This is a genomic window from Paenibacillus hodogayensis (assembly GCF_039536325.1).
GTDB lineage: Bacteria > Bacillota > Bacilli > Paenibacillales > NBRC-103111 > Paenibacillus_AB > Paenibacillus_AB hodogayensis.
The window spans coordinates 115344-346029 of the sequence record NZ_BAAAYO010000002.1 but is presented as its reverse complement, the minus strand read 5'-3'; the positions used below and the strand labels follow the sequence as shown (position 1 = coordinate 346029).

Annotated in this window: 171 protein-coding genes, 5 riboswitches and 2 other annotated features (2 of these 178 only partly in view); of the genes, 118 read left to right on the top strand and 53 right to left on the bottom strand. The window is 56.0% G+C overall.

Annotation, left to right across the window (positions count from 1 at the left end; translation table 11 throughout):
* The 11 genes from ABD796_RS07035 to ABD796_RS06985 form a co-directional block, all read left to right on the top strand.
* Window positions 1–1091: the 3' portion of an LLM class flavin-dependent oxidoreductase gene (locus ABD796_RS07035; protein ID WP_344905062.1), read on the top strand. Its footprint begins 271 nt before the window's first position; 1091 of the gene's 1362 nt are visible here — the last part of the coding sequence; the start codon falls outside the window, past its left edge; it ends in the stop codon at window positions 1089–1091.
* 17 nt (window positions 1092–1108) lie between these two features.
* The gene (locus ABD796_RS07030) at window positions 1109–2008 is read left to right on the top strand and encodes a transporter substrate-binding domain-containing protein (protein ID WP_344905059.1); all 900 of its coding nucleotides are present in this window, start codon (window positions 1109–1111) and stop codon (window positions 2006–2008) included.
* Window positions 2009–2033: 25 nt separating this feature from the next.
* The gene (locus ABD796_RS07025; protein ID WP_344905056.1) at window positions 2034–2735 is read left to right on the top strand and encodes an amino acid ABC transporter permease; all 702 of its coding nucleotides are present in this window, start codon (window positions 2034–2036) and stop codon (window positions 2733–2735) included.
* 94 nt (window positions 2736–2829) lie between these two features.
* The gene (locus ABD796_RS07020) at window positions 2830–3543 is read left to right on the top strand and encodes an amino acid ABC transporter permease (RefSeq protein ID WP_344905053.1); all 714 of its coding nucleotides are present in this window, start codon (window positions 2830–2832) and stop codon (window positions 3541–3543) included.
* Between the two features lie 256 nt (window positions 3544–3799).
* A complete protein-coding gene (locus ABD796_RS07015; RefSeq protein WP_344905050.1) occupies window positions 3800–5074 on the top strand; it encodes an MFS transporter in 1275 nt (424 codons plus the stop codon).
* A 36-nt stretch (window positions 5075–5110) separates the two neighbouring features.
* On the top strand, window positions 5111–6052 hold the full coding sequence (locus ABD796_RS07010; protein WP_344905047.1) for a polysaccharide deacetylase family protein: 942 nt from the start codon (window positions 5111–5113) through the stop codon (window positions 6050–6052).
* A gap of 236 nt (window positions 6053–6288) precedes the next feature.
* Window positions 6289–8334 carry a Na+/H+ antiporter gene (locus ABD796_RS07005; RefSeq protein ID WP_344905044.1) on the top strand — a complete coding sequence of 682 codons (2046 nt, stop codon included), beginning with the start codon at window positions 6289–6291 and terminating at the stop codon, window positions 8332–8334.
* A 251-nt stretch (window positions 8335–8585) separates the two neighbouring features.
* The gene (locus ABD796_RS07000; protein ID WP_344905041.1) at window positions 8586–9425 is read left to right on the top strand and encodes an alpha/beta hydrolase; all 840 of its coding nucleotides are present in this window, start codon (window positions 8586–8588) and stop codon (window positions 9423–9425) included.
* Between the two features lie 156 nt (window positions 9426–9581).
* The gene (locus ABD796_RS06995) at window positions 9582–10454 is read left to right on the top strand and encodes a 5'-3' exonuclease (RefSeq protein WP_344905038.1); all 873 of its coding nucleotides are present in this window, start codon (window positions 9582–9584) and stop codon (window positions 10452–10454) included.
* Window positions 10455–10574: 120 nt separating this feature from the next.
* Entirely contained in the window at window positions 10575–11057 is a 483-nt protein-coding gene (locus tag ABD796_RS06990; RefSeq protein WP_344905035.1) for a GNAT family N-acetyltransferase, read from the top strand.
* Window positions 11058–11278: 221 nt separating this feature from the next.
* The gene (locus tag ABD796_RS06985) at window positions 11279–11806 is read left to right on the top strand and encodes a phosphatase PAP2 family protein (protein WP_344905032.1); all 528 of its coding nucleotides are present in this window, start codon (window positions 11279–11281) and stop codon (window positions 11804–11806) included.
* A gap of 20 nt (window positions 11807–11826) precedes the next feature.
* Here ABD796_RS06985 and ABD796_RS06980 read toward each other — a convergent pair whose 3' ends face one another.
* Complete coding sequence (locus ABD796_RS06980; RefSeq protein ID WP_344905029.1) at window positions 11827–12126, bottom strand: hypothetical protein; 300 nt, start codon at window positions 12124–12126, stop codon at window positions 11827–11829.
* Between the two features lie 71 nt (window positions 12127–12197).
* Window positions 12198–12497 (bottom strand): DUF3055 domain-containing protein, encoded by a 300-nt coding sequence (locus ABD796_RS06975; protein WP_344905026.1) that lies wholly within the window; start codon window positions 12495–12497, stop codon window positions 12198–12200.
* Window positions 12498–12770: 273 nt separating this feature from the next.
* Here ABD796_RS06975 and ABD796_RS06970 point away from each other — a divergent pair, with 273 nt between their 5' ends.
* Entirely contained in the window at window positions 12771–13841 is a 1071-nt protein-coding gene (locus tag ABD796_RS06970; protein WP_344905023.1) for an HRDC domain-containing protein, read from the top strand.
* Between the two features lie 170 nt (window positions 13842–14011).
* Here the strand turns inward: ABD796_RS06970 and corA are convergent, their stop codons facing one another.
* A complete protein-coding gene (gene corA, locus ABD796_RS06965; RefSeq protein ID WP_344905020.1) occupies window positions 14012–14947 on the bottom strand; it encodes a magnesium/cobalt transporter CorA in 936 nt (311 codons plus the stop codon).
* Between the two features lie 558 nt (window positions 14948–15505).
* Window positions 15506–15629, top strand: a riboswitch (SAM riboswitch).
* Between the two features lie 79 nt (window positions 15630–15708).
* On the opposite strand from corA, the gene metA reads away from it, so the two are divergent.
* Together metA and ABD796_RS06955 are read left to right on the top strand one after the other, a co-directional pair.
* Window positions 15709–16674 (top strand): homoserine O-acetyltransferase MetA, encoded by a 966-nt coding sequence (gene metA / locus ABD796_RS06960; RefSeq protein ID WP_344905017.1) that lies wholly within the window; start codon window positions 15709–15711, stop codon window positions 16672–16674.
* Between the two features lie 187 nt (window positions 16675–16861).
* A complete protein-coding gene (locus tag ABD796_RS06955; protein WP_344905014.1) occupies window positions 16862–18016 on the top strand; it encodes an aminotransferase class I/II-fold pyridoxal phosphate-dependent enzyme in 1155 nt (384 codons plus the stop codon).
* Window positions 18017–18215: 199 nt separating this feature from the next.
* Here the strand turns inward: ABD796_RS06955 and ABD796_RS06950 are convergent, their stop codons facing one another.
* Entirely contained in the window at window positions 18216–22079 is a 3864-nt protein-coding gene (locus ABD796_RS06950) for a fibronectin type III domain-containing protein (RefSeq protein ID WP_344905011.1), read from the bottom strand.
* A 337-nt stretch (window positions 22080–22416) separates the two neighbouring features.
* Here ABD796_RS06950 and ABD796_RS06945 point away from each other — a divergent pair, with 337 nt between their 5' ends.
* The 3 genes from ABD796_RS06945 to ABD796_RS06935 are packed head-to-tail and all read left to right on the top strand — an operon-like array spanning window position 22417 to window position 25956.
* Window positions 22417–23397 carry an ABC transporter permease gene (locus ABD796_RS06945; protein ID WP_344905008.1) on the top strand — a complete coding sequence of 327 codons (981 nt, stop codon included), beginning with the start codon at window positions 22417–22419 and terminating at the stop codon, window positions 23395–23397.
* Between the two features lie 12 nt (window positions 23398–23409).
* Entirely contained in the window at window positions 23410–24300 is an 891-nt protein-coding gene (locus ABD796_RS06940) for a carbohydrate ABC transporter permease (protein WP_344905005.1), read from the top strand.
* 27 nt (window positions 24301–24327) lie between these two features.
* Window positions 24328–25956 (top strand): type 2 periplasmic-binding domain-containing protein, encoded by a 1629-nt coding sequence (locus tag ABD796_RS06935; RefSeq protein WP_344905003.1) that lies wholly within the window; start codon window positions 24328–24330, stop codon window positions 25954–25956.
* Window positions 25957–27295: 1339 nt separating this feature from the next.
* Here the strand turns inward: ABD796_RS06935 and ABD796_RS06930 are convergent.
* Window positions 27296–29638: a helix-turn-helix domain-containing protein gene (locus tag ABD796_RS06930; protein ID WP_344905000.1), complete on the bottom strand. Its 2343-nt coding sequence runs from the start codon at window positions 29636–29638 to the stop codon at window positions 27296–27298.
* Between the two features lie 293 nt (window positions 29639–29931).
* Here ABD796_RS06930 and ABD796_RS06925 point away from each other — a divergent pair, with 293 nt between their 5' ends.
* The 4 genes from ABD796_RS06925 (at window position 29932) to mqnC (ending at window position 35867) form a co-directional block, all read left to right on the top strand.
* The gene (locus ABD796_RS06925; protein WP_344904997.1) at window positions 29932–31323 is read left to right on the top strand and encodes an extracellular solute-binding protein; all 1392 of its coding nucleotides are present in this window, start codon (window positions 29932–29934) and stop codon (window positions 31321–31323) included.
* 327 nt (window positions 31324–31650) lie between these two features.
* Entirely contained in the window at window positions 31651–32643 is a 993-nt protein-coding gene (locus ABD796_RS06920; RefSeq protein WP_344904994.1) for a hydroxyacid dehydrogenase, read from the top strand.
* A 267-nt stretch (window positions 32644–32910) separates the two neighbouring features.
* Entirely contained in the window at window positions 32911–34530 is a 1620-nt protein-coding gene (locus ABD796_RS06915; protein WP_344904992.1) for a type 2 periplasmic-binding domain-containing protein, read from the top strand.
* A 197-nt stretch (window positions 34531–34727) separates the two neighbouring features.
* Window positions 34728–35867: a cyclic dehypoxanthinyl futalosine synthase gene (gene mqnC / locus ABD796_RS06910; protein ID WP_344904989.1), complete on the top strand. Its 1140-nt coding sequence runs from the start codon at window positions 34728–34730 to the stop codon at window positions 35865–35867.
* Between the two features lie 300 nt (window positions 35868–36167).
* Here the strand turns inward: mqnC and ABD796_RS06905 are convergent, their stop codons facing one another.
* Entirely contained in the window at window positions 36168–37037 is an 870-nt protein-coding gene (locus ABD796_RS06905; RefSeq protein WP_344904987.1) for an SMP-30/gluconolactonase/LRE family protein, read from the bottom strand.
* 216 nt (window positions 37038–37253) lie between these two features.
* Between ABD796_RS06905 and ytxC the strand changes: the two genes are divergently transcribed.
* From ytxC to thrS (ABD796_RS06890), 3 genes are all read left to right on the top strand, one after another.
* Window positions 37254–38174 carry a sporulation protein YtxC gene (gene ytxC / locus ABD796_RS06900; RefSeq protein WP_344904983.1) on the top strand — a complete coding sequence of 307 codons (921 nt, stop codon included), beginning with the start codon at window positions 37254–37256 and terminating at the stop codon, window positions 38172–38174.
* A gap of 413 nt (window positions 38175–38587) precedes the next feature.
* A complete protein-coding gene (gene thrS, locus ABD796_RS06895; RefSeq protein ID WP_344904981.1) occupies window positions 38588–40525 on the top strand; it encodes a threonine--tRNA ligase in 1938 nt (645 codons plus the stop codon).
* 1221 nt (window positions 40526–41746) lie between these two features.
* Complete coding sequence (gene thrS / locus ABD796_RS06890; RefSeq protein WP_344904978.1) at window positions 41747–43666, top strand: threonine--tRNA ligase; 1920 nt, start codon at window positions 41747–41749, stop codon at window positions 43664–43666.
* Between the two features lie 238 nt (window positions 43667–43904).
* On the opposite strand, the gene ABD796_RS06885 is transcribed toward thrS (ABD796_RS06890), so the two are convergent.
* Window positions 43905–46961 carry a CBM96 family carbohydrate-binding protein gene (locus tag ABD796_RS06885; protein WP_344904976.1) on the bottom strand — a complete coding sequence of 1019 codons (3057 nt, stop codon included), beginning with the start codon at window positions 46959–46961 and terminating at the stop codon, window positions 43905–43907.
* A 217-nt stretch (window positions 46962–47178) separates the two neighbouring features.
* Window positions 47179–47748, bottom strand: a complete 570-nt coding sequence (locus tag ABD796_RS06880) for a nitroreductase family protein (protein ID WP_344904973.1) — start codon at window positions 47746–47748, stop codon at window positions 47179–47181.
* 154 nt (window positions 47749–47902) lie between these two features.
* On the opposite strand from ABD796_RS06880, the gene ABD796_RS06875 reads away from it, so the two are divergent.
* The 15 genes from ABD796_RS06875 (at window position 47903) to ABD796_RS06805 (ending at window position 63461) form a co-directional block, all read left to right on the top strand.
* A complete protein-coding gene (locus ABD796_RS06875; RefSeq protein WP_344904971.1) occupies window positions 47903–48646 on the top strand; it encodes a 3D domain-containing protein in 744 nt (247 codons plus the stop codon).
* Window positions 48647–48802: 156 nt separating this feature from the next.
* Window positions 48803–49339 carry an RNA polymerase sigma factor gene (locus tag ABD796_RS06870; RefSeq protein WP_344904968.1) on the top strand — a complete coding sequence of 179 codons (537 nt, stop codon included), beginning with the start codon at window positions 48803–48805 and terminating at the stop codon, window positions 49337–49339.
* Between the two features lie 79 nt (window positions 49340–49418).
* Window positions 49419–49541: a hypothetical protein gene (locus ABD796_RS06865; RefSeq protein WP_344904965.1), complete on the top strand. Its 123-nt coding sequence runs from the start codon at window positions 49419–49421 to the stop codon at window positions 49539–49541.
* Window positions 49542–49748: 207 nt separating this feature from the next.
* The gene (liaF, locus tag ABD796_RS06860; RefSeq protein ID WP_344904962.1) at window positions 49749–50882 is read left to right on the top strand and encodes a cell wall-active antibiotics response protein LiaF; all 1134 of its coding nucleotides are present in this window, start codon (window positions 49749–49751) and stop codon (window positions 50880–50882) included.
* Window positions 50879–51925, top strand: coding sequence for a HAMP domain-containing sensor histidine kinase (locus ABD796_RS06855; RefSeq protein WP_344904960.1), 1047 nt, complete (start codon window positions 50879–50881; stop codon window positions 51923–51925). The genes liaF and ABD796_RS06855 overlap by 4 nt, the downstream gene beginning before the upstream one ends.
* A gap of 22 nt (window positions 51926–51947) precedes the next feature.
* Window positions 51948–52634: a response regulator gene (locus tag ABD796_RS06850; RefSeq protein WP_344904957.1), complete on the top strand. Its 687-nt coding sequence runs from the start codon at window positions 51948–51950 to the stop codon at window positions 52632–52634.
* A gap of 57 nt (window positions 52635–52691) precedes the next feature.
* Window positions 52692–53105: a YugN family protein gene (locus ABD796_RS06845; protein ID WP_344904956.1), complete on the top strand. Its 414-nt coding sequence runs from the start codon at window positions 52692–52694 to the stop codon at window positions 53103–53105.
* Between the two features lie 182 nt (window positions 53106–53287).
* Window positions 53288–54835: a S1C family serine protease gene (locus ABD796_RS06840; protein ID WP_344904953.1), complete on the top strand. Its 1548-nt coding sequence runs from the start codon at window positions 53288–53290 to the stop codon at window positions 54833–54835.
* A gap of 159 nt (window positions 54836–54994) precedes the next feature.
* Entirely contained in the window at window positions 54995–55684 is a 690-nt protein-coding gene (locus ABD796_RS06835; protein ID WP_344904950.1) for a response regulator transcription factor, read from the top strand.
* Between the two features lie 3 nt (window positions 55685–55687).
* Entirely contained in the window at window positions 55688–57154 is a 1467-nt protein-coding gene (locus tag ABD796_RS06830) for a sensor histidine kinase (RefSeq protein WP_344904948.1), read from the top strand.
* A 78-nt stretch (window positions 57155–57232) separates the two neighbouring features.
* Entirely contained in the window at window positions 57233–58183 is a 951-nt protein-coding gene (locus ABD796_RS06825; RefSeq protein ID WP_344904946.1) for a 4-hydroxy-3-methylbut-2-enyl diphosphate reductase, read from the top strand.
* Between the two features lie 10 nt (window positions 58184–58193).
* Entirely contained in the window at window positions 58194–58745 is a 552-nt protein-coding gene (locus tag ABD796_RS06820; RefSeq protein WP_344904943.1) for a DUF2062 domain-containing protein, read from the top strand.
* A gap of 212 nt (window positions 58746–58957) precedes the next feature.
* Entirely contained in the window at window positions 58958–60001 is a 1044-nt protein-coding gene (gene aroF, locus ABD796_RS06815) for a 3-deoxy-7-phosphoheptulonate synthase (RefSeq protein ID WP_344904940.1), read from the top strand.
* Between the two features lie 267 nt (window positions 60002–60268).
* A complete protein-coding gene (glnA, locus tag ABD796_RS06810; protein ID WP_344904936.1) occupies window positions 60269–61693 on the top strand; it encodes a type I glutamate--ammonia ligase in 1425 nt (474 codons plus the stop codon).
* Window positions 61694–62084: 391 nt separating this feature from the next.
* Entirely contained in the window at window positions 62085–63461 is a 1377-nt protein-coding gene (locus tag ABD796_RS06805) for a hypothetical protein (protein WP_344904933.1), read from the top strand.
* Window positions 63462–63611: 150 nt separating this feature from the next.
* Here ABD796_RS06805 and ABD796_RS06800 read toward each other — a convergent pair whose 3' ends face one another.
* Window positions 63612–65111: an MDR family MFS transporter gene (locus ABD796_RS06800; RefSeq protein WP_344904930.1), complete on the bottom strand. Its 1500-nt coding sequence runs from the start codon at window positions 65109–65111 to the stop codon at window positions 63612–63614.
* A 136-nt stretch (window positions 65112–65247) separates the two neighbouring features.
* On the opposite strand from ABD796_RS06800, the gene ABD796_RS06795 reads away from it, so the two are divergent.
* Window positions 65248–65898, top strand: a complete 651-nt coding sequence (locus tag ABD796_RS06795; RefSeq protein ID WP_344904927.1) for a TetR/AcrR family transcriptional regulator — start codon at window positions 65248–65250, stop codon at window positions 65896–65898.
* 61 nt (window positions 65899–65959) lie between these two features.
* Here the strand turns inward: ABD796_RS06795 and ABD796_RS06790 are convergent, their stop codons facing one another.
* Entirely contained in the window at window positions 65960–66271 is a 312-nt protein-coding gene (locus tag ABD796_RS06790; protein ID WP_344904924.1) for a hypothetical protein, read from the bottom strand.
* Between the two features lie 225 nt (window positions 66272–66496).
* Here ABD796_RS06790 and ABD796_RS06785 point away from each other — a divergent pair, with 225 nt between their 5' ends.
* Complete coding sequence (locus ABD796_RS06785) at window positions 66497–66640, top strand: hypothetical protein (RefSeq protein ID WP_344904922.1); 144 nt, start codon at window positions 66497–66499, stop codon at window positions 66638–66640.
* A 184-nt stretch (window positions 66641–66824) separates the two neighbouring features.
* Here the strand turns inward: ABD796_RS06785 and ABD796_RS06780 are convergent, their stop codons facing one another.
* The 3 genes from ABD796_RS06780 to ABD796_RS06770 form a co-directional block, all read right to left on the bottom strand.
* Entirely contained in the window at window positions 66825–69926 is a 3102-nt protein-coding gene (locus ABD796_RS06780) for a glycosyl hydrolase family 28-related protein (protein WP_344904919.1), read from the bottom strand.
* Between the two features lie 344 nt (window positions 69927–70270).
* Window positions 70271–71701, bottom strand: a complete 1431-nt coding sequence (locus ABD796_RS06775) for an MBOAT family O-acyltransferase (protein ID WP_344904915.1) — start codon at window positions 71699–71701, stop codon at window positions 70271–70273.
* A 48-nt stretch (window positions 71702–71749) separates the two neighbouring features.
* Window positions 71750–72850 (bottom strand): SGNH/GDSL hydrolase family protein, encoded by a 1101-nt coding sequence (locus ABD796_RS06770; protein WP_344904912.1) that lies wholly within the window; start codon window positions 72848–72850, stop codon window positions 71750–71752.
* Between the two features lie 170 nt (window positions 72851–73020).
* Window positions 73021–73351 (top strand) — a binding site (T-box leader).
* A gap of 178 nt (window positions 73352–73529) precedes the next feature.
* Here ABD796_RS06770 and trpS point away from each other — a divergent pair.
* Complete coding sequence (trpS, locus tag ABD796_RS06765; RefSeq protein ID WP_344904909.1) at window positions 73530–74528, top strand: tryptophan--tRNA ligase; 999 nt, start codon at window positions 73530–73532, stop codon at window positions 74526–74528.
* A gap of 193 nt (window positions 74529–74721) precedes the next feature.
* On the opposite strand, the gene thpR is transcribed toward trpS, so the two are convergent.
* Window positions 74722–75327, bottom strand: a complete 606-nt coding sequence (gene thpR / locus ABD796_RS06760) for an RNA 2',3'-cyclic phosphodiesterase (protein WP_344904906.1) — start codon at window positions 75325–75327, stop codon at window positions 74722–74724.
* Between the two features lie 202 nt (window positions 75328–75529).
* On the opposite strand from thpR, the gene serC reads away from it, so the two are divergent.
* On the top strand, window positions 75530–76618 hold the full coding sequence (gene serC, locus ABD796_RS06755; RefSeq protein ID WP_344904903.1) for a 3-phosphoserine/phosphohydroxythreonine transaminase: 1089 nt from the start codon (window positions 75530–75532) through the stop codon (window positions 76616–76618).
* Window positions 76619–76709: 91 nt separating this feature from the next.
* Here the strand turns inward: serC and ABD796_RS06750 are convergent, their stop codons facing one another.
* Entirely contained in the window at window positions 76710–77609 is a 900-nt protein-coding gene (locus tag ABD796_RS06750; protein WP_344904900.1) for an AraC family transcriptional regulator, read from the bottom strand.
* Window positions 77610–77821: 212 nt separating this feature from the next.
* Here ABD796_RS06750 and ABD796_RS06745 point away from each other — a divergent pair, with 212 nt between their 5' ends.
* Both ABD796_RS06745 and ABD796_RS06740 read left to right on the top strand, forming a co-directional pair.
* The gene (locus ABD796_RS06745) at window positions 77822–78814 is read left to right on the top strand and encodes an MraY family glycosyltransferase (RefSeq protein WP_344904897.1); all 993 of its coding nucleotides are present in this window, start codon (window positions 77822–77824) and stop codon (window positions 78812–78814) included.
* Window positions 78815–79063: 249 nt separating this feature from the next.
* Window positions 79064–81898, top strand: coding sequence for an alpha-mannosidase (locus ABD796_RS06740; protein WP_344904894.1), 2835 nt, complete (start codon window positions 79064–79066; stop codon window positions 81896–81898).
* A 154-nt stretch (window positions 81899–82052) separates the two neighbouring features.
* Here the strand turns inward: ABD796_RS06740 and ABD796_RS06735 are convergent, their stop codons facing one another.
* Window positions 82053–82766 (bottom strand): response regulator, encoded by a 714-nt coding sequence (locus ABD796_RS06735; protein ID WP_344904891.1) that lies wholly within the window; start codon window positions 82764–82766, stop codon window positions 82053–82055.
* Between the two features lie 220 nt (window positions 82767–82986).
* On the opposite strand from ABD796_RS06735, the gene ABD796_RS06730 reads away from it, so the two are divergent.
* Both ABD796_RS06730 and ABD796_RS06725 read left to right on the top strand, forming a co-directional pair.
* Complete coding sequence (locus ABD796_RS06730) at window positions 82987–83451, top strand: tRNA (cytidine(34)-2'-O)-methyltransferase (protein ID WP_344904888.1); 465 nt, start codon at window positions 82987–82989, stop codon at window positions 83449–83451.
* A gap of 201 nt (window positions 83452–83652) precedes the next feature.
* The gene (locus ABD796_RS06725) at window positions 83653–83901 is read left to right on the top strand and encodes an AbrB/MazE/SpoVT family DNA-binding domain-containing protein (protein WP_344904885.1); all 249 of its coding nucleotides are present in this window, start codon (window positions 83653–83655) and stop codon (window positions 83899–83901) included.
* A gap of 454 nt (window positions 83902–84355) precedes the next feature.
* On the opposite strand, the gene ABD796_RS06720 is transcribed toward ABD796_RS06725, so the two are convergent.
* Window positions 84356–85423: a phosphodiester glycosidase family protein gene (locus ABD796_RS06720; protein WP_344904882.1), complete on the bottom strand. Its 1068-nt coding sequence runs from the start codon at window positions 85421–85423 to the stop codon at window positions 84356–84358.
* Window positions 85420–85863 carry a hypothetical protein gene (locus ABD796_RS06715; protein ID WP_344904879.1) on the bottom strand — a complete coding sequence of 148 codons (444 nt, stop codon included), beginning with the start codon at window positions 85861–85863 and terminating at the stop codon, window positions 85420–85422. Before ABD796_RS06715 ends, ABD796_RS06720 begins: the two co-directional genes overlap by 4 nt.
* Before the next feature lie 238 nt (window positions 85864–86101).
* Here ABD796_RS06715 and ABD796_RS06710 point away from each other — a divergent pair, with 238 nt between their 5' ends.
* The gene (locus ABD796_RS06710) at window positions 86102–87028 is read left to right on the top strand and encodes an NAD(P)/FAD-dependent oxidoreductase (protein WP_344904876.1); all 927 of its coding nucleotides are present in this window, start codon (window positions 86102–86104) and stop codon (window positions 87026–87028) included.
* 162 nt (window positions 87029–87190) lie between these two features.
* Here the strand turns inward: ABD796_RS06710 and ABD796_RS06705 are convergent, their stop codons facing one another.
* Window positions 87191–96070 (bottom strand): SdrD B-like domain-containing protein, encoded by an 8880-nt coding sequence (locus tag ABD796_RS06705; protein ID WP_344904873.1) that lies wholly within the window; start codon window positions 96068–96070, stop codon window positions 87191–87193.
* Between the two features lie 456 nt (window positions 96071–96526).
* On the opposite strand from ABD796_RS06705, the gene ABD796_RS06700 reads away from it, so the two are divergent.
* Together ABD796_RS06700 and ABD796_RS06695 are read left to right on the top strand one after the other, a co-directional pair.
* Window positions 96527–97717 carry a histidine kinase gene (locus ABD796_RS06700; RefSeq protein ID WP_344904870.1) on the top strand — a complete coding sequence of 397 codons (1191 nt, stop codon included), beginning with the start codon at window positions 96527–96529 and terminating at the stop codon, window positions 97715–97717.
* Between the two features lie 66 nt (window positions 97718–97783).
* On the top strand, window positions 97784–98920 hold the full coding sequence (locus ABD796_RS06695) for a response regulator (protein ID WP_344904867.1): 1137 nt from the start codon (window positions 97784–97786) through the stop codon (window positions 98918–98920).
* A 1085-nt stretch (window positions 98921–100005) separates the two neighbouring features.
* Here ABD796_RS06695 and ABD796_RS06690 read toward each other — a convergent pair.
* Window positions 100006–101598, bottom strand: coding sequence for a polysaccharide deacetylase family protein (locus ABD796_RS06690; protein ID WP_344904864.1), 1593 nt, complete (start codon window positions 101596–101598; stop codon window positions 100006–100008).
* Between the two features lie 57 nt (window positions 101599–101655).
* The gene (locus ABD796_RS06685; RefSeq protein ID WP_344904861.1) at window positions 101656–102387 is read right to left on the bottom strand and encodes a DUF2161 domain-containing phosphodiesterase; all 732 of its coding nucleotides are present in this window, start codon (window positions 102385–102387) and stop codon (window positions 101656–101658) included.
* Between the two features lie 275 nt (window positions 102388–102662).
* Here ABD796_RS06685 and ABD796_RS06680 point away from each other — a divergent pair, with 275 nt between their 5' ends.
* Together ABD796_RS06680 and ABD796_RS06675 are read left to right on the top strand one after the other, a co-directional pair.
* Window positions 102663–104558 (top strand): PrkA family serine protein kinase, encoded by a 1896-nt coding sequence (locus tag ABD796_RS06680; protein WP_344904858.1) that lies wholly within the window; start codon window positions 102663–102665, stop codon window positions 104556–104558.
* A 538-nt stretch (window positions 104559–105096) separates the two neighbouring features.
* On the top strand, window positions 105097–105840 hold the full coding sequence (locus tag ABD796_RS06675) for a glycerophosphodiester phosphodiesterase (RefSeq protein WP_344904855.1): 744 nt from the start codon (window positions 105097–105099) through the stop codon (window positions 105838–105840).
* A gap of 254 nt (window positions 105841–106094) precedes the next feature.
* On the opposite strand, the gene ABD796_RS06670 is transcribed toward ABD796_RS06675, so the two are convergent.
* Entirely contained in the window at window positions 106095–106976 is an 882-nt protein-coding gene (locus tag ABD796_RS06670) for a LysR family transcriptional regulator (protein ID WP_344904852.1), read from the bottom strand.
* Between the two features lie 152 nt (window positions 106977–107128).
* Between ABD796_RS06670 and dapA the strand changes: the two genes are divergently transcribed.
* From dapA to ABD796_RS06630, 8 genes are all read left to right on the top strand, one after another.
* Complete coding sequence (dapA, locus tag ABD796_RS06665) at window positions 107129–108010, top strand: 4-hydroxy-tetrahydrodipicolinate synthase (RefSeq protein ID WP_344904849.1); 882 nt, start codon at window positions 107129–107131, stop codon at window positions 108008–108010.
* 142 nt (window positions 108011–108152) lie between these two features.
* Window positions 108153–108244, top strand: a riboswitch (cyclic di-GMP riboswitch).
* A gap of 84 nt (window positions 108245–108328) precedes the next feature.
* Window positions 108329–108538, top strand: a complete 210-nt coding sequence (locus ABD796_RS06660) for a hypothetical protein (RefSeq protein WP_344904846.1) — start codon at window positions 108329–108331, stop codon at window positions 108536–108538.
* 176 nt (window positions 108539–108714) lie between these two features.
* Window positions 108715–109341 carry a DUF3298 and DUF4163 domain-containing protein gene (locus tag ABD796_RS06655; RefSeq protein ID WP_344904843.1) on the top strand — a complete coding sequence of 209 codons (627 nt, stop codon included), beginning with the start codon at window positions 108715–108717 and terminating at the stop codon, window positions 109339–109341.
* 139 nt (window positions 109342–109480) lie between these two features.
* Window positions 109481–110482 (top strand): Gfo/Idh/MocA family protein, encoded by a 1002-nt coding sequence (locus tag ABD796_RS06650; protein WP_344904840.1) that lies wholly within the window; start codon window positions 109481–109483, stop codon window positions 110480–110482.
* Window positions 110483–110514: 32 nt separating this feature from the next.
* Complete coding sequence (locus tag ABD796_RS06645) at window positions 110515–111288, top strand: SDR family NAD(P)-dependent oxidoreductase (protein ID WP_344904837.1); 774 nt, start codon at window positions 110515–110517, stop codon at window positions 111286–111288.
* Window positions 111289–111389: 101 nt separating this feature from the next.
* The gene (locus ABD796_RS06640) at window positions 111390–111776 is read left to right on the top strand and encodes a RidA family protein (protein WP_344904834.1); all 387 of its coding nucleotides are present in this window, start codon (window positions 111390–111392) and stop codon (window positions 111774–111776) included.
* A 223-nt stretch (window positions 111777–111999) separates the two neighbouring features.
* On the top strand, window positions 112000–112467 hold the full coding sequence (locus ABD796_RS06635) for a hypothetical protein (protein WP_344904831.1): 468 nt from the start codon (window positions 112000–112002) through the stop codon (window positions 112465–112467).
* Window positions 112464–113120 carry a hypothetical protein gene (locus ABD796_RS06630; RefSeq protein ID WP_344904828.1) on the top strand — a complete coding sequence of 219 codons (657 nt, stop codon included), beginning with the start codon at window positions 112464–112466 and terminating at the stop codon, window positions 113118–113120. Before ABD796_RS06635 ends, ABD796_RS06630 begins: the two co-directional genes overlap by 4 nt.
* Before the next feature lie 108 nt (window positions 113121–113228).
* On the opposite strand, the gene ABD796_RS06625 is transcribed toward ABD796_RS06630, so the two are convergent.
* Window positions 113229–114518 carry an ABC transporter substrate-binding protein gene (locus tag ABD796_RS06625; RefSeq protein ID WP_344904825.1) on the bottom strand — a complete coding sequence of 430 codons (1290 nt, stop codon included), beginning with the start codon at window positions 114516–114518 and terminating at the stop codon, window positions 113229–113231.
* 513 nt (window positions 114519–115031) lie between these two features.
* On the opposite strand from ABD796_RS06625, the gene ABD796_RS06620 reads away from it, so the two are divergent.
* Window positions 115032–116414, top strand: coding sequence for a cobyrinic acid a,c-diamide synthase CobB (locus ABD796_RS06620; protein ID WP_344904822.1), 1383 nt, complete (start codon window positions 115032–115034; stop codon window positions 116412–116414).
* A gap of 184 nt (window positions 116415–116598) precedes the next feature.
* On the top strand, window positions 116599–117813 hold the full coding sequence (locus ABD796_RS06615; RefSeq protein WP_344904819.1) for an aspartate aminotransferase family protein: 1215 nt from the start codon (window positions 116599–116601) through the stop codon (window positions 117811–117813).
* Here ABD796_RS06615 and spoVB read toward each other — a convergent pair.
* Window positions 117802–119367, bottom strand: a complete 1566-nt coding sequence (gene spoVB, locus ABD796_RS06610; RefSeq protein ID WP_344904816.1) for a stage V sporulation protein B — start codon at window positions 119365–119367, stop codon at window positions 117802–117804. The genes ABD796_RS06615 and spoVB overlap by 12 nt on opposite strands.
* 563 nt (window positions 119368–119930) lie before the next feature.
* Here spoVB and ABD796_RS06605 point away from each other — a divergent pair.
* The 5 genes from ABD796_RS06605 to ABD796_RS06585 all read left to right on the top strand — a co-directional run bounded on the left by ABD796_RS06605 (window position 119931) and on the right by ABD796_RS06585 (window position 124788).
* Window positions 119931–121013 (top strand): FecCD family ABC transporter permease, encoded by a 1083-nt coding sequence (locus ABD796_RS06605; protein ID WP_344904813.1) that lies wholly within the window; start codon window positions 119931–119933, stop codon window positions 121011–121013.
* Window positions 121010–121921, top strand: a complete 912-nt coding sequence (locus ABD796_RS06600) for an ABC transporter ATP-binding protein (RefSeq protein ID WP_344904811.1) — start codon at window positions 121010–121012, stop codon at window positions 121919–121921. Before ABD796_RS06605 ends, ABD796_RS06600 begins: the two co-directional genes overlap by 4 nt.
* Window positions 121869–122912 carry an ABC transporter substrate-binding protein gene (locus ABD796_RS06595; protein WP_344904808.1) on the top strand — a complete coding sequence of 348 codons (1044 nt, stop codon included), beginning with the start codon at window positions 121869–121871 and terminating at the stop codon, window positions 122910–122912. The genes ABD796_RS06600 and ABD796_RS06595 overlap by 53 nt, the downstream gene beginning before the upstream one ends.
* 35 nt (window positions 122913–122947) lie before the next feature.
* Window positions 122948–123880: a ferrochelatase gene (hemH, locus tag ABD796_RS06590; RefSeq protein ID WP_344904804.1), complete on the top strand. Its 933-nt coding sequence runs from the start codon at window positions 122948–122950 to the stop codon at window positions 123878–123880.
* A 377-nt stretch (window positions 123881–124257) separates the two neighbouring features.
* Window positions 124258–124788, top strand: coding sequence for a DinB family protein (locus tag ABD796_RS06585; protein WP_344904803.1), 531 nt, complete (start codon window positions 124258–124260; stop codon window positions 124786–124788).
* Window positions 124789–124987: 199 nt separating this feature from the next.
* Here ABD796_RS06585 and ABD796_RS06580 read toward each other — a convergent pair whose 3' ends face one another.
* Window positions 124988–126211 (bottom strand): leucine-rich repeat domain-containing protein, encoded by a 1224-nt coding sequence (locus ABD796_RS06580; RefSeq protein WP_344904801.1) that lies wholly within the window; start codon window positions 126209–126211, stop codon window positions 124988–124990.
* Window positions 126212–126565: 354 nt separating this feature from the next.
* Between ABD796_RS06580 and ABD796_RS06575 the strand changes: the two genes are divergently transcribed.
* Window positions 126566–127594 (top strand): formylglycine-generating enzyme family protein, encoded by a 1029-nt coding sequence (locus ABD796_RS06575; RefSeq protein ID WP_379116292.1) that lies wholly within the window; start codon window positions 126566–126568, stop codon window positions 127592–127594.
* A 181-nt stretch (window positions 127595–127775) separates the two neighbouring features.
* Here the strand turns inward: ABD796_RS06575 and ABD796_RS06570 are convergent, their stop codons facing one another.
* Window positions 127776–127967, bottom strand: a complete 192-nt coding sequence (locus ABD796_RS06570; RefSeq protein WP_344904796.1) for a sporulation protein Cse60 — start codon at window positions 127965–127967, stop codon at window positions 127776–127778.
* Window positions 127968–128255: 288 nt separating this feature from the next.
* Between ABD796_RS06570 and ABD796_RS06565 the strand changes: the two genes are divergently transcribed.
* The 4 genes from ABD796_RS06565 to ABD796_RS06550 all read left to right on the top strand — a co-directional run bounded on the left by ABD796_RS06565 (window position 128256) and on the right by ABD796_RS06550 (window position 132061).
* Complete coding sequence (locus ABD796_RS06565) at window positions 128256–129437, top strand: acyl-CoA dehydrogenase family protein (protein WP_344904793.1); 1182 nt, start codon at window positions 128256–128258, stop codon at window positions 129435–129437.
* A 102-nt stretch (window positions 129438–129539) separates the two neighbouring features.
* The gene (locus ABD796_RS06560; RefSeq protein ID WP_344904790.1) at window positions 129540–129722 is read left to right on the top strand and encodes a putative motility protein; all 183 of its coding nucleotides are present in this window, start codon (window positions 129540–129542) and stop codon (window positions 129720–129722) included.
* 215 nt (window positions 129723–129937) lie between these two features.
* On the top strand, window positions 129938–131167 hold the full coding sequence (locus ABD796_RS06555) for an MFS transporter (protein WP_379116289.1): 1230 nt from the start codon (window positions 129938–129940) through the stop codon (window positions 131165–131167).
* Between the two features lie 231 nt (window positions 131168–131398).
* A complete protein-coding gene (locus ABD796_RS06550) occupies window positions 131399–132061 on the top strand; it encodes an HAD family hydrolase (protein WP_344904784.1) in 663 nt (220 codons plus the stop codon).
* Window positions 132062–132180: 119 nt separating this feature from the next.
* On the opposite strand, the gene wsfD is transcribed toward ABD796_RS06550, so the two are convergent.
* The 3 genes from wsfD to ABD796_RS06535 are packed head-to-tail and all read right to left on the bottom strand — an operon-like array spanning window position 132181 to window position 135190.
* On the bottom strand, window positions 132181–133626 hold the full coding sequence (gene wsfD / locus ABD796_RS06545; protein ID WP_446686429.1) for a glycan biosynthesis hexose transferase WsfD: 1446 nt from the start codon (window positions 133624–133626) through the stop codon (window positions 132181–132183).
* Between the two features lie 5 nt (window positions 133627–133631).
* Entirely contained in the window at window positions 133632–134090 is a 459-nt protein-coding gene (locus ABD796_RS06540) for a GtrA family protein (RefSeq protein WP_344904775.1), read from the bottom strand.
* A complete protein-coding gene (locus ABD796_RS06535) occupies window positions 134087–135190 on the bottom strand; it encodes a glycosyltransferase family 2 protein (protein WP_344904772.1) in 1104 nt (367 codons plus the stop codon). The genes ABD796_RS06540 and ABD796_RS06535 overlap by 4 nt, the downstream gene beginning before the upstream one ends.
* A 237-nt stretch (window positions 135191–135427) precedes the next feature.
* On the opposite strand from ABD796_RS06535, the gene ABD796_RS06530 reads away from it, so the two are divergent.
* Window positions 135428–136585 carry a GntR family transcriptional regulator gene (locus ABD796_RS06530; protein WP_344904769.1) on the top strand — a complete coding sequence of 386 codons (1158 nt, stop codon included), beginning with the start codon at window positions 135428–135430 and terminating at the stop codon, window positions 136583–136585.
* A 315-nt stretch (window positions 136586–136900) separates the two neighbouring features.
* Here ABD796_RS06530 and ABD796_RS06525 read toward each other — a convergent pair whose 3' ends face one another.
* A complete protein-coding gene (locus ABD796_RS06525; RefSeq protein ID WP_344904766.1) occupies window positions 136901–137272 on the bottom strand; it encodes a hypothetical protein in 372 nt (123 codons plus the stop codon).
* Between the two features lie 93 nt (window positions 137273–137365).
* The gene (locus tag ABD796_RS06520; protein ID WP_344904763.1) at window positions 137366–138376 is read right to left on the bottom strand and encodes a phosphatase PAP2 family protein; all 1011 of its coding nucleotides are present in this window, start codon (window positions 138374–138376) and stop codon (window positions 137366–137368) included.
* Window positions 138377–138525: 149 nt separating this feature from the next.
* On the opposite strand from ABD796_RS06520, the gene ABD796_RS06515 reads away from it, so the two are divergent.
* On the top strand, window positions 138526–139356 hold the full coding sequence (locus ABD796_RS06515; protein ID WP_344904760.1) for an NAD(P)H-binding protein: 831 nt from the start codon (window positions 138526–138528) through the stop codon (window positions 139354–139356).
* A gap of 15 nt (window positions 139357–139371) precedes the next feature.
* Here the strand turns inward: ABD796_RS06515 and ABD796_RS06510 are convergent, their stop codons facing one another.
* The gene (locus tag ABD796_RS06510; protein ID WP_344904757.1) at window positions 139372–140607 is read right to left on the bottom strand and encodes a CapA family protein; all 1236 of its coding nucleotides are present in this window, start codon (window positions 140605–140607) and stop codon (window positions 139372–139374) included.
* A 208-nt stretch (window positions 140608–140815) separates the two neighbouring features.
* Between ABD796_RS06510 and ABD796_RS06505 the strand changes: the two genes are divergently transcribed.
* Entirely contained in the window at window positions 140816–141340 is a 525-nt protein-coding gene (locus ABD796_RS06505; protein ID WP_344904752.1) for a YkvA family protein, read from the top strand.
* A gap of 21 nt (window positions 141341–141361) precedes the next feature.
* On the opposite strand, the gene ABD796_RS06500 is transcribed toward ABD796_RS06505, so the two are convergent.
* The 3 genes from ABD796_RS06500 to ABD796_RS06490 form a co-directional block, all read right to left on the bottom strand.
* Entirely contained in the window at window positions 141362–142042 is a 681-nt protein-coding gene (locus ABD796_RS06500; protein ID WP_344904749.1) for a class D sortase, read from the bottom strand.
* Between the two features lie 114 nt (window positions 142043–142156).
* Window positions 142157–146242: a collagen binding domain-containing protein gene (locus tag ABD796_RS06495; protein WP_344904746.1), complete on the bottom strand. Its 4086-nt coding sequence runs from the start codon at window positions 146240–146242 to the stop codon at window positions 142157–142159.
* 405 nt (window positions 146243–146647) lie between these two features.
* The gene (locus ABD796_RS06490; protein WP_344904743.1) at window positions 146648–147454 is read right to left on the bottom strand and encodes a transglutaminase-like domain-containing protein; all 807 of its coding nucleotides are present in this window, start codon (window positions 147452–147454) and stop codon (window positions 146648–146650) included.
* A 13-nt stretch (window positions 147455–147467) separates the two neighbouring features.
* Window positions 147468–147556: riboswitch (cyclic di-GMP riboswitch) on the bottom strand.
* Window positions 147557–147630: 74 nt separating this feature from the next.
* A riboswitch (cyclic di-GMP riboswitch) is annotated at window positions 147631–147717 on the bottom strand.
* Window positions 147718–148035: 318 nt separating this feature from the next.
* Here ABD796_RS06490 and ABD796_RS06485 point away from each other — a divergent pair.
* The gene (locus tag ABD796_RS06485) at window positions 148036–148692 is read left to right on the top strand and encodes a carboxylesterase family protein (RefSeq protein ID WP_344904740.1); all 657 of its coding nucleotides are present in this window, start codon (window positions 148036–148038) and stop codon (window positions 148690–148692) included.
* A 159-nt stretch (window positions 148693–148851) separates the two neighbouring features.
* On the opposite strand, the gene ABD796_RS06480 is transcribed toward ABD796_RS06485, so the two are convergent.
* A complete protein-coding gene (locus ABD796_RS06480) occupies window positions 148852–149793 on the bottom strand; it encodes a hypothetical protein (RefSeq protein ID WP_344904738.1) in 942 nt (313 codons plus the stop codon).
* On the bottom strand, window positions 149783–149938 hold the full coding sequence (locus tag ABD796_RS06475) for a hypothetical protein (RefSeq protein WP_344904735.1): 156 nt from the start codon (window positions 149936–149938) through the stop codon (window positions 149783–149785). The genes ABD796_RS06480 and ABD796_RS06475 overlap by 11 nt, the downstream gene beginning before the upstream one ends.
* 220 nt (window positions 149939–150158) lie before the next feature.
* Between ABD796_RS06475 and ABD796_RS06470 the strand changes: the two genes are divergently transcribed.
* The 11 genes from ABD796_RS06470 (at window position 150159) to ABD796_RS06420 (ending at window position 171287) form a co-directional block, all read left to right on the top strand.
* Complete coding sequence (locus tag ABD796_RS06470; protein ID WP_344904732.1) at window positions 150159–151946, top strand: vWA domain-containing protein; 1788 nt, start codon at window positions 150159–150161, stop codon at window positions 151944–151946.
* 57 nt (window positions 151947–152003) lie between these two features.
* A complete protein-coding gene (locus ABD796_RS06465) occupies window positions 152004–155393 on the top strand; it encodes a tubulin-like doman-containing protein (RefSeq protein ID WP_344904729.1) in 3390 nt (1129 codons plus the stop codon).
* A gap of 109 nt (window positions 155394–155502) precedes the next feature.
* The gene (locus tag ABD796_RS06460) at window positions 155503–157875 is read left to right on the top strand and encodes a transcription initiation factor TFIID (protein ID WP_344904727.1); all 2373 of its coding nucleotides are present in this window, start codon (window positions 155503–155505) and stop codon (window positions 157873–157875) included.
* Between the two features lie 14 nt (window positions 157876–157889).
* Complete coding sequence (locus ABD796_RS06455; protein WP_344904724.1) at window positions 157890–159185, top strand: vWA domain-containing protein; 1296 nt, start codon at window positions 157890–157892, stop codon at window positions 159183–159185.
* A 49-nt stretch (window positions 159186–159234) separates the two neighbouring features.
* Window positions 159235–159873 (top strand): hypothetical protein, encoded by a 639-nt coding sequence (locus ABD796_RS06450; RefSeq protein ID WP_344904721.1) that lies wholly within the window; start codon window positions 159235–159237, stop codon window positions 159871–159873.
* A 13-nt stretch (window positions 159874–159886) separates the two neighbouring features.
* Window positions 159887–161155: a TRAFAC clade GTPase domain-containing protein gene (locus ABD796_RS06445; protein WP_344904718.1), complete on the top strand. Its 1269-nt coding sequence runs from the start codon at window positions 159887–159889 to the stop codon at window positions 161153–161155.
* Complete coding sequence (locus ABD796_RS06440) at window positions 161152–163938, top strand: GAP1-N2 domain-containing protein (RefSeq protein WP_344904715.1); 2787 nt, start codon at window positions 161152–161154, stop codon at window positions 163936–163938. Before ABD796_RS06445 ends, ABD796_RS06440 begins: the two co-directional genes overlap by 4 nt.
* A gap of 1229 nt (window positions 163939–165167) precedes the next feature.
* The gene (locus ABD796_RS06435) at window positions 165168–167138 is read left to right on the top strand and encodes an alpha/beta hydrolase family protein (RefSeq protein WP_344904712.1); all 1971 of its coding nucleotides are present in this window, start codon (window positions 165168–165170) and stop codon (window positions 167136–167138) included.
* A gap of 609 nt (window positions 167139–167747) precedes the next feature.
* Complete coding sequence (locus ABD796_RS06430; RefSeq protein ID WP_344904710.1) at window positions 167748–169400, top strand: extracellular solute-binding protein; 1653 nt, start codon at window positions 167748–167750, stop codon at window positions 169398–169400.
* Window positions 169401–169429: 29 nt separating this feature from the next.
* Entirely contained in the window at window positions 169430–170395 is a 966-nt protein-coding gene (locus ABD796_RS06425) for an ABC transporter permease (RefSeq protein ID WP_344904706.1), read from the top strand.
* Window positions 170396–170408: 13 nt separating this feature from the next.
* Window positions 170409–171287 (top strand): carbohydrate ABC transporter permease, encoded by an 879-nt coding sequence (locus ABD796_RS06420; RefSeq protein WP_344904703.1) that lies wholly within the window; start codon window positions 170409–170411, stop codon window positions 171285–171287.
* Window positions 171288–171490: 203 nt separating this feature from the next.
* Here ABD796_RS06420 and ABD796_RS06415 read toward each other — a convergent pair whose 3' ends face one another.
* Window positions 171491–173770 (bottom strand): helix-turn-helix domain-containing protein, encoded by a 2280-nt coding sequence (locus ABD796_RS06415; protein WP_344904700.1) that lies wholly within the window; start codon window positions 173768–173770, stop codon window positions 171491–171493.
* Between the two features lie 186 nt (window positions 173771–173956).
* Here ABD796_RS06415 and ABD796_RS06410 point away from each other — a divergent pair, with 186 nt between their 5' ends.
* A complete protein-coding gene (locus ABD796_RS06410) occupies window positions 173957–174724 on the top strand; it encodes a hypothetical protein (RefSeq protein ID WP_344904697.1) in 768 nt (255 codons plus the stop codon).
* A gap of 118 nt (window positions 174725–174842) precedes the next feature.
* Here ABD796_RS06410 and ABD796_RS06405 read toward each other — a convergent pair whose 3' ends face one another.
* The 3 genes from ABD796_RS06405 to yhbH form a co-directional block, all read right to left on the bottom strand.
* The gene (locus tag ABD796_RS06405) at window positions 174843–177263 is read right to left on the bottom strand and encodes a LuxR C-terminal-related transcriptional regulator (RefSeq protein WP_344904694.1); all 2421 of its coding nucleotides are present in this window, start codon (window positions 177261–177263) and stop codon (window positions 174843–174845) included.
* A 308-nt stretch (window positions 177264–177571) separates the two neighbouring features.
* Window positions 177572–179008, bottom strand: coding sequence for a SpoVR family protein (locus ABD796_RS06400; RefSeq protein ID WP_344904691.1), 1437 nt, complete (start codon window positions 179006–179008; stop codon window positions 177572–177574).
* Window positions 179009–179017: 9 nt separating this feature from the next.
* Window positions 179018–180163 (bottom strand): sporulation protein YhbH, encoded by a 1146-nt coding sequence (gene yhbH, locus ABD796_RS06395; protein WP_344904688.1) that lies wholly within the window; start codon window positions 180161–180163, stop codon window positions 179018–179020.
* A 274-nt stretch (window positions 180164–180437) separates the two neighbouring features.
* Between yhbH and ABD796_RS06390 the strand changes: the two genes are divergently transcribed.
* The 7 genes from ABD796_RS06390 to ABD796_RS06360 all read left to right on the top strand — a co-directional run bounded on the left by ABD796_RS06390 (window position 180438) and on the right by ABD796_RS06360 (window position 187700).
* Window positions 180438–181541, top strand: coding sequence for an LCP family protein (locus ABD796_RS06390; RefSeq protein WP_344904686.1), 1104 nt, complete (start codon window positions 180438–180440; stop codon window positions 181539–181541).
* Window positions 181542–181667: 126 nt separating this feature from the next.
* Window positions 181668–181922 carry a hypothetical protein gene (locus ABD796_RS06385; RefSeq protein ID WP_344904683.1) on the top strand — a complete coding sequence of 85 codons (255 nt, stop codon included), beginning with the start codon at window positions 181668–181670 and terminating at the stop codon, window positions 181920–181922.
* Window positions 181923–182190: 268 nt separating this feature from the next.
* Window positions 182191–183192 (top strand): ubiquinol oxidase subunit II, encoded by a 1002-nt coding sequence (gene cyoA, locus ABD796_RS06380; protein WP_344904679.1) that lies wholly within the window; start codon window positions 182191–182193, stop codon window positions 183190–183192.
* On the top strand, window positions 183176–185143 hold the full coding sequence (locus ABD796_RS06375) for a cbb3-type cytochrome c oxidase subunit I (protein ID WP_344904675.1): 1968 nt from the start codon (window positions 183176–183178) through the stop codon (window positions 185141–185143). Before cyoA ends, ABD796_RS06375 begins: the two co-directional genes overlap by 17 nt.
* Entirely contained in the window at window positions 185143–185781 is a 639-nt protein-coding gene (gene cyoC, locus ABD796_RS06370; RefSeq protein ID WP_344904672.1) for a cytochrome o ubiquinol oxidase subunit III, read from the top strand. The genes ABD796_RS06375 and cyoC overlap by 1 nt, the downstream gene beginning before the upstream one ends.
* A 1-nt stretch (window position 185782) precedes the next feature.
* On the top strand, window positions 185783–186154 hold the full coding sequence (cyoD, locus tag ABD796_RS06365; protein ID WP_344904669.1) for a cytochrome o ubiquinol oxidase subunit IV: 372 nt from the start codon (window positions 185783–185785) through the stop codon (window positions 186152–186154).
* Window positions 186155–186306: 152 nt separating this feature from the next.
* A riboswitch (cyclic di-GMP riboswitch) is annotated at window positions 186307–186393 on the top strand.
* 176 nt (window positions 186394–186569) lie between these two features.
* Complete coding sequence (locus ABD796_RS06360) at window positions 186570–187700, top strand: HD-GYP domain-containing protein (protein WP_344904666.1); 1131 nt, start codon at window positions 186570–186572, stop codon at window positions 187698–187700.
* Between the two features lie 248 nt (window positions 187701–187948).
* Here ABD796_RS06360 and ABD796_RS06355 read toward each other — a convergent pair whose 3' ends face one another.
* From ABD796_RS06355 to ABD796_RS06330, 6 genes are all read right to left on the bottom strand, one after another.
* Window positions 187949–189307, bottom strand: a complete 1359-nt coding sequence (locus tag ABD796_RS06355) for a sedoheptulokinase (RefSeq protein WP_344904664.1) — start codon at window positions 189305–189307, stop codon at window positions 187949–187951.
* 195 nt (window positions 189308–189502) lie between these two features.
* Window positions 189503–190654, bottom strand: coding sequence for an exo-alpha-sialidase (locus ABD796_RS06350; RefSeq protein WP_344904661.1), 1152 nt, complete (start codon window positions 190652–190654; stop codon window positions 189503–189505).
* 157 nt (window positions 190655–190811) lie between these two features.
* Window positions 190812–191369, bottom strand: a complete 558-nt coding sequence (locus tag ABD796_RS06345) for a hypothetical protein (protein WP_344904658.1) — start codon at window positions 191367–191369, stop codon at window positions 190812–190814.
* Window positions 191366–192040: an ABC transporter substrate-binding protein gene (locus ABD796_RS06340; RefSeq protein ID WP_344904655.1), complete on the bottom strand. Its 675-nt coding sequence runs from the start codon at window positions 192038–192040 to the stop codon at window positions 191366–191368. The genes ABD796_RS06345 and ABD796_RS06340 overlap by 4 nt, the downstream gene beginning before the upstream one ends.
* Before the next feature lie 28 nt (window positions 192041–192068).
* Entirely contained in the window at window positions 192069–192803 is a 735-nt protein-coding gene (locus ABD796_RS06335) for an HpcH/HpaI aldolase family protein (RefSeq protein WP_344904652.1), read from the bottom strand.
* Between the two features lie 877 nt (window positions 192804–193680).
* Window positions 193681–194289: a recombinase family protein gene (locus ABD796_RS06330; protein ID WP_344904648.1), complete on the bottom strand. Its 609-nt coding sequence runs from the start codon at window positions 194287–194289 to the stop codon at window positions 193681–193683.
* A gap of 525 nt (window positions 194290–194814) precedes the next feature.
* Between ABD796_RS06330 and ABD796_RS06325 the strand changes: the two genes are divergently transcribed.
* The 3 genes from ABD796_RS06325 (at window position 194815) to ABD796_RS06315 (ending at window position 197828) form a co-directional block, all read left to right on the top strand.
* Window positions 194815–196536 (top strand): hypothetical protein, encoded by a 1722-nt coding sequence (locus ABD796_RS06325; protein WP_344904645.1) that lies wholly within the window; start codon window positions 194815–194817, stop codon window positions 196534–196536.
* A gap of 49 nt (window positions 196537–196585) precedes the next feature.
* Complete coding sequence (locus ABD796_RS06320) at window positions 196586–197305, top strand: hypothetical protein (RefSeq protein WP_344904642.1); 720 nt, start codon at window positions 196586–196588, stop codon at window positions 197303–197305.
* A 214-nt stretch (window positions 197306–197519) separates the two neighbouring features.
* Window positions 197520–197828 carry a hypothetical protein gene (locus tag ABD796_RS06315; protein WP_344904639.1) on the top strand — a complete coding sequence of 103 codons (309 nt, stop codon included), beginning with the start codon at window positions 197520–197522 and terminating at the stop codon, window positions 197826–197828.
* Window positions 197829–198347: 519 nt separating this feature from the next.
* Here ABD796_RS06315 and ABD796_RS06310 read toward each other — a convergent pair.
* Both ABD796_RS06310 and ABD796_RS06305 read right to left on the bottom strand, forming a co-directional pair.
* Window positions 198348–198515 carry a recombinase family protein gene (locus tag ABD796_RS06310; protein WP_379116271.1) on the bottom strand — a complete coding sequence of 56 codons (168 nt, stop codon included), beginning with the start codon at window positions 198513–198515 and terminating at the stop codon, window positions 198348–198350.
* A 28-nt stretch (window positions 198516–198543) separates the two neighbouring features.
* The gene (locus ABD796_RS06305; RefSeq protein WP_344904636.1) at window positions 198544–198666 is read right to left on the bottom strand and encodes a hypothetical protein; all 123 of its coding nucleotides are present in this window, start codon (window positions 198664–198666) and stop codon (window positions 198544–198546) included.
* A gap of 181 nt (window positions 198667–198847) precedes the next feature.
* Here ABD796_RS06305 and ABD796_RS06300 point away from each other — a divergent pair, with 181 nt between their 5' ends.
* Window positions 198848–199756, top strand: a complete 909-nt coding sequence (locus tag ABD796_RS06300; RefSeq protein ID WP_344904633.1) for a LysR family transcriptional regulator — start codon at window positions 198848–198850, stop codon at window positions 199754–199756.
* Between the two features lie 135 nt (window positions 199757–199891).
* Here the strand turns inward: ABD796_RS06300 and ileS are convergent, their stop codons facing one another.
* Window positions 199892–202975 carry an isoleucine--tRNA ligase gene (gene ileS / locus ABD796_RS06295; protein WP_344904630.1) on the bottom strand — a complete coding sequence of 1028 codons (3084 nt, stop codon included), beginning with the start codon at window positions 202973–202975 and terminating at the stop codon, window positions 199892–199894.
* Window positions 202976–203024: 49 nt separating this feature from the next.
* Window positions 203025–203280, bottom strand: a binding site (T-box leader).
* A gap of 400 nt (window positions 203281–203680) precedes the next feature.
* Here ileS and ABD796_RS06290 point away from each other — a divergent pair.
* The 9 genes from ABD796_RS06290 (at window position 203681) to ABD796_RS06250 (ending at window position 213210) form a co-directional block, all read left to right on the top strand.
* Entirely contained in the window at window positions 203681–204088 is a 408-nt protein-coding gene (locus ABD796_RS06290; RefSeq protein ID WP_344904627.1) for a hypothetical protein, read from the top strand.
* Window positions 204022–204537, top strand: a complete 516-nt coding sequence (locus ABD796_RS06285; protein ID WP_344904624.1) for an ABC transporter substrate-binding protein — start codon at window positions 204022–204024, stop codon at window positions 204535–204537. The genes ABD796_RS06290 and ABD796_RS06285 overlap by 67 nt, the downstream gene beginning before the upstream one ends.
* Window positions 204534–205034, top strand: coding sequence for a hypothetical protein (locus ABD796_RS06280; RefSeq protein ID WP_344904621.1), 501 nt, complete (start codon window positions 204534–204536; stop codon window positions 205032–205034). Before ABD796_RS06285 ends, ABD796_RS06280 begins: the two co-directional genes overlap by 4 nt.
* A 660-nt stretch (window positions 205035–205694) precedes the next feature.
* Window positions 205695–206207 (top strand): GNAT family N-acetyltransferase, encoded by a 513-nt coding sequence (locus ABD796_RS06275; RefSeq protein ID WP_344904618.1) that lies wholly within the window; start codon window positions 205695–205697, stop codon window positions 206205–206207.
* Window positions 206208–206325: 118 nt separating this feature from the next.
* Window positions 206326–206994, top strand: coding sequence for an AtpZ/AtpI family protein (locus ABD796_RS06270; protein ID WP_344904615.1), 669 nt, complete (start codon window positions 206326–206328; stop codon window positions 206992–206994).
* 181 nt (window positions 206995–207175) lie between these two features.
* Entirely contained in the window at window positions 207176–207499 is a 324-nt protein-coding gene (locus tag ABD796_RS06265) for an ArsR/SmtB family transcription factor (RefSeq protein WP_344904612.1), read from the top strand.
* A gap of 93 nt (window positions 207500–207592) precedes the next feature.
* Window positions 207593–208594, top strand: coding sequence for an NADP-dependent oxidoreductase (locus tag ABD796_RS06260; protein ID WP_344904609.1), 1002 nt, complete (start codon window positions 207593–207595; stop codon window positions 208592–208594).
* 351 nt (window positions 208595–208945) lie between these two features.
* On the top strand, window positions 208946–210121 hold the full coding sequence (locus tag ABD796_RS06255) for an exonuclease SbcCD subunit D (protein ID WP_344904605.1): 1176 nt from the start codon (window positions 208946–208948) through the stop codon (window positions 210119–210121).
* The gene (locus tag ABD796_RS06250; protein WP_344904600.1) at window positions 210118–213210 is read left to right on the top strand and encodes an AAA family ATPase; all 3093 of its coding nucleotides are present in this window, start codon (window positions 210118–210120) and stop codon (window positions 213208–213210) included. The genes ABD796_RS06255 and ABD796_RS06250 overlap by 4 nt, the downstream gene beginning before the upstream one ends.
* A 71-nt stretch (window positions 213211–213281) precedes the next feature.
* Here ABD796_RS06250 and ABD796_RS06245 read toward each other — a convergent pair whose 3' ends face one another.
* Window positions 213282–213839, bottom strand: a complete 558-nt coding sequence (locus tag ABD796_RS06245) for a DoxX family protein (protein WP_344904597.1) — start codon at window positions 213837–213839, stop codon at window positions 213282–213284.
* Between the two features lie 489 nt (window positions 213840–214328).
* Between ABD796_RS06245 and ABD796_RS06240 the strand changes: the two genes are divergently transcribed.
* Both ABD796_RS06240 and ABD796_RS06235 read left to right on the top strand, forming a co-directional pair.
* Window positions 214329–215159 carry a glycosyltransferase family 2 protein gene (locus ABD796_RS06240; protein WP_344904594.1) on the top strand — a complete coding sequence of 277 codons (831 nt, stop codon included), beginning with the start codon at window positions 214329–214331 and terminating at the stop codon, window positions 215157–215159.
* 242 nt (window positions 215160–215401) lie between these two features.
* Window positions 215402–216508, top strand: a complete 1107-nt coding sequence (locus ABD796_RS06235; RefSeq protein WP_344904591.1) for a hypothetical protein — start codon at window positions 215402–215404, stop codon at window positions 216506–216508.
* 7 nt (window positions 216509–216515) lie between these two features.
* Here the strand turns inward: ABD796_RS06235 and ABD796_RS06230 are convergent, their stop codons facing one another.
* Entirely contained in the window at window positions 216516–219116 is a 2601-nt protein-coding gene (locus ABD796_RS06230) for an HAD family hydrolase (protein ID WP_344904588.1), read from the bottom strand.
* A 169-nt stretch (window positions 219117–219285) separates the two neighbouring features.
* The gene (locus ABD796_RS06225) at window positions 219286–220098 is read right to left on the bottom strand and encodes a hypothetical protein (protein WP_344904585.1); all 813 of its coding nucleotides are present in this window, start codon (window positions 220096–220098) and stop codon (window positions 219286–219288) included.
* Window positions 220099–220538: 440 nt separating this feature from the next.
* Here ABD796_RS06225 and ABD796_RS06220 point away from each other — a divergent pair, with 440 nt between their 5' ends.
* From ABD796_RS06220 to recQ, 8 genes are all read left to right on the top strand, one after another.
* Complete coding sequence (locus ABD796_RS06220) at window positions 220539–221936, top strand: sulfatase family protein (RefSeq protein WP_344904583.1); 1398 nt, start codon at window positions 220539–220541, stop codon at window positions 221934–221936.
* A 76-nt stretch (window positions 221937–222012) separates the two neighbouring features.
* Entirely contained in the window at window positions 222013–223965 is a 1953-nt protein-coding gene (locus ABD796_RS06215) for an ABC transporter substrate-binding protein (protein ID WP_344904581.1), read from the top strand.
* A gap of 45 nt (window positions 223966–224010) precedes the next feature.
* Complete coding sequence (locus ABD796_RS06210; protein ID WP_344904578.1) at window positions 224011–225009, top strand: ABC transporter permease; 999 nt, start codon at window positions 224011–224013, stop codon at window positions 225007–225009.
* Complete coding sequence (locus ABD796_RS06205) at window positions 225006–226229, top strand: ABC transporter permease (RefSeq protein ID WP_344904576.1); 1224 nt, start codon at window positions 225006–225008, stop codon at window positions 226227–226229. Before ABD796_RS06210 ends, ABD796_RS06205 begins: the two co-directional genes overlap by 4 nt.
* A 12-nt stretch (window positions 226230–226241) precedes the next feature.
* Entirely contained in the window at window positions 226242–227264 is a 1023-nt protein-coding gene (locus ABD796_RS06200) for an ABC transporter ATP-binding protein (protein ID WP_344904573.1), read from the top strand.
* A 68-nt stretch (window positions 227265–227332) separates the two neighbouring features.
* Window positions 227333–228337: an ABC transporter ATP-binding protein gene (locus tag ABD796_RS06195; protein ID WP_344906266.1), complete on the top strand. Its 1005-nt coding sequence runs from the start codon at window positions 227333–227335 to the stop codon at window positions 228335–228337.
* Window position 228338: 1 nt separating this feature from the next.
* Window positions 228339–228719, top strand: a complete 381-nt coding sequence (locus ABD796_RS06190) for a hypothetical protein (RefSeq protein WP_344904570.1) — start codon at window positions 228339–228341, stop codon at window positions 228717–228719.
* Between the two features lie 163 nt (window positions 228720–228882).
* Window positions 228883–230686 carry the 5' portion of a DNA helicase RecQ gene (gene recQ / locus ABD796_RS06185; RefSeq protein WP_344904567.1) on the top strand. The gene runs 5 nt beyond the window's last position, so the window shows 1804 of its 1809 coding nt (coding positions 1–1804); the start codon lies at window positions 228883–228885; its stop codon lies beyond the right edge, outside the window.

The following is a 230686-nucleotide window of genomic DNA, read 5'->3' as shown; positions in this document are numbered from 1 at the left end:
TCACGGAGAAGGTCGGATTGACGGCAACCTTGACGACGACGTACAACGACCCGTTCCATATCGCCTCTAGACTGTCCACCCTCGATCTGCTGAGCGGCGGGCGGGCCGGATGGAATATGGTCACGTCCCAGGACGGAGCCGCTCCTTTCCAGTACAGTCAGCAATCGCTGATGCCCCATGCGTCTCGCTATGAGCGGGGCAGCGAGTTTATGGACATCGTACAGGCGTGCTGGGACAGTTGGGACCCCGAAGCCGTGAAGGCCGATGCGGCGGCCGGGCTTTATTTCGACCCTTCCAAGGTGAGGAGCTTCGCTTATAACGGCCGTCACTTGTCTGTCAGCGGCAAAGGGTACGTCCCGTCTTCTCCGCAGGGCCACCCGGTCGTCTTTCAGTCCGGATCCTCGGAGAGCGGCAAACGGGTAGCAGCCGAGAAAGCCGAGGTCGTTTTCACTGCGCAAAACAATTTGCCGGATGCGCAAACGTTCTACGCCAGCCTCAAGGGAATGCTCGGCGACTTCGGGCGAACCTCCGATCAGCTGCTTGTTTTGTCCGGACTGTCTCCGATTCTCGGCTCTACGGAGCGCGAGGCGAAGGAGGCCGAGGCGTATTTTGCCGAGCTGGTGCTGCCTCATGTGGCGGTACGGGTGCTGTCCGGCCATCTCGACTTCGACCTGTCGCCCTATCCGCTTGACGGCCCGCTGCCGTACGACGAAATCGATATCGACAGCCGCATGAACAAAAAGGCCCGTGTGCAGCTGATCAAGGACTGGGCGCGGCGCGACAAGCTGACCATCCGCGAGCTGAGCAAGCGAGTCGTCGCCGCAGGCGGCCATTATTCCTTCGTGGGCACGCCGGAGCAGTTGGCCGATCTGATGGAGCAGTGGATCGATGAGCGCGGCTGCGACGGTTTCAACATCATGCCTTCGCATTTTCCGGGAGGACTGGAGCAGTTCGTCGATTACGTCGTGCCGATTTTGCAGCGAAGAGGACGGTTCCGCCGCGACTACGAAGGAAGCACGCTGCGCGATCATCTCGGACTGGCTTTGCCGACACGCTTCCGGCCCCATCCGCATTCATCCATTTCCCGATAAAGAGAGGACCATACCTAATGAAACCGATAAGCTTGCTTGCTGTCCTGTCCGCCGCCGTCGCCCTCGTGCTGACGTCAGGATGCGCGGGCGGTTCCGCCGGTACAACCGCGAACGCGGGAAACCCGTCGAAAGCCTCCGCCCCGCAGACTCCGGCTCCAGAGAAGAAAACCGTCAAGATCGCCATCAACAGCAGCCCGAACCCGCCCTACAGCTACGTGGACGACAAAAACCAGCCGATCGGCTACACGATCGATTACCTGAAGGAATTGGAAAAAAAGCTGCCCCAGTACGAATTCAAATACGAAGCGATGGACCAGGACGCCCAACTGATCGGCACCGATCTCGGCAAATACGCGCTGGCGGCCAACTACTTTTTCCGCAACCCGGAGCGCGAGCAGAAATATTTGTATCCGCAGCATGAGTTCGGCTATTCCGTCACCTCGTTGATCGTCAAGAGCGACCGGACGGACATCCGCTCGCTGGACGACATGGTCGGCAAGAAGCTGACTCCGATGACGCCGACCAACGGATTGCGCAATATGATTAAGGATTACAACCTGAAGCATCCCGGCAAAGAAATCAAGATCGAAGACATTGACAAAATTACGATCGCCGACCGTCTGAAGATGGTGAACGACGGTAAATACGACGCCGATTTCGTCAATGTTCACAATTTCGACGATACGAACAAGCAGCTCAAGCTGGACTTGAAGGTGGGAGCCGTCGTATCCAAGGAGCCGTTGTACGTGCTGCTCAACAAGAAGGAAACCGAGCTGGCCGAACGGATCGACGCCGCTACCGCCGAGCTGACGAAGGACGGGACGTTATCGAAGCTGGCGGAAAAATGGTTCAGCGTCGACCTGTTCAAATCGTTGGAGCAGGTCGGCGAGGGCTACAAGTTCAGAAACGCCAAATAAGACGCAAGCCAAAAGGGGATGACCTATGCTTTCGAGCAACGACAGCCAGTTCTGGACTCATCTGCTCAAGCTGGCGGACAAGCTTCCGGCGACTTTGTTCATGATGATCGTCGCCCTGGCGGGCGGACTGCTGCTCGGTCTGCTGCTGGCGATCGTGCGCATTCGCCGGTACCCGGTGCTGTCCGCGCTGGCGACCTTGTACCTTTCATTTATGCGCTGCACCCCGACGCTCGTACAGCTGTTTCTCGTCTTCTACGGCCTGCCTCAGCTCGTGCTGCTGTTTGGCATGGATATCAACGGCTGGAGCAATATGTCGTTTGCGATCATCACCTTTGCGCTTCATGCCGCGGCTGTGCTCTCCGAGGTGATCCGGTCCGCTTATTTGGCGGTCGGCCGCAGCCAGCAGGAAGCCGCTTATTCCGTCGGGATGAGCGCCTTCCAGACGCTGCGCCGTATCGTCCTGCCGCAAGCGTTCGGAATCGCGCTGCCCAATCTGGCGAACAATGCGATCTCGCTGCTGAAGGAGACGTCCCTCGCTTTCTCGATCGGCGTGATCGACGTCATGGGCCAGGCGGAGCTGATCGTCGGGAACAACTACGGTATCGGAATCGTCAGCATATACATCACCATCTCGGTCATGTACTGGATCGTCAGTATGATGATCGGCCGGGCGGCGTCGCTTCTGGAGTCCGCATACAAAAAAGGTCATGTCGGATTAGCCAAGTAAGAAGCTTAGTAGCTTAGTACAAAAGTCCGGTTCACGAACATCGTCTAAGGTCTGAATTTGTACCCGAAGGTTTACAGGAAAGAAGGGATACCGCTTGGATACGTTCAGCCTCGCTTTTGCGCTAAAGCAATTCCCCCAACTGCTGAAGGCGCTCCCCGTCACGCTGCTGATCACCGTTGTCTCGATGGCAGTCGGGCTTGCCCTCGGGACGGCAATCGCCTTGTGCCGCATGTACCGGGTGCCGGTGCTCGGCCAGCTCGCCCACGTCTACGTATCGTTTATCCGCGGCACTCCGCTGCTGGTCCAGATTTATGTGCTCTTTTACGGGACGCCTGTCCTGCTCGACTGGCTCGAGTCGCAGTGGGGCTGGCCGCTGCCTGCGGACGGGGTCCCGCCGCTTCTCTATGCTTGCTTCGCGCTCTCGATCAATACGGCTGCCTACCAGTCGGAAATTATCCGTTCCGCGCTCGGTGCGGTCGACTCCGGGCAGATGGAGGCCGCTTATTCTGTCGGCATGTCCACCCGTCAAGCGCTGCTGCGGATCGTCATTCCCCAAGCGCTGGTCTCCGCGCTTCCGAACTTCGGCAACACGTTTATCGGCTTGGTGAAGGGGACCTCCCTGGCATTTAGCGTCAAGGTCGTGGAGATTATGGCCGTAGCCAAAATCGAAGCCGGCGACGGCTACCGGTATTTGGAGATGTACCTGAACGCCTCCATCCTTTACTGGATCATTTGCTTCGGTTTCGAGCGCGCGTTCAGCGTAATGGAGAAAAGGTTGAGTCGCCACGAGAGGGCGCCTGTGCATTAGCCGGGCGTCCTTGGCTCGTCTTTACAAAAATCGAACATCGTCCATTCCGCTCGGGGGGAGCCCGGCTATGGCAACAAAAGCTTGTTTCCGGCCTTGCCCCGGGCCGGTACGGGCAAGCGTCGGAGCTCCTTATGCCCATTGACTTGCACCTTCTCTGGAATGTATAATTGTGGAAATTAAATAAAGCAACGAATAATAATGAAAGCGCATACATTATTCGGCGCAATCGCTGCGCCGTCTGCAAAGGGGCGGTTGGATGTTGAAACGGTTCAAGAATTCCCCCGTAATGTTTGCGCTAGGCATGTTCGCCATGATGATCCCGACCCAGGCTTTCAGTTCCTTTTACAGCTATTACTATGTAGAGAAGCTTGGTCTCGGCATCGGGCTAGCGACCTTGGCCCGCACCATTTTTCTGATCTGGGATGCGGTCAACAATCCGATGGCGGGCTATTTGTCCGACCGGACGCGAACGCGCTGGGGTCGACGGAAGCCATGGATTTATGCCTCGATTCCGCTGCTTGCGGCAACCTTCATCATGGTATTCGCCGTCCCGGGCGGCCTGAGCGGCACCAGCCTGTTCATCTGGTTTCTGACCGCGCTTATTTTGTTCGAGGCGGTATCCACCATCATCTGGGTCAATTACGGCGCTTTGTTTCCGGAGTTGTTCCGCGGCGACCGGGCCCGGGCCAAAGCTTCGGCGATCCAGCAGGCGTTCCAGATCGGGGCGATCCTCGTCGCTTCCGTGCTGACCCCGATTTTATTCGCGGCTATCGGCTTCGGCAAAATGTCAGTCGTCTTCGCCATCGTTTTCATGGCGGTTATGCTGCTGTTCGCGATGTCCGTGCGCGAGAGCGAGGAGGCTTCCCAGGAGGAGCCGCTCAAGCTGGGCGAGGCGTTCCGCGAGACGTTGAAAAACAAAGATTTTTGGATTTTCAATATCGCCAATTCGTTCGCCCAGACCGTCAATGGCCTGCTCGGCTCGATGATCCCCTTTTACGCGAAATATGTGCTGAATATTCCGGAATCGCAAGTGTCGATCCTGCTCGCTTCGATCTTCGCCTCCGTCATCCCGCTGGTGGCGGTCTGGTATTGGATTGTCCAGAAGCTGGGAGGCGTGCGCGGGTGGAGGCTGGCTCTAGCCGTATACGCCTTGTCGGTCGTGCCGCTCTGGTTCGCGACCAACCTCGGCAGCGGCATCGCCGCCGGTATCTCGGCCGGCTTCGGGCTTTCCGGCTTTCTTGTCACTCCGCTCGTCTTGAGCAGCCAAATTATCGATCGCGACTTCGCCGCGACCGGCCGGAGAAGGGAAGGCGTCTATACTGCCGTCGGATCGTTCATCACCCGCTCGAGCGGCCTCCTGTCCGCGCTGGCGTTCTGGATCGTCGGGATGGTTTTCGGCTATGTGAGCGGCGACAATCCGGGCTCCGATCCGTCCAGCACGTTCCGCTATTTGATCAGCGTCATCCCCTTCTGCTTGCTGGCGTTATCGTTCCTGATCTCCCTGCTCGTCAAAAAATCGCCCAACGACTAAGCCAGCTTGTCCGTGTCGGCTGGCCCGGAGGTATTGATGAACAAACTTCTGATACTGAATTGCGACGATTTCGGCCAGAGCCGGGCCGCAAATAAAGCGATTTTCCATCTGCTGGAGGAACGGAAAGTGTCCTCCGCGACGATCATGACCCCGGCCCCGGGTTTCCAGGAGGCGGCGGAATGGTGCAGAAGCCGACCGGACATTCCTATCGGACTGCACTTGACGCTGACCAGCGAATTTTCCGGCCTCCGCTGGAAAAGCTTAACCGGTCGTTCCTCGCTGCATGACGAAAGCGGTTTTATGCACAGGACGGTGGCCGATTTCGAGCAATACGCGCTGTCCCGGGACGTGCACGCGGAAATCCGCGCGCAATTTCAAGCCGCCGACCGCGCCGGCTTGCGCATTGGGCATGTCGATAATCATATGGGCAGCCTGTACGGCCTCGCCACCGGACGAAGCCATCTGCCTTACGTGCTGCTGCAATGCTCCAGGCGGGGCTTGCCGTTCCGGATCTTTCGCCGGATCGATCCGCACGACGCCTTCCTCGCCTCCATCCCCGGAGCGGAACAGATGCTCGCTCCCGTGGTAGCGCTGGCCGATACGCTGGGCGTCGGCATTCCCGACTATTTGCTCTCTCATCCGTTTCATATTCAGGAAAATGAAACGTACGCAACCTTCAAGCAGTCGCTGATCGACAAGCTTTATGCGCTGCCGGAAGGGATATGCGAGACGTACATTCATCCCGCCGATCAGGACAGCGAGCTGGAGAAGCTTATTCCGTCCTGGCAAAAGCGGGTGTGGGAATACAGGCTGATGCTGGACGTGGACTTCGCTTATGCGCTGCGCGACGCCGGAGTGAAGCTGATCCATTACGGGGAAGTGCCCAGAGCGCGCGGAATCCTGCGGCTTAGGGCAGCGGGGCAGCTTGTCAAGCTGCTGCTGAACCGCCGGCAAAGCGCCGGCAAGGAGCCGAGCTAGTACAAAGCCGGAGCTGGTTGTCCCGGCGCCGGACACGCTCTATCCGCTTTCCCCTAGAGGCGAAGGCAGTCCAAATGGTATCCTTTCCTGCGCAGCAAGCCGTCATGTACAGCAGGCCGTCGGGCCACTAATCCGGCGGCCTGTTTGATGCGAGTCGAACATTGTTTTTGGCGAAATGGATATTATATAATGAAGTATTGGAAGAAAATGTTCACTAGACGAAGGGAAGATGCGTCGTGGAAGTGCTGTTGGCTGTACTCGTCATGTTGGTGCTGATTGGCGTGTCCCACGTGCTGGGTCGATATGTACCGTTTATTCCCGTTCCGCTCATTCAGATCGCGCTCGGCGTTGCGGTGGCGGTTGTTCCTTCGGGCATCCATTTGCCGCTTTCCCCCGAGCTGTTTTTTGTACTGTTCATTGCCCCATTGCTGTACAACGACGGGAAGCATACGCCCCGCGACGAGCTGTGGCGGCTGCGCGCCCCCATTCTGCTGCTCGCGGTCGGGCTTGTGTTCATTACCGTATTCGTGGTCGGCTACGCGATCCATTGGATGATCCCGTCGATTCCGCTGCCGGCGGCATTCGGGCTTGCGGCGATTTTGTCTCCGACCGACGCCGTGGCGGTAAGCTCGTTGGCCGGGAGAATCCGCATTCCGAAAAGCCTGATGCGCTTGCTGGAGGGCGAGGCGCTCATGAACGACGCCTCCGGTCTGGTCGCCTTTAAATTCGCCATGGCGGCCGCGGTTACAGGCGTATTTTCGCTGCCGCAGGCGACGTTCAGCTTCTTCCTCATCTCGATCGGCGGCCTGGTGGTCGGGGCGGTGCTCGCCTTCCTGATCACATGGCTGCGCATGGTGCTGCGGCGCTCCGGGATGGAGGACGTCACGATGCACATGCTGCTGCAAATCTTGACCCCGTTCCTGCTGTATCTGATCGCCGAGGAGCTCGGCATGTCCGGCATTTTGGCCGCCGTCGCCGGGGGGATCGTGCACGCGGTGGAGAGCGACCGTTCGGAGGCCGCGACGATGAAGCTGAAGGTCGTCTCCTCCAGCACCTGGTCGGTCATTTTGTTTATTCTGAACGGGCTTGTGTTCGTCATTCTCGGGCTGCAAATTCCCGACGTGTCGAAGATCATTCTTAACGATCCGGCCTTCAACAACTTCGAAGTCATCGGCTATGCGATCCTTATTTTCCTGATGCTGATCGTACTGCGCTTTCTGTGGACGTTCGCCTTCACCCGGGTGGAGCGGTTGCGTGGGACGGGAGCCGAGAAGAAATCGCTCGGCTTCAAAATGCTCGTCATGACGTCGTTCTCCGGCGTTCGCGGCGCTGTGACGCTGGCCGGTGCCTTCTCCATCCCGTTCGTGCTGAACAGCGGCGAGGCGTTCCCGCAGCGGAACTTGATTATCTTCTTGGCTGCGACGGTCATCCTGCTTTCGCTGATCGCGGCCAGCGTCCTGCTGCCGCTGCTGACCCGCAAGCAAGGGGCGAAGAACGAGACGGAGAAGGAGTCGCTCGAGCAGCAATTTCAGATCAAGGTGTTGTCGGAGGCGATCAAAGCGATTCATCAAGAGCGCACCGAGGAAAACGACACGGCCGTCACCTCCGTCATAGCCGACTATAAAAAATTGATCTTGCAAATCCGCATGATCACGGCAAGCCGCAAAAACGAAGCCCCTTCGCGCAAAAAGGAAAACGAGCTGCGGCTGATGGCGCTTCAGGAGGAGCGGGAATACGCCCGGCGCCTGCTGGAGAAGGGCGAAATCACCCGCGAGCACGCCAATCAGTTTTTCAAAACGTTGGACCAGGTCGAGCTCATATTGGCGAACCGCTTTCATCTGTGGAAAATGATGGGCAAGCTGTTCCTCCGCCGCTTCCAGGCGATGTTCCGGGCAGCGGAAAGCGGTCGGCCGACCTTGCTGCCGGCCGGCGGCGATTTCAACGCGCTGCGGAACATCAAGATGCAGACGTGCGAGGCGGCGATCCACGAGGTGCGCAAAGTCCGCTGCGAAGATAACGAGCAGGAGGCGCTCGGCGTGATCGCCTATTACAACTCCATGCTGGACCGGCTTGCCCGTTTTCCGTTGACGGCCCGCGGCATAAAGGACGAGCGGTATGAGGAACAGAAGAAGGAGCTGCACTGGGTCGGCATTCAGGCCGAACGGGACGAGGTGCAATCGCTGTACGAGCAGGGCGAGATTACCCGCGAGATGGCGGGCAAGCTGCGCGGATTTATCCGCGAGCGGGAAGCATCGACGTTCGAAGCCGACGAAATCGGCTGAATCGGCGGCGGTGCAACGGATAGAACAGACGCAGGCGCGCGTCGGAGAGCGGGATGAGTCGCTCTCCGGCTCGCGCCTTTTGCCTGTCTTTAATGCCGGTAACTTTGCGGCGCAAGAGCGGAACGCGCTGTCGAAATTTTGGAATATATACCGGTACGGCGCGGAATATGCTTGCATCCGGTCATGCCTTCCGTTAACTTGGTAATTGTAGCTTTTTACTATCAAACCAAGGAAAGGTGAGAGATAGAGTCATGCATGCAAGAGAACTGAAAGACGTTCAATACGGTCCGCACGAGCGAAACGTGCTGGACGCTTATTTGCTGGGCAAGAGCGAAAAGCCGTCGCCGGCTGTTATTTTTTTTCATGGCGGGGGCTATGTCGGAGGAGATAAATCGTCTATTCAGACGACGCGGCTGATGGAGGAATGCATGGAGGCGGGCATTTCGGTCATTTCCGCCAACTACCGGTTTATTTCGAAGGACCCGTATCCGGCTCCGATGGAAGACGGCGCCCGGGCGATTCAGTTCGTGCGCCATATGGCCGGCGAATGGCATATCGATCCGGCGCGCATCGCCACGGCGGGCTCGTCGGCCGGCGGCCATATCGCCCTCTGGAACGCTCTGAGGGGAGATTTGTCGAAGCCGGACAGCGCCGATCCGGTGGAGCGCGAGAACACCGAAGTCAGCGCGTTTATCGGCTTCGGCACGCAAGTATCCAAGGACCAGCGGTTTTATCGGGACATCTATGCAGGCCCGCATATTCAGCCGAACCTGAAGCTGTATTACGGCCTCGAATCGCTGGACGAGCTGTACGAGCCGCATAATCTGCGGCTGGCCGAGGAGGCTTCGGCGATTACGTACATGTCCGACAAAGCGCCGCCCGTCCTGATGCATTACGATTTCGTGCTCGACGAGCCGCGGATTCCAGCCGATGCGCCGGTGAGCGAGGTGATCCATCATCCGATGCACGGCTACGTGCTGAAGCAACGGTACGACGAGCTCGGCAAGACGTTCCTGCTTCGTCATAAAGGCGATCCGCTGCTGGCCGGAGAGATGACGAAGCTGCTGCTGGATAGCTTTGGAAGCCGATAATCGAACTTGCCGGTGAGCAGAGGAGCGCCGCCAAGGAGGCGCGAAAGAGACGCTTGCGGATATGACCGGGCTTAAATTTATCGGAATCAAGCTTATCCAGCTGTGCTATAATGGCGTAAGAACCACTACCATACACACGGAGATGAGGGATCGCTCATGAGCGGCCGCACCGTATTGCTGGTGGACGGTATGGCGCTGCTGTTCCGCGCCTATTACGCCAGCGCCTACAGCGGATATATCAAGAAAACGAGCGCCGGCCTGCCGACTAACGCAGTGCACGGATTCGTCAAATATTTTACCGACGCCGTCAAGCGGTTTCGTCCGACGCATGTCGTATGCTGCTGGGATATGGGCAGTTCCACGTTCCGAACCGAGCAGTTTGCCGATTACAAAAGCAACCGGGGCGCTCCGCCGGAAGACCTGATTCCCCAGTTCGATCTGGTCAAGGAAGTCGTCGACAGCTTTGGGGTGCCGAATATAGGGCTGCGCGGCTACGAAGCGGATGACTGCATCGGCACGCTGGCCCGTCATTATGCCGACGATTCGGGGGCGCACGTATTCGTGCTTACCGGCGATCACGATCTGCTGCAGATCGTGGCCGAGCGGGTCCACGTCGTCATCATGAAGAAGGGGCTGTCCAACTATGCCGTTTACGATCTGGCCGCCCTGTTCGAGGAGCGGGGACTGACGCCCGGACAAATTATCGAGTTGAAGGGGCTAATCGGGGATACGAGCGACAATTACCCGGGTGTAAAGGGGATCGGCGAGAAAACGGCGCTAAAGCTGCTGGCCGAATACGGAGATATCGACCAGATATTGGCCAACCTCGATTCGCTGTCGGCAAGCGTGCGCAAGAAGATCGAAGCGTCGCTGGATATGCTTCATCTGTCCCGGGACTTGGCCACGATCCGCTGCGACGTGCCGGTCAGCTGCCCGATCGACGGCTGTCTCTGGTCACCCGATCCGCTCCGTCTGCGGGACAAGTTCGAGGAGCTGGAGTTCAAGGGACTGGCTCAGCAAATCGGCTAATCAAGCAAGATCCAAGGTGGATCGCAACGCATCGCCCAAACCGTGCCGGCAGGTCGTTGTGCATTAGCCGACCCAACCCGCTGGAGTCAAAGACTATACCTACATACCGGAGGAACCGACATGCCAGATATGTTAGTCAAATTGTACGAATTGCCGGAGAAAACGACGATTATCAACCAGCTTGCGGAAGGCGGAATCGTCATCCGCCGGGGACTCGCTCCGGAAAAGCATATCGTCAAGGATTGGGTGCGCCGCACGTTTAGCGAGCATTGGGAAAGCGAAGTCGACGTTGCGTTTTCCCGCCAACCGGTATCGTGCTTTATCGCAACGGAAAACGACAAAGTGGTAGGCTTCGGCTGCTATGAGGCTACCTGTAAAAACTACTTCGGTCCGACCGGCGTCGACCCGTCGATGCGCGGCAAAGGCGTCGGCAAAGCGCTGCTGCTCGCCTGCATGCACGGCTTGCACGACGAAGGCTACGCATACGCGATTATCGGTGGGGCCGGTCCGACGGAGTTTTACAACAAGGCGGTAGGAGCCATTCCGATCGCGGATTCCATTCCGGGCGTATACAAAGGCATGCTGAAAAAGGTCCAAGAATAATCTTGCGCTGCGCCGGCAGGACGGTCAGGCGACGAAGCGGTACTTGAACGTTTCGGCGGCGGCTGACGGGCAATAGATGAAATCTACCAAAAAAAGGCGCATACTGGACTTAGGTCTTGGGAGAAACCCTCTGGAGACTGGTTCAAGTGGCGTCTTTTTTTCGCTATAATGAAATAGAAAATGAGAGGTCGGATAAGCGGCTTGAGAGGGGGAGGGGCATCATGGCAAGACGTTGGCTTCCGCGATTGCGGGACTGGGACAGCCGGTTGTTCCGTTGGTGCAACCGTTCGATCCGCCATGTGTGGCTGGACCGGTTGTTCGGATCGCTGACCCATCTGGGAGGGGCGATCTTCACGATATCGTTTGTACTGGTTCTGGTGCTTCTGGCCCCGGAGCCATGGAAGGACATAGGCTGGAAAAGCCTCGTATCGCTGGCGGTCAGCCATGCGGTCGCGGCGCTCATTAAGCGGAAGGTAGACCGGATTCGGCCCTATATGGCGATGGGCGAAGTGATAACCGGACCGAATCCGCTCAAGGACCCTTCCTTTCCGTCGGGCCATACGACAGCCGCGTTCTCGGTGTTCGTGCCGTTCGCGCTGGCCTCGGCCTGGCTGTCGCTGCTCGTGCTGCCGCTGGCCGCCATCGTGGGCGTGTCGCGCATGTATTTGGGGCTGCACTATCCGTCGGACATCTTGGCCGGCTGCTTTATCGGGACATTCGTGTCGCTGGTCGCCGCAACGGTGATTTGAGGCGGTTAGGGGCCGAACGGCTATTCGCGATCGCTGTCGTGCGTATCGTGCTCGCCGGGGTAGCCTCCTCGGTCAAGTCCCTCGTGAAGCTCGCGATTCTCGTAGACGAACCGGTTCGGAGGCCGCTGATCTTCTCGCCACGGCGAGCTTTTACCGAGCGTTTCGGCATTGCTTATGGAGCCGTACGGCCCCTCGGGAAATTCCTCTGCGGCTAGATCGTTGCGCTGCGATTCGACCGTAGCCAGATCGGTATAGTCGCTGCGTTGTTCCTGAAGAAAGCCGTCGCGCGAATCGCTTGCGGGCTGCTGCTTGTCGGACATAACAAAACCCTCCTTGGACAATGATGGATGCTTTCATTGTTCCTCGGGAGGGCTTTTTTTATGAATACGGTTTAAATATCGGTAAAGTTGACCATCCCGACTATTTCGATCAAGAAGCTGCGCAAATCTTCCGCATCCTCCTCGGACAGCTTGTAGACGTATTCCAGATAGCCGGCTTCCTCCAGATCGTCCGGGCCGATAATCGCCGTTTTGCCGGACTGAATGTCGGTAATGAGCTGTTTCCCGAAAAAGCGGCTTGTCGTCGTAATCGCCAGATCGAAGCGCTGCATCGACGGCGAAATAAAGCAGACGAAGCGCGTTCGCGTCTCCTCGGTATGGTCGTACAAAAAATCGAAAGCGTTCGCGGACATGACAGGCCTCCGTCATCGTTTAGGGTACTTCGATTATACCTCAACGCGCTCGGCCAGCAAAGCGGAAACATCCGCGCAAGGCTCCTTGCCCCATTCGGCTGGGATGCGGCAGGACGCCGGTGAGGGGAAAAACGCCTTGATGGCCGGTTGTAATTCCTTCCTCTTTCTGGTAAGATGGAAAGGAATTGAATCGATCGGCCGGAGGAAGCACCTCTTCTACTAACGTGGAAGGGGTGCTTTTTGCCGTGCGGTCGTAGCGAAAGGGGAATGGGGATGAATCTTGTATTTTTGAGCAGTTTTGAGAAGGAGGCACCGGAAGGAGAGGGCGTCGTTACGGCCCAAGTATCGATTGCCGAGCAGTTCGGCGAATGGCATGTCTGGTGGTACGAGCCGGAGAGGGAAGGGACGCCGTCCCAGGAAAGCTGGTATACGGGCCCTTCCTGGGACGAGATGATGGCCGAATTCCGGACGCGGACGGCGGAGAAGCGGCAGGTTGGCTTTCGTCCGCTCGTTGGCCCAACGGCCGATCCGGACGCGGCGGCGGAAGGCTCCGGCGACAGAGGAGCGCTGCTGCGCAAGCTGGAATATTACGGCGAGCTGCATGCGGACGCCGCTCTGTACGAGACGCTGCGTCGCTGGCGCAACAGCCAGGCGGCCAGCGAAGGAAGATCGCCGTTTATCATAGCCTCCAACCGGCTGCTCAAGATGGTCAGCGCCTTCAAGCCGCATACGCCCGAGGAGCTCCGGCAAATTCCCGGCTTCGGGGAGCAGAGGGTCAGTCTGTATGCCGATGGCATTTTGGCCCTTACGGGAGGCGAGCGCGGGGAACGGCAGACGGCTTTCCCGCTCGACTGGGTGAGCGAAGCGGTCGATACGGCAGCCGCCGAGCAATGGGTTCGGCAAAGGCAGGAGCAGCGCCGCAAGGACGATACGGCCAAGCAGGAGCTGAAGCGCAAGCTGCTGGAGGGGATCGCTGAGGGTACGTCGATCGACGAGATGGAGCAGGCGTTGCCGTTAAGCCGCCGCGAGCTGGTCAGCCGCATGGAGGAGCTGGACAAGGAGGGGTGCGATCTGGAGCCGCTGATCGAGAGGGAACTTGCCGCCGTTCCCGGCCATCTGGTAGAACGCGCATGGGGCGAGTTCGCTTCTTCCGGCGACCGCTTTCTCCGCCCCATACTTCAACGGTTGTATGACGAGAAATCGCTGGACGAATCGGCGCTTACCCGAGCTTATGAATGGCTTAGGCTGCTGCGCGTCCGCTACCGCAATTCGAAACCAGCTTCGTCAGCGCCTCCGGCTGTCCAGGAAGAAAACGCCCAAACGGCGCCGGAGAAGTCCGCCTGATGGCCGGGATCGCGTAAGCGTTCCCATCCGATGAGCTGCTCCTTGCCGGACAGTCGTCGCATACCAACAAAACTACGCCAAGCGGCCTTTTCGGCGTTAAGCGCAGCATTTCTACACAAACAGCCCGCACGTCGGATCGCGACGGCGGGCTGTCTGTTGGCGGAGCAACCTCAAAACCAGTTCTTTTTCTTGAAAAACCAGAACATCGACAAACCGACGCCGAAGATGACGGCCAGTACGGCGAAATAGCCATGCGGCGTATGCAGCTCCGGCATATTGTCGAAGTTCATGCCGTAAATGCCGGTGATGATCGTCATCGGCATGAAGATCGTCGTCAGCGCCGTGAAGATCCGCATGATTTCGTTCGTCCGGTTGGACAGGCTGGACTGGTACGCCTCGCGCAAGTTGCCCATCAGATCGCGGAACGTTTCGAATTCCTCGGTAATTTTCACGGCGTTTTCGTGAATGTCCCCGAAATATTTTTGCAGTTGATCGTCGATCAGCTTCAGCTCGCGGCGGTTCAGCGCCCAGATCAGGTCGCGTTGCGGAACCAGCATTTTTTTGAGCCACAAAATTTCGCTGCGCAGCCCTATAATTTCATTCAGGTGCGATTTTTTCGTATGCACGAGAATGTCTTCCTCGAGACGTTCGATTTTTGCCTCGATCCGGTCCCCGACGATAAAATAGTTGTCGACGACAAGGTCGACGAGATGGTACAGAAAACGGTCCGGCGAGTTGACTTCCTCTTCCCACAGCACCGGCTTGATCGAACGGACTTCATTGATTTTTTGGCGGGTTACGGTGATGATGACATGCTTGAACAAAAATATATTCAGCGAGCGAAGAAAAATTTCCTCGTCGTCGAAACGAATGCTGTTGATAACGATAAAATAGTGCGAGTCGTACAGCTCGAGCTTCGGCCTTTGCTCCTCGTCGTTCAGACTGTCCTCGACGGCCAGGTCGTGCAGCTGAAACAACGGCTGCAGCATTTCCAGATCCTCTAAATTCGCATCGATCCAATAAAAGCCGTTATCCGGCATCGTCAGCGCTGCGGATACATCCTCGATCTGGGTAAACAATCCGTTTTGTACCAGACGTACCTTCATCTGTCTCACCCCTTAGCAGTGTTCCCCGCTTGTGCGGGATATCACCATGCGATTTTCATTTGCTTGAAGCGCCAACTAAGACACAGCAAACGATCCGCTTACGCTGCTCGGGAACGACAAGGGGCCATCCGGTTTCATTGCGCGCTTGCCGGAAAGCGCGATGCATCGGATAACGGGTCCCGTTGCCGTTCGCGGCTATTCAGTTGATTCGTTGACGGTCCGGGTCGGTCCCCATCCATGCATCGTTCACTCCTTTACGCGTGTATTCGTTTATTAACCTCAATAAGGACGGTCGCTTCACCGATGGATCGGTTAAGGCGCCGCCGCCCGAGGCAAGCCATCTGCCTGAGCTTGTCTTGGCTTGTCGGGGAACATTGTTTAGTATAACGCTTAGGCTGCCGGACGCACAAGACGCCCGGGCACAGATTATTTTCGCGGCCTTCTATAACGTATTCCGTACGGGGGTCAACGGTGTACAGGGACGAAGAGAGGATGCGATCCGTCTTGACGAAATCGTCCCAATCGGCTATTGTAAGTATACAAACCAAATAGCTTGCTGACTCATCAAGAGTAGGTGGAGGGACCAGCCCTATGAAGCCCGGCAACCGACAAATCCGTCGCCGACGGAGATGCACGGTGCTAATTCTTGCGGGAGCGCGAATGCGTTTCTGAGAGATGAGAGAGGACATGCGCGTGAGAAACGACGACCTTTCTTCATCTATGGAGAAAGGTCTTTTATTTTGCCAAGAGGAGTGATCGCCATGCCAATTAAAGTACCCGACCATTTACCTGCCAAAGAAGTATTGATCAATGAGAATATTTTTGTGATGGACGAGACGGTGGCGTTTCACCAGGATATCCGGCCACTTAAAATAGCGATATTGAATTTGATGCCCACGAAGGAAACGACGGAAACGCAAATATTGCGCCTGATCGGCAACACGCCGTTGCAAGTCGAATTCGTTCTGCTTCACCCGAAGTCGCATATCTCGAAAAACACGAGCGCCGAGCATCTCAATACGTTTTATCAAACGTTCGACGACATCAAGGACGACTATTTCGACGGCATGATTATTACCGGCGCGCCTGTCGAGCAGATGGAATTCGAGGAAGTCAACTATTGGGAAGAGCTCAAGCAGATTATGGACTGGACGAAGACGAACGTCACGTCGACGTTGTATATATGCTGGGCGTCCCAGGCCGGCCTTTACCACCACTTCGGCGTGCCGAAATATCCGGTATCGGACAAAGTGTTCGGCGTCTTCCCGCATACGACGACGGCCAAGCATGTGAAGCTGCTGCGCGGTTTCGACGAGCTGTTTTTCGTGCCGCAGTCGCGCCATACCGAAGTGCGCAAGGAAGACATCGAGAAGGTGCCGGAGCTGGAAATCTTGTCCGAATCCGAAGAGGCCGGCATTTACCTGGTGGCGACCAAGGACGGCAAACATATTTTTGTAACGGGCCATTCCGAATACGACACTTGTACGTTAAAATGGGAGTATGACCGGGATGTGGCGAAAGGCTTGTCCATCGAGGTGCCGAAAAACTACTTCCCGAATAACGACCCAAGCCGCGAGCCTCGCGTCACCTGGAGGGCGCACGCCAACCTGCTATACTCCAACTGGCTCAACTATTACGTCTACCAGGAGACGCCGTTCGATCCGGCCGCGCTGAAGAAAAAGCCGGCCTGGGACGAAGAATGGCTGGCGTATGGCGCCGGCCTGTAAGCAGCCGCTTCGGACGATGCAAGAAGTCCGATGAAGAAGCAAGCGAACGTTTGCAAGGATGCTGGAGCGAACTTGTTCACCGAAACTTTTTTGAGGCAAGACGCTTGGTTTGCATAGCGGAGCCGCCGCTCGCGACGGTTCCCTCTTTTTGCCCCCATCCCCACTATACCTAGGAGGATTATCAAATATGAAAATCGAAAGCCGTTTGGCGCAAATCGGCTCGCAATCCGAACCCGTTACCGGGGCTGTCAGCTTCCCTGTCTACCAGGCGACTGCCTTCCGCCACCCGCAGCTGGGCAAGAGCACGGGCTTTGACTACTCGCGCACGAAAAATCCGACCCGCTCCGTGCTCGAACAAGCGATTGCCGAGCTCGAATCGGGCGATGCGGGCTTCGCCTGCAGCTCCGGGATGGCGGCGCTTCAAACGATTTTCGCCAAGTTTGGTCAAGGCGATCATCTGCTCGTCTCGCTTGATCTGTACGGCGGCACATACCGGTTGATCGAGAAGGTGCTCGGCCGGTTCGGGGTAACGGCAACGTATATCGATACGAACGACCTGGACGCTCTGGAAAGCGCCAGCCGTCCGAATACGAAGGCGGTCGTCATCGAGACGCCGACAAATCCGCTGATGATGATTACCGATCTGGCCAAAATCTGTACGTGGGCCAAAGCGAAGGGATATCTCACGATCGTGGACAACACGCTGCTCACGCCATACTTCCAGCGTCCGATCGAGCTGGGCGCCGACATCGTTATTCATAGTGCAACCAAATATTTGGGCGGCCACAACGACGTGCTCGCCGGACTTATCGTAACGAAGGGTGCGGAACTGTCCGCCGAGATGGCTTTCCTGCACAATTCGATCGGCTCTGTGCTCGGTCCCCAGGATTCGTGGCTGCTCATGCGCGGAATGAAAACGTTGGCGCTGCGGATGGAGCGACACCAGTATAACGCGACGAAAATCGCCGAATATTTGCAAACCCATCCTATGGTGGAAGAAGTGTTTTATCCGGCGCTGCCGGACCACCCGGGTCACGACGTCCAGAACGCCCAATCGTCGGGCAACACCGGCATCTTCTCGTTCAAAATGAAGGATGCCCGCACGATCGAGCCGATCCTGCGCCATATCCGGCTGATCGCCTTCGCGGAAAGCTTGGGCGGCGTGGAATCGCTGATGACGTACCCGACGGTGCAAACGCATGCCGACATCCCCGAGGAAATCCGCCGCCAGATCGGCGTCGACGACCGGCTGCTGCGCTTCTCCGTCGGCATTGAGCATGTGGACGATCTGATCGCCGACCTGTCGAACGCATTCGATGCGGCGAAGGCGGAGCTGGAATAGGTCCCGACTAACCGGCACAAACGGTTGCACCCACTGGAAAAAGGCTGCTTGCGCAGCGGACGGCACATACGTGCCGCCGCGGCGAAGCAGCCTTTTTTTGCGTGGAGAGGTACCAAACGCGGATGATCCCGATCATTGACCATTCGCGAGGTTAACCGTTACGGTGCGGAATCGTCAACGACATGAAAAGTTGCCGCCGTTAATGACCCGGGGTGAACGAGCCGTAGGTTGCGGCCGTAACGCTGCCGGACAAAGGCGATTCGCCTTCCCAACTCACCGAGTTCACTTTGTACCAGCGGGCTGGCGCTCCGCTTGCTGCCGTGTCGGTATACGCGTTACCGGTTACGGCTCCGGCGTTCAACCGGACGTAAGGGCCGGATTCGCTGTCCGCCCGATACACGTTGTACCGTTCCGCTCCGGTTACGGCGCCCCATGTCACCTGCACCGACGATCCTCCGGGCTGCGCCTGCAAGCCGGCAGGGATGCCCGGTCCGTTCCAGGCAGTCATATTATCGAAGTAGACGAGTCCGTCGGACCGCTGGTTGAAGACGCGGAATGCCCCGATCGACGGTATGTTCGCGGCATAAGGGCCGTTGTATTTTTCCGTCAGCGTTCCGTTCTTGGGACCGGCTTTGACGGACAACAGGTTGTTTTTGAAATCGAAGTCGAGCTGGACCGTATACCAGGCATTCAGCTGAAAACCGGGCAGCAAATAGTAGTACGTCCCTCCCTGATCGCGGTAGCGCAGCCCGTTGGCAGCCTCGGTGATCAGCTCGGCAAAATTCGTCCCGGTGTAGATCAGATGCTTATCGCCGGCGAAGGTGGCGCTGCGGCTGTAATCGAACCGGAAATGCGCCGTTTCGCTCGCTTCGGTGAAGGCGTAATTGAATCGCCCGGAGGCGTCCTTCGGTACGGAGATACTCTTGTCGCTTGCGCTAGGCAAGGCGGCGACAGGCCAATTCGCAGGCCATGCCGCCGGAGCGCCGTAAGGCTGGCCGGCGACGCCGTCGTTGAAGTCGACGATTAGCGGCTTGGCGTCGCGGTAAGTAGCGGTCGTCACCGTAGACGACAAGAGCGATTCTCCGCCGGCGTTCACCGCGCTGACCCGGTAACGGTAAGTCGTGCGCTCGGCCAGGCCGAGATCGCTGTAAGCGGGAGCCGTCAGCTTGCCGGTGTCCAGCTCGGCGAACGCGCCTTCGGCTCCTTCAGCACGGTAAATCCGGTATTTGTCCGCACCCGGCACGGCGTTCCAGGTCAGGTCGACCGACTTGCGGCTTGCGGAAGCTTGCAGGCCGGTCGGTGCGTCCGGACCTGTCCAGGCCGAGAAATTGTCGAAGTACAGATTCCCGGTCGAGCGCTGGTTGTAAATCCGGAATGAGCTGACATAAGGAGAAGCGGCGGCGTAAGGTCCGGAGAAGCGATCCGCGAGCGTGCCGCCCTTCGGTCCCGTACGGATCGTCAGCGTGCCGGCAGCGAAGTTGTAGTCGGCTTCCACGGTATACCATTCATTCAATTGATAGCCGGGAATCAGATTCGTATAAGCCCCGGTCTGATCGCGGTAACGCAAGCCGTATACCGCATCCGTCACCAGCTCCGCAAAGTTCGTCCCCGTATAGATCAGATGCTTGTCCCCTGCGAAGGTAGCGTCCCGCATATAGTCGAACCGGAACTTGGCCTGGTCGGCCGGCGCGGTGAACGCATAATTGATCCGCCCCTCGCCGCCGCCGGGCACGGCGATGCTTTTATCCGCGCCATCCGGCTTAGCAGCGACGAGCCACGAGGCAGGCCAAGCCGCCGGATACGCATACGGCTGACCGACGACGCCGTCGTTGAAATCCACGGTCAAAGCCGCGGCGGGTCTGCTCGTTATGGCCTTGGCCGACCATGACAACGGCGATTCGCCGCCGCCCGTCTGCGCGCTTATTTTGTAATAATATGGTTTCTCGTAATTCAGACCGCTGTCGGTGTAAGTCGTTCCGGCAACCGGGGACGTGCTGATTTTGCTGTACGAGCCGAATGGCGTCTCCGCACGGTAGACGTGGTAACCGCTCGCTCCCGGCAGCGCGGACCAGGTCAGCTTAACCGAGCTGCTGCCGAGGGTCGTCGCCTGAACCGATACGGGGGCGCCGGCGATCGGCGTACGCGGCAGGGCAGGGACGACGCCTTCCGGGAAAGCCGGAATTGTCAATTCATTCAAATATTTTTCCAGGTTCGTATAGCCGTCTCCGGTATAATCGCTTTTGCCGTCGGCCGGATTGTTCGGGTCGAGCCCGTGCTCCCGCTCCCATACGTCCGGCATGCCGTCGCCGTCCGTATCGGCGGGTACTTCTCCGGTATTCAAGGTCGGCCAGACGAGGGAAACCTTGACCGCGTTTTTGACGGCAAGCGCGGCGGCGGTCTCGGCATTGTGCGGCTCGGCGGTGTAGATCACATGGCCCGTGCCGGTCTTCACGCCGGTAACGATCGACTCGTCCAGCGAGTCGCGTATCGGCAAGCTCGCCCCCGCGTAACGCAGCACCTTGTCGTAGGCGGCTTCGGGCGTATCGTTCGGCGACGGGTTCGGGAAAGGAAACGGCGTGCTCACGAACGCCCCGGGATTGGTCGTAGCGCCGGCCAAGTTGTTCGGATGGCTGTTCGGCGAGAAGCTGCCGTCCGCCCGGTAAGCCACATTGCCGGTCAGGGCGATGCGCGCATCGAGATTGTTCGCTTCCGCCAGCTTGTCCGGGTATTGCGTGCTCGGCCCGGCCTTGTAGTAGTTGTTGATCATATTGCCAATCGTGCTGAAGCCGTACATGCTCTTGTAGCCCCAGCCGTAAATGACGTTATTGCGCACGTCGATCGATTTGCCGTCGAAGCGCGGGTTGCGGCTGTCGTTGTTGGCCAGCAAGTTGTAGTAGTAGGTAGCATTTTTGCCGCCCCAAATGCCGCCGTAACCGTGAAAGCCTTTGTCGGCGACGTTCGAGTACACGATCGGATTCGTGATGAAGCTGTATTGCATCGTAAAATTTTCGTTCTGATAAAAGGAGGCCGACTCGTCCGTTCCCCAACTCGACGAAATATGGTCGAATATGAGCTGCTTGCGAAACCGGCCGGACGTGCCGTCCACATCGACGCCGGCTTCGTCGCCGGTGCGGAACCGGATAAAGCGGACAATCAGATTGTCGCCGTGGAAGTAGACAGCGTGCTTCTTGAAGGTAATGCCGTCGCCGGGCGCGGTTTGTCCGGCAATCGTCAGATTCGACGTAATTACCAGAATGTGCGATTGCAGCTCGATCGTGCCGGATACCTTGAATAGAATCGTCCGATTGCTCTGGCTGACCGCATCGCGGAACGAACCGGGGCCGGAGTCGTTCAGGTTCGTCACGTAATAAACGTCTTTGCCGCGGCCCCCTGTGGCGTACTTGCCTCCGCCTTCGGCACCAGGAAAGGCCGGAATCGTGCCGGGGACGACCGGCGACGGCGGAGCGGGCGGATCGAGCGGCGTTCCGACCGGAGGACCGACGATAACGGAGTACATGTTGCCGTAGCCGATATGGCCGACGGCCTGATTGCCTCCCAGCTTGACGGCGCCTTTTTTGAAGGTGCGGGCGTACACCTTATACAGCAGCGTAGCGGTCACATTGCCCGAGCTGTCTCTCGTCGCCGCCTGCAGTGTTTGGCCGGTATCCGACCAGCCGCCCTGCGTGTTCAGCCAGTAGTCCGAATTAAACGGATCGGCGCCGGCGCTGTCTGCGACCATCGCCACGTAAACGGTTGCATCATCGTCGATGTCGAAAGTCAGAAACGGATCGGTCGGCTCGTTCTTGTGGGTGAGCAGTCCGGCCGTCTGAATGTAAGACATGCCGGCATAGCTGCCTATGGAGCTGAACGTTGTCGCCGGATCGTTCGAGTAAACCGGCTTGCCCGCTTGCAGGTTCGTGTCTACATAGTAAGGAATCGGGTCGTACCATTCGTTCACGGTCTGGATGCCGGATATCGAGACCGGCGCTGCAAGCGCTTTCGTTTCCGGCAGCAGGCCGACAGCAAGCGTGGCGACCAGCAGCCATATTGTCGCTTTTTTCATAAGCTCCTCCTTATGCGTTGTCCTTTGGGCGTCCTTTGGACGTCCGCAACACTGCGCAGTGTCGTCCTTATCGTAGCAAACATCTGCGGTACCGTTCAGGTTCATTTTTTCGCCTCAAGGTACATTTCTCAAGATTATCAGGCCAATTCGGCGGCTGTAGGCGTCTTTCCGAACGATCGTCACCTGGGCGAAGAGATGTACCTTGTTCGCGCCCCGGTCTTTTCGTTAGAATCCAAATTACGGATCCGTACCGAACAACCGACCAATTCGAGGGGGCTTTGCATGGAGTGAACGAGACCGGACCGGAGGACGTACTAATCGTAAGGAGTTGTGTCATTTGAAACCAATTGCAACCGCTTCCGAGCATACGGTAGCCGCACGCGCCGCCCCGAGCCGCCAGCCGGGCAGATGGAAGAGGCTCGGCAAAGACATTGCCAAATCGAAATATTTGCATTTGCTGGCGATTCCAGGCGTCATTTACTTTCTGATTTTTCATTATGTGCCGATGTATGGCGTCATTATCGCGTTCAAAGACTTTTCGCTGGCCAAAGGCATCGCCGCCAGCCCGTGGGTGGGCTTCGACCAGTTCGTCAAATTTTTCAACCATATGTACTTCTGGCGCATCATCAAAAACACGCTGGCGCTCAGCCTGCTGCAGCTGCTGATCGTATTTCCCGCGGAGATATTGTTCGCTCTGCTGCTGAACGAGCTCAGGCAGAAGCTGTACAAGCGCTTCGTTCAGACCGTCAGCTATTTGCCGCACTTCATCTCGCTGCCTGCGGTCGTCGGCATGCTGTTCATGTTTTTGTCGCCGGTCGACGGGGTCGTCAATACGACGCTGCACAAGCTGATCGGAATGGAACCGATCAATTTCATGGGCAACTCGGACTGGTTCCGGCCGCTTTTTATTTTATCCGATCTGTGGACCGAGGTGGGATGGGGCGCCATCATCTATTTGGCCGCTTTGACCAACGTGAATCCGGATATGTACGAGTCGGCGTCGCTGGACGGGGCCGGCCGCATCAAAATGATCTGGCACGTTACGCTGCCGGCGATTCAGCCGACGATCGTCGTCATGTTTCTGCTGCAAATCGGCAAAATGATGTCGCTCGGCGCCGAGAAGGTGCTGCTGATGCAGTCGCCGGTCACCTTTGAAGTATCCGACGTCATCAGTACGTTTGTCTACCGCAGAGGGCTCGAATTCGGCGAGTACAGCTTTACGACCGCCGTCGGCTTCTTCAATTCCCTGATCAATATCGCGCTGCTGCTGTCGGCCAACTGGATCGTGAAGAAAACGACCGACCACAGCTTGCTGTAAGGAGGGCAGAATATGATAACAGACCGTTCCTTCTCGTCCAAAGTGCTGGACATTGTCGTTCACGCCGTCATGCTGCTCGTGCTTGCGGTTACGCTGTATCCGATCCTGCATATATTTGCCGCCTCGTTCAGCAGCGCGCAAGCGTACAATTTGGGCAAAGTGACCTTTTATCCGGTAGAATTCAGCTTGAAGGCGTATAAGCTGATTTGGGAAGCGGGAGCCGTTCCGCGCGCTTTTCTCAATTCGGTGCTGTATACGACGGTAGGCACCGCCATCAGCATGATTTTGACCACCTCGCTCGCCTATGCCTTGTCCCGCAAGAGGCTGGCGCTGCGCAAGGTGTACATGATTCTCGTCCTGATCACGATGTACTTCAACGGCGGCCTGATTCCGAACTTTTTGCTGATCAAGCAGCTGGGGTTATACAATACGTTGTGGGCGCTTACGCTGCCGACGGCAATTTCGGTATATAATCTGATTATCATGCGCTCGTACTTTCAGGCGATTCCCGAGGAAATCGACGAATCCGCTTATTTGGACGGCGCGAACGATATCACGATCTTCGTCCGTATCGCCCTGCCGCTGTCGCAGGCGGCGCTGTTCACGATCGGCCTGTTCTATGCGGTCGCTTACTGGAATTCCTGGTTTTCCGCTTTGCTGTATTTGAAAAACATGGACAGTTACCCGCTTCAGATGGTGCTAAGACAAATCATCATCCGTTCCGAGCTGCTCATGCAATCGGTTCAGGCGGGCGAGGTATCCGCCAGCGAGATGGCTGCCATCGACGTAACGTCCGTCAAATTCGCCACGCTGTTTATCTCGATCGGTCCGATGATGCTCATCTACCCGTTCATTCAGAAATATTTCGTCAAGGGCGTCATGATCGGCTCGCTGAAAGGCTAACTACCGACAAGCTGGGGGGATTCGCATATGAATAAAAAAGCGCTTACAGTTTCCATCGCGGCATTGATGGCCGTCACGATCGCATCGGGCTGCACCAAACAGGAAGAGACCGCAAGCCCGCCGTCCGACGGCAAGCAGCCGGCCGGAGCGGGAACGACTGCCGGCAAGTATGACAAGCCGTTGACGATCAACATCTCCCGTCCGATTACAGAGGCGTCTACGTTGAAGGACGACCTCGAGGCGAAGATGCTCAAAGAGAAATTCAATCTCGTCTTCAAGGCGGAGGACTACCCGCGGAACGACTGGCCGATCAAATCTACGCTTCTATTCGCTACCGGGGAAGGTCCGGAATATTTGCCCATGGTGCGGGACCAGTGGAAATCGCTCGAATGGATGGCTTCCGGCTACCTGAGACCGTTCGAGAAGGACGAATTGGCCACGAAGCTGTCCAATTACCGGAAGATCTGGACCGACGAAGAATGGGACGCGATCTACAAAATCAATCAATACTCCGACGGCAAGCTGTATTATTTGCCGGGCAAGAGGACGTTGAAGGTCAACCAGGCGTGGCAGTACCGCAAAGACTTGTTTGACAAGTACGGCCTAAAGTTCCCGACTACGCCGGACGAGATGTATACGGCGCTGAAGACGATCAAGGACAAGACGGGACTGATTCCGGTCGTCACGAACGGCAACGCTTCTTCTCCGCTGTGGGGCGTGAACTTGTTCTTCCAGGTGTTCGGTTTGCCCGATTTGGCTCTAAACTGGACGTCGTACGTCGATCCGGCCACGAAGGAATTCGTCGCGTATCCGTTCGCGGACGACCGGTACCGCGATTTCCTGATCTTCCTGAACAAGATGTACAAGGAAGGGCTGCTGCTGAGAGACTTCGCCACGGCTACCGCCGATCAGACCAAAAAGCTGATTGCCCAAGGGAACAATGTCATCGCCTTTACGACGTCGGATCCGACCTACAACAACAATTTGCAAAAGGCGGCCGTTCCCGACGTCAACTGGGCTTGGACGGACAACTACGAGTTTCCGTCCAAAGATCCGAAGAAGGTCATCTATAAGCGCGAGCCGCTGTATTCCAACTGGGGGCCGGCGATCAAGAAGGGGACGAGTCAGGAGAAGGTCGACCGTATTCTCGACTACTTGAACTGGTCGCTCTCGGATGAGGGTCAGCTGTGGTATACGTTCGGCAAAGAAGGCGTCACGTATGAGATGAAGAACGGCTCGCCGGTTTATTTGCCAAACATGTCCAACCCGTCCAAAGCCGAAGGCGACAAGCTGCCCAACTACGGCATCAGCATCGGCTGGATCGGCAGCGGGTTCGTTACGACGCACAAGGCGCTGGACGAGACGTATTCGAAGACGAAGCTGGACATGGCCGACGTTATCATGAAGAAGCCAAACTATTACGGGCACATCGAGCCGGCGCTGCAATTTACGGAAGCGGAGCGGCAGAAGCTCGTCGATCTGGAGACGAACCTGAACGCGGTCCGCGACGAGTATTGGCTGAAGCTGATTATGGGCAGCCTGGACCCGTCGAACGACGGCGACTGGAAGAAGTTCATGGACGCCGCCAACAAAGCCGGCCTGCAGGAAGTCGTCAAGCTGCGGACCGAAGCGTACAAGAAAGCGAACAAGGGCTAGAACGGGGAGTCGAATCTAGGCAGGCAACAAACGGATGAGCGGCGAACAAGGCTTTGGGTGCGAGAAGAACTCGTAATGCTCCTTCGAGCACTAAGCTTCCGGCGGACCGTGCAGACAGGGCCTGTGAGGGCCTATGGAGGGCGTGAAGAGCCTATGGAGGGGCGTCGCTCGGAGTTAGTGCTCCTTTGAGCATTAACTCGCGCCAAGACCGTTACATTTGCGGAAATAATGCTCCTTCGAGCACTATCCATCCGGCGAGCCGGGCAGACCGGGCCTCTGAGGGCCCATGGAGCGCCTACCTCCCGGAGTTAGTGCTCTTTATAGCATTAACTCTCGCCAAGCCCGTTCCATTTGCGGAAATAATGCTCCTTGGAGCACTAAGCATCCGGGCAACCGGCCAAACCGGGCTTGTGAGGGCCTATGGAGGGCCCGTGGAGGTCTGCCGCCCGGAGTTAGTGCTCTTTCGAGCGTTAACTTGCGTCAAGCCCGCTTCATTTGCGGAGATAATGCTCCTTCGAGCACTAAGCATCCGGGCAACGGGTTAAACCGGGTCTGTAAGGGCCTATGGGGGGCCTGTCGCCCGGAGTTAGTGCTCTTTTGAGCATTAACTTGCGCCAAGCTCGCGCCGCTAGCGGAAATAATGCTCTTTCGAGCACTAAGCATCCGGTGAACCCGGCCAAACCGGGCCTGTGAGGGCTCAGGGAGGGGGCGATGAGCCTATGGGGGCGGGTAGAAGGCCTATAACGGGCTATGGAATGTCGCCCGGAGTTAGTGTTCTTTCGAGCGTTAACTCGCACCAAGCCCGCTCCATTTGCGGTAATAATGCTCCTTCGAGCACTAAGTATCTGGTGAAAATGCCTAACCGGGCCTGTGAGGGACCAGGGAGGGGAGCGATGAGCCTGGGGGGCGCGTAGAAGGCCTATAACGGTCTATGGAATGTCACCCTGAGTTAGTGCTCTTTCGAGCGTTAACTCGCGCCAAGCCCGCTCCGTTTAAGGAAATAATGCTCCTTCGAGCACTAAGCATCCGGCGAGCCGACCAAACCGGGCCTGTGAGGGCCCGTGGAGGACCTGTCGCCCGGAGTTAGTGCTCTTTCGAGCGTTAACTCGCGCCAAGCCCGCTCCATTTGCGGAAATAATGCTCCTTCGAGCACTAACCATCCGGCGGAACGGCCAAACCGGGCTTGTGAGGGCCCATGGAGGGTGTGTGGTTAGCCTATGGAGGGCGCGTGTAGGGCCTATAACGGTCTATGGACTCTCCCCCGGAGTTAGCGCTCTTTCGAGCATTAACTCGCGCCATACACCACTGTCGTTGTTTGCCGCTCCCGTTAAAGTTGCCGTCATTGCGGCTCCCCCGTCTGCTTGTAGGCGGAAGGGACGATGCCCATTACCCGCTTGAAGGCGCGGCGGAACGAATGGGTGGAATTGTAGCCCGCTTTCTGGGCGATCTCGTCGATCGAATCGCGCCCCTCCAGAATAAGTTGGCGGGCGAGCCCGATGCGCAGCGTCTCAACGTAGGTGCTGAATGTCTCCCCGGTCTGCTCGCGGAAAAACTGCGACAAGTACGATTCCGACATGTTGAATCGGGAGGCTGCTTCGGCCAGAGAGAGGCCCGGGTCCGTGAACGTATCGCCAAGATAATCGCATATGGCTTGAGCCAGCCGGGTGTTGCGGCTTTTTTTGCCGGCTTCCACCAGCCTGCACAGCAGCTCGAAACGGGCGGCCACCTCGTCCATGCCTTTGAGGCCGGCGGGCGACTGCATGGCAAGCGGCTCGTCCTTATCCGGCTCCGCCTTAATCTGATCGCGCAGCTTATGCAGGGTGGAGTGCATGTCGTTCAGCAGCGATTGCATCATGTCGGGCGTCAAGACGCGGACGGACTCGTTCTCGTGGCGAATATGCTCCACAAGGCGGCGCGTCTCTTCGACCGTGCCCGCCTTGACGAGGTTCATCAGCTTGATCTCGATCTCCGTCGGGTAATAGTAGGCCGTATATTCCTTCTTGATATCCGCATACCAAACGACCGGCTCCGTCGACGGTTCTTCGGATAATTGCCGGCCGAGCGCCTGGCGGGCTTCTTGGAACGAATAGCTGGCATCGGTCAGGAGGGCGTACGTGCCGCCTACGCCGATCAACGGCGCCGCGCCGCCGCGCTCGCGGATATCGGCAAGCAGCCGTTCCAGCAGCCCGCCGATTTTGCCGGCGAAAGCGGCTGGATCCTTATCCTCCGAAGAGAGAAGGACGGCCAGCTCGTTCTCGTTGGCGATATGGACGAAGCTCCGGCCCGGAAACGCCTGCTCGATCACGGCTCCTGCATATTCGCGCAGCACGTCCAACTCCTCCAGAACGGCCGGGTGCAGCGAGGCGGGGTGCCGGTATCTGCGGAGCAGCACGACGGCGAAGGCTTCGCCGGAGATGGAGAGTCCGACATACGATTGCAGCTCCTCCATGCCGGCGCGGTCGCCGAACTCCCCTTTCAGCAGCCGGTCGAAAAATACCGTCCGCAAGGCGGCGTTCTTGAACTCGAGCGTGCTCTGCAAATGCTGATGGTCCGTAATCAGATGGTTGATGCTGCCGCGCAAATAGCTGAAATCGTCCGCTTCCCCGCGTGCGGCCGGACTCTCGTCCTCGCGGGTGCGTGTCCAAAAGTCTTTAAGCGTCCCGAGCATTTCCCGGAACGGCTTCGAGCTGCGGTAGGCGAATAGCACCGAGAATAGCAGGCCGACGAGCAGCGACAGCGCCGCCACGGCAACGGCGATATTGCGGATGCGGATGACGTCCCCCATCACTTCCTCGAGCGGTAGCGCCGACACGTACGTCCAGTCGTTATAGGTTGAGCGCGCATAGACGTACATGACGTTTTCGCCGTTCCGCTTCAGGATCGAGTGTCCTTCGTGCGGCCCCTGATCGAGCCCCGGTATGGCCCCTTTGCCGAAATAACCGCTGTCCCCGCCCATAATGAACCGCCCGCTGCCGTCGATGATGGCGAACCGGTCGCTGTCGCTGCCCTTGGAGCCGATGAGCCGGTTGATGTCTTTGACGTCAATCAGGAAAGAGACGACGCCCAGGCTCGTATCCGCAGGCTGGATCGGCAGCGACGACGTGTAGGCGATAACCGTGCGCTCTTCGCCGTTCGCGAACGCTTTTCTGGCGGGGAAGACCGTCTTCATATAGCGCCTGTCGAACAACTGTCCGTGCCATTCCCCGTAACTGACGCCGTCGTAACGGAAAGCGTCTTCATAAAACTGCTGCGTGGCATTCACCGTCTGGTCGCTAGTGAAGACGAGATCGCTTCCCTTGATTGCGATGTAGAACGACGAGCTTTGCAGCGAGCTGCCGGTAACGACGGCGCGCGAACGAATTTCGTTCAAATAGTCCCACACATCATACCAGAGCGGGGAGTTGCCGAAAGCCGCCTCGATTCGCATCAGACGGCTCAGCTTGACGTCTAGAGACAACTGAATGAAGGTCTCGTCGAGATCGTTTAGCGCCCGGTCCAAAATATCCCGCGTTTGCTCCAGCACGGTCAGCTTGCTTTGCCGCGCTTCGCGCTCCACGATCTGCACCGCCTCGTTATAGGCGAAGCTGGCGAGCAGCAGGGGAAGCAGCAAGATGAACAGGTACGGAATGAGAAACCGGCGGAAAAACGTTTTGTTGAATAACGCTTCTTTAGGAAACTTCACTGAATCGGACCCCTCTGACTCAGAAATCGATTACCCTTATTTTATCACTATTTTCGGCTTTCCGCTCAAAGATTCTTTCTCGCGCGGAAGGCCCTTCGGCTTGTCGCAGACGAGAAGCCCGATTTCGACATAGAGCTTCCCGGCTTGCACCGCGTCCGCCGCTGCGGCGCACTACTATGCTTCGAACGGCGATTATGATAATATAGCTGTAAATGTGACTTCATAAGTCAGATATGCGTTAGAGCAGGCGCGAACTGAAGCTGCAACAGCGGGACGGAAAGGTAGGACTTCGAATGGCTAACAGACCTAGCCGTGCGACGCTTTCCAAACGAATGGACGATATGGTTCGCTCGATTCGAGACGAGATCGTATCGGGCAAGCGGAAAGTCGGCGATTATTTGCCGTCCGAACGCGAGCTGGGAAAGCTGTATTGCATCAGCAACAAATCGGTCAGACATTGTCTCGACGTTTTGGTCGGGGAAGGCTTGATCGAGAAAATACCGAAGGTAGGCAACCGGATCGCCGACGGGGCCGACAACAACTCGATAACGATCCGCTTCGGGTGCCACCTGTCGACGGTCGACGAGACCGATCTGGGGACGCTAATATCCCAGTTTCATAAGCAATACCCCCGTATTCGCGTGCAGACGATGATGCTGGAGCATTATGTAAGCGTGCGGCAGACGCTTGAGACCGGCATTATGGACGTAGTGACCGTCAACATTCCGAATTACCGCGAATTGGTCGAGTCGGACGCCCTCGATCTGCTCGAACCGCAGCAGCCGAACCGGGACATTTATCCGTATTTGTACAAGGCGTTTTCCTCGCATCAGGGCGATATGCGCGTTCAGCCGCTTACGTTTTCCCCGGTCGTCCTTTGTTACAACCGGGACCATTTTCGCGAGAAAAACATGCTGGAGCCGGACAGCAGCTGGACATGGGAAGATCTCAAGCGCGCTTCGGCCCAACTGGCCATTCCGAACGAACGGTACGGCTTTTATTTTTACCTGCTTTCCAACAACCGCTGGCCGGTCTTCTTGCTGCAAAGCGGTATGAAGCTGCCGCCCGGGGACGAGCCGGCGCGCATATGCGACGGGACCTGGATGGACATGCTGCGGCTATGCAGGGACACCTTGGTCAACGAGACGAGCGTGCCGCTATTTTATGAGGAAGCCGACGCGGAGAAGCTGTTCCGGCAAGGCAAAGTGTCGATGATCATGACCACCTACTTCAGCCTGAACGAGCTCAAGAAGGCCGATTTCGAATACGACATCGCCCCGCTGCCTTACATCGAATCTCCCAAGACGCTGCTCGTCGCCATCGGCCTGGGCATTCATGCGAGGTCGGAGCAGAAGGAGGCGGCGCAGACGTTCGTCGATTTCCTCACGTCCTACTCCTCCCAGCTGAACATCCGCCAGCGGACGCTGAGCATTCCCGCGCTCAAGCCGGCAGCGGAATGGATCGGTTCGGAGACGATGTACCGTCCGCTGCGCTATCCGATGCACCGGGATATCGTCCCGACTTACCGGACGTACAGCGATATGAATGTGACGATGGACATGCTGGCGGCTATACTCGGCGAGGCGAAGCTGTACTGGGCCGGGCTGGAGTCGGAGCAGACTGTATGCGTGAAAATCGAGCAGGCGTTAAACGAACTGCGGGCCGCCAAAACGACCCTGTCTTGAAGCCGGACTTCGCTTAGCGAAGCCGGCTTTTTTTCGTTCGTGTCCGTTACCTTCGCTAAAGCGGGTGGCATTCATCAGAAGCGGCTTCGATGTGGAGGTTTTTCTTATCGCTTCCCCATGGAGTCTGGGGGACGGGGTTGTGCGGTGTAGTATCCATATGTGCTTTTGTGAGTCAGAAATGAGTTATGAAAACAAATGTAAACGATTTTTTAAGTTGACAAAACGAACTTCCGTAGGTAGAATGAAGTCATTCAGAGTTAGCTGTGAGTTAAGTTAGCCGTTACATGACAACAGATACACTACTAACAAACGGAAAGCGGGAACAACATGAATCGAATCGCTTTGGTACCCGGTGCCGACGTGTGGGAAGAGATTTTTACCGATAAGCATCTGGATCGGCTCCGTCAACTTGGCGAACTCGTGGTCAATCCGGTTCCCGGCAATCCCGACAAACACCGTATCGCCGAACTGGTCCGCGAGGCGGATATCGTAATCACTTCCTGGGGCTGCCCGCCCTTTGACAGCGATATTCTCCGCGAGGCGAAGCATCTGAAGTTCGTCGCTCACGCCGCCGGCACGGTCAAAGGCATCGTGACGCCGGAGTTGATCGAACGTGGAGTCCGGGTCAGCAGCGCCAACGATCCTCTGGGCGTAGGCGTCGCCGAGACCGCGCTAGGCTTGACCATTACCGCGCTCAAGCGGATGTGGGAGCTGGCGCGCAGCACGAGGGAGGGCTTCTGGGACGAAGGCAAGGAGCGCATTCGCGAGATGTTCGACATTACGATCGGCGTTGTCGGTGCAGGCCGCGCGGGGCGCCACTACATTCGTCTGCTGAAGCAGTTCGAGGTCGATATCGTCGTGTACGATCCGATCCTTAGCCATGAGGAAGCCGTCACGCTCGGATGCCGCAAGGTGGAGCTGGAGGAGTTGCTTCGGCAGTCGGAGGTCGTCTCGATCCATGCGCCGTCCATCCCGGAAACGAACCATATGTTCAACGCCCGCACGCTTTCGCTCATGAAGGACAACGCGATTCTGGTCAATACCGCCAGAGGCAGTCTGATTCATGAAGAGGATCTGGTGCGCGAGCTTGCCAAAGGCCGCTTCATTGCGTGCCTGGACATTACGGAGCAGGAGCCGCCGAGCAAGGATCATCCTTTCCGCAGCTTGCCCAATGTCATCCTCATCCCGCATATCGCCGGCGCCGTCAACAACGGCAAGCAGCGTCTGGGCCGCTTTGTTGCAGATGAGATCGGCCGGTATTTGGCCGGAGAAGCGCTGGAAGGCGAAGTGAACCTGCAAAATCTTCACGTCATAGCCTGATTCCGGTTCCTCACTGGACGATTACCGTCATATCGAGCTTGGCAGGATTCGGGAGTCCCCCGCCTGCCTCCTGCTCTTACCTATATTGGAAGCGGTTGCCGCTTGCGTTATTCGAAGGACGTACTCTACATGGAGGTGGTCGCGCAGGCAAACATGCACCATGACAACAGCAGCAATGCTTTGCCGCTTGAAGCACCGTTTAAATGAAGGGGTTCGAAGCAATACTACGACCGGAAGTAACTTCGGTAACAGATCGAGGAGGATTCCATGAAAACGTTAAAAGTACTGGGCTCGGTCATGCTCGTCAGCACAATGGTGTTGAGCGCGTGCGGAACGAAAGAGAAAGAGCCGGCCTCGACGGGAACCGGCACGGGCGACGCAGGCAAAACCGCTGCGAATCAGAAGCTGGATTTGCGCTGGTTCATCTTTGCTCCGGCAAACGCTTCCCTGCCTTCCGCCGACAAAGACTTCGTGAAGAAAGCGATCGAGGAGAAGTTCAACGTCTCGCTCAAAATCGATTATTTGCCGTTTGGTACGGACTACGACAACAAGATCAACGTCATCATGACGACGGGCGATCATCCGGATATGTTCCTGGCCAACGGCGCGGCGAGCCAAAAGTTCGCGGTCGACGGCTTGCTGGCCGACCAAACGCCGTTCGTGACGAAAGAAACGATGCCGAACTATTTTAAATGGATCAAAGAAGACGAAATCAAAAACTATCAGCTGAAGGGAATCAAGTATTCGCGTTCCCCGATGCCTTTCCAGCGCAATACGTACGGTTCCTATTACGTACGCAAAGACTGGCTGGATACTTTGGGGCTGCAGCCGCCCAAATCGTATGACGAGCTGATGAACGTCATGCGCAAATTCACCAACGATGATCCGGACCGCAACGGCAAAAAGGATACGTACGGCTTCTCGGCGGCCGCCGCAGGCGGTAAGCTGCCACTGGACTTCCCGGGCTGGATCAACAACGGCCTCGTAGCGGACTTCATGATTGACGACAAAAACCTGGAGTTTGTCGAGACGCAAAGCAGCCTGAAGCTGCAAAATGTGCTGCAAAATGCGAAGGATATGATCAAGGACGGCGTCGTCGACCCGGACTGGTTCGTCAACAAGTCGCCGCAGCATTTTGACAAAGCGGCTCAGAACAAAGTCGGCGTAATTTGGTCTACCGACAAAAATATCTCTTTGGAATCGGTGCCGAACAGCGTGCAAAGCCGCACGAAGCAGATCGACCCGAAAGCCGACTGGCAGCCGATTTTCCCGTTCTCGAACCAGCCATACGGCTGGAAGCAAGGCACGACGGGCGGCGCAAGCCCGTTCCTGTTCTCCAAAACCGTAGCCGACAAAAATCCGGAGAAAATCAAACGCTCCGTGCAAATTCTCGACTGGCTCGCCAGCGAAGAAGGCTACCTGATGACTCACTACGGCTTGGAAGGCAAAAACTATAAAAAAGAAGGCAAGAAAATTACGATCGACCCGGCCTCTTATGAAACGGATGTCGTTAAAAACGGCAACTTCCTGGAAATCTGGAAGTTCTTCACGAACCTTGACGAGCCTTCGGTCCTCGGACTCGAAGTGATCGATCCGCGCGTATCCGACCGCGACCGCGCCATACTCAAGTTCGTCGAAGCGATTCCGAAGCATGCGGGCGAGCCGGTAGCTCTGGCGCCGCCGGAAGGCATGAACATCGGCGACTTCCGCAAGGAAATGGCCCGTCTGCAAAACGTCGTGCTGTTCGACGACAAGGACGCCTCGAACTGGCCGAAGTACCGCGAAGAGCTGATGAGCAAATACAAAGGCCAGCAAATTTTCCAATCGTACGTGGATCAAATCAATGCGGTTCGTCCGGCTGACAAGCAACTGAAGCCGTTCAAATAATAACGTTTCATGTGAATGGAGCGCGAGCAAGACTACCCAACCCTACAAAGCGAGCTGTCCCTTACAAGGGGCAGCTTCTTTGTGTATCCGGGAGCCGCGACGCTGCCCGAAAGGCGTTAAAACGTCACTTTTTCTTCCTGTTTTTCACGAGGGCGATATGTTACGATAGACGATAGAGAAGGAAGGAGTGTTGTGGAATGAGCCGGATCGACAACATATTGGATAAAGCGCTGACGGGCGGAAGACTGAATCTGGAAGACGGCCTGGCGCTTTACGATTCCGATGAAATCGAGAAGATGGGCGCGGCAGCCAACCGAATGATGCTGAAGTTTCATCCGGAGCCGGTTACGACCTTCGTGATCGGACGAAACGTTAATTATACGAATATTTGCGACGTGTACTGCCGGTTTTGCGCCTTTTACCGCGCTCCCGGATCGAAGGAAGGCTACGTACTGCCTGACGAAACGATTTATCAGAAAATCCAGGAGACGATCGACGTCGGCGGAACCGAAATTTTGATGCAGGGCGGAACGAATCCGAATTTGCCGTTCAGCTATTATACGAATATTTTGCGCGGGATCAAGGAACGTTTCCCGAATATTACAATGCACTCGTTCTCTCCGGCGGAAATTTGGAAGATGAAGGAAGTGTCGGAAGGACTGTCGCTCGACGATGTCGTGAGGCAAATTCACGAGGCCGGCCTCGATTCGCTGCCGGGCGGAGGCGCGGAAATATTGGACGATCGCACCCGCCGCAAAATCAGCAGGCTGAAGGGCAGCTGGACGGAGTGGATGGATGTCATGCGGGCCGCGCACAAGACGGGCATGAACACGACCGCCACGATGGTGATCGGCTTCGGCGAAACGATGGAGGAGCGCGTGCTGCATATGCTGCGCGTGCGCGACGCCCAAGACGAATGCATCAACAACAAGTATCCGTCCCCTGGGTTTCTGGCGTTCATCTCCTGGACGTTCCAGCCGGACAACACGAACCTGAAGGCGGAGAAGCTGGGACCGGACGCTTACCTCAAAAACGTGGCGATCAGCCGGCTGATGCTCGACAATATCCCGAATTTTCAATCGTCCTGGGTTACCATGGGGCCGGAGGTCGGCAAGCAATCGCTGCATTTCGGCTGCAACGACTTCGGCAGCACGATGATCGAGGAGAACGTCGTATCCGCCGCAGGCACGACGCACAAGGTCAACATCTCCTCTACGCTTGATCTGATTCGTCAAGCCGGCAAAGTGCCCGCCCAGCGGAATACAAAATACGAAATTTTACGCGTCTTCGACGATGTGAACGCGAAGGTCGAGAACGATTTTGTAATGCAGAATTGACGGCCGAAGGGCTGAAGACCAAGAAAACCTTCTCTTCTCTGGAGAACCAGAGGAGGGAAGGTTTTTTTGGCATACTTCGATAGCTTAGTACAAAGTTAGAGCTAATCCTGTGTATTCCGGAAGGTTTGATCCCTTGAGATGCGAGGGATTCAATCCATTCCAAGGAAACCGCTTAAGGTCTGTACTTTGTACTAGCCCGTTCTGAAAGGCATTGCGTTAAGCTTCCGGGGAATAGTCGAACTCGGCTTTTGCCCTGTTCCGCCTGAAAGAATCGCCAGGAGGCTTTGCCCTACTGCTAAATCATCCGCCGAAGGCGTAAGTCGGCGTTCCTTGCCCGGCATTGCGGTAAATAAACAAACCTCCGGCCAGCGGCTGGTCGGCCAGTCTCGCTTCCGTCAGGCCCGAGCGGGCTGACGTAATGTATAGATCGCGGTATTCCGGTCCTCCGAAGATGCAGGAGCTGGATTGCTCCGCCGCAACGTCCACCTTCAACAGCAGCTCGCCCGTATGCGGATTCCAGCGGCGGATGCCGTAACCGCCCCACAGAGCGACCCAGATCATTCCTTCTTCGTCGATCGTCATTCCATCGGGAACGGCACCGGCTTCGGTTACCTCGATGGCGACACGCGGATTGCTGATTTGGCCCGACGACAAGTCGTAGTCATAAGCCATAATGTTACGTGTCGGCGAATCGATATAATACATGATTTGGTTGTCCGTGCTCCAGGCCAGGCCGTTGGAGCAAGAAATGCCGTCAAGCACGAGACGGATCGACAGATCCGTGTCCATACAGTAAAGGGCTCCTTCCGTCCCGCCAGTGAGCGAAGCCGTTCCAGCCCAGAAGCGGCCGGCCGCATCGCATTTGCCGTCATTGAACCGGACCTGCGACAGCCCTTCCGGCGCTCCGATCAGAACGGGCTCGTCCATGCCGGGCTCATACGCGTAGAAGCCATCCTCCAGCGTCAACACGATACCGCCGGATTGCCGGGGCACGGCTGCCCCGAGCTTTTTCCCGAATGTCGCCTTCGTCTGTTCCCCGGTCGCCGGGTCGTACGTAAGCAGCGATTTCCCATCGATATCCACCCAATACAGCAAGCCGTTCCGCTCGTCCCAGCTCGGCCCTTCCCCTAAAGCAGCCTTAACGTCCAGCAATATTTCCGCTTGTGCCATTCCGACATCCCTCCACGAATAAAGTTATGCGTTTTCATTGCTTCCAGCGACACGTATGCTTCCGCATCCATTATACACCATTCCGCCTTTCTAAAGGTCCACCGTTTCTCGATTCCACTCCCTTTTGTACCAAATTGTTGTTTGTATATCTCGAAGGCCGCGACCATATACTTTAAGAAAGCAACTGAATCGTTCGCAAAGAAAGGAGTGAGTCCGTTGGAACTGTTCGCTTTAACCTTGTCGAAAAATTGGGATATTTTCGCCGACAAGCTGTACGTTCGATTATCGCTTGCGGCCAACGATTTACATACAGCCGGACACCGTGTCCGTTTCGAAAGTGATGCGTTCAAGACGCATACGACCGTACGTTGCATGGCGGTCCTGCCGGATTTCCAACTGAACGAGTCCGGATCCGCGGTCTACCGGATGACGGCAGACACAGTGGCCGCCTTCATTTTGGATGAGATGGAGCAAAGGCTGATTCGCGATGTTATTACCGGACCTTACCGTTACGAAGAAGAGGCGGACATTTCCGCGATCGAGCAATACTGCCGGCAGGTGCTCGACCAGCCCGAGCCGAGCGCCGATATGCCCCGTTCCCGCTTGAGAAGGCAAAAGAAAATGACCGAGGCTTTGTTTCAATATTTGGAGCAAAACACGATCATCAACATAGTCGGCTTTATCCGCTTCCGTTTGACAGACTATATGAACGAACTGAGGGAAGTCGCGGAATACGCCATCGACGAGTTTATTATGGATCAGCAGTACCAGGAGTTCATTTCCCTGCTGAAATATTTCGTGTACATTCAGGAAACGAAAATTCCGGTAGCTCATCTGATGCATCATGGGGGCAACGAATTTACGTTGTACAACGATCAGATGAATCCGATCGATACCGCAGAGTTTGACGGATTTACGCTCGAACTGCTGGATAAGGAAATCAACTTCGAGGACATGATCGTCAGCACGCTCATCTCCGTTTCTCCCCAGAAAATTGTTATCCATACGCGCGATCCCGAGGAACAAGTGATCAAAACGATCATGCAAATTTTCGAAAACCGCGCCATGGTGTGCACCTACTGCAAATTGTGCGGAAGCGTGCTGAGCGGGAAAAACAAGGATCAGCTGTATCCTTGACACTTCGGACAGAATGCTGTACCATGTTATACAATAATAAGTGATGACCAAAGACATGAATCCCTGCCAGACTGTCCAGAGAGAGGAGACTCGCGCTGCAATCTCCTTCTGTTCGAACAGCGGATTTACCCCTTTGCAGCTTTGGCTTGAACCCGTGCCTGAAGCAAGCTTCGGCCGTCAGTAGACGCCATCGATTCATCCCCGTTACCGGATGCCTATAAGGTTTCGTCGGCGGTTTGCCGCGGCGAAACGAATCAGGGTGGAACCACGAGACCGAACACGCTCGTCCCTTTGCCGGGATGCGCGTGTTTTTTGCTTTTTTGCATGCCGGCTTCGTTCCCGCACGAGTACAGTACATTAGGAAAGGCAGAAGCGCGGCTCAGCTGTTTTCAGCCTACAGGAGGAAACGACACATGTCTATTCACATTACGCTGCCGGACGGCGCGGTCCGGGAATACGAAGCGGGAGCGACCATTGAAGACGTGGCGGGCTCGATCAGCTCCGGTTTGAAAAAAAATGCCATCGCCGGGAAGGTGGGCGGCAAAGTCGTCGATCTGAACCATCCGCTTGAAGGCGACGCCAAGGTGGAAATCGTGACGCTCGACTCCGCGGACGGACTCGAAGTGTACCGTCATAGCACGGCGCATTTGCTCGCTCAGGCGCTCAAACGGATTTACGGCAACAAAACCGTCAAGCTGGGCATCGGTCCGGTTATCGAGGACGGGTTTTATTACGACATCGATCTGGAGCAGCCGGTATCGTCGGAAGACTTGGCGAAGATCGAGAAGGAAATGGAGAAGATCGTGCAGGAGAATTTGCCGATCGTACGCCGGGAAGTGAGCCGCGAAGAAGCGTTGCGCATTTTCGGCGAGCTGGAAGATCCGCTGAAGCTGGAGCTGATCCGCGATTTGCCGCAGGACGCGATCATTACGATATACGATCAGGGCGAGTTTTTCGACCTGTGTCGCGGTCCGCATCTTCCCTCGACCGGCCGGATCAAAGCATTCAAGCTGTTGAGCGTAGCTGGCGCTTACTGGCGCGGCGACTCCAAAAACAAAATGCTGCAGCGCATCTACGGCACCGCCTTTGCCAAAAAAGCGCAACTTGACGAGCATCTCGTGCTGCTGGAGGAAGCGAAGAAGCGCGACCACCGCCGTATTGGCAAAGATCTGGGCATCTTCACGTTCTCCAAGGAAGTCGGGCAAGGGTTGCCGCTGTGGCTGCCCAAAGGCGCCAAGCTCCGCCGCCTGCTGGAGCGCTATATCGTCGACCTGGAAGAATCGCTCGGCTACGATCATGTGTATACGCCGGTGTTGGGCAGCGTCGAGCTCTACAAAATATCCGGCCACTGGGAACATTACCAGGAAGACATGTTTCCGAAAATGGAGCTGGACAACGAGGAGATGGTGCTCCGCCCGATGAACTGTCCGCACCACATGATGGTGTATAAGAGCGATATGCGCAGCTACCGCGATCTCCCGATCCGGATCGCCGAGCTGGGTACGATGCACCGCTACGAGATGTCCGGCGCGCTTACCGGACTGCACCGCGTTCGCGCCATGACGCTGAACGACGCCCATATTTTCGCCCGTCCGGATCAGATCAAGGAAGAATTCGCCCGCGTCATTCAGCTGATTCAGCGCGTATACGAAGATTTCGGCATCAAGGAATACCGGTTCCGCCTGTCGTACCGCGATCCGCAGGACACCGAGAAATATTACCCGGACGACGCGATGTGGGAAATGTCGCAGCGGATGCTCAAGGAAGTCGTGGAAGAGCTGAACTTGCCGTATTACGAAGCCGAAGGCGAAGCGGCGTTCTACGGGCCGAAGCTGGACGTGCAGATCAAGACGGCGCTGAAAAAAGAAGAAACGCTGTCCACCGCGCAGCTCGACTTCCTGCTGCCGGAACGGTTCTCGCTCGAATACGTCGGCGAAGACGGCAACAAGCACCGCCCGGTCGTCATTCACCGCGGCATTATCAGCACGATGGAGCGGATGACCGCCTTCCTGTTGGAAAACTTCACAGGGGCGCTGCCGACGTGGCTTTCTCCGGTACAGGCTGTTGTCATCCCGGTATCCGACAAGTTTGACGACTATGCGAAGCAGACGACCGAGAAGCTGCTGGCTTCCGGCGTGAGGGCCGAAGCCGATCTGCGCAACGAGAAGCTCGGCTACAAAATCCGCGAGGCGCAGCTGGAGAAAACGCCGTATATGCTCATCGTCGGCGAAAATGAAGTGAATGCGGGCACGGTATCGGTCCGCAAGCGCGGCGAGGGCGACATCGGCGCACACGCTTCGGATGCGGTCGTCGCGATGATCACCGAGGAAATCCGTACGAAGAAAGTATAACGTCGTTTGGCTGCGGAATAGTTTTGTGCAAGCCGAGACGATTTGAGTCGTCTTGTTCCGAACGAGGCGAAGTCAGGATACTCGACCAATTCCATATGAACAGGCATTGACCAAAGACAAAGTGCGATTATTTCCGGATATCGGCTTGTAAGCAGTCCGTAAGCAGGCTGTAAGCAGGTCGGAACCCGCACGCGAACGCCGGTTAAGCTTCCCAGAGAGAGGGGGACAGGTGAAAGCCCCTCAAGCCAAGCCGCCGTTATACCGCTTTGCAGCCGTTTTTGCGAAAAGGGCCGGACCGCTCCGGCATTCTGAGTAGCTCCAACCGCCTCATCCCCGTTACCGGATGCCAAATGAGGCTCCGCTTTGAAAAATGCGGGGCGAATCAGGGTGGAACCGCGAGTCAAGCAGCACGCTCGCCCCTTTTTTAAGGGGGCGGGCGTGTTTTTTGTTTTGCTGGAAAGGCGATTAGCTTGATCGAGCGCGCTTAGACCAACTATGTAGGCTGTTCGGCGGGAATTGTGATTTTCGAACACAAGCGTAGGCGAATGGGTGGGAAGCGGACGTTCGGCGCCTCGCGATGCCATTAGTGGCTCAGCGGATTGTGAAATCTATCGCTGAGCCCCCGCGACACAATCGCGGCTCGGCGCCCCGCGAAGCATTCTGCGGCTCGACGCCTTGCGAAGCATTCTGTGGCTCGACGCCCCGCGAAGCATTCTGTGGCTCGGCGCCCCGCGAAGCATTCTATCGCTGCGCCTCCCCGCGCAACGCAGAGCTAGTGCTCTTCTGGTCACTATATCGCGCTAAAACAGCCGGAGCGGCGGGAATAGTGCTCTTTGGAGCATAAGCAACCGGTGAACGGGCTGGAATCGGTCGTTCAGCGCCTTGCGACGGGGAGCTAGTGCTCTTTTGGTCACTATATCGCGCCAAAACAGCTGGATCGGCCGAGATAGTGTTCTTTCGAGCATAAGCAACCGGCGAACGAGCCGAACGAGCCGGAATTTGGCCGGGAGCTGGCTGCTGAGCGCCTCACGACGCAATCTGCCGTTCAACGCCTCATGATGCAATCTGCCGCCGAGCGTCTGGAGACGCAAGCACCCACGGCACAATCTGCCGTTCAGCGCCCCGTGATGCGAAAGGATCGCGGGCGACCTATCGAATGGACGTCACGGCCATTTTTCGTATAGTTCAATCTATTTTTTAACTAATAAGGAGGAAACAACCATGAAAAACCTTCACATTAAGCTGCCTGACGGAGCGGTACGCTCCTACGAGGAGGGATCGACGATCGCGGACGTGGCCGGCTCCATCAGCCCCGGCTTGCGAAAGCAGGCGGTGGCCGGAAAGCTGAACGGCCGCGTGGTCGATTTGAGCCGCCAGCTGGAAGACGGCGCGCTCGTGGAGATCGTGACGCTCGACAGCCCTGAAGGACTGGAGGTATACCGCCACAGCACGGCGCACCTGCTAGCTCAGGCTTTGAAACGGATATATGGCAGCGAGCAGGTCAAGCTGGGCATCGGCCCAGTCATCGAGGGCGGCTTCTACTACGATATCGATCTGGACCATTCGATCTCGTCGGAGGAATTGGCCGGCATCGAGAAGGAAATGGAGAAGATCGCACGCGACAATGTGCCAATCGTCCGCAGGGAGGCGAGCCGGGAGGAGGCGCTGCGCTTGTTCGGCGAGCCGGAGGACCCGCTCAAGCTGGAGCTGATTCGCGATCTGCCGCACGACGCGGTCATTACGGTCTACGAGCAGGGCGAGTTCCGCGACCTGTGCCGGGGCCCTCATCTGCCTTCAACCGGCCGAATCAAGGCGTTCAAGCTGTTGAACGTGGCTGGCGCATACTGGCGCGGAGACGCCAAGAACAAGATGCTGCAGCGCATTTACGGTACGGCTTTCCCCGACAAGGCGCAGCTGGAGGAGCATCTGGAGCGTCTGGAGGAGGCGAAACGTCGGGATCACCGCAAGCTCGGCAAAGAGCTGGAGCTGTTTATGTTTTCCGAGGAGGCGCCGGGCATGCCGTTTTATTTGCCGGCCGGGACGGTGATTCGCAACGAACTGGAACAGTTCTCGCGCCAGCTGCAAAATCGGCTTGGCTACGACGAGGTGCGCACGCCCTTCCTGATGAACCGGAGGCTGTGGGAGGAATCCGGACATTGGGACCATTACCGCGACAATATGTATTTCAGCGAGGTGGACGACGCGACGTTCGCGCTCAAGCCGATGAATTGTCCGGGGCACATGCTGATGTTCAAGCATACGCTGCGTTCTTACCGCGAGCTGCCGATCCGGATGGCCGAATTCGGCCAGGTGCACCGGCACGAATATTCGGGAAGCCTGAACGGCATGATGCGGGTGCGCACCTTTTGCCAGGACGACGCGCATCTCTTTGTCAGGCCGGACCAGATCGAGACGGAAATCGCCGGGGTGATCGATCTGATCGACAGCATTTACCGCGTGTTCGGCTTCGACTATACGATGGAGCTATCTACGCGGCCGGAGAAGTCGATGGGGTCCGAGGAGCTGTGGGAGAAGGCCGAGGCGGCGCTGCGCAGCGTTCTGCACGGCCGCCGGGCCGAATACCGCTTGAATGAAGGAGACGGGGCGTTCTACGGGCCGAAGATCGATTTTCACGTTCGCGACGCCATCGGGCGCAGCTGGCAGTGCGCGACGATACAGCTCGATTTTCAAATGCCGGGTAAATTCGATTTATGGTATGTGGACGAAGAAAACCGCAAAGTTCGTCCGGTCGTCATTCACCGCGCCGTGTACGGGTCGATCGACCGGTTCATCGGCATTTTGACGGAGCATTTCGCGGGGGCGTTCCCCGTCTGGCTGGCGCCCGTCCAGGCAGTGATCATTCCGGTATCCGATAAGCTGGATGCGTATGCCCGACAGACGCTTCAGGAGCTGCGGAGCGCGGGCATCCGGGCGGAAGCGGATCTGCGCAGCGAGAAGCTCGGCTACAAAATCCGCGCGGCGCAGCTGGCCAAGACGCCCTACATGCTGATCGTCGGCGAGCAGGAAGCCGGGAACGGCATGGTTTCGGTTCGCCACCGGAGCGAGGGCGACTTGGGCGTCATGGAGAGAGGAGCGCTGCTGGCCCGGCTTGTCGGCGAGATCGGCTCCAAGTCGCTGTAAGGCGAAGCCGGAGCGGTTACTCCACGATCGGCAGCAGCAGGCGCACGGTCGTTCCCTGCCCCGGCTCGCTAAGGATGGTCAGGCCGTACGCATCGCCGAAGGTGAGCTTGATGCGCTGATTGACGTTTTTGATGCCGATATGGCAAATGGGGTCGTTCGCTATCGTCTAGCACAAAGGCAGTCTCTCAACGGTATTGTTGTAATGAAGCGATGACTTGCACCGCATAACGCCGCCCAATTACGGTACGGGCTCGTTGAGGAGCAAATACGGATGGTTTACGGCATGTTCCTTGGAATGAAATTGCAGCAGCGTCTCGCTCGTCGTATTGTCCATGATCCGAAACGAAGCTTTGCCGTCCGTCTGGCTCTGCACGAACGCTGTAGCGTCCACGCGGTGCCAGCCGGCCCGGTCGACGATCAGCGTGCCTACCGGATGCATAGGGCCGGTCAGCCGGTTGTTCCAGTTCATCGTCGTTTCGCTCCAGGCGTCGTTGTCGTAGCCGGCGACGGTCAGCTCGACCGGCCCGGGCGGAGCGGACGCTGCATATACGTAAAGCGTGGCGGTCTGCACCGCTTCTCCGTATCGCGACAAGTCGAACTTCAAATACACCATGCGATCGCCTCCGCCAGCGGCGTTTGTTCGGTCGTATACGTCCAGATAAGGCTCCGTTCCGAAATTTTGCGCCGGGCCGTTCTGGTAGACGAACGTATCGTCCGCGGGCTCGAACGTATTGCCGATCGCCGGGTACCGGTTGATCGCAATCGTGTAGACGCTATCGCTGTCGCCGTCCGCCGTCCATAGCTGGACGACGATTCGGTTGGCTCCTTCATGCAGCGGAATGTCTGCCGACTCGCTGCCGCTTGCCACAGGAGTTCCGTTGACGCGGATCGCCGTACCGCTGTCGGCCGCAGCGGGAGTCACCCGTACGGAGGTGGCGGAGGCCGGAACGATTGCCGTATAGCCGGATGTGCCGGAGGCGAAAGGAACGGTGAGCGTTCCGGTGCTGAGGCCAAGCCCATTCAGCTTCGCTTTCGGAATGGCGGCCGCCCTATGCGGCGTGTCGTACGCCTGCGCCCAATAGTAGCCGCTCGCCTCAATCCGGCGCGGCTCGAAGCCTACCTGGTAGCCGGTCGTGATTTTCTCGGAGACGATGGAGACGAAGCCCTCCGCATCGGCTTTAGCAGTGCCGTACAGACCGCCTGCATACGTAAAGCGTCCGCCGACCTCGGCGGGCAGGGGCTGCATCGTCTGCCGGTCGGAGACGCGAAGCGTGACGACGGCATTGTCGCCGCTACGGGCAACGCCCATCGTAGAGACGATCATCGGCTTCAGCGCGGTCGCTCCCGTCGTCGCCGACGTTTCGGCGGAAACCGGGCCGATATTGCCGCGCAGATCGATGGCGGCGACTTTGTAGTAGTACGTTGTGGACGGCAGCAGGCCGATGTCCTGGAACGACAAGGTGCGGGACTTGCCCGCGATCAGGTCCGGTCGCGGCGTAAAGCTCGGCGTCGTATCGCGGTAGACGAGATAGCCCTCAACGTCGGTATTGTCGGAAGCCCGGCCGTAGCCGATTCGCACCGACTGGTAATCGAGCGCGGTCGCGACGGGAGGGGAGCTGACCGGGCCGGGGGGTTCCGTGTCCGCCGGCGGCTGCCACCAGCTTCCGTCGGGTCCCCAATTCGACGGCAGCCAGCGGATCGAGTCGTAATGGTGCATCGCGATGCCGCCGAAGGACGGGCGGGCGCCGAACGCGGCATATACTTTATCCAGCTCGGTCTCCATGACGGCGCGGCCTTCCTCGCGAAACGTAATCTGCTCCGGATCGCCGCTGCTTGCAATGTCCAGCGTCTCGACGCCGATCACGACGGAGTTTGGCTTGCCGATCGCTTCGCCGTAGGCTATCTCGCCTTCCGCCCCGGCAATAATGCCGGCGCTCCCGTCCGCCGTATCGCGGTAATCCATAATCGATATATAGTCCGACACGTCCTGCACGTGCTCGGACAGCCATTTGGTCTGGCTGTTCCAGGTAATGTTGGCCGCGGCGGCCGACGTATCGTACCACTTCGGGATGGCCGGTCCGATCGGCAGGTTCAAGCCGGCGGCATTGCGACGCTCCGCCATTTTGCCGAGCAGGTCCAAGTATTGCAGTTGAAGCGACGGGGCATTCTCCGCGAACTGAGGGGAAATGTACGGCTCGATATCCACGTTGATTCCGTCAAAGCGGGCCTCGTGAGGCGAACCGACGTTGTAGTTCAACACCTGTTCAAAATGGCGCAGCGCCACATCATGAAAAACCTCGAAGGCTCCCATATACGGAGGCGACGTTCCTCCCGCGATGCAGGCATACACCCGGTACCCCCGGTCGTGGGCCCAACTGATGAAATCGCGCAGCAGAGAGGGGGCGTCCTCCATCACGTCCATTCCGGAATAAGGCCCGACGGCGAAATAAAGCGTCGTGACCGGGTCGGAGCCGAACGTCGTAGTATCCGAAGCCAGCGCGTCGAGTACCTGGCGGGAGCCGGGATTAAGCAGCATGCTGTATGAGGCCGCTTCCCATATCCACATCGCCCTGTCGGTTTTCGGCACTACGACCGTCTCGTGCGTGCCGGCGCCGACCTGCGCGTAGACCGTTCGCGAGCGGGTTTCCGCACCTAGGGCGTTTACGGCGCGCGCTTCGATGCTTGACGTTTTGTCGCCGAGGTTGTAGGTATCCCACGTGACGGTGTATGCGCTTCCATTTTGCTCGAGTACAGCCGTTTGCCAAGCCCCACCGTCAATCCTCACATTGACCGCTGCCGTAGATGCAGACGGCGATACCGTCACCCGCACCGGAATAGTTCCGGATAGCGGAGTGCCTTCGACGGGACTCACGATGCGCACTTCCGGACGGGCTGCTGCCGGGTTGTTGACGGTAATGGTGACCGTCTCGCTCCATATGCCGTAGCGGGTCGTCTTATCCAGGCCGCGTGCGAGAAGCTGCACCTCCCCACTATAGCCGGTCGTATCGAGATCGTAGTGCCAGCCGCCCGCGTCGCTGTCCGGATTGTCCAAGACGGCAGCCGCCTGCTGCAGCCCCCCGATATACAGCCGGATGTCGTACAAGCCCGCATACGTGCCCGATATGCGCATCGTTTCGGGACCGACGACTGCTCCGTCCAGCGGATCGGCAATCGTAATGGCCGGGGATGCGTAGGCAATTCCGGCATCTCCTCCGGGGTTAACGGTGAGTGCGAGGACGAATGCGAGCATGGACAGGATCGCCGTCGTCAGCTTTCGTACAAGCTTTGCTGCCATCGAAGTCACCCTCCTTTGTCCATGAGCAGACTTCCCCGTACCGGTATGCCGTGCCGGAGCCGGTTTGTTCGTCATGCGCCGGCAAGCGGACGGACGCGCCTCTCATGAGATGTACTTATCCTTACGACAGCTTCGGCGGGAACATGCGGTATGACGTTAAAAACAGATCAAAAGCCCCACGGGAGCATCCCGCAGGGCCGGCATATCACATTTGAAATTAGTTGATAACGGTCAAAAGGTCCGCTGCGGGCGTTCGCAGTTTCCCTCTGCGCACCTTGGCTTCGTCGAAATAGCCCATATGGAGCGTGCCGACGACCTTCTCGCCGGGCTTGACGCCGACGGCTTCGCGGAAACTTGGATTCCAGTTGTAGTCGTTCGTCTTCCATACGCCGCCGATTCCTTTTTCCCAAGCGAGCAATTGCAGGTTCTGAATCAGGGCGCTGGTGGCGCAGAGCGCTTCTTCCCACTCCTTCAGCCGCGGTTCCTCGACCATCACGACAAGCAGATGCACCGGGACGTCGTTACAGTAGATGTCGGCGACCTTTTCCCCGAACTGCTGTCTTTTCTCTTCCGTATACGTTTGCAATACCGCATCGGAAAACTGCTTGCGCCCTTCCCCTATGAACAGGATAAACCGCCACGGCTCCTTTCGCGAATGAAAAGGGGCCCATACGGCTGTCTCCAGCAGCTCCAGCATCGTTTCCCGGGAAACGGGTTCTGCCGTAAATTGATTGATCGTGCGGCGTTCGCGTATCGTCTTCTCGATGCCGGCGTACGTCTGTGTCATAAAAGGAATGCCTCCCTGTCGGTTATTGAACGAGTGCTGTAGTTCATGAGAATGATTTTCATTATTATCTATAATAAAAGGTTTTCCTGCCGCGTTCAACCGCTTTAAGGAAATTTTCGTATATCCCCGCTTTGAAATGGACATGCTCTACTCTATGGATACTAAATCAGATAGGCCCAACACCGTTCCTTCCAAAGTATGGCGTTCTTCTTTGTACGTAGCTGTCCTATTGCTCGTTCTGGGACCGGTCGAATACAATCGCGCCGTTACTGGCGCCGATTCTTCCGCTGCCGGAATCCGGCAGGCATCGGCTGCCGCCGACGTCTCGCCCCGGGAGGGAGAAGAGCAGCCTGCAGCAGCGTCCGACGTACCAGCCGCCGCCACCTCGCGCGAAGTTGTCGTCGAGAGGTTGTCCAAGCTGAAAACGCGGCAGGAGCTGATCGAGCGCAATAAAAAATTTCCGATGCTTCACGAGGACGCTTCGAAGTTTCTCGGCTCGGTCGAGGTAGTTGCGACCGGTTATTACGCCGGCGTAGAATCGACAGGCAAGAAGCCCGGACATCCCGAATACGGGATTACGTATTCGGGAGTGAAGGTGCGTCAAGGCGTGCTGTCAACAATAGCCGCTGACCCGCGCGTGTTCCCGATCGGGACGATTATGTACATTCCGGGGTACGGTTACGGCATCGTAGCCGACACCGGATCGGCGATCAAAGGCAATAAGATCGACCTGTACTTCGAAACGAAAGCTCAAATCTATAAAGAATGGGGAAAACGGACGGTTAACGTATTTGTCGTCAAACATGGCAGCGGCAAGGTGTCCGAGGAGACGCTAAAGCTGTGGGACGATGTTCTCCCCGTCGTTTCTTCCCAGAAAATTCTTTCGCTTGAGCTATAGGCTGCAAATAACGCCGCCAATGTCCCGCGATGTCGAAAATTCGCAAATACGGGGCATTGGTTTCTTTTATTTTTGCGCCCGATATGCTACTATGGTCCATAGGGGTAAACGCATTCATTGGTATTTGGTTATTCCTGTTTCCGGGAGATGAGCCTATTGAGGACAGGGTTGACAGGGTTGCATACGGACGCCGAACGCAAAGACGAGCAAGATGCGTTGCTTATGGACGTATACAAACAGATGTTTATCGTCACCTATTCGATCATGCGCAACAAGACGGAAGCGATGGACGCGGTGCAGGAATCGTGGGTCAAAATATTGCGCAAGCTGGATACGCTCCGCGACCGCGACAAGCTGATCCAGTGGGCCAAAGTAATCGCTACGAACACGGCGTACAACATGATCAAGCGCAAGGTGGCCGTATCGCTCGGTGAGGCGGAGGAAAGCGGCATTCCGCTTATTTCGACGGAAGGTGTCGAGGAGCGGGTCATGCGCAACATCATCTTCGAGGAAATCAACAAGCTTGACGACAAGACCAGACAAATTTTGACCTATAAATTTTACTACGATCTGAAGGACAAGGAAATTGCGGAGCGGATGGAGCTGCCGCTCGGCACCGTCAAGGCGCGCATTCACCGCGGCAAGGAGCAGCTGCGGGCGATGCTTACCGATCCTTATCTGAAACCGGACTGAGCATCGATTCAGACCTTTTCGAACCCTACATAATATGCCCGTCGCCATCCCATACTACGGATTGTGGAGGTGATGGAGCATGGCGAAGAACAAGAACAAAGCCCAAAATCAGCAAAACAATGCGGAGTTCGCTGAAGAAGTCACGAACGTCAGCAAGAAGACGTCGGCCGGCAACCAGAAGCAGAACGCGAACCGCGAGTAATCGCATGGAACAAGGGAGCCCTCGGGGCTCCCTTTGCCTTTGCTCGGAATGCAGCTGAAGCAGACGGGACTGAACTTTCGTCGGTCCTCGATATCCGTCCCGGGACGGAGTTCAAATCAATCCGCCGACTCTTTGTTTACAGCTCCGCTCCGGTTACAATAAGAGTACGCAAACAGGTGGAGGCGTCCACCGCTGGAGGAATTTACAATGAGAAACGGATTATTGGGCAAATCGATCGGCGGTCTCATCCTGATCGGGATCGGGGTCGTTTTCTTCCTAAATCAGCTTGACGTTATCACCTTCGATCTTGGCTATGTGCTGTCTCACTTTTGGCCGGTGGTGCTCGTCCTGATCGGGTTCAAGGTTTTATTCGACCAGCGTCATTTGCGCCATGGCCACTTTGGTTCATTTATCGGCGGGGCGGTTATGATCGGTCTGGGCGCCATGTTCCTTAACAACAACTTCCAATGGGTACCGGAGTTCGGCATTGCCGACCTGATTAAATATGCGATTCCCGCCATTCTGATTGTCGTCGGCCTGCGTCTATTGTTCCGGCCGCGGCCCAAGCAAGTTACTCCCGAGCCGGAGCCGTACACGCCGAAGAACTGGCAGCCGTATTCGTCCGCTGAAGCGAAGCTTGACGGGATGAACCCGCTTTTCGGAGAAGACAACGCCAAAAAACGCGACGATTATGCGGCAGGAGGCAGAGAGAGCGAACGCACTGCTGCCGGATCGCCGCCACCGCCGCCACCGCCACCGATTCCGCCGGTTTGGAACGGCAATAAAGAGCATTGGCATCGCGCCAAACAAGAATGGAAGCAGCACAAGCACGAGTGGCGCGACGAGTGGAAGCAGCGCAAGAAGGAATGGAAGAAGGAGTGGAAGGAATGGGGCGGTGACGGCGGTCACGGCAACTATTTCGGAAGCTCGCATGACGAGTATATGGGCAGTTCGGGAGAAGGGGTCGACAACCGCAGCAGCTTTGTCGGCGACGTGCGCCTCGGGCGGGAATACTGGGAGCTGCGTCCGCTGAATATTTCCCACTTCGTCGGCGATACCGAGATCGACCTGACGCGTGCCAATATTCCTTACGGGGAAACGAACATTACGATCTCTTCGTTCGTGGGCGACGTGAAAATTTACGTGCCGAACGATTTGCAGCTGGAAATCAGTGTCCGCGCTTCGGCTTTTCTGGGCGATATGAGCGTGTTCGACCGGTGGGAAGGCGGGTTGTTCCGCAACATGATGGCCGAGTCCCCGCAATACCATGAAGCCGAGAAGCGGGTGCGGATAACGGTGAGCACGTTTATTGGAGATGTGAGGGTGAAGAGGGTCGGATGAACCGGTTAACCAAATCGATCAATATCAAGTGGCAATTGCTCAGCTATTTCACCGGATCGCTCGCCATCGTGATGGGCGGTCTGGCTGTAGGCTGGATCTACTGGCGCGAGGCGTTGAGAGCGAACGAGCTGTGGATTGAATACGTACTGCTGCTCGTCGTCACCGGCCTTCTGCTGGGTTATCTGATCGCCGCCCAGCATCAGCGCAAAATCGATATGCTGCATCTGGCGATTTTGCAGCTCGCCAACGGAAACTTGGGAGAGAGGATCCGCCCGCTAGGGACGGATCCGTTCGACCGTATATACGTCGATTTCAACGAAATGGCCTCCTCTCTGGAAAAACGCGTGATGATGTTGCAAAAGGTCGGCGAGGAGAACGTCATGCTTCTGGCGAAGTCAAACGAGGACGCGGTGATCGAGGAGCGCAAGCGACTGGCCCGCGACCTGCACGATACGGTCAGCCAGCAAATGTTCGCGATCCATATGTCGGCCGCTTCCTTGGCGAAAATGTTCGAGCGCGACCAGACGGAGGCGGCCGGCCCGATTATCGAGCAGCTCGTCTCCATGTCGAACCTGACGCAGAAGCAGCTGCGGGGCATGATCGCCCAACTGCGGCCGATCGAGTTGGAGGGACGCAGGCTGTCCGAGGCGCTGGACAAATGGTTTCCGGACTATTGCCGGCAAAACGGACTCCAGGGCAGCATCGATATTCGGCTGCGCGGCGCTTTGTCGGACGGGATCGAACATCAGTTGTTTCTGATCGTGCAGGAGGGGATGGCGAACGTGGTCAAGCATGCCTCCGCCCGTCACGTCACGCTGTCGCTCCACGATACGGGAAGCCAGTACGTGTTGCAGATCGAGGACGATGGGCAAGGCTTCCAGAGCGATATCGCCCGCACGAATTCGTACGGCTTGTCCACAATGCGCGAACGGGCCCAGAAGCTGGGCGGCAGCATGGATTTGCGCAGCAAGGCGGGCGCGGGAACGCGCATCCGGATCAGCATTCCGAAATTTCACACCGAGGTTATCCGCGGGGAAACTTGATAAAGGAACAGGAGCGCTTGCGATGGGGAACGAGATCAAGATTATGATCGTTGATGATCATGATATGGTACGGCTGGGATTGAAAACGTATTTGTCGATGGAGAGCGACTTTGGGATTGTCGGCGAAGCGGCGAACGGCAAGGACGCGCTGGAGCGTTTGCGGGCGATGGAGCCGGGGCAACTGCCGGATATGGTGCTCATGGACTTGATGATGCCGATTATGGACGGAGTCGAGACGACGCGGGAAGTGGTCCGGCAGTATCCGCAAATCAAGGTCATTTTGCTGACCAGCTTTCTGGAGGACGAGAAAGTGCTGCAGGCGATCGAAGCGGGGGCGATTACTTACGTGCTGAAGACGGTATCCTCCGACGAACTGGCTCATGTGCTGCGAAGCTCGTTCCACGGCTTTCAGGTGATGAATTCGGAGGTGTCGCAGGCGCTGACGCGCGGTTTGCGTCAACGCTCCACGACGCAATCCGGCCAAGACGACGGGGCCGGATTGACCAGCCGCGAGATGGAAGTGCTGCTGCTGATCGCAGACGGCAAAGCGAACAAAGACATTGCCGACGAGCTGCATATCAGCATCAAGACGGTAAAGACGCATGTCAGCAATCTGCTGATGAAATGCGAGGTCGAGGACCGCACGCAGCTGGCCATCTACGCGCACCGCAAAGGATGGAGCGGCAAAGCCGGGGAACTGAAAGGTTAGCAGGGATAAAAAAGGCGGTAATGGCGCAAACTGATGGATAAAACGAAGGAGTTCGCCATGAAGCCGATACATTCCCCTTTGGAAAACCGCATCGACCGGTTCGACCGGGTGTACGATCATGTGAAGCAGCATCAGTTCACGCTTGGGGGCAACTGGGAGTACGATCACGGCTATTTCGACTGCGCGCTCGACGAAGCGCATAAAGTATGGCTCCGGCTGCCGTTCGAAGTGACGATGGGACATTTGGAAAGCTACGAGTCGGCAAGCCCCGGTACGCAAATCTTGCTGGGCACTCCTTTCGTGCTCAAGCACGTGTACAACGAGGGACTGGATGAGGAAGCGTCGGCCCGGACGCTCGGGGCGTTGTTCGACCAGTTTCAGGACCCGGTGGACAAGGACGCTCCGCTCGAGGAGCATTGGGTGAAGCAAGCCTCCGAACTGCTTCGCAAAGTGGAGCAAGGACTCATATAGAAACCGCACCAGGGGCCGGCAGAGCCCCTGTTTTGTTTGGTTTCGAAAGCCTGTGCGAGCGCCTAACGATTTTAGCTTCTATTTAATTTGTTTTAAGGTTCGTTTAAGGTTGCAGGTGCAATATATAGACATGGAACAACACACAACCAGCAGGGAGAACGAAACCGGAGGAGGATAACGCGATGGATAACAACAAACGCGATTACAGCGATTTCTTTAAACCGCAGGACGGCGACACGAGCCGCGGAAACGATAACGAGCAGCAGACAGGCAAGAGCGAGCAGCCCTCTTACTACTATTCGTACGGGCCGTTCAAATCGGCAGAAGAGTCGTCGGACCGGACTACCGTCACCAATGACAAGGGCACCTCGGAAGTGGAAATTACGGCGCCCCGCCCGATTCGCCCTTACTATGGCTACGATCATAACGAAGGGCCGATACAACCGCCGCCAGCGCCTCCCGGGCAATGGGACTACAGCGGAGCGAAGAAGAAGAAAAGCTCGTTCAAGTCATACGTGGCCACTTTCCTGGCCGGTGCGCTGGTCGTGGGCAGCCTGATGGTCGTATCCGATAAAATGAACCTGTTCAGCGGCGCCAGCGCGATGTCGGCTGCGGGCGGAGCGGTAACCGGCACGGTGCAGAAGGCCAACGGAAGCGGCAATGGCGGGGCGACAACCGCGGCGCTCGAATCGATTGTCCGACCGGATAACATCTCGCAAATCGTCAATACCACGAGCCCGGCGGTTGTCAAAATCAACACGTACGTAAGAGGAAACAGCCGGTCCCGCAGCGGCGCCAACTCCGATATATTCAACTTCTTTTTCGGAGACAGCCAGCGGCAGCAGCCGAATGCCGGCAGCGGCAATGGCAGCGCCAATCAACGCCAATCGCTGGGCATGGGCTCAGGCTTCATTTTCGACAAAGAGGGCTACATCCTGACGAACGAGCACGTCGTCAACGGCGCAGAGGAAATCGAAGTCGAGGTGCAGGGCTATACGGAGCCGTTGAAAGCGAAGCTGCTCGGCTCGGAATACAGTCTGGATTTGGCCGTGCTGAAGATCGAGAAGCAAGGCGGTAAAGACTTCGCCGCTCTGCCGCTCGGCAATTCCGACGACATCAGCGTAGGCGATTGGGTCGTGGCCATCGGCAACCCGTACGGCTTCGATCATACCGTAACGGTAGGCGTGCTGAGCGCCAAGGAGCGTCCGATCGACATTCCGGATACGCAAGGCACGCGGGAATACAAGCATCTGCTGCAAACGGACGCTTCCATCAATCCCGGCAACTCCGGCGGCCCGCTGCTCAATCTGCAAGGCCAGGTCATCGGCATCAATACCGCCGTCAGCGCGCAGGCGCAAGGTATCGGCTTCGCGATTCCGACGAGCACCGTCACGTCCGTTCTGGAAAACCTGAAAAATAATGTGAAAATTCCGATTCCCTATATCGGCGTCAACATTCAGGACATTCCCGAAGAATGGGTGAAGGAGCTGAAGCTGGACGATACCCAAGGCACGGTCGTCGCTTCGGTCGTCCAAGGCAGCCCGGCAGCGAAAGCCGATCTTCAGCCGTATGATGTGATCACCGAGGTGAACGGCACGAAAGTGAAGAATACCGAGGCATTCCGCACTACGATCAAGAGCTTGAAGGTCGGCGACAAGGCGACGCTGAGCGTCCGCCGCAACGGCCAGACGTTAACGACCGCCGTCATTATCGGCGATATGAATAAATAACGGGAAGAGTCGAGCCGATTTGGAGGAAAGCAGCTTGGAACGCCGGACGTTCCCCCTGCTTTCCTTTTTGTTTTCCGGCGCTGCCGCGGATTTGCTTCGCAAACGGGGGTATTATACGATGGAGATAATGAATGAACATAACGATGGGGGGCTGCCATTTTGAGAGAGCATATTCTGGTCATTGACGACGACGAGAAAATAACGTCCATGCTGAGGCGCACGCTTGCATTCGAAGGGTACTCGGTCACGACGGCGAATAACGGGGCGGAGGGGCTGCGGCAAATGCTGGCGATGGAGCCGGCATTGCTCGTGCTGGACGTCATGATGCCCAATATGGACGGCTGGGAAGTGTGCCGTCGCATCCGTGAGGCCGGCAGCTCGGTGCCGATTCTGATGCTGACCGCGAAGGACGAGGTAGTGGACCGGGTGAAAGGGCTCGACCTTGGCGCCGACGATTATGTGGTCAAGCCGTTCGCTTTGGAGGAGCTGCTAGCCCGGATCCGCTCGCTGATGCGGCGGCGCGGAGACAGCGCAGGAGAACCGAAGACGAACCGGACGCTATACGACGACATTACGCTTGACCTGGATACGCGCGAGGTGATCCGTTCCGGCCATACGATCGAGCTGACGACGAAGGAGTTCGATCTGCTTCACCTGTTCATGCAAAATCCGAAACGGGTGCTCTCGCGCGACATTATCATGGAGAAAATATGGGGCTACGATTATAGCGGCGAGTCCAACGTGCTTGAGGTATATATCGCGCTGCTCCGTCAGAAGCTGGAGGAATACGGCGGCAAGCGGATCATTCAAACGGTGCGGGGAGCGGGCTACGTGCTGAGAGGGGAATGACAGATGTCCATCCGACTGCGTTTGACGCTCTGGTATTCGAGCATTTTGGCGGTAACCCTGCTCGTGTTCGGAATTGCGCTGTATACGTTTTTTTCCTATAAAATGAATACCGATTTGCGCAACGAGCTGGTTATTCAGGCGCAGGAAGTGAATAAGGGGATTCGCGGGTACGGCGTGTTTTTTACGCTGCCGGATTTGCGGGAATTCAAGTCTGCCGGCATTTATTTGCAAAGCATATCGATTCAGGGCCAGATCAAGCGTTCTACCAATTTGCGCAGCAACCTCCCTTACTCCGAAGCTGCTATAGCCCTTGTGCTTAAGGGGGAGGACGCTTTCGAGACGATTAAAGTCAACCAAGAGTCCAATCTGCTCATGTATTACAGTCCGCTCGTACTCGAAGGCTCGCTCGTCGGCGTGCTGCAGGTGGCGACTACGTTGGACGATATGGAGCAATTTTTGCACAATCTATGGCTCGTTTTAATCGTGATCGGACTGCTGACCATTTTCCTGGCCGCTTCCGCCGGCTGGTTTTTGTCGCGCAAGGCGCTTCAGCCGATCGAGAACGTCATTGAGGCGGCGGGCGCCGTGGAGAAGAGCGCGGATCTGAGCAAGCGAATCGATTACGACGGTCCGTTGGACGAGATCGGACGGCTGACCGATACGATCAACGGCATGCTGTCGCGCATCGAGGCGATGTATACGGAGCTGGACGAGGCTTACCGGGCGCAACGCCGGTTCGTCTCGGACGCCTCCCACGAGCTGCGGACGCCGCTAACGACCATCCGGGGCAATGTCGATTTGCTGGAAAAGGTGTGGAAATCGACCGCGCTTCAGTCCGGCTATGAGAACGACTCGGGGGGGCGGCTTATTCAGGAGGGGAACGTCGAGCTGTCGCTAGAAGCGATGCACGACATCGCCTCGGAAGCGGAGCGGATGTCCCGACTGGTCAACGACCTGCTGTCGCTGGCCAGGGCGGATGCCGGCTTTGCGATGAACAAGGAGCCGGTGGAGATGAAGCCGTTGGTCGAAGAGGTGCTGCGCCGCGCGCAGTTTTTGCCGAGAAATGCGGAATGGGCGGCCGGCGACCTCGGTGTGCTGGAAGGTGTACAAATCAACGGCAACAAAGACTATTTGCAGCAGCTGCTGTTCATTCTGATCGAGAACGCCTTCAAGTATACGGAGCAGGGCCATGTGACGCTTGATGCCCTTCAGGCGGGCGGACAGATCGGGCTAAGGGTTAGCGATACCGGGATCGGCATGGACAAGGACGAAATTCCGTACATTTTCGAACGCTTCTACAGAGCAGACCCGTCGCGGGGCAAAAAAGCGGGCACCGGCCTCGGCCTGTCGATCGCCAAATGGATCATCGACGCCCATGGCGGGTCGATCGAGGTGAAGACGCGCAAGGACGAAGGAACGACGTTTACGGTATGGCTGCCCATACTTGGTTCGCTTTCTTATCCGGGATGAATACGGTATAATGAAAATGAAATTGGAATTTTCATTTTTTAAGTCAGTCATCTCGTGTCGAAAGCGGGCGAACCTGCGATGGAAGTTTTAAAAATATCTCCCCGAGGCTATTGCTACGGCGTTGTGGATGCGATGGTGTTGGCGCGCCAAACGGCCCGCAACCTCGATCTGCCGCGTCCGATCTATATTTTGGGCATGATCGTGCATAATAGTCATGTAACCGATGCGTTCGAGGACGAAGGCATCATCACGCTCGACGGTGCCAACCGTCTGGATATTTTGGAGCAGATCGATAAAGGCACCGTTATTTTTACCGCACACGGCGTGTCGCCGGAGGTGCGCCGCCGAGCCCGCGATAAGGGGCTCACAGTCGTAGACGCTACTTGTCCGGATGTGACGAAGACGCACGACCTGATCCGGGAGAAGACCGGGCAGGGCTACGAGATTATATATATCGGCAAGAAGGGACATCCCGAGCCGGAAGGGGCGATCGGCATCGCTCCGGAGAGCGTGCATTTGATCGAGAAGGAAGAAGAGATCGATTCGCTCGAGCTGGCTGCCGCCAACATCATCATTACGAATCAAACGACGATGAGCCAGTGGGACATCCGCCATATTATCAATCGGTTGATTGCCAAGTTCCCGTCTGCGGAAATCCATAATGAAATTTGTTTGGCGACGCAGGTGCGCCAGGAGGCGGTAGCCGAACAAGCGAAGCAAGTCGATCTGGTGATTGTTGTGGGCGATCCGCGTAGCAACAATTCGAACCGTCTGGCACAAGTGTCGGAGGAGATCGCCGGCACTAAGGCGTACCGCGTCTCAGACGTGTCGGAAATCGATGTGGAATGGCTGCGCGGCATCGACAAAGTCGGCGTTACTGCCGGGGCGTCCACACCGACGCCGATTACGAGGGAAGTCATCGGATATTTGGAGCAATTCGATCCAAACATTCCGGACACTTGGGAAATTAGACGTACCGTCAACAAAAGCAAGCTGCTCCCGCCGGTCAAAGCACTTTCACGAGAATAGGATGATGACCATGCCGGTACAAGAGAAGCGCCGCATCCGTGCGGGTAAACAGGGCCGTCTTGCCCGCACGATGCGGGGGATGGCCCGATGGTTTAAATACAAATATTTGCAGCTTTCCCGGGCCAAAGGCGGAGCGGCCAAAGTAGCCGCGGGCTTCTCCATCGGTCTGGCCATAGAAATGTTCACGCTGCCTACGTTCGGACTCGCTTTTTTTCTTATTTTTCCGCTTGTGTACATGTTCCGGGCCAGCTTGGCTGGGGCATTGATCGGCTTCGTATTCGGCAAAATCATCTACATTCCGGTCGCCTTCCTGAATGCGAAGGTGGGCGGGTTGCTCGTCCCTCCGCGGTTTAACGAATGGATATCCTTCCTGCCGCATTGGCTCAAGCATATGCTGTATGTGAACGCCAAGCTGATCGTCGGCGGCATTGTCGACGGAACGCTGATCGCTTTGCTGCTCTATTTTCCGATCAAGCAATTGCTGCAATTGTACACGTCCAAACGAACCGAGAAGCGCCGCGTTCGCCGCGAGCAGCTAATCTTGAAGCAGACCAACCAATAGGGGCAATCGTATTCACCGGCGAAGCGGTATGCTTCCGCCGGTTTTTCGTCGGGCTAGGAACCATTTTCCTCTTGACGGGAGCAGCCCAATCCGTTATATTTACTTTAACAGTTAAAAGCATAAAAGCTTAAAAGCGTATACGCGTTGAAGTGTACAAGTAAAAAACGCTGCCCGGTTTTCCGGGCCCCACCATACAAGGAGAGTGATCAACTATGATAGCCGTAACCAACAGCAGCATTTCCGATGAACGCATTGCCGAGATCGTCCACCATATCGAAAAGACGGGCGTTCAAGCCCACGTATCCAGAGGAACGGACCGCACCGTTATTGGCATTATCGGCAAAGCCGATCCGAAACTGTCCGAGCAGCTTCGCCAAATGTCCGGAATCGAAAACGTCATTAAAATCTCGAAATCCTACAAGCTGGCGAGCCGCGACTTCCATCCGGACAATACGGTCATCGACATTAAAGGCGTGCGCATCGGCGGCGACGAGCTGGTCATTATGGGCGGACCTTGCGCGGTGGAATCCCCCGAGCAGATCGACGAAATCGCCCGTCTCGTCAAGGCGGCTGGCGGGCAAGTGCTGCGCGGCGGCGCGTTCAAGCCGAGAACCGGGCCTTACAGCTTTCAAGGCGTAGGCGTGGAAGGCTTGGAGATCATGGCCGAAGCGGGCAAGAAGCACGGCCTGCTGACCATTACGGAAGTTATGACGCCGGAATATGTCGATATTTGTGCCGAGCATGCCGATATTCTGCAGGTCGGCACGCGCAATATGCAAAACTTCGACCTTCTTCGCAAGCTGGGCACGATCCAGACGCCGGTGCTGTTGAAGCGCGGTTTCAGCTCGACTTATGACGAATTTTTGAATGCCGCCGAATATATTCTGGCTGGCGGAAATCCGAACGTTATGTTGTGCGAACGCGGGATCCGTACGTTCGAGACGTATACTCGCAACACGCTAGACCTAACGGCCATACCGGTGCTGCACCAGTTGAGCCATTTGCCGGTCATCTCCGATCCGAGCCACGGCACCGGACGCCGCGAGCTGGTGGAGACGATGTGCAAAGCGTCCGTAGCCGCTGGCGCCGATGGTTTGATCGTAGAAATGCATACAGACCCGGACAATTCGATGACCGGCGACGGCGTCCAATCGCTGTTCCCGGATCAGTTTGCCAAGCTGCTGCAAGATCTGGAGAAGCTTGCGCCGTTGTGCGGCAAAACGTTCGAGACGGAAAAGACGCCGATTCACGCCTAAGGAAACCGCTTGAAGCTTTACCGCAAAAACCGCCCGGCTGCAAGAGCCGGCGCGGTTTTTTTGTAATGACGATCGTGATTTTTGTCGAAATTGTGAAGTAAAACGCTTTCAATGTTAGATAACCTAACGCGATAATAAAAAATACCTTACATAACTATTGACGCTGTTTTGACCGGAGCTTATAATTAACACCATAATAAACAAAAAAACTTGAACAATGATCAGCAATAATGCGGAGAATGTTCGGAAATGGGAGGATTTGAAAACATGTCTGTCCAAAATGTGCTCAATCTGATCAAGGAAAAAAATATCGAGTGGGTCGATTTCCGGTTTGTCGGATTGTCGGGCAAAGCGCAGCATATCAGCTTGCCAGCCAGTGAGGTAGACGAGGACACTTTCGTTAACGGAGTGGCATTTGACGGTTCCTCCATCCCGGGCTTCCGCGGTATCGAAGAATCCGACATGGTCATGATGCCGGACACGGAAACCGCTTATGTCGATCCTTTCACCGCCCATCCGACTCTGATCATTATGTGCAACATTCACTTGCCCGACGGCGAACGTTACGAGCGCGACCCGCGTTCGATCGCGCAAAAGGCCGAAGAATATTTGCAAACGGCCGGTATCGGAACGACAGCGTTTTTCGCACCGGAATCCGAATTTTTCATCTTCGACGACGTGCGCTTCGAGAACGGCATGAACAAATCGTACTTCGAGGTCGATTCCGAAGAAGCGGCTTGGAATTCCGGACGCAAGGAAGAAGGCGGCAATCTCGGCTTCAAAATCCCGGTTAAGGGCGGCTACGTTCCGGTAGCGCCGATGGACTCGCAGCAGGACATCCGCAGCGAAATGTGTCGTTTGATGGCGGAGACGGGCTTGCGCATCGAGCGTCACCACCACGAAGTGGCGACTGCCGGTCAAGCCGAAATCAACTTCCGCTTCGATACGCTGACCAAAACGGCCGACAATTTGCTGAAATACAAATATATCGTGCACAACACTGCCCGCCAATACGGCAAAGTGGCTACTTTTATGCCAAAGCCGCTGTTCGGAGACAATGGTTCCGGCATGCACGTGCACCAATCGATTTTCGACGGCGACACCCCTCTCTTCTATGAAAAGGGCGGCTATGCGAACCTTAGCGAAACAGCGCTTTACTACATTGGCGGCATCCTGCACCACGCACCTGCCCTGATCGCGCTGACGAACCCGAGCACCAACTCGTTCAAACGTCTCGTGCCTGGCTACGAAGCGCCGGTTAACCTTGTTTTCTCGAAGGGCAACCGTTCCGCAGCCGTACGTATTCCGATTGCGGCCGTTACGCCGAAAGGCTGCCGGATCGAGTTCCGTACTCCGGACTCCACGGCTAACCCGTACCTGGCGTTTGCAGCGATGCTGCTGGCCGGTCTGGACGGAATCCAGAACAAGATCGACCCGCGCAAACTTGGCTACGGCCCGTTCGATACGAACATTTACGAGTTGTCCGATGCCGAGAAGAACGAAATCCGTAGCGTACCGGGAACGTTGGACGAGGCGCTCGACGCCCTCGAAGCCGATCACGAGTTCCTGACGAAAGGCGACGTATTCACGAAGGACTTCATCAACAATTATATCGATCTTAAGCGCGGCGAAGCCAAATCGGTCAGCATCCGCATCCACCCGCAAGAATATTCGTTGTATTTCGATTGCTAAAAAGTGCAAGAACACGCCTCCGGCAAACTGCCGGGGGCTTTTTTTGCGTATATGCTCCCGGCTCTGCATCGTTCACACGATATCCATCTTTTATTCATGCTCCGTTCATAATGGTTCACGTACAGTTCACAATAGCTTCATATAATGAAAGTCATTACGACACATCTCAGCAAATCCTTGCGGAGAGGGGGCGGCGGTTACGTATACCGGTCCGACAGTCGGACTGGTCGGGGACCAGAGTCTTATTGGAAACTGGACTTAAGGAGGGCTGGAAAAACAATCCTCAGCCGGATTTGTTAGCTCCAGAGGTCATTTACAATAAGGACATGGAGAGAAACCCCATAAAACAGACTAGAGATATAAAAAAAATCGGATAAGGTGGATGATTAAAATGATGAAATCATTACAAATGGCGAAGAAAACGATCGTGATCGGCGGTCTTGCGGCCGCACTGCTTGTCGGAGGAACGATTCCGGGCTTTTTGTCGGGCTCGGCGCATGCGGCCGAAACGACGACGGCTACAACTACGACGTCCAAATATAATGCAATCGTTGAACAGAACTTGTCCGGTCTCGTCGGTTATGTCGCAGCGCTTTCTGGCCGGCAGGAGAACGAAGTGAGAAACGAGCTGAGCAGCGGCAAAAATCTTGCTGATCTGTCCGGTATCGGCTACCCCGAACTGCTGAAAAGATTGACGGCCTCCCTCAATCAGTCGATTGATTTGACGGCTCAAACGGATAAAACAACGTCGCGCGAAGAGATCGACCAAGTGAAAAGCGATTCGGTCAAACGGTTGTCGACGATTTTGACGACCAACGCTTACGACGATACGAAGCACATCAATGTGGATTATGCAAAAATCGTAAAGAATAACATCTCCGGTTTGGTCGGTTATGTTGCAGCGGTCTCAGGCCGGAAAGATACGGAAGTCAGAAGCGAGCTGCGCAGCGGCAAAAATCTCGCGGATTTGTCCGGTATCGGGTATTCGCAGCTCTTCTCCAGATTGACTGCATCGCTGAATCAGTCGATCGATCAGGCGGCACAGAATGATAAGGTGACGACGAGCGAGCAGCTATCCCGGATCAAGAGCGATGCGGCTGCGCGCATCTCGACCATTATTACGACCGGCAGCTACGACGATACCGTGAAGGTCAACGTAGATTACGAAAAGATTGTCAACGACAGCCTTTCTTCCGTCGTCGGGTACGTTTCAGCCATAGCGGGCCGCGAAGAAAGCGAAATCCGCACCGAGCTGGCCAACGGCAAAAGTTTGGCGGATTTGTCCGGAATTTCCCAATCGGAGCTGCTGAACAGACTGACCGTTTCCCTTAACCAGTCGATCGATCATGCCTCCCAAAACGACAAAACGGTATCCACTCAAGAGTTGAGCCAGATCAAGAGCGACGCGGAGAAACGGTTGGCCGAGATCATTACGACAAACGGCTACGAAGATAGCAAAAGCGTCGAGGTCGATTACAACAAAATCATCGAGAGCTACCTGGGTGGAATAAACGGATACGTCGCCGTTCTATCGGGTAAAAGAGTGACCGATATTTCGGCTTCGCTGCAGGGAGGCAAGAGCTTGGGCGACCTGTCCGGGCTTGGGGCCGACAAGCTGGCCAAGGACTTGAGCGCATCGCTGATCCAATCGATCGAGCTGGCCGCCAAGAGGGATAAAAACACGACGCAAGAGGAATTGAGCCGCATCAAGTCCGATGCGGAAGCACGGATATTGAAGATCGTATCGGCTTCGGGCAGCAACAAATAAACCACCCGAAAGCTGCAGGCATCCAAACCGTGTCAAGCGGGAGCCCCCCTTCCCCTTGTCATATATGCAAGCAACGAGCCCCCCGTCTATTAGACGGGGGGCTCGTGATGTTGACGGGGCACGATCAAGCGACCGGCGCCGTACTTTGCCTTAATGCAATCCTTCGAGTCCGACTTCCTTGCCCCCGACGGACTGGGCTTGTGCCTTGCTCCGGCGCAGAAACAGCCCGAGGAAAATACCGATGGCGGCAATGACGAGCATGATGCTGAACGTGTAGCCAAACGCGTCCGGTGCCAGAGCCAGCATCGCTTTCTGCATTTCGGCCGGCGTGGCCGCCTGCACATGATTGTCCGCGATCAGCGTGGTCATACGCGAGGAGAGAATCGTCACCAAGGTGGCGACGGCGAAGGAGTTGACGACCTGCTGCATGGCGCTCGTCAAGGACGTGACCCGGCTTACCAGATCGCGTGGCGCTTTGCTGATCAGATGCGAGTTGAGCGGCATCATCATCAGCCCCATGCCCCCGCCGGCCATAAGCAGCGGAATCAGCAGATCCCTTCCTTCGGTCGTCAGGTCCACGTGCGAATACTGGTAGATCGCCCCCGAGACGAGACTCAGGCCGACTACGACGAGCCATCGGACGCCGATTTTATCGAACAAATACCCGCCGAGCGGCATCATCGCCGCTGAAGCCAGCGCCTGCGGGAACAGCGTCAGACCGGTATCGAACGCTCCGTAACCGCGCGCTTGCTGCAAAAACTGCGGCAGCAGGAAAATCGCGCCGAATAGCGAAAATTGCAGCACCCATTGCACGAAAATACCGAAGGAAAAGTCAACCGAACGGAAGACGCGCAGCTCCAGCAGCGGGATTTTGGCCCGAAGCTCAACGATGATGAAGCCGATCAGCGCCAGACCACCGATAACAAGCCCGGCGAGCGTTTTGTTCGACGTCCAGCCTTCAGCCCCTTGCGTAACGCCATAAGACAGCGCCGCGAAGGCGATCGGCCCCAGTATCATGCCAGGCAAATCGAACCCGGCAACTTTTTTGCGCGCCGCAGCCGGCAGCTTCCACAAGCCGAAGATGAAGGAGAAGATTCCTACAGGCAAGTTAATCAGAAAAATCCAGTGCCACGAATGGTATTCCACAAGCCAGCCGGACAAAATCGGTCCGACCGCCGGCGCCAGCAAAATCGGTACGCCGAGCATACCCATCACTTGACCGATCTTATTCGGTGGGCTAAGCCGGTACACGTAGGCCATGGCGACAGGCATGACGAATCCGCCGCCCAGCCCTTGCAAAATACGGAAGGCGATCAGCATTCCCGCACTGTTCGGAGTAGCGCACAGCAGCGAAGCGATCGTAAACAACACGACAGAGGATAAAAACACCTGCTTGGCTCCGAAACGGTCCGACAGCCATCCGGCTAAAGGAATAACGGCGGCTGTTGCGAGCATGTAGCCGGTAACGGCCCACTGGATAGTAGGCAAATCGGTCTGAAAGTCGATCACGAGCTTCGACAGCGCGACGTTCATCGCCGTCGAGTCCAGGATGACCATGAAAATGCCCGATATAATGGCGATAAGGGGCACAATAATACTGGAAATCTTAAAATCCGGCACCGAACCTCCGGCTGATGCTGCTTGACTCATAACTGCTCCTCCTTACCCGATCCATTTGTCTATGGTATAATGGAAACGGACAATTGTCCGCAACCATCATATTACGGACAATTGTCCGCAATGTCAATTGTTTATTTGGTTAAGCTTGTTGTAAGGAGGATTCGCCATGAAACAACCGAATGACGAGCAAGACACACTGCCGGATACCAAGGAATCCGCAGCGCCCGGCAGCCGTCGCGAGGAGCGCGACACGGAATACCGTAGGCGTATTCTGGCTACAGCCAGCGACCTGATCGAGAGAAGGGGCACGGAGTGCGTCACGATGTATCAAATCGCCCAGGAGGCGGGCGTCGGCCAAGGAACGTTGTACAGACGGTATGCGCATCTGGGTGAGGTGTGCAGTGATCTTATGCAAACGACGGTCGACACGTTTTTGCAATCTCTCGGGGAGAGTGTGGCTGAAGCCGATCCGAGCACGCCGGCGATGCGGCAGCTGTCCGACATTATAAGCCTGTCGATCGATTTCATCGATCAGAAGGCTTCTTTGCTGCATACGATTCATTCGATGTACGTCGAGAAAAAAAGCCACACCATTTACCAAAAGCCTTTCTTCCGGACCATGCACGATTTGCTGCAGCCGCTGCTTGCCCGCGCCGTGGAGCAGGGGGAAATTCGCGATATTGACATTCCTTTAACGGTCAATACATTGCTGGTCGCCGTTAGCCCTAATCAATATTTGTATCACCGGGATGTGCTGGGGTATGACAAGAAGCGGTTCATGGAAGGGATATGCCGGATTTTTGTGAAGGGCTTGTAAAAGGGTGGAGGCTTGCGAAGCAACAAAAAAAGGAGCTCTCTCCCGAGCTCCTGAAAGGCCTTTATTGCCAAGCTTCATATTCTTCGATCCAATTATCCGGGGTTATGGATGTTTTACATAAGTAGGCGTTGGGGACATGAATGTTGTAAGCGGCTATACGGTCGTTGATCGCCTTCATACTAATGTCGATGTCGGCAGGATTCAACAGATGTTTGCTCGCCATCAGCTTCTCCAGCAAGGCGCATATGTCGTACCGGAGCTTTAGCCATTGCGGCAAATCGTCGGCAAGCTTGAACTCTGCATAAAATGGATCGAATACAGCCGGTTCTTCCGTACGCAGCGTTTCTTCGCGAGTGTTTACAGATGCTTCCATCCTGATCCCTCCTTGTGCAAGGTAACCCATCGTGGGAACTTCCTGATTTCATTATACCTTGCAGCGCTTCGGACTGGGGCCGCGGGCTATGTCGGAATCGAGTCAACTTCATGGCGGAATGATGACACCCTACTCGTATCCTTTACCTGTAAAATAAGCCGGAGGGCGAATAGCGGGGGCTGTCGTGACACAGGCTAACGGGTGGAACGTCAGGAGGTGAAACCGATGGCAAGCCAACAGGTGAAGCAGCAAGCGCAAAAAATCGCAGAAAGCTGCAGCAAGCTGCAAAACATGGTGACGGAAGACGCGATCCGCAACGAAGTGTCGAAAATCAAGCAATATTGCGCGACGATCGAAAGCCAAATTTAAGCCAGAGCATAAGTGAGCGGATAGCAACTACAAGCAAAAGCGGGCCCCGGGGGGAGGCCAGTAAAAAGTCCTCTCCCTTCTTACAATGATGCAAAAAGACCGTTTTTGGCCTGGGATGGCTTTAAACGGTCTTTTCGTAACGGAAAAACGTGTTTTTTCAGTGAGCCTCGGATTTCCCGGAGCTTTAATTTGCAATAATGACGTTATTAACGTCGGGGTTTGTATCCCCGGCAGGCTTGGATATCGCGCGATTGGTGTAGTTACTTTGCATGACCGTACCAGTCTGCCCCGCGGCTACATTAAGACTAGGCACCCCATTCGGCGTAATGATTTTGTTGTTCGCTGTCACGGTATCGCTCGCCGTTGCGATGCCGGACGCCCCTTGCAGCAGCGTAATGTTGTTGCCCGTTGCAAAGACCTTTGGCTTGAGCGTGATGCCTGTGTAGGCAGCAAGAGCCGTTGCAGTATTGGTAATCGAGTTACCGGCAATCGTCAAGGTATCGACTGGCGTGTCTTTGATAAATACCCCGCCGGTGTTCTGGCCGTCAATGTTGTTATCGGTGATTGTAATGCTTTTGCATAACGCCCCTTGTACGTAAATGCCGTACGTTCCGCCAGTAATCAGATTACCTTTTACGACAATGTTGGAGGACTCGCTCAACTCGACTGCCCAGTTGCTCCCCGTGTACTCAATCACATTATCGGACAGTACAATATGGTCGCTGTTGATCACGCGAACTCGTGTGTCAAAAAAGTAATTGTTGGCGACAACTACGTTTTTGATTGCATAAGTGAGCCCGGCTGAACGGTTATTAACCCCAAAATAAACAGAGTTGTAAATGCGGTTGCCCGTTATGATTAGGTTGCGCGGCGCACCGTCCGGAGCAACACGCTCAATGTCCATTGCTTGTGTCGTCGCATTGCGAATGATGTTGTTGGTTATCGTCAAATCGCTGTTGCCGTCGTAATCGACGGACCCTATACCCGCTTTGCAGTTTTCCATATAGTTTCCATCAATCACCAAGTCACCGCACAGGTTAGAGAGAATAATCGCCCCGTCATCATGACCCACCGTATTATTGAGGTTGGTATTTGCCACGTAATTGTCCCGGCACAGCGAGTAGGTCGCCCCGCTAAAGTGGATGCCGTTTCCGCCGATACCATTGATATAGTTACCTACGATCTTTGTGTGAATTCCGTTGACAAGGATTGCGTCCGCTGGCGCGTCTACAAAATAACAATCCCGTACGCTACACCGATCGGAAATAATAAGCTCGTAATGATGGTCCCAACGCGCCGTTGTTTGGTTAGCGCGGTTTCCGTCAAACCGCAAATTTTGAACGCTTCCGTCAGCAGGCAGCATTAGCATATACGTTGCCGTTTGCACAACCGTTCCGATTGGAAAAGTCTCTCCACTGCGGGAGTTGGACACAGTAATCTCATTGCCTGTAATGGACCTAATCTCCAGGTTATCGCGAGAATAGGTAGTACCATTGATCAGCATTACACGCTGACCTACTCGGAATCCGGTTACGTTCGCTACAGTGAAGGAGAAGGCGGCACCAGTCGTCGTGGAAACGGCGGTAGTCGTGGTGGTGCGCACCTCGTCGATACGCTTCAAAACAGCGTTATTTCCCTCTATGACGGTTTTCGCAATCGGACGTAATTCACGTGAGATACGATACGTACGGTTCTTGTCGAAATAAAGCGTACCGCCGCCCGATAATGCGTTCATGGCGGCTTGGATAGCGGCTGTGTCGTCCGTTTCTCCATCGCCTTTAGCTCCGAAGTCCCTAACGTTCAACATATCGCGTTGAAGGTACTTAACCTTGGTCGCGGCCGGTATCGTGCCCGGCGTCTGCTCGTATAGGTTCTTGATTACGTGATTAACGCTGTTCTTGATGTAATCGTGGTTCAACGTAGGCGGTCCGTTGCCAACCATACCGGCTTCCGTCGTCAAGTTAATATTCTCGAAGATAATCTTACCGGTCGTGCCTACGTTCCGGACGTCCGGGCTCATGTTGCCGGAGAAGTTAACGCGGAACATTCCGGTGAGCTTAGACATCGATAATTCCATAGTGTTCTTGCGCGAAGTCCCGGCGTTTCGCGTGTGCACAACAGCGTCGATGGTAATGTCAGACAATTTCGGCTCAACCCAATTTCCGCTGGAGTTCGTAGGGAACTGGGGTACGCCGTCAGCGTCATAACCGGTAAGTTCCGCAAACCCTATAGCCGGTCTATACTGCGCGTTACCTCTCCATCCGCGTACGTCGGCCTTCACGGTAACATTGTTAATGCCTCCGGGGTCTAAAACGGCTCCGTGGTTTTTATTACTGCCGAAACTTACCACGGGTCTGTAGGAGTGTAACGTGGTTCCGGTGTCTATGACCGTTACGTCCAGGTCCAACTTGTTAACGTTACCGACAGTGGTCTTGCCTGACCTAGCTTGCGGGTATATGTCGACTTGGCCGCCGCTCTTAGCCATGTGAGCAGGGTCGTTTGTGTAGTGTATAGTCGCCTTTAACTGGATGTTATAGGTGTCCTTATCCTCAGCGCCTATCATAGCCGTTACGGTACGCGGATTATAGGAGTGCACCTGAGTTTGGTGGTTATTCACCCCGTAAATGTAATAGATGCGGTGGCAATGTTCGCCGTAGATTTGGATCTTGGCGTTGTCTCCAGAGTTTTGGAAATTTACGCCGTATTCGCATCTTACGGCCCGCCCCTTGATCGTTATGTCCCTATTGGTGGAGGTAGCGTTGGAACCTTGAAAGTTAGCCAGGCGGTAGTTGTCGACAATTTCCACGTTACTTATGTTAATATTCTTGTTGTTGTCCACAAACTGAAATGCGATATAACCCCTGTTCGTTCCATCGTCAACGTCCTCGGCAAGGTCTTTGGTAAACTTGGAATCTACTTTTAAGCCGTTGATGTCTATACTGGAGCTGTTGTAAAAGCTGAACAACCAAGCGTATTGATCCGGATCGTGGTCAATCGTCCGCCTGATGAATGCGCCCGCTCCTTTGATCGTAAAGCCGAGCGAATTACTGATACGGAACAAGGAGAAACGGTCTTCCAATCCAACGTTATAGATGCCGGGAGGAAAGTACAGGCCAGCTAATGTAGCCGAGTTAGCGTTGACGTAGGTAGCGAGCGCTTTGATAGCGGCCGTATCGTCTGCAACACCGTCACCAATCAGACCGTACTCCTTAACGTTCAGCAGCGACGTGTTGGACACTGCGTAATTCTGCGCATCCTGCTCTAAAGCACGTTCGATTATGTCCATTCGTTTACACACTCCTTTTGTTTGATTGGTACTTGTCTATTGACGGACAAGGCGCCGTCTCGCTGATGCGAAAAGAACTGCTGCCGCTTCATTTCCTTTATGCAAGGACTCCACCTCCTTTTCTATAATTATCCCATAGGAACAAATGTTCCGGTATTTTGTCAATTTTGACCGATGTAAAAATACCCCTGATAAAAATGAAGCCATTCAAGAAAGTCTAGGTGACCTTTAAAAGGTACTGGAAAGATAGGGGAGAAACATAGAAAAAAGGCACCTGCTCGTTGAATACGAGTAAGGTGCCTTTACTTTAGTAGTTCTTCAGTGGCCTCCCCGGGGCCGGCCTATTAAAATTGAAAATAGATGAACGTATTTTGCTCGCCCTTCAAGTAGAGGATCAGAATGGCGGCGATGGCGGTATACAGTACGGCCCGTACGGGAGCCGGAAAATAGCGGTGCCACCAGACGCCGAGCTCCGACCGGTTCCGGTGCAGGAAATATTCGCCGATATGCAGCGCGAACAGCAGTGCCACGATGAACAGGAAAAAATGCAGCCCGGCGAAATGAGCAGGATTGAACGCGCTTGGAGACAGCATGCGGCCAATGAGCGAAAGCGCTTCGCGCAGGCCGTTTACCCGGAACAGCACCCAGGCGATGCACGTGATGTGAAAAAAGACGATAATGGCGATGCCTTGATAAATGCGGCTTTTGTCCAGCGATTGCAGCCCGAGCTTTTCCTTGAGCATGATATAGATTTTATGGATCGTGGCCAGTGCGCCGTAGAACATCCCCCAGGCGACGAACGTCCAGGAGGCGCCGTGCCAAATGCCGGATATCGTCATGGCAATGAACAGGTTCGTATATTGTCGAACTTCGCCCTTGCGCGAGCCGCCGAGCGGAATGTAAATATAGTCCTTGATCCAGTTCGACAGCGTAATATGCCAGCGGCGCCAAAACTCTGTCGGGTTTTGGCTCAAATACGGCGTCCGGAAGTTGACCGCCAGCTCCATCCCGAAAAAGTAGGCAATGCCAAGCGCCATTTCACTGTAGGCGGAGAAGTCGAAAAAGATCTGAAAGGCGAACAGGTAAGCGGCCACCCAGCCTTCGGAGCCGGACAGCCCGGCGGTATTCGCGAAAAAGCTGTCGACGTGCGGCGTAATGTAATCGGCCAACACGACCTTCTTGAAGATGCCGAGCGACAGGAAAAACGCGCCCAGCCGGAAGTTGCCCGCGCTGAAGCGGATTTTGGTTAAATTGTCGATCTGCGGCATAAACTCTTTGCCGCGCATAATGGGGCCTGCGACCAAATGAGCGAAGAAGGAGATGAACACCCAGAAACGCAGCAGCGAATGGGCCGGCTCCCAACGTTTTTTGTACACGTCGACCAAGTACGCGATCATCTGGAACGTATAGAAGGAAATGCCGATCGGCAGGACGATTTTCAGCATGAACGAGTCTTGCGTCAACAACTGGACCGAGAACGTATTCTCGATTGAGCGGATTAAAAACGTCGTATATTTGAAAAACAGCAGGTTGGCCACGTTGACGACGATGGAGAACCATAGAAAAAAGCGGCCGCGCGGTCCTTGCAGCGCCTTCGAGCAGAAATACGTAAAAGCGGTCATCGCCAGAAACAGCAGCAGATTGCCTACTCCGGCTACGACGTAGAATATCATGTTCGCCACGGTCAGCACGGGAACTCGCCAGCGCGGGAACGCGTAGTAGAGCGCTAGCGAAACGAGCATCAAGGCGATAAACTCGGGAGTGTGGAACAGCATGGTCGTTCTCCTATCCGGTCGGAATTCTTAAGACGTTGGCATTCGCTATTATTTTCGTTGCTGCACATACGGCCATAGCAGGTCGGCCAGTCTGGCGTTCCCTTCCGGCGTAAAGTGCGTATGGTCGGAGAAGAAGTCACCTTCCATTACGCCCTCCATATTGATGTAAATGACATTTTTGGTTGCCATCATCCGGTCGATCGCATCCAGATTCGTCTTGTAGCCGGGCTTGGACACTGCTTCCTTCATCAGGTCGTGGTTGGTGCCGCTCAGAACGACCCAGGTTTGCTTGCCTTGCTGGCGGGCCAATATTTTGTTCAGGAAATAGACGTCCCAGTTCGCTTCGGTCAAGTCTAACGGCTTGTCCGTGAAGCTCGCGACCAACTGCGGATCGCTAAGAAATTCGTTGTAGTTGATTCCCAGCGATTCTTGCCATTCCTTCTTGATGTACCAGGCACGGGAATCGTCCAAGGCGTCGTCCGGAAGCTGCTGCCGCCGTACGGTCGTCAGCCACCACTCGTACAGGTTATCGCGGAAATAGTCCTTATAGCGCATAAGCGAAAGCAGCGGCAGCCAGTCTTCGTGCAGCGCTCTCTGGAAATAAGCGTACGGATCGTCCGGCGTCTTGAAATCCGCGGCCTCCAGCTGCGGCAAAATGTGCCGGTACGCCTCCGGATCGAGCTTGCGCAAGTCTTCGGCCAGCCAAAACACGCCGCGCGGTCCCGGCTCGCGGGGAATAAAACTCGCGTAGCGAATATTGAACAGCAGCCGGTCGGTGCCGATGCCGAAATGGTCCAGCTTGAGCAGCATCGCGTAAAAATCGCCGATCTGCATGGCCGGGAAAGCCAAGTTATAGATGGTCGGCGCACCGGGCTTCTGCTGCAGGAAGACGTTGAACGGCTGGTCGGAGTTGCCTGGACTGCCGTAGAAAATCGAATCGCCCAGCACGATGATGTAATCGTCGCCGGCATTTTTGTCGATGTCCCGCTTGACCTGCTGAAGCACGGCATCGATGTCGTGCATGTTATTGTTGTCGAGCATCAGTTTGTAATCCATCCGGTTGTGGTACACGTCGGGAAGCGAGAAAGCTAGAGGCAGCAGCAATTGCAAGGCGATGAGGTAGACAATGACATATTTGACAGCTTTCATGTGTGTGCGTTTCACCCGTTTCCAAGATCAATATTACTATTGTGTCCGAACATGAGTTAGACGTCAAGGATCGCGGAAAAGTTTTGAAAACGGACAGAATTTGGCAAAAAGTTTCATGGGCAAAAGCCTTGAAAAATATGATACATTTCGTTATAATAATCAATTACATCACATTCGCGATGAAGAAGAGGAGTAAGCATGACGAAAGCGTCAGAGAGCCGGTGGAAGGTGCGAACCGGTGCGGACGGCATGCTGAATGGACTTCCGAGCGACCGGACCGAACGGTTCCGCAGGCGGCGATTGAGCCGCGCGGGACGGCTTAGGCTCCGGCGGGACGCCTGCCCGATATCCGACAGGCACGGTATCGACAGAAGACGGCATAGAACGGCAGCGCTCCTGGGTCAGGAGAGCCGTAGTCCGGAAGTCTGTCCGTACCGCACAAAGCGAGTTTGCCGTGCGCAAACTAACCAAAGGTGGCACCGCGGGTTCTCCGTCCTTTTTTACCGGGACGGGGGGCTCTTTTTTGTTTTTTCATCCGATAGGCGGGGCAAATTGTGAAAAAAGGAGTGATCGCTTGTGAGCGATGGCTGGTGGCGACGTATTCCTAGACGAAAAGGCAGAAAAGCAACATATGCAAGCCGCAGATGCGGCAGAGGTTTAACCAAATGGAGGGATTTCGATGATTAGTTCCAATCGATTGATATCGGGCATCCGCCCGACCGGAGAGCTGCACGTCGGCAACTATTACGGCGCGCTGAAAGGGCTTGTGGAGCAGCAGGAGCGTTATGACGCCCGCTATTTTATCGCCGATATCCACTCGCTGACGACCCACCCGAAGCCGGACGACCTGCGCGGGTTCGTCATCGGCACGGCGCGCAATTATTTGGCGGGAGGGCTCGATCCCGAGCGCTGCACGCTTTACGTGCAATCCTCGCTCGCGGCGGAAATTTGCGAGCTGCACACGTACTTGAGCATGGTTATGCCGCTTGGGGAGCTGCTGCGGGTGCCGACCTTCAAGGAGAAGGCCAAGCGCCATCCGGATAACGTCAACTACGGCCTGGTCGGCTATCCGGTGCTGATGGCCGCCGATATCTTGCTGTTCAAATCGCAAACCGTCATGGTCGGAGACGACCAGCTTGTCCATCTGGAGCTGGCCCGCGAGATTGCCAGACGGTTCAACCAGCTGTACGGGGACGTGTTTCCCGAGCCCCAGCCGCTGCTCGACAATGCGGCCCGCATCCCGTCCTTATCGGGGGCAGGGAAGATGAGCAAGTCAGACGGGGCAGCCGCCTATGTCAGCCTGCAGGACGATCGCGCCGCAGTCGGGGAGAAGACGCGGAAGGCGCTGTCCGATCCGCTGCGCGGCTACCGCAGCCAGCCGGGGCATCCGACGGCCGAGGGGTGCAACGTATTCCGTCTTCATACGTTCTTTACCGGAGAGTCGGAACGGGCGGCCATCGCCGGCGCATGCCGCGCGGCCGGGATCGGCTGCGTAGAGTGCAAGGAACGGCTCGCCGACAGCTTCTCCGCTGTAATCGAGCCGTTCCGGGAAAGGCATATGCGCTTGAGCGAGGACGATGCGGTCGACATATTGCGGATCGGACGCGATAAAGCGCGTGAGTCGGCCCGGAGCGTAATCGCCGAGGTACGGCAAGCGATGGGGCTGCTTATGCTGTAGGTCGAAAAATAGCGCTTGCGCGCTGTCGAAACGGGCCGCTTGCCGTTGTCGAGAGAAGCCGGCCGATTGCCGTCGAACGAGGACGAAGCGGCGCTGAGCCGTATGCTGTCGAATACGACGGCGAATGCAGCCGGCTGCGAACGTCATGCTGTAGCGGCTCATCCGAGCGGCAGCGGGAGAAGCGCCGGCCGTGTCAGCCGCCCGCGTGAAAGGCGATGGTCCGTACCGGCTCGTACATCGGCACCGCGCCAAGACGTGTGCGGTACAGCACGAGCCGGTCGGCCGCCCATTCGTGCGCCGGCCCGGCCTCGTCCGGGAACAGCTTCTCCAGACCCTCCAGCGAGGCTGGCGCTTGCCCCGCATATTGACGGGCTACGGTAATATGCGGGGCATAGGGCCGCTGCTCGGGGGCGTAGCCAAGCGCGGACAGCTCCTGCTCCACGTCGCTTTGCAGCGAGCGGAGCGGCTCTTGTTTGCCCCCGACCCCGATCCACAGCACTTTCGGGGAAGGAGTCAAGCCGAACGTGCCTGCTCCCAAGAGCCGCAGCGGGAACGGAGTGGAACGCGCGGCTACGCGCTCCAGCGCTGCTTCGATAAGAGAGGCGGCCTCGTCCGGAACGTCGCCGATGAATTTCAGCGTAATATGCAGGTCGGCCGGATGGACCCATTTTTTAAAAGCAAACTGGCTGTTGCGCTTCAAGGCCGTCATCTCGGCTTCGATGTTCGCCTGTCGGTCGGTTGGGATCGGCAGGGCGACGAAAAGCCGTGCGCGGCCTGCGGGATCTGTCGATTGGTTCATCGTGTGAGCACCACCTTCATCTAAAGTATAACCGGATTCGAACGGCGTTTACTCCATTTGAGACATCTTTAGGACAAATTTGCCGCTCTTATTGAACGGCCGGACGAATACTGCTATCATAGCGATATTGGACAAGCGGGGACAAGCGGCGACACGGGAATTGTTCAGCTGTTCGCCGATATGGGAAAGGATGAGGGTTAAGATGACGAAACGGGCTTACAATTTTAACGCCGGACCGGCTGCTTTGCCGTTGGAGGTGCTCCAGCAGGCTCAGGAGGAATTTGTCGATTACCGCGGAATCGGTATGTCGATCATGGAAATTTCGCACAGAAGCAAAGAATACGAGCAGGTGAACGACGAAGCCCAGTCTCTCGTCAAGGAGCTGCTCGGCGTTCCCGACGGCTATCAGGTGCTGTTCCTGCAGGGCGGAGCCAGCACGCAGTTCGCGATGATTCCGATGAACTTCCTGAAGCCCGGACAAGCGGGCGGCTACGTGCTGACCGGAAGCTGGGCGGACAAAGCGTATAAGGAAGCGAAGGGCATCGGGGAAACGTACGTGGCGGCGACGGGCGAAGCGAGCGGCTTTCGCCGTATGCCTGCGCTAGGGGAAATCGATGTGCAACCGGAGGCGGCCTACATTCATTTGACCTCCAACGAGACGATAGCGGGATCGCAATTCGCGGATTTTCCGGATACGGGCAACGTTCCGTTGATCGGCGACTTCTCCAGCGACATCCTGTGCCGTCCGACCGATGTGTCGAAGTTTTCGCTGATCTATGCCGGGGCGCAAAAAAATCTCGGTCCTTCCGGCGTCACGGTCGTCATCGTGCGCGACGAGCTGGTCGAGCGGGCGAACAAAAACTTGCCGACGATGCTGCGCTTCGACACGCACGCCCAAAGCAAGTCGCTTTATAACACCCCTCCGGTCTACTCGGTCTATATCGCCAATCTGGTGCTGAAATGGATTAAAGCGACGGGCGGCCTCGAAGCGATGGAGCGGATCAACCGCGACAAGACGAAGCTGATCTACGACGCCATCGACGGCAGCGGCGGATTTTACCGCGGACTGGTCGAGCCGGATAGCCGCTCGTTGATGAACATTACGTTCGCTCTGGGCAGCGAGGAGCTGGAGGCCCAATTTATTAAAGAATCGGCGCAGCAAGGGTTTGTCGGATTGAAGGGTCATCGCGACGTCGGCCATATGCGGGCGTCCACCTACAATGCGGTTCCTTACGAAAGCTGCAAGGCGCTGGCTGACTTTATGAACGATTTCCGCCGCCGCAACGGCTAATGCTTCCATAGCTGCTTAAACGAATAGACGGAGCCTTTCGCTGCTGGCAGACAGGCTCCGTCTTTGTCTGTTTTAGCGGCAGGAGGAAAGGTTAAGAAGAGATGACCGGCTTGTCACGGGACAGTCGGTAGTCCGAGGGAGACATGCCGCGATGCTGCCGGAATACGCGCGCGAACGTCCGGTAGCTGTCGTAGCCGACCTCCATGCAAATGTCCGTAATCGACATCCCGCTGGCCGTTAGCAAGGTCGCTGCCCGGGCGATGCGCAGCTCGTGCATATAGTCCCCCACGGTTTTTCCCGTATGCTCCTTGAATGTCCGGCTGACATACGAGGCGTGCAGGTTGAAATGCGACGATACCGTATTCAGGGAAATCGGCTCGTTATAGTGAAGGTGAATGTAGCGCATAATGCTCCATGCCCGGATGCCCGGATCGCTCTGCCGGACATCTTCGACCGGCTGGCCTTCGAGCACGGCGCGCAAGAGGAGGGTGACGGCCTCGACCAGTTTGCCCCGCAGCACCGCATCCCGGCCGACCCTGGCATCCTCGTATTCGCGCACGATTTGGCCGATCAGCAGCGCGATGGCGTCGAGCGTCTCGCCTTCAAAATGATGAAACGAAGGCAGCTCCGAACCGACTTTATGGAGCCAGCGGCTTAAATACGATTCGTACGGATTGCCGGACAAGATCGTAATATCGAACATACAGCTGTACAGCTTGACCGGACAGGCCGGGTCGCTGCGCAGCTCGTGAATATGATGGGGAAGCAGGAGCGACATCGTACCGGGCCTCAGGTTGTGAACGAGCCCGTTGATCGATTCGGTACCGCTACCTTCCGTCACGAGAGAGAGCTCCGCAAAGTCGTGATAGTGCATCGGATAATGGGCGCCGGGCTTGTTGTACGACACGTAGAAGGGCAGCGAGCCCTTTTGCTGACCGAGCCGAAAGCGATCGTCCGTTTTGGCGTCCTGATACTGGGGAAAGACGGCCATGCGCACTCCTCCTTGTTTTCCATTCCTATTCGCGAACCGGAAAAGGCGGCAATCGGAAGCGGCAGCGGGAATGTCGCGGCCGATTGGCGTACGGAATTCCCGGCTCAACATCAGAACCGGTATTGTACTTGTATACAAAATTATATCATAATTCTCGTCTTGCCGACAATTTGAACCTTTTTCCCGCATCATACGTCCTTATGGATGAAAAGATGCCGTCAACCCATTCTTTGGAGGGGATTTCTATTTCATATGTATTCGCCTTTCTCGTCGCATTTGCTATTGTGCTCATTCTTATACCGCCGCTCCGCAAATTGGCGTTCCGCATCGATTTTGTGGACAAGCCCCGCGAAGACGCCGAACGGAAAATTCACCGCGAGCCCATCCCGCTGACGGCCGGCATAGCCATCTTTACCGGCTTTGTATGCGCTTTTTTACTGTTCGCGCGCGAGGAGACGAGCCAGACGATCGCCATTTTGGCCGGCTCCTTCATGGTGCTTGGAATCGGTACGATCGACGACTGGTACAAAACGCACCGCAAGGAGTTCCCCGCTTTGCCGAAATTTATCGTGCAGGTAGCGGCCGCCTATCTGGTGTACAAGTCCGGCATCGTCTTTTACGGCTTCTCCAACCCGTTCTCGGGCGATGTGGTCATGCTGCCGGAATGGCTCCAGCTCGTCTTGACGGTAACGTGGATTTTCGGCGTAACGACCGTCATCAACTTTTCCGACGGAATGGACGGCCTGGCCGGAGGGCTTTCCGCCATATCCGCGGGAACGCTCTTCGTAGTCGCTCTGGCCAAAGGACAGTCCGACTCGGCTATGATGGCGATCATCGTAGTAGCGGTCGCCATCGCCTACTTGCGTTATAATAAGCCGCCGGCGAAAGTGTTTATGGGGGATGCCGGAGCTACGTTTCTCGGCTTTATGCTCGGAGTGATCGCGCTGGACGGGGCGTTCAAGCAAGCGACGATGCTGTCGCTGCTCATTCCGATTTTGGCGCTGGGCGTACCGATCTTCGATAATCTGTTTGTCGTGTTCCGCCGGCTTCGGCAAGGCAAGCCGATTTATCAGGCCGATGCCAGCCAGGCTCACTACCGGCTGCTCTCCACGGGCATGAAACCGAAGCAGGTGGTTGCTTTCCTATGGCTGGTTAATGTATGCCTGAGCATGATGTCGATCATTTTGCTGCTGTTGAACGTGTAGGGGGAATCGTATCCCTGTTTCCAAAGTCTCCGGGCCCGCAAGAGTGGAAACCCGGGGCTTTTTTTGTTTCGTCTCTATAAAAATATCAATATACCAATTTTGAAATAGAGACATTAATTTGAGATTGCGTAAAAACGGCTTTAATAATGCGAAAAATACCTTTACTTCGTATTGAAGAGGGGTTATATTTTTATTGTAATATTAGTATATTGATATTTATATCTTTTGGAAATGAAAAGGAGGATGGCCATGAGAACGATCGAATCCCGGCTCCGCGTGCTTCTCGGCAGCGCGCCCAACAGCTACTGGGAGGAAAAAATCAAAAGCGCGCCCGGCCATTGGGGAGAACGAATTTTGTCCCAGCTCGTTTTTGCGCACGAGTTGTCGAAAGTGCAGGACGGACGGTTTGACCGTACGATCGAGGAAGCGCTTTCTTTGGTGGAGAGCCGGATAGCCGAAGAAGCGGTTCTGACCCGAAATACCGCTTTGGAGGCGGAGAAGCTGCTTGCGGAGCTTGCTTCGGAGGCCAAAAGCTATGAAATTTTGAGCGTCGCCCATGCCCATATCGACATGAACTGGATGTGGGGGTGGGACGAAACCGTGTCGGTGACCCTCGATACGATGCGGACTATGCTGAATTTGCTCGACGAATACCCGCAGTTTACGTTTTCCCAGTCGCAGGCGTCGATTTACCGGATCGTGGAGCAGTATGCGCCGGATATGCTGGAAGAGATCAAGCGGAGGGTGAGCGAAGGACGCTGGGAAGTGACGGCATCGCACTGGGTGGAAGCGGACAAGAACATGCCTAGCGGAGAAAGCCTGACCCGGCATTTGCTGTATACGAAGCGGTATTTGTCCAGCCTGCTCGGAATCGACCCGGATTCGCTGAACCTCGACTTCGAACCGGATACGTTCGGCCACAGCGTCAACGTGCCGGATATACTGGCCGCAGGCGGCGTCCGCTACTATTACCATTGCCGGGGGTATGACGGGCATGTGCTGTACCGCTGGAAAGCGCCGTCCGGCCAATCGGTCATCGTCTACCGCGAGCCGACCTGGTACAACGACACCGTCCAGCCGATGCTGGGCGCCTACGTGCCGGAGCTTTGCCGCCAGACCGGATTGAAGACGCATCTGAATGTGTATGGCGTCGGTGATCATGGAGGCGGGCCGACCAGGCGCGATCTGGAGCGCCTGATCGGGATGAACGATTGGCCGGTTTATCCGCGCATCCGTTTTGGTACGCTCGCGGACTATTTCCGGCTCGCCGAGCCTTTGGCTGATCGGCTCCCTGTCGTGGAAGGGGAGCTGAACTTCGTGTTCACGGGCTGCTACACGTCGCAGTCGCGGATAAAGACGGCCAACCGGATTGGCGAAGCGGCTTTGAACGAAGCGGAGACGTTCGCTGCGGTGGCATCGTTGGCGGAAGGCAAGCGTTACCCCCGGGATGCGTTCGAGGAGGCGTGGCGAAACGTCCTGTTCAATCAGTTCCACGACATATTGCCGGGCTCCGGCGTTCTGGAAACGAGAGAGCATGCGCTCGGGCTGTTCCAGCAAACGATGGCCGCGGCGGGGGCGAGCCGCAAGCTGGCGTTGGAAAGCATCGCCGCCGGAATCGATACTTCCTCGCTTGTCGGAGATAGCGACGGCGGCTCCGTTTCGGAAGGGGCGGGCGTCGGCTTCGGCATTCGCGAATTCAAGCCGGGGCAAGTGGAGCGCGGACGCGGGCGAAAGCGGATCGTCCACCTGTTCAACCCTTCGCTGTGCGAGCGCGAGGAAGCGGTGGAAGTCGTGCTGTGGGATTGGAAAAGCCCGATCCAGACGTTGTGCGTCCGGGACGGCGAAGGCCGTGAGACGCCCTACCAGCTTGTCGATAAAGGCCACCATTATTACTGGGGCCACGACTATACGAGACTGCTTCTGTATGCCAAGGCGCCGGCTGGCGGCTACAGCACGTATACGATTGAGGAGGGAGATGGATCTTCGGCTCCGAAAATGCCCGTCGAGCCTTTGGTCGAGCGCGAAGAGCCGCTTGTTCTCGAAAATGAATGCCTGCGGGCGGAATTTCATCCGGTCACCGCCGCCGTCGTCTCGCTGATCGATAAAACAACGGGCGAGGAGCTCGTAGACGCTTCGCGTCCGGCGGGGCTGTTTAGGTTTATCGAGGAAGATCCGGTCAGAGGGATGACCGCTTGGCAAGTAGGCCGTTACCTGGACATTCATTCCTTGCATCAAAGGGTGAAAATCCGCAGGGGAGCAGCGGGAAGCGTCCGGCAATCGCTCCATTACGAACTTTCGTTCGGCCGATCGAAGCTGAACGTAACCGTTTCGCTGGACCGCAGCAGCCGACGCCTCGACTTCGCGACGGAATGCGACTGGCAAGAGGCCGGCAAAGCCGAAACCGCCATACCGCAATTGAATTTTCACTGGCCGCTCGGCTACAAGTGCACGGCTTACCGGTACGATGTGCCATTCGGTACGGTCGAGCGCCAGCCGCTCGAGATGGATGTGCCGGGCAACAGCTGGGCTTTGGGCGTTCGGGGAGAGGCGGAGAAACCGGCGGTCATGATCGTAACGAGCAACAAATACGGATTTCGCGGCACGGACGATTCGCTGGCGGTTTCGCTTATCCGCAGCTCATTCGATCCCGACCCTTATCCCGAACTCGGTAACCATCACCGGACCCGTCTGTCCGTATGTCTAACCGATGATCGGGTAAACGGAGAACTGATCGAGACGGCCAGCCGGCTCAATCATCCGTTGAACGTACTATCCGGTACGCCACATGCCGGCACGAGGCCGCTCGCAGCAGGCTTTATCGAGCTGCTGGAAGGCTCCGTTGCCGTGTCGTCGGTCAAAATGGCAGAAGACGGCGGCCGGGCATGGGTGGTACGCGTTTACGAGACCGAGGGCTTGCCGACGACCGCCAAACTGCGTCTGTTCAGGGCGGCGACGCGGGCGTATTGCGTCGATGCGAACGAGAAGCCCGTAGAGTCTGGTTCTCCAGCCGTTGTGGAGGGGGACACCGTTTCCTTTGCCGTTCCCGCTTATACGTCCGTTGCTATCCTTCTTCAGTTCGACTAGAGAACTCCCGCCAATAGCGGGAGGCCGAACATCCCCCAAAGGGGCCAACCAGAACACTCTGGCTGACCTAATAATACGAAAAGACGACCTTTGCTCGTGAAGCAGAGGTCGTCTTTTTTGAATATGGAGGAGGAACGGGCCTGCGGTCTTGCATTCAGGCCAGCGATTCTTTCGCGGTTTGCTCGGTCAGCTTATAGCCGACGTTGCGGATCGTGACGATATATTCCGGATTGCGGGCATTTTGCTCGATTTTATCGCGGAGATGGCTGATATGAACGTCTACGATGCGCGTGTCCCCGATAAAATGATAGTCCCACACGCCGTGCAGCAGCTGCTGCCGGCTTAGCACTTTGCCGCGGTGCTTGCACAAAAACAGCAGCAGCTCGAATTCCTTCGGGGTCAACTCGATGGCTTTGTCGTTTACCAGCACCTCGCGCTGGTCCGGTTGAATCCGAATCGGCCCGATATGCAGCGTTTCCGGCTCGGCTATCGGGAGAGCGCTTGTCCGGCGCATAACGGCCTGGATTCGCGAGATCAGCTCCTGCGGGCTGAAGGGCTTCGTCATGTAATCGTCGGCGCCATTGTCGAGTCCGGCGATTTTGTCGGACAAGTCCTGGAGGGCCGTCAGCATGACGATCGGCACGAAGTTGTTTTGGTCGCGCAGTCTTTTACATACCTGGATACCGTCCAGCTTGGGCAGCATCAGATCGAGAACGATCAGATCGGGGCGGAATTGCGGAAGCACTTCGAAGACGGCTTCCCCGTCGTATACGCATTGCACCTCATAACCGACCAGCTTCAAATTAAATTCGATCAGCATCGAAATGGATGGCTCGTCATCGACAACCAATATTTTTTTCCTGCTCATGGTCTTCTCCTTTCAAGCGCAATCTTGGCGGGCTTTTCGGGGATTATGCTTCTCATTATGCTTCACGAACATAAAGGGAAGATTAAGCTTTCGTAAAATGGGTGTTAAAATTTTCGGTCGGTTTGTTGTATAATGAGACGGTAGCTTGTACAAAATCAGAGCTAATCTTGCGGTCTGCCTTTGTACTTGAACCATATTACTGCGGGAGAAGGTTTGCTGCTTGGCTTTTCACATCGTACTGGTCGAGCCCGAAATCCCCGCCAACACGGGCAATATCGCCCGCACGTGCGCGGCTACGGGAACGATCCTCCATCTGGTCCGTCCGCTCGGTTTTTCCACGGACGATAAAACGTTAAAGCGCGCCGGACTCGACTATTGGCATTCGGTCGATGTCCGTTACTACGACTCGTTTGACGAGCTTCGCCTGAAGCTGGCAGGCTCCCGTTTTTATTACGCGACGACCAAAGCACGGCGGCTTTATACCGATTTCGCTTACCGGGACGGCGACGTTTTCGTATTCGGTAAAGAAACGAAAGGACTGCCTCCGGAGCTCGTCGAAGCTAACCGCGACACTTGTATCCGTATGCCGATGACAGGGGCGGTCCGTTCCCTCAACTTGTCCAACTCTGCGGCGATTGTGCTGTTCGAAGGCTTGAGGCAAAACGCTTTTCTCGGGTTGACCTGACCCGACATCGGGCCGCCGTAGCGGTTCCCCGCGGGGAGCTCCGGGCGGCTCTTGCGGTTGCTGTTTCAAATCCATATCAAATCGGCATAAAGACCTATATGTAAGCAGGAGTTTGTTTGTTTTCGTCGAATTGGTAATGCTGGAAGTGGAATAAAGGGAAGGAAACCTTCTACTTTCAGCGTAAAAGAGAGGTGAGTCGAGTTGAGACCGGCAGGAGTTGTCAGAAAAGTGGACCAGTTGGGCCGCATCGTGCTGCCCAAATCGCTGCGCAAAAGATACAGAATGAACGAAGGGGATCCCGTGGAAATATTAGTTTCCGGCGATCACATATTGTTGGAGCGGTACCGCCCCAAATGTGTGTTTTGCGGTGACATGAACGGGGTTACGGAATATAGGGAGAAGCACATCTGCGTGAATTGCTTGCGTGAGATGACCGCGCTCTCGCTGTAATCGTTATCATAAAATCCTTAGCGTTTGTCCGAATTGAATTCGTTGCAAGACGCCGGCACTTTGCGTGACTCACGCAGGGGTGCCTTTTTTTTGTGCGCTTAAAGGGGTACGGCGGCAGAAGCGGCAAAAAGCCGCTCCATGCATACACCAGGTATGCAGAAGCGGCGGCGGTTGCCGTCTTATGAGTTGATCGCGCGATTCGTTCGGCGCTTACAAGCCCTTCGTTCTGTCTTCGTTGTACGAAGAGGTGAGAATGGCGGTAACGAACAAAGTGAACACGACCATGACAAGCCAAAAGGTAGAAGAAGCGAAAATGGACATGTCTGGTTACACCTCCCAGATGGAAATACCGTAATAAGCTAAGCCTATTATACCCAAAAGGCCGGGAAAAGAAAACGGCCGAATTGTGAACATTTGCAGCCCGAAGCCCGCTGCAACCGCGCTGGACAGCTATTTATTTGAAAAATAAAAAGTGCGTCGGCAAGGGGCGTAGCCGTCCGTCCGATGGGGTATTGATCGTGCGCCCTTCAAAAACGAGCGAGGTGGAGCCGCCTCCGTCCAGATTGTAGGCGTCGACTACGCGAAGCTTGGCCAGCTTGTCCTGCAGCTCGTCCAGCGTCGCGCCAGAGCCGCCCCGTTCGTCGTATCCGTCGGCGACAACGAAAAGCAGCTGGTTGTTGCCGAAATTGCCGACGATCGTGCGCGGCGCTCGTTTGGGCGAATTCAGCCATTTGGAAGGGATTTGCTGCTTGGCCCCGCCTTTGAGCAAAATCGGCACGAATGTCGCCCCGAAGGACGGGTTCAGCTTGTCCAGATCGGCCTGCCGCGAAAATTTGCCGCCGATCAGCTTGCGGTCCTTGCTAAGGCCCACGAACGCCAAATCCTCGAAGGTCGGCTCGAAGCCGTAGACATACTTCCCGTTCAGCATCGTGGTGCTGAGCGGATACCGTTTGCCGTCGTCCGAGTCGGCGAACCCACCGGCATTGATGCCGGCAATGGCTCCGTACCGGTTTGCCGCGGCCAAGGTCGTTTCCGAGCTGCCGACCTTATCTTTGCCTAACGCCATCTTCATCGCATTATCGGATTTCAGATCGACTTTAAGCGCATACCCTTTATAATTCGGATCGGAAAACTGATAAAGCCGCAAATCGATGTTCCCGGAGGTCACCGTCCGGGTCGGCTTGCCGAACACCGCAGCGATCCGGTTGTCGAAAATAAGCGAAGGACGGGCGGCCTGGGCCGTTGCGAGCTTCAGCATGGAACTCGTATCATTGGCGCTTTGCTCGTACAGTTTGAAAAACTGCTCGATCGTGCTTTTCGTGGCGACGGCGTTGACCTTCGCTTTGTCGAGGCTTTGCTGAACTTGGCCGGCTTCTGCCGACAAGCCGAACGGTTGCAGCGAAGGCGTGAAGCCGAGAAGGGGCATGTCCAGCGTGAAGCCCGCCGTCAGAAGCCAGATAGCCATGCCGATAAACGGAGCCAAGGAAAGCAGGAAGAAGCGGTTTATTTCGCGTGCCGTCATTTGAGCACGTCCAGGTTTTGCTTAAGCTCGTCGAGCTTTTTCTTGACCTCGGCCAATTGGGTGTACAACTGGTTGCTGTTATCGGTCTTGCTGTTGGCGCTGTCTTTCGTGAAAGCCAGCAGCTCGTTAAACGAATCGACCTTTGTTTGCAGGGCGGTCATGTCGGCAGCGAAACTTGTTTTTAATTCCTCCAGCTGCTTCTGGTATTCCGTTTGCATCGCTTGCAACTGCTGCTCGGTCTGGGCGGCCAGTTGGGCGCTTAGCTGCGTTCTCAAGTGCGCGGTATACAGCATCGTCCCCATGACGCCGGTGGCGATCAACAGAAACCAGCTGGTGAAAAACAACAGGTACGATTTTTTGGACGTAGCCTTTTTGGCCGGTTTGACGCTGCGCGCCGCCACGACAGCCGGACTGGCGTTTGCTTCCATTTGCGTGCTCAAGGGTTCACCTCTGCTTCTTCATTGCGGAAAATATATCTAATTGGACGAATGTTTCGGCAAAATGTTTCAAGATTCCCGCAAAAATTTAAATTATGTATAAAGACGACAAGACGTCTCCTCATATTTTAACAATTGTCGCCCTTTTTCGCCAGAGAGGTTTTCCTCCTGTTTATTGTCGATACGATTGGGTCGGAACGGGAATACTGAAACAAACGGCTAAGACGAAGGAGAGCAAAGCATGTCGACGGTATACGACTGTGCAATCGTAGGCGGAGGGGTAGCCGGCTTGCAAGCAGCCATCCAGATGGGCAGATACGGGCGTTCCACACTCGTGGTCGACAAAGGGGATGGCCGCTCGACCGTATGCCGCCTCTACCGCAATATATTAGGTTGGCCGGACGGCATATCCGGTCAGGAGCTGCGCAGGCTGGGAAGGGAGCAGGCGGAGCGGACGGGCGTCCGGTTCGTGCAGGACGGGATCGCGGAGGCTGGAAGCGGGGAAGGCTTGTTTTGGCTAAAAGGGCAGGAAGACGTGTACCAAGCCAAAACCGTACTCCTAGCCACCGGCATAGTCGATCGCTACCCTCCATTGCCCGGGCTCGAGCCGTGTCTCGGCAAAACGGTATACGTGTGCCCGGATTGCGACGGGTACGAGATCCAAAACCGGCGTACTGTCATTATGGGCTCCGGCGATAGCGGAGCGCAGATGGCCCTGATTCTTTCTGAGCGAACGGATAAGCTTCTTTACGTCAATCATGAGGGAAAGGACGTTGCCGGGGAAGTGTCGCAGCAGTTGTCCGTCAAAGGGATTACTGTCTTAATTGAACCAATTGAGCGAGTGGTGCAAGAAGAGGATGGCTCCACATTTCACGGCGTCGTTCTGGCAAACGGCCGTCTTGTGGAAGCGGAACGGGGGTTTATCGCGTTCGGGGGCAATGAAGTTCGTTCGGCGCTGGCAGGCCAACTGGGTGCGGAGCGGCATGAAAACGGCCATATTATGACCGATTCCCGCTCGAAAATGACATCCGTCCCGAACGTCTGGGCGGCTGGCGATATTGGCGTTCATGCGGAGCAGGTGACGATTGCGATGGGCGAAGGGAGCCAGGCTGCCATATGGATGCATAAAGCTTTGCGGCAAATGGACCAGTCGGCGTACGCCCCATGATCGTGTTCCATAGGATCGGACAACTCTAGCTTTACGTAAAAGAGCCTCCGATTCCACCCGATTGAGGTGGAGCCGGAGGCTCTTTATTCATGCGTAACAAATGCTTTAGCGGAGCGTCGAAGCATCTGAACAGAAACTCGAGATAACCTCGCGATGTCTCGCCTAAGCGTTAAACCGTTTTTTGCGGAACCGGAGTACAACGCCGGCGGCGATAAGGAGAGCTCCCACCCATGGAGCGATCGGCAGTGATTCACCAGTTTCTGGGAGAATCGCAACGCCTGCTTCCCGGGAGAGTTGCGCCGCTCTCGTCTTCTCGTCCGAATCGTTTTGCGTAAGTCCGTTTCCGTACTTATCGGTTAAGGAATCTTCCTGGTCCTGACCGGATTGAGCGGCCGGGTTATTTCCGTCCGGCTGGCCGGATTCGGCACTGCCCGTTTCGGCATTGCCGGATTCGGAGTTACCCGTACCCGGATTGCCCGTGCTCGGATTACCTGTGCTCGGGTTGCTCGTGCTTGGATTACCCGTGCCCGGATTGCCTGTGCCCGGATTGCCCGTGCCTGGGTTACCCGTGCCCGGATTGCCCGTGCCTGGGTTACCCGTGCCCGGATTGCCCGTACCCGGATTGCCCGTGCCTGGGTTGCCAGTGCCCGGATTACCCGTGCCCGGATTGTCCGTGCCTGGGTTACCCGTACCCGGATTGCCCGTGCCAGGGTTGCCGGTGCCTGGGTTGTCCGTTCCATTCGGCTTCAGTCCGGCATCGATGGTCAGATTCGTTTCACCTGGGGCGAGCGTAATCAGACTGGTTTTGCCGTCAGCTTGAGCGTCCGAGTCGATGGTCTTGTCGGAGCCTGCCCCTTTCAGCGTAAAGGTGTAGCCGTCAGGCAAGCTGAATTCGACCTGGTACTGTCCGGCAATCAAGTTATCGAATAAATAATAGCCCGGTTTGCCATAGACAGTAGAGGTGACGGTGGAACCAAGCAGATCACCGTTCGCCTTGTACAGTTTGACGGTAACGCCGTTTAATCCGGTATTGCCGTCATTCTGAATACCGTCTCCGTTCGTATCGATCCACACGTAGTCACCGATCGCTCCCAGCAAAGGAGGAACGGGAATCGGCTTCAGTCCGGCATCGATGGTCAGATTCGTCTCGCCCTGAGCGAGCGTGATAAGATCCGTCCAGCCATTCGGATTGACGTCGGAATCGGCGGCCCTGTTGTCCCCCACGCCTTTTGCGGTGAACGTGTAACCGCTAGGCAGGTCGAACGCTACCCGGTATTGCCCCGCATCCAGATTATTGAAGCGGTAATAGCCAGGTGTGCCGTAAACGTTGGCGGTGACGGTAGTGGCGAGCAGGTTGCCCGCTGCGCTGTACAGTCTGACCGTAATACCATCCATGCCGGTATTGCCGTCATTCTGAACGCCGTCGCCGTTCGTGTCCACCCATACGTAGTCGCCGATCGAGCTGATCGCCGGAGGAATCGGAACCAGCACCAGACCGGCATCGATGGTCAGGTTCGTCTCGCCTTGGGCAAGGGTAATCAGATCGGTCTGTCCGTCCGGATTGACATCGGAGTCGGCGGCAGGATTACTGCCCGTCCCCTTCGTCGTGAACATGTAGCCGTCCGGCAGCACGAACTCGATCTTGTATTTCCCTGCGTTCAGGTTATCGAACTGGTAATGCCCGTACACGGACGAATATACCGATTGGTACACCGAACTCGTGACAGTGGAGGACAACAATTGTCCGAATTCGTTGTACAGCTTGACCGTGATGCCGTTCAAGCCGGTATTGCCGTCATTCTGGATGCCGTCGCCGTTGGCGTCGAACCATACCAGATCACCCAGTGCGCCCGGCAAAGGCAGAAGACCGGCATCGATTGTCAAGTCCGATTCGCCCTGCGCCAACGTAATCCAGTCCGTGGTGCCGTCGGCAGTGGCGTCGGAGTCAAGCCTTCTGTCCGAACCCGCTTGTAACGGAGAAAATGCGTAACCCGACGGAAGCGTAAATTTCACCTTATACGTGCCGGCATTCAAACCGGTGAATAAGTAGGAGCCCGCTTTACCGTCGATCTCCCGCGTAGTCGTCGTAGTCAGCAGCGCGCCGGAATCGTTATACAGCGATACCGTTACGCCGTTCAGACCGACTTCTCCGTTATTCTGGATACCGTCTTTATTCGTGTCTATCCAGACGAAATCGCCGATCATGCCCTTGGCCAAAACCAAACCGGCATCAATCGTCTGGTTCGATTCGCCCCGGCCCAGTTGGATTGCATCCGTTTTACCGGTGCTGGTATCCGCATTGGAGTCCAGATCGGACGCACTGTTGATTCCTTTCACCGTAAACAGATAAGTGTTGGGCAGCTCGAACTGAACGAAGTACGTTCCTGTAAACAGGTTGTCGAACTGGTAGTAGCCGTCGCCGTAAGTGGCGTCCGTTACCGTGGCGGTCGTGCGCAGCAAGTTGCCGCTTGCATCCAGCAGCTTCACGGTTACGCCGTTCTTGCCTGTCTCGCCTGGGTCCTGCAGTCCGTTCTCGTTGCTGTCGAACCAGACGCGATTGCCGATGCTGGACTTGGCTTCGATCAGCCCTGCATCCACGTTCATGTTCGATTCCGCATGTCCGAGAACGATCGGATCGGTTGTACCGTCAGGCTTGGCGTCGGAGTCATCCCCTGCAGTACCGGGGCTGGCCGCCGAACCTTTCGTCGTGAAGCGGAACGTTGCGTTGTTCGGCAAGACGAATTGTACCTTGTACGTGTCCGACCACAGATTATCGAACAAATAGTTGCCGTTCGTGTCTGTCGTCGTCGTGGCAAGCACCGTATTGCTGCTATCGAGCAGCTTGACGGTTACGCCGGCTTTCCCCGGTTCGCCTGCATCCTGCACGCCATTCTCATTCACATCGATCCAGACGCGGTCGCCGAGGCTGGATTTTGGCTCGACCAGTCCTGCGTCGATCGTTTGATTCGAATCTCCGTTGGCGGTAAGGGTCACTTGAGCGGTCAACCCGGTTGAATCGGCGTTGGAGTCGCTGTCGGATGCGGCGTCAGAGCCTTTCTTCGTAAAGCGGTAACCGCTCGGCAAGTCGAACTTGACGCTGTACGTGTCCGGAAACAGGTTAGCGAACTGGTAGTAACCATCGCCGTAAATGGAATCGGTCACGGTCGTCGTCGTGGCGATAACGTTGCCGGAGACATTCAGCAGCTTGACCGTTACGCCGTTCTTGCCCGGTTCGCCCGCATCCTGCACGCCGTCGCCGTTGTCGTCGATCCAGACGCGGTTGCCAATGCTGGACCGGCCCACGATTAAGCCGGCGTCGACGTTCGAGTTGGCTTCGGCATGTTCAAGTACGATCGGATCGGTAATGCCATCCGGATCCGCATCGGAATCATCCCCTGCAATACCGGGGCCGGCGGCCGTACCTTTTTTCGTGAAGCGGAACGTAGCGTCCGGCAGGACGAATTTCACCTTGTACGTGCCGGGCCACAGCTGATCGAACAAAAAATTGCCGTTTGTATCCGTCGTCTTCGAAGCAAGCTCGTTACCGCTGCTATCGAGCAGCTTGACGGTTACGCCAGATTTGCCGAGTTCACCGGCATCCTGAATGCCATTGTCGTTGGCATCCATCCAGACGCGATCCCCGATGCTGGCCTTCGGTTGAACCAGTCCGGCGTCAATCGTTGGAATCGATTGGCCGTTGTACGTAAGGGTCACTTGCTCCGTCCGTCCGGTGGCGGGATCGGCATTGGAATCCGTATCGGACGCCGGATCGGTGCCCTTCTGCGTAAACCGGTAACCGCCGCCGCTCGGCAAGTCGAACTGGACGCTATACGTGTCCGGCCAGAGATTGTCGAACAGGTAGTAGCCGTCGCCGTAAATGGAATCGGTCACGGTCGTCTTCGTGGCGATAACAGTGCCGGAGGCATTCAGCAGCTTGACCGTTACGCCGTTCTTGCCCGGTTCGCCCGCATCCTGCACGCCGTCGCCGTTGTCGTCGATCCAGACGCGGTTGCCGATGCTCGAGCGGGCTTGGATCACGCCGGCATCAATGTTTGGATTCGACTCGGCGTGTCCGAGTGTAATCGCATCGGTGATGCCCGTTGTCGGTTCAGCATCGGAATCGGTGGCAGGCGTAGCAGTGCTTGCGCCTTTGACCGTAAACTTGTGCTTGTCGTTCGGCAGGATGAACTTCACCCTGTACGTGCCCGGCCAAAGCTTGTCGAACAAGTAATTGCCGTTGGTGTCCGTCGTCTTTGTGGCAAGCTCGTTATTGCTGCTATCGAGCAGCTTGACGGTTACGCCGGCTAAGCCGACTTCGCCGGCATCCTGCACGCCGTTCTCGTTGAAGTCGATCCAGACGCGGTCGCCCAAGCTGGCCTTCGGTTCGACCAGTCCGGCGTCAATCGTCGGATTCGAATCCCCATTGTTCGCAAGGATCACTTGCTCCGTCCGTCCGGTGGCGGGATCGGCATTGGAGTCCGTATCGGACGCCGGATCGGTGCCCTTCTGCGTAAACCGGTAGCCGCCGCCGGCAGGCAAGTCGAACTGGACGCTATACGTGTCCGGCCAGAGATTGTCGAACAGGTAGTAGCCGTCGCCGTAAATGGAATCGGTCACGGTCGTCTTCGTAGCGATAACAGTGCCGGAGGCATTCAGCAGCTTGACCGTTACGCCGTTCTTGCCCGGTTCGCCTGTATCCTGCACGCCGTTCGCGTTATCGTCGATCCAGACGCGGTTGCCGATGCTCGAGCGGGCTTGGATCACGCCGGCATCAATGTCCGTTCTGGACTGGCCATGTCCGAGCGTAATCGCATCGGTGATGCCGTTTGTCGGTTCGGCATCGGAATCGGTGGCAGGCGTAGCAGAGCTTGCGCCTTTGACCGTAAACTTGTGCTTGTCGTTCGGCAGGATGAACTTCACCTTGTACGTGCCCGGCCAAAGCTTGTCGAACAAGTAATTGCCGTTGGTGTCCGTCGTCTTTGTGGCAAGCTCATTATTGCTGCTATCGAGCAGCTTGACGGTTACGCCGGCTAAGCCGACTTCGCCGGCATCCTGCACGCCGTTCTCGTTGAAGTCGATCCAGACGCGGTCGCCCAAGCTGGCCTTCGGTTCGACCAGTCCGGCGTCAATCGTCGGATTCGAATCCCCGTTGTTCGCAAGGGTCACTTGCTCCGTCCGTCCGGTGGCGGGATTGGCATTGGAATCCGTATCGGACGCCGGATCGGAGCCATTCTGCGTAAACCGGTAGCCGCCGCCGGCAGGCAAGTCGAACTGGACACTGTACGTGCCCGGCCACAGCTTGTCGAACAAGTAGTAGCCGTCGCCGTAAATGGAATCGTTCACGGTCGTCGTATTGGCGATAGCGGTGCCGGAGGCATTCAGCAGCTTGACCGTTATGCCGTTTTTGCCCGGTTCGCCCGCATCCTGCACGCCGTTCGCGTTATCATCGATCCAGACGCGGTTGCCGATGCTCGAGCGGGCTTGGATCACGCCGGCGTCAATCTTCATGTTCGATTCCCCATGGGCCAGCTCGATCGAGTCGGTTTTGCCGGTTGCCGTGTTAGCGTCGGAATCGGTGGCAGGCGTAGCTGTGCTTGCGCCTTTGACCGTAAACTTGTGCTTGCCGTCCGGCAGGACGAACTGCACCTTGTACGTGCCGGCCCACAGCTTATCGAACAAGTAGTTGCCGTTCGTGTCCGTTGTCTTCGTCGCCAGCACGTTGTCGCTGGCGTCTAACAGTCTGACGGTTACGTTCGCCAAATCGGGCTCGCCCGCATCCTGTACGCCGTTTTCGTTGAAGTCGATCCAGACGCGGTCGCCCAAGCTGGCTCTAGGCTCGATCAAGCCCGCGTCGATCGTCATATTCGCTTCGTCTTTCGCGAGTGTGATCGTGGCCGTCTTGCCGGTCGTTACGTCTGCATCGGAATCCTTGGTGCGGTCGGGGCCTTCCTTGTACTTGGTGAAACGGAAATCGCCAGTCGGCTTTTCAAACAGAACGGTGTAGTCTCCGGCGGTCAAATAAGGGAACAAGTATTGACCGTTGGTATCCGTCGTCGTCGTGCCGATCAAAAATCCGTTCTTGTCGTAAAGCTTGACGACAACTCCGCTTTTGCCGGGTTCTCCGGCATCCTGTAAGCCGTTGCCGTTATCGTCGAGCCAAACTGTATCCCCGATTTTGCCCTTCGGGGCGATCAGACCGCCATCGATGTCGTAATTTTTCGCACCGGCGGCAAGTGGTATTGCAGCAGTCCATCCTGTAGTCGGATCGGCGTCGGAGCCGGTTGCGCCCGTTCCTGCGGAAGCAATCGTCCAGCCGTCATAGCCGTCCGGCGTAATGAACCTCACCTTGTAGTTGCCGGGAACCAGATTGGGGAACAAGTAGTAGCCCGGTTGCCCCGTCTGATTGTTGCTTGTAATCGTCGTTTGAAGCGGCGTCGTCAGGTTGGCTTCATCATACAGCTCCACTTGAACCCCGTTGACGCCATGCTCCGGACCTTCGTTCTGCGTTCCATCGCCGTCGACGTCCCGCCATACGTAGTTGCCGATCTCCGCAAGCGTGCTTGTATTCACGACAACGCCGACTTTGAGCGGCTCGGTCGTCAGCAGCATCGTATTGGTGTCGGCCCGTTTGGCGGTGAAGCCGAAGGATGCCCAAGCGTTCTGGTTAGGCGGCGCGTCTATCGGGGCGCGCATGACCCAGTTTAGCTCCAGCTCCTGACCCGGCTGGATCACGTAGCTGTCGTCGAACTCGAACTTGACTCCCGTAACGAGCGTCAGATCGGCGGGTGGCTCGGTCGACCAGTGGCCGTCGCTCATCGACACCGACGGATCGGTGCTGTAGCTGATCTTGACCTTGGCGGCGAGCGCCGGATCGGGGATCGTTATTTTGCCGGTCAGCGAAGGACTCCATTTGCTGTCGCGCTGCGACTTGTCGACCACGCCCGTATCGCCTATCCGCGGAAGCGCGTCGACGATCAGCAATCCTTTGGTCGGGATGTTGCCGACGTTCGTAATTTGCAGCTTGTACTTGACGTTTCCGCCCGGCGTCGTTTTGCCGATGTCCGGGTATTTGCTCCACGCTCCGTTATCCAAATCGCCTTGTACCCATTTGACGGATACGAGACGGGCGACGGAGTTGATGTAGACGAAGCTGGAGTTGTACAAGTACCACTTGTTGTTTTTAAACAGCTTTTGTGTGAAGTCGGCATTGTTCAAATAGACGTGCTTATCCGAACTGACCTCGGCCACGTTCTCGATATTCCCGGTAGACGTACCCGGTTTGACGACTGCCTCCAGCTCCAGCTCGATTTTCTTGTCGATGCCGATAGTGGCGGGAAGAGTGTCGTCCCATTTCCAGGTAATTAGCGTCCGATTCGGATCGGTGTCGGGCACGGCAGTAATGGTGGGGGCCGCGATCGTCAGACCGCCTTTGTCGGCCACTTTGGCGCTTCCCGCCACGTACTGCAGCGATGCGGGCAGCAGGTCGGTAACGACCGGATTTTGCAGCGCTGCGCTGCTGTAGCTCGAGTTGGAAATGGAAATCCGGTACTTGATCGTATCGCCCGGCGAGAAGTTCGTGCCGTTAACCGACGATTTCTTCACCTCGACGAGCGGACGGCTTTGTACGATACGGACATCCGCGGACTTGGTATCCGTCTTCGTCTGCCCCTCAAACTCGTACTTCAGCACGGCTGAATTCGTGACGAGTGTGCCGGGCTGAACCGGTGCGTTGAAGGCCGGGTCCGATTTGTAGCGCAGCTCGATCGGGGCCTGCTGGTCAAAATCGATCGGCACTTCCCCGAAGATCAGCTTGACGCCTTTCACGTTCGCTCCGGAGACCGGAGCGTCGGCCGTTTTCAGCGTCGTCTTCGTACTTGCGCTCACCGTATCCCAGTCCGTCCAGTCGCTTTCCGCTGGGTTCGCGTTCAGCGTATATTGGACCTTGTAGGATGGAATGCCGCTGAATGCGGGTGTCTCGATCTGTACCAGCTCGAGATGGGGCGGGGTCATGTCGACAACCTCGTATTTCTGCAGGTTGACGTTGGCCCGGCTGTACAAGCCCCCGATATAAAAATTGACTTCCTGCCCCGGCGATATTTCCTTCTGGGCTTGATGTACCCATTTGTCGAAACGGGTGCCGTCATTCTGCGGTATCGTTGTAAATCCGTGCGTCACTTCTGCATGACGCGCTACCGCCGCTTCGCCGAGCGCTGTGTAGCTGGCGTCGGCTTTGTTTGTGACCGTGCCGGTGATGGTGCTCGGGTATTTGACCTTGACCCAAAAATCCACGGTCGAAGGAGAGTTCTCGCCCAGCGTTCCCAAGTTCCAGGTCACAAGCTGGCCATAAACCGCCGGGGTTACGCCCGATGTCGAACGGGTTCCCAGCAATACTGCGCCGTCCGGCAGAAGGTCGGTTACGACCACGTCGGAGAGGCTCAACTTGCCGTAGGAGCCGGAGCCTGTATCCTTGAAGGTCAGCTTGTATTCGACCTCGCTGCCAGCCATGGGATCGACGGCTTCCACCGGACGCGAACGGTCCTTGGACAGTTCCCAGGAGGCTGCAGCCCGCGCCTTCACCGCTACGTCATTGGACTGCACGCTGCCCTGGTCGCTGCGAAACTCGCTCCTGGTGGTGGCCGTTCTGTCGTTCGGTGTCGTATAATTGCCGAAATAAGCGTTGACTTGAAGCGTTCCGGTCGTACCGGCCGAAAGGGTTCCTGAAAAATTGAAAATAACGGAGTGGGTAGCCGAGTCATACGAGCTGAACGTATCCGCGCTGTCGATGGACGAATCGAATTTGATCTCGTTCGGCAGCGGCAGGGCGATAAGTGCGTTCGAATACTGCTGAGTCGTGCTGGATACGCTGTAATCGATCTCGTATGTAAAACGTTTCCCGGAGTCCACGACCGTTTCGGTACTTCGCATGGCGAGCTGGATTCCGGCCGTTGTTCCGGCGTCCGCCCCTGCCGGGGTTGGCAGCAGCACGTTCAGGAAAAGTACCAGAGCCCAGACTGCCGCTTGAATCCGTTTAAGCCTTTGCATGCTTGTATTCTCCTTATCTTTCCGGCTGTGCAGTTTTCTATAATAATCAATTCCTTCGCTTCGCTCCCGAAAGTCCTCTAGGTGTCGTATGTTCGGGAATACGCCGTCCGTACTGCACACGGAATGCGACGCAGCCGATTAGGCACGATGAGCGAGCCGTTCATTCCCCCTTTTCGCTTGTCCAAAGTCAGGTCGGTTGACCGTGTTTCTGCTTTGTACGAGCCGTCTATGCCCGAACGAAGTACGTGCCGGAACCGATAAAATTGTCGAATCGGTTGCGCTGTTCTGACAGCGAATCATTTAATCAGAACGCACTGTACAAATTCTGAACAATTCCTTTTTTTCGGGAAAAATGTCCCCGCCGCGTATCCGGTAAGCAAATGTTCAAAAAATGTTCAGTCGTTGGCGGTACGATACGGATATCCCGCCTTTCAGGAAGGCAGAGGGGGTGCAATCGTGATCGGCGAAAAAAGGAACCGCTACCGAATGGCGGACGCCCCCGGTTTCCGGACGACCGGAGCGGGGGGAGATACCAAAAAACAAATCCATACGAGCTCTGCGCGCAACGAAGCGCATATTCTCATTGTCGATAGCCTCGATGACAGGTCGGTGCCGGAAAGCTTGCTTGCGCTTGAAAACGTGCGCATCAGTACGGCGTCCCGGGGGGAGGAAGCGCTCCGCCTGCTGGCCCGTATCGGGAAGCCGGATCTGGTCGTGCTGGAGCTTGCTCTGCCCGATCTGTCCGGAGCCGAGCTGTGCCGCCGCATACGCGAGCGCTGTGCACTGTACGAGCTGCCGGTTCTGGTGCTCGCCGAGGGCGGATGCGACGAAGATATGGCCGAGGCGCTCTCCGCCGGGGCAAACGATTTTCTGGCCAGGCCGGTTCAAGCATCGGAGCTGCGCGTGCGCGCGGCGACTCTGCTTGCGATGGGGGCCGCCGTGCGGGAAAGGGTCAAGATCGAATCGTCTTTGCTGCGCTCGCAGATCAAGCCGCAGTTTTTGTTTAATGCGCTTAATTCGATCATGGCGCTCAGCGAGGAGTCGCCCGAGCAGATGCGGCTTTTGCTGATGGAATTTTCTCGCTATATGCGGGAGAGCTTTCGTTATGAAGGGCTGTCCCAGGTCGTGGCATTCGAGCGGGAGCTGCAATTGATCCGTTCTTACTTGTATATTGAACGAACGCGGTTCGGCGAGCGGTTGCGGGCGACGATCAAGGTACAGGAAGGTCTCGCCTTTTACTTGCCTCCGTTGACGATCCAGCCCATCGTGGAAAATGCGATTCGTCACGGGCTGATGAAGCGAAAGACGGGAGGCCGGCTGTCGATAGCCGTCTCGCTGGAAGAGGGCTTCTACGTCATCCGCATTCGCGACGATGGGGTGGGCATCGAGAATACGATGCTCAAGGAGCTGCAGGCCGATTGCGGACCCATGTCCGGAAAAGGCATTTCGATTGCAAACGCCAGGCTGATGCGTCAATATGGAACAAGACTGGATATCGAGAGCGAGCCGGGCAGAGGGACGAACGTTACGGTCAAGCTGCCGGCTGCCATCGCGGACAGTCCCGAGCTGGCCGAGACCGAAACCGGGGATACTAAGGGTTACAGTTCGCGCATGTATGTGGAGCAGGGGTTCTCCTGGCCTTTATGACCGAGGTGCCTGATAGAGGGCGGCAGAGTCGGGACAAGCGGCATTTATGGAAGAGGTGAGCGACAGTTGAAGGCGATATTGGTAGACGATGAAATGCTGGCCTTGCGATACTTGGAGAAGAAGCTGGTCGTCAACGGGCAGATAGAGGTGATCGGAAAATATTTGGACGTGGAGGAAGCGCTGGAGGCCGTAACGGAACTATCCCCTGACGTGATCTTTCTCGACATCGATATGCCCGGGCTGAGCGGGATCGAGGCGGCGGAGCTATTGGCCGAGAAAGCCCCGGCTACGAGCGTCGTGTTTATTACGGCTTACGAAGAATATGCGCTGAAGGCGTTCGAATTGAATGCGGTCGACTATTTGCTAAAGCCGGTCGAAGACGAGCGTCTGTCTCGTACGGTGCTGCGGCTGTCGAGCCGTATGCAGAGCCGCATGCAGAGCAAGCAGGAGACGGAGGAAAACCGCCCGGCGATGCTGCGTTGTTTTCAGATTATGGAGTTCGATTTGGACAAGCCCGAAGCGATCCCGTGGCGCACGACGAAGGCGCAGGAGCTGTTCGCTTACTTGGTCCATTACCGCGATTCCCTGGTGCGCAAAGACGTGCTGCTGGAACTGCTTTGGCCGGAGGTCGATGTGAAGCGGGGCAATACGCAGCTGTATACGGCGGTGTATCAAATCCGCAAAACGATGGATGCGCTCGGCATCGATATCCGGATCGTCAGCTTCGAGAAGGGGTATCGGCTGGAGCTGAACGGGATGAAGCTCGACGTGGAGGAATGGGAACGCGGCGTCATGCAGGAGAAGGAAATCCGGCCGGACAATCTGGACAGGCATTACCGTCTGCTCGATTTGTACCGCGGCGATTATTTTGCCGAATACGATTATTTGTGGGCCGAAAGCGAGCGGGAGCGACTAAAGACGATCTGGTTGCGTCATGCGTTGGCTGTAGCCGAATGGCTGGATGGCGAAGAGCGGCGGACGGAGGCGGTCTCGCTGTATTACCGCATCGTACGGATGTTCCCGTATTCCGAGCAGGTTTACTTCGCGTTGATGCAGCAATACGACAAGCTCGGCGAGTGGACGTCGGTAGATAAATGGTATGCGGAGCTGGAGCACATCTTGCAGACGGAATTCGGCGCCGACGTTTCGGAGACGATCCGGACGTGGTACGATGGCCGAAAGCCGGGCAAACGCACCGTATAACGAACGGCATGAGGCAGGGCTGAGCGGAAGGGAGCGGACCGGAGCGCCGGGAAAGCACGGCAGGGGCGTGGTCTGTTTGCCCCGTGGAAAGCTTCGACACGCGGATGCGGCGACGGAGCGCCCGTTGCAGGTTGCGCGCGGGTGCGGAACGCTGCGATAATGTTCTTTGCGGCATTAACTCTCGTCAGAGCGCCTTCCCGCCGCGGAATAATGCTCTTTCGAGCAAAAACGCGGGCCGGTTGGCCGGAGATAGGCCGAAGCGGGCCTCTTCCGTGCGAGTTAATGTTCTTTATAGCATTAACTCTCGGCAGAGTGCCCTCCAGCCGCGGAATAGTGCTCTTTCGAGCATAAACGCGGGCCAGTTGGTCGGAGAAAGGCCGAAGCGGGTCTCTTCCGTGAGAGTTAATGCTCTTTATAGCATTAACTCTCGTCAGAGCGCCTCCCAGCCGCGGAATAATGCTCTTTCGAGCATAAACGCGGGCCAGTTGGCCGGAGAGAGGTCGATCCGGGACTCTTCTGTGCGAGTTAATGTTCTTTATAGCATTAACTCTCGGCAGAGCGCCCTCCAGCCGCGGAATAATGCTCTTTCGAGCATAAACGCGGGCCAGTCGGCTGGAGAAAGGCCGATCCGGGCCTCTTCCGTGCGAGTTAATGTTCTTTATAGCATTAACTCTCGGCAGAGCGCCTTCCGGCCGCGGAATAATGCTCTTTCGAGCATAAACGCGGGCCAGTTGGCCGGAGAGAGGTCGATCCGGGACTCTTCTGTGCGAGTTAATGTTCTTTATAGCATTAACTCTCGTTAGAGCGCCTTCCGGCCGCGGAATAATACTCTTTCGAGCATAAACGCGGGCCAGTCGGCGGCAAAGCAGCCGATTCGCGTCTTTTCACTACTTGGTTGGTGCAGAGTGAAGACTCGGCTGGCACAGAGTGAAAAGCTGCCTTCAGCACAGAAAGCCGCGACGCGAATACGGCGGTGGAGACCGTACGTGGCTGGCTGGATGCAAATGTGCCCCCTTATATGCAAGACGATTCCCCGGCACAACGGAAGCGGGAATGGAAGCGTCTAGCATATAAGGGGGACTTGTTTATTTCAGCTTCTTTTTGAAGGTGTCCATGCTTTCCTTGCCCCCGACGAAGAGGCGCTTCAGCAGAAGTGGATGCTGTGTGGGCTCGGTACGGCCCTGATCGATCGTAAAGGCGAACCGTACCCCGTGTTCCTCCAGCAGTTTGAGCGTATCTTTGTTGCGCATGCCGTATGGGTAGCAGAAAACTTCAGTGTCGACACCCATCTGCTCCTTCACGAGCCGGATCGATTCGGCGATCTCGGAGCGCTGCTCCTCGGCCGTCAATTTGTGCAAGTACGGATGCGTCATGCCATGAGGCTGAATGTCCCATCCGGCGTCGCGCAGCGCCCGAAGCTGTTCCCAATCGGCAAAGTAGCCATCCTGCCCGACCATACCGGGGGAGACGAACAGAGTGGCCGTAAAGCCGTATTTTTGCAAAATGGGCAGCGCCTCGGTGTAATTGTCCGTGTAGCCGTCGTCGAACGTAAGCAGTACCGGCTTGGCAGGAACGTTTGCGGCGCCGTCCCAGATGCCGATAAACTGCCGGAGCGTAAGGGCTGTATAGCCTTGGTCCGCCAAATAGGCCATCTGTTCGTCCAGTTTGCGCGGATCGAGCACCGCATTATTGTCGGGCTCCACGCCGATGCTGTGATAATTGAGCACCGGAATCGAAAATTTGGCCCGCTGGGGCTTAACCGGAGCGGTAGGCTGCGTCGCCGCCGAGCCTTGCACCCCATTGACAGGGGTAGTCGCCGATCCATGCGCCCCATCAATAGGAGTGGCCGCCGATCCATGCACCGCATTACCAGATGTAGCCGCCGATCCATGCGCCCCATCAATAGGAGTGGCCGCCGATCCATGCGCCGCATTACCAGATGTAGCCGCCGATCCATGCGCCCCATCAATAGGAGTGGCCGCCGATCCATGCGCCGCATTACCAGATGTAGCCGCCGATCCATGCGCCGCATTACCAGATGTAGCCGCCGATCCATGCGCCGCATTATCAGACGTGGCCGCCGAGCCATACACCACATTACCAGACGTGGCCGCCGAGCCATACACCACATTACCAGACGTGGCCGCCGAGCCATACACCACATTACCAAACGTAGTCGCCGAGCCGTACGCCGCATTACCAGACGTAGCGGCCGACCCGTTCGCCCCATTGACAGAAGCCTCCGCAGAGGATGGGTTTCCGTCGTGGGGAGCCGCGTTTGCCGAGCCGTAGCCGCCGTAAGTAATGTTATCGCTTTCAGATGGAGCGATACCGACAGGTTGCGAGGCTGCCCGGCCGTACCCCGAGCCCGCGCCTGCACCGGATTGAACGTTCGTCATCGCTTCTGCCTCCATACCCGGCTCTTTAGCGGGCGCAAGCCGGTTGGCGTCCGCGCCGGCACCCGGTCGGTGCTGCTCCCGCGACGGATCGCCGCCCGCGGAGAGCGGCTTATCGCCGTCGGCTCCCGGGGAACGAAGCGTCTGCCCGTGCTCCGGCGCAACGGAAAACCGTTCCCGCTCCTCGGCGACGCATCCCGCGCTAAACAGGGCTGCCGCAGCCAATAAAGGTGCGACACATTCGCGCAGCTTCAGTTTGTTTTTGCTAACGATACCGACCATATTCCCACCCCGCAAAAGGACTTATGTAATGTGCTACGTTCTTCTATCCATCTTATCCTACGGGTTGTCCGAACATTCCTCTTTGCCGCCGAACTTTGTCTGCCAAACGTGGCTGTATTGCTCCAGCGCCTGCTCCCCGAGAGAGGTCAGCCGGTAAATGCCGCGGTTTTCCCGCTCGAACCAGCGATAGTAGTTTTTTTGCAGCAGCAGCGCCGCCTTCGCGTTGCCGGTCAGTTCCCTGATCCGTTTAGGCGACAAGCAGCCGTGTCTTTGCAGCATGATGGCCACGTCAAGCGCTTTTTCCCGATAGGCGGTCACGAGCTTGCGCTGCGTGCTCCCCCCGACGTTGTAATCGCCGCTCCGCTCGCGGAATTCGTGGATGAGCCGTGTCGTCTTCAGCTTGCTCTTCCTCGGCGTATACGGCTCGGGCTCGCAGACGACCTGGACCGCTGGCCTGCGCTTCGATTTATAGAAGCGGACCGTCATCAGGCCGAGCCCAAGACAGCGGCACAGCCGGGACACCTCCGACCATTTCAGGCCATGTGGTGCCCGACCGCTCTCCGGCAGCTCCACGGCTACGTATACCCGGTCGGTCTGCGCCAGCCGGTCGATGCCCTGCACGAGCAAGGGCACGTTCAGCGTTTTCTTCAGCTCCACGATGACGGGGGGCTCGTCGCCGCGCAGGGCGACCAGATCGCAGTGGCGCACTTCGCCGCGCACCTCGAAGCCGAGCGACTCCATATAGCGTTTGACCGGCTCATACAGCTCGGTTTCGTTCCGGATGGCCACTTTCGCCCCCTCCTTGCAGTCAAGATCTTGATGTCGGCTTGCCGTTTGTTCGATTATATCATACGTAAGCCGCCGGGTTTGTCGGAGCGTGCCGCTTTCATCGTTTTTTCAACGATTTTGCAGAGCGGAAGCGAAAATTTTCCGGCAATTAATGGCGGGCTGGCGCATAGGTATTTAATACGCTTCAAAGTCGAGTATATCAAGGCGCATCGGAAGAGGGAGTTTGCTAGTCGGAAGGGCGACGTCTTGACGGGTGGAGATGAAAGGAGGTTACCATGGATATTTTCAAACGAATTTCAGAGCACCGCCGGGAACAGGAGAAGGCATCCTGGACAGGTATGTTTGCCGAGTACATCGAAATCGTCAAGCTAAATCCGAGCGTAGCCAAGACCGCGCATGCGCGTGTGTACGATATGATCGCATGGCACGGCGTCACCGAGGAAAACGGGAAACACAAATACAAGTTTTTCGAGCAGGATATGTTCGGCCTGGACCGGACGCTCGAGAAGCTGGTGGAGGAATATTTCCATTCCGCGGCGAGGCGGCTTGACGTGCGCAAACGGATTTTGCTGCTGATGGGGCCGGTCAGCGGGGGGAAATCGACGATCGTGGCCATGCTCAAGCGCGGGCTGGAGCGGTATTCCCGTTCGCCGGAAGGCGCCTTGTATGCCATTAAGGGATGCCCGATGCATGAAGATCCGCTTCACCTCGTTCCGACCGAGCTCCGGGCGGATATCGAGAAGGAACTGGGCGTTCGGATTGAGGGCAGCCTTTGCCCGTCCTGCCAGATGCGGCTGAAGACGGAGTTTGGAGGGCGGATCGAGGAGGTGCTGGTCGAGCGTGTTTTCTTGTCCGAGGAGGAACGGATCGGCATCGGCACGTTCAGCCCGTCGGACCCGAAATCGCAGGATATCGCCGATCTGACCGGCAGCATCGATTTTTCCACCATTACGGAGTTCGGCTCCGAATCGGACCCGCGCGCGTACCGGTTTGACGGCGAGCTGAACAAAGCGAACCGCGGTCTGATGGAATTCCAGGAGATGCTCAAGTGCGACGAAAAGTTTTTATGGAACTTGTTATCGCTCACCCAGGAGGGCAATTTCAAGGCCGGCCGGTTCGCGCTCATTTCCGCCGACGAGCTGATCGTGGCCCATACGAACGAAACGGAGTATAAGTCGTTCATCGCCAACAAGAAAAATGAAGCGCTTCAGTCGCGGATGATCGTGATGCCGGTTCCGTACAACCTGAAGGTGTCCGAGGAAGAGAAAATTTACGCCAAGCTGATCGAGCAAAGCGACATGAAGCATATTCACATCGCTCCTCATGCGCTCAGAACCGCTGCGATCTTCTCGATTCTGACCCGGCTAAAGGAAACGAAGAAGCAGGGCATGGATTTGCTGAAAAAGATGAAAATGTACGACGGCGAATCGGTGGAAGGCTTCAAGGAAGCCGATCTGAAGGAGATGCAGAACGAATATGCGGAGGAAGGCATGTCTGGAATCGACCCCAGATATATCATCAACCGCATCTCGAGCGCGCTGATCCGGCAGGACGTGCAATGCATCAATGCGCTAGACGTGCTGCGGGCGATCAAGGACGGACTCGATCAGCATCCTTCGATTTCGAAGGAAGAGCGCGAGCGGTATTTGAATTACATAGGCGTCGCGCGCAAAGAATACGACGAGTTGGCCAAGAAGGAAATCCAGAAGGCGTTCGTGTATTCGTACGAGGAATCCGCGAGAACGCTGTTCGATAACTACCTCGACAACGTGGAAGCGTACTGCAATTGGCAAAAAATACGCGACCCGCTGACCGGCGAGGAGATGGACCCCGACGAGCGGCTTATGCGTTCGATTGAGGAACAGATCGGCATTTCGGAAAATGCGAAAAAGGCGTTCCGAGAAGAGATTCTGATTCGCATGTCGACGTATTCGCGCAAGGGCAAACGGTTCGATTACAAGAGCCACGAACGGCTGCGCGAAGCGATCGAGAAGAAGCTGTTCTCGGATCTGAAGGATATCGTCAAAATTACGACGTCCACGAAGACTCCGGACGAAAACCAGCTGAAAAAAATCAACGAGGTGACGAAGCGGCTGATCGACGAGCATGGCTACTGCCCGGTATGCGCGAACGAAATGCTGCGCTACGTCGGCAGCTTGCTGAACCGCTAAACGGCAGGTAGGGTAGCGGTGGCGTCAAAAAAACCGTTGACTGGACAAATGGAACGGAACGGTCAGGTTGAGATTGGAGTAACCCTTACCGGTATGCACGCCCTTCGTCTCCGACGAAGGCGTGTTTACTGCGAGTAAGGGTTTTTTTGTCGCCGGGACCGGTTTGGGAAAAGGGGGGCGCCGATACGCGGCTGCCTATTCGATTCGGACTGAGCGGTGCATGTGAGCGGGAAGGCGAGCGCAGGAGTGGAGAGCGGTTTTTGCGCCGCGGAGCGGTTTGCGGCCGGCACGGACCGGACGCGGCCGGGCTCGATATCTGGATAGATGAATAACGAGCTGTAAGCCGCAAAATGGAAAAGGCGTGGTATAATGGACAGGAGCTCGTCTCGGCAAGTCCGGTACTGCGAAGGGCATGAGGGCCGGCTAGGCGCAGGAAAAGAAAAGCGCTCGCATTTGCAGGCCCGCAAGTGGTCTTGTCGGCACCCCGGATTCATGACTTCGTCTTAATCGTTTGACATACATATTAGGAGTCGAAAGGATGAGTAACGATATGAGCAGCAACGAAACCTTGATGGTGATCGCCCATCGCGGCGCCGCCGGGGAAGCCCCGGAAAATACGCTTGCCGCTTTTGCCCTCGGTTTGGAGCAAGGCTGTACAGGCATCGAGCTGGACGTGCATCTGTCCAAGGACGGCGAAATTATCGTCTGCCACGATACGACTCTGAATCGGACAACCGACCGTCAAGGCGCGATCGGCAATCTGACCGTAGAGGAAATCAAGCAGGCCGATGCCGGAAGTTGGTTTCACGAGCGTTTTGCGGGCGAGCGCGTGCCGCTGCTGGAGGAAGTATTCGATTTGGTGCCGCCGGAGGTTCAGATCAACGTGGAAATCAAAGCCGGCAACGACGGTATTGCCCCGGCGCTTGTGGAGCTGATGAAGCGCAAGGATCGGCTGAACGACGTATTCGTCTCCTCGTTCGATTTCGATATTCTGGAGCGGTTGAAGGAGCTGGAGCCGGAAGCGCGTATCGGGCTGCTGTACCATATCCGTATGACGCATCATGACCGTATGGCCGGTCTGCTGGACTATCCGGTCTATTCGCTCCATCCGCATTGGAGCCGCATGGACAAGCGGAGCGTGAGCGAAGCTATCGAGCGCGGCCTGCGCGTGTATCCATGGACCGTGAACGAAGAGGCGAACATGCTGAACATGATCGACTGCGGCGTATCGGGCATTATTACCGACTATCCTGGGCGGCTGAAACGGCTGTTGGAACGTTAAAACGCAAGGACAGGGGCCGGTCCGCGAGAGCGGCCTTGTCCCCGTCCTGGCCGGCGCCATGCCGGCTTTTTATGGCTTGTTGAAAGATTCTGTACTATACCGCGGTCCATTTGTCCGTTGTACTTGACCGCTACCGCCGGCAATCGGCCATTGCGGACCGCCATGCTTTCTGCGTTGACGCCATGGCGCGGACTCCGTCCCGAACGGCAGCCGCTGGCGGCGGCTTGAAAGAGCGCGACTATCTCTGAGAGTCGCTAGTCCGCCTCCGATAGCTGCAGCATCGCGGTCAACGCCGCGAGCGTCTTCGATACCCAGCGGTCCGCCGGGTACACCAGTTGGACATAAATACGCAGCTCCGGCGGGGAGAAGGCGAGCTTGCGCAGCCGGCCGTCTTTCAGCTCGGCCGCTACGGCGCAAGCCGGCAGCAGCGCAAGCCCGAGGCCGTGCAGCACGCAGCGCTTGATGGCCTCGACGCTGCCGAGCTCGCACGACACTTGCGGCTTAATTCCATGCTCGGCCAGCAGCTCGACAAACATGTTGCGGTACGAGCAGCTTCGCTCCGGAGCGACCCAGGCATGCCGGGCGAAGTCATCCGGCTGTATCTGCTCCGTCCCGGCCAGCGGATGATCGGGGCGGGCAACGAGCAGAAGCGGCTCCTCCCTCAGTACGATCCGAACTAGCTCCGGATCGTTTTTTTGCCGTTCCAGCCATATGCCGGCATCGTATTGACCTGTCTGCACCCCTTGCAGCAGCTCCGCTTCGTTGCCCGTCTGCAGCAGCAGGCCGGTACGCGGGAACAGCTCCTTCATTCGTCTAATGTAAGGGGGCAGGTAAAAAGCGGCCATCGATTCGATCGTGCCGACGGTAAGCGAACCGGCGATATCCGCCGACACGGCTTGACGCGACTCTTCCTCCAGATCGAGGATGCGGCGTGCATAATCGAGCAGCTCCCGTCCTGCCGGCGTCAGCCGGATACCCCTACCGTTCCGCTCGAACAGCGGCACGCCGTAATGCTGCTCGAGCTTGCGGATTTGCGCGGTGATGCTCGATTGCGCGTAGCCAAGCGCGTCTGCGGCACGGGTAATATGAAGCAAACGGGCGGTTTCCGTGAACGTTCGCAGCAAAGTGAGCTCCACTTGCGTTCTCCCTTCTGACTCATCGGTAAAAACGATTGGTTATATCGTATATTATAGCTAACGCCGATGGATCTGGCTATGCTACAGTTAACGCAGAGCCAGCCGGGTCTCGCTGCGGCAAGGCTGGCGACTGATAGGCGGGAGGAATCGATATGTTAGCTGAACGTTTAAAAGGCGTGATCGTTCCGGTCGTCGCCCCTTTTACCGCAGAGGGCAAGATGGACACGGAAAGCTTCCGCAGACTTGTGAGCAAGCTGCTCGCGCGAAAGGCGCATGGGCTTATCATCAATGGAACGACGGGGGAATCCCCGACGGTGGGGGCGGAGGAAGCGGAGCGGTTGGTCGAGATCGCTCTGGAGCTGAGGGGGAACGAGGACGGGACGCCGATTCTAGTCGGAACCGGTTCCAACGATACCGCGGAGGCGGTGCGGCTGACGAAGCGGGCCAAGGCGCTGGGGGCGGACGGTGCGCTCGTCGTGACCCCTTATTACAACCGGCCTTCCGTACAGGGCGTATTGGAGCATTACCGGAGGGTGGCCGATGTCGGGCTGCCGGTCGTCGCCTACCATATTCCGTACCGGACCGGACTGGAGCTGGGTCCCGACGCGCTGGCCGCCATATTGGAAATCGAGGGCGTGGTCGGCATCAAGGAAAGCTCCGGCGGCATCCGCAACTTTATCGAGCTCGGCGGCCGGACGGATAAGGCGCTGCTGTGTGGGGACGACCTGTACTTTTTGGCGGCTCTCTGCTGCGGAGCGAGCGGCGCCATGATGGCTTCGGCGAACGTCGCCACGGAGCGGTTCGTCGGCGTATACGATCTGTTCGCCGACGGGCGTCTGCCGGAGGCGAGAGCAGCTTTCAACGAGCTGGTGCCGCTTGTCCGTCTGCTGTTCGCCGAGCCGAACCCGGCTCCGATCAAATGGCTGCTTGCGCAAACCGGGCTCCTTGCATCCGATGCCGTGAGGCTGCCGATCACCCCGATCAGTCCGGAGCTGCGCCGTCAAATGGAGCCGTTCGTAGACGTCTGCCGTTAAGATGGAACGGCGCACTGCCTGCGCCGGCGCTCGAATGGCCAATAGTCTGATAGTCTGTCGGACTATAGTCATAAATTGGGTATATAGACCTATTAATGAGTGAGGAAACGTATGGTACTCTAGTATTACTCAAATCGGATTAATCGGAAAAAGGCAAACCTGTTCGAAAGACAGGGACGCAAAGCCACGGGTCTACCAACGGAGCAATGCCGTTATGATAGCCGGGCCGCCCCCAAGGTGCATACCGTCATTTCGGACGGACGTCGCTCTAGGGCGATGTCCTTTTTGCGTTGACCATCTAAAGGGGGTGTGACGATCATGGATGAACTGCTGCAATTAAAAAACGGGCTGCACCGTTTGACCGTCGAACTGATCGGCAACTGCAAATATTGTTCGCTCATTTCTTCGAACGTGGAATTCAAAACCCCGATCTACTGTACCAAATTTACCGGAGCGATCCATCCCACCTGTGTGGACGTCCATACATGCCTCGCCTGTCAGGAGTACAAAAACGGCAAAACCCCGTAAACCCCTTTTCCTTTGTTTCCGCTTCTTTCTTTCTGCTTTTTGCCCGTTTCTCGATCGCGCGGCATCACCCGGTTCATGGAATCGTTCCGAAAAAAAACGCCGGCCGTGTCACCTTTTTCCTTCCGCCGAATATCGCTAATAGTAGGCGAATGACAGCCGAAGGAGGTGTGCGGACGATGGAATATCGCGATTTATCGGCCACCGTATCGAAAAAAGTAATGCTCAAGCCGCGACTGCAAATCCGTTACCCGCAGCTGAGCGGGCTGCCCAACCGGAAGGCGCAGCTGAGGATCAACGATACGATCATGCAGCTTGTGTACCGGATGATCCGCGATCAAGGGTACGTGCAGGACCCGACGAAGGAGATGACCGGCACCTACGAGATCAAGCTAAACGGCCACGGGCTGATCAGCATCGTGTTTCAAAATTACGCTTACTCCAAGGGCCAGGCGCACGGGGTTACGGTACAGAAGTCTTTGACGATGGACTTGTGGGACGGCCGCGAATACCGGTTTGCTGATTTGTTCCGGCCGGACAGCGGCTACAAGGAGACGATCGATGCGATCATTCGCAAGCAGATCGAAGAAAAAGACGTGCCGATCTTCGATATGAATTCGTTTCCGGGAGTGGGTCCGAACCAGGATTACTACCTAACCCCCAACGAGCTGGCCGTCTATTACCAGCAAGCGGAGTATACGCCGTATGTGTACGGCTTTCCGACGTTCTCCATTCCGTACGCGGACATTGCCGGCATCGCCGATCCGCAAGGTCCTATCGGACGCCTGCAGCCGGTCATGCAATGAAGGCACGCGAAGTTTTCTTGTCGCCCAAAGGCGAAGGAAAGCTTCTTTTTTTGGCTTGAAACGGGGAAAAGAAGGCGTTATAATTGCGTTGTATATATTATATATAATATATAGTTAAAAATAAGGAGTGGAAACGCGCATGAGCAAAGTTAGAGTCGGTATTATCGGCCTCGGCAGCTGGGGCAGCTGTCATTTGGAAGCGTTTCATGCGATGCCGCAAGTAGAGGTCGTCGCGGTGTGCGACCGTAACGAGGACAGAGCCCGGCAGCTTGCCGAGCAATATGCCGTACCACACGCGTACAGCCGCAGCGAAGATTTGCTGGAGCGGACGGATATCGATCTTGTCAGCATCGCCACGTTCGAGCACGAGCATTTTGGTCCCGCGATCGGCGCCCTGAAGTCCGGCAAGCATGTATTGGTGGAAAAGCCGATATCGACCAAGCTGGAGGAAGCGGCCGAGATGGCCCGGACGGCGGCGGAGCACGGCAAAATGATATTTGCCGGTCATCTGCTGCGCTTCGAGCCGCGGTACGCGGATATTTACAAGGCGATCCGGTCGGGACGCATCGGCGAGCCGCAAAGCATGTATTTGAAGCGCGGCCGCACGAAGGGCATGTTCCGCACGTACAAGCGGACGCATACGGTATTCGAGCTGACGGTGCACGATCTCGATGTGGCGATCTGGTACGCGGGCAGTCGCGTCAAATCGGTTAAGGCTTACGGCAAAGCGGTGAACGACGATGTCGTGCCGGATATTTTATGGTCGTGCCTCCAGTTCGAGAACGGGACGATGGCTTTTCTGCACAGCAACTGGATGACGCCGGACGAGGCGGGCATCGTCATGAACGACGCGGCGGAAATTATCGGGACGAACGGTACCGCGCAATTCGCCAACAACGATTCCAATCTGCAGCTGTGGGACGAGCGGGGACGCATGTCGCCGGACTATTTCATCCATCATTCGCTCAACGGCAGCACGTTCGGCGTTCTGCGCGAGCAGTTGACTTATATTTGCGGATGCGTGGCGAACGGTACGGCGCCGACGTACACGTCGTTCGACGACGCCGTGCACGGCATCGCCGTCGCCGAGGCGATCATCCGCTCGTGCGCGAGCGGCCGGGAAGAGCAACCGCTCGCTTGAGCGGGACGCATTCCGCGGAAGGGGACGGGAACGTGAGACTTCATGACAAAATATGTCTGATTACCGGCGCGGGATCGGGAATCGGGCAAAGCGCCGCGCTGCTGTTCGCCGCCGAGGGCGCTTGCGTCATCGTCAACGATTTGGACGAGAGCAAGGGCGAAGCTACCGTCGAGGCGATTCAGGCGGATGGGGGCACGGCTCTGTTCGTGCACGCGGACGTGACCCGGCCCGACGAGGTGAGCGCCATGACGGAACGGGCCGTCGCCCGCTTCGGGCGTATCGACGTGTTGTTCAACAACGCCGGCATCAGCGGCGTAGGCACGCTGCACGAGATCGAGCCGGACGTATGGGACCGGATTATGGAGATCAATATCAAGGGAGTCTACTTGCCGAGCAAATATGTGCTTCCTCATATGATGGAGCGCGGACAAGGCTCGATCATCAACATGTCGTCCTGCGTAGCGGAGATCGGTTTGGCGCGCAGGGCGTCTTACGCGGCGACGAAAGGTGCCGTGCTGGCGCTGACCAAATCGATGCAGGTCGACTATGCGCCGTACGGCATCCGGGTCAACGCGCTGCTGCCGGGGACGATACTGACCCCGTTCGTCGAGGACTACCTGCGGAATGCTTACGACGATCCCGAGGCGGGACTGGCTTCGATCCGCAAGCGGCAGCTGAGCGAACAACTGGGGCGTCCCGAGGACGTCGCCCAGGCGGCGTTGTTTCTCGCTTCGGACGATTCCAGGTTTATGATGGGGTCCCCGCTTTATATCGACGGAGGGGCCGTATTCGGCAAAAATGCCTGACCTTGTTGTAACCCATCTTGGCTGAAACTCGTATCGCTGGAGCAACCGAATAGGGGAGCGGATACGGAGTGAGCAATGAATACAAGGAGGAACCTTCATTTATGGGCAAACGAATCGTGACAACGGACAAGGCCCCGGCTCCCGGTGGCGCTTATTCTCAAGCGGTAATCCACGGCAATACCGTTTATGTAGCCGGCACCTGCCCGTTCGAGCTGGGCACCGGCAAGGTGCTGTACCCGGACGATGTGGTGGAGCAGACACGGCTCGTCCTGCATTACATGGGCGAAATTCTCCGGGCGGCGGGCAGTTCGATCGAGCATGTCGTCAAGGTGACGTCGTTTTTGCGCAATTTGGACGATTTCAAAGCCTACGATCGGGTGTATGCGGAGACGTTCGCTCATGAACCGCCGGCGCGCAGCACGGTCGAGATCGGCAAATTTCCGCCGGGCATGACGGTGGAGATTGAATGCGTCGCCTTGATTCCGTAAAATCCTTGTCGAGAACCGGGTGTATGGAGAATCGCTCGTTGGATCGGAAGAAGCGCTCATCAGACCTAGCGGTCCAAATGGGCGCTTTGCCGTTCGGCTATGTCAAAGGCTGTGTCGCCGTTTTCTGAGCGGTCTCGTTTGTGCGACTATTACATCGCTTACCTCACCCTCACCATTGTGATACAATGACGGGGAAAGGAAATCAAGCAGGATGTGAGACGACTTGAACCGATCGATGAAAGGCGCGGCTGTGTTCCTTGCTATGCTGTTTGCCGCCGAATTGCTCGCAGGCATCGTTGGCCTGCTCCGTTACGACGGCGTGATGAGCGTCGGCTACATGCTCGCGCTGCCGCTGCTCGGCCTGGTACAGTGCGGCACGATGCTCCGACGCGGCAAGCCGCGCCGGCTGAAGCTGTTTCTGGCGCTTCAGGCGCTGCTGCTTGTCCTGCCGCCGGCTCTGTACGTATCCTTCAAACCTGTGGTGTCGTACGAGGATGCCGTAAGGCTTGTCCGCGACCATACGCATGAAGCAGGGGAGATTGCGGACGAAAACGGTAAGCGTTACATGCGGATGACGGGTATTGCCAATCCGTTTATCGAGAAAGGGTACGTCATATCGATATCCGATCAGGGGCGTATCCGGGAATATATCGTGAATCCGGTGACGGGAAAGGTGGCCGAGCTGGAGTGAAGAGGAATGCAAAAGCTATGCTGCTGCTCGGTATAATGGCGGTCGCGGCAGCGGGCTGCAGCGCAAAATCCGAGCACCCTAAGGACAGCTCGGCGACGGCTGTCTTGTCCAAGATGTCCTTGCGCCAAGAGGGAGACGGTGCGGACGGCTCGTTAGTTGGTTACGACATCCCCTACGAGCAGCTGCTGTACGCCAAGCTTCCCGCCGCGGGCATCAGGGACGGACAGCTGCAGGAGGAGCCCCCCTTGGCCGATCGCGAGCTGCTTGCCGCTTATGAGCCTTACCGCCGGGCGGTGCCGGGCGGCTTCATCGTCAAGCAGGACGAGGAGCACTATTATATTTGCGTCAGCATCGGCAAAACGCATACGCCGAGCGAAGGCTTTGACATAGCCGGCATCGCGTACACCGTTGCTGCGCAAGGAGACGATAGCCTGCTTGTCATCCGCGTGCGGGAACAGCACAATGAGCCGTCGCCGGAGGGCAAGGCAGGAAATGGAGCGGCGCTTGAGGCGGCAAGGAGCGGCGGGACGGTTCCCGACGGAGGCGCCTTCGTCACGTCCTTGATCCGAATACCGAAGAGCGCCTTGCCGGCTGGCGCCGAGGTAGCCGGTATTTCGATGCTTTTGGCAGGTGCGGCAGAGCTGGGCGGTTGAAGCGTTAGTTCTGCATGACGCAGTGCACATGCACCAAGGCGATGCCTCCGACGATAAACGGCCGGAGGCTTTTGCACATTTGCGAAAAATGTAAGATAAAGCGCTTACTTACTTACCGTTTTCGGCAATCATTTTATTAATTTCTTCTTCGGCTTTGGCAAGCGCCGTATTGACATCCGACGCGTTATTGAGAAATTGGGTGAACTGGTTTTGCAAGATGCTTTCAGCCTTCGCCCGGTATTGCGACGAAACCGGGTAAGGCACCGGCTTGCTTTTGAAAATGCTCGCAAGCTTTTTGCCGTTGAGATAAGGGACGTCGGTACCGAACGCCTTCTGAATGTCCGGATTTTTGACGGCTGGCATCCATCCTTTTTTGGAGCTTGCCAACTGGAATTCGTCAGACGTCACCATGCTGATCACTTGCATGGCTTGCTCCTTGTATTTGCTCGATTTTGTAACCGCCAACGCCTGAACGCTTGCATTGCCGTACGTGTTCGGTCGTTCCGGATAGCTGGGGTATTGGGCGATATCCCAATTCAGCCCCTCCGAAGTCGCTTTTTCAAGCGAAATCAGCATATTTAGTTGGAGCTGCATAGCCAACGTTTTGTCCTTGAGAAACGCATCCGCTTTACGATCGTTCCCCGGAATCGAGTAGATGGACTTCACCAGATTAAACACTTTTTTCCAGTCCTCCGTATTAACGGACGCTTTCTCCGTAAGAGGATCTACCGCTGCTGCAGACAAGGGCTGGGCGATCCACAAAACCCCGTTCCCGGTATCCAAGCCGCGGTATTGGGTGCCGCCTTCATTGCGGGTTACCCGTTTGGCCAGATCGAGCGTTTGGTCCCAGTTCATGCCGTCTTGCGGGTAAGGAACGCCGAACTTGTCGAACAAATCTTTATTGTAGTAGAGGGCATGGAAGTTCAAGCTGAAAGGCAGCGCGTAAATTTCATCTTTTGCCGATGCAATGCGGATATCGCGAATAATGCCCGCATCGAATTTGTTCAGATCGACGTTATGCGTTTTTAGCATAGGAGACATGTCATACAGCAAATCGCGGTCCCGATAAGACAACAGATTCCCATTGAAAGTAAAAATAATATCCGGCGTTTCTCCCGCGACGATAAGCTCGTTTAAAGTAGTCCCTTTCACCGGCGAAAAAATTTGCAGCGTTATATTCGGGTGTTTCTGCTGCAATTGCTGAATAATGAGCTCCCTCAACCGGTCGTCGACGTTGATGCCGTCAATCGCCGCCGTAAGCGTCACCGGCTGGGTGCTGATCGCAGATACGCCGGCTCCCGCTTTTTCGCCTTCGCCGCCGCTCGTTTTACTGCACCCGGCCAGGACAACGACCGCCATCGTCATGCTTATCCAAAAAACCGTTTTCTTTTTGTTCATATTCGCCCCTCCATGATTAAGCGTTTTCATAAGACCGTTTCGCCGGATTCATGCCACATACGACAGCTTTGCGCACTGTGACTACGGCCGAATGACGCAACTTTTAAAGCTGGCACGGTTCGCCCGACCGAGGTGCGGGTAGATTCCGCCGAATCCTTTATGGCTTCGTCGTTGTATGGCTTGCGGTAGCTCTTCACCTGCCCTTAAAATTTACTCGTGTAATATTTAGGTAATTGAAGTATAGCCGATTTCTTTTATAGTGAAAAACGCCATATTTGATGTTTTATCCCAATGAATGACCGCTTCTCTCCAGTTTTCGTAAAATTGCGAATTACTGCTTACTTACTCGTGTAAAAAAGGGCGATCCCTCGTAAGAGAATCGGTCCGATTCGCGAACAACAGTTAAGTCCGACGCTGCACCGATTCAAAGTCTGGGTCTTTTCAGGTATAGTACATAGAAGCGGCTCCGATCCGACGGAAAGGCAGCCACCACGTATAAAGGAGGGACGGCTTATGCCATCCATGAACCGGCTCGTCATTGCCGGCACAGGCAGCGGCTCGGGAAAAACGACGATGACCCTCGGCCTCATGTCCGCGCTGAAAGCGCGGGGCTGCATCGTGCAAGGATTCAAGTGCGGGCCGGACTATATCGATCCGGCTTACCATACGGCGGTCACCGGAAGACCGTCGCGCAATCTGGACAGCTGGATGCTGGGCGAGGAGGCGGTCCGCGAAGTTTTCGCGCGCGGCAGCGAGGGGGCGGACATATCGATCATCGAAGGAGCGATGGGCATGTACGACGGCAAAAGTCCGCTGTCGGACGAAGGCAGTGCCGCCCATATCAGCCATATTCTCGGCGCTCCGGTGCTGCTTGTCGTCAACGTGCAAAGCATGGCCCGCAGCGCCGCCGCCATCGTCAAAGGGTTCCAGTGCTTGTCCGCCGACGCGCGCATTGCCGGCGTGATCGCCAACTGCGCCGGCAGCGAAGGCCACTATCGGCTCGTCAAGGAAGCGATCGAGCACGAATGCGGCGTTCCGGTCGTCGGCTACCTGAAGCGCGAGGCCCGGATCGCCATTCCCGAGCGGCATCTGGGGCTTGTGCCGGCGATCGAGCGCGGGGAGCTGGACGGTTTTCTGGCCGGCCTCGGGGAACTGATCGCCCAGCATGTCGACCTCGACCGACTGATGGAGATTGCGGCTTGCGGCCCGGTCGACTACCGGCCGAAGCTGTTTCGGCAGCGGGCGCCTTCCCGGGGAATTCGCATTGCCGTTGCCAAGGACCCGGCCTTTCATTTCTATTACCCGGAAAATCTCGAGTTGCTGGAGGCGCATGGAGCCGAGCTGGTCTACTTCTCGCCGCTTGCGGGGGAGAAGGTGCCCGAGACGGCGCACGGACTGTATATCGGCGGCGGCTTTCCCGAGGAGTTTGCCGAGCGGCTGGCCGGTCTCGAACAGGTGAAGGCGTCGGTGCGCGAACGGATCGAGGCGGGCATGCCGACACTGGCGGAATGCGGTGGCTTTATGTATTTGACCGAAGCGATTCGCGACACCGAAGGGCGCTCTTATCCGATGGTCGGCCTCCTCAAGGGAGAGGTGGCGATGCAGCCGAAGCTGGCGGCGCTCGGTTACCGGGAAATTGTCGGAACCGCCGACAACTTTCTGCTGGGAGACGGACGGACGGCCCGGGGGCACGAGTTCCACTACTCCGCGTTCCAGCCCGGCAGCGGCGTTAATCCCCCGCCCGCCTACGTCACCCAGGGGCGGCAGGGGACGAAAACCGAAGGCTTTGCCACACCCAATCTCGTGGCGGGCTACACGCACATTCATTTCGGCTCCAATCCCGGATTGGTAGAAAGTTGGATCGACGCTTGCGAGAAATTTCGCGGCAGACTGTAAGGGAACGAAACTTGCCGATGGCGGGGAGAAGGCGCGGCTTGTCCGGCAGGACAGTCCGATACAGCCGAACCCTGGCATCGGTTTCGTTGTTTTCAACGCCTTCCGTGCTCGGCCTCACCATAAACAGGATTGAATAATTATAAATATTTAAGTATAATTATTCATATTTCACGGAGGTGAATCCATGTTAAACAAGCACGAAGACGATACCGCTACCCGGAAGCTGTTGGAGGAGGCCGGCCGGTCAATATTATTTACCGCCAAGCGTCCGCCGGTCGTGATGGAACGGGGAGAGGGCATGTATGTGTGGGATACGGAGGGCAACCGGTATCTCGATTTCATCGGCGGCTGGGCGGTCACATGCCTCGGTCACTCGCCTATGGTCATTCGGGAAGCGCTCGATCGGCAAGCCTCGACGCTTGTCAATGCCAGTCCGGCTTTCTACAACCGGCCGATGATCGAATTCGCCAAGCTGCTGACCGGCTTGTCCGGCTATGACAAAGCTTTCTTCGCCAGCAGCGGCGCCGAGGCGAACGAAGGCGCCATCAAGCTGGCGCGCAAGCACGGGGCGCTTCGGCTCGGCGGCGCGAGCGATATCGTGACGACAACGGGCAGTTTTCACGGCCGCACCTTGGCGACGATGTCGGCGACCGGCAAGGCGCAATGGAAGCATTTGTTCGCTCCCGCCGTACCGGGATTCAAGCATGTCCCGTTGAACGACGCGGACGCCATGCTCGCCGCCGTAGACGGCAATACTTGCGCCATTATGCTCGAGCTGGTGCAGGGGGAGGGCGGGGCCCATCCGGCCGATGCGGGTTATGTGCGCCGTCTGCGCGAGCTGTGCGACGAGCGCGGGATGATGCTGATCTTCGACGAAATCCAAACCGGTCTCGGCCGGACGGGAAAACTGTTCGCGGCCGAGCATTACGACGTCCAAGCCGATGCGACGACGCTCGGCAAAGGCATCGGAGGCGGCTTTCCTTTGTCGGCGCTGCTGACCCGGGATCGCTTCGACATCTTCGAACCGGGAGATCAAGGCGGGACGTATATCGGACAGCCGCTGGCGATGGCGGTCGGCCTCGCGGTCGTCACGGAAATCGTGGACCGCGGACTGCCCCGCAGGGCGGAGCGGATGGGCGAATATATCCGCGACAGCCTGAGCAGCGTCTCCGGCCGTTACGGGCTCGGCCCGGTGAGAGGCAAGGGCCTGCTGCTCGCCTTCGATCTGCCTGAGCCCCGCGGCGCCGAGCTGGTGGCGGAATGCTTGAGGGAAGGGCTGCTGATCAACTCGCCGCAGCCATCGGCGATTCGCCTCATCCCTCCCTTGATCGTCGAAGAGGAGCATGTCGACGGCATGGTCGCCGCGCTGTGCCGGACGATGGACCGTCTATTTGCGTAATGTCGCGATCCGGCCCGGGCCTCCGAAGCGGAGAGAATCCCGGCCTTTGATCGTATTGGTCAGCACGAGCGACAGCATGAACACCCCGATGGCCAGCAGCATCGACCCGAGCATGCTCCACAGCGGCGTCAGGCCGATATGCTGGGCGTAGCCGTAGGCGTATTGGCCGGCGAACGCCATCGCCGCCATGCACAGGGCCACTTTGACGAACCGGCGCAGGTCGAAATAAAATCCGATCAGACCGGAGATGGAGAAGAAGTTGAGCAGCGTAATGAAGCAGATGCCGAAATTCATGCCGAGCACGACACCGGTAATGCCGAACTGGCTGCCCATAAAATAAATCGCCGCCGCCTTCATGATCGTCATCGCGATATAGTTCCACATCGTTGTGCCGGCTTTGCCGAGCCCGAGCAGAACGGCATGCAGCGGCGCCTCGAAATAGTGCAGGAAAAAGATCGGGGCCAACAGCTTCAGCATCGGTCCCGCTTCGGGCGCATTGTACAACAGCGTCGTGAGCGGGGTCGCCCATATGTACAAAATGACAGTTGCGGGCGCGCCGACGAACAGCGCGATCCGCATCGCCTGATCCATGCGCCGGTGCACGTCCATGCCGTTGCGGTTGGCCATCGCCTCGCTGACGGCGGGGACCAGCGCCGTGGACAGCGAATGCGTAATGAAGCTAGGGAAAACGAGCAGCGGGAAGGCATAGCCGACGAGCAGCCCGTACTGTTTGGTCGCCATCGCCGTGCCGAGACCGAACAGCGCCAGGCTTTTCGTAATCAGCATCGGCTGGAACGCGCTGTAAATCGAGTGGACAAAGCCGAGCCCGGTCGTTGGCAGCCCCATCCGCATCAGTTCGGCGAAGGTGCGCCGTCCGTGGCGCAGATGCTCCGAAGCCCGGTTCCGCGGCTCCCCGTCCTTCCGCTGGTTCAACTTGAACTTGCCCAGCAGGTAGAGCAGCCCGGCGCCTTCTCCGACAACCGCGCCAATCATGGCGCCGGCGGCGGCATATTCGATGCCGTACGGAAGAAGCAAATGGACGAGCGCGAGCATGCAAGCAATGTTGGCGATATGTTCGACTACGTCGGATAAGCCAATCGACAGCATGTGCTGTTTGCCGCGGAAATAGCCTTTCAGCACGGCCGAGATCGCGACGATCGGAGCGATTGGCGTAATGGCCAGCATCGCGTAGTACGCCCTCTGGTCGGTCAGAAAGAGCGCGGCTATGTACTTGGAGCCGAACAGCGCGGCGAGCGTCAGCACGATGCTCAGCGTACTCGTTATAACGAGGGAAACGGCGAGTATCCGCTTCTCCTTTAGCCTATCGCCCTTGACGTCCGCTTCCGCGACCATCTTCGAGATCGCCACCGGCAGGCCGAGCTCGGTCAGCGTTATGACGAGCGGAACGAGCGGGTGAGCCATCATCATCAGTCCGATGCCCTCCGCCCCGAGGGAACGGGCGAGAAAAATGCCGCTAAGAAATCCGAGTATGCGCGTAGTCAAGGACGATGCCGTCAAAATAAACGTTCCCCGTACGAATGATTGTTTTTGCATGAGCCGCCTCTTTTACGTGGTATTGGTTTCTGTCCAAGTATATTCGTATAGTTCCGAATACATGCGAACAAGCCAGTCAGTCTTCGCTGCCTCCCTTATGAAAAGCTCCTCTATATAAGCCGAGCGAAAGATTTTACCGTTCCTTCCATTCCAAAAGGAAATTGCCTCGCAGCTTCAGACAGGTTGTTTGGAGTTTCCTGTATGAGAAGCTTCTTTACGGAAAAATGTTTCCTTTGGGAAAATATTTGTTGCAAGGGAAACAAATGTCGTGTTAGGATAAGAAGCGTCTACGAGAGGCTTCACTTTCGCTTCTCTTCCCGGCAAGACAAGACTCGGTTGCGGTTGGGAAGCCTTGTGCTGCGGTTGTTCGGAACCGCCGAACGAGTTTTCCGATGCCTCAACGGGAAGGGGCTCGGCTCCTCGAATCGGGCCGAGGGGCCAGCGGTTTCAACCTTCCGGCTTCCGGTAACCGAAACGACAAGCTCCCCTTTTTTTGCCCAAAATCTTTCCTTTGGTAAACTTAATTGCTCAAGAGAAACAAAATGCTGCTACGGAGTGATGGAATGAATAGCGACAAAGAGCTAGAACGCTCCGTCTTATTCGCCGGCAGGCGTTCCTTGGGGCGCCGGGTTCTCGTTTTTGCGGCGATGCTGGCCGCCTTGGCGGCTGCTATCGTTGCCGCCTGCTCGATCGGTCCGGTGAACGTGGCGTTTCCGGATACGATGGCGATATTGGCCCGTACGATCGGGTTTTCGGTCGGGGGCGGCTATACCGACAGGGAACTGCTCGTCGTTGCTCAGGTCCGCCTGCCGCGCGTGCTCGCAGGTGCGTTTGTCGGCGCCGCACTTGGCATATCGGGGGCGGCGATGCAGGGGTTGTTCCGGAATCCGCTGGTCGAGCCGGGGTATGTCGGCGTTTCCAGCGGAGCGGCTTTCGGCGCGGTATGCGCCTTGTTTTTCGGCTGGAGCCGGTTCGGGACGTGGACGCTGCCGTTCTCCGCGTTTGCGGGGGCGCTGACGGCCGCGCTGCTCATTATGGCGGTCTGGAAAGGAAGCCGCAGCAGCTCGGTCGCTACACTGCTGCTGCTCGGCATCGGGATCAACGCCTTCCTGTCGGCGATGATCAATATTATGGTCGCAAGCTCCTCCAGCGAGCAGGAGCTGCGCAGCATTATTTTTTGGCTCCAAGGCGGGCTGGAGGCGCGAACATGGCAGCATGTCAGCCTGATCGCCATCCCGATTGCCGCCGGCGCGCTGATCATGACGGCATTCGGACGGGATCTGAACACGATGCTCCTTGGCGACGAACAGGCGGCCAGCTCCGGCGTCGACGTACGCCGAACGAGGTACGCGCTGCTGCTGCTGGCGTCGCTTATGACTGGCGCGGCGGTCGCGATCAGCGGCATTATCGGCTTCGTCGGGCTGGTCGTGCCGCATGCGCTCCGGCTTCTGACCGGTCCCGACCACCGCATCCTGCTTCCGGCCAGCGCGGTCGGCGGCGCCATCTTCCTCGTCATGGCCGATGTCGTCTCGCGCATGATGCTTCAGCCGGTGACGCTGCAGGTCGGCGTCGTCTGCGCGCTCGTCGGGGCTCCTATATTTCTGACCTTAATCTTGAAATCGCGCCAAGGAGGGGTAACCCGGTGAATGGGATTCAAACCGAGGGCGTCACCGTTACGATAGAGCGGCGAACGGTGCTGCGCGATATAACGATGGGCTTCGGCGCCGGCCGCTTTATCGGGCTGATCGGCCCGAACGGCAGCGGCAAATCGACGCTGCTGCGGACGATGGCCGGCTTCGTCCGGCCGTCCGCGGGACGGGTGCTCGTCGCCGGCAAGCCGGTAGCGGAGTACGGCCGCAAAGAGCTGGCCCGCATGGTCGGCTACGTGCCCCAGGATACGGCGGCGGACTTCCATTTTCCCGCCAAAGAGATCGTGCTGATGGGCCGCTATGCGCACATGTCCCGCTTCCGCGAGGCGAGCCGGGCCGATATGGAGGCGGCGGCGCGCGCGATGCAGCTGACGGCAACGCTGCATCTCGCCGACCGGCCGGTGACCGGCTTGTCCGGCGGCCAGCGGCAGATGGTGTTCATCGCCAAGGCTCTTGCCCAAAGCCCGCGTCTGCTGCTGCTGGACGAACCGATATCGGCGCTGGATATCCGCTACCAGCTGCATGTCCTTCGTCTTGTGCGAAGCTTGACGCAGCAAGGACTGACGGCGGTAGCCGCCCTTCATGATCTGAACTTGGCCGCCCGATATTGCGACCAGCTGGTCCTGCTCGCCGACGGTCAGACGCTTGAGATCGATACGCCGTGGAATGTGCTGACCCCGGAGCTGATTCGTCGCGCTTACGGCGTTCATGCCGAGGTACGCGCCGATCCTGTGCTCGGCTTTCCTGTCGTCACGGCGGTAGACTCGGTCGAACCGGAAGATCCGGAAGATCCGGAAGATCCGGACAAAGACTATGATGATCCACATAACGAAACGATTGGAGGATTTTCCCATGTTAAAAAACCGCAAGTCGCCCTTCATATCCCGCGCGATCGCCCCTTGTAGCGCGGCGCTCTCGCTGCTTCTTCTTGCCGCTTGCGGCAGCGGCGTCGCCGGCGGCACGGAGAGCCGATTCGATCCGGTAACCGCCGCCGTCCCGTCGGCAGGCGCCACGACGGCCAAAGCCGAGCCCGTTTATCCGCTCACCGTTGTCGCCGATGGGCGTGAGGTGACGATTCCGGCCAAGCCGATGCGCATCGCCGCCCTGTCGCTCGATGCCGCCGAGGCCGTGCTGGAATTGACCGGACCCGAGCGGGTGTCGGTCATTGCCAAAAGCGCCGCCGACCCGGCTCTCGCCTTCCAGGCGGATAAGGCCGCCCGGATTCGCAACCAGGTGACGAGCGCGACGTCGCTCGATCCGGAACAAATTTTGTCCTATAACACCGATCTGCTTGTTCTGACGAAAGGACATGACAAGGAGAAGGAGGCCGACGCCGTGCTGCGGCAGGCGGGCATTCCGATGATGAGCCTGGACGTGTGGAGCACGTTCGACAAAATGTGGAGCAACTTCGCGGCTCTCGGCAAGGCTGTCGGCGAGGAGGAGAAGGCGGGGGCGATCGTGGACGACATGAAATCGGCGCTGGCGCGTACGGAAAAAGCAGTGGCCGGCGAACCGAAGCCGTCCGTGCTCGTCATCTCGCCCGTCGGCCCCGGCACCGGACCTTACCTGATTGGCTCCACGAACATTTCCAGCGATATCGTCGAGAAGGCGGGCGGCGCGAGCATGGCGGTTCCGATGGGCGTATCCCGGTCCGTTAAAGCGTCGATGGAGCAGATCGTCAAGGCCGATCCGGAATATATCGTGCTGCTGCAATGGAAGGAAGGCGACAACACCGATGTCGAGGCGGTGACGCAGCTGGCAGGCTGGTCCGCTCTACAGGCCGTTCGTCAGGACCGCGTCAAAATATGGCCGGTCAAGCGGATGCTTTACCCGAATCGGCACAATGCCGAAACGGTGGAGCAATTGGCGAAATGGCTTCATCCGGGCAAGTTTTGAACCGTTTGAAGGCAGGGAAGGGGAAGTGCGATCCGATGAAGGCTGTACTCATGATGGCATACTGCTCGTTAACCTCGATTGACGACATCGCCGCTTTTTATACGCATCTGCATCATGGCCGCCGTCCGTCGCCAGAAGCGCTGGCGGAAGCGGCGGCCCGCTACAAAAGTCTCGGCGCGGCCGATCCGCTAGGCACGGTCACGGCCAGACAAGCCCGCTCCTTGGAAAGGAGGCTGCGGCAGCGGTGCGGCGAAGCGATTCCGGTTTATACCGCAATGAGGCATACGGCTCCGTTCGTGGAAGAAACCGTGCGGCAGCTCGTCTCCGACGGCGTAACGCAGCTGTTTGTGCTGCCGATGACACCGCTCTATTCCAAGAGCGGCGTCGGGGGCTATTACCGCAGCGTGCTGGAAGCCCGCGAAGCGCAGAAGGACGGATTCGATACGACCTTGATCGCCGGCTGGCATCTCCACCAGGGATATGTGCAGGCGATCGCGAGCCGTCTAACCGACGCGATGAACTGGCTGTCCGCAGCCGGGCGCGAACGCGCAGCCGTCCTGTTCACGACGCACAGCAAGCCCGGCCTGCCGAGCCCGAACCGCGATTACATCCAGGCGTACGCCGAACTCGCCGATGCGGTCGCCTGTCAAGCAGGCGTGTCGTCTTACTCGCTGAATTACCGGAGCGGAGGTCCGTCCCCGCAAGTTTGGCTCGGCCCCGATGTGCGCGACCGGATGACCGAGGCTGCCCGGGCGGGGGCGACCGCCGTCGTCGTCTGCGACCTGCTGACGATCGCCGAGAATATAGAAGTCGTGACCGATTGCCGGACCGACTGTATGCTCCAAGCCGAGCAGCTTGGCCTTGAATTCGTCAGTGCGGCCTTTCCGAACGATTCCGACGACTTCATGACGGCGCTGGAGGATATCGTGGTTTCCCGCCTGTTAATTGCGGCTTCACCCGTCGGATGACTTGGTTTGCCGGACGCAGATGAGCCTTGCGCGACGATATTTTGTTCGCCGAGCGGAGCCGTGCCTGTGTCGGCCCCCCAATAATGAAAACAACGGTAGCCATGGACGCGAAAATAACGTCATGGACTGCCGCTGTTTTTTTGGGCTATCGCATCCGTTAGAGAGCCCGACGGTTTTTGTCAAACGGTAAGTTTCGCCAACCATTCCGAATCTGGTTTCAGCATACGGATTCCGCTTACCAGCCAAAGCTTCTGTTGATCCGTTGCGCGTCTCTACAGCATCCTCACCTTCCGTTACCTCGACGGCAAGGGTTAGGAGAACACGACGTCGAATAAGAAGATACGCTATAAACCAATATGGAAGGAGGAATAGCCGGGATGCTTTACGATTTACAAGGTGAAGCCGATATGTCACCGATTGTGGGAATATTATATTCCGCTGTGAAAGAAAATAGCCAGCGGCTACAATCCATTACGTATGGCATGTCGCAAGAAGAAGTCGATTACAAGGGCCCGAATAACAACTTTAACAGCACCGCTCAGTTAATAAAGCATATCCTGTATGTCGACCTTATTTGGGTTTATAGAATGAAAGGACAACCGCTTCCTCATTCTTTAAAAGAACAGTACGGGCCCATGATCGATGCAAATAATAGGCTTCCGATGGTCGTAGGCAAGTCTTTGGACACACTGATGTCTAACTATGAAGGTGTGTTAAAAATGTTGAAAGATACATGTACATACTTAAGTGATGCTGATCTGGATCAAGTTGTCACGTTTGGCCATGAAAATGAAAAGCAAGCAACCATTCGCTGGGGATTATGGCATATGGCTGATCATAGCCGCTATCATCAGGCCCACATTAATCTGCTTAGAAAGTGGTATAAGGAAAACACTATTTCAAATTAATGAGATCAGACCTCTTCGGCACCGGAAAGATCGTCGAATCCGACACCTATCCAGTCTCCCTCCGCGAATAAGACAGACCAATCCCGCCCGCCCCAGAACGTGAATTCCGCGCCGGCAATCAAGGGTTCCTTGCGCTCTGCCTCGGCATCGAGGCCCGGCTCGGAGATCAAGAAGTCCTTTGCCGTCTAGCCCGATCCATTCAATACGTCTCATACACCAGCGTTCGATCCATGACAAGCTTGCGATTAAACACGACAAAGATATAGAGTCGTCCTGCTGGGGTATCCCCGGCATCATAGCCGATACGAACCGTCCCGTCCTCTTCAAACATGAGCTCGCTGCACACGAGCTCTTCTACCCGCTCCTCGGGATGCTGCTCGGCAATGAACCGAAGCGCCTGTTCCTGCAACGCATCCATACGTTCCCAAGACTTCTTAATGAGCGGAGACAAACGCTTCATCGCTTCTTTTGTCGCTACATGGACCGTAACAGAAAGCTCGGTTTCCTTAAACGGGAATACCGCTTTGTAATCCGACAGCGACACATCGTATTGAAAAGTTCCGACGCTTCGAACCGTATGATCCGGCTCCCGAATGAGGTTGTTGGCATAATCCAACCGCTCCAGCTTGGGAAGAAGACTCGTTTCCAAGGCAGCTATTTTATTTTCCGAGCAGTAAATCTCAACCAAATGCGGGTGATTTAACGTAAGACTGGACAAATGATTGTTGAAGCATCGTAAGCTTTGCAAGGCCGGGTTGCCATTCACATCCAACTGGGTAAGATGGTTGTTGTTGCATCGTAGCTCGATTAATTTCCCGCAGCGCGCAATCTGCAGGCCAACCAAGTAATTATTGCCGCAATCGAGATACTCCAGCTCCGTGTTATTGTTCAGCTCCAAAACAAACAACGCATTGTAGCCGCAGCTGAGCTTGCGCAAGTGACGGTTATGTTCCAAATCAAGCGTGGAAATGATGTTCCAATTGCAAACCAGCTCTACAAGCCGTTCGTTCTTGCTTACATCCAGCGTCCGTATACGGTTTGACCCGCAGTCTAACGTTTCCAGCGCTGTATTAGCCGCCAAATCCATTGCATGCATCTCATTCGTATTGCAGATCAGCCGCTTTAAAAAAGGGTTGCGGCTCGTATCCAGAGAGGTCAATTGATTTCCCGAGCATTCCAGAGCAACCAGTCTTGTATTGCGGCTGATATCCAACTCTTTCAATTGATTGTACGCACAATCCAATTGCTCCAAGGAGGCGAAATGCTCAAGTCCTTCTAAACTTGTGAATTTCTTGTGCGAGAGCTGTAAAACGACGATTCCTTCCACATCGGCCGACTGAATCGAATCTCGTCTATTGCAATAGTTGTCCAGAATGAATGCCCGGAACTGTTCATCTATGAAATTCTGGGTAATATCCGTCACTTATTCTCCTTCCCTAATCAAAAGGCTGCTTCCCTGGGGGGTAAGATATCTATCATTTTAAAGAAAATTTCTTCCCCGTTCATCATACTACGGTCCCCATTTAACGGATATAAGGAGTGGAAACAAGGGGTCTGGGCATGCCTAGCGAATGTATCGAAACGGGGAACGGGAAGTCGCGAAATAGAGCTTTCCGCATATTTAGGTTGTTTCTTTGATTCAGCATAGATAAAATGGACGCAAGTGCGCATTTGCGTCGAAGTCGGAGCCTATGCCCCAATCTTGGGGTTGTCGGTTGTTTCTTGCAACGCCGCAATCCCGCTTGGAGAAAGGCGGCCACGGCTCTGGTTTTGTACCATGGAGCGGAAGAGGGGATGGACTGTGACAGAAGAGCAACGGCCCGGCGGCTCCTGCTGCTCGGCCGGCCGGAACGGCTTGCCGGCTTCTACGGGCCTTGACAGCTTAGCGAAAATTGAGGAGCCGGCCACAACTCATGGCGTAATCGCACCGGAGGCGGCAAACCCGGCTCCGGAGGGGATGATCTATTTGCCCGGCGGCGTTTTCCGTATGGGCAACGGCAGCTCCAAGGACGGTTTCCCGGCGGACGGCGAAGGTCCGGTACGCGAAGTTCGGCTGTCTCCGTACCGGATTGATGCGTGTACGGTTACGAACCGCCAGTTCGCCGAATTCGTCAATGCCCGAAACTACCGGACGGAAGCGGAGAAGTTCGGCTGGTCATACGTATTCGAGATGTTTTTGACGCCGCGCCAGACGCCGCATCTGATGGGCAGGGTGCAGGGGACGCCGTGGTGGTTGGGGGTCAAGGGAGCCTTCTGGTTTCAGCCGGAAGGGCCGGGCTCGTCGATAGACGAACGGATGGATCATCCGGTCGTGCACGTCACCTGGAACGATGCGGTCGCCTATTGCCGGTGGGCGGGCAAGCGTCTGCCAACCGAAGCGGAATGGGAATATGCGGCACGCGGGGGGCTGGAGCAGAAGACGTACCCTTGGGGCGACGAGCTGACGCCGGACGGCAAGCATATGTGCAACATTTGGCAGGGGACGTTTCCCGACCACAACACGCAGCGGGACGGCTACGCTGGCACCGCTCCGGCGCGTTCGTTCGAGCCGAACGGCTTCGGCTTATACAACGTGTCGGGCAACGTCTGGGAGTGGGTGGGCGACTGGTTCAGCCGTACCGCCTATACGGACGGGCCGTCCGACAACCCGCAGGGCCCGGCCAAAGGCGAGCGGCGCAGCATGCGCGGAGGCTCCTACCTGTGCCACAAGTCGTACTGCAACCGCTATCGCGTGGCCGCCCGCAGCTCGAATACGCCGGACAGCTCCGCAGGCAATATCGGCTTCCGCTGCGCGGCGGACGTTTGAAGCCGATTCTTTACCGTATGTTGCGGCAATGCCGGTTGACGGAACGAAGCCCGACTTCCTCTGCAGGAAGCGGGCTTTTCGGTCTTTCGATCGTACATATGTCGAGTAAAGAGAACCGCTCTGTAAAAGAACGCAGCCGTCGATGTGAAAGTGCCGCTTATTGGAGTACGTCCCGCGGGGGCTACGTTTCTGCGTATTTATACACGACTAATATGGTACTTCTTTGATTCGCCGCACCCGAAGCATTCGCTTTCATGATCGATCCGTAACAAATGTTGATGACCTGGTCGTCATTCAGGGTTGCCAGAAATTCATTCGCTTTTTTCTCGGCATACGAAGAATCCGTATCGACAAACTCTTTGACTTGAATCATGACGCAGCTGCACCTCCTTGGATTATTACATTAAATGTAAAAATGGATGAAAAATACAACGAGGCACCCCGCCATATAGCGGAATGCCTGTTCACGTTCACCATACCATTGATGGAATCGGGTGTCAACGGAACAGCCTGTGGCGCAGAACGCGTCGTGACACAGAGTCGGCTTAACGGCGAACGCCGGACGGTCCGGATGCTTCCATCGAGCGTTCGGGTGTATAATGAAACAGAACAATGCCTGGCACTCCGATAAGTATGGGCGGAAAGGAGGTCGCATAAACATATGACCGAACAACGATTGCCGGATTTCGCGATACGCAACGAAAGGGAGGCGGCGCTTGCCGCCAAGTGCGACCGGCTGGCGGCCGTATTCGCCGAGAGGGCGCAGCGGCACGATGCGGAAGCCTCGTTTCCGTTCGATAATTTCGCCGACTTACGGGAAGCCGGCTATTTGAAGCTGACCGTTCCGCGTGAATACGGCGGTGACGAGGCTACGCTGCACGAAATGGTGCTCGGCCAGGAACGGCTGGCGCGTGGAGACGGCTCGACCGCTTTGGCCGTCGGCTGGCATGTCGGAACGGTGCTGCAGCTGCGCGGTACCCGAGCGTGGCCGGAGACGCTGTTCGCGGCGTTTTGCCGCGAAGTGGTCGCGGGCGGTGCCATGATCAACAGCTTCGCGAGCGAGCCGGCAACCGGCAGCCCCAGCCGGGGCGGCAAGCCGGAGACGACGGCGACGCGGGTGCCGGGAGGCTGGCGCATTCGCGGCCGGAAAACGTACAGCACGCTCAGTCCGATCCTGAATCAATTTACGGTCAAGGCGGGAATCGCCGGAGAGGATAAGACGGGAGAATTTCTCGTTCATAAAGGTCCCGGCGTCTCGATCGAAGAAACGTGGGATACGATCGGCATGAGGGCGACCGGCAGCCACGACGTCCTATTGGACGACGTATTCGTCCCCGCCGACCATTGCCTGAGCGAAAGAGCGGCATGGGCAGGGAAACGGCAGGACGACAGCGGCTGGATGCTGCACATTCCCGCCTGCTACATCGGCATCGCCTGGGCGGCTCGCGATTTCGCTCTGCAATTCGCGAGCCGGTACAAGCCGAACAGCTTGACGGAGCCGATCGCCGAGCTGCCCCACATTCGGCAGCAAATCGGGCTGATCGAGGCCGAGCTGCTGACGGCACGCACGCTGCTGTACGCCGTTGCCGACCGCTGGGACGCTTCGCCCGCAGCCGAACGACCGGCGCTGAAGCATGAGCTGGGACTGGCGAAATACGTTGTCGTGAACGCCGCTTTGAAAATCGTGGACGGCGCGATGCGGATCGTCGGGGGCGCGAGCTTATCGCGCAAGCTGCCGCTTGAGCGGATGTACCGCGACGTCCGGGCCGGGCTGCATAATCCGCCGATGGACGATGCTGTATTGACCTCCCTGGCCAGACGCGCGCTTGAAGAGCGGACATAGGCCGCATCCCGCCCGCTTCGTGGACGGTCTGTTGTCCGCGCGGCGGCCCGCATGGTATGATCGGGAAGAACGGACAGCCTACTTCCGACAGGAGGATTCATGATGAGCGTATCGTTAAACTCGGCGTACTCGCAGTTCAGCAAGAGCGACCTGCCGCTTGCGGTCGGCATTCAGATGCTGAGCAAGGTGAAGCAGTCCGCCGAAGCGCAAGGGGCGCAAATGGTGCAAATGTTGCAGCAAAGCGCCCCTCCGCAGGCCGGGAGCAAGATCGACATTCGCGTGTAATAGGGCCGGCCCCTCGCGAAAAGGCCGTTTCTTCCTAAAAGGAAGAAGCGGCTTTTTGCGCTTGACTCCGTATGGCCCAGAACGGGCGGAGCGATCGAGTGAGGGGCTCCGTCGAACATGACCAATCTTATAGATCGAGTAAATTTGCCGAAAGGGTATTGACGTTTCGCCCTCCTGTCATGCTATAATCGCCAAATATTCAACTTCTCGGGGAGATGACCATTGTGGCGAAACACGCCGAACGCTCGACGACCCAATCCGTCGCAGCAGCTACCGTATTTCCTATCTTATTCGCCATCAGCATCGTCCACCTGCTGAACGATACGATGCAGTCCACCGTATCCGCGCTGTTTCCGATCTTGCGCGATACGTTAGACCTGTCTTACAAGCAGATCGGCTTCATTGCCTTCGCCATGAATATGACCGCCTCAATCCTCCAGCCGATCATCGGCACGTATGCCGACATCCGTCCGCGTCCGTATATATTGCCGATAGGCGTCTGTTTTACGCTGGTCGGGGTGGTCGGTCTGGCGCTTGCGCCGAATTTCGCTCTGATAATCTTGTCCGTCATTGCGATGGGACTAGGCTCGGCCGTCTTTCACCCGGAATCGTCCCGGGTCGCGTATTTGGCCGCCGGTGCCAGGAGAGGGCTGGCCCAATCGATCTTCCAGGTCGGCGGCAATATCGGCAGCGCGCTCGGCCCAATCATGACGGCCGTTCTGTTCGTCAAGGTAGGACAGTTCGGCGTCATCTGGTTCGCCTTCGTGGCGGTCGCCGGCATCGCGATTCAATACTATGTAGCGGGCTGGTACAAGCGGCAAAACATTGCGCCACGCTCCGCAGCCAAGCGCAGCGCGCCGCGGGAAAGCACGTTGTCGCTGGCCCGCTCGAAAGTGGTATGGGCAATCGTCATTCTCGTGTTTCTCGTCTTCTCGAAGCATGTGTACATGTCGAGCATCACCAGCTTCTATTCGTTTTACTTGATTAACGACTACGGGGTCACGGTCGAGCATGCGCAATGGTTCTTGTTCGCTTTTCTCGCGGCTTCCGCGGCAGGGACGTTTTTCGGCGGCCCGCTGGCCGACCGGTACGGACGGCGCAACATTATATGGCTGTCGATTTTGGGTACGGCGCCGTTCTCCATCTTGCTGCCGTATGCCAATCTGTTCTGGTCGGGCGTCCTGTGCGTCTGCGCCGGGTTCGTTCTGTCGTCCGCGTTCTCGATCATCGTCGTCTACGCGCAGGAGCTGCTGCCTGGCAACGTCGGTCTCGTGTCCGGACTGTTCTTCGGCCTTGCCTTCGGATTGGGCGGCCTCGGCTCAGTGGTGCTCGGCTGGATTGCCGACTCGACAAGCATCGCCTATATGATGAAGCTGTGCGCTTATTTGCCGCTGCTCGGTCTGCTTGCCATCCTGCTGCCAAAGGACCGGAAGGCGCCCGCATGACGGCCGTCTGTCCCGTCCTATAAGCAAAAGGAAAGCCAGCCCTCCGGCCGGATAACGGGTTCCCTGGCTTAAATGAGATGCAAGCACTTGATTGACGTTAAAAGAGACATTCAAACTGACCAAGTTTGGATGTCTCTTTTCCCTTATAAAGCTTTTGATTCGATTCCTTCTCATTTTGGATTCTACACAAAAGCGTGAAAGTAGCAAAACGAGCTGCAGGAGGTTATTAACTTGGGGAAAATTGACACGGTCATATTTGATCTTGACCAAACTTTGCTCGATAAAGACCAGTCATTGATTAACTTTGCAAAATATCAGTATGCAAGATTTTCATTACATCATTTTATCGCTGACGAGAGTGAATTCATCGTTAGATTTACTCAATACAATAACATTGTAATGCCCAAAGAAGAAGTTTATAGAAAGTTAATACATATTTTCAATATCGATAATGCTCTATATTCTGTACTACTGGATGATTTAAATAATAACTTCCATGAGTACAGCATCGGGTTCCCTGGCTTAAATGAGATGCTTCGTTCATTAAAGCAAAGTGGATACAAATTAGGTATTATAACGAACGGTAGGGAATTTTATCAAAGAAATAAAATCATCTCTCTTGGAATTATGGAATTATTCGATGATATTGTTATATCAGAAGCAGTAAATTTGAGAAAGCCTGACCATGCCATATTTCGATTGTCACTTTCAAATTTAAACTCCTCATCTGAACGAGCAGTTTTTGTTGGTGATAACTTAAATGCCGATATCATACCTTCACAAGAAATCGGGATGCGAACCATCCTCAAAGGTAAACATCATTCAAGTCGTTATCCTGATGCGACTTGTGAAGATTTAACGGAAATCCCTAATCTAATCAAAGGTTTTTCTTAATAAGCAAAAGGGGAGCTTAATGGCTCAAAAGAAAAGCCCGCTCTCCGGTCGGAGGCGGGCTCTTCTATTTCGCGCTGCGTCTAGTAATTGCCGGCCCGGCAATGCGGACGTTATGCTCGTTACCAGCGCCCGTCGTAGCGGACGTAGGTTGGTCGTCGAGCGCCGAACAGAAGCGCGACCTTGGCGACGATCCAGATCAGGCTGGCAACGAACATCAGGTCGAAGCAGACGTTGAATAGAAACAGATGCTTGCTGAGATCGGCTTCGCCGTCCCCGATGACCGGGATCAGGAACGACACGAGGCCGATGAGCCCGATCAGGGCGAACGTCTCCGTATAGATTCGGCCCCCGAGCGATGCCGCGTACCGCCATTCCAGCCATAAGACAGCGTAGTAGACCAGATAGAACGGAAGAAGGAACCAGAGCGAATTCGGCAGCAGCGACCGTTTCCATTCGCTCCACAATCCGAATTTTTCGGAAACCGCTCCTCGAGACATGCCCTCGCTTTTCTCGTAGGTGCCCAGGTAATACGGGCGAATCGTCATGCCGTTCTGCGCCGCGATCTCCAGCTTATGGATAAGCCGGACGGGGTGCTTCAAGTAGAACAGGGCGATTTTGCCGTGACTCATATGGTCGTAAAACGATTCGTACATGCGCGGATCGCGCTGCGGAATCGGCGTGTCCGGCGTGAAGAAGTTCGTCCCGGCCAGTATGGCCAGTTCCTTCGATACGCCAAGCTCCTCCAGGTCCTTTTCCGGTGTCGGCGAATCTTTGATAACCCCGTAGAACACCGTCTGGTACATGTTGATTTCCTTCAGCTGCTTGGGCGCGAATACGTACATAGCCAGCGAGCCGAGCGCGAGGAAGGCCGAGAAGCCGATCACCGTACGCCGCCATGCCGTATCCCAGCGCAAGCCGAGAAAACGCAGTCCGAGCAGGGCGATCAAAATGCCGACTGGCGCGTTCTGCACCTTGGAGCCGGTCAAAAAGATCGCGCAGACGAAGAAGGCGATCAGCAGCTTGCGCGACGGCTCCTCCCGGGTTGCCGCGGCGAGCGCGAAAGCGACCGTCAGCAGCAGGAAGACGAACGAAACTGGCTCCCCGAACAACGAATTGAAGTAGCCGGTGTAGCCGACGTCGGCGAATACGACGACAAGCAGAATCGCAAGCGCGATCCGCCCGGCCAGCGGCAGCGAGCGGTGATAGCGGGAAGCGACCCAGAAGGCGGCCAGCAGCATAATGCCGTAAACGACAGCCATATAGCGCATGTCGAATACGTCCCGGCTGTGGGTAAGCTTGTTCAGCCAGGTCGCGATAATGACAAGAGGCACCTGCGTCGACGCGTAGCCGCCGATTCCGAGCGGGATCATCTTGAACTCGCGGATGAAGTTGCCGAAATATTTGTCTTCATAAGAAAGGTTCGGATCCAGGTAGTCCAGTCCGGCCGATGTCATGATCCGCAGAAAGTCGCCGTTGTCGGCTATGCCGACGATCGGTTTGACGAACAGGACGTAAACCATAACGGCTGCTGCGGCGACCATCGTCCAGAAGGTAAGGCCTGGCATTTTTCTCAAGTCGATTCACCTGCCTGCCCCCGGACGGCCGGAGCCTTCCGGAAGCTGAAATATTTATGCCCCAAGTAGTTGGTAACGGTGTACAGACCGGTCCCGAACAATGTGGCGGCATCGTGCACGCGCTTGTCCGGAAACCAGGGCAGCGCGGCCGCGAGCCATTGTCCGCCGTACAGCCCGATGCCGTACGACAAACCATAGCAGACGAGAGTAACGAGCACAAACTTCCACAAGCTGCCCGCCACCTTCGCTTTGGAGCGAAACGTGAACGTTTTGTTCAGCGTATAGCTGACGAGCGCTCCGACCGTATTGCCGATAAAGGTCGAGGCCCAATAGCCGATGCCAGCGACATGCAGCAGCAAAGCGATGACGGACAGTCCGACAAGCGTGTTGAAGACGCCGACGAGCAGGAAGCGCACGAACGGCCGGCCGAACAACGCTTGTATCTTGCCGCTCATCGCCGTGTCTCCTTTGGCCCGATCCCGACTGGCGAGCCGGAATCAGGTCCGTTGGCTCTGCCGTCGCGGGAAACGGAAGCTTGTCCGCCTTCCGCGAGCGAAGCCGGAACCGCCGTGCCGGTACCCGTCTCGGATTGCGCCGTCAAGTTCGTCTCGACGATGTAAAGCGGACGATGTTTTACTTCTTTATAGATTTTGCCGATGTACTCGCCGATCAAACCGAGACTGATCAATTGAATGCCGCCGACGAACCAGATCGAGAGCATAAGCGATGCCCAACCGGACACCGTATTGCCGGCCAGCTTCTGCACGATGGCGTATAAGCCTGCGAGCACGCTGACGACGAATAGGACGAAACCGGCCAGCGTGACGAGCCGGATCGGCGTGACGCTGAGCGACGTGATGCCGTCCCAGGCGAACGACAACATCTTTTTCAACGGATATTTGGACTCTCCGGCAAACCGCTCATGGCGGTCGAAATATACTTTGGTGCTCTTGAAGCCGATCATCGGCACGATGCCGCGCAGGAACACGTTGACTTCCTTGAAGCGGTCCAACTGTTCGAGCGCCCGCCGGCTCATCAGGCGGTAATCGGCATGATTGTACTCGATGTTCGCGCCGAGCTTGCGCATCATCTTATAGAACGTCTGCGCCGTTCCGCGCTTAAACGCAGTATCGGTGGCCCGGCTTTGCCGGACGCCGTACACGATATCATAGCCTTCGTGAAATTTCACTATAAACTCCCGCATCGCCTCGGGGTCGTCCTGCAGATCGGCATCGATGGAGATGGCGCAGTCGACCGTTCGTATCGCCCGGTTCAGTCCGGCGAGCAGAGCGTTTTGGTGACCCGCGTTGCGGGCCAGCTTCAGTCCCGCGACCCGCGGGTTGGAGCGCCGGTAGCGTTCGATCAGCTCCCACGTCTTGTCCCGGCTGCCGTCGTCGACGAACAGCATGAAGCTGCCCGGGGCAACCAGCTTATCGCCGACCAGCGAGTCGAGCACGCGTGAAAGCCGCACGACCGTCTCGGGAAGCACCTCTTCTTCGTTGTAGCATGGAACTACGATGCCCAGAACAGGCAAAGTTCCTGATGTAACCGGCATATTGATGTCCTCCGCTAACCAATTTACTCTCTTCTATGATACGTGTCTTGAAAGGAAATGCAAATCCGTAATGCGAAAAAATCCGTTAAAACCCGCAGCTACAGGTTATTAAACCGATTTTGGAATGATCGAACAACCTTTTGCACAGGCAGGTCTGAAACGCCGCTGCTCTTCTTTACTATTATAATCAATAGTCGTATAGTTGATATAACAATAAGTACAAGGAGACAATTCATTATGTCCAGTCAACCCAAACGAGTTCCTATGTACGTTCAGCTCAAAAACTTCATCCTTAACCAAATGAAAAACGGCACATGGAAGCCCGGCGATAAGCTGCCTTCGGAAAACGAATTGGCGGAAGAGTTTAAAGTAAGCCGCATTACGGTGAAAAACGCTCTGGCCGATATGGTCAGTCAAGGGATCGTCTACCGGATTCAAGGGAAAGGCACGTTCATTTCCGACGATTCTTCCGAATCGATGATGTCGTTCGAGCCGATCAAAACGGACAGTTCGCTCATCGCCTTCCTGATGCCCCGGCTGAACAATTGTTTCACGGCTAATCTGATGACGGGTATCGAGAAGGAGCTGGCCGATCAAGGATACAACTTCGTATTCCGGCTTACCCACGAATCGCAGGAGCTGGAGAACAAGCTGCTTAAAGAGCTTGTCACCGCCGGTGTGAGCGGCATAATGGTTTATCCGGTGGACGGCGAGACGTTCAATCACGAGATATTAAAGCTGACCTTGAACCATTACCCGCTCGTTATCGTGGACCGGTATTTGCGCGGGCTCGACACGAATTGCGTCTACTCGGACAATTACGGCGGCGCCTATGAAGCTACCAAGCATTTGACCGAGCTGGGGCATGCGAGCATTACGTTCATCAGCACAAAAATTTCCGGAACGACCAGCATCGAGGATCGTCTGCGCGGTTACGAGCAGGCGCTGATTGACGCCGGGCAATTCATCGATTACCGGCTGCGTCTGTTGGATCTGGGGGGCGGTATGCCCGCGGTCGATCAGATTCAAACCTACTTGCGGGAAAATCCCGACGTGACCGCCATTGTGGCGACCAATTCCACGATAGGCCTGCAAGTCATGAAAGCGGCCCAATTATTGAATCTTGACGTGCCGCGGGATCTTTCCATCGTGTGCTTCGACGATTACGAGCAGTCCAATCTGTACCCCGTGCCGCTGACGTACGTGGACCAGAATGAGATGAACATAGGCAAGGAGGCCGTTAAGCTGATCGTTTCCCTGATTCGCGACCGGTCAACGGAGCCGCGCAAGCTCATGCTGCCGAATAAGCTGATCGTGCGCCAATCGACGGCGATCAACCCGAGAAGCGATGGCTCCGCTACAGCGGGGGTGCTCCTCTCCGAAGTACGTCCCTAGCGGCAACCGAGTCGTTACGATTAAAGCCTTTGGAGCTCGCGTATTTGACCGGCTGCAGCGCCTTCACGTTTTTCCCTTGATACATTGGGGTTGTCCCGGCCGAACGCTTCCTTGACCGCAATGCTCGTCGTGGTCGTTAAAAATTGACTGCCGTAAGTATAATATCATCGTTAAATGGCTATAAACATGTTGAATATTCAATTATAAAAACGGTGTGATTGGAAACATAATCCTCCTTCGAACTTCTGAAAACAATAAAGAGCGCCTTCTCCCTTTTTTGGAAGAGGCGGCCCTTATGCGCCGGAAGCTTGCCTGTTACTGTCCGGTATACGGATAATACGGATACTGCTGATAAGGGTAGCCCGAATACGGATAGCCGTAAGGATAAGCGGAGTATGGATATGGATAAGGATAAGGGACGACTAACGGAAGAACGGACGGGTAATAACCTCCGTGATAGCCGCCGTGGTACCCGCCGTGGTACCCGCCGTGGTACCCGCCCGGATAACCACCGCCATGGAAGCCTCCGCCCTCAACATGTCCGCCGCCCCCGGCATGTCCGCCGCCGCCCCCGGCATGTCCACCGCCACCGCCGTGCCCGCCTTGAGGGGGACGAATGTCGACCATATCGGACGGAGCCGTCCATTCCTGCTGGAATTGTAGGTTTGGTGCCGTTTCGTTGCTCATTGCGCTCTTCCTTTCGCTTGTTGATCTGCTATATCATATGCAGCGAAAGGAAATAGGGCACTTGCCCGGAACACAGGACGACAAATCGCTTCGTCACTCGGCCAGCGAGGTGGGATCGGCGGTTGTCCCGGTCTGGGCCGGAGCGTCTGGTCTGGTTTGGCGATCATGCGGTTCTGCTGCCGTATTGCGGCCCGTTAACCCGTTATCTGGCTTGCGGGAGGGGCTAAAGCGACTGTGCAGCCGCCCGCCCAGTCGCTCGAACGAAGCGGCGAAAGCAGCGTAGCCTTTGGTGCCGACGATCCAGTCGGCCAGCTTGACGCAGCCGTAGGCAAAGGCCATGCCGGCAATCACGTCGATGACCCAATGAATTTTCAAATACATCGTGGATACGATGATCGAGATGCAGTACGTGCCGACCCACCAGCGGTACCAGACGCTTTTCTCGCGCATCGAGAGCAGAAATCCCGCGAAGGCGATCGACGTATGCATGCTCGGGAAGCAGTTCATCGCGGTGGCGAATTGCTGCTCCGGCGTCAGCGCCCGCTCCAGCAAATCCGGCGTTCCCTGCACGAACCATACTTCCTGCAGCAGGATGAGGTTATAGAAAGGCAAAATAAGCGGCACCTGCAGCAAATAGCCCGCAAGCGAATAACGGCCGAATTTATATACATCCTTCGTGAAAAAAGCCCGGATGACGCAAATCCAGTACGAGAGCGCAAACCCGTAATTATACACCCATTGAAAATAAGCGGTCAGCCAGTTGGGCTGCCAGAAGCGGAAAAAAGCGGCGTCGTTCAGCGGCAGCGCATTGAAGATGTCGTTCCATTGGAAAATATGGCGCATATTGGCGGTCTGAAAACCGATTACCCGGTGCCACATCGGGTTCGCATAATGATAAATAAGGAAAAAGACAAACAGTACGGCGATGCCGAGCGGCATGAATTGTCCCCACGAGATCGCTTTGGCGTCCTTGCGCGCTCCGAACAGAGCGACCGCGAGTACCAGCAAGCATAAAACCCCCCAGTTCTCGACCCGGGTAATGGCAAAAATAATAGCCGCGGCTGCCGCGACCAAAGCGGTCATATACCCTTTTGTTGCCGTCAAACGTCAAATCCCCCTTCTTTGTATAGAAGAACGTTAAGCATACACTCGTCATGCCGTATAAACGGTTCAGGCTCCGACTTTGTACCCGCCGCCTATTGCGTACAATACAGGCAGGAAACGCAGCAAAAGGGAGTCGGGAGCGATGGCATATGTCCGAGCGGACCAGGACTGAAGCGGCCGGGGTGGCCGAAAACGCATCAAGCAATAGCATAGCACGGAACATCGGTGCAGAGAAGACCGATCTGGAAAAGGACGAGCTTGAAAAGCAGATTTCTGCCATACCGAAAGGCGGGACGGGGAAGACCGCAATCGTGGCCGGGGCGACGGGCTTGATCGGCGGTGAATTGATCGGGCAGCTGATTGCCGATTCGCGGTATAACGAAGTTATTGCACTGGTGAGGCGGCCCGTGTCGTTCCCGGATAGCGCCAAGCTGCGCGTCGTCGAAACGGACTGGAGCGAGGAAGGGCTGGCAGGAGCGCTGCAGGGGAGCTGGGGAGCGGCCGATGTGTTCTGCGCTCTCGGAACGACGCGAAAGAAGGCGGGTTCCCGTCTGCAGTTCCGCCGCGTCGATCTGGAGTATCCGCTGCTGCTGGGCAGAATGGCCAAACGTTACGGGGCATCCCGGTTTGCCGTCGTGTCGGCTATCGGGTCGGACCCGGGCTCGCTTTTTTTCTACAGCCGGGTGAAGGGCGAGATGGAGCGGGAGCTCCGTTCCCTCAGTCTGCCCGGTCTGCACATATTCCGTCCTTCCCTGCTTGTAGGTGACCGCGCGGAAATCCGTCCCGGAGAGAAGGCGGGCGAGGCGATCGCCTCCTTCACCTCGTTCCTGCTGGTCGGGCGCTTGCGCGCGTACCGGCCTATCGCAGCGGGCGATGTCGCAAGGGCGATGATAGCGGCTGCGGCCGAGCCGGACGAAGGGACCCGTGTGCATGGCTACAATGACATGATGGCGAGACAACATCCCGCATCGATGTTGTGACAAACCGCGACCGGCTCAGTCTGCCGGGATAAGAAGCTCCGGCATCCACTGCTTCATATGGTTGACGATTTCGTCCCAATATGCGCTTTTATGCGGTAGCTGGCTGTCCTCCGCGGTCCGCAGCGGCTCGATTTTATATTGGCGCCAGTTGACCATGTGAATCCAGGTCGGGATCAAGCAAGGCTCCTTCAATTCCAGATGCGTTGTGCCGTCCTTGACCGTCTTCTCGATCGTCAACTGCATAATGCCCCCGGTTCTTTCGCGGTTGCCTTCCTGGGCGGCGATGAAATTGCCGAGCGAGTAGACGACGAACGTCCGGCGTCCGTCGGCGGTTTGGATCCATTCGGCTGGCTGAAGCACATGGGGATGATGGCCGATAATGATGTCCGCTCCGGCTTCTGCTGCCGCTCGCGCGACCGTCTTCTGCTCGTCGTTGGGCATATCGGCGTACTCCTGGCCGAAATGGAAGCTGACGACGACGACATCGGCCAAGCTCCGGGCCTGGACGACATCTTTGCGTATAGCCGGCAGATCGATCAGATTGAGCATATACGTTTTTCCTTCCGGTACGGGAATTCCATTCGTTCCGTACGTATAGGAAAGCAAGGCGAAGGTGATGCCGTTCTTCTCGAGCGTGCGGATCTGTCCGCGGTCCTGCGGGGACAAGTAGGCGCCCGTATACAGGAGGCCGAGCTGGCTGTAATGTTGTATCGTATTGACAACGGCCTGAATGCCGCGGTCTAGCGTATGGTTGTTGGCCAGATTGACGACATCGAAGCCGCAGTCCTTGACCGCATCACCGACTTCGTACGGGCCGTTAAAGCGCGGGTAGTCGGAGAGCCCGAGCTCCTCTCCGCCGATCATGCTTTCCTGGTTGGCCAGGGCGATATCGGCTTCTTCGATATACCGCTTGACCGGCTCGAACATCGGCCGAAAATCGTAACCGTCCGCCGTTCTGGCATCCTTGTAGACGGAGCTGTGAATGAGCACGTCCCCGACCGCAGCCAGCTTCGCCCTGTACACCTTCTCCGTATGGTCGTCTGGCGATCGGGGGAGTCCGGAATCGTCATTCGGCTGCGAATCCGGACTCGTTGCGGACAGCGGGCCTGTGGATGAAGAAGGGGGCGTCGTTGGCTCTGCCGTTGCCGGCGGCTTGGTCGACGTATCGGGTCGGCTGCAGCCCGCGACGGCGAACAATACGATCAGAATGGCCATATAGAGTGTATTTTTCAAATGAAAATGGGGGTTCATGGCTTTATTCGTCCTCCTTGATCCGTTTAGCGGCTCGGCTACGTGCGGATATTTTTTCCGGAGTTTCCATTGCTTTCCCTCCCACTATAGAGCAAACCGGCAGCGGATACAAACTTTGCATGATGTCCCATGTTAATGCGAACGTACCGGCATTGGCACAATAGACGGAAAGATGCGACAATAAGGATAAGAGGCAGAGGGTGTATATATGCGGGACGAGCTGACCGGTCTGGCGGGAGGGCTGTTCCGCGAAGTGTGCAGCAAGACCAATCATGAAGCGAAGGAGCGGGGCGAGTTGCTCGATAAAGAAGATTTCTACCAAAACTTTCGGGAAAAAATGAGACGCTGGCTGACGACGGAGGAGGGAAGGACGAACAAGTTCGGAGAGTACCTGATGTTCGGGCCGGATCTATTCCACCTGCTGTGCAAGCTGTCGCTGGACGACGAGGTGCCCCTTAAGGAGAAAGCGAAGCTGGCCGGCGCCATCGCCTATTTTGTTTCGCCGATCGATCTGCTGCCCGAGATCATAACGGGTCCGCTCGGCTATCTGGACGATATCGCCGTTGCCGCTTACGTGCTTAACGGGCTGGTGAACAACACGCACAAGTCGGTTGTAGAGAAGCATTGGGCAGGGGACGGGGACGTGCTGGACGTTATCCGGCATATTATCAAGGAAGCGGACCGGATGCTCGGCAGCGGACTCTGGGCCAAGCTGAAAAAAAGGTTTCAATGACCGGCTTCGGATAGGCGGCCGTCAGCTTGGCGGCGCCTCCATCCTCGCTTGCACGATCAGCCGGTGCGTCGCATTCACGACAGGATCGCAAGTAATCAGGGTCAATATTTGATCTTTGCCGTTCTGCTGCAAAACGGACACGTCCGTCGGCTCGACGATCGAGGTCTGATATACGGTGTACACGTATGTCTCCCCTGCAGTGCGAATGACGACCTCATCCCCGGCCTTCACTTCGTTTAGACGGTTAAACTGTCTTCCCTTCGTTCGGGCCCGATGGGCCGCGATAGCCGCATTGCCGATTTTCCCCAGCGGCGTCGTTTCCGTCATATGAGCGGCCGCCACTTTCATATTCGCCAAGGTGGCGCCCTCCAGTACAGGCATTTTCACTTCAATAGAAGGAATCTCGATCATCGCCAGCACATTGTCCGGCACTTTCTCTTGCTCAGCGGCTTCGGACGCAGCCGGTTCGTTCGTTTGCGGCTCGGCGGCTTCGGGCATTAAGCTCTCGTCTTCCAGCAAGCGAGAAAGCCGTTCGAACCCGGATATCGTCGCAGCGTCAAGAGGGGGCCGCTGATTCATGACAGACTGCTCGGCTTGCCGGAGCAGGCTTTGCTGTTCCCGGTCGGCCATCCATTCCTTCAGGGTGGGAAAGGCCATCGCTGCAAGTCCCAGCACAATTAAAATATAAGAAAGCGCGCGCATGCTCGAATCGCTCCTTGCCAATCGTCTTAGTGGACGGCTCATACCCGGCGCTTGAAAGCAATCCCCTTGCCCCGGCTGTCATGCCGTTACAAGGGGATCGTGGGTTAGCCGTTGTTACTTTTGATGTTTGTGCAGCATTCTGCGTCTGGCGTACAAACCGAGCGCAATCAGCGAGAGGCCTGCCGCATAATACGGAAGCGGACTCGTTTCCCCGGTTTGCGGCAGCGTCGGAACGCCTCCGCCAAGCGGCGGTTTTTCGTCCACCAGCTCGACCGGCGGCTTCTGCGGCGGCGCCGTTGTTGCCGGCACGCCCGGAGTGACTCCGCCCTTAGGCGTGTCGTCATCTTCGATATCGACCGGTGGCGTTCCCGGCTGGGTGGTTGGAGGCGTTGCCGGGGTAGTTCCGCCAAGCGGCGTCTGATCGTCGGGAATATCCGTGCCTACAGGATTCCCTGGATTGCCTGGGTTACCTGGGTTACCTGGGTTGCCCGGATTACCGGGGTTACCTGGACCTTCGGGGCCTTCAGGACCCTCGGGACCACCTGGACCACCCGGACCACCCGGATTGCCCGGATCGTTTTTCTTGCTGTTGGTGACGACGAGCTTTTTGACGTTTCCGTCTTGGACTATGCTGGAGTCAATCGTGACGTCCTGCTTGGCATCTACGATCAGATAGCCTTCAGGTGCGGCAAGTTCCTCCAAAATATAGTCGTCGTAAGGCAGGTTCGTGAACAAAACCGTTCCTTGGGCGCTCGTCGTTTGTACCAAAGGCGTCCGTTTGCCCGCTTTGTCGTACAGGGTGAACTTCGCGCCTTCCAGCTTTTTGGACGAGTCGTCCTTGTCGACCTTGGTCACTTCCAGGCTGCCGGTCACAACGCCGCCCGGATTGCCCGGATCGTTTTTCTTGCTGTTGGTGACGACGATCTTCTTGATGTTGCCGTCTTGGACTATGCTGGAGTCAATCGTGACGTCCTGCTTGGCATCCACGATCAGATAGCCTTCAGGAGCGGCAAGTTCCTCCAGAATATAGTCGTCGTAAGGCAGGTTCGTAAACAAAACCGTTCCTAGGGCGTTCGTCGTTTGCACCAGAGGCGTCCGTTTGCCCGCTTTGTCGTACAGGGTGAACTTCGCGCCTTCCAGCTTTTTGGACGAGTCGTCCTTGTCGACCTTGGTCACTTCCAGGCTGCCGGTCACAACGCCGCCCGGATTGCCCGGATCGTTTTTCTTGCTGTTGGTGACGACGAGTTTTTTGACGTTTCCGTCTTGCACGATGCCGGAGTCGATGGTGACGTTATGCTTGGCGTCTACGATCAGGTAGCCTTCGGGAGCGGCCAGTTCCTCCAGAATGTAGTCGTCGTAAAGCAGGTTCGTGAACAAAAGCTTGCCTTGGGCGTTCGTCGTTTGCACCAGAGGCGCCCGTTTGCCCGCTTTGTCGTACAGAGCGAATTTCGCGCCTTCCAGCTTCTTGGACGAATCGTCCTTGTCGACCTTGGTCACGTCCAGGCTGCCGGTGACACCGCCGCCCGATCCGGAGCCGGATGAGGTGCGGACGATGATATCGTAGCTCGTTTCCCGCACTTCCGTCTTGAGCCGGTCGCCTTGGAGCGACACTTCGTTCTGGACTTTGTCTTTATCGGCTGCATTGATAAATGACTGATATTCCAGAATGAACGCGGAGGAAATTTCCTTCGCGAAAGACAGCTCGAACGTCTCGCGGTTATCCGAGCCCGTTGTAATCTTGAGCGTGTAATCCGTTCCCTTGACCAGCTCTGCGGCTTTCGTATACGTGCCGTTCGCCAGCACATTCGTCGCGAACAAATGGAACGAATCTGCGATCAAAATTTGGTTCGGGCTCGGATTGTCGATAATTTTGGCGTTGGAAATGGTCGATTGTCCTTCGTTGATGCGAATCGTCCAATCGATTTTATTTCCGTTCTGGGCGCCGGTTTTGCCGACATAAACGCCGCCTTTGGGCACCGAAACCTTTGCCGTCCACTCCGCCGAAGGCGTAGGGGAGTTGCCGCTTATGAGCGAAGCATTGTTGATGATCTCGCTTTCGATCAGCGCTCCTTGCAGCGTCGTTTTGAACGTAATCCAGTACGGCGCGTTGATCGTTCCTTTGAAATCGACGGTCAGCGTATTGCCGTTCGCCTCGGTGGGCAGGACGACGTCATACAGGCTGGCGTCGAGCTTGGCGCCTTTCGATACCCCGTTGGCCGAGCCGGTCAGGTTCATCACGAACACTTCGACCGAATTCGGAACGAGCGTCTGGCCCTGCTTCAAAGGATCGACGATCTTGGCGGCCGGGATCGGATCCAAGTTATAGTTCAGCTTGATATTCCACGTAATTTCCTTGCTAGTCGCATTGTAGGTACCGTCTTTGGTGCCGTTATTCTTCGTGTACGTATCCGCGTCGAAATCCGCCGTTTTCTCGATCGGACCTTTGCTGACGCCGCCTTCTTTCCACGTCATAACGGCTTTGTTTATAAACTTTTTCGTTTTGTCCGTTTTTTGGCCGATGTTAAACGTCGTGTCGTAGGTGACGGTGACCGTATCGTCTATCGGTTTATTGAACTTGATGATAAAGTCGGCGTCGGGAGCCGGAGCGATCAGTTCGTAATCCGCAGGCGAGGTCAACGTGACCGAACCTTTCTTGATCACCAGCGTGCTCGACAGCAGCGTCAGCCCGGCGTTCGTAAACGTGTCCTTGATGACGACATCGTCCAAAACGTACTTCGTGCCGTCGGCCTTCTTGTCGCCGTTGATCGTCAGCTTCCAGGACGTCGTTTTGTTTTTGTAGTTCGCGCCGTTAGCTTGCTTCAGGAACACTTGGCTTTCCTGAGTGACTCTTCCTTCCTTCGGAGTCGATCCGGGCGTTTCTACCTTATTGACGATCGCTTCGTTTTTTTCCACGCGGTTGATCGGCTTCGTCTGATACTTGATCGTATAAGGCGAATCGATATCCGAGTTGAACTGCAGGGTGAAGCCGTAAGTCGCGTGCGTAACGGTATACGCCCCGCTTGGCACCGTATCGGCGGTCGTGCCTTTGTATACGGTCAACGAATTCGGGACGAACGTCTGGGAGTTCGTGAACGAGTCCTTCAGCCAAGCTTGGCTTTGCGGGATGAACTTTTCGCCGAAGTTGTACTTGATCACCCAGGTGATGATACCGGTTTCCTTGTCGTACTTTTCCACCGATTTGGCCAGCAGCTCGCCGCGTTGCACCGTTACCGTCGCTTCCGCTTTGGCGTTCGTTCCGTTATCTCCGGAGAAGACCGCCGTGTTCTTGAAGCTGCTCTGGTCTCCTACGATGCGGGTCGAATATTTCACCTGATAGGCGGTGCTGATCGTTTCGTCAAGGAAAGACAGCTTGAAGCCGGTTCCGCTCGACGTATCGACCGCATACACAGCCGCTCCGACGGAAGCGCCTTGAGCGACAGAGCCGTCGCCGTTCACTTGAAGATGATAGACCTGGAAGGAGCCCGGGATCAACTCCAGTCCCGCAGGGGTCGGGTCGTTAATGACCGCATGCTTGACCTTTTCCAGCGCCTTGTTCACGTTGATCGTCCAGTCGATCTGGTTTTTGCCGTTTACCGTTCCCTGCTTATCCGCAGTCGGACCGGCCGGGGGTTTCAGGTGGACGATTACGGTCTGCACGCCGCCCTGGATCGGCACGGCAATGATGACCTCCGTGTTGCCCTTTACCGTCTGTGAACTGAACTCCGTACGGATCTCCAACTTGCCGCTTACGTTAGAATGGGATTCGACGTAGCTGTTGAACGTCATGACAACTTTGCCGTTCCGGTCTACCGTGAAGCTTCCGACCTGTCCTTGCCCGGAAGTAAGCGGGGCGGAGATGTCGGTGAAGATCTCGAACTGGCTCGGCAGATCGAAGGTGAACGTATCCCCTGCCTTGTAACCGTGGCCGTTCGGCAATACCCAGTCATAGATCAGGTTTATCGCCGCACCGATGTCCAGACGACTGTCCGGGTTATACACGGCGTCGATCACCGTACCCGTCTCATCCGTCAAGGTCACTTTGGTCAAAATACTCGCAGCGCCCGGACTGTAAACGGAGCCGTATACGGAGTCCCCTACGCTCCCCGACGAATCGGCAAATACCTGCGAAATATGGCTGCCAAACAACGTTTGACTCAGAAGCAACAAGGCAACAATGATTCCACTTATTCTTTTTTTCATTTTCAGTTTTTGTCTCCCAATCTCCTCGAAATGTACTTGGTGCAGCTCGCGAAGCGACACTTCATCGTTCGTGAAAGCGTGAATGTCCTCCAAGAATCGACGCCGGCGTTGGCGTTGCGGCCGAGGCTATGTAGGATTATGATGGCGTTGCCGGCACCGAGTCCGTCTTGGAACCACCTCCCGAATTCGTATTGCGCCGTTCGTAGGCGCTCGGCTCTGCCCGTCCCCGCGGGTGCGGAAAGGCGCATGGTCGGCGTTGTAAAGGCAAAGCGATAGAACTGATTGCAGTATAGTACGAAAAACTATACATTTTCTCAACAAGCCGAAAAAAGCCCTGGATGCGGATGTCCGGGGCTTGGCCTATTGTGATGAATGATTCGGCTTCTTACTGGCGTTATCGGGATGTTAATAAACTTTGGCTGCCGTATATTTTGCGGCATCCTTGATCATGGCGAAAGCTGTAGCGCTGCCGTTCAGGCCGGCATCGACCGTCGTATCGATGATGACCCAGCTTCCGTTCAAGTACACTTCGTTCCAGGCGTGATAGGCGGTCACATATTCCGTCGTGCCCATAACGAGCTTGGCCGGAATTCCCGTGCTGCGGAGCATCCCGGCGAACAAGGCTGCATAGCCGTAGCAAATATCTGTTTTCGTCAGCAGGGTACGGTCGATTTGCGGGATATATTCGGCAGGAACGTTGGCCGCGAGCTCAGCGTCGTACTTCACGTTGTCGATCACGTATTGATAAAGCGCCTGCACCTTCTCGCCATCCGTCGTTGCATTTTTTATCAATTCCTTCGCGATCCGGACCGTTTCGCGGGCTTCGCTCCAATTGACGTTTTGCACCGAGTTCAGGTAGACGTTCGCGTTGTCGGTCAGCGCCAGTTTAACGACGGTCTCGCCGACGACTTGATATTTCGTTCCGCTGATTTGCTCCAGTACGGTGACCGTATAGTCGCCGTTGCCCATCTGCAGGGGGAACGTCTCGGCGGGCACTCCGGCCTTCAATGTATAAGTATATTTATCAGTTCCTTTGGCAATCGTCAGTTTCGTTTTCACTTGCGGTTTGACGTCGTACCGGACAGTGACCGCTCCTTGTGCGAGCAGGTTCGTATCCAGCCATACTCCGATTTCCGCAGCCTGCGCCTTCGTCGCGACGAGCGCGGGGGCGAGGAGGAAAAGCGCCATAGCAAGCAGCACTAGTTTGCGCATGCTGAAAACTCCCTTCGGTGGCTAGGCTGCCATTTGACGGATCGTCAGGAAGGCCCTATAGCTTTGCGTCGCTGTCTTTCGACAGGTTTGCCATTATCGTGTTAGAGTCTGCTTTAAATCTATGGAGCTGTTGGAAGAGCGGTTGGGTTCCGAAGAACACAAAAAAAGCATGTTCGTTCGGTAGCTGGCTGCCATCTGACGGGAGTCAGGAAGGCCCTGTAGCTTTGCGTCGCTGTCTTTCGACAGGTTTGCCGTTATCGGGAAAAGCTTTTACAACTCAATTATATCAAATCCTTCGGGCAAATCAAGAGATATTTGGCCCGAAGGTCCTAGTAACTGGGAGATTGCAACCAAAACCTTCTTTCGATAGGATACATTGGTTCTCAATCGTCGAACTATTTGCTATTCTATAAGTTGAACGAAAGAACTTCTTGGAAAAGCGGAATGCAACGGTCTTCAAGCATTCGTTCAACTTATATAAAATTGCTGAAACCGCTATCTTGGTAGGACGATGTGCGGAATGGAACCGTAGAGCGCGGAAGAGTGTACGGGATCATAGTATTAGGAAAGGCAGTGAGGGAATGGGACAGTCGGCGAATAAGCTGGAAATGGAAGTGACGAAGAAACTGCAGATGGGCTATTTGCTGCATTTGCCGGAAGAGTACGATTCGGAGCCGGAGAAGCAGTGGCCGCTCCTCTTATTTTTGCACGGTTCGGGCGAGAGGGGCGATAACCTTGATAAGGTGAAAATTCATGGCATCCCCAAGATCGCTGAAAAAAATCCGGGTTTTCCGTTTATTGCCTTGTCCCCGCAATGTCCGCAAGGATCGAACTGGAGCAGGGAGCAGGAGACGGTGATTGTTTTGTTGGAGCGGATTACGCAGTCGTTCCGGGTCGATCCGAAGCGGATTTACTTGACGGGTCTCAGTATGGGCGGATACGGAACGTGGCGTCTTGCATGCGATTATCCCGATAAATTCGCGGCAATCGCCCCGGTCTGCGGCGGGGGCGAACCGTACCGCGCCAAAAGCCTGGTCCATCTGCCGATATGGGCGTTTCACGGCGCGAAAGACTCGGTCGTATCGATTCGGGAATCCGAGAATATGGTTAACCCGATCCAGGCGCTGGGGGGAAATGCGAAACTGACGGTATACCCGGATACGGATCATAACAGCTGGACGGAAACGTACGATAACCCCGAGCTATATGAATGGCTGTTAAGCCATCGGCTAGCCTGACCGGGAAGCCGCAGCGACGAGGCTATCCTGGCAGGCGGCGGGAACGGGACTCGCTTTCCTTCCGGTCGTTCAAGCAAGGATTTGTCTAAAGACTGCCGTAAATTGGCAGTCTTTTTGCATTGCGGCATGTAATGCAAGTTCCTCTTCACGACTCCGGCTTTAAAACAATTGCTGAAAGTCGGGATCGAGTGCATAATGCGATTGCGCGCGTTCTTTGCATTTTTGATAGAGGCGGGTGCGCTGCTCGACCGGCGTGTCGGCGACAAGCCGGCATAGTCGTTGAAACCTTTCTTTCGGCAATTCGTCTAAGTATTCGACAAATAAATGCGGGTACGTCTGTACATAGGCTTTCATGCGCAGAGCCGCGCCGGCGACCGCAGTCATAATGGCTTTGCCGTTCTCCATCGCTTCGATCCGATAGCGGTTGGCCAGCACGTAATCCAGAATGGCTGGCCGGACAAGCTGCTTGTTGACTTTGACCACCTCCCACAAATACTGCACGAACGGCTCATTGAACGTTTCGGGCATGACTTGCTCTAGCTCCAGCTCCATATCTTTGCGGATGTGGAACCGATTCAGGCAGGCGATCTTGCGAGCCTTCACTTTATCGGTCCGGAGCAGATAGCCGATCTCCCGCAGCTTCTCGTACGCTTCCTTGGGCTGCTCGGCTTTCATATCCGCCACGGCAAGCTGCATGTCTGCCTGCAAGCCTTCGCGGATAGCCGACGTATGCCGCACGAGAATACAGTTCAGCATATGGGCCGCGATGTAGGGCTTGTACCGGCGGCGAAGCATAACCAGCAAGGCGGCGAGCAGCGCTCCGCCGAGGATGGCGGCAGCTTGCTCCAGCAACGTACCGGCGAAGTAGAAGGCCGCGGCCGCAAGCACGACAACGCCGAGCATATCGAGCCACGGTCCGGGGCGGCTTCTGGTCGCGGCATAGTCGGCAATGGCGGTCCGCTTGCCCCGAGAATCGCAGGCCGGGCAGCGGTCGGCCTGCAATATGGAATAAGCGCCGCAGCGTCCGCACTTTCGCAGCCGCTCGAAGGCGGTGGCGGTGACCGGGCTTTTGCGCAATTGGACAGCCTGTCTAACGGTCATGCGGCACCTCCGCCGCATTCAGACGGTCGATCAGCGCAGCGTCCATCTGCTCGTGCGTCATCGCCTTTCGTTTACAGCTCCAGAAGAAGACCCACCTGGCCAGCACGAATAGGGCGGCGACGGCAAGCAGGCTGTACGTTATCATGGGATCACCCTCCTGTCGGAATGAACACGATTGGAAACTATCGCAATGCGCAAAGGGGTCTTCAAGTATGGCAGATATATAGCAGATATATATTAGTAGAGATATAAAAAGAGATTGCTATAAGGTTTATGAAAATAGTAAATTTATTGAGTAATATACTTTATATTGTACTCTGTGCATGGACGCTTTGACTACTCCAGCGAATCCGGAGGTGCGAACGATGATCTATAAACCGATGCCGCTTCGGCGGTACGCGTTTTTGTTATTATGCGGAATAATGGTGCTGACGCTCCTGGCCTCCTCGCGGGCGGGGGCTGCCGGGGCGGAGCAGAAGATGGACGCGGTTCTGGCAATGGACGCGAGCACGTCCATGAATGACAGCGACAGGAACAAGGTCGCCAACGAGGCGATGAAAATGTTCGTCGACATGGCCTCGGTGCAAGGCGATAAAATCGGGCTGCTTTCCTACACCGATCAGGTCGTCCGCGAGAAGGCGCTGCTGAAGATCAGCTCGCCGAAAGACAAGGACGAGCTCAAAGCTTTTATCGATCAGTTGTCCCGCGGACCGTATACCGATATTGCCGTCGGCGTGGCCGAAGCGGTGAATATTTTGGAGAAGGGCCGAGAGCCCGACCGTCACCCGCTGATCGTGCTGCTCTCCGACGGCAACAACTCGCTTAACGCCGGACGGACGCAGGCGCAGTCCGATGCCGAGCTGCAGGCTGCGGTGAAGAAGGCGAAGGAGCTGGGCATTCCGATCTACACAATCGGCTTGAATGCCGACGGACAGCTCGGCAAGGAAACGCTGGAGGGCATCTCCCGCGAAACCGGCGGCAAGCTGTTCATAACCAGCACGGCGGATACGCTGCCGCAAATATTAAGCGAAATTTTCGCCAACCATCTCAAGCTGAAGGTGGTGCCTCTGACCGATCTGACGGCAAACGGCGACTATCAGCAGGTCAAGATCGCCATTCCGAACGGCAACGTGATGGAGGCGAACGTATCGATCATTTCCGGCAAGCCGGTAGAGGTCAAGCTGTTCGATCCTTCGGGCCAGGAGCGCAAAGTTCCGTCGGATGGGGTTGTCTATTCGCAATCGAGAACCTACTCGCTCCTCAAGCTGCTCAAGCCGCCGCAAGGCGACTGGACCTTGCATGTAAAAGGCGTCAGCCAGGATAAAATCAACATCAATCTCGTCTACAACTACGATCTGGAGCTGGTCATGGCGCCGATCCCCGCCAAAGCCAAGGCGAAAGACACGATCAGCATCTCCGCAAACCTGCAGTCTAACGGCCAGCCGGTAGCGGATGCCGAGCTGTACAAGAATGTGAAGGCGACGCTGCTGCTTACTGACATAGACGCAAAACAGACGAAAGAGGTTACGCTCGCAAACGGCGGCAGCGGATTTACCGGTTCATTCGTCATAGCCGAGCCGCACGATTACGAGGTGAAGGTAAGGGTCGAAGACGCCAGCTTTTTCCGGGAAACGGCGGCGGCGGTCGTCAGCGCCAAGCCCGGAGCCGCGGCCGCGCAGCCGGCGAGTCCGCAACATACCGGCGCCGATTCGGGAGAATCCGGCAAGCCGTTCCCGTGGTCGCTGACGATCGGAGGAGCGCTGCTGCTCGCTTTGCTGGCGGCGTTGGCCTTGTTCGTTTTGCCCAAAGTAAGGCAGGCTAACAAAGGCTTTTACGGCCAACTCGTCATCGAGATCCGCGATATCGACACCGGCGAGCGGACAAGCCCGCAATACCGCAAGCTGAACGGCTTCAGGGGAAAGGTCAAGCTGCATCAGCTGCTCCAGCTGGCGCCCGAGCTGGCCGAAACCGAGCGCATCGTGCTGACTCCGGGCAACGATTCGGTGTATATCACGAACCAGTCGCCGTGTCTGATCGAGAAATCCGGTCGCGTCTACGACGCCTCCAAGCCGAAGGAGCTCCGCAACAACGACCGGGTCCAGATTACGCTGCAAAATGTGAACAAAAGTATTACGCTCGACTATATACATTAAGACGCACGCTTCCGAGCGCGGTCGCGCAGGAGCTGTACCTTTAGGAGGATGAGAGTGATGAAGGCAGTCGTCAAAGAGCATATCGAACAGCTGGACGTCTCCAAGGGCGGCGGAATCGTCAGCGACAAAATCAGGGTCGATACGATCGATAATCCGATGCTCGTCATCGGTCTCGGAGGCACCGGGATCGACGCCCTGCTCAGGTTGAAATACCAGATCAATCGCAGATTCAAGCTGCCGGAAGACCCGATTAGCAAAAAAAAGCGCGAGAAGCCGGATAACGTCGAATTCCTCGCCTTCGAGACGAACGAGCATGACCGCCACAAGAAGTATAGGGGCATCGGCCTCGACCCGCTGACCGAATACGTGCTGCTTTCCAATCCCGAGGTCGGGGGGCTGCTGCAAAACCGCAGTCTGCTGGAGCCTTATATCAAGGAATGGCTTTCGCCGGAGCTGCTAATTACGGATGGGATCAACGGAGCGTCGGGCATCCGCCAGGCGGGCCGGCTGCTGCTGTTTACGAAAATCGTGCAGGTCGTGCAGTCGATCGAGAAGAAAATCAAGGCGCTGTCCGTCGGCACGAACAAGAAGCTGACCGTCTTTCTGCTGACCGGACTTTCCGGCGGCACGGGCAGCGGCTGTTTCCTGGACATCGCCTACATTACACGCGGTCTGATCGAGCGCGACTACGGCGACGCCGGGGTGGACAAGGTGAACATGTTCGGCTACTTGTTCCTGCCTGACGTCAATTTGTCCAACAAGAGCATGTCGGACCATACGCGGGAATATATCCGCAAGAACGGCTTCGCCGCCTTGAAGGAGCTCGACTACTGGATGAACGTCAACGAGCGCGGAGAGCGGTTCAAGCAGCAGTACGGCACGATCCTATCGGTCCATTCTCCGGTTGCGCCGTTCAACTTCGCCCACCTGATCTCGGCCACCAACCTGGAAGGGACGCTGCTCGAGAACGGCTACGATTACTGCATGAACGTGACGGCAGAGAAAATTACGACATTCATGGCCAGCGAGGAGAAGCAGTCCGGGGAAGAGTTCGCGATTCAGGACTACATGAGCAACATCCACACGAATATCGCCCAGATGCCCAAGCAATACGCGGCCAACTACCAATATAACGTCATCGGCGCGTCGTCGGCCGTGCTGCCGATCGAAGAGATGACCACCTTCCTCGCCTACCGGCTGTTCAAGAAAATGGCCGGCATGTTCGAGGCGGCACCGTCGCAGGAAGACGTAGAGAAGCTGGCCCGCAAGCTGGAGATCGATCCGGATTCGATGCACCGCGAGTTCAACAAGCGGGTTCCGGAGCCGATCCCGGGCTACCAGAACAGCGAGCGGCTCAGCTACAACAACGTCGTCAAGCAGCAGGTCGTCAGCATCGATACCGAACTGGAGCAAAGCTTCCTGGCTCGCGCCAGAGAAGAGTATATCAAGTCGAAGAAGCAGCTGCCCGGCGCCTGCCTGGAGCGGTTTACGGAGCAGGTCAACCGGATGTTCCTCAATCCGGAGCAGGGTCCGTTTTACGCTTCGCGCGTTATTTTCTCCAGCAAGGGTTTCTGCCTGCTCAATCTGATTTCCTCGTACATCGAGGCGCTCAAGGAGAGCGTGTACCGCATTCCCCAAGATGCCGAGGCGGCGAAGACGAACGCCGGACAGCGGCTGGGCGACGCGCGGAGCGCTTTCATCTCGCGGGAGAAGAAGAAGGACGCCTACATCGAGGCCAAAATTCAGGAATATTTGCTGTATGCCGACCGCGAGCGGATGGAACAGATGATCGAGTTTTACGAGGATTTGTATAACGTCCTGAACGAGCAAAATACGCGAATTTATCAAATTTTTACGGAAATATTGAACGCCCTGAACCGGATCTTCGAGAAAAACGGCGACATCCTGATTCGCGGCGACGAGCAAACCGACCATAAAGGAAACAAAACGTACTTCTGGAACATCGTCAACGTGCCGGACATCGAGAAGCTAGTCGGGGGGATGATGGACGAGAGGAACAGCGCGGATTTGATCCGCGACTTTACGAACGAACTGCTGCGCAAGACGAATCAGTGGATTCGCGAGCAGGATATCGACATTATCGGTTCGATTTCCGAGTTTTTGACCGACCATTTCGGCGATCTCATTACGCGCTCGATGGAAGATTTCCTGGCGATCAAGTACGGGCAGGACGAGTCGATCGAGAACGTGATCGAGCGGATTATCGCCAAACGTCTGGACGACGAGGCGGTCCCGGTATTCCACTTGAGCAACAGCGCGGGCAGCTTCCACTTCCCGGAATGCGGCTTCGTCTCCGTTCCGGCGGATGCGCCGAACATTTTCAAGGGTGTGACCGGCTTCAAGGAGCTGGCGCTCGGCAAGACGAAGTTTACGATCAAGGAAAGCCGCGTCAAAAACCGCATCTTCTGGCTGAATACGAAAAACGGCGTGCCGCTGTTCGCCTACTCGCCGCTCAAGGTGATGGAGGAAAGCTACGAGAAGACGATTCTCGAGCCGGAGGGCGTCGGCCGCCATCTCGTGCAGACGGAGAAGACGAACTGGACGAACCTGCCTTCGCCGATTCCGGAGAAATCGTGGGGGGACGTGTATGTCAACCCGCGCGTGAAAAAGCTGAACGCGGACGCCAGAACGCTGTTCGACGCCGCAGTATCATACGGCTGCGCGGCGGAGAAGGCGGATACGTCGCATACGAGCAGCCGGTTCGAATGTTATTTGACCGAGCCGTTCGATATCGACGCCTGGATCGGCCAGTTCCAGCTGCAGCTGGACGGCGCGAAGCCGAACTTCGGCGAGCTGAAGCGCTGCATTACCGAGCTGAAGCGGCTGCTTGCGGGCGGTCTCAAGCGTGTCGAGACCCGGTCGATCTTCAACAGCGTCAACGAACAGATGGCCAAGGACAATCTGATCCGCACGCCCGGCCTGCTGGTGCAGCTTCGTCAGGAAGTGGCGAAATACGAGCGGATCGGAGGCAAAATCGCCGAGCTGGAAACGGTGCTGAACGCCCACCAGGACGAGGAGCGGCTGCTCGACCGTTATTTGGAGGCGATGTATACAAGAACGATCGTCAAGCGTGGCGCCCAGTACGTATACGATCACGACGCGGACGAGGATACATGGGAGCCGTTCGTGAACTTGATCAAGGTAAACAAATTCGTCGAGTTCGCGATCTTCGAAAAGGTGCGCGCGCTCGATGCGAAGCGCCAGGCGCTGCTCGTGCGCAAAGCGGGCAAGCGCAGCGAGCAGTTGACGGCGTCCGAAGATATTGCGGAGCTGGTCTCCTCCCTGAAGGAGCTGGCGGACGGATACCGGGATGCGAAGGCGGCGCTCGACTATGACCGCAACGACTACGTCAACGGCGAGGACATGTACCGCTTCTATCAGCAGGCCGCCGCCAAGGCGAACGATATGCTGCGCACGCTCAAGTGACGGGTGCCGCCGTTCTGATGCTACCAACGAAGACCAGGTTCATGCAAATGGAAGAACGGAGTTGCCGGGAACAGTTGCGGCTAGTACAAAACGGAGGGAGGAAGTCGATATGCACGACAGGCTGCAGGCGTTCGCCCGCGACTATGACGCCGAAGCGGATCGGCTTGCGCTCCGTTACGACGGACAAAGCAGCATCCGTCATCCGCTCGTCTTCCTCTTTATCGGGGACGACTGTGTCGAGGCGCTGAACGCCATCGTCGGCAAAAACGAAGAAGCCTGGCACAACGGCAAAGGCGTCGTCTACGTCCACGCCTATACGGAGCGAACGGTGGAGGAGAACAGCGACACGGGGCGCGTGCTCGGCATCCGGCTGCCTATGATCGAAGGGGAGCGGCAGACGATGCGTCCCCGGCTCCATCGGCAGTTTTACGAGAATACGCCGGGGCTGGCGGAAGCAAGCCGAGTCGCCCGCCAGGTCGGCGAACGGATCGCCGGATATGGGCATGCCTACTCCTCCTTCCAGCAGCTGCATATCGCCGTCGTCGCGGCCGCCCATGACCGCTGCAGCGTGCTGCTGCCGGAAATCGCGCTGCTGCTGAAGACGTCGCTTGCCGATTCGTTCAAGCAGATCCAGATGGATTTGTACGCCCTGATGCGGGAAAAGCGGGAGGACGGCGATTACGGCTTCGCTTCCGCTTCCGCCGCCGCCTTCCTGCGCGAGCTTGACGGTTACCAGAGCCGCGATTACCGGTTCAGCGCGCCGCTTCACGTAACGGGCGACCATATCCGGCTGCCGGTTGAGCATGAAGGGCGGCCATTGTTCGATCTCGTCTACTTGCTCGGCGACAAAAACGAACAGGGCATGCTCGTAGACGGAAGCATGGATGCGAACTACGCGATAATCAGCCGGCTATGCCTGCTGAAAAATCGCAAGCAGCCGGGCCGCGACGAAGCGGAGGAGACGTACAACAACCAGCGCTTCAAGCAGCATATCGAAGCCGGACGCGGGCAGGAGCCCGTCTATGCGACGGCCGGCTTCTCCCGGGTCAAGCGGCCGAATGCCGCGGTCGCCCTGTCGGCGCTGCATCAGACGATGCGGCAGATCGTTTCCCGGCTGAAGGAGCAGAGTGCAGTCGACCGCCGCACGATGCTGGAGCTGTGGGGGCTGGATGCGGCCGCGCTCGCGCGCCGGGCCGATGCGCTCGTGCCGGAGGCGGACAAGCTGGAGGAGATGAATGCGCTGCTGTTCGCCGACGTGTCGCTGGACGAGCTGAAGCGGACGAGTCTGGCTGAAGCCGAGCAATGGTTGTACGCGCGGCATGCCGGCGAATTTTTCCGTGAGCACTTTGCCGTCCCGGCGGGAGCTGCGCTCGAGAAGCTCGATACGGAACGCGAGGTGCGGGCGACGGCCGAGCGGACGATGATGCACCATCCCGATTACGGACTGTATGGCGTCTATGCGTGGACCTCGACGCAAGAAGACGGTCCCCTGTATCAGGAGCTGCGCGCTTGGCGCAAGGATGTGACGAGACAGCTGGAGCAGGGCAGGCTGGAGCTGGACCGGCTGCTGCAGGAGACGGTGGACATGCAGCCGTTCCGCCGCGTGCCGCTGATGAAGCGCAGCACGCTGAAGCATTTTGCCCGCTACCTATTCGAGAGCGTGTACGGGAGAAGATTGGAGCTGCTGCGGCTGGAAACCCGGCTGGCGCTCATTGCCAGGTACGAAGAGGCGTTCGCCCGGCTTCATGCGCGGCTATCTCCGCTGATGGAGCGGTTGTCCGAACTGGACAAGCAGATTGCCGAAGCGAGCCGGAGGAGCGTATCCGAAGCCGACGACTATCTCGGACGCAACATTGCCGAATATTACGCGGTAGTGGTCGATGGCTTGTTCAAGGAGCTGCAAGCGAGACGCGGAGACGACTTTCCGTTCGGGGAGCGCGGTATCGGCAGCGTGGCGGAGCTATTGGAGAACGGAGCCGAGCCGCTGCTGGAGCGGCTGATCGCCATATGCCGCAACGACCTGTTCCCGAGCGCTCCGTTCCTTCAATCGTTCGAGGACGAGCTGATTCACAGGGCGAACGTCACCGTCCGGTTCGAGGACCGCGACCGCATTTTGTCCAAGGAGCAGCTGTACCGGGAACTGTACGGCACGTTGAAGGAGCAGGCGGCGGTCCATATCGAGGTATACAACTACACGTTCCGCAACCGTTACGAGGAGCACTATTTCTTCGGCGACGGCGGGAGCGATTTTATCCGCTACGCGCTGGCGGCGGAGCTGGAAAGCCGCGGCGGAAAACCGGGCTGCGTGCATGAGCCGGGAAAGAGCGGCGTAGAGAAGCTTACCTTGATGGGCGGTTTCCGGATCGAGGACGTGCTCGCTTACCGCAACGGCCAAAAATACTACGACAGCTATCGGGCTAACGGCTTCGAGTTTCATGCGGCCGAGCCCGGGGGCCGTGACGCTGCCCGCGACGCAACCTGAAGGAGGGGCGGAACATGTATCAACGAAAAGCGAACGGTCTGCTGATCGTTTTCAGCGCGCTGGGCGGCCTGGCCGGTTTCGCGACAGGGGAAGCGCTGCTGGCCGCCTGGGAAGGCCGCGTGCCGAACGCGCTCCTCATCGCCGCTTACTGCGGGCAATTGGCGTTCTTCGTCGGCTTGATGTGCCTGCTCGCCGAATTGATCTCGCCCGCCTTGAACGGCAAAGGCTGGCGGCTCCGTTATGCGGCCGACGGCTGGAAGCTGCTTGTGCCGGCCACGCTGCTGCTGCTGTTCGCGGCGGGCGCGGTTCTGCAGCTTCTCTACGGCTTGAACATCGGCCGGCATCAGCCGCCGCAAAATATTATTGTGGCCATCGACGTGTCGGAAAGCATGGCCGAAACCGATCCGAACCGCGAAAGCTTTCGGGCGGCCAAGCAGCTGGTGAGCAGCCTGGAGTCCGGCAAGCGCGTCGCCTTGCTGACGTTCAACAACACGGCCAGCTTGCTGCAGCCGCTCGCGCCGGTTGCCGACGAAGCGGCCAAAAGCGCCGTCGCGGACAAGCTCGACCGTTTCGGACCTCCGAGCGGCGGGACGAATATCGAGGAGGCGCTGGCCGAATCGATGCGGCAGATCGAGACGGCCGGCGAACGGGCGCGAGCCAGCATGGTTATTCTCATATCGGACGGCTTCAGCGAGGTCGATATGGACCGCTCGCTGTCCCCGTACCGGGCGCTAGGCATCGCCGTCCATACGGTCGGCGTGAACGCAGCCGACCAGGGCGGAAACGAATTGCTGCAGCGGATCGCGCAAACGACGGACGGGACTTATTACAGCGTCGACGACGTTCAGAAGCTGACAGGCGTTTTTGCGAAAATTTACAAGGCGAACCGCAGCTGGCATCTTGTCGGGGAACGGCCCGGCACTGCGGCCGACAGCGGCTACTACGGCACGCTGCGGGTACTGAGCTTCATCGCCGTCGGCTTGCTGATGGGCTTGTCGCTCGGCATCGTCTTCGATAACCGCTACCTGGCGCGCAGCTTCTCCGCCGGAGGAGCGCTAGCCGGACTGGCGGCGGGTCTGCTGCTGGAGCTCGGATTGAGGGCGGGGGACATCGGACCTTCGACCGTCCGTGCGGCTGCGGATCTGACTCTCGCCCTTGTGCTGTCGGCGTCGACGCTGCTCGTTGCCTACAAGGAGCGCGGGCTGGACGATGCCGGGGTGGGTCCGTACCGGCGAGGGCGCAAGCAGGGCGAGCCGTCCGGCCGCTCCGGCTTCGACAAAGCGGGAAAGGGCAGCCGTCAATTCCGGTGAGTCTTCTCGCCGCCGGTTCAAGGTATTTTGAAACAGGGAGGCGAAGGGGATGCAATGGAGCGACGAGCCGTCCGGCAAAAGCCGCATCACCGGGATGCGCCACCGGATACAGGGCACGGAAAGCATTTTGACGTGGAACTGGCCGGAGGACGTCCATTTCGTATACGTCTATATGTTCCCGGCGGAAGCCGAGCTGCCTTTGGAGGCTCGTCCGGCCGCATCCATGAAGCTGTACACGCGCGAGGAGTACAAGGCGAATGCGGGCTACCGTGGGCGGATCGATGGAATCGGCCGCTATGCGTACCGTGTTTACCCGTGCGCCCGGCTCTCCGACGGCATTTCTCTGCTGCGGCAGGAGGATGCGGACAACGTAATCCGTTTCGGAACGGGCAAAGCCAAGATCCGCTATTCGATCCAATACGGCTTCGGCCTGTTCAGCAAAATGAAACCGGTCCGCATCGAGCTGTCCAGCGAAGTGCTGGTGCCGAAGGAAGCGTTGTGCTATGTGAAGAAGGATGGCTCGTTTCCGCTGCATAGAGAGGACGGAACGGTCTACCCGTTTATCGCCGATATCGCTCCGGGGCGGACGGTGCTGCCGGAAATCGAGATTCCCAAAAACAGCCGGATCAAGCTGTTCCTGACCGACGGCGCGACGTACGGCGATATGTACGAGCTGATCCCCGAATAAAGGAGTGGAGCGCATGCTGCAGTTTCTGAAAGGTATTTTCGAGAAGAAGCCGCCGGTGAAGGCGAAACCCGATACGTATCCGATCGTTTGCCCGTTTTGCTTTAGCAAATTCGAGCATGGGGATGTGGTGTTCCGGGCGTCCCATCACGTAGCCGGCGATCCCGACTACGCGCTTCAAGAGGACGAAGCGCTGAACCAATACCGCGACCGGTTTCACCTGTCCCCGATCGACGAGATCGAGGCGGTAATCGCTCCGTTGTCCATTCCGGAGGAGATGCGGCTGTACTCGGACAAGGTGCTCGTCGGCTTGAACGACCGTCACGGCCGCGTGACCCGGAAACGGCTATGCCCGCATTGCCATAACGAGCTGCCGATTACCGCCGGCAAAGTGCCGAGCAATATCATTTCCATCGTCGGCGCGTCCCAGGTCGGCAAGTCGGTCTACATGACCTCTCTCATTCATACGCTTCAGCACGTTACCGCCTCGAACTTCAACGCGGCCTGCATTCCGTTAAACGCGGACATCAGCCGCCGGTTCCGCCAAAATTACGAGGAGCCGATCTTCGAGAGAGGCGCCATGCTGGAGATGACCCAGAAGGAAGAAAAGCAGGAGCCGTTCATTTTCCAGTTCGTGTTCAAGGACGAGCAGTTGGCCCCGCTGATGCTCGTTTTTTTCGATGTGGCGGGCGAGATTATGACCGACCGGGACTTGCTCGACTTGTACGCGGCGCACATTAAAAACTCCGCGGGCATTTTGTTCATGGTCGATCCGCTGCAAATCAAGACGATTCGCGACCGGCTGATGCTGAAGGCGGGCGCGGGGGTCGGGGAGTTCGCCAACCGGTACGACGAGCCGCGGGAAGTGGCCATTACGATGTTTGAAAACTTTATCGGTCACGAGGACAAGGCGCGCACCGATATTCCGACCGCCGTCGTGCTGACGAAGAGCGACATGCTCCAGCATTTGCAGGAGGAAGACGGCGATTATATCCGTTCGAACAGCAACGTGTTCCGCGACGTCGTTCACCGCAAGCATCTGAATTTGACCGAGTTTGAAAATATGAACGGGGAAATCCGCCGGTTTATCGAGAAGGTCGATCGTCCGTTCAAGGATACGCTGGACGTATATTTCAAAGACACCGCTTATTTCGCCGTATCGGCGTTAGGCTCGAATCCGGTCGACCGGCGCATTACCGGCGTCGTCAATCCGTGGCGCGTCGACGAGCCGTTCGTCTGGCTGCTTTATAAGCTGAACTACATCGAGGGGAGCGACGGGAATTGAGCCCAGAGGGGAAAATCCAGCAGCAAATCTATACGCGCGGCCGGGAAGGCATCTTCCGAACCAACGAAGGTCTGGACACCGTGGCGAAGTCTCCCTCGCTCGACAACGGCTTTATCCGCAAGACGCTGCATCCGTTCTGCTTGTATCACGCTCCGCAGGAGCTGCGCCAGCGCGGCGAAACGGACTTGTCGCTGTATCCCGATTCGCTGACGGTATTCACCGCGGACAGCGGAGAGCTGGTCATCGGGCACGGCATATTTGCCGGAGCGGACTTTACGGGACAGCGGGACACGATTCTCGTCCACCAGTACGTCGTTCCGGAGTCGCTCAAGGAATCGTTTTACCGGACGCCCGACGCGTTGTTCCGCATCCGTTCGTTCGAAAGCACGTACAAGGAAGGCGAGAAGCAGCTCCCCGAGCTGGATCGTCTCGACTTTGACGAAGGCCCCTCTCCGGAGGAGGAGCGCAGGACGCTGGACCGGCTCGGCGTTACGGAGGAGCGGTTCAAGCAGCTGCTTGCCGCGATCCTGCAATCGGTAGCGAGCAACAAGAAGGTGTATATCGCCCTCGATACCGACGTGTCGGATACGTCGCGCTCCGGCAAGCTGCTGCTGGCGATGCTGTACCGCTGTCTGCCTTACGTCATGCGGCGCAAGTTCGGCTTTACGTCTTACCAGAACGAGCCGCAGGGCAAGAAGTGGATCAATGCGATGATCGTGGAGAAAGGGAGCATCCGGGCCGGAGACCGCAGTCTCGATAAAGATTTTGTGTTCGACTTTCCCAACGGCCGGTTCCCGGCGATCGTTCCGTCGGCAGCTCCGGCCGCCGCTCCGTCGGCGTCGACGGGAGGGCCCGGCTTTCCCGAACTGGCTTGGGCAAGCCTGGAGCAGGGGGAAGGGCTGGAGGACTTCTTTGCGTTTGCCGAGGAGGCGCTGGCGGATCGCGACGCGGCTGCGCAGTTGTCCTTGTCCGCGTACAACGAGCTGTGCATGCTGTACCTCGTGGAGCAGGGGAGCGACGGCGTTTATGAGACGAACAAGGAGCAGGTGCTCCGCTCGGTTCTCGGCTACTTGACTGCGGACAATGTCGAGCGCAAGCCAAGGCTGGACAGCCTGTTCTGGAGCTTGGTCGAGCGGGAGGCAGCGCTGACGGGACAAGGCTACACCCCTTCGTCCGCCTATTTGCAGACGATGATCGACTATTATCGGATCGGCGGGCTGCGGGAAAGTCTGGTGTTCTCGCTGATCAAATTTTTGTACAACGGCTGGACGTACCAGGAGGATAGCGAAGGGACGAACCGCGTGCTGCAAGCGATGGTTCCCCATCGGGAGCTGTTCCGGGATGTCGTGCTGCGTATGCTCCACAACGAGCCGATCGCGCCGATCGTCCATGCCTATGCCCAGGAGCGGACGACGCGGGCCGGCACGATGGCGGAGCTTCAGGACGAGCTGACCTTCTGGCTGGAGCATGCAGAGGAAGCGCTGAGCGGGTTCCCCGTGCAGGAGCAGTTTATAGCGAAGGCGCGCGAGCTGCTCGGCAAAGACAAAGAGCGCATCGCCGCAGCCCGGAGCTTGAACGCGTTTCTGGATGAGCGGTACAAAAGCAAAACCGATTATGCCAAACGGTTGCGCGAATTTTACAACGAGCTGGACCTGCAGGCCCAGCAGACGGTGATGGAGCATGTCGATTCGAACCGGATTTCGCCCCAGCAGCTCGAAGGCATGGCCTTTATGCTCGGCCATCATTCGCAGGTGCTCGCCGACAGTCTGCCTTCGCGGGAGCAGACGGTTTTCTACACGCTCCAATGCGCGTCGTTTCTGCTGCGCAGCCCGGCGGACAAGGAGGCGGAGTGCTACATGACGCTCGATCTGCTTCAGCCGCGCGAGCTTGATCAGCTGCAGGTCATGCTGCAGCGGCTGCTGAAAGATAGCATCGCGCCGGAACGCTACGCGAAGATCGCCTATGCCTTTTACGAGCGCGGCACCGAGCCCGGCGATTGCTCGTTCGCGCACGCTCAAATGCTGGAATACGTCATGCGCCAGGCCGAGCATCCCGACGAAGTATACGATTTTCTGAACTGGTCGGCCGAATATGCGTATTTTCTGACGCTCAAGCGGACGATTACGCGCGATCACGAAGGGGCGATTCGCGGCTATTTTCATAAAATGGACCACGGCGCGCTGAAAAAGCCCAAAGTATGGGCCAAACTGAGAGCCACGCCAAACCCTTCATTCCGTAAGGTGTACGACGACATTCGTCTCGCCCAGTCCAACCCGGTCCTCCGTTTTCTGAAAAAGAAACGCAGACGGCTTGTTCCTCTCGCCGTGCTGGTGGTGGGCATCGCCTTGCTGTCGACGATGGGGGTTGCGGCCTATCACTCCTGGTTCCGGCCGGACGAGCCGGTGCAGCAGCAGCCTGACGGCGCAGGCGGTCAGACGGAGCCGTCGTCCGGCGGGGGCTCTCCCGAGAAGGGAGGAGCCGGAACCGGAGCGGACGCGAAAACCGGTGCGGATGGCAAAGGCGGCACCGGCGGAGAAGGCAAGCCCGGCTCCGGTTCGGAAACGGACGTGAAAACCGGCACGGAAAAAACCGGCTCGGTATCGGATGCGAAGCCCGGCGCGGATGGGAAGAGCGGGACGGATACCAAGACGGGTACGGGAGCGGACGGCAAGTCCGGCACGGATGCGAAGACGGGTACAGCGGCGGACGGGAAATCCGGCACGGATGCGAAGACGGGCACAGCGGCAGACACGACAAAAACCGGAACGGCCCAAAGGCCGTAAAAAGTAACCGAAATCAAGCTGTTGAAACAGGGGATTATGTGGCGGAGTGACGTTTCTCATGATGTTCCCCCCTTTTGTTCCGTTACACATCTGCACTCACATCAGCACTCAGGGAAAGGTAAAAACCGAAAATCGGCTGATCTGGGCGTTGGCGCCAAGGGGCAGTGCTCTTTTGAGCACTAACCCTTACCCAAACGGCCCCAGCCGCGGAAATAATGCTCTTTCGAGCATTAACACGGGCCAGCCAGCCGGAAACTGGCCGATCTGGTCGTTGGCGCCCGGGGTTAGTGTTCTTTCGAGCATTAACCCTTGCCCAAACGGCCCCAGTCGCGGAAATAATGCTCTTTCGAGCATTAACGCGGGCCAGGTAGCCGGAAACTGGCCGATCTGGGCGTTGGCGCCCGGGGTTAGTGCTCTTTCGAGCATTAACCCTTGCCCAAACGGCCCCAGCCGCGGAAATAATGCTCTTTTGAGCATTAAGGCGGGCCAGCCAGCTGGAAACCGGCCAATCTGGGCGTTGGCGCCAAGGGTTAGTGCTCTTTTGAGCACTAACCCTTGCCCAAACGGCCCCAGCCGCGAAAATAATGCTCTTTCGAGCATTAACGCGGGCCAGCCAGCAGGAAATGGGAGGATCTGGCGTTTGTGACCGGGCTAGTGCTCTTTCGAGTAGGAAAGAAGATATGCGGTTTACGAGGCGGAGGTCACCCGATGAAGGCGGTACGAATTTTCGAAAAGCCTCTATATAGTTGAAGGGAATTAAGTGGAAAATAAGTCGGACTAAATGAGTTTTACGAAATAGTTCAAAGTAAAACGTTAAAGAATCTTCCCTGGTACATTAATGGAAAGGAAATGTCCTTAGAGCTAGTTTTTGGTTTTGAATTTCAACAAGACGAAGGCTAATCTAATCAATTAAACCGCCAACCCTAAACCATCAAGCCCAAACCGCCCACCCCAAACCGCCAACCCCAAACCGCCAACCCCAAACCGCCAACCCCAAACCGCCAACCCCAAACCGCCAACCCCAAACCGCCAACCCCAAACCGCCAACCCCAAACCGCCAACCCCAAACCGCCAACCTATTGCAAGTAGGAACCGAGTCACGGCTTAACCTATATAGTCAAATGAACAGAGGGATGTTATGATAGAAATCGAAGTTAAAGTAATCGATTACTGTAAAGTGTAATTACCGCCCCGTCATAAGGCTTCACATCGAAGGGAGATTTTTACTTATGCCCAAAGTCACCGAGTTGGAGCGTTATTGCTGTACGTTGTACGACACCCGCGATCAGTTGAAGCGGCATATTTTCGACCGCTCCGACCGCGCGTTCGAAGAAGGGGATCGGGCGCGCGACCGGATCGCCGATCTCGAGCAGCTGAAAGCACGTCAGGCCCGCATGAAGGAAGCGTTCCTCGCCTCCATCGGCGGCCTGCCGTCTTCGGATACGCCACTCCTTCCGCGCATAACCGGAACGTCGCAAGGTTCGGGCTATCGGGTGGAAAACGTCGTGTTCCAATCGCGTCCCGGTCAATACGTCACCGCAAACCTCTACGTACCGGACTCGCGCGAAGAACGGTCGGCCGCGGTTTTGTTCGTGTGCGGACACGAATACGAAGGGAAGCACTGCGATTACTATCATGAAGTGTGCCTGCATTTTGTCCGCGCCGGCATGATCGTTCTGGCGGTCGATCCGATTGGACAAGGGGAGCGGATAAGCGGCATCTTGGCGTCCGACGGAAGCGAAGAGGTGATCTCGGGAACGCGGGAGCACCAGCATTTCGGCGTCAAATGCCATCTGCTGGGCGAAAGCGTGGCCCGCTACTTTATCCACGACGCCATGCGCGCTATCGATTATTTATGCGAGCGGCCTGAGGTCGATCCGGCGCGCATCGCCATAACTGGCAATTCCGGCGGGGGCTTGCAGACGGCGATGATGATGGTATGCGACGACAGGCTGACCGCAGCCGCTCCGGGCACCTTTATTATGAACCGGCAGCAGTACATGCATGCCGGAGGCGTGCAGGATGCGGAACAAATATGGGCCGGATTGACGGCTGTCGGCTTCGATCACGAGGATTTGCTGCTGTCGTTTGCGCCCAAGCCTCTGCTTGTGCTCGCTGTGCAGTACGATTTTTTTCCGATCGAAGCGACCCGTCGTACGGTTTCCCGCTGCGAGCGGTTCTGGGAGATGCACGGTCGGGACGGAAATCTGCTTTTGGCGGAGGATGTGTCCACTCACCGCTATACAGATCAACTGGCCCGGACGGCCGCGGCTTTTTTCTCCAGCCATCTGTCGGTACAGAAGATGCCGGAGGCGGCGATTGAACCCGACTTCGCGCCGTTGCCGGCCGAACGGCTGCTGTGTACGGACAAGGGACAGGTCGTCCTAAGCTTGCCCGGGGCGAAAACCGCTCAGGACGAGATCGTCGCCCGGTGTGAGCAGCTCAAGCTGGAGCGGAACCGGCTGTCTCCGGATGAAAGACGGCGGCGGGCGCTGGTCTGGCTGAACGAGAAGGTGAGCGCGTCGCGGAGCCCGTGCGAGTTCAACGTACGCCGCGTCTTTCTGCAACCGGCTGACGGGTTGCAGGTGGAATACCGGCTGTGGTGGTCCCAAACCGGCGTAATGAACAGTGGATACGTGTTCCGCAGCGAGAATGCGGCGGGCGATGAACCGCAGTCTTTCGTTTTGGGCGTATGGCTTGGCGGCACGAGCCGTTTGACCGAGCGCTGGTCATGGATTCAGGATATGTGCCATGCGGGAAAAACGGTGCTTGTGCTCAACGCCTCCGGCGTCGGTCCGCACGAGCCTTACCCGATCTACAACCGTCCCGCCCACACGTTCTTCGGATTTATGCATACATTGGCGGACAATTTGATCTGGCTGGGCGACAGCCTGGCGGCGCTGCATGCCTATGATATTACGCGCTGCCTGGACATGATCGCGCATGTGGAGAAAGTCGGCATGGAGGCAGCTGCGGTCGATGTGCATGCGGCGGGACGGCAGGAGCATGTCGTACGGCTGGCTGCCGTATTGGACCGGCGAATCGGACGTATTACGTCGGATAGCCCGGTAGGCAGCGTCTCGGATTGGGTCCAAGCGACGCGTTACGAAGAGGAAGACGTAATGAGCACGATCGTGCCGGGCTTGCTGCGTTATATGGATACGGCGGAGTGGGAAGAGCTTTATCGCGATAACAGCTGAAATCGATCACAGCACACGAACAAGAAGAAGCCTGCCCGAGCCCAGAAGGTCCGGCGGGCTTCTTCTCCTTTTTTACCTGTATACTGTTGAACGACAAAACTTCCTGGAGATGGCCAAGTGAAATGGAGAAATTCCGCTTCATCTTTTTTCCATCCAAGAGTTGAAAACAAGATGTCTGAGCAGCAAGGCAGTCCTTTTCGGAATGAAATGGGCTTCCTAAACATTCGTTCAACTTATATAGATCGGGTTTACAGCTTCGGCAGCCGGGTAAACTAAGCCACATCCCTTCCGGAAGAACGGCGAATAAGCGAACGTTTTCTCTATCGGATTTGAGCGCCAAGGTGCCGGGCTGCAGAATACCCGCTGCAGAATGCCCGCAGTATGCCGATTGTTTTTTAATATGCCGATCTTTCGATTATGGCGATCCCGTCGACGTTTATACAAATGGGAGATAGTTCGGCCTGCTATTTTTGGTTATAGTGTAGCCATGAGCGGCGCATTGGGAGCAGCACCTCGATGTCGGGCAAACAAAGAAAGGTCCGGCCGAAACCGGCAGCCGCCGTCCTGCTTTTTTACCGCTGATTACGATTCATGAGGAGGCTAGGCACGATGGTAAACAAGAAAAGGGGATTGACCGCAGGTTCCGCCATATCCGCCGTTTTGGCAGCGACGGTCGTTTTAACGGGATGCGGCTCCGACAAGGGCGCGACGCCCAGCGCGAATGAAGGGAATACGACGCCGCCAAAAAGCGATGCGCCCGCCGAAGGCTACACGCTGCCGATCGTCAAGGACGGCAGCGTCACCTTGAGCGTAGCCGCCCGCGATTTTTCCCCGCCGTACAGTTATACGAAAGGATTTCCCGTCTGGCAGGAAATCGAGAAGCGGACCGGCGTGAAAATCAACTGGGTGGTGACCCCTACCGATCAATACAGTGACGTGATGAATGTCAAGTTGGCGGCAGGCAAAGATTTGCCGGATATTATTACGCTGCCGACCGCCGACCCTGTCAAGCCGGCCGACGACGGCCTGATCGTGCCGCTGGACGATCTGATTCGGAAATACGCTCCCAATATAAGCAAATTTCTGAAGGACAATCCGGAAGTCGATAAAAAGATGCGCTCGCCCGACGGCAAGCTGTACGCCATCTCTTCGGTCACGACCGGGGTCGCCTATTCCGATCCTTATGGCATTCTGATCCGGCAGGATTGGCTGGATAAGCTCGGATTGAAGGAGCCGAAAACGCTGGATGACTGGTATACCGTTTTGAAAGCGTTTAAAGAAAAAGATCCGAACGGCAACGGCAAGGCGGACGAAATTCCGTTCGTGCCCGACCTGAAGCTGAGAGGGCTGACCGTATTCGGCAGCGCCAAAGGGCTGCACTTGTTCTACAGCTCCGGTTATTTCCCGGACGCAAGCGGCAAAGTGCAGTTCGAATGGTTGAAGCCAGAAGCCAAAGAGCTGATCGTCTGGCTGAACAAGCTGTACAAGGAAGGATTGATCGATCCCGAATTCATGACCAAGACGTCGGACGCGGCCCGCGCCAACATTACCCGCAGCGAGGCCGGCGTAACGAACCGCTTCCTGAACGGCAAGCCTAGCTTCGAAGCGGCGATGAAGAAAGCTGGCGACCAGGGCGTGGTGTGGAATCTGACTTTGCCACCGGCGCCAGAGGGCGGCAAAGGCTTTTACGAGAAATACGGTCCGATCAGCGGCTGGTTCGGCATTTCGAAGGATGCCAAAAACCCGGAGGTGGCTATCAAGTTCCTCGATTACATCTACGCCAGCGAGGAAGGCAACCGGCTGCTGACGTTCGGCATCGAAGGCAAGAGCCATACGGTCGTTAACGGTCAACCGAAATTTACGGAGTTTGCCTATAACAATCCGGACGGCCTCGATATTAACACGGCTCTACGCTCCCTCGGGGCGATGCCGACCATGCCGTGGATCCGCTCCACCGACGGACCGCTGTCGCTTCAAGTGAAGGAGATGATGGCGCTCGATCCGAAATCCGCGGAGCAGGCCAAAAAGGTCGAATCTTATTTGAGCGAGGCAAACCCGTATTCGCTGCCGTCGGCGGAAGAATCCGAGACACTTGCCCGTTACCAGACGGAAATTACGACTTACGTCGATTCGACGCTGGCCAAATTCGTTACCGGCGTAGAGCCGATCGACTGGGACAAATTCACGAACCAAGTCAAGGCGCTTGGCATCGACAAAGTTCTTCAGGTCAAGCAAAAACAATATGACCGCTACAAAAAATGAGTGGCCATACGAGGACGGAGGCGAAGACCGTGCAAACGAATGCGGACCTGACAGAGCCGGCGGCGCTTCTCCCCCGCAAGAAGGGTTGGACGCATCGGTTTTGGAAAGCGTTGCTGCGCGACAAATATTTGTATGCGCTCATTCTGCCGGTGCTGATCTATTACGTTGTCTTTCATTACGTTCCGATGTACGGGATCATCATCGCATTCAAGAAATTCCAGCCCTTGAAGGGCATACTGGGAAGCTCGTGGGTCGGCTTCCGCTATTTTGAAGAGTTTTTTTCGGCCCCATATTTTTGGCGGCTGCTGAAAAATACGCTTCTGCTCAGCTTCTATTCGCTGATCTGGGGATTCCCGGCGCCGATTGCCTTCGCCCTGCTGCTCAACGAAGTGAGGCATAAGCTGTACAAGCGGATCGTGCAGACAGTCAGCTATTTGCCCCATTTCATCTCGATCGTCGTCATCGCCGGGATGATCGTCAGCTTTACGGGGCTTCGCGAGGGCGTCGTCAACCACGGGCTGACCTGGCTCGGCCTGCAGCCGATCAACTTCATGGCCGAGCCCGGCTGGTTCCGCACGATCTTCGTCGGCTCCGGCGTCTGGCAGGGCTTCGGCTGGGGCTCGATCATTTATTTGGCCGCCATCGCCGGGATCGACCCGCAGCTTTACGAGGCGGCGGAGATGGACGGAGCCGGCCGGTGGACCCGGATGCGGCATATTACCATCCCGTCCCTGATCCCGACGATCGTCATCATGTTCATTATGCAGATGGGCCATCTGATGGATGTCGGGGTGGAGAAAGTGCTGCTGCTCTCCAACCCGCTCACTTACGAGACGGCCGACGTCATCTCCACCTTCGTGTACAGACGAGGGGTGCTGAACCAGGACTACAGCTTCGCGACGGCGGTCGGGTTGTTCAATAACGGCATCAACCTGATCCTGCTGATCACCGTCAATGCGCTGTCGCGAAGATTATCCCAATCTTCGTTATGGTAGGAGGGCCATCGCCGTGAAATCGACTGGAACCTGGGGAGACCGGATATCGTATGCGATCATATGCGTGCTCCTGGCCGTTGCCCTTCTCGTTACGTTGTACCCGTTCGTCTACGTGTTCAGCATGTCCATCAGCAATCCGATCCATGTGATGAACAACTCGGTTTGGCTGTTTCCGAAAGGCTTCTCGTTGGAAACGTACAAGAGAGTGTTCGAGAACGGAGAAATCTGGATCGCTTACGGCAATACGTTATTTTATACCGTAGCGGGCACTGCCATCAATGTCGTCATGACGTTTCTCGCGGCCTACCCGCTTTCCCGCCGGACCTTCTCCGGACGTAAAGTGATCATGATGGGCATCGTGGTGACGATGTTTTTCAGCGGCGGACTCATTCCCAGCTTCATACTGATCAACGAGCTCGGGCTGTACAACACGAGATGGGCGCTGCTGCTGCCGGGGGCGGTTTCCGCCTTCAACATTATTATTGCCCGCACGTTTTTTCAGGGCATTCCGGAAAGCTTGTTCGAATCGGCCCGAATCGACGGGGCCAACGATATAGGCATTTTGCTCCGGATCGTGCTTCCCTTGTCCAAGGCCGTGCTGGCGGTGCTGACGCTGTTTTACGCCGTCGGGCACTGGAACAACTATTTCAGCGCGATGCTATACGTCTCGGACGTCAAGCTGCAGCCGGTGTCGCTGTACCTGATGAAAATATTGATTCAGAACCAGGATCCCACCATGCAGGATATGAGAGAGGCGTTGGACCGCATGCTGTTCTCGATGCAGCTGAAATATACGATGATTGTCATCACGACGCTGCCGATCATCTGCATTTATCCGTTCCTGCAAAAATATTTCGTTCGCGGCGTCATGATCGGCTCCTTAAAGGAGTAGACGTTGTGTCAAACGTGACTTCACAAAGGCAAGGACCCTGCGAACGCGGGGTCCTTTGTTGTTCGTATGGCGCTATCGATCGAAGCGCCGGAAGGGGCGGCAAGAGAGTGGGGAGCCGCGGGCGTTGGACGCCGCAGAGAGAGTTCGCGGGACGGCAAGCCCGTGTCTCTTGAGTCGGCGCGGTTGCGGGAAAGGCCGCCGCCTCACTCCTCCGGCGCTTCATCGCCTTCGCGAATAAGCGATCGGCGGTATTCGCCCGGCGTGACGCCGCATATTTTTTTGAACATGCGGATGAACGAATTGACGTTCTGATAGCCGATCCGCTCGGATATTTCGTTGATGCGGACATCCTTCTCCCCCAACATTTCCTTGGCCCGGCGGATGCGCAGATCGTGCAAATAATCGGTGAATGTCATGCCGGTCTTTTCCTTTAGGTAGGTCGACAAATAGCTGCGCGAACGCTGGAGCTGCTCGGCCGCCATCTCCAGCGAAATATCCTCGTTGTAATGCTTCTCGATATAATCCAGCACGAACTCCTTGACCGGGTCGCGGCGATCTTTCTTTTCCCGGATCAGCCTGCACGTTTCCTCTGTGCATTCGGTCAAGACGCGCTCCAGCTCATCAACGCTGCGGCATTCCTGAATTTGCTGGTAAGGGGCATGGCTCTCCATCAGAGCCCCGACGTCCAGATGGTGAGAGAGCAGCGCTTTGATGAGCTGTGAGGCAATCTCCTTGCCGAACAAAGTAAATTGGTGCGCGTTCATCGCCCTCTGCTCCATCTGACCTAGCAGCCGGCGGATGATCGACGACGCCCGCTCGGCTTCGCCGGCGGTAAGCTGGGCGGCCAGCTCGCGTTCCTGCGCCGAAGGAAGGAACAGATAAGGGTCCTCTTCGTACGGCGCATACTCGGTTACGATCTGCATATCGTCGTTCATGCTTCGCGCCAGCAGCATATGGCGGCACTTCTCGTATCCTTCGGCCAGGGCGGAAGCGTGCAGCAGCTCGGGACGGAACGCGGCGGTTACTTGGCAGTAGGCTTTGTCGCGGTCGAACACTTCCTTCAATCTCGCGAGCACATCCAGCACCTTGTCCGGCTGCGATTCCCCGTAGATGACGGTCAGAATCTGGTTTTGCTCCGCTTGTACGGTCACCGCATCCGTGAAGTTTTGGGCGATATTTAGGTTAATGAACTCGTGGATAAAGTAGCTGGCTTTCTCTTTCAGCTCCTCCGTCAAGCTGCGGTAGTTTTTGGTAAACGCTATCTGAAACACAAGCAAATAATAGGGCTTGTCGGCCTCGATCAAGTCGCGAAACGGGTTCATCGGATAGAGCGATTTGACGCCCCGCAAGTAGCTGTACTGCTTCAGCAAGGTAGTTTTTACCGTCAGGTCGGAGCTCATCGCCTGGTTCGTTTGCGCCATGTCGGCCATCTTCTCGTTGATCCAGTTCCATTCGCGGATACCGCTGCGGATGAGCGGAGGATGGCCCGATTTTTGCATACCCTCGATCATTCGTTGGATCGGGTTGTTGAATTTATAGCTCAGAATGACCGAGATCGTCACGCCCATCAGGACGGCTGCAGCCATGATGGACAGCAGCAGAGCGTTTAGCTTGGACACCTGGGAGGCGATATACGCATGCGGAACCATGTTCACATACGTAAACCCGGTATACGATCCTTGCTTATAAAAGTAATACTGCTCGTCCCGGATCATATGGCCTTCGCGGCCGGGAAACATCGCAGGGTTGGCCTCGACCGCCTCGCCCCGCGAGAATAAGGGAGTGCCGGCATCGTCCAAAATGAGAAAGCTGTCGTTGATGGAAAAGTGAAACCGTTCGAACAGCTTCTCCCCGTCGATCAGCGCGATGACCAGGAACGGATTGCTGTCCGAGCCTCTCTTGGATACGACCGGAAAAAGCAGGCCCAGGTCGCTCTCCGGGCCGAATACGTCGATTTTGCGAATCCGGTCGGCGGGGAAGACGCGGAAGGCGTATTTTTCCTTCACCTGCCGATCCCAGAACGATTGGCCGTAGGAAGCGCTCGCAAAATTTCGCACGAACAGGTCGGAAGCGTTGCTGGTGCCGTTTTTCTCGATCGCATACGCATGGTTGGGCATATACACGAGCAAGTTGTTCATATACAGAAACGTATTGTTGGTCATGGTCTGGATTTGCTTGAGCACCGAGGCGACGGCGCCGTAATCGTATACAGCTTCGGCTTTCGCCATCGCATTTAGCGTCTCATTGAAGCCCAACTGCAAGATATCGTTTTGGATCAGGCTGAAATGCTTCTCGTACCCGTCGACCGTTTTGTCCAAGCCCAATGTATTGTACCGGATAATTTCCTGCTGAATATTCGTTTTGAAAAAAGTGAGGGATAGGAAGTTGAACGAAAGCAGCAGCACGATCATCGCCACGAACGAGATCAGCAGCTTGGCGAACAAGGAGTTCCATTTCAAGCTTAGAAATCGATTAATCCTCATTCGAATGCCTCCTATACGCTGTATTCCTTCATAGTACTATATATTTGCCCATCGCGGTACTGCTATATAAGTGGAACGAATGAGGAGAAGGCCGCTCTATTACTTTGGGGACATGCCCAGTCCTCTCGCAACGGATATAATATTCGCTGAATGACAGCTTGTTACTTATGAAGAGGAGAGTTGGAGATGAAGAGAATTAGGTTAGTTATTGCCGCATTATTGATTTTCGGATCATTATTCGCCGTTTCATCGGCGGCGTTGGCCGATGCAGCCATGGATTTTGAGGTGACCTCTGTCAGCTACGAGAACGGGGTATTAAAGGCCAACGGCCTGTTCAAAAATACGGGGGACAAACACATCCAGACGATCAACAAAGTGGACGTGAAAATATTTTTGCACAATGAAGCCGGGGACAGCGTGCAAGCGGCTGATCACTATTTTACCGATCTTCAAGTGAATTTGGCCGGCGGAGAGTCTGTAAACTATACGCTTGAGTTCCCGGACGTACCGGAATATACCGACGCCACCCAATGGAGCGCCGAAGAAGGCGATTGGGAGTTTACCTATATCGACGAGCCGGCTGTTGAAGCTGAGGCAGTGGTTGTAGCGGCTCCTGAAGTCGAAGCAGCGCCGGCAGCGGCAGACGCAGCGCTTGATTTTGCAATAACGAGCGTGTTATACGAGAACGGCGTGCTGAAGGCGAACGGCAAGTTCTTAAATATCGGCGGCAAGTCGATCGAGAGCGTTACGAAAGTATTCGTTAAAATTTTCCTGCATAACGACGCCGGCGACAGCGTGCAAGCAGCCGATCACTATTTTACGGATCTGAAGGTTAATTTGAAGGCCGGAGAAGAAGTAGACTATACGCTCGAATTCCCCGATGTGCCGGAGTATACGGACGCTACTCAATGGAGCGCGGAAGAAGGCGACTGGGAGTTCACGTATTTCGAGTAATTTGAGCTCAGCGCCGGTGGCGCAGCTTGGTTGTTCCGCTTGTCTGTTAAACAGCAAGATGCCGCAGGACGGATGATCCGATCCGACGCGGCATCTTTTTATTTGCGGTTCATTCGGTTTAATCGGAGAGCAGCTGCAGGTCCTTGGCTTGGGACACGGCTTTCATCCTGCTGCTGACGCCGAGCTTGCTGAATATGTTTTTAATATGGTTTTTGACCGTGCCGACGACAATGCCGATCCGATCGGAAATTTCCCGGTTGGACAGCCCGCCCGCCATCAAGCGCAGCACTTGTATTTCTCGCACGGTAAGCGGGTCGAGAAGAAGAAGGCGGGAGTCGCTGTCGTCTGCTTCTGCCTGCTCGGAAGGAAATGCCCGTTTCGCCGGGCCCAGCATGGTCGTAGCGTAATACGTCTGACAGGCGAGCAACTGAAGCACATCGTACCGGTGCAGAACAAATGCGCTGGGGACCGAATGGTTTTCCAGGTACAGCACGACGTTCGGATACCCGGGTCTTGAGATCGGCAAGCATAAGATCGATTTCGGACGCTTGTACCGAACGTAAGGATCGTTGCGGAAGCGCCCGTCGAGCCGCACATCGTCCACCTTCAACGGCGTCAACGTAGAAGCCGCCAGAACGACGACGCTGCTCGCGAGATAAGGATACCGCTCTAACGGGACCGGCCTCCGGAGGATTGCGCCGTCCCCAGCCTCGTCCATGACAAGCTCCACATAAAGCCGCCCGTCCCGTTCGACAAGCATACAGACTCTCTCCGCGCCGGTATTGTCGATAACGATCCGAACGAGCTTGCGCAGCAGCAGCTCCGGATTGCTCTCCTCCAGAAACGATTGCGCCGCCTTCAGCACGCTTGACAGATCCGGTTCGTTCGCCGTCACGGGTACCGCCAGCCGCCGGTCGCTTTCTTCCGCCTTCGAATGTGTCTCCTCCTTCGGTAGCAGGTCCGGATAACGATTCCGCATAGCCGTCGTCTTGATCGAGGCGCCCCATTCCTTGAACCCTTCATAAGCGTCATTCATATAGAGACGAGCGGCTTTCACGATGCCCATGGACAATAGGAAACGGGCAAAAAGCTCGTTTGCTACCGCCCAATCCTGAATATAGCCCCCTTCGCGGGTGGAGAATATCGCCTTCTGGTACAAGTCGATCGCTTTGGACGCCTGACCGGAGAGGCGCGCGATTTCCGCCGAAATGAGCTCGTGCTTGTGCTTGTAATAGCCGGGATTAACCGCCGCCCATTTGCCCATCTGCTCTCGGATACGCTTCAGCCTGTGCCTTTCGGCGGACTTCTCGTCGTTCCCGCGCAAGTCCCATGCTGCGCAGATGGCCAAAGCGTAATAAAAGAGATGTTCCTGGAAAAGCGGAACGATTCGGACCGCAGATAGATGTGGGATCGCCGCTTCGGCTGTCCGGACCGCCTCTTCATAATGTTCCTGCAAATAGTGCTGCTGCGTCCGGAAGGTGCATATTCGGAAAAGCTGAAACGGGTTATCAGCCTTGTCCTCCGCCCGGTCGTCGGCGTAAGATCCGTTCAGCCGGACCGAATCGTGTGCGCTTTCGGAAAGGGAGTCGGTATAGACGCCGATCAGCTGCAAGTAATCGCAAAAGGCCAGATGACGCAGAGACAGGTTGGCTTCGATTACAAATGGCAAGTATTGCTGGATGAGAACATAAATATGCTCCAGCGTACCGCGAGTGTACGCAGCATGAACATGCTCGATCATCGCCAGACCGACAAATGCATAATTATGCTCGTTCTTCCCTTGTTCGATCGCACGGAGTAGCAGCGCCTCGCCCGTCTCCGCGTCGTTGCCCCAGTGAAACGTCACTTTGCCCAGGACGTACGTGACTGTGCTGCGGGCGGCTGAAAGCGGCATGCTCTTCGAGAACTCGTAAGCTTCCTGAGCCAATTGAATTCCCTCGGCATATTGTTCCGTATCGTAACATAAGTGAAGTCCGTATATGGCGTAGGCGGCGGGAGAGCCGGGATTGTTGCCATGGCGCATGGTCAGCTGCACGAACTTGGCCATCAGAACGATAAAGACGTTTCGTCTGGCGGCAACAGCCGGGAATAACAAACTTTGTACAAACTCGATGGAAGCCAGTGCGTCTGGATGATCGGCCTGGAGCGGTGACACGGGCCGGCACATGGAGTGGGGGACTTGCTTTTTGACGAAGCTTCTCGCTTTGGAGACGGCGCCAGCACCGGGAACCAGCGGGATGCGAATGCCGTATTCCTGCTTCAAGGCATGCAGGCCAAGTGTAAGGACTTCGGCATACTGTCCTTTGTCAGTCAGCTGCGCAATCTGAGCGCGATATAGTTGCAAGCGCTCTTGGCGGCTTTCTGCCTGTAACGCCAAATATTCCAATGGATTGTCCGGTAGCGGCAATCGACTGCGGATATGTTCGTCTTTCGCGTAATCGGCAGAAATGCCGGACGGTCGGTCCTCTTCCGAATCAAGGGTAGCCGGATCGGAATCGGCTGTCTTCGGCGATTGATCGATCAAATGTGTCAATTCCATACTTGCAAGCCCCCTTCATGAAAACTTATGGTCGAATGCAAACGGGGGTATGGGGAAATCAAGCATTTGGCGGGCTGCTGCATGTATGGATCACCTGGGCTTTTTGTTATAAATGTGAACAGAAAATGAACTGCATTAGGTAAATAGTACCATCAAAAGGGTGGTCCGGACAACGGGAAAATAGACGACTCGGACTGTTTTCAACACCGCCTCTCTGTAACCGGACAGCAGAAAACCGGCGGGAGTTTTCCCGGCCGGTTCTTTGCGGCATATTGTCGGCTTCCCTGGCCTGAACGGCAGTACAGCCACTACATAAACTTGCGGTGCTGTTTTTTGCCGTCATAGGTGAACAGTACGCTTTTGTCCTCGATGACCGTCTCCAGATGAACGGTGCGGCCCCAAAGCTTGTGTACGTAAGGAAGCGTCTTCTCCAAATATTTGACGTCGAGCTCGATCCCTTCGAACGAATGCTTCAGGTACAGCTCGCCGTTGTTCGTATGATTGCCGTCCTGCACGTACAGTACCGGGAAACCGCCGTTGATGCGGGAATAAACAAGTTGGTCGCGCACCGATTCCCACGCCTTTTCGGTAATTTTCCATTCCGGCCCCTTCTTCTCGAACACGTACAGGTCCATGTCCTCGACAAGCTGCTTGGTCATGTAATTGCGGATGAACGACGTGTCGGAATCGAACTCGCGGACCTCGAACATTTTCTCGCGGCCGCCTCCGGGCTTCCGTCCGAACCGGTGACGGTCTTCTTCCGAAGGGGCGTCCCACCGCTTCTCGATGTCTTCGAATATTTTCAAGCCCAGATAGTACGGGTTCAAGCTATGCCGGGACGGCTGCACGACGCCGCTGTTCAGCTTGGCGTATTCGATCGTCTCCTCACTGGTCAGGTCCAGCTCGCGGACGATGCGCTGGTGCCAGTAGGAGGCCCAGCCTTCGTTCATGATCTTCGTCTCCATCTGCGGCCAGAAATAAAGCATCTCGTCGCGCAGCATCGTCACGATATCCCGCTGCCACGGTTCGAGGATCGGGGAATGCTCCTCCAGGAAATAAAGCAAATCCTTTTCCGGCTGGGGCGGGAATTTCTTGGCGGTTTCCTCTCGTTGGGGTTCTTCTTGGGCATTGTCCAACGACCACAGGTCCTCATAGCCGCTCTTGCCGCCGGGAGGCCGTTCCCGGCTCCGCTCCTTCTCGCGGGCTTCGGCCTCCCGACGGTCCCGGTCCCCGTAGTACGGTTTGACCAAAGTCGGGTCCACATGCTCCTGAATGGCCAGAACCGCGTCGAGAAACGTCTCGACCGCCTCCGTCCCGTGAATGAGCTCGTATTCGCGGACCCGCTCGGCCGTGGCCGACATGCTTTCCACCATATTGCGGTTCGTGCGGGAGAAGCGGGCATTGTTTTTGAAAAAGTCGCAGTGGGCGAGCACGTGCGCGACGATCAGCTTGTTCTGGATGAGCGAGTTGCCGTCGAGCAGAAACGCGTAGCACGGATTCGAATTGATAACCAGCTCGTAAATTTTGCTCAAGCCGAAATCGTACTGCATTTTCATTTTATGAAACGTTTTGCCGAAGCTCCAGTGGCTGAACCGCGTCGGCATGCCGTAGGCGCCGAACGTATAGATGATGTCCGCCGGGCATATCTCGTAACGCATCGGGTAATAGTCGAGGCCGAAGCCTTGGGCGATTTCCGTTATTTCGTCGATGGCGCGCTCCAATTGCTTGATTTCGTCCGCATGCATATCGTCCGATCAGCCCTCCTTCGCTTTCGTGAAAAACGTCTTCAGCGCTTTATACACTTCGCCCTTCTCGCGGATGACGCAGTGCTGGAAGCGGGGGTACTGGATATGGCGGTACGCCGACATGAGCGTGCTGCTGCGGTTGTACTGGTTGACCTCGCCGTAGCCGAACATGTTGCAGCGTTCCAGCAGCTTCTCGATCAGCTTGACGCAGCGCTCGTTGTCGCTGGTCAGGTTATCGCCGTCGGAGAAATGGAACGGATAAATGTTGTAATGGGACGACGGATAACGCCGGTCGATAATGTCGAGCGCCTTCTGATAGGCCGACGAGCAGATCGTCCCGCCGCTTTCTCCCTTGGTGAAAAACTCTTCCTCCGTCACTTCTTTCGCCTCCGTATGGTGGGCGATAAAGACGATTTCGACCTTCTCGTATTTCGTCCGCAGGAAGCGGGTCATCCAGAAGAAGAAGCTGCGGGCGATGAATTTCTCGAAGCTGCCCATCGAACCGGACGTGTCCATCATGGCGAGGATCAACGCGTTCGAATGGGGCACGACGACTTCCTCCCACGTCTTGAACCTCAGATCGTCCGGGGAGATGTGATGGATGCCCGGCGTGCCCGAATTGGCGTTGCGCCGCAGGTTCTCCAGAATGGTGCGCTTTTTATCGATATTGGACATAATCCCTTTTTTGCGAATATCGTTGAAGCGAATTTCTTCGATTTCCAGGTTGTCTTGCTGCTTCTGCTCCATGTAAGGCAGCTCCAATTCCTCGAACAGCATCGATTGCAACTCCTCCATGCTGACCTCGGCTTCGAAATAGTCCTCGCCGGGCTGGTCCCCGGCGCCTTCGCCTTTACCCGGCGCCGCCGCCTGCGGGTCCACGCCGAGCACGTCGCCGACCTGGCTGTCGCCGTCGCCTTGCCCGACATGCTTGCTCTTATTATGGTTGAAGCGGAACCGGTACTCGTCGAGGCTGCGAATCGGAACTTTAATAATTTGCTTGTTGTGGGACGTGACAATATTTTCTTCGGTGACGAGATCGGGCAAGTTTTGCTTGATCGCTTCGCGCACTTTTTGCTGATGGCGGGTTTGATCCTGGTAGCCTTTGCGGTGGAGCGACCAGTCGTCCCGGGATACGATAAACAGCGGCTTTGACATGAGGCGGCACCTCCTGTGCGTATTATGGTTCCGCGCTTTGCAGGCGCATGATTGGCGGGTTGAGGACAGGGCTCGGAAAAAATAGCTTGTTATCAAATATATTCACGGGGCCGGGGGATATGTGAGCGGGATGGAAGAGGAATTTCGCGCAGGGGGAAGTATGAAAAAACCGTTGGCAGTAGTCTTGAAAAATGTCCGATACGCAATGTATGATAATAATGATACAAAATGTATCTAAAGAGAAATCATCCACAATGAAACGGAGACTGCCGCGATGAAAAGAACAAAGCTTTACATATGCTGCGGAGGCGTCTTGGCCGTGCTGCTGTCCGCAAGCTGGATATACGATTCGTTCGCCCCGTCCCGCCATTTCCGGACCGCTCAGCTGCCTGTCCTCGCTACGCCGTTGTCTCAACCGGATAGGACCGGCGAAACTCCGGCAAAAGCTGTATTCCTCTCGGGGGCGAGCGGAGAATCCATCGAAGGAAACGGCAAAGGCCAGTCTTCGGACCGTTCGGAAACGATGACATCTTCCCCCATTCAGGAAAATGCAGCGGATCTTGCAAATGCATCGAACCTTGCGGCTGCAAGCCACGAGCCGCAGCGCCAATCGTCCGGCTTCAATCTGCTCGTGCTTGGCCTCGATAACAAAGAAGCCGGGGCGGGACGCTCCGATTCGATCATGGTCGTCCACGTCGACCCGCAGAAGAAAACGGTCAATATCGTATCCGTTCCCCGCGATACCCGCGTTACGCTGCAGGGCATCGGACTTACCAAGGTCAATCATGCCTATTTCCTCGGCGAGCTGCGGGGCGGCGGCAAGGAAGGGACGCAAGCGGCCATCGGGGCGGTCAGCAGCCTGTTCGACATTCCGATCCATTATTATATTAAAACCGACCTGCAAGGGTTTGTAGCGATCATCGATGAAATCGGCGGCGTCGACTTGGAGCTTACCCGAGATATGCTGTTAAGCGGCTCGGGCACTACGCTGCCTGCGGGATCGAATCATCTGGACGGCAAACTCGCGCTGCAGTTCGTCCGGGAACGGTACTCGCTGTCTGGTGGCGATTTCGACCGTCAATCCGATCAGGCGGCGCTGCTCAAGGCGGTAACCGGCAAGCTGCTGTCAGGCGAAAAGCTGAAGACGCTGCCCGGGCTGGTCCGTAAAGTGCTTAACGATTACGTGGATACGAATTTGACCGCCGCGGATATCGTGAGTCTGGCTTTGCTGTTTAAAAACACGGACGGCGGGATCCGTCACTTCACCTTGCCGGGAAAACCGGTGATCGAGGAAGACCCGCTCGTCGGCTCCAAGCTTTGGTATTGGTCCGCCGATGCGCGGGAAGTGGACAACATAGCCCGCGAATACTTGCGCTGAGCAGCGTTTCTCCGTTCCTTCGCCTATTTTTGTCGGTAATTTGAACAAAACGTTAAAAAGTAGTGAACATTTTGCGAATAATATGTTACAATGTTAGCAACAATGAATTGCAGGAGTGTGGTGTACATGACGACCAAGCAAATGACGATGAAAGGGCAAAACGTCAAAGAAGGCGCCGGAATCGTCTCTTTTATGACTGTTGCGGCCTGGATCGCATTGGGCATCGGACTATTGACCTGTTTGTTCGAGGTAAGCGATTTCTCGGATCGCAATCTCGGCCTGATGGTCGGAGTCGGCTTTCTTGTCGGCAGCGTACAAATTTATATGATCGGCGCAGCGATCCGTCTGTTCCATCATAATAAAACGAAGCAAGCCGAATAATCGGTTCGGCCGAATAGGGCAGTAAAGCAATCGCGGAGAAGCCGAGAAGCTTCTCCTTTTTTTTTGCGCCCATACGCTAAAACGCTTTCCCAGCGCGGTGAAATCGCTCTCTTGAGCCATCTTGACGAAACGTTGAACTTTATTTTACGGAATTGCGGCGTTTCGTTGACGCCTTTGTTAACAGTGCGGAAGTTTCAATTTGTTTCTGTTATGGTAGTGATAAGAGATAACTGAAAACGCAAAATGGGCGTTGAGGAGATGGGAAGAGATGAGACAAGGGCGAATATTCCGGCGTTTGGCAGCGATCATGATGCTCGCGGCGATAGCTGTCATGTCGACGGGCTGCACCGAGAAGATGATCGTGCTGGACCCGAAAGGGCCGGTAGGCGAGCAGCAGCGCGATTTGATTTATATCTCCACGGTGCTTTGTCTGGTCGTGGTCGTACCGGTGCTGATCTTGACCGTATGGATCGTATGGCGCTATCGAGACAGCAAAAAGAACAAGGCGGAGTACGCACCGGAATGGGAGCACAATACGAAGCTGGAGACGATCTGGTGGAGTATCCCGATTCTGATTATCGCGGCTCTTGCGGTCGTCACGGTGAAATATACGCATATTCTCGAGCCGTCGAAGCCGCTCGCTTCCGAGAAGCAGCCGATCACGATCCAGGTGACCTCGCTGGACTGGAAGTGGTTGTTTTACTACCCGGATCAAGGAATAGCGACCGTCAACTACGTTCAATTTCCGGATAACGTTCCGGTCAAATTCATGCTGACGTCGGACGCTCCGATGAACTCGTTCTGGATTCCGCAGCTTGGCGGTCAAATTTATACGATGTCGGGCATGGCGATGACGCTGCATTTGCAGGCGAACGAGCCGGGCAAATATTTCGGTTCCGGAGCAAACTTCAGCGGCAAAGATTTCGCCAGCATGAATTTTACGGCGGAAGCGGCCCCGCAGGAGCAGTTTGACAAATGGGTGGCCGGAATCAAAAGCACGCAGCCGGCTTTGACCGAGGAAGGCTACAAAACACTGGCTGCGCCGGGCGTAACCGAGGTAGCAAGCTTCTCCTCTTTCCCGAAAGGACTGTTCGAGCAAACCGTATCGAAATATTCTTCCGGTCACCAGCACGGGCAAACCGAGCCGGCCAAAGCGCCGAAAACGGAAGACAAAGGGCATGCCGGTCACGGCAAAGACGCCGCCGGCTCCGGCTCGGTAAGCACGACCAAACAGGAAGAAGGAGGTCACAGCCATGTGGGACAGCATTAAATCTTTCGCTTCCGAGTTTTTCGTCACCGGCGATCCGCTCATTTATGGCGCGGATGTCGCGATCGGCCTGACGCTGATTGCCGTCGTGTTCGTACTGTCCTACTTTAAGAAATGGACGTGGCTCTGGCGCGAATGGCTCACGACGGTCGACCATAAGCGGATCGGCATCATGTACGTGCTAGCTTCGTTGCTGATGCTGTTCAGGGGCGGGATGGACGCGCTGCTGATGCGTACGCAGCTCGCCGTGCCCGACAATCAATTTTTGTCGCCTGAGCATTACAACGCTATTTTCACGACGCACGGCGTAATTATGATCTTGTTTATGGCGATGCCGCTTATGTTCGGCTTGTTCAATCTCGTCGTGCCGCTGCAGATCGGCGCGCGCGACGTCGCCTTCCCGTTCCTGAACTCGCTCAGCTTCTGGCTGTTTTTCTGGGGCGCGATGCTGTTCAACTTGTCGTTCGTTATCGGCGGATCGCCGGATGCGGGCTGGCTCTCGTACCCGCCGCTTTCGGAGCTGTCGCACAGTCCGGGAGTCGGGCAAAACTTCTATATATGGGGCATTCAAATATCCGGTATCGGCAGCTTGATGACGGGTATCAACTTTATCGTCACGATTCTGAAGATGCGGGCGCCGGGCATGAAGCTGATGAAAATGCCGATGTTCTCCTGGTCGGTGCTCTCGAGCAGCCTGACGATTATCCTCGCCTTTCCGATCTTGACCGTGACGCTGTTCCTGCTCTGGCTGGACCGGTTTATGGGCGCGCACTTCTTTACGCTCGACGGCGGGGGCAACCCGATGATGTACATCAACCTGATCTGGATGTGGGGACACCCTGAGGTGTACATCGTGGTGCTGCCGGCCTTCGGCATATTCTCCGAGGTGACGGCAACCTTTGCGAAGAAGCGGCTGTTCGGCTACAAATCGATGGTGTTCGCGCTGATGAGCATCAGCGTCGTGTCGTTCTTCACCTGGGCGCACCATTTCTTCACGATGGGCTCGGGGGCTAACGTCAATGCGTTTTTCGCCGTGACCACGATGATCATCGCCATACCGACCGGCGTGAAAGTGTTCAACTGGCTGTTCACGATGTTCCGCGGCCGGATTACGTTCAAGACGCCGATGATGTGGTCGATTGCGTTTATCCCCTGCTTCGTCGTAGGGGGGATGACCGGGGTGCTGCTGTCGGTGGCGCCGGCAGACTTCCAGTTCCATAACAGCTACTTCCTGATCGCGCACTTCCACCAGGTGCTGATCGGCGGCGTCGTATTCGGCTATTTTGCCGGTTTGTATTATTGGTGGCCTAAAGTGACCGGATTTATGCTGAACGAGCATCTCGGCAAATGGGCGTTCTGGCTGTGGAATATCGGATTTTACGTCTGCTTTATGCCGCAATACGTGCTCGGCTTGATGGGGATGACCCGCCGGGTCAACGCTTACGGCTGGGATCGCGGATGGTGGGAGCTGAACCTCGTGTCCACGATCGGCGGTTTCTTGATGGGAGTTGCTTTCCTGTTCCAAGTATGGCAGATCGTACACAGCATGAAATTTATGCAAAAGGCGCCTGCCGATCCGTGGGGCGGCCGTACGCTCGAATGGTCGATTCCTTCGCCGGCTCCGGCCTACAACTTTGCCACCGTGCCGGTCGTGCACGAGCGCGATTCGTGGTGGGAGGAGAAGCTGCGCAGGGAGCAAGGCCTTCCGCCGACGCCGGTGCCGCCGATCGAGCCGATCCATATGCCGGGCAACTCGGGCATTCCGTTCATCAAATCGTTTTGCTGGTTCATAGCCGGCTTCGGTTTCGTATTCAACTGGCTCTGGCTGGCGATTCCCGGCATGATCGGCGTGGCGGTTTGCATGCTCGTACACTCGTTTACCTATAATAACGAATACTATATACCGGCGGAAGAAGTGATTCGGACGGAAGCCGAGATGAGGGGGACGGTCTGATGGCAAACGCGGGTCACAATCAAGCCCATACCCAGGTCGCGGGTCATCACGGCCACCACGGCCACGAGGAGGGCCATCACGATCAGGAATCGCTCCGGATGTTCGGCTTCTGGCTGTTCCTGATCACGGACTGCATCTTATTCGGCACTTTGTTCGCCACGTACGTGGTGCTTCACAACAATACGAGCGGCGGACCGACAGCGCAAGAGCTGTTCGAGATGCCCGGCATTATCGCGGAAACGTTCATCCTGCTGACCAGCTCCTTCACGAGCGGCCTGGCCGTTCTGGCCATGAACAAAGGGAATCGCAAAGGCTTGATCGGCTGGCTGGCGGTAACGGCCCTGCTCGGGCTCGCCTTTATCTCGCTCGAAGTGACGGAGTTCGTCAAGCTCGTTCACGAGGGCGCTACGATTGGAACCAGCGCATTTTTGTCGGCCTTCTTCACGCTCGTCGGGGCGCACGGCTTGCACGTAACGATCGGTCTCGTCTGGATGGTCGCCATTATGCTCCAACTGCGCAAGCACGGCATTACGCCGGTGACGCAGCGCAAGGTGAACGTGATCAGCTTGTATTGGCACTTTCTCGATGTCGTTTGGATTTTCGTCTTCACGATCGTTTACTTGATGGGGGTGATGTAAGATGGCGCAGCATTCCGTACATTCCGGAGGCCCTAACGGAGGCCACGGCGGGGGCCATCATGCCTCTCACGAGGCTCACGAGTCGCACGGGTCGTTGAAGTCATACGTCACCGGCTTCCTGCTCTCGATCGTGTTGACGATTATCCCGCTCGTTGTCGTATTGAACCATTGGCTCCAGGGTACCGCGGCGATGGTCGTCTTGCTCGTATCCGCAGTTTTGCAGTTTGCGGTGCAGCTGCTGTTCTTCATGCATCTGCGCGAGGAGAAGAAGCCGCGCTGGAACTTGATGGCGCTCCTCCTTGGCCTCGTCATCCTGGTCACGATCGTGCTCGGTTCGATCTGGATTATGAATTACAATCAGGTTGCTCATTAAAAAGGAGAACCATCTCCAAAACGGGGACGCCATGGCTGAACGCCTGGCGTCCTTAGTCGTTCCTTGGGACCGTTCCCGGGAACCATTTGATCATAAAATGGAAATCGCTATAGATATAATGACCCAAATCGATTATGATGATTACTACAGTCGAAAAAAAACGGCAAACCTGCCGAAAGGCAGGGACGCAAAGCTACAGGCCTTAGGGTCCATGGACCGATGGCGGCTGGGTTGCCGAAGCTGAGAGCTGGTCGGTTTCGTCCAGGAGGGCGTCCCGGCTTCATTTCGATGAAGTGGGGCTTTTTTGGTTTGCGGCGGTCCTGGCACGTTCAAACGGCAGCGCAGAGCAGGAACTGGTACATAAGGGCGGGTTTTTGCCGGGCGACCGCATAGGGATGAGGGAGGAAGGGACGGAATGCGCTGCGAACAGTATGAGGATTTGGTTGGGAAAAAACTGCTGCACAATATTGTTAACACAACGGGTATGATGCTCATTCCCGAGAATACGGTATTAACTGAGGCGCATGTGGGCAAGCTGGAGAAATTTCAGATCAGCCTGTTCGATATCGTTGTAGAGGAATTGGATGAAAAGAAAACGTTCTCAGATCCAGCGGCGGAGCCGATTCAGGCTGTGCCCGAGCGGTCGGGAGCCGGGGAGACGGCGCCTAGCGGCGAAGGGAAGACGGTAACCGCGGTCCTGGCTCGGGCGGACGCCGCAGAAATGATGAAGCGAACCGATGCCAAAATGCGAGACATCGAAAAGCTCATTTTGAACACCGGGATCATTCCGCTGACCGAGGTGGAGGAGCATGTGCTGCCCGACCTGATGCAAACGACCCAAAACCAAAACGTCTACAAGCTGTTCGCCGATCTCCGGGCTGAGGAGGACTACCGGTTCAAGCACAGCATCGGCGTCGCCTGCATGTCGGCGGTGCTGGGGCGCTGGCTCGGTATGGACGAGACGGAGGTGTCGACATTGGCCACGGCGGCGAGCTTGTGCGATATCGGCACGATTAAGCTGCCGAGTTCGCTCGTTCACAAAACGTCGGAGCTGCTGGTGCACGAGCAGGAAATTATGAAGCAGCACACGATCCTCGGCTACGAGCTGCTGAAACAGTCCGGCGTGGAGGAGCGCGTCGCCTTGGTGGCGCTGCAGCATCATGAAAGGGGGGACGGAAGCGGCTATCCGGCTCGCCTGCACGGAGCGGAAATCGATCCGTTCGCCAAAATCGTAGCGCTCGCCGACGATTATTTGATGATGGCGACCGATCGTCCGAACAAGCCTGCTCTGCCGTTTTATCAAATTATTCGCAACCTGCACGAAGATATCGTGAGCAACCGGTATGATTCGGTCATCGGCATGACGTTTCTGAACCGTCTGATGGCGGCGCAGGTCGGAAGCGATGTGCGGCTGACCGACGGGCGGCGGGGCAAAATCGTGCTTATCTACCCGAACTATCCGACGCGCCCGCTGATCGCCTTGGACGACGGGTTTATCGATCTGAGCAAAACGGACGCGGTTCAGGTCATGGACGTAATTGGCTGACCTTCGTTTGTAAGCGTTACCCGACAAGCAGACAGAAAGCGGGGGACCGTTAACAGCCCCCCGCTTTTTCACGTACCGGTTATTTAATCAGCAGCCCCAGATTATTGTCTCCGATAGATGGCTTTCTAAATAGGAGCCTCTACGCCGGGCCATTCGGCAAAAAGGACCTCAGTTCCTGAAGTGCACCCCTTAGAATACGCATTGGAGAAACCCCTGGGTTATCCGATGAATGCTAAGGGGTGCATTTATTATGTACCAGATATGCGCAGAGCGAGATGCAGGAGACCGCGCAGCTCCTCGTTTTGAACAGGAGACGGGATCGTTTCGATGCCTGTTCGCGCTTGCATAATCGTTCTCATGAAAACATTGTTATGAATCGTTCCGCCGGTTAACCAAATTTTCGCAATCGGTGCAGTCGGGTCCATCAGCTTGCGCAGCGCGGAAATGTAAACGTCGGCCATATTTTCGAAGGCGGCGGCGAACAGAGAGCCTGCCGTCAAGTTGCCCGGCCGTATTCCATCAATTTTGCCGTGTTGAACCCCTTGCTGTCCCTGGAAAAATCCAAGCTCCACTCGAGGCGCTTCCAGAGGGCGGGACGGATCGAGGCGATCAACCGCTTGGGAAATTGCCTGCCATATTTCCGCGCGTGATCGTGAAGCTTCGAATAGGGATATGCCGATATCCGCGATGAAGTCAACGAGCACATCGAGATTTCTTCCGCCGGGAAGACGGGTGATCGTTTTTAAAGTTTGGCCGCCGAAGTAGGGGCGGTTTTCGTGGTCGCCGCGAGTTGCTTTATTCGAGACGAGACTGACGATTCCGGCCGTTCCACCGGACACGATGGCCGCATCGTTGTCTCCCCCCAGCGCTCCCAACACCGACGCCTGATGATCGCCAATATCCGGGTAGACGGGAATACCTCCGCCAGCACTGTCGTAATAGCCACAAATTTCTTGTTCGTCCAATATATCCGGGAACACCAAGCTTTCGCAGCCTACGGCGCGGATCGTTTCCCAGTTCCAAGCCCGCCGCTCTACATCTGCAAATCCGGTCGGCGCCGCATTCGTAATATGGCAAGTATGGCGGCCGGTAAGCTTATAAATGACAAATGACCCCAATGTGCAAAAATAAATGTTGTCTTTTTCGATAACGTGCCGATGGTTCATCATCCAATGGTGCAAATTGCACGCGGCAAGCCCGGGCTTGAGCTGGGTGCCGCTTCTTTCCATCTGCTCGGAGGAGATAACTGCAGAAATGTGCTCAAATGAACTTATGGTTGCATTCCCGTAAGGGGTCGTACCCCGCGTATCTTGCCACGAAATATAGTTCGTTAGCGGTTCGCCCGATTCATCGCACAGCACAAACCCGTGCATTTGCGTAGAGAGCAAAATCCCCACGATCGGGCCGTACTTACCGGCGTATTCATCGATCATTGTCGTCAATGAGCGTACGATACTTAAAACGTTGACCTCATAGATGTTCCTGTCCGGGTTGGGAAGACGCTCCGGCGTCTGCTGCTTCCTTACATCGATAATTTGACGGCTTCCCGTGTCCAATATAGCGGCCTTGATGAAGCTGCTGCCAATGTCCACACCTATATAGTTCATGAACGTTCATCTCCCGCGCCTGTTCTTGGCCTGGAAGTGTGGTGAATAACTCTGCTGCGTGAGAAGAAGGGGACTCCGCTTTCGTTGTTCACCACACTTCTAGACTTCACTTTGCATGAGTATCATCTTCCGCAAATAGCCGGACAGGTTGAGCTTTATCAACCTGTCCGGCTTCCATGTGGGGCTATTCGGACTTCAAACTTTAGGGAAAATGTCCATCGCCAACGAGCGAAATTCGCGTACTCGATGAAAGGTCAGCAATTCGGAATCATGTTCGTTTCCGGAGTTTAACGAAGTGCGAGAAATAATTGCCAGATCGTCGCCGTCAATCACCATGGATGCATAGTGAAACGATTGTGTCAGTTTTTCGGCGGCGGCGATGCATCCGGCAGGGAACCAATTCAGCGCATCGCAGGAATACCAGAGCAGTAAAAACCTGCGATCATTTCCCGGATTTCCAAGGTGCGCGGTATCGATCCACTTTTGCGAATTGGCGGGAATATTGGATGCCATCCAGAACAGCCGGGACTGTTCGTCGTACACGATATAGACTTTGCATTGCGCTCCAGGCACTGGATAAAATTGCGAGAATGTCAGCTCCAATTTCCCGTCCTCGATATTCAAATCATAGACCGCCGCCAGACTGGCCGTCCCTTGTCTGTCGATGACGGCGCGGGCGATTACGCGAATATGTCCGTTAACCGATACGACATTTCCCTCCAGACAACGCATGTCAGGTCCGGGAAACAGGCCGGGATTAATCTCCGGGGGGATCGGCATTTCTGTAAAGTTGGATATGCGCCATGCATTTGGGTTCAGCAAGCCTTCCCCCAGGTCGCAGGATACGACCGCAAGCCGCATGTTTTCCTCGCTGACCGCCCAGAACAGTCGTCCGTCCCGTATCGTCATGGCCAATTGGTGACTCGCCAGCCACTTAAACGGCCCGTTTATTACCTCGACCGGTTCCGACCAGGTGAGTCCTTCATCATCACTTGCCGTAACCCAGATCCGGCCTCCGTCTTTCGTATGGGGGGTGATCAGCATGTACAATCTGTTCTCGTGCACGAACAGCGCCATTTCCAAGGGCGTAACGGAAGGATAGTGCCAGATCGGATGCCACGTCCGTCCCTTATCCCTGCTAATAGACAGCGCAACACCGTGTCCCTCATACCCGCCTTTGTAGAATCTTCTGAATATTGGCGCCCCGGCTACCATATGCCCGCTAGGGAGCATGGCAAACCCTGTGCTGATGAAAAACAGATAGCTATCCGGAGCCTTCTTCTCAAGCTGGGCCGCCACTGTGTAGCTTTGCGCAAGCGGCCGGCTTGCTCCCATGTTGTTTGGCATAAAATTATCTCCTATTGAACGCTGGCGAGGTGAAATGTGAAGCGAGTTAACTTGCCTTATTTGCCTTTGGCTTTCTCATCCTCAATCTTTTTGTTAGCGGTTTCTTCGGCTTCGCGGAGCGCAGTGTTCAGATCTACACTTCCTTGCAGCGTGGAGCCTAAAGAGCTTTGGAAGCTGGATATGACTTGCGTATCGTAGCGTGATATTTGTCTCGCCGCAGCAGGCTCCAGTTTAAAGAAGGCCGATACGTTTTTGCCTTGGCGGCACTTACATCTTTCATAAATTCATCCTGTACGCTCTTGTTCTTTAATACGGTTCCGATTCCCGCATTCCGTCCTCTTGCAGATTGAACTTCATCGGACAAAGCCACTTCAATAACACGCAGCGCATCATCCTTGTGCTTGCTTTGGGCGGTGACGAGCATATGCTGAGGAAACGGACTTGAACCTGTTTTCGGTTTATCGGGGAATGTCGGCAGTGTGACCAAATCCCAATTGAGCGTTTGTCCTGCGCTATTTCCGAGAAGCATCACTATATTAAATGTAGCGTACATGGACAAAGAGCGGTTCGCCAAAAAATCGTCTTGATTCGCTGCATTTACATATTCATTGCCGCTGATCGAGTAAAATTTTTGTAAAGGTGCAACCAGCTTTCTCCATCCATCGTTGTTGATCGCTGTTTTTCCCGTTTTCGGATCGACATAAGACAAGCTCATTTGGCCATATGTCTAAAGGTGTTCAACTGGAGATCGAACCCTCTGTACTTCGTTCCCCCATCTTCGCGCACCAGCTTCTTGGCCAGCTCGTAGGTTTCATCCCAGCTCATGAAATCTGTAGGATAGGCTACTCCGAATTTGTCGAACAAGTCCTTATTATAATATAGCACGTTGCTGTCTCTTGTAACCGGGATCGAGAGCAGCTCCCCGTTGGCGGAATGCTTCTTGATGAAATCAACGGCCTGATCTTCCAGCCTTCCGAGATCGAACTTGCTCCTGGTTACAAGCGGAGTCATATCTGCGGTTATGCCCAAATTGATAAAGCCGAACAAGCTCGACGGGCCGCTGGTCACAATATCCGGAACATTGCCGGTAGTAATTAAATTTTCCAGATCTTTGTCCGTGCCGGTGATGTATTCGATTGTAATATGCGGATATTTTTGACGAACCGGCTGCTCGATATAGGTGCGGAACTGGTCTTCCGGCCATACTGTTGCTCCCCCGTTGAAAAAGGAAAGCTTGACTGGAGCAAGCTTTTCCTTCTCGCTTACTTTTCCATCCGTACTTGATGGTTGCTTGACGTTGTTGGAGCATGCACCCAACGTTAGTGAAGAAGCAGCCAACAGTACTACGAGGACACGAATATTTCTGGATATTGGTTTCAGATTCATTGCCTTAATCCCCCTTGAAAATGATTAACTAATTTAGCTCCTTCAAACCGGCCTCGGCGCCCTTCATGATCATGCCGAGCTCGGAGCTCCAGGTAAGCATTCGCATCCCCAACTGTCGGCTTTGCATTAACAGCGTGATATCCGACGTAATAATTCCCGCGATCTTGTTCACGTCTGAAGCATGACGGTAGATCCGTCCGATTGCTTGCTGGAATAGCGGATGCCCGTACTGCATCGGGATGCCCATGTCGGAGCTCAAATCGTTGGGCCCGGCGACCAGGCCGCTCAAGCCCTTCGTTTCCGCGATAGCTTGGATGTTTTGCAGCCCTTCCTTTGTTTCGATTTGTGCCAAAATGATCGTTTCTTGGTTCGCTTTTTCCATATATGCAGTCAAATCCGTACACCAGTAATCGTTATGCGCCCGTTTGGTGGAGATGCCCCGCCGGCCTAACGGTTCGTACGTGGCGTATTCCACGACTTGCCGGATTTCATCGGCATGGGACACCATCGGCACGAGAAGTCCAGCCACGCCCATATCCATATATTTCAGGATATACTCTCGGGAAATACCGGGCAATCGGACGATCATGCGGATTCCGGCTTGTCTGGACACGGCGGCCAAAGCGGCAATTGCCCCATAATCGAAATACCCGTGCTCACAGTCGGCAATAAAATAGTCGAACCCGCATGTTTGAAGCAATACCGGGATGTTGGGGCTGTATAATTCGGAAAGAACGGTGCGTGAAACGTGTGCAACCGCCAATGGCAGAGCCTGCAGGATAGCCAAACGACTCCGCTACTAATTTATTGATCACACTTTCATACAGGTCCCAAGTCGGGGCGTTTTCTGCAATTCGATCTGCACCGAAATGCATAAAATCTCCCCGCCAGCACATATGCCGGCTTCTAATATCGACTTGAATGGATCGTGTGTAAAAGTCATACACAAAGCCGTTTTCCGTCAGCGGTACCACGACCCGCTGATAAAAACGTCCAAGGGAACAGGTGTGGAAATATTTACTATGGTATAATAAGGACTGTGAACTAGTTTATATTAAATTGGAGGTAACGTATGTGGAATAGAAATAAAAGTACAGGCCCTAGAGGGGGGCTCTCCACAGGCCCCGGTGGAGGTATGTCTACAGGCCCCCGCGGAGGAGCATCTACAGGTCCCGGTGGAGGCAGGTCTACAGGTCCCGGTGGGGGAATGTCAACTGGACCAGGAGGAGGTTTATCAACTGGCCCCCGTGGTGGGTTATCAACCGGCCCTGGTGGAGGACTGTCAACGGGTCCCCGTGGGGGGCTCTCTACAGGTCCAGGCGGTGGTCTTTCAACCGGCCCTGGTGGCGGCTTGTCTACGGGTCCTCAACCGTATATGAGTAATGTACCGCCATGGCCTGTATTTGTAAAAGAACTAGAAAAACGTGGGCTTACCCAATATGCTGAAATTATTAGAAAACATCATTTAAGATAAAAAACAGTGGCCGCCATATTTCATATGGCGGCCACGACGCGGGCCGGCTGAATCATATCCCCGGACACTCACTAGCGATTACGTTTAGCGACAAGTGTCCTTTGTAAGCACATCCTAAATTATACCACGTAGAACAAATTCATAGTTTCTAAGTAATTAAATCCATTCAGCGGAGGGAATTCTCGTATTCATTAACCCGCCTATAAAACGTCCTGTGCTTCATATTCAATTTCTTCATCGCAGCTGTAGCAGTTATTGCCCCAGCCTTCCATTCATCGTAGGTCAGAACGAATGCTGTATCAATCTCGACTTTCGGGCGACCAAACTTCACCCCATCCGCTCTGGCCACCTCAATTCCCTCCGCTTGTCTCTGCCGGTTCTTCTTGCGCTCCTGCTCAGCCACGTACGCCAGCATGCTCAAAAACTGATCTTCAAGCAATTTGCCTAAGTCACCCATCGTTTTAAATTTCCTGGAATCAAACAACGTCTCGTTATCCAAGCAAATGATGTCTGCATTTATTTCTCGGGTTATGTATTTCCACTCGCTAATGATGCCGTCATAATCACGGCCCAGCCGATCCAGCGCATCCAGGTACACCAAATCACCTTCACGAATTATCATGCGCATAGCCTGATACCGCGGCCGGTCGAAGTCCTTACCGCTCTGCTTGTCAACGAAAATAAATCGATCCTCGATTCCGAGCTCCCTGAATTTAATAAGCTGTCGTTCCGGATTTTGATCTTTGGCCGAAACCCGGCCATAGGCCAATTTCATAAAAACTCACCCTCATTTCGTGCCAAAATACCATATAAAATCATGGCACATGCCTAAATTAATTTTAGGGTATTTTGACACAAAGAAACAAGCCTTTTTTGAGCGTGCCGAAAAGCATGCTTTCTGACACATAGAAAAGAACAATGAAGAAGAACCCCCTTGTTCTTTCTTCTCTGATCCCTTTACCCGAATGAAAGGACCCGTGACATAAACTCATTGTCGTGAGTAAATGAATTAAAACCAACGGTATCTTAATTGACAACGAAATCCCTCTTCGATCCGGTAGATTCCATTGGGCTTCCCGACTAAACGAGCTAGGGGATCCAGCTCAGTTTTTTAGGAAGGTAAGGAGTAAATCAGTTCAGTCCATTTTTTCGATTAATTCCGACAATTAGATACAGTGGTCGACACCACCAAATATCCTATGTTTGAGTTTTATTTCCTATATATAGAAAAGAATAAATATACTATAATAAACTTAAATGTATACCATACATGCACATTCATGGGTGGGTGATTAATTGGATGATTAGATATACGAAGCATCTATTTATATTAATATTATCAATATTTATAGTTATCTTGATTCTTACTTCATTGCCCCAAAACAATACCATATTATCCAAAGAAGATCGTGAGTTTTATCGATCTGGGCCTGTCAACTTCATTTTGCAATCACAAAACATAGACAAAAGCTACCCATTATTAAGCACAGAGATTGATGCAGTTTATGATATCTACAATTTATATTATCTTAAACAAATAAAGGATAGATTAAATACGCCAATCAAATCTGATGAATTAGAAGATACTTATAATTTTATAGTGAACAATAAAGAAAATATTTTATTTCCAGAAAAAAGAAATGATAATATCAGCACCCTTTATTTCTTTACCAGCATATTTAAGGATTATATTGAAAAAGACATAGAAACAAAAGAGGAAATAATTCATTACATACTAGAGTTAAAACTACCGAATGGATCGTTCTCATATTCAAAAAACAATATTGAAGAAATACTCGCAAATGAAAAAACACAATATTTATCGACGTATATGGCAGTATTTGTTTTAAGGGATCTTGGTTACTTAACTCCCATAAACGAAACTAATGAATGGGTAAAAGTAAAACTTAGCAAATTGGATAAATACAATTACACTACGACCGGACATTTATTTCTTGCCCTTCAAACCGCAAAACTACTTAACGTGGAATTTGATGAACCTAAGATTATTGAGAAATTGGAAAACATGGCTTCCGAGATCGCTCGATTCACCAACAATGATGATGCACTCTTGTTATTGGTGATCGACCCACTAATAGATTTTAAAAATATTTACCCTCAAGCAAACATTAATCTAAATATTTATAAAGAAAAAATTGAGAAGCTTCAACTCGATAATGGTTTTTTCAAAATCGATTCCCAAAGTGAAGAGAACATACTCGCAACTTTTATCGCTCTAAAATATTTCGATACAATCCATTTTTCATTGAAGACAAAAAGGGAAGAACTACTATCGAAAATTGAAAAGTATAAGTTGAGTCCATATTACCTTTATTACCAAAAGAAGCCTGGAACGCTTGAAGCTACTTATTTTTCCAATAAGATCAAAAATTTAGTGAATCCAAATGACAAAACTAATTATGACAGCTTCCTCAGCAAAATAAATGCTAATGAGTTGGGTTCAGCCCAAATGTTTTATTATCTATCTTTAAATCAGGCATCTTTTGACAAAGAAAGAATCAAACAACTAGTTATTTCACATCTAGAAAAAAACATATCGAACAAGTCGTACATGGAAATCCATTACAATATATTATCCCTTAAAATATTAGATCAGCCTTTACCGGACGATAAACTAATAGCCATTTCTAACATGATCACAACCAACTTATCCAATCAAAACTTGTCGTCACCCGAAAGCGCTCCATATTTGGCCTTTTACAGATTATTATTAAGCGAAGCTATAGGACAACCTTACGAATCTTCGCAGCAGGACAAAAATTTTTTAAAAACAATTTTTGAGAACCCCACGAATCTATACGAAAGTAACTACTCAGTTGAATTTTACTTTTTATTTTATGAGTTATTAATTAAATACTTCAAAGACTTAAAAACGACACAACTTGAAAAGTTGATAGAAGAAAGTCGTAATGAATATGGCTTTGTCAGAACAGGAATTGGTGATCCAAGTTCTACAAGCTATGGTTTAACATTTAAGACATTGTATTATTTCGGAAAGTAACTCTAGGCAATAATGCACTATATAATAAATAATCAGAAGGAGAAATCTAATGAAGAAACTCGCTACTGCATTAACGAGTGTTGCTCTACTTCTCACTGTCGGAACTTCTGCGCTGGCTTCCGAAGCCTCGATTTCCCCCAAAGGGAATCTAGTGGTAGAGGAAAGCGTTAATAATGGCGTCAAAGTGTACACAGTATCAGGTGAAGGATCGAAAGCCGACGCTAGTAATCTCCTGAATAACTATCAAGCCCAAAAGCAGCTTAATAGTCAGCGGGATATTAGTCAGAGCGAAATCTCCCCCATGGGAACTGCTTGGACTTGCTATTCGGGACAGACAGTTATTGCATATGGCTCCTCTGTGGATGCAAAAAATACAACCACAGTAAACAACTTTTGTTCCGGAGTTGATCTGTTGACGTTCCCATTTGAAACAAAATACAGATCCGCGGAGAAAGGCTCACAGCAAGCCTTCTGGGGCGGAAGTACACCGTTTCGCGCTGATAAAATCGTATTAAAACAAACAACTAAGTTTACAGGGGTTGCTTTTTCGGTAGCGGCTCCTCCCGGAGGCTCAGCATCGAGCGATACGGCCGTATGGGAATCCGAACCAATGTTGAACGAATATGTAGTGAATGTTGATCGTCCTCGCGTTGAAGCAAAAACTTCAGCATGGACTAGTGGGTGGATTGACGAAACCCAGGTTATAGATGGAAGTGACATTTATATCGGATCGACCATATATAGACCGCAAAGTGTAATTAATTTTTAATTTCCATAAGCCGTTTGTTTTGATCTAACAATATAATATAGTGCATATTGCAGATATAATGGATTGAAATCATATTGTGGTGCATTTCACAATACGAGATCAATTCATTATTCTTTAATTGACGCAACCTTTTCGGTCCCGTAAAACGTCATAGTAGGTGGGAGGGAAGAATATTTTGAAAACTGAAGGTAATTTGAAATGAGGGAGGAATATTTTGAAAACCGAAGGCAATTTGAAGTCGATTCTTTTGATGGGAATATTAATTTGCTTAGCCATAATCGCTTTTAAACCTACACCGGAACTAAGCCTGAATTCACCACCACAAAGTTATATTACAACAGAAGGCGAAACCGTTGTTCAACTTGGAGAAAACAAAATCGCGATTGTAGATACTCGCGCAAATTCAGGGCTTCGGGGGCAGATTATTGTTCTCGAATTTGATGTAGAGAAGAAATCTTTCAATCAAATCGGGAATTTTAACTATTTGAATTCATTTAGTAATCCAACTAACATAACTAAATAAGCAATATGTTTTGGTTCATTTATGCAACGAACAAGTGCATGGTATATGGAATCGCTCTTAAGGCAACTTCGTGCATTAGCGGATCTCGTCTTCCGTCTATGCGGCCTGACGTTTCTTCTCCGCCAGTTCCAGGAACGACAACGGTTCGGGCGGAGCATCTTCTACCGCCAACGGCTCTTTCGCCGTGCGAGCCCGTTTTCGTTTCAGTTAGATCGGACTCGCAAGATTCGAAACTGGAATAAGTCTGGCATGATGCGGTCCGTAGTTTTTGAACAGCTCATCAAATAACGATTTGTATTACACGTGTATTACCCATTGCCATAGTTTTTTTTGTTCGTATGCTTCCCATAGTGTTTGAATTCCTAGCCGGGCCGAATCCGATGTCGTCCGGCTTTCTTTCGTGAACCGTACCCAGACTCGGTGCGGTTTCTCAGGCTGGGTTCGATGTCTTAATTTCTTAGCCCTCTTAATAAAAAGTACCATGTAGACTACTTCTACATGATTCCTCAAAACTCTTGCTTACACTGCTAATTTGTCAACAGGCCCCTGTCCATTCCATCGATCCCCCCTTCCACTTTGCTTTTCGACAAATATAAAACGTTCCTCGATACCTAACTCGCGAAACTTAATGAGTTGCCGTTCCGGATTTTGGTCTTTGGCCGAAACTCGCCCATACTCCAACTTCATTTATCCTGCTCCCTCGTCAAAAAGCAAGCTAAATATTCAAAAAGGCCGTCGAAGCTAAGATGGCAAACATGGAATAGCTCCAGCGTTCCTTGTGAACAATCGAAATCACAGGCTTGCCGCCGCTGGTGAATAAGCTGTGTGCGTCGTTCATAACGACCTCCTTTCCATGCCATCATACTACCCGCCGTACAAATGGAAAAACGCCAATATGACATAGCGGGTATGCACAAAAAGTATTCCTATTCGAACAAATTGCAGGGAACCCGTAGTGTTCTCACGGACAATAGTACTATAATAAAGGTATTCATTATGCGAATAATCGAGGTCGAGCCATGAATAACTGGAACAACATCAATTTGGAGTTGCTGAAAACGTTCCAAACCATTGCCGAGCAGGGAAGCATCTCGAAAGCTTCTGAAAGCCTTTTCACGACGCAGCCCGCTGTTAGCCGCTCGATTCGCCGTTTGGAGCTGCAGATCGGCTGTCCGTTATTTGTTCGTACCGCTCGCGGGGTTGCTTTGACGAAGGAGGGGGAAATTTTACTTAAATATGCGAAGCAAATATTCCTTGCCCTGTCGACGGCGGAGAAGGAAATCAAGAGCGTCCAACAGCTGCTCGACGGCGAGATCCGCATCGGCATCAGCGCAGCCCTATGCAAGCATTACTTGATGCCTTACATGAACCAATTCAATACTTATTATCCCGGTATCGTGATCCGCGTTACGAATCCGACCACGCCCGAAATCATTGACCTGATGAAAAAAGAGCAAATCGACATCGGCATCGTCAATTTGCCGGGTCCGGACAATGACTTAATGACACTGGAGCTTCTCGAGCTGGAAGATTGCTTCGTCGCAGGAGAGAAATACAGGGAGCTGGCCAAACGGACGCATGTTCCGCTGGCCCAATTAAACGATTACCCGCTGCTTATGCTGGAGAAAAAAAGTAACACCCGGAGGCATGTCGACTGCTTCTTCAAAGAGCTTGGCATCGAGCTGGAGCCTGAGGTCGAGCTGGGCAATCTGGACCTAATGACGCAGTTTGCCATCGAAGGGCGAGGCATCGCTTGTCTGATCAAAAACTTTGTTCGGGACGAACTGGAAAGCGAGAAGCTGTATGAGATCAAGATCGAGGAGAGCATGCCCCGGCGGATGATCAGCGCCTCTTATTTGAAGTACGCTCCGCTCTCGCCGGCGTCATCGAAGTTTCTGGAACTGCTTATGCGTACGGACATCGTATAATGGCTTTTGAATTTGGAGCTGCTTGCGGTAGCAACAGCAGCAGCAAAAAAACCTTCGTTTCCGCGGTATGACCGTGGATTCGAAGGTTTTTTTGTTGTATGGAATCTATTGTGCGATCTCCGAGTTCTATTGGAATTAGTCGATCAGCAATCCCAAGTTTTTATCCCCGATTGCAACCAGTTCCATGTCGGATTGCTGCGGCGCAAAACGGACTCTTTCCAGCAGCACGCTGTCTTCGAGTACGTTGCGGAACCGTTCGATCGCCGTTTGCAGCGTATCGTCGGCCGCAAGCGTCAGACGGACCCGCTTCTCGACCGGCAGATCCAGCTTCTTGCGGTAATCCTGGATCGCGCGGACGACTTCGCGAACGAGCCCTTCCTGCTCCAGCTCCTCGGTAATCGTCGTATTCAGCGCTACCGTGATCCGGTTGCCGGATGCCGACGCGAATCCCGTTTTGGCTTGCTTCTCCACAAGCAGCTCGTCGATCGTAATATGCAGCGCTTCGCCGTCGATCGTCGTGTCGAGGAAGCCCTGCTCGACCGCTTGCTTCGTTTCGGAGGCCGGCAGCTGTTTCAAGTAAGCTTGCAGAGGCCCGACAAACTTGCCGTACTTTTTGCCGGCGACCTTCAGGTTCAGCTTGAACGTAAATTCCACGAACCCGCCGTCGCTTTGCTCGGCGCGGAGCTGCTTGACGTTGACCTCGTCCTTGATGATCGACTCGAAGCGATCCAGACGGAAATCCGCATCGAGCGATACGATCAGCTCGGACAGCGGCTGCCGCGTCTTGATGGCCGTATCGTTGCGGATCGTCCGGGCAAGCTCGACGATTTGCCGCGCTGTTTCCATATCCCGCTCCAACTGCTCGTCGATTTTCGACTCGTCGGCTTTCGGGTAGAAGGCGAGATGCACGCTTCCTTCTCCGCACATGTTGCCGTACAGGTCCTCGGCGATCAGCGGCGCATACGGGGCGATCGCCCGGGACAACGTCAACAGTACCTCTTGCAGCGTCTGGTAGGCGGATACTTTGTCGGTGGTCAGCTCGCCTCCCCAGAACCGGTCGCGCGAACGGCGGATATACCAGTTGCTCATTTCTTCGACGAACGCTTCGATCTGCTTGGCCGGGTTGAGGAAGTCGTATTGCTCCAGTCCTTTCTCGACCTGCTTCAGCGTGCTGTGCAGGCGGGAGAGAATCCACCGGTCCAGCTCGTTGTCCGATACCCGCGAAGCGTGCTCCTCCGGCTTGTATTGATCGATGACGGCGTACAGCGCATAGAACGCATGCGCATTATGGATCGTATCGATCACCTTGGACTTCGCCTCGGCGACGATTTGCTTGGAGAAACGCTTGCTGTTCCACGGCGCACTGTCCGAGAGTAGCGACCAGCGGAAGGCGTCCGTACCGAACTGCTCGATGATGTCCCAAGGGTCGATGACGTTGCCTTTGCTTTTGGACATTTTCTGGCCGTGTTCGTCCAGGACGTGGCCGGTGGACAGCACCGCCTTGTACGGCGCTTTCCCGTTATACAGCGTGGAGACGGCCAGCAGGCTGTAAAACCAGCCGCGCGTTTGGTCGATCCCTTCGCAGATCACGTCGGCCGGATACTGCTCCCGGAACGTTTGCTCGTCGCCGAGCGGATGATGGTATTGGGCGAACGGCATCGAGCCGCTGTCGAACCAGACGTCGATCACTTCCGAGGTCCGTTCCATCGTACCGCCGCACGAGCAGCGCACCTTGACCTGATCTACATAAGGTTTGTGCAGCTCCAGATTCGGGTCGATCTCGCCGATTGCCCGGTCGAGCAGCTCTTGACGGCTGCCGGGAGCGAATTCCTCTCCGCAGTCGCCGCATGCCCATACGTTAAGCGGCGTTCCCCAATACCGGTTGCGGCTGATGTTCCAGTCGACGAGCTCCTCCAGAAACTTGCCGAACCGGCCGTCGCGCAGGTGCGAAGGGTACCATTCGATCTTGCTGTTGTTGTCGATCAGCTGCTGCTTGACCGCCGTCGTGCGGATAAACCAGCTTTCCATCGCGTAATACAGAAGCGGCGATTTGCAGCGCCAGCAGAACGGATAGCTGTGCTCGTAGCGCTCCTTGGCGAACAGCAGGTCGCGCTCGGACAAGCTGCGCACGATATCGACGTCGCAATCTTTGACGAACCGTCCGGCGAAATCTGTGACTTGGTCGCTGTATTTGCCGGCCAGATCGACCACATTGACGAAATCGATATTGTGCTGGCGGGTCGTCCGGTAGTCGTCCTCCCCGTGGGCCGGCGCGATATGCACGATGCCGGTACCGCTCGTATCGCTGACGTAGTCGGCGTCGACCACCACAAACCCTTTATCGACCGTCACGTAGCCGAACGGCGGTTTGTAAGATTGGCCAACGAACTCGGCGCCCTTGTGGACGGAGACGGTCTCGTAGCCTTCCTTGAGCACTTTATCGGCCAAATTCCGGGCGACGATGTACACTTCGCCGTCCTGCTTCGCTTTGATGTAGTCGATATCCTTGTTGACCGCCAGGGCGACGTTGGCGGGAAGCGTCCACGGCGTCGTTGTCCAGGCGAGGAACGATTCGCTGCCGTCGGCGCTGCGGAATTTGACGGTGGCGCTCAAGTCCTTCACGTCTTCGTAGCCCTGCGCGACCTCGTGCGAGCTGAGCGTCGTCTGGCAGCACGGACAGTACGGACTGACGCGATGGCCTTTGTAGAGCAGCCCTTTTTTATGAATTTCGGACAAAATGTGCCAGACGCTTTCGATATACTCGTCCTTCAGCGTGATGTACGGATCGTCCATGTCCGTCCAGTAGGCGATCCCTTCGGTCAGCTCGCGCCATTGGCGCTCGTATTCGAATACGCTCGCTTTGCACGCCTCCACGAATTCGGCGACGCCGTATTTCTCGATCTCCTGCTTGCCGGAGATGCCGAGCTGCTTCTCCACGCCGAGCTCGACCGGCAGCCCGTGCGTATCCCAGCCGGCTTTGCGCACGACCCGGTAGCCGGACATCGTTTTGTAGCGGCAGATAAAGTCCTTGATAACCCGCCCCAGCACGTGGCCGATATGCGGCTTGCCGTTCGCGGTAGGGGGCCCTTCGTAGAACACGAAGTTCGGCTGGCCCTCGCGGTTCGCGATCGACCGGCGGAACGTATCGTCTTTCTTCCACTGCTCGAGCACGCGCAGCTCGCGGGCTCTCGGTTTTTCTTTGACATCCACTTTTCTCATGATCGGTTCTCATCCTTTCTTGGTAAAAAAAACAAAAAAATCCCGTCCCGTAAGGGACGAGATTGCTCTCGCGCTACCACCCTCGTTCCGCGGTGCCCGGTCTGAACCGGAACGCTGCGGCGCCTCTGCCACGTACTATCATACGCGTCCCGTATAACGGCGGGAATCCGGGTCGGCTTACTTGCGGCTTCGGCCTACCTTCTCGGAGATGATTTCCGTCTGCTTACCGAACGCCGCCTTTCAGCACGGGGGCGGCTCTCTGGGGATCGGACCTGCAGCGTACTCGTTCTCGTCAACGAATATCAGTCAAGGTTAATTTAAGTCCATTTATACACCATACGATGACAAAAGTCAATGGAGCGCCAGTCCGCACTCGGGGCAACCGCATGAGTGAAAAAATGGATAGAGTGCAAAAAGCGGCGATCGCTGCCGGTTCGGGGGTGAGCATGCTCCGGCGATAGTCTGAACGGCGCTCCGAAGTCTGTCTTGCAAAAACGGTATAAGGGTGAAAAACCAGCGATTTACGACCCATCGGTCCGAGTGGTATGGTTACTAGCGAACCGGCCGGTTCGTTCGACTGTCGGGTAGCGGCAATTCAAGCAGGGGGAACTGCACGATACGATCTTATTAAAGCGTTTACAAATGACTGTTGCTGCTGCGTTTTAAACATCCGCATTTCAAATTTGGCGAATAGGTGGATTACCGATGCTGAGAAAAGCAGTATGGTGCGCGTTGCTGGCCGTTCCGGCGCTCGCGCTGTTGTCCGGATGCGGCAAATCAAGCGGGGATAGCGAAAAAGAAGCGATAGGGGTCCCGGCTCCAGCCGTCAAAGATTGGACCCAGGAAGAGTTTGAAGTTACCTTTTTTGCGAACAACGGCCAGAAGCAAGAAGAGATTGATTTCTGGTTCGGGGACCCGCTGCGCAAAAAAATTCCGAAAATCAAATTCACATGGCTGCCCACAAGTCCGGGGAACACGATGCCGGAAATGCTTTCGGCCGGGCAAAAATTCGACGTGTTTTTTACGACCCGCGGCCGTACGAGCAGTTGGCCTACGGCTACAACATTCAGTATGACATCACCGATCTGGTCAAGCAGCACAACGTCGATCTGAACCGGATCGAGCCCGTTCTTCTGGACGAGGTGAAGCGGACGTCCGGGGGCAAGCTGTATATGCTTCCGGTGCAAAACAACATCCAGGTTTTGTTCTACAACAAAGATATATTCGACCGGTTCGGGGTCGGCTATCCGCGCGATGGCATGACTTGGGATGAAATGCTCGACTTGTCCAAGAAGCTGACCCGCAAAGACAGCGGCAAGCTGTACTTCGGCTTCTCCAGCCAGGGGGCGGTCCAGGCGATCAAGATGAATCCGATGTCGCTGGTCAAGGTCGATCCGGCTTCGGGCAAATTGCAAATAAATCGCGATACCCGCTGGATAAGATATTCGAGACGTATTTTGTGCAACCCTACCGCAATTCGGACGTTTTCGACGAATACTTCGCCCAGAACGGGTCCCCGCCCTCGCTTACGCAATTTTACAAGGATCAGAATACGGCGATGATGACCTACATCGCTTCGCTGCTCGGCCAAGGATATGCGGATCAATATTTGAGCGGTATAAACTGGGATATTGTCTCGATGCCGACGCTCGTCGGCTATCCGAATACCCGCACTCAAGCCGATCCGATCTACATCGGCATGACAAACATGGCCCGCAACAAAGAAGCGACCATGGAAGTGCTGCAATACTTGATTTCCGACGAATACCAAACGACGATGGCCCGGCAAGCGAATATGACGGTGCTGAAGGATCGGAATATTCAGACGCAGACCGGTGCGGATATGAAACGAGGCTCTGCCGGCAAAAACTATGCAGCCCTGTACAAAAATCAGATGGCCCCGATGGCGCCGATCCATCCTCGGGTCGATTCCCTGGCTGTCAACGAACTGGTGAAATATGCGAACCGTTTGGCAAAGGGCGAACTGGATGTGAATACGCTGCTCCGGGAGGCTGACGACGATATCCAGAAAAAGACTGATGCCGAATTAGCGAAGTAACGGGGACAAGTCCAATCGACCCCGAGTGGCGCCACTACAAAGTCAGACCTTAAACCGTTTACGTGAAAAGGCCTGATCCCTTGCTCAGCAAGAGGTCAGGCTTTTGAGAATACAAACAATTAGCTTTGGAATTGTACTGGGCCCTTGAGCATAACGGGTTTAGCGTTTTTTTTTCCTACTTATGTAGCTGCTCGTATTTCCTGCTATATGGTAAAATATAGTATAACGGGCAGCCAGAAAGCGGTGGGACAGATGAATAAGCGGCAACGATTAAAATGGGATGGTATTAGTTGTGAGTACATCTATTCTTAAGGCTGATAAGGTATTGATGATAAAAGAAAATAAACCTTCTGTACGAGATAAATGGAACTTTCCTGGGGGACGAATCAGAAGCCGGGGAAGATAAGCAACATAAACACCCAGGTCATTATGTTCCATTTTATTGGTGAAATAGTTGAAGGCGCTCTTGAAATACAGGCAAACGAAATCATTGATCAAGATATCGGACCTGTTACTTCCTAATCTATACGATTTACGCGATGCAAGTGTAATTAAACAAATTGCGGAGAACCTCCTAAATGAAAAGAAACATTCATTAACTTTATTTACGCAATGGAACTGTGAAAATTCAGAGAAATAAAAGCTTCAGGAGGTCGTATAATGATTAGCCCACGGCGGATAAACATCGAAGATGATAAACATCTTGTACTTGAGTTTCATTGCCAAACCAATTACGCGAGTGATACGCCATGGGCAAGAAAAACCTCTTATGATCATTACCGCGAGAAATGGTTTTCAACCTCTCAACCTAATGAATTTTATTCTTATTTTGTAGAAACGTTACAAGACCAAAGATCAATTGCAGAGATATGGATCGATGAAGAAACGAATAAAGTAGTCGGATACTTATGGGTAACTTTTAACGACATAGTGGACTACGGATTGTCCGTAGCAGAAATAAACGATCTTTTGATTACTCCAGAATTTCAAGGCCGGGGCCTCGGCCTCCAGATGTTAAAGTATATTGAGAAAAAAGCAATCGAAAAAGGAGCTAATCTACTACGATCTCAAACGGGTATAGAAAATACTTCATCCCAAAAACTTCATGAGAAGTTTGGTTTCCATACATATAGAGTTCTTTTTGAGAAAAAGCTGGATTCAATAAAAGGTTAATAAACACCGTGTAAATGCACTTCCAGTTGCTGGTGCAAATTAGCTTTTTTATGGAGATTCGTGGGATATTCATTGTACTCTCCCCAACTAACATCATGAGAGGGAGCGAGTGACAGACATGTATATGATCTCGGCCGTCTTGTATTTTTTGATGCATCACCCGATCTGGTCATTTTTGATAATCTTATTGTTCAGCTTTGCCTTGGGAATCCTCTTATCGATATGGCGTAATCATGGAAAATGGTTTTTTATTTTTCCGATTTTAGGTTTTCTGGCGGCAATGTTCAACATCTTCTTCACGCATTATCTAAATTCATTATTTCTTAACGCCGTTGGAACGGAAAGTACTGCAATCATTGTTTATGCAGAGGAAACAAACTCCCTGTACAATGATCAAAATGTTTGGGAGTACGAGGCAGTCCTTAAAACCGCCGAGGGGCTGGATGTGGCGACGAATTTCAGTACCACGTCCGCCAGCATCTATCCGCTGCGCAATGCGATTCTTATTCCGCCCAAGGGCGAAGTTTTCGTTGCCAAATATGTTCCAGGTTTCGAACGAAATATCCTCATCATGAGCGACAAGTCCAATTATGGATTAAAGTGGGTAATCAACAAAGACCTCAAACCGGTTATAAAAGCCGAAGGCCAGCTTGCAGCAAGTCCCGCCAATCCGAAATTCATTTCGGAATACCGCCTGGCCCTTCAGGCGTTCATCGAAAAGCACCGCGATGGGCCCGATCCGGCTCTAATACGTCAGTATGAGCAAAAGCTCAAAGCGCTGGAGTAACCATTTCAACAAGGCTTTGAAGTGTTTGGAGCCATACAAAACGCCGGCCGGCACACTCATTATTATTTAAAAAAAGATATCCAATAAAAGCTGAATAACCCAACCCCGCACTTGATTTTATAAATCAGGTGGTTATAATTAGTTTAAGAGATTAAACTAATGAACGGAATGAGGGGAATGGATGAGCAAGCAAACCGAGCATGTTCTGCAACAATTTAAAGAGTGTATTCCTCTGCTGGAAGTGTTGACCGATGAAAACCGTCAAGCCATCATTATGCTGCTGGCGCAGCACAAGTCGGGACTGAATGTGAATACGATAGCTAGCTATATCAATTTGTCCAGACCGGCCGTTTCCCATCATTTGAAGGTGCTGAAACAGTCCGGTTTTATTAAATCCGAAAAAAAAAGCGTAGAAAATTATTATGTATTGACTGTCCGCAAACCGCTTGAACAACTCAAATCATTAATTGCCGCCGTCGAAGTCGAGTGCAGCAGGCCTCAGTGACTAACAAAAAAAGGCAAGGGAATACTGAGGTGAAACTAATTTTAATTAATTGGTTCATCCGTTTAAACTAATAATCATATGGAGTGATTGTACATGAAGGCCATGAGCATTCAGAAATACGGAAAACATGTCCCCTTAACGATGATAGATCGGCCAATGCCTAATATCGGAGAACATGATGTACTGGTGGAAATTCATGCAGCCAGCTTAAATCCTATCGATTTTAAAATTAAGGAAGGAAAAGTGAAATTGCTTTTGAGTTACAAGTTTCCGTTGATCTTGGGAAATGATTTCTCCGGAGTTGTCGTGAAGGTTGGCGAACAAGTGAATGCCTATAAACCCGGAGATGAAGTTTACGGGAGGCCCCGAAAAAACCGGATCGGCACATTAGCCGAATATATTTCAGTTCATGAGGAAGATATTGCGCTGAAGCCGCAAAATCTAAGCTTTGAAGAAGCGGCGTCCATACCGCTGGTCGGGCTGACGACTTACCAAGCGTTCACCGAAATTTTGAATCTTCAAAAAGGTCAAAAAATTTTGATTCATGCAGGTGCCGGAGGCGTGGGTACATTCGCCATCCAACTGGCCAAGTTAATGGGAGCTTTTGTCGCTACAACAGCAAGCGATAAAGGTTATGAATTGGTCAAATCGCTGGGAGCCGATCTAATCATTAATTATAAAAAAGAGAATTTTGAACAACTGTTATCCGGATATGACGCTGTTTTTGATACTTTGGGAGGAGCAGCCTTGGAAAAATCATTCCGGATATTGAAACCAAACGGAAAAATCGTATCGATTTCCGGTATGCCAAACGCAAAATTTGCAAAAGAGCAGCAATTGGGTTGGATGAAAACGGCCATTTTGTCCGTCGTGAGCCGTAAGATCACGGCTCTTGAGAAAAAAAGCCAAACGGAATATCATTACCTTTTTATGAAACCGAGCGGAACGCAATTGAAAATTTTAAAGGAATTTATTGAAGGGGGGCGCATTAAGCCCGTTATTGATAAGGTTTATGATTTGAAAGATGCCGGTCAAGCGCTCCAATACTTAGAAGGCGGAGGTGCCAAAGGAAAGGTCGTCATTAAAATAAAGTAATCCAAGAATCCAAGAAGAAACATCATGTAGAAGCGGCATAAGGAACGGTCGTCTGAGCGGTTTAACGAATAAGCTTAATCACGTAAAGCTTCGGCATGATGGTGCCGAGGCTTTTTATTATGCAGTCAAGGAGCCAACTGGCCTAATATCCACAGTTGACATCCATCGTTGAGTAACCGTTTTCGTGCGAGTTCCTTTTACCATGAATTTGGATGATAAACAAAAATTGGATATTCTTCGAATTGCCGGCGGAGACAGGAATTCGGCGCTTGGAAATCGAATGGTTACGGGAAGGACCGGCGCTTTTCTGAACGTCATCGGTCGAAGCAAGGAAAGGAAGAAGGGCAAACGATGAAATTTATACATACCGCCGACTGGCACTTGGGCAAGCTGGTGCAGGGCGTTTATATGACGGAAGACCAGAGGCATGTGCTGGGGCAGCTGGTGGAAACGGTGGAGCGGGAACGCCCGGATGCGGTTGTCATAGCAGGCGACTTGTATGACCGGGCGATCCCCCCTACCGATGCGGTGGATTTGCTGGACGAGTTGCTGGAGCGGATCGTGGTCGATCTGAATACGCCGGTGCTGGCGATATCCGGCAACCATGACAGTCCAGACCGGTTGGACTTCGCCACCCGCATTATGGAAGGAAGAGGGCTGCATCTGGCCGGTCAGCTCAAGGCGGAGCATAAGCCTGTCGTGCTGCGCGACGAGCACGGCGAGGTGCATGTTCACCTGGTGCCCTACGCCGACCCCGCCCAGGTGCGATACATATTGAAGGACGAAGCGATCCGTACCCACGACGAGGCGATGCAGGCGATCGTAGCCCGTATCGAAGCGTCGATGGACCCGGCTGCCAGACATATTCTCGTCGGACATGCGTTCGTGACGCCGGGCGGCGAGCCGCAAAGCAATACGAGCGATTCGGAGCGTCCGCTGTCGATCGGCGGGGCGGAGCATGTGCGAGCGGAGCATTTCGGCAAGTTCCATTACGTGGCGCTCGGCCATCTGCATCAAGCGCATTACGTGCTCGGAGAGCATATCCGCTATGCCGGCTCTCCCCTGAAATATTCGATTTCCGAAGAAACCCACCGCAAATGCTTCTACATCGTGGAGCTTGATGGACAAGGCATCGTCTCGCTGGAGAGGAAAGAACTGCTGCCACTGCGGGATATGCGGCGGGTTGTCGGCACGATCGAAGAGATTGAAGGGCATGACATATGCGGCGATTATGCGTTCGTTACGTTGACGAACGACGATCCGGTTCTGTTTCCGATGGAGAAGGTCAGGGCGATCTATCCGAACGCGCTGTTCGTGGAACGCCGATCTGCCTCTATGGCGGCCATTCTCGCGGCAGGCGAAGCCGCAGCCGGAGCAGCCGGGAAAGGCCGGAGGGAAGCCGATCCGCTCGAGCTGTTCGCGGCTTTCTACGAGGAAGTGAAGGGCGCCGCCCTGGACGAGGACAAGAAGCGGCTGTTTGCCGATACATACGAACAACTGCTCCGCGAAGAGGGGGGCATCCTATGAAGCCGTTACGACTGACCATGCATGCGTTCGGCCCTTACCGGGATTCGGAGACGATCGATTTCACGAAGCTGGGTGACCGGCGGCTGTTCGTCATCTCCGGCAATACCGGCGCAGGCAAAACGACGATATTCGATGCCATCTGCTTCGCGCTGTACGGCTACGCCAGCGGAGAGGACCGCGCCGAGCCGCGCTTGCTGCGCAGCCACTTTGCCGACGACGACACGCACACGGCGGTCGATTTCGCTTTTGCGGCTGGCGCTCGCTCGTTTCGGGTGTTCCGGCAAATGCCGCACCGCAAAAGCGGGAACAAAAGCGAAACCGGCGGAAAGGCGGAGCTGTACGAAACGACGTCGGGGACGGAGGTCCCTTGCGTGGACCGTTTTACGGTTGGGGACGTGAACGACCGCTTGGAATCGATTCTCGGCTTGACGCGGGAGCAGTTCAGCCAGATCGTCATGCTGCCGCAGGGCGAGTTTCGCAAGCTGCTGACGTCGGATACGGAGAACAAGGAGGACATTCTTCGCCGTATTTTCCGCACGGGTCTGTACCGGAAGCTGGAGGAAAAGTTCCAGCTCCAGCACCGTGAGCTGAAGGATCGGCACCGGGAGGCGACCGCCCAGGCGGAACTATATATGAAGCAGGTGCCAGAGACGCTGCCGCTGCGCGAAGGCAGCCCGCTCGAAGCGACACTGCGCCAAACGGCGTACAACGCGGCCCAGGTGCTGGAAGGGCTGGAGCGGGAGAGCACCTATTACCGCGAGCTGACCCGCTCGGGCGAAGAGCGCAAGGCCGAGCTCGCCGCGGAGCTGGAGCGGCGGGAGACGGAGCTGCGCGCCGCGCTGCTGCTGAACGGCCGATTCGCGGAGCTGGCGCAGAAGCGGGCCAAGCTGGCCGAGCTGGCCGGCCAGGCGGGCAGCGTCGCCGAGCAGGAGCAGCGGCTCGCGCTCGGCGAGCGGGCGGCACGGCTCGAGCCGTACGCCGAGCAGGCGGCGAAGGCGGCTCGCGACGCCGAGGCGAAGCGGCGGCAGCTTGACGCCAAGCGGCGCGAGGCGGAGGAGGCCGCGCGGGCGCTTGCGGAAGCGGAGGCGCTGCACGGCCGCGAGGCGGCGCGGGAGCCGGAGCGCAAAGCCGCCGAGCGCGAGCTGCAGCGGCTCGCGGAGCTGGAGCCGGCGGTGCGGCGGCTCGATGCGCTGCGGCGCGAGGCCGAGCGGCTGCGGCGCGAGGAGCAGGCCGGCGCCGCGAGGCTGGCGGAGGCGGAGGCGGCGCTGGCTGCGGCGCGGGAAGCGAAGCGGGCCGCCGCGGAGCGGCTCGCCGAGGCGGAGGCGCAGACGGCGGCGCTGCCGGAGAAGCTGGAGGCGCTGGCGCGGCTGCGCGACAAGGCGAAGCTGCTCAAGGCGCTGCAGGAAGCGGAGGCGCGGATGGGCGACGCTGCGCGCGCGGAGGCCGAGCTGGATAAGCAGCTGCTGGCCGCCCGCGCCGAGCACGATAGGCTAGAGACGTTATGGATCGAAGGGCAGGCCGGCTTGCTGGCCGCTCACCTGCATGACGGCAAGCCGTGCCCGGTGTGCGGCAGCACGGAGCATCCGGACAAAGCGGCGGCGGGCGAGGCGGTGCCGAATCGCGAAACGCTGCAGCAGGCCAAGGAGGCGCTTCGCTACGTGGAACGGGAGCTCGGCGCGGCCAAGGCGCAGGCGGCGGCCGCCCGCTCCGGATGGGATGCGGGCGCGGCGGAGATGGAGGCGCATGGCATACGGGCGGCCGGTTTGGCGGAGCAGTACGGCCAGGTGGAGACGGAAGGCAAGCGTCAGCGCGCCGAGACGGACGAGCTGAAGAAGCGGGCCGCTTCGCTAGCGCAGCTTCGGGAGGAGGCTTCCGCGCTCGACCGCCGGCTGGAGGAGCTGCTGACGCAGAAGGACGGGCTAACGGCTCGCCAGCAGCAGACGGCGGTGGAGAGCGGCTCGGCCCAAACGGCGTTGGCCAAGGAGCTGGAGCGGATTCCGGAAGAGCTGCGAACGCCAGACCTGCTCGACAAGCGGCTGCGGTCGCAGAACGCGCTGGCCGTCAAGCTGGAGGAAGCGTGGAAGGAGGCGCAGCGGCTGCGGCAGTTGGCCGAGACGCGGCTGGCGGCGGAGAAGGCCAACGCGCACCAGGCGGCGGCGCAGGCCGAAGAGGCGGAGGCAAACGTGCGGGAAGCCGGCGACCGGTTCCGCAGCGAACTGGACAAGAGCGGCTTTGCCGATCCCGGCGCATACATAGCGGCAAGGCTGGCCGAGTCCGACCGGCTTGCTTTGCGCAAGCAGATCGAGGCTTACCGTCAAAACGTTGCCGCGCTCGAACAGCAGGTCGCGGAGCTGGAAGGCGAGCTGGCCGAACGGGAGCCGGCCGATACGGAGCGGCTTCAGGAGGCGCTTGCCGTCCTGAAGCGGGAGCTGGAGCGGACGGCGGCCGAGCTGCAGACGGCCGAACGGTTCCGGCAGGAGAGCGAACGGCTGGGGACAGCTATCGCAGCCGCCCGGGAGAACGTCCGCAAGCTGGAGGAGCGGCTCACCATCGTGATGGATCTGTATCAGATGCTCAAGGGCGACAACCCGCTTAAAATCTCGTTCGAGCGGTACATTCTGATCGAATATTTGGAGCAAATTTTGCATGCGGCCAATGCGCGGCTGACCGCGCTGACGGACGGACAGTTTATGTTGCAGCGCAGCGACAGGCTGGAGATCCGGGGCAAGCAGAGCGGGCTCGGATTGGACGTGTACGACGCCTATACCGGACAAAACCGCGACGTCAAGACGTTATCCGGCGGGGAGAAGTTCAATGCTTCGCTCTGTTTGGCGCTTGGCATGACCGACGTCATTCAAGCCCACCAGGGCGGCGTTGCGATCGAAATGATGTTTATCGACGAAGGCTTCGGCTCGCTCGACGAGGAATCGCTCGGCAAGGCGATCGCCGCGCTGGTCGATTTGCAGCGGGCCGGCCGGATGATCGGGGTCATTTCCCACGTGCAGGAGTTGAAAGACGCCTTCCCGGCCGTGCTGGAAGTGCGCAAGACGAAGGAAGGCTACAGCCGGACTGCGATCTTATTAAAGTAGACGTCCGGCGTCAACGCGAACAACCCCCGCCCTGATGGGAGCTGGGGTTGTTCGCGTTCGCATCTTTACATTTACACATTGACCGGGGTATGCGTTCCGCCCACCGTTCCCGCACCCTTACCGGTGCCGGTCGGTTTGTGTTTTTTTATGCGGCCCGCCGTCTTGCGCAGCAGCGGCAGCAAGTAGTAATCGACTCCGAGCTTGCCGGCGTTGGTCCCGGCGACCAGGACGAGCGTGCCGATCAGCACAAGCCACGGGTTGGTGCTTACGGTGCCGGCGAACAGGAACATGAAGTTCATCATCAGGCCGAAGAACGCGGCTGCGGTCGTAAGCGCCCCCAGGATCAGTCCGAGGCCGATCAGAAACTCGCCTAGCGGGATCATGATGTTGATCAATTTGACGTTCGGCATGGCGAAGTTGTCAAGGAACGCCGTGAACGTCGGGTAGGTCAGCACTCCGGTCGCCTTGTCGGCAACCGGCTTGGCGATCGCGTTCTTGAGGAAGCCTCCGGCGTCGAAGCCGCCCGTCAGCTTGTGCCAGCCTGCGGTCAGCCATTGCCAGCCGAGGTAGAGGCGAATGAATAGCAGGGCGATCGCGGCAACATTGTGTTCTCTCCATAATTTAAACATGGAAAACAACTCCTTAATTGTTAAGTTATTTTTTTCACAAACAATCGTAAAGGCATGTTTAGAATGGGTTGTAAACGTAAGCTGCTTTCATTTTCATAACTGGCTGTAAGGTTTGCCTGTTTTTCCGGACAATGAGCTTGTGCAATATTTCACGTACTTAGGCGCGCTCATTTCCGCTTCCGGAAAGGACCGGAAGTTCCAAAGCTTGAGCGGTGTCGGATGCATCGACATGCCCTCCTTTCCAGTGTGCAGCGTATGCTGGCTTGCTGTAGTTGTTTCTTTTCTCTTCCACACTTTTACTATAGCACGAAAAAACCATTTTGCATGTGATAAAAATCACAAACTTGTTAACATCGATTAAAAATGATGCATTTGCCATCGTTCTGTCACAGTCGATTCCGCGTTGCGTGGAAGGGCGTTTTGTCCCTCATATGGTATACTACGATCAAGCATTCAAAATCCGTTCGGACCGGAAAGGAACCTGTACCGATGTCTTCTCTCGTATCCGTCATTACCCCGACCTACAACCGGCCGGGCGAGCTAGGCGAGCTGCTCGAATCGCTGAGCCGGCAAACATACAAGCAGCTGCAGATCATTATCGTCAACGATAACGGCAACCCGGTAGAGCCGGTATGCGGGCTATACCCGGAGCTGGACATCCGCGTCGTCGGCCTGGAGAGCAACGGCAAGCACGTCAAGGCGCGGAATCGCGCTCTGGAGCATGCGACCGGGCGGTACATCATGCCTTGCGACGACGACGATCTGCTCGTGCCCACGCATATCGAGACGATGGTGCGCGAGCTGGAGGCGGACGGCTGCGATCTGGCCTACTCCGATGCGGAGATCGTCGACTTCCGCTGGAAGGACGGGGTCCGCGTCCCGGAAAGCCGCTTGCTCTTCGCCTACGATCACGATCTGGCGGCGATGCGTAAGTTTTCCACGTTCGTTCCGTCCGGAAGCTTATACCGCCGCAGCGTGCACGAAGCGATTGGACCGTTCGACGAGGATGTGTACCATTACTGGGACTGGGATTTTTTCCTGCGCGTATCCGCCGGCCATCAAGTGAAGCGAGTTGTCTCGGCAGGGGTGCTGTACGCCTTCTCGCAGAGCGGAGGCACCAATTTGTCCGGGCAGCTTGAAGAGATGCACCCGTATTTGAACAAGCTGTCGGCCAAGCACGGGCTCGGCGAACTGCCGACCAAAAACTTTTTTCTGCTGCTGGAGGAACCGGACATTGTTAGCCGGAAGGCCGATACGGCCGTGCTATGGGACGGAAGCCCGTTCCGCTCCAGATATTCGCCCCGCCTCGTACAAGGCTGAAAGAACGGCATAGACTGCCCGTACAAGCGAACGGCTAGAAGGACCTCCCGACCGGCTCCGCTCGCCAACAGACGGCGGAAGGAATCACGCTGAAACGCACTTGACAAAGTGCGTTTTTTTGCGCGGGAAACGCCCAAAAGGTGGGCAAACACACCCGTTCGGCTTTCGGCATACGTTGAAAAGGAGCGCATACGCTGGAAAAGGAACGATTTCTCGAAACAACCGGAAGGAGTGCATGGCAGATGGCAGGTACGGAAAAACATTATTTTGCGGAGGGCAATACGGCTTTAGGCCCTTATCATCTGTATGAATCGGCATTTCAAAAGACGGAGCGACTCGTCACCTTGACGGGCATGCCAGGGACAGGCAAATCCGTCATTTTGCGTCGGATTGCCGATGCGCTGCTGGCCGACGGCTACGAGGTGGAGCTGTTTCACAGTCCGTCGGACAGCTCCTCGCTGGACGCTTTGAACATCGATGCATTGAAACTGGGCGTAGTCGGAAGCTCGGCCGGCCGGCTGGCGTTGAGCGGAAGGCCGGACACGGAAGTGAGAACGGTCGACCTGAACGGCGCCGTCCGCACCGACGAGCTGACCGCAAGCCGGGACCGCCTTGACATTCTCCGGGTGCAAATTCAAGCGGCTTACGGAAAAGCATATTACACGTTCTCTCAAGCGCTGCGCGTACATGACGAGTGGGAGCGATTCTATATCGAAAGCATGCTGTTCGACGAAGCGAACAAGGTCACGGAGGAATTGATCGAGTCGTTTTTTGGCGAACGAGTGCTGGACAAAACGGGGTCCGCGCGTCATCTGTTTCTGGGAGCGGCCACTCCTGCAGGAGCCGTCGATTTTGTGCCAGGCATAACGGAAGGCGCGAAGCGGCGGATTTTCGTCAAAGGCCGCCCCGGCTCCGGTAAGTCCACGATGCTCAAAAAACTGGCTGCCGCCGCAGCCGAGCGCGGCTTCGATGCCGAAATATTCCATTGCGGTTTCGACCCGAACAGCCTGGATATGGTCGTATTCCCGGAGATCGGGGTAGCGATCTTCGACAGCACCGCTCCGCACGAGCACGACCCTAGCCGGGAGGGCGACGAAATTCTCGATATGTACGAGCGCGCCATGCTGCCGGGTACCGACGAGAAATATGCCGGGCAGGTGAGTGGAATCCGAACGCGCTACAAGGACACGATGAGTCAGGCAACCGCGTATTTGGCCGAAGCTAAGGCGTTGAACGACGAGCTTCAGGGCATTCATGCCGCAGCTGTCGACACCGGCGAAGTAGAACGGCTGGGCGATCGTCTGCTGGCCGAAATCCGCGATTGGACTGCCGCCCAGGGCGCGAGATAAACGGCCCCTATTCCGGCCAGGCAAGCGGCTCCAGCACGATCGGGACGACATCCGGGCGCAGCCGCTTGTAGCCCTCCGAAATCGATTGCCTGTATTCGGCTATGTCCGTCAAGGTGCCGAGCACATAGACAGGGTGCGTGCCCCCGTTCAGGATGGCTTTCCGCAGAGCGGGCTCCACCGCGTCCGCCTCGAACGGAGACGAATTCGCCGAGGGCTCCACCAGCTCCGCAATGTGAACGCCGTGCAGCAGCGCCTCGCGGGCTAGCTGGCGGGCAAAGTCGCCTTTTCCGTAAAGGATCGGTGCGGCATAGCCTTGGCGGGTCAGCTTTTCCATCATGTTGAAGGCAATGACGGCACTGCCGAACGAATCGTTCAGCCGCAAAAACGATCGGTACAGCCGGTAAGGCTCGTGTCTCGTCACCGTGCCCTGCGGCCAAAAAACGTTGGCCGTCTTCGGTCCGAATGCGGCCAGATCGATCAGGTAGTCGCCCCCGCGGGACTGCCAGTCGAGCGGCAGCGGCTCGCACAGCCGGACGATCTGCACGCCTCCGAAATTGTCCTGATGAACGAGGTCGCCCAGCGAGGCCGCCTCGGCCGGCGTCGGCATATCGAGCGTCCGGTGCAGAGGGCCGGCCCATTCGCGGGCGCCGATGCTGCGGACAAGCTCCGGCTTCCACGAGCGCCACTGCTCGTAGCCGCTTTGAAAGGCAAACACTCCCCGCTGACAAGCTTCCTTGAAGCGGAATTGCTCCTCCGGAATGGCAAGCTTGGCCAGCACCGGCCGCACCGGTCTATGGTGCCCACTGTCTTCCTCCGCGCCCTCGTCTCCGTCGGCCCGCTCGTAACGCACCGTCGATCCGAAGCGACCCATCGACAGCTCCTCGATCAGCCCCGGACTTCGCGAGAACCTGCGGGCCATATCGTTGTTATCCCCGTCGGCCTCGATCCAGCAGCGCAGGTCGATGCCTTGCAGCAGCCGCTGCGCCGCCTGCTTCGAACCGACCGCGAGCAGATGAAGCGCCTGGTGATCGTTCCGCTCCCCGGCATAAGCCGCATCGAGCGCCGCCTGAATCGTCCCGTTGAAGCCGAGGTCGACGGTTACCAGCTTGTCCGGAAACCGGCATGTTTGCCGGATATAGTCGAGCAGCAGCTTGCGCTGGCGGTCCATTGTCCGTAGCGCCCGCTTCCGGACCGGTTCGCTCAGCATATACCGTTTCACCGCCTCGTAAGGCGCCGCGGCGGGCGGTCCCGCTTGTTCCGCATCGGGCGGTGAGACGGCGAGGTCCCGAAGCTCGGCCGCCGGCATATCGGCGTAGCGCCCCAGCTCTTCCGGCAGTGCCGTATCCGTTGTTCCGCCGCCGAGCATGTCCAGCGCTTCCCTGAAGGTGATCGGACTGAGCGACATGACCCGCTCCAGCTCGCGCTCCGTGTAGTCCGTCATGGAGGCGAGCAGCGTCGCCTGTCTCGATACGTACAGCGGCTTGACCGCTATAGCCAAGCCGCGAGCGCGAGCGGCGTTTTCCAGAGCCGGTCCGAGCAGATGGGCTTCGCGCATGAGCGGATGCACTTCGGTCCGGCCCTCGGCGACGCAGACGTCGAGCGCCCAGTCGCACAAGCCTTGCACGAAGGGACCGAGTACGCCTGCGCCGAACCGGTAAAAGAAAGCCTCGTTGCCATCCGCCGCCGGAGCGAGGTCGTCCTGTAGCTTAGTCGTACCTGCACAAGCGGCGTCCGGGGTGCCGAGGGCGTCCCGTTTCTCAGCGGTACTCGCCCCGACCTCCTCCGCCGTCGGAGGAAACCGCGTAGCCCCGGCCAGTTTGCGGACGGAACCAAGCTCCGGCAGCAGATAGCCGTGCCGAACCGTCTCCCAATGGTACGGGCTGCCGATATGCTCGGGAACGACCGCGTAATGGATCGACCGGATGCTCCGACTGGCTGCGCCCAGCACATCGGCCGCTTCGTTGTCGCCGATATGGACGATATGCTCCGGGCGTATATCGGGAAACTGGCGGAGCAATACGTCGAACAGACCGCCCGACCGCTTCCCGCACCCTTGCTCCGCCGAGACGAGCACCGCGTCGAGCATCCCGCCGTCAAGCCCCCCGGGGGCGAGCAGCGACAACATTTGTCCGGACGACAAATACATGTCGCTCAAGAGAGCTATGCGCACGCCCCGGCTGTGGCAGTAGCGGATCAGCGAAAGGACGTTCGGATTTACCCAGCACACTTCGCGTTCAGCCTCCAGCTCCAGCTCCAGCAGAAGCTGCCGGTCGCCGAGCCGGGAAGGCAGCTGCTCGTAGATAAGCTCCAACGGCGTTTCCGCGGCGCCGGTACGGTCCAATTCCCGCGCACGTTGCTCGGCGGCATGCCGCATGGCGCGAAAACCGGCGGGCGTGACCGGACGAGCGAACGCTCCGGCTTGCAGCGCCTTATGCGCGGTGAGCTCGAATACGTCGCCCGGCTGCGCGCAGCTGCGCAGCAGCAGCGTATCGAACACGTCCAGGCTGATAAGCCGGACGGAATCGGGGAACGGATGCAGGCTGCCTAAATAAATATCCCGGGCCCATAGCATAGGATCGGATTCGTTCCAAAGACCGGCCGATGGCATGAATATATTTCCTCCTAAGCGTGTGCGTTTTCTTCCAGTCTAGCCGCGCGGCAGGCCGGAAGCAAGCGGCAGCATGGGTAGGCTCGGTTGCACAAACCGTTAGGCCGGATAAAGCTCGTTTTGTTCAGGGAACCGCCCATCCGTGAGAGGCTTTGGATTTGTCGGCCGCTTAAGGGATTTGGGTTTTCGCTTTGGCGATAACGGTTCCGATCTTCTTCTCCAGCTCGCATACGGCTTGTTTGTGGCTTACGATCTGACCGAGCCGGGACAGCAGAGTGGTCAGCGATTGGGCGGAGCCTGCGGCATCGCCCTGCTTGACGATCGGCTTGAACGTTTTCCAGTCTTCGTCGAGCCATTTTTTGACTCTGCTTGCCGATGCTTTTTCGGTCTTGATCTTGTCCTTTAACGGCTCGATCGCCTCCAGCGCGTCGCGCACCTTTTTTTGCTTGGCGGTAGCGCTCGCCTTGGCGGTCTGGAGGGCGGACTCCTTCGCCTTGATATCCTGCTTGGCCAGCTGCACGGGCACCTTCATGCTGGCAGCCTGAAGGCTCAGCATCGTGTTCAGCTCTTTGTTTTTAAGCGGCTTGAAGGCGGCAATCTGCTGATTGACCGCCGTGTACATTTCCAGCAGCGGCTTGTACCGTTCTTTGGTGCTCTCCGCCTGCTTGCGCAGACGCTCGATCGGCTCGGCGTCGATTAGCTTGATCTGCCGGCGCACATCGTCCAGTGCGTCGTTGTTGGCCTGCTGAAGCGTTTTCATTTCCTGATCGCGATTCTGGTCCTGCTGCTGCAGAGCGAGGAAGTCCGCATATTGCTTGCTCAGCTTGGCCTTGAGCGCACTCCCGGCGGCTTCGGTCATTTTGTCGAACGCGGTTTTGTGAGTGACCGGCAGCTCGTACGATGCGGCTTCGGCAGGCAGCGCCGCCAGCGCGAACAGCAGAAGCGCGACGACGACGGCCGTCGCATGGTTTTTCCAGTTCATGTAGTCTCCTCCTTGTGCGGTTACGGGCACGGCAACGAAAAAAAGCACCGGCAAGAAGAGGCTTGAAGAGCCTAGTCTGCACGGTGCTTCCGTCGCATACGTCGTAACGCGAACATATATTCTTGTTAAGAATATAAATCACACGGACGTCAGCTGTCAAGGCCATTTACGGCGTCAGCCCTATGATTTGGAAAAAAGTAGTTGACGCCATTTTGTTCCAATGCTACTATAAAGCAGAATTCATATAATTCCTATAGGAAATATAGTAAATGTCGACCGAACAGACCGGAGACACCGATTATTTCGCCATTAAGGCGGGATTAGCGGTGTCTCTTTTTGCAATTTAAGCGATTGCCGTAAGACGGGCCACACCGCACGAATCGGCTGGCTCCTGTTTGCCATACGGGCAGCATGTTTTTACTTACCAGGGGGAGATAGAAATGGGAAGGAAGCCGAATGTGCTGTTTATTTTAGCCGATCAGCACCGTTACGACTGCATCGGCTACAGCCGGGATTACCCGGTCAAGACGCCGAATTTGGACCGGCTAGCCGAAGAGGGAGCCGCGTTTACGAATGCCTATACGCCGATTCCGCTTTGCTGCCCGGCTAGACAAAGCCTCCTTCACGGCACGCGGCCGGAAAGCTTCGATTCGTTCTGGAATGCCGATCTTGTACCGAACGGCGAGCTTGCGCCGACCGCTTACACATGGCCAAGACAGCTGAAGGAGGACGGTTATTCGACCGGCTATGTCGGCAAGTGGCATGTGAACCGGGAATACGGACCGGCCGCTTATGGATTTAACGATTACGTCGGGGAGCACGACTATCGAGCCTACCGGTCGGCACGTTATCCGGAGGTGCAATTTACGAATGGGTTTTTCGGCGAGATCGATCCGGTGGAGCTGGGCGACACACGCACGCATTGGCTGGCCGACCATGCTATCCGGCTGATCGAGTCGTACGCTGCTTCGGAGCAGCCATGGCACCTCAGACTGGACTTTCCCGAGCCGCATCTGCCGTGCCAGCCGCATGCCTCCTTCCTCGACCTGTACGCAAACGAGGAGATTCCCGAATGGCGCAGTTTCGCAGAGAGCTTCGATAATAAACCTTATATTCAGAAGCAGCAGCTGCTGAATTGGGGGCTGGAGCAATACGCTTGGTCCGACTGGGAACCGATCGTGCGGAGATATTATGCGATCATATCCCAAGTGGATGCGGCGATCGGCCTCGTACTGGAACGATTGAAGCAGCTCGGACTGGACCGAAATACGATTGTCGTTTATTCCGCCGATCACGGCGACATGTGCGGCGGGCACCGGATGATGGACAAGCATTACATCTTGTACGACGAAGTGGTCAAGGTGCCGTTGATCGTCAAGTATCCGCAGATCGTTCCGGCCGGTACGCGTAGCGCCGATTTCGCGTATAACCTGCTGGATCTGCCTCCGACCTTGCTGGAGTTTGCCGGGCTTGCGCCGCAGTCGTTTTTTCACGGACGGTCGCTGCTGCCTCTGCTCACGGGAAACCGCCCGGACGATTGGCGCTCGGAGGTGGTGTCCACCTACAACGGTCAGCAGTTCGGCTTGTACAACCAACGGATGATCCGCAACCGAAGCTGGAAATACGTATGGAATATGACCGACATCGACGAGCTGTACGATTTGCGGGAAGATCCGGACGAACTGCGCAACGTTATCGGCGACGAGCGGCACGGGCCGGTGCTGGCCGAGCTCAGGGGCAAGCTGTACAAGGAGCTGAAGGGCCATCAGGACCCTTTTCTGAAATTCGATTGGATGAAGCGTCAATTGACCGAAGGCCGAAAAATAAACGTCCGTTAGCCGGCCATAAAGGCAACGAAGAAGAGCCGCCGGGGCGCTTAACGGCTCGGGCCTCATTATAGGAGGGAATCGCACAATGAAAAAAATAGTATCGGTCATCATGCTCGCGACGCTTATCTCGGCAGCGGCACTAACCGGCTGCGAGTCGGACAAAGCCGGAGAAAAGGCGCAAGCGCCGGCACCGTCCGCAACGGGCCAGTCGCAGAACAATGCTGCGAAGCCCGCACAAACCGCCGCTTCAACGAATGCGTTGCCGACGACATTCAAGCAATCCCCTTACTTCGAGGACAAAAAGCTGCCTCCGGTGAAGGATCGGCTGCCGAAGGAGCCGAAGCTGACGAACGAGCTGCCGAAGGAGTATTTGACTTACGAAATCGGCACATACGGAGGAACACTGCGGACTGTTCGCCAGGACCCGATCAACGATTCCGACTTGTTCATCATCAACAACGAGCCTCTCGTCAACAGTCCCGGCGTGCTCGGAGAAGAAGTGACGCCCAACCTTGTAAAAAGCTACATCGTCAGCGATGACCAGAAGGAATTTACATTTACGCTGCGCGAGGGGCTGAAATGGTCGGACGGTCAGCCTGTTACGACCAAGGACGTGCAGTTTGCCGTCGACGACGTGCTGCTGAACAAGGATCTTACTCCGTCGCTCCCGCTGTGGCTGAAATCGGCGTCGGATGCAAACGGCAAGCCGCTCGTCTTTCAGGTCATTGACGATTATACGTTCAAAATCGGATTCGACCAGCCGTACGGCGGCTTTCTGATTCAACTGGCGGTACAGGGCTGGAGAGGCTATAACGACCTGCTGAAGCCAAAGCATTTCCTTCAGCAATTTCATAGTAAATATGCCTCCCCCGACAAGCTGGAGCAGCTTATCAAGGAGGCGGGCTTCGCCCCCGGCGAATGGGTGAAGCTGTTCACGGCGAAGGACGTGCTGAACATCGAATTCACGTATCCGAAGGCAATCGGCTTCCCGGTGCTTACACCGTACATTCAAGTGAAATCGGGAGAGAAAATCGAGTTCGAACGCAACCCGTATTACTTCAAGATCGATGAGGCTGGCAACCAACTGCCGTATATCGACAAGCTGCAGAGCACGCTCGTTCAAAACGCAGAGATGGTCAATCTGAAAATATTGGCCGGGGAGGTTGACCATTCTTACGAGTACGTCTCCATTCCAAAAGTGCCGCTGCTTAAGGAGAACGAGGCGAAGGGCGGCTACAAGGTGTACATCAACAATTTGCACCGCACGGCCAACGACATCCATCTGAACCTGACCTACAACGATCCGGTATGGCGGCAGGTCGTACGCGACGTCAAGTTCCGCAAGGCGCTGAATTTGGCGCTCGACAAAAAGGAAATTGCCGATACCGTCTTTTACGGCTTCGCCAAGCCCTCGACGATCCAAGAGACGAAAAGAAACGTCGAGGAAGCGAACAAGCTGCTGGACGAGATCGGGTTGAAGAAAGGAGCCGACGGGTTTAGGACAGGCCCGGACGGCAAACGGTTTACGATTCCGTTCGAGGTTTCTTCCGCCTTCGCCGATTTCGGTACGCTCGGCCAGCTCGTCGTGGAGCAGTGGAAGCAGATCGGGCTGGACGTGACGTTGAAGCAAATCGACAATACCCTGTGGACGAACCGCAACAAGGCGAATGAGTTGAAGGCGACCATCATGTTCACGCCCGGTCCGGTGCAGTGGTCCAGGCAGGAATGGGGACAAAATATTTGGGCGCCGTTGTGGGACCAATGGTGGAATTCCGGGGGCAAGCAAGGCGAGGAGCCGCCGGAGGAAGCGAAGGCGTTGTTCCAGACGATCTTCAAATTGCGCGAGCTGTCGCTGAAGGAAGCGCTCGTCAAGCGCGAGGACATTCGCAAAAACATCGGCTCCAATTACTGGTATTTCATTCACAGCGAGCAAATAGCCGCTCCGGTTGCGGTCAACGCCAAGCTTGGCAATATTACCGACAAGGGCTGGGGCATCGGGCAAAACTTTGCCGGCGAGCAATGGTTTTTCCGTAAATAACAGGGGGGCCTCTCCCGATTCATCGAATGGAAGGGAGTTGCTGGCATGGCGATTTATATCGGCCGACGGCTGCTGCAGCTGATACCGCTGCTGATCGCGATCAGCATGATCGTGTTCATAATTATTCAATTGCCTCCGGGCGACTTTCTGACGACTTATGTAGAGCAGCTTAAGCTGTCGGGAACCGATGTGGCGGAAAGCACGATCATGAATTTAACGGCCCAATACGGCTTGAACGAGCCGCTGTATGTTCAATATTGGCTATGGATAAAAAATATCGTGCTGCATGGCGACCTGGGTACATCGTTTCAATGGAATTTGCCGGTGTCCCAGGTGATCGGGGACCGTCTTGCGCTGACGATGGTCATATCGATCCTCTCGCTTGTCATCGTCTGGGCCATCGCCATTCCGGCAGGCATCTATTCGGCGACGCACCAATATTCCGTCGGAGATTATGCGCTCTCGTTTCTCGGCTTTATCGGGATGGCCGTTCCGGGCTTTCTGATCGCGCTTATTCTCGTTTACTTCGTATTCGACAAGACGGGGGTGTCGATCACCGGACTGTTTTCCCCCGAGTATCAGGATGCGCCCTGGAGTCTGGCCAAGGTTCTCGATATGCTGCCGCGGCTGGCGGTTCCCGTCGTACTGGTCGGCTTGTCCGGTACGGCATCCCTGATCCGCGTCATGAGAGGAATGCTGCTCGACGAGCTGTCCAAGCAATACGTCATTACCGCCAGGGCGAAAGGGGCGGGGGAGCGCAGGCTGTTGTTCAAATATCCGGTGCGTATGGCGATCAATCCGCTCATCAGTACGATCGGCTGGACGCTGCCGGCGCTCATCTCCGGGGAAGCGATCGTCGGAATCGTGCTCAATTTGCCGACCACCGGTCCGGTGCTGCTCAAGGCATTGATGGTACAGGATATGTATTTGGCCGGGAGTTTCCTGTTGATCCTGAGCGTGCTGACCGTGATCGGCACTCTGCTGTCGGACATTTTGCTCGCCGTGCTCGATCCGCGCATCCGGTTCGGAGGTGCGGGCTCATGATCGCAGCGATACGAAGAGGGCTTCGGAGGAAGGCGGAAGGCGGGAAACGCGGCAGCTTGGGCGGTCATACCAACGGCTCCGAACCCTCCGGTAGTCCGGGGCTTCCCGGCGCCAACGGTAAGCCGCAGGCAGCCGACGCTTATGAGGCAGCTTCCCAATGGCGGCTCATGTGGTGGAAGTTCCGCAAGCACAAGCTGGCGATGATCGCCGTGCCAGTGCTGCTGCTGCTTTATTTGTCGGCGGTCTTCTGCAATTTTTTGACGCCGACAATTCCAACCGCCCGGTTCACCGAATACAAAAATGCGCCGCCGCAACACATTCGCTTCGTCGATCCCGAGAACGGGTTCTCCCTGCGCCCGTTCGTATACGATCTGAAGCAGGAAATGGACAAAACGACATTTCGCCGCACCTTTACGGAGGATACGACACGGAAAATACCGATTCGCTTCTTCGTTCAGGGAGAGCCGTACCGGCTGCTCTGGCTGTTCCCGACGTCGGTGCATCTTTTTGGAACAGACGACCCGGAGGCGCCTTTGCTTTTGTTGGGAAGCGACTCGCTCGGCCGCGATTTGTTTACCCGCATTTTGTACGGGGCGCGCATCTCGCTTTCTTTCGGCTTGGTTGGGATCGCCCTTACGCTCGTACTCGGGCTCATTCTGGGCGGCATATCCGGCTATTTGGGCGGGGCGGTTGACACACTCATTCAGCGCATCATCGACCTGCTCGTTTGCATTCCGACGATCCCTCTCTGGATGGCGCTGGCGGCGGCGCTGCCGCGAAGCTGGACGCCGCTGCAAACGTATTTCGGGATGATCTTGATCTTCTCCATCATCGACTGGACCGGGCTTGCGCGAGTCGTGCGGGGCAAGGTGCTGTCGCTGCGGGAGGAAGATTTCACACTGGCGGCAAGGCTTTCCGGAGCGAGCGATATGCGGATTATCGTGAAGCATTTGCTGCCGTCGTTCTCTAGTTACATTATCGTGGCCACGACGATGGCGATTCCGTCGACGATTCTCGGCGAGACGGCGCTCAGCTTCCTCGGCATCGGTTTGCAGCCGCCGGTCGTCAGTTGGGGCGTGCTGCTCCAGGATGCGCAAAATTTGCAGACGTTGGCCCACCAGCCGTGGCTGCTCTGGCCGGCCGCCTTCGTCATCGCAACCGTGCTTATGTTCAATTTTCTCGGCGACGGGCTGCGCGACGCGGCCGATCCGTACAAATAAGGAGGGGCTGGCGTGGCGCAAAACGAAGAAGTCATTTTACAGCTGAACGAGGTACGGGCGCATTTTCGCGTCAAAGAGGGCCTGCTGAAGGCGGTCGACGGCATCGGCCTTGCGATCCGGCGCCGCCGCACGCTGGGAATCGTCGGGGAATCCGGCTGCGGCAAGAGCGTGACGTCGCAGGCGATATTGCGGTTGTTGCCCGCATTCGCCACGGTCAGCGGCGAAATGCTGCTGCGGCGTACGAGGAACGGTCGCGACGAGATCGTCGATATCGCCAAGCTCGATCCGAACGGGGAAGACATGCGCAGCATTCGCGGCGGGGAGATTGCGATCATCTTTCAAGAGCCGATGAAGGCGTTCTCCCCGATTCATACGATCGGGGACCAGATTATCGAAGCGATTGTGCTGCACCAGACGCAAGACCGCAAGGAAGCGAAGCGAATCGCGCTGGAGACGCTGCGCAAAGTCGGCATGTCGAATCCGGAGCAAAGGCTGAACGAATATCCGCACCAGCTGTCCGGCGGCATGCGGCAGCGGGCGATGATCGCCATGGCCGTAGCCGGCAATCCGGCAGTGCTGATTGCCGACGAGCCGACAACGGCGCTCGACGTAACCGTGCAGGCGCAGGTGCTGCGGCTTATCAACGAATTGAAGGAGGACAGCGGTACGTCCGTCGTATTCATTACGCACGATTTGGGCGTCATCGCGGAAATGTCCGACGAGGTGGCCGTCATGTATTTGGGCAAAGTCGTCGAATACGCTGATGTGGACACTCTGTTCTACGAAGCGGCTCATCCGTATACGCAGGCGCTTCTTGCCTCGATCCCTTCGCTTGCCGGCCGACAGGAGCGGCTGGAGACGATCGAGGGTACGGTGCCGTTTCCGATCGATTTGCCGGAAGGGTGCGGATTTTACAACCGCTGCCCGAAGGCCAGGCCCGGCGTCTGCAACCGGGGCGAAGTGCCGCTGTACGAAGTGAAGCCCGGTCATCAGGTGCGGTGCGTGCTGGTCGAGCCGCAAAGGGAGGCGAACTGACGATGGGACTCTATGCACAGACCGAAGTCGCTGCTGCGGATGAGGAGCTCGAAGATCGTTCCGGTCGGATGGAATCCATTTTGCGGGTGGAGGGCTTGACCAAATATTTTCCGATTCGCAAGGGATTTCTGGGCCGAACGGTCGGCAGCGTCAAAGCGGTGGACGACGTGCGGCTCACGGTAAACAAAGGCGAAACGTTCGGGCTCGTCGGCGAATCCGGCTGCGGCAAATCGACGCTCGGCCGATGCTTGCTGCGTGCTACCGAGCCGACCGGCGGCAGTATCCTGTTCCGCGACCGAAGCGGGGCAGAATTGGACGTAGGCAGGCTCGACAAGCCGGGCTTGAGGAACGTACGGCGCGATATGCAGCTCGTATTTCAGGATCCGTATTCATCGCTCAATCCGCGGATGACCGTAACCGAAATCGTTGGAGAGCCGCTCATCTGCCACGGCATCGCCAAAGGCAGCGAACTGAGGCGGCGGGTAGTCGAACTGATCGAGATGGTCGGCTTGAGCGCCCGGCAACTGGATCGCTATCCCCATGCGTTCAGCGGCGGGCAGCGCCAGCGAATCTGCATTGCCCGGGCTTTAGCTACCTCCCCACGCTTCCTGGTGTGCGATGAAGCGGTCTCGGCGCTGGACGTATCCGTGCAGGCGCAAATTTTGAATTTGCTGCGAGAGCTGCAGGAGCGGCTCGAGTTGAGCTATCTGTTCATCTCTCACGATTTGGGCGTGATCCGGCATATTTCCGACAAGGTAGGAGTCATGTATGTGGGCAAGCTTGTGGAAACGGCAAGCACCGGGGAGCTGTTTGAAAGGCCGTTCCACCCGTACACCGAGGCGCTGCTGTCGGCGAAGCCTATACCCGATCCGCGCCGTAAGGCCGAACGGATCGTGCTTGCGGGCGAGGTGGCCAATCCGGCGAACCCTCCGTCCGGCTGCTATTTTCATCCGCGCTGCCCGTACGCGCGGGACGTATGCAAGACGGCGGCTCCGCCCATGAAGCAGGTGGCGAAGGATCATGTTGTCGCCTGCCATTTTGCGGGCGAGCTTCAGTTGCGGGGGGCGTTATAACGTGAACGTATGGGGACTCGTATTCGCCGTATTTGTTCCGGCGATGGCCGTCCTGATGTTCGCCTTCTCGTGGCTGTCGCACGCGACGGTCCGGAGGACGATCGGGAGCAAGCATCGGGCGCTGGAGGAAATTCACCTGACGAACAAGGTGCCGTCGTTTTGGACGGACAAATACGACCGCAAGCTGCATGCACTTGGACAAGCCGGTACGGACGCACGGGCCGCGTCCGAATGGACCAGGCGGAAGCGAAATAAAGTCTTGTCAAAGCTGGATGGGTTAATCGGGTACACGCAGCGGACAAAGCTGGTCGCCGAGGAGGAAGTGCGTCTTGTCCTGCTCGACGCTTTGCACATGCTGCGCGCTGAATGGCAGGAACGGTAGAGGGGCTGAGTCGGGCGAATATCGTCCGACCCGGCCTTTTGTGCGCTTGGCAGCGCAACCCGCTTGACCCGAATAAACCGTTCCTGCCGTCGGATGGTGTTGGGCGTCTCTCTGCTGTGGTATAGTGGAAGGTAACGATTCAACAGGAGTGGGAGGGACTATAGTGCCTGCGCAAGCCCAGGAGAAAGCAAGAACGATTTTAAAAACGATGTTCGGCTACGACCGGTTCCGCAAAGGTCAAGAGGAGATTATAGCCGGGGTGCTGGACGGCCGGGATTCGCTGGCCGTCATGCCGACCGGAGCGGGCAAGTCGATCTGCTACCAGGTCCCGGCAGCGGCGATGGACGGGGTCACGCTCGTCGTGTCGCCGCTCATCTCCCTGATGAAGGACCAGGTCGACGCGCTCAATCAGACCGGGATTCCGACTACGTTCATCAACAGTACCTTGACGGTCCGAGAGCTGAACGAACGGTTCCGGGAAATCGCCGCCGGCAAATACAAGCTGGTGTACGTTGCCCCGGAGCGGCTGGAATCGGAAAGGTTCGTGCGCCTGCTGGAGCAGCTGACAATCCCGTTCGTCGCCGTCGACGAGGCTCACTGCGTCTCGCAGTGGGGCCACGATTTCCGCCCGAGCTACATGTCGATCAGCCGGCTGCTGGACGTCATCCGCCCGAGACCGATTATTGCCGCCTTCACCGCCACGGCTACAGACAAGGTGAAGGACGATATCGTGCGCCATCTGCGGCTGGACCGCCCGCTTCGGGTCACGACCGGCTACGCCCGGGACAACCTCAGCTTTTTCGTGCTTAAGGGCGTGGATAAAAAAACGTATCTGGCCGATTATGTGCGCAACCGCGCCGCCGACTCCGGCATTATATACGCGTCGACCCGCCGGGAGGTGGAGGAGTGCTGCGCCTATCTGCTCAAGCTCGGCGTTCGCGCCGGCCGCTATCATGCCGGGTTGACCGAGGAGGAGCGGGCGCGCAATCAGGAACTGTTCCTGTACGACGAGCTGAAGGTGATGGTGGCGACGAACGCCTTCGGCATGGGGATCGACAAATCCAACGTGCGCTACGTCATCCATTACAACATTACGAAAAACGTGGAGTCGTATTACCAGGAGGCGGGGCGCGCCGGGCGGGACGGCCAGCCGGGAGAATGCATCCTGCTGTATGCTCCGCAGGACGTGATGACGCAAAAGTTTCTGATCGAGCAGGGAGAAAGCGACGAATCCCGCAAGACGATCGATTACGGCAATTTGCACGGAATGGTCGAGTATGCCCATACGACGGAATGCTTGCAAAAGTATATCGTGCGCTACTTCGGGGATGCCGAAGGGGAGTCTTGCGGAAGGTGCAGCAGCTGCACGGACGACCGCGAGGTGGCCGACGTCACGCTGGAGGCGCAAAAAATATTTTCCTGCGTCGCCCGCATGAAGCAGCGCTTCGGCATCACCATGACAGCCAAGGTGCTGCGAGGGGCGAACGATGCTAAGGTGCGGCAGTTCGGTTTCGAACAGCTGCCGACTTACGGGGCGATGAGGGCCCTCAAGGAAAAAGACATCGTTAATCTGATCAACGTGCTGGTCGCCGACGGCTATATGAAGCTGACCGACAGCCAATATCCGGTGCTGACGCTGACTGCGGAGGCCAAGTCGGTGCTGGAGGGCAAGGAGAAGGTGTTCCAGCGGGTTACGCCGGTGAAGCGCGCCGATTCCCGCATAGCGGAGGCCGGGGACGAAGCGTTGTTCGAGAAGCTGCGCCAGCTGCGCAAAACGTTCGCGGATCGGGACAAGCTGCCCCCTTACACGATATTTCACGACGCTACGCTGCGGGAGCTATGCATCGTCATGCCGGTAAGCGAGGAAGAGATGCTGGAGGTCAAAGGCATCGGCCGGCACAAGTTTCTCAAATACGGCCAGCCGTTTCTCGACTGCATTCGGGAGCATGCGGCCGGAACGAAGCGCG

What these genes read in the sequence shown, in the direction of transcription:
- ABD796_RS07030 (WP_344905059.1), top strand. Translation starts at nt 1,109, where the DNA reads ATGAAACCGATAAGCTTGCTTGCTGTCCTGTCCGCCGCCGTCGCCCTC.
- ABD796_RS07025 (WP_344905056.1), top strand. Translation starts at nt 2,034, where the DNA reads ATGCTTTCGAGCAACGACAGCCAGTTCTGGACTCATCTGCTCAAGCTG.
- ABD796_RS07015 (WP_344905050.1), top strand. Translation starts at nt 3,800, where the DNA reads ATGTTGAAACGGTTCAAGAATTCCCCCGTAATGTTTGCGCTAGGCATG.
- ABD796_RS07010 (WP_344905047.1), top strand. Translation starts at nt 5,111, where the DNA reads ATGAACAAACTTCTGATACTGAATTGCGACGATTTCGGCCAGAGCCGG.
- ABD796_RS07000 (WP_344905041.1), top strand. Translation starts at nt 8,586, where the DNA reads ATGCATGCAAGAGAACTGAAAGACGTTCAATACGGTCCGCACGAGCGA.
- ABD796_RS06995 (WP_344905038.1), top strand. Translation starts at nt 9,582, where the DNA reads ATGAGCGGCCGCACCGTATTGCTGGTGGACGGTATGGCGCTGCTGTTC.
- ABD796_RS06990 (WP_344905035.1), top strand. Translation starts at nt 10,575, where the DNA reads ATGCCAGATATGTTAGTCAAATTGTACGAATTGCCGGAGAAAACGACG.
- ABD796_RS06985 (WP_344905032.1), top strand. Translation starts at nt 11,279, where the DNA reads ATGGCAAGACGTTGGCTTCCGCGATTGCGGGACTGGGACAGCCGGTTG.
- ABD796_RS06980 (WP_344905029.1), bottom strand. Translation starts at nt 12,126, where the DNA reads ATGTCCGACAAGCAGCAGCCCGCAAGCGATTCGCGCGACGGCTTTCTT.
- ABD796_RS06975 (WP_344905026.1), bottom strand. Translation starts at nt 12,497, where the DNA reads ATGTCCGCGAACGCTTTCGATTTTTTGTACGACCATACCGAGGAGACG.
- ABD796_RS06970 (WP_344905023.1), top strand. Translation starts at nt 12,771, where the DNA reads ATGAATCTTGTATTTTTGAGCAGTTTTGAGAAGGAGGCACCGGAAGGA.
- corA (WP_344905020.1), bottom strand. Translation starts at nt 14,947, where the DNA reads ATGAAGGTACGTCTGGTACAAAACGGATTGTTTACCCAGATCGAGGAT.
- metA (WP_344905017.1), top strand. Translation starts at nt 15,709, where the DNA reads ATGCCAATTAAAGTACCCGACCATTTACCTGCCAAAGAAGTATTGATC.
- ABD796_RS06955 (WP_344905014.1), top strand. Translation starts at nt 16,862, where the DNA reads ATGAAAATCGAAAGCCGTTTGGCGCAAATCGGCTCGCAATCCGAACCC.
- ABD796_RS06950 (WP_344905011.1), bottom strand. Translation starts at nt 22,079, where the DNA reads ATGAAAAAAGCGACAATATGGCTGCTGGTCGCCACGCTTGCTGTCGGC.
- ABD796_RS06940 (WP_344905005.1), top strand. Translation starts at nt 23,410, where the DNA reads ATGATAACAGACCGTTCCTTCTCGTCCAAAGTGCTGGACATTGTCGTT.
- ABD796_RS06935 (WP_344905003.1), top strand. Translation starts at nt 24,328, where the DNA reads ATGAATAAAAAAGCGCTTACAGTTTCCATCGCGGCATTGATGGCCGTC.
- ABD796_RS06925 (WP_344904997.1), top strand. Translation starts at nt 29,932, where the DNA reads ATGGCTAACAGACCTAGCCGTGCGACGCTTTCCAAACGAATGGACGAT.
- ABD796_RS06920 (WP_344904994.1), top strand. Translation starts at nt 31,651, where the DNA reads ATGAATCGAATCGCTTTGGTACCCGGTGCCGACGTGTGGGAAGAGATT.
- ABD796_RS06915 (WP_344904992.1), top strand. Translation starts at nt 32,911, where the DNA reads ATGAAAACGTTAAAAGTACTGGGCTCGGTCATGCTCGTCAGCACAATG.
- mqnC (WP_344904989.1), top strand. Translation starts at nt 34,728, where the DNA reads ATGAGCCGGATCGACAACATATTGGATAAAGCGCTGACGGGCGGAAGA.
- ABD796_RS06905 (WP_344904987.1), bottom strand. Translation starts at nt 37,037, where the DNA reads ATGGCACAAGCGGAAATATTGCTGGACGTTAAGGCTGCTTTAGGGGAA.
- thrS (WP_344904981.1), top strand. Translation starts at nt 38,588, where the DNA reads ATGTCTATTCACATTACGCTGCCGGACGGCGCGGTCCGGGAATACGAA.
- thrS (WP_344904978.1), top strand. Translation starts at nt 41,747, where the DNA reads ATGAAAAACCTTCACATTAAGCTGCCTGACGGAGCGGTACGCTCCTAC.
- ABD796_RS06885 (WP_344904976.1), bottom strand. Translation starts at nt 46,961, where the DNA reads ATGGCAGCAAAGCTTGTACGAAAGCTGACGACGGCGATCCTGTCCATG.
- ABD796_RS06880 (WP_344904973.1), bottom strand. Translation starts at nt 47,748, where the DNA reads ATGACACAGACGTACGCCGGCATCGAGAAGACGATACGCGAACGCCGC.
- ABD796_RS06875 (WP_344904971.1), top strand. Translation starts at nt 47,903, where the DNA reads ATGGATACTAAATCAGATAGGCCCAACACCGTTCCTTCCAAAGTATGG.
- ABD796_RS06865 (WP_344904965.1), top strand. Translation starts at nt 49,419, where the DNA reads ATGGCGAAGAACAAGAACAAAGCCCAAAATCAGCAAAACAATGCGGAG.
- liaF (WP_344904962.1), top strand. Translation starts at nt 49,749, where the DNA reads ATGAGAAACGGATTATTGGGCAAATCGATCGGCGGTCTCATCCTGATC.
- ABD796_RS06855 (WP_344904960.1), top strand. Translation starts at nt 50,879, where the DNA reads ATGAACCGGTTAACCAAATCGATCAATATCAAGTGGCAATTGCTCAGC.
- ABD796_RS06850 (WP_344904957.1), top strand. Translation starts at nt 51,948, where the DNA reads ATGGGGAACGAGATCAAGATTATGATCGTTGATGATCATGATATGGTA.
- ABD796_RS06845 (WP_344904956.1), top strand. Translation starts at nt 52,692, where the DNA reads ATGAAGCCGATACATTCCCCTTTGGAAAACCGCATCGACCGGTTCGAC.
- ABD796_RS06840 (WP_344904953.1), top strand. Translation starts at nt 53,288, where the DNA reads ATGGATAACAACAAACGCGATTACAGCGATTTCTTTAAACCGCAGGAC.
- ABD796_RS06830 (WP_344904948.1), top strand. Translation starts at nt 55,688, where the DNA reads ATGTCCATCCGACTGCGTTTGACGCTCTGGTATTCGAGCATTTTGGCG.
- ABD796_RS06825 (WP_344904946.1), top strand. Translation starts at nt 57,233, where the DNA reads ATGGAAGTTTTAAAAATATCTCCCCGAGGCTATTGCTACGGCGTTGTG.
- ABD796_RS06820 (WP_344904943.1), top strand. Translation starts at nt 58,194, where the DNA reads ATGCCGGTACAAGAGAAGCGCCGCATCCGTGCGGGTAAACAGGGCCGT.
- aroF (WP_344904940.1), top strand. Translation starts at nt 58,958, where the DNA reads ATGATAGCCGTAACCAACAGCAGCATTTCCGATGAACGCATTGCCGAG.
- glnA (WP_344904936.1), top strand. Translation starts at nt 60,269, where the DNA reads ATGTCTGTCCAAAATGTGCTCAATCTGATCAAGGAAAAAAATATCGAG.
- ABD796_RS06805 (WP_344904933.1), top strand. Translation starts at nt 62,085, where the DNA reads ATGATGAAATCATTACAAATGGCGAAGAAAACGATCGTGATCGGCGGT.
- ABD796_RS06800 (WP_344904930.1), bottom strand. Translation starts at nt 65,111, where the DNA reads ATGAGTCAAGCAGCATCAGCCGGAGGTTCGGTGCCGGATTTTAAGATT.
- ABD796_RS06795 (WP_344904927.1), top strand. Translation starts at nt 65,248, where the DNA reads ATGAAACAACCGAATGACGAGCAAGACACACTGCCGGATACCAAGGAA.
- ABD796_RS06790 (WP_344904924.1), bottom strand. Translation starts at nt 66,271, where the DNA reads ATGGAAGCATCTGTAAACACTCGCGAAGAAACGCTGCGTACGGAAGAA.
- ABD796_RS06785 (WP_344904922.1), top strand. Translation starts at nt 66,497, where the DNA reads ATGGCAAGCCAACAGGTGAAGCAGCAAGCGCAAAAAATCGCAGAAAGC.
- ABD796_RS06780 (WP_344904919.1), bottom strand. Translation starts at nt 69,926, where the DNA reads ATGGACATAATCGAACGTGCTTTAGAGCAGGATGCGCAGAATTACGCA.
- ABD796_RS06775 (WP_344904915.1), bottom strand. Translation starts at nt 71,701, where the DNA reads ATGCTGTTCCACACTCCCGAGTTTATCGCCTTGATGCTCGTTTCGCTA.
- ABD796_RS06770 (WP_344904912.1), bottom strand. Translation starts at nt 72,850, where the DNA reads ATGAAAGCTGTCAAATATGTCATTGTCTACCTCATCGCCTTGCAATTG.
- trpS (WP_344904909.1), top strand. Translation starts at nt 73,530, where the DNA reads ATGATTAGTTCCAATCGATTGATATCGGGCATCCGCCCGACCGGAGAG.
- thpR (WP_344904906.1), bottom strand. Translation starts at nt 75,327, where the DNA reads ATGAACCAATCGACAGATCCCGCAGGCCGCGCACGGCTTTTCGTCGCC.
- serC (WP_344904903.1), top strand. Translation starts at nt 75,530, where the DNA reads ATGACGAAACGGGCTTACAATTTTAACGCCGGACCGGCTGCTTTGCCG.
- ABD796_RS06750 (WP_344904900.1), bottom strand. Translation starts at nt 77,609, where the DNA reads ATGGCCGTCTTTCCCCAGTATCAGGACGCCAAAACGGACGATCGCTTT.
- ABD796_RS06745 (WP_344904897.1), top strand. Translation starts at nt 77,822, where the DNA reads ATGCCGTCAACCCATTCTTTGGAGGGGATTTCTATTTCATATGTATTC.
- ABD796_RS06740 (WP_344904894.1), top strand. Translation starts at nt 79,064, where the DNA reads ATGAGAACGATCGAATCCCGGCTCCGCGTGCTTCTCGGCAGCGCGCCC.
- ABD796_RS06735 (WP_344904891.1), bottom strand. Translation starts at nt 82,766, where the DNA reads ATGAGCAGGAAAAAAATATTGGTTGTCGATGACGAGCCATCCATTTCG.
- ABD796_RS06720 (WP_344904882.1), bottom strand. Translation starts at nt 85,423, where the DNA reads ATGACGGCACGCGAAATAAACCGCTTCTTCCTGCTTTCCTTGGCTCCG.
- ABD796_RS06710 (WP_344904876.1), top strand. Translation starts at nt 86,102, where the DNA reads ATGTCGACGGTATACGACTGTGCAATCGTAGGCGGAGGGGTAGCCGGC.
- ABD796_RS06705 (WP_344904873.1), bottom strand. Translation starts at nt 96,070, where the DNA reads ATGCAAAGGCTTAAACGGATTCAAGCGGCAGTCTGGGCTCTGGTACTT.
- ABD796_RS06690 (WP_344904864.1), bottom strand. Translation starts at nt 101,598, where the DNA reads ATGGTCGGTATCGTTAGCAAAAACAAACTGAAGCTGCGCGAATGTGTC.
- ABD796_RS06680 (WP_344904858.1), top strand. Translation starts at nt 102,663, where the DNA reads ATGGATATTTTCAAACGAATTTCAGAGCACCGCCGGGAACAGGAGAAG.
- ABD796_RS06675 (WP_344904855.1), top strand. Translation starts at nt 105,097, where the DNA reads ATGAGTAACGATATGAGCAGCAACGAAACCTTGATGGTGATCGCCCAT.
- dapA (WP_344904849.1), top strand. Translation starts at nt 107,129, where the DNA reads ATGTTAGCTGAACGTTTAAAAGGCGTGATCGTTCCGGTCGTCGCCCCT.
- ABD796_RS06660 (WP_344904846.1), top strand. Translation starts at nt 108,329, where the DNA reads ATGGATGAACTGCTGCAATTAAAAAACGGGCTGCACCGTTTGACCGTC.
- ABD796_RS06655 (WP_344904843.1), top strand. Translation starts at nt 108,715, where the DNA reads ATGGAATATCGCGATTTATCGGCCACCGTATCGAAAAAAGTAATGCTC.
- ABD796_RS06650 (WP_344904840.1), top strand. Translation starts at nt 109,481, where the DNA reads ATGAGCAAAGTTAGAGTCGGTATTATCGGCCTCGGCAGCTGGGGCAGC.
- ABD796_RS06640 (WP_344904834.1), top strand. Translation starts at nt 111,390, where the DNA reads ATGGGCAAACGAATCGTGACAACGGACAAGGCCCCGGCTCCCGGTGGC.
- ABD796_RS06625 (WP_344904825.1), bottom strand. Translation starts at nt 114,518, where the DNA reads ATGAACAAAAAGAAAACGGTTTTTTGGATAAGCATGACGATGGCGGTC.
- ABD796_RS06620 (WP_344904822.1), top strand. Translation starts at nt 115,032, where the DNA reads ATGCCATCCATGAACCGGCTCGTCATTGCCGGCACAGGCAGCGGCTCG.
- ABD796_RS06615 (WP_344904819.1), top strand. Translation starts at nt 116,599, where the DNA reads ATGTTAAACAAGCACGAAGACGATACCGCTACCCGGAAGCTGTTGGAG.
- spoVB (WP_344904816.1), bottom strand. Translation starts at nt 119,367, where the DNA reads ATGCAAAAACAATCATTCGTACGGGGAACGTTTATTTTGACGGCATCG.
- ABD796_RS06605 (WP_344904813.1), top strand. Translation starts at nt 119,931, where the DNA reads ATGAATAGCGACAAAGAGCTAGAACGCTCCGTCTTATTCGCCGGCAGG.
- ABD796_RS06595 (WP_344904808.1), top strand. Translation starts at nt 121,869, where the DNA reads ATGTTAAAAAACCGCAAGTCGCCCTTCATATCCCGCGCGATCGCCCCT.
- hemH (WP_344904804.1), top strand. Translation starts at nt 122,948, where the DNA reads ATGAAGGCTGTACTCATGATGGCATACTGCTCGTTAACCTCGATTGAC.
- ABD796_RS06585 (WP_344904803.1), top strand. Translation starts at nt 124,258, where the DNA reads ATGCTTTACGATTTACAAGGTGAAGCCGATATGTCACCGATTGTGGGA.
- ABD796_RS06575 (WP_379116292.1), top strand. Translation starts at nt 126,566, where the DNA reads ATGGAGCGGAAGAGGGGATGGACTGTGACAGAAGAGCAACGGCCCGGC.
- ABD796_RS06570 (WP_344904796.1), bottom strand. Translation starts at nt 127,967, where the DNA reads ATGATTCAAGTCAAAGAGTTTGTCGATACGGATTCTTCGTATGCCGAG.
- ABD796_RS06565 (WP_344904793.1), top strand. Translation starts at nt 128,256, where the DNA reads ATGACCGAACAACGATTGCCGGATTTCGCGATACGCAACGAAAGGGAG.
- ABD796_RS06560 (WP_344904790.1), top strand. Translation starts at nt 129,540, where the DNA reads ATGAGCGTATCGTTAAACTCGGCGTACTCGCAGTTCAGCAAGAGCGAC.
- ABD796_RS06555 (WP_379116289.1), top strand. Translation starts at nt 129,938, where the DNA reads ATGACCATTGTGGCGAAACACGCCGAACGCTCGACGACCCAATCCGTC.
- wsfD (WP_446686429.1), bottom strand. Translation starts at nt 133,626, where the DNA reads ATGCCAGGCCTTACCTTCTGGACGATGGTCGCCGCAGCAGCCGTTATG.
- ABD796_RS06540 (WP_344904775.1), bottom strand. Translation starts at nt 134,090, where the DNA reads ATGAGCGGCAAGATACAAGCGTTGTTCGGCCGGCCGTTCGTGCGCTTC.
- ABD796_RS06535 (WP_344904772.1), bottom strand. Translation starts at nt 135,190, where the DNA reads ATGCCGGTTACATCAGGAACTTTGCCTGTTCTGGGCATCGTAGTTCCA.
- ABD796_RS06530 (WP_344904769.1), top strand. Translation starts at nt 135,428, where the DNA reads ATGTCCAGTCAACCCAAACGAGTTCCTATGTACGTTCAGCTCAAAAAC.
- ABD796_RS06525 (WP_344904766.1), bottom strand. Translation starts at nt 137,272, where the DNA reads ATGAGCAACGAAACGGCACCAAACCTACAATTCCAGCAGGAATGGACG.
- ABD796_RS06515 (WP_344904760.1), top strand. Translation starts at nt 138,526, where the DNA reads ATGTCCGAGCGGACCAGGACTGAAGCGGCCGGGGTGGCCGAAAACGCA.
- ABD796_RS06510 (WP_344904757.1), bottom strand. Translation starts at nt 140,607, where the DNA reads ATGAACCCCCATTTTCATTTGAAAAATACACTCTATATGGCCATTCTG.
- ABD796_RS06505 (WP_344904752.1), top strand. Translation starts at nt 140,816, where the DNA reads ATGCGGGACGAGCTGACCGGTCTGGCGGGAGGGCTGTTCCGCGAAGTG.
- ABD796_RS06500 (WP_344904749.1), bottom strand. Translation starts at nt 142,042, where the DNA reads ATGCGCGCGCTTTCTTATATTTTAATTGTGCTGGGACTTGCAGCGATG.
- ABD796_RS06495 (WP_344904746.1), bottom strand. Translation starts at nt 146,242, where the DNA reads ATGAAAAAAAGAATAAGTGGAATCATTGTTGCCTTGTTGCTTCTGAGT.
- ABD796_RS06490 (WP_344904743.1), bottom strand. Translation starts at nt 147,454, where the DNA reads ATGCGCAAACTAGTGCTGCTTGCTATGGCGCTTTTCCTCCTCGCCCCC.
- ABD796_RS06485 (WP_344904740.1), top strand. Translation starts at nt 148,036, where the DNA reads ATGGGACAGTCGGCGAATAAGCTGGAAATGGAAGTGACGAAGAAACTG.
- ABD796_RS06480 (WP_344904738.1), bottom strand. Translation starts at nt 149,793, where the DNA reads ATGACCGTTAGACAGGCTGTCCAATTGCGCAAAAGCCCGGTCACCGCC.
- ABD796_RS06475 (WP_344904735.1), bottom strand. Translation starts at nt 149,938, where the DNA reads ATGATAACGTACAGCCTGCTTGCCGTCGCCGCCCTATTCGTGCTGGCC.
- ABD796_RS06470 (WP_344904732.1), top strand. Translation starts at nt 150,159, where the DNA reads ATGATCTATAAACCGATGCCGCTTCGGCGGTACGCGTTTTTGTTATTA.
- ABD796_RS06465 (WP_344904729.1), top strand. Translation starts at nt 152,004, where the DNA reads ATGAAGGCAGTCGTCAAAGAGCATATCGAACAGCTGGACGTCTCCAAG.
- ABD796_RS06460 (WP_344904727.1), top strand. Translation starts at nt 155,503, where the DNA reads ATGCACGACAGGCTGCAGGCGTTCGCCCGCGACTATGACGCCGAAGCG.
- ABD796_RS06455 (WP_344904724.1), top strand. Translation starts at nt 157,890, where the DNA reads ATGTATCAACGAAAAGCGAACGGTCTGCTGATCGTTTTCAGCGCGCTG.
- ABD796_RS06450 (WP_344904721.1), top strand. Translation starts at nt 159,235, where the DNA reads ATGCAATGGAGCGACGAGCCGTCCGGCAAAAGCCGCATCACCGGGATG.
- ABD796_RS06445 (WP_344904718.1), top strand. Translation starts at nt 159,887, where the DNA reads ATGCTGCAGTTTCTGAAAGGTATTTTCGAGAAGAAGCCGCCGGTGAAG.
- ABD796_RS06435 (WP_344904712.1), top strand. Translation starts at nt 165,168, where the DNA reads ATGCCCAAAGTCACCGAGTTGGAGCGTTATTGCTGTACGTTGTACGAC.
- ABD796_RS06430 (WP_344904710.1), top strand. Translation starts at nt 167,748, where the DNA reads ATGGTAAACAAGAAAAGGGGATTGACCGCAGGTTCCGCCATATCCGCC.
- ABD796_RS06415 (WP_344904700.1), bottom strand. Translation starts at nt 173,770, where the DNA reads ATGAGGATTAATCGATTTCTAAGCTTGAAATGGAACTCCTTGTTCGCC.
- ABD796_RS06410 (WP_344904697.1), top strand. Translation starts at nt 173,957, where the DNA reads ATGAAGAGAATTAGGTTAGTTATTGCCGCATTATTGATTTTCGGATCA.
- ABD796_RS06405 (WP_344904694.1), bottom strand. Translation starts at nt 177,263, where the DNA reads ATGGAATTGACACATTTGATCGATCAATCGCCGAAGACAGCCGATTCC.
- ABD796_RS06400 (WP_344904691.1), bottom strand. Translation starts at nt 179,008, where the DNA reads ATGCATGCGGACGAAATCAAGCAATTGGAGCGCGCCATCGACGAAATA.
- yhbH (WP_344904688.1), bottom strand. Translation starts at nt 180,163, where the DNA reads ATGTCAAAGCCGCTGTTTATCGTATCCCGGGACGACTGGTCGCTCCAC.
- ABD796_RS06390 (WP_344904686.1), top strand. Translation starts at nt 180,438, where the DNA reads ATGAAAAGAACAAAGCTTTACATATGCTGCGGAGGCGTCTTGGCCGTG.
- ABD796_RS06385 (WP_344904683.1), top strand. Translation starts at nt 181,668, where the DNA reads ATGACGACCAAGCAAATGACGATGAAAGGGCAAAACGTCAAAGAAGGC.
- cyoA (WP_344904679.1), top strand. Translation starts at nt 182,191, where the DNA reads ATGAGACAAGGGCGAATATTCCGGCGTTTGGCAGCGATCATGATGCTC.
- ABD796_RS06375 (WP_344904675.1), top strand. Translation starts at nt 183,176, where the DNA reads ATGTGGGACAGCATTAAATCTTTCGCTTCCGAGTTTTTCGTCACCGGC.
- cyoC (WP_344904672.1), top strand. Translation starts at nt 185,143, where the DNA reads ATGGCAAACGCGGGTCACAATCAAGCCCATACCCAGGTCGCGGGTCAT.
- cyoD (WP_344904669.1), top strand. Translation starts at nt 185,783, where the DNA reads ATGGCGCAGCATTCCGTACATTCCGGAGGCCCTAACGGAGGCCACGGC.
- ABD796_RS06360 (WP_344904666.1), top strand. Translation starts at nt 186,570, where the DNA reads ATGCGCTGCGAACAGTATGAGGATTTGGTTGGGAAAAAACTGCTGCAC.
- ABD796_RS06355 (WP_344904664.1), bottom strand. Translation starts at nt 189,307, where the DNA reads ATGAACTATATAGGTGTGGACATTGGCAGCAGCTTCATCAAGGCCGCT.
- ABD796_RS06350 (WP_344904661.1), bottom strand. Translation starts at nt 190,654, where the DNA reads ATGCCAAACAACATGGGAGCAAGCCGGCCGCTTGCGCAAAGCTACACA.
- ABD796_RS06345 (WP_344904658.1), bottom strand. Translation starts at nt 191,369, where the DNA reads ATGAGCTTGTCTTATGTCGATCCGAAAACGGGAAAAACAGCGATCAAC.
- ABD796_RS06340 (WP_344904655.1), bottom strand. Translation starts at nt 192,040, where the DNA reads ATGAATCTGAAACCAATATCCAGAAATATTCGTGTCCTCGTAGTACTG.
- ABD796_RS06330 (WP_344904648.1), bottom strand. Translation starts at nt 194,289, where the DNA reads ATGAAATTGGCCTATGGCCGGGTTTCGGCCAAAGATCAAAATCCGGAA.
- ABD796_RS06325 (WP_344904645.1), top strand. Translation starts at nt 194,815, where the DNA reads ATGATTAGATATACGAAGCATCTATTTATATTAATATTATCAATATTT.
- ABD796_RS06320 (WP_344904642.1), top strand. Translation starts at nt 196,586, where the DNA reads ATGAAGAAACTCGCTACTGCATTAACGAGTGTTGCTCTACTTCTCACT.
- ABD796_RS06310 (WP_379116271.1), bottom strand. Translation starts at nt 198,515, where the DNA reads ATGAAGTTGGAGTATGGGCGAGTTTCGGCCAAAGACCAAAATCCGGAA.
- ABD796_RS06305 (WP_344904636.1), bottom strand. Translation starts at nt 198,666, where the DNA reads ATGAACGACGCACACAGCTTATTCACCAGCGGCGGCAAGCCTGTGATT.
- ABD796_RS06300 (WP_344904633.1), top strand. Translation starts at nt 198,848, where the DNA reads ATGAATAACTGGAACAACATCAATTTGGAGTTGCTGAAAACGTTCCAA.
- ileS (WP_344904630.1), bottom strand. Translation starts at nt 202,975, where the DNA reads ATGAGAAAAGTGGATGTCAAAGAAAAACCGAGAGCCCGCGAGCTGCGC.
- ABD796_RS06290 (WP_344904627.1), top strand. Translation starts at nt 203,681, where the DNA reads ATGCTGAGAAAAGCAGTATGGTGCGCGTTGCTGGCCGTTCCGGCGCTC.
- ABD796_RS06280 (WP_344904621.1), top strand. Translation starts at nt 204,534, where the DNA reads ATGATGACCTACATCGCTTCGCTGCTCGGCCAAGGATATGCGGATCAA.
- ABD796_RS06275 (WP_344904618.1), top strand. Translation starts at nt 205,695, where the DNA reads ATGATTAGCCCACGGCGGATAAACATCGAAGATGATAAACATCTTGTA.
- ABD796_RS06270 (WP_344904615.1), top strand. Translation starts at nt 206,326, where the DNA reads ATGTATATGATCTCGGCCGTCTTGTATTTTTTGATGCATCACCCGATC.
- ABD796_RS06265 (WP_344904612.1), top strand. Translation starts at nt 207,176, where the DNA reads ATGAGCAAGCAAACCGAGCATGTTCTGCAACAATTTAAAGAGTGTATT.
- ABD796_RS06260 (WP_344904609.1), top strand. Translation starts at nt 207,593, where the DNA reads ATGAAGGCCATGAGCATTCAGAAATACGGAAAACATGTCCCCTTAACG.
- ABD796_RS06255 (WP_344904605.1), top strand. Translation starts at nt 208,946, where the DNA reads ATGAAATTTATACATACCGCCGACTGGCACTTGGGCAAGCTGGTGCAG.
- ABD796_RS06250 (WP_344904600.1), top strand. Translation starts at nt 210,118, where the DNA reads ATGAAGCCGTTACGACTGACCATGCATGCGTTCGGCCCTTACCGGGAT.
- ABD796_RS06245 (WP_344904597.1), bottom strand. Translation starts at nt 213,839, where the DNA reads ATGTTTAAATTATGGAGAGAACACAATGTTGCCGCGATCGCCCTGCTA.
- ABD796_RS06240 (WP_344904594.1), top strand. Translation starts at nt 214,329, where the DNA reads ATGTCTTCTCTCGTATCCGTCATTACCCCGACCTACAACCGGCCGGGC.
- ABD796_RS06235 (WP_344904591.1), top strand. Translation starts at nt 215,402, where the DNA reads ATGGCAGGTACGGAAAAACATTATTTTGCGGAGGGCAATACGGCTTTA.
- ABD796_RS06230 (WP_344904588.1), bottom strand. Translation starts at nt 219,116, where the DNA reads ATGCCATCGGCCGGTCTTTGGAACGAATCCGATCCTATGCTATGGGCC.
- ABD796_RS06225 (WP_344904585.1), bottom strand. Translation starts at nt 220,098, where the DNA reads ATGAACTGGAAAAACCATGCGACGGCCGTCGTCGTCGCGCTTCTGCTG.
- ABD796_RS06220 (WP_344904583.1), top strand. Translation starts at nt 220,539, where the DNA reads ATGGGAAGGAAGCCGAATGTGCTGTTTATTTTAGCCGATCAGCACCGT.
- ABD796_RS06215 (WP_344904581.1), top strand. Translation starts at nt 222,013, where the DNA reads ATGAAAAAAATAGTATCGGTCATCATGCTCGCGACGCTTATCTCGGCA.
- ABD796_RS06210 (WP_344904578.1), top strand. Translation starts at nt 224,011, where the DNA reads ATGGCGATTTATATCGGCCGACGGCTGCTGCAGCTGATACCGCTGCTG.
- ABD796_RS06205 (WP_344904576.1), top strand. Translation starts at nt 225,006, where the DNA reads ATGATCGCAGCGATACGAAGAGGGCTTCGGAGGAAGGCGGAAGGCGGG.
- ABD796_RS06195 (WP_344906266.1), top strand. Translation starts at nt 227,333, where the DNA reads ATGGAATCCATTTTGCGGGTGGAGGGCTTGACCAAATATTTTCCGATT.